Source organism: Pseudomonas sp. B21-056 (genome assembly GCF_026016325.1).
In the GTDB taxonomy this organism is placed as follows: domain Bacteria; phylum Pseudomonadota; class Gammaproteobacteria; order Pseudomonadales; family Pseudomonadaceae; genus Aquipseudomonas.
The window spans coordinates 4,520,569-4,746,051 of the sequence record NZ_CP087203.1 but is presented as its reverse complement, the minus strand read 5'-3'; the positions used below and the strand labels follow the sequence as shown (position 1 = coordinate 4,746,051).

The window sequence follows — 225,483 nt, the reverse complement described above, 5'->3', positions numbered from 1 at the left end:
CCCTGGTTGGCCTGGTACTCGCAGGTTGCGACTCGCAGACCAGCGTTGAGCTGAAAACCCCGGCGCAGAAAGCTTCCTACGGTATCGGCCTGAACATGGGCAAAAGCCTGGCTCAGGAAGGTATGGACGACCTGGACTCCAAAGCGGTCGCCCAGGGCATCGAAGATGCCGTCGGCAAGAAAGAACAGAAGCTGAAAGACGAAGAACTGGTCGAAGCCTTTGCCGCACTGCAAAAGCGTGCCGAAGAGCGCATGGCCAAGATGAGTGAAGAGTCGGCGGCCGCCGGCAAGAAATTCCTCGAGGAAAACGGCAAGAAGGCTGGCGTGACCACCACCGCCTCCGGCTTGCAGTACGAAGTGGTCAAGAAAGCTGACGGTCCACAGCCCAAACCGACCGACGTCGTGACTGTCCACTACACCGGCAAGCTGACCAACGGCACCGTGTTCGACAGCTCCGTGGAGCGTGGCAGCCCGATCGACCTGCCGGTCAGCGGTGTGATCCCGGGTTGGGTCGAAGGTCTGCAACTGATGCATGTCGGCGAGAAGTACAAGCTGTACATCCCGAGCGACCTGGCCTACGGTGCCCAGAGCCCGAGCCCTGCGATCCCTGCCAACTCGGTTCTGGTCTTCGACCTGGAACTGCTGGCAATCAAGGATCCGGCAAAAGAAGACGCAGCCAAGTAATTGCGTCTGCTATAACGACAACGCCTCGCTTATGCGGGGCGTTGTTGCATCCGGGCTGTGGAAAATCCGAAAAAACCGAACGCACATCGCGGACGGCAGTCATAGGCAATACAGGCGCTGCGCTAGACCCAGTCAGCCTGTCAAGTCAATGAAATATTGGGTTTTTTTATGTGAGTAAAAAACGCCCGATCTGAGCCGGGCCCTTATGAAACGGGGGCTTCAGCGGTGAAATGCAGCTCTGTTCACAAGGTTATCCACAATTTGTGTGGATAACATTTCAGTAGGAAGAAAAAATGAAGGCACCGTGGAATTTTGCACGATTCCTGCCTTTGGCGGGACGGCTGCTGGCCCGTGGCCGATTGCCGACGCTGTTGTTTGCCGTCGCCCGCAAAGGGGCCCGGGAGGGCGGACGGCTGGGCAGGCTCAAGGACGATCTGCGTTTATTGCAGGCGCTGTGCCTGGCCTACTGGCGCGGCGAATACCGGGCGGTCAGTGCCAAGTCGCTGCTATCGGTGGTGGCGGGGCTCATGTATTTCCTCAGCCCCCTGGATGCGATTCCGGATCTGCTGCCGGTGTTTGGCATGATCGACGATATCGCCGTGCTGGCATGGATCATGAAAACCCTCGATGACGAGCTCAGTGCCTTCCGCGCCTGGCGTGATGCGCAATCCCCCGACAAGCTCGCCCGAGTCGAAAGACTTCCTGATACCCCGCAACAACTCCAGCTCCAGGAACAGAAAAAGCCCTGATTCTGTTCGTTTCCCTTAGGACGACCATCACCCCGCGACCTTAGCCGCCATTTAGGATTACACTTCCAAGGAAAAGGCTGACTCGCTAAGTGTCGTTGTCCTACGGGGTAGAGATGGATATTCAGATAATCACACGCGACGGAGAGCCCGAATACGCGGTTTTGCCGTGGGAGCAGTACCAGTCGTTGTTGAAGGCAGCAGGCATCCATCAAGCACCGCCGCAAGAGGCTACGGTCCAGCACGCGGCGGCACCGGACCAGATTCTTCCTGGCCTGGATCAATTACGCAGTTTGCGCGAAGGGAAGGGCATCGCCATCGAGGCGCTGGCCCGCACGGTAGGTATCAGCCCGTCTTATCTGGCCTTGATCGAAAGCGGCGAGCGTCAGCCCGATGCCGCGATTCGGCGCAGTCTGGCCTGGGAATTGACGGTGCCGGGTTGGAGGGAAGAATCGTGAGTGTACGCATCAGTCGGCAGCATTGGGATGGGTTGTTGGGTGAGTTGGACCAGGCGCGCCGCCAGCGCCATTTGTTGACGTACCGTGCTTTGCTGGAGCGCTTGCAGTTGCCCAGCCCGGCCATGCAGACCCTGACCGCCGCCCTTGAACATCTGGCGGCGCTGGACGCCCGGGCTGAGCAGCCGCTGCGCAGTTCCCTGGTCATCAGCCAGGGCGCCAGCCGGTTGCCACGCACCGGTTTCTTCGAGTGCGTGGAACGCCTGGGGCGCTTTTCCGGCCCTTCCGATGGCGTGGCGGCTGCATCCTGGCATGCGTCGGAAGTGGTCCGGGTATTCGAGTATGAGTATCCGGAGTCGGCAGAGGCTTGATTGTTCTGACGGATCCCGGCGCGGACCGGTTAAAGAAAAATCGGGAAAACCGGGCGTTCTTAAGATTTTCCTGGGCCGGTCAAGAAAAAGTGGGCGGCCAAGTTGAAAATGAAGATTTTTTGTCTGGGCTCAGTGGGGTATGCGTGGCTGCAAATCTCGAGCGCTTCAGTACCTGATGCATGCTCTGAGCAATAGTCGACGGCTGCCTTTTTGCGCAGTAAGGACCCTATTTACCCCAAGGGCGGTGATGTTTTTTCGCATTTAGCGAATCGCCCTACACCCACTGCATCTTTACCTGACTTATTTCCTCTGCCATCCCCGGCAAAGTCTCGCGCTTCCTGAGTGCTGCGAGACGTTTGCCCATGTCCGACCGGTTTTCCCTGCTGGCCCTTGATCGCGTCATGTCTTGATGGATCAGGTGCACCGTATCGAGCAGGAGCTCGACAGTTTCAAAGACACCCTTTCTCTCTATCGCGAGCAACTGGAGCGCTGGTACAGCCGTGCGGCGGAGCGGGCCAGCCAGGCGGCCGACCTGCCTTCGCTGATGGGCATGGAGCGGCTGATCCGCTTCGGTGACAGCACCACCGCCGTCAGCACGGGCGACGATGACTTTCTCTCCACCGTTGTCCGGTGCCCCCAAGGCGGGGTGATGACGATCGAGAGCAAGCTCGAGTCGGTGTACGACATTCCGCTGGGCGACATCGTGGTGGATGTGGTGGCGGTGGACAGCGGCGAGGTCACTCCGGTCACCCTGGATGCCCAGGGCCTGGGAACCTTCAGGGGTGACGAGGGCAGGTTCTATCGGGTTCATGTCCAGAGCGAGGTATCGCCCGCTCAGATCGATAAGCTGTTTTCCTCCTACGATGGCTTGACCACGAAGCTGACAGACTGGCTGCGCGGCGAGTGGCAGGGTTTCAAGCCGCGGTGGGCGCAGCAATCCCTGGCGACCTCGGCTGCCGCAGTGGGCAACGGCTTGCTCGCCGGCAGTTGGGCGGCGATCGAAGGCGTGTGGGACAGCCTCAACCTGCTCTCGGACATCCTCAAGGATCCCGGGCAGTTTGTTGACCGCCTGGGTAGCAGCGCCAATCAGTTGATGAAGCTGGCGCAGGACGCGCCACAAGTAATGGCTAAGTTGCAACTGCTGGCCAGTGATGAAGCGGCGCTGTGCCTGCTGGTACGCACCGCCAGTCTCTGGCTGGAGATGCTACCGCCCAGCGAGATCGCCGGCGAAACCTCTGAAGCGCTCTCGACGGTGGTGGTGCAACTGCTGCTTGACCTGCTGATCGGCGTGGTGCTGACCTTCGCCGGCGCGGGGGCCGGCGTCGCTTACCTGGCGATGCGTCTGGCCAAGCACAGCGCGAGCCTGATGAATGCCGTACAGCGTTTCGTCAGCGCGATCTTTGCCGTCGTCAACGGTTTCATGGACTACGTCGACCGCTACAAGACCGTGGCGGCGCGGGGTATCGCAGCCGGGATAAAGAAGGGCCGGATGCAGCTACGCTGGGATGCGCAACGCAATACCACGCTGAAAAAAGACGAAGCCCACGACGCCGCCCCGGCCCAATCGAAAAACCCCAACGGCGACAGCGCCGACAGCGTGGCCCTGACCCGCACCGATGGCTGCCCGGTATCGATGGTCACCGGCGAAGAACTGCTGACCCTGGAGGACGGCACGCTCGACGGCCGGTTGCCCTTCGTCTTCACCCGCCTGTACCGCAGCAGCGCGGCGGATCTGGACGTGGGCCTGGGGCGTGGCTGGAGCCATGCCCTGGCGCACCGCCTGCGGCTTGAGGGCGAGCAGGTCACCTGGATCGACCAGGAAAACCGCCGCACCACCTTTCCGCTGCCTAACGCCCAGCGCCCGGCGATCCACAACAGCCTGGCCCGGGCGGCGATCTACCTGGGCAGCGAGCCGGACGAACTGATCATCGCCCAGCCCGGCGAAAACGCACCTTTCCTACACTTTCGCGACGGTTATCTGACCGCCCTCAGCGATCGCTACGACAACCGCCTGACGATCCAGCGCAACATCCATGGCGACATCAGCCGCCTGGACAACGGTGCCGGGCGTGCCCTGCGCCTGCGCTACGAGCAGCACCACCTCATCGCCCTCGACTACCAGAGCTTTCACCCGGCCCTGACCCTGGACGAAGCCTGGCGCACCGAACAGACCCTGGCGACCTACCGCTACGACGCACGCTCCCGGCTGATCGAGGCCACCAACGCCGCCGGGGAAAGCGAGCGTTACGACTACGACGATGCCCACGTCATCCTCCAACGGCAACTGGCCGGCGGCGCGAGCTTCTTCTGGGAGTGGCAGGGCACCGGACAGGCGGCCCGCTGCGTGCGGCACTGGGCCTCGTTTGCGCAGATGGACACGCGCTACAGCTGGGGCGAGGACGGCAGCGTCACGGTCCGGCACCTCGATGGCAGCCAGGAGGTGTATGTCCACGATGACCGGGCGCGGCTGGTGCGCAAGGTCGAACCCGACGGCGGCGAACACCTCAAGGCCTACGACGCACAGGGCCGGCTGATTGCCGAACAGGACCCGCTGGGTGCCGTCACCGAATACCGCTACGACGAAGTCGGACGGCTGGTGGCGCTGATTCCGCCCGAAGACGCGCCCACGTCCTACGAATACCGCAACGGTTTCCTGCACGCCCGTTCTCGCGGCAAAGCCGTGTGGACCTACCGGCGCAACGACCGCGGCGAGGTGATCGAGGCCATCGACCCGGATCAACAGCGCACCCGCTATGCCTACGACGCCCACGGGCAGTTGCTGGCGATCCACTACCCGGATGCCAGCGAACACCGGTTCACCTGGAACCGGCTCGGCCAACTGACGGAAGAAACCCTGCCCGACGCCAGCCAGCGGGTGTTTACCTACGACGCCCTGGGACGCTTGCTGACCCGCCAGGACGAACACGGCGGGGTGACGCACTACCACTGGGACGCCGTCGGCCGACTGCTGCAGACCACCTTGCCCAGCGGCGCGACCCGAACCTGGACCTACAACGCCTACGGCAAGGTCACCGCCGAGCGCGACGAACAGGGCCGCATCACCCGCTACGAATACGCCGACGACCTGCACTTGGTCAGCCGCCGACTCAACCCCGACGGCAGCACGCTGAATTATCGCTACGACTCGGCACGGCTGCTGCTGACCGAGATCGAGAACGAGTCCGGCGAAACCTATCAGCTAGACTACACCCCCGGCGGACTGATCCGACAGCAAGTCGGCTTCGACGGCCAACGCACCACCTATGCCTACGACCCCAATGGGCACCTGCTGGAAAAAATCGAGTTCGGTGCCGACGGCAGCCAGTTGGTCACCGCCTACCAGCGTGACGCGACCGGGCGCCTGCTGATCAAGACCCTGCCCGACGGCCAGACGATCCAGTACCGCTACGACGGGCTGGGCCGGCTGGTGGACGTCGATGACGGCACTGACCATCCGCTGGCCTTCGAATACGACGCCCAGGACCGGCTGATCACCGAGCACCAGGGCTGGGGCACCCTGCGCTATGGCTACGACGCCTGCGGGCGGCTCAATCACCTGCGCCTGCCGGACAACAGCCAGGTCGATTACCACCATGCCCCGGGTGGCGCGCTGACCGCCATCGACCTCAACGGCGCCCGCCTCACCGAACACCAGCTGCGTGGCGGCCGCGAACTTCAGCGTCAACAGGGCCTGCTGCTCAGCCAGTACGAACATGACGAACAGGGCCGGCTCAAGGCCCACACCGTGCGGCAAAACCAGCAAACGCTGTTCTGGCGCGATTATGCCTACAGCCCCAAGGGCAATCTCGCGGCCCTTTCCGACAGCCATCGAGGTCGGCGCGATTACCAGTACGACCCACTCGACCGGCTGACCCGGATCGCACATTCCCACGGCGAACCGACGGAACACTTCGCCCACGACCCGGCCGGCAACCTGCTGATGCAGGACCGCCCCGGCCCGACCCACCTCAAGGGCAATCGCCTGCGGATGGAGGGCGACCGCCACTACGACTACGACGCCTTCGGCAACCTGATCCGCGAACGCCGCGGCAAGGCCCAGGCCCTCGTCACCGAATACCGCTACGACAGCCAACACCGCCTGATCGGCATCATCACCGCGGACGGACGCGAAACGTCTTACCGCTACGACGCCTTCGGCCGACGCATCAGCAAGACCGTGGCCGGCCTGACCACCGAATTCTTCTGGCAAGGCGACCAACTCGTCGCCGAAAGCAGCCGCCAGCACCACCGCAGCTACCTCTACGAACCGGGCACCTTCCGCCCACTGGCACTGCTCGACGGCAAAGGCCTCAACGCCTGCCCGTTCTACTACCACCTCGACCACCTGGGCACGCCCCAGGAACTGACCCACTACGGCGGACAGATCGTCTGGTCGGTGCGCTACCACGGCTACGGCAAAGTCCGCGAGATCCAGCACGGCGGCGGCGAACAACTGGACCAACCGCTGCGCTTCCAGGGCCAGTACTTCGACCCGGAAAGCGGCCTGCACTACAACCGGCACCGCTACTACAATCCGGAAACGGGCCGCTATTTGACGCCTGACCCGAGTAAGTTGGCGGGTGGGCTCAATGGGTATCGGTACACCCTGAACCCGACGGGGTGGGTGGATCCGTTGGGGTTGGTGGATTGCCCGGGGAAGGGGGGGTGCAAGCCGGCGGTTGGGGAGCAGGATCCGGCTGCCAAGGTTGGGGTGGATGAGGGGGAGCCGCGGCTGCCTAAGCCAACTGCCGCAGAGCTGGCAGAAAAAGAGGTCAGGCGTTTAGATAGAGAACAACGCATGCATATGGTTGGTAAGCATAGCCCCGCAGTTTCAGATCAGGTATGGAAGCAACGATCAATTGACGGTACAGATCCCATTACCGGCAAGACCCCTTGGCATAGGAAAGGGAATCCAAGTTCAAGATTCTACAGTTGGGAGTTACAGCTGAAAGCCTATGAATTAGCAATTAGAATAAAGAATAATGGTCATGAACTAATGACGGATAAAAGCGGAAGCAAATACCTGCGGTTGGACTTTCCTGGCGCGGGAGAAGGTTATATTCCAAATGCTAAAAATCCAAGTGATCCAAAATTGGTTAAAATGGATCGAATAGAAATGAAGTTTGATCGAGATACTGAAATTCCATTCACACTGTATCCAATTAAATAGGAAGAAATTTAAATGATTGACCCTAGCACAGGCCAGCCATACACGCCTTCACCTGCATATTTTTTGGGGTGTTTTGATATATATGATCGAGAGGAAACATTGGGTGAGGAACTTGAAAAATTCGACCCTAACGACCCTGCGGATCGAGAGGTGTTGATTGTAAATTACTCGCTAACAGAACGCTGGCGCATCACGTACAGACAAAAATACCTACTTTATAAAAGCCTAGAGGAAGCGTTGCGAGATAGTAGCTATGACTTTCAGGTCTTATTGGAACATGATTCTCAGGTATGCTCCTCCTTCCCTAATGGCTGGGACGCAATGACCAATCCGCGAGTGTTTTTTGAGGATATATATAGGCTGGCAAGCGAAATATGGAAGGATGATCTCCGCAAGGCTGAAACCGAAGACAGGTCTACTTGGAAATATACATAGAAGCGCTTGCTCTCTGACACTAAAGATCTCGCATGGGTGGACCTTAGCGTCAGAGAAATATCCAAAGCCCGATTCGCCAACAGCTCGCTCAACTCAATCACCTGCTCAACCCCAAGCACAACATGCTCCGCACACGACGGATTTTCTGCTGCCTATCAGCACACCATGAACTGCTTTTGTGGCGAGTGAGCAAGCTCTCATCAAACAAAATATAACCCATTGTTTTAATTGCCTTTTAAGCAACATCAACCAACCTCATGCCCAGCTTGGTCGCTTTGCGTTGCAAGGCTCTGAGCTGGCGATCACGACTTTTGGCTTCAAATTCTTCCATGCCTTGCTCCACATACGGCTGTCCTTTGGTCAGCATGGCGTAGATCAATCGGGCCAGTTGATGTGCGGTCGCTTTGATCGCGCATGAGGTATCCATACGGGCCAGTCGGGCGCGATGACTGGCACCGATGAAACTCTTGTCGTTACGAGCACTGGAAGCGGCCTGCTTCAGAGCCTGTGCCGCTCGGTTAAACACTTTCGCAACCTGACCGGGTAATGGCTTTCCCCCTGATATTCGGGTGGGGGGCGCCAGCCCCATCCATGAACTGAATTGCTGCTGAGTGGGAAAGCGCGACAAGTCAGGCCCGATTTCGCTTGCCAGAACCAAAGCACTTTCAATTCCAATGGTAGGAATAGCCGTCAGATCAACCCCCATGATTTTCACAAGCGCACGATGCAGGCTGGCCTGTTCATCTGCGGAGCGATGCGGGCTGCGTAATGGCTTGGTGGGCTGCGTGGGCACATCGTTCAACACAGGGAGTCGATCTAGAGCCTCGACGATGGCCTGGTCGCATTCGGTAATTTGCCCTTCCAGAAAGTCATGGGCGGCCACTTCCTGAGCCAGGGCATGCAGATGCTCGACTCGCCAGTTCCCATGCAAACTACGGGCAATGGTCTGGTGATCTGCCTTGATACGACCGTCTCGAAAGTTGGCCAGTACTTGAGGATCGCGCTCGCCGCCGATAATGGCCTTGATGATTTTCATACCGGTCAGGCCGGCGATATTGCTGATGACATTGGCCAACTGGATGTTCATCTGGGTCAGGGCTTTTTGCATACGATTGGTTTTGGCCTGATCGCGGACCTTCATGGCACGCTGACGAACCAAGGATCGCATCGAGCAAATATCATCAGCAGGCCGAAAAGCGCCTCTGAGCAAACCATGAGTCATGAGTTGCCAAATCCACTGACAATCCAGAACGTCAGATTTACGACCGGTGATCTGGCGGGTCGCACGAGAGTTGACCAGATACACCTCAAAGCCTCTCGAATCGAGAAGTTCGAATAGGGGTATCCAGTAAACACCGGTTGCCTCCATCGCCACGACCTTGATTTTCAGTGATTCCAGCCATTCGGCCAGTTTCACCAAATCTTCGGTAAAGGTCGAAAAGCAGCGAACCGGCGGATCGCTTTGATCAGGATGAACAGCGACCCAGTGCTCACGACTGCCAATATCGATACCCGCACAATGAGGGTGAATCACTTCAAAGCGTTTCTGTTGGTTCTTGCGCGCCATGACAATTCCTCGCAGGATTGAAAGGCGCGCGGGGAGCACGGTGGCGAACGGATTCACTCTCTCATACGTGGTCACAGCTTGCTGTGCCTACAACGACTCCACGCCGATACCGTGCGGACCACTCTCCCTCTCGGGTGCTGACACACCAGTGATGGCTACGGTCTCCATCCCCGCGCGCACCTCAATCTTAGGTCGGGCGCTTGTTTGCTGCGCGACAGCGCAGCGTCGAAGACGCGGCGGCCACTCCCTCGCCACAGGGAGAGCGCTAGCCATGCGTGCTGTGTGGCTTTTGGTGAGCTGGTTTGGTTGTCGGCCCGCGACATTCTCTGTCCAGAAAAAGAAGGCCCAAACATAATGCTGGACTAAGCCAGCACCAGAGGTTCGGGCGCGATTGGGCTAAGTATCTGCGCTCATCACCGCAGGGTCAACGCGGCGTGTGCACCTACCCGCTCAACTCACCGTCCCCACACACTCCACCGCCTCAGCCTCAACCAAATACAAACTCCCCCCCGGCACTTCCTTGGCATGATGCTTCGCCTGCGAAGCCAGTTCCGCCAACTGGCTCGCATCCAGCTCCCCACACGCTTCCGACCTCAGATGCACCACCCCAATCGACAACGACAACAACGCAAAATCCTGCCGCACCCCTTGCCGGTTCAACGCCGTAAAGCACCCCGCCTCCAGATGCTCAGGCCGATAGAACCGGCGGCAATGGGTCTGGAAGTCGCTGAGCAGTTGGTTCAGGCGCTTGCGCCAGTCGTCCGGGCCGAGGACCAGCAGGAAGTCGTCGCCGCCGATGTGGCCGACGAAGTCGCGGCTGGGGTCGATGCGTTCGTTCAGGCATTGGGCCAGGCACAGCAGGACTTCGTCGCCCCGACCGTAGCCATAGATGTCGTTGAAGGGTTTGAAGCTGTCGATGTCGACGTAGCAGATCACCGCTTCCTGTCGCTGTTGCAGCAGGCGGGTGAGGCATTGCTGGATCGGTACGTTGCCTGGCAGCAGGGTCAGCGGGTTGGCGTAGCGGGCCTGTTGGATTTTCAGTTCGGTGATGAGCTTGAGTACGTCGATCACCCGTCCCAGCCCCAGGTAGTGACCGTTGAGGGTGATGATGAAATCTTCTTCGATGCGTTGCCGGGCGCGGCTGGTGATGAGGCGGCTGACTTGCTGCAGCGACTGGCTCAGTTCCACTGCCAGGAAGTCATCGCTCATCAGGCGGCTGATGGGTTTGCGGGCGAACAGGTCGGTGGCGAAGGGTTTGAGCAAGGCGTCCGAGAGTGAGTGGCGATGGACGATGCCGCAGGGGCGGTTCTGGTTGTCCAGCACGGCCAGGGAGTTGAGGTTGGCCTGGCGCCGAAAGGCTTCCAGCACCCTTGCCGTGGGGGTGTCGTGGGACATGGCCGGTTGCTCGTTGAGCAGGGCACTGAGGTCGTTGACTTCATCGCTCAGCGGCACCGCGCCGCTGTCCGGCCTGGGCATCAGTGCCTTGGCATCTCGTGACGGCTGTTCCTGGGGGCGGGCGAGCAGGTAGCCCTGCACCAGATCGACGCCCATCTCCATCAGCACCGCCAGTTCTTCCGGCAGTTCGATGCCCTCGGCAATCACCTGGGCGCGTGAGGTTCGGGCGATCTTCAGGATCGAGCCGACGAACTCGCGCTTGAGGGCGTCCTGGTGAATGCCATCGATGAAGTGCCGGTCGATCTTCACGTAATCGGGCCGTAATTCGGACCACAGCCGCAGGCTCGAATAACCGGCGCCAAGGTCGTCCAGGGCAATGGAGAAGCCCATGGCCCGGTAATGATGCAGCGCGTTCTGCAAGAGCTGGAAATCATCGATCGGGGTTTGTTCGGTCAGTTCGATCACCACCTGGCTGGGCGGGATGCCGAAGTCCTGTAGCAGTTGCAGGGTGCGCCCGGTCTGATGCGCCGATTCCAGCAGCGACTCGGGCGAGACATTGAGAAACAGCTTGCCCGGCAGTTTCTGTTCGTTGAAACGTTGGCAGGCGCTGCGGCGGCAGGCCAGTTCCAGTTCGCTGAGGCGCCCGGCCTGGCGGGCCACGGAAAGCAGGGCGATGGGGGAGTGCAGCGGGCTGTTGGACGGCCCACGGGTCAGGGCTTCATAGCCCAGGATGCGCCGTTCGGAGAGGCAGACGATCGGTTGGAACAGACTGTGCAAACCGCTTTGAGTCAGGATTGAACTCAAGGCACTCAGCTGTTCGGTCGTGGTCATGGCGATCTCTGGCGATAAAAAAAGGACTGGGCGCCCCACCACGGGGCGCCCAGTCCTGTATTTCACGACAGACTGATGTCAGTTTGATGACACTCAGACGAGCATCACCATTAAATGGCCATCATCCCTGCTTGGCGACCGTTGTATTGAGTTTCAGGTAATCCAGCAGGATTCGCCCGGTCTCGCTCAAGTACGCATCGTCTTCCGGCTTGGTCTTTTCCGGTTCGGTGATCAGGTCTTCGTCTTCTTTCTTCAGCTCTTTGAGCGGCGCTTCGCCCTTGGCTTTGCGACGCAGGTTTTCCATCGCCAGTTGCTTGGTCTCGATGTCGGCATGCTGGGCGCGACGGTCGGCTTCGTTGAGGCTGACGGTTTTTTCCAGCATCAACTTCTGCGCCAGGGCCAGCTTGTCACGGATGAACACGAACTCGGCGTCCTGGGAGGTGCGAGTGTCATGATCGGACTTGAGCTGGGCCAGGAACGGTTTGAACGGGTCCACCGCCGGTTTGATCGCCGGCCGGATGGTGTCCCACGGCATGGCTTCGGGCAGGGCGCTTTCACCGATTTCCTTGGTGTCGATGATCGACGGGTAATCGATGTCAGGCAGCACGCCCTGGTGCTGGGTGCTCTGGCCGGACACCCGGTAGAACTTGGCCAGGGTCAGTTTCAGTTCGCCATGGTTCAGCGGCTGGATGGTCTGCACCGTGCCTTTGCCGAAGGTCTGGCCGCCGATGATCAGTGCCCGGTGGTAGTCCTGCATGGCGCCGGCAAAAATTTCCGAGGCCGACGCCGACAGGCGATTGACCAGCAAGGCCATCGGCCCCTTGTAGAACGCACCCGGGTTTTCGTCTTCGAGCACATCCACTCGGCCATCGGCGTTACGCACCAGTACGGTAGGGCCCTTGTCGATGAACAGGCTGGTCAGCTCGGTGGCTTCCTGCAAGGAGCCGCCGCCGTTGTTGCGCAAGTCGATGACCACGCCGTCGACCTTGTCTTTCTGCAGTTCGGTCAGCAGCTTCTTGACGTCGCGGGTGGTGCTCTTGTAGTCCGGATCCCCGGCGCGGAACGCCTTGAAGTCCAGGTAGAAGGCCGGGATCTCGATGACGCCGAGCTTGTAGTCCTTGCCATCCTGTTTCAGGTTGAGGATCGATTTCTTCGCGGCCTGTTCTTCGAGTTTCACCGCTTCACGGGTGATGGCCACGATCTTGCTGGTCTGGTCGTTCGGCGCATTGCTGGCCGGAATGACTTCCAGGCGCACCACCGAGCCTTTCGGGCCACGGATCAGCTTGACCACTTCGTCCAGGCGCCAGCCAACCACGTCGACCATTTCCTTGTTGCCTTGGGCGACACCGATGATCTTGTCCGCCGGGCCGACCTGCTTGGTCTTGTCGGCAGGGCCCGCCGGTACCAGGCGCACGATCTTCACCTGGTCGTTGTCGCTCTGCAGCACCGCGCCGATGCCTTCCAGGGACAGGCTCATGTTGATGTCGAAGTTCTCCGCGTTATCCGGCGACAGATAATTGGTGTGCGGGTCGTAGGACATGGCGAAGGTGTTGATGTACGCCTGGAAGATGTCCTCGGCGCGGGTCTGGTCCAGGCGGGCCAACTGATTCTTGTAGCGCTTGGTCAGGGTTTCCTGGATCTGCTTGGGATCCTTGCCGGCGATCTTCATGCGCAGCACTTCGTCCTTGACGCGCTTGCGCCACAGGTCATCGAGTTCGGCTGTGCTTTTGAGCCAAGGGGCGTCCTTGCGGTCGACCAGCAAGGTTTCCTTGGTATTGAAGTCGATCTTGTCGACGCCTTTGTTCAGCTCGGCAAGGGCGTAGTCCAGACGCGCCTTCACGCGGTCCAGGTAACGCTTGTAGATGATGAACCCGGCGTTCAGGTCGCCGCTCTTGAGGAAGTCGTCGAACTGGGTTTTCCACTTGTCGAATTCAGCGATGTCGCTCGCCATGAAATAACTGCGCGATGGATCAAGCAGCTTCAGGTAGCTGTCATAGATGATGACCGAGCGCGCATCATCGAGTGGTGGCTTGCTGTAGTGATGACGCTTGAGCAACTCAACGACGTTAAGGCTGGCAATCACCTCGTCGCGATCAGGTTGAAGCTTGTCCCAGCTGTTGGCTGCGAACGTATCGCTCGACATTGGCAACAGACCGAAGCCAATGACGAGCGCGAGGGCGGTGCTGGGGAACAGATGCTTCATACTGATTCGACGCAGGGACAATTGATAACGCATATTAGGCCGTCTTTGAAGTCGCCGGTTCCATGTGGCCCGGGCGCATAATGCAAGAAAGCCCGGCGTTACAGCAGCGGGCCCAGTCGAGACTCACTATGGAGGCACCGTGAAAGCATTGCAAGGCGTTGAAGGCCAAGTGGTATGGGCTGATGAGCCAAGTCCTACATGCGATGTAGGGCAAGTGCGCATTCGTGTGGCGGCTGCCGGCCTGAATCGGGCCGATTTGTTGCAAAAAGCCGGACTTTATCCACCGCCACCCGGGGCCAGCCACGTGCTGGGGTTGGAGTGTTCCGGGGTCATTAGCGAGGTTGGGCCGGGCTCGTCCTGGCAGGTGGGCGACCGCGTTTGCGCCTTGCTTGCCGGTGGTGGCATGGCCGAAGAAGTGGTGGTCGATGGCCGGCATGTGCTGCCAGTGCCCGAAGGCCTGTCATTGGCTGAAGCGGCCGCGCTGCCTGAGGTCTACAGCACTGCGTGGCTGAATCTGTTCCAACTGGCAGGGCTCAAGCCGGGGGAGAAAGTGCTGCTGCACGCCGGCGCCAGTGGCGTCGGTTCCGCTGCGATCCAACTGTGCAAGGCGTTTGGCAACCCGTGCTGGGTCAGTGTCGGCTCTGCTGACCGGCTGGCTTATTGCGAGGCGTTGGGGGCCCAGGGCGGGGTGGTGCGGGCGGATGACATCGAGCGCCTGAACGACTTCGCGCCCTTCGACGTGATCCTCGATCCGGTGGGCGCCAGCTACGCCAGGCTCAACGTGAAACTTTTGTCAGTTGACGGGCGCTGGGTGTTGATCGGGCTGATGGGAGGGCGGGAAAGCCATCTGGACCTGGCGAAGATTCTCGCCAAGCGTATCCAGTTGCTGGGTTCGACCCTGCGCAGTCGCGACGATCAATTCAAGGCCGATCTGCTGCGGGAACTGGGTGAACATGTCTGGCCGTTGTTCACTGAAAAGCGCCTGAGCCCACAGTTGGCCGCGACCTTCCCGATTCGGGAAGCCGAAGCGGCGTTTGCCGAGCTGGCGACCAACCAGGTATCCGGGAAGTTGGTGCTGGTGATTGATGAAAGCCTGAACTGAATGGGCTCGGTGGGGCGGAGATGGGGCTGTGGGAGCCGAACTGCTCGCGATAGCGTCGGATCAGTCTGCAGCGTAGTTGACTGACCTACCGCTATCGCGAGCAGGCTCGCTCCCACAAAGGATTGGTGCCCGGACGCTGCTTCTGTGAACACCGCGAAAACCTGTGGGAGCGAGCCTGCTCGCGATGGCGGCACCACAGTCAACATCGTGCAAGCTGACCTAGCGCAATCGCGAGCAAGCTCGGCTCCCACAAGGTTTCAATGTCCGGGTATTGGTCCGAACTGTCATTCCTGACAGTAGACGCCACCTGCCGTCCGCCGGTTAATACCTCTTCAATGGTTGTAGGCCACGTCCCCTTCGGCGAGATTTGCGATGCCAGAGTATTTCCATGAACAAGTCATGTTTGTGTGCCTCTGTAGATTTCACTCACTAGATAGATATACACCCTGTCAAGTCTGACAGTAGACGGCGTGAAGACAGCCGCTCTAGATTGGCCTTCGAGAGCAATAGAAGTCTCTGATAGTTTTCCTGATAGAAGAGGGTGCCGTGATGGCCAAACAAGAGATCCGCTTATCCAAAGAAGACATTGTCGGCGATAAATCACCCGAAATTCTCCTGGAATTCTACAAAGACCAGACGTTGCAGTTCGCGACGTTTATCTCTGCTTCAAAAGCGAACGGCGCCTACGATACCGTCAACGTCAAGACTGACATCGATGCTGATGGCGATATGGACGTGCAGGACGAAAATGCCCTGCTGGAACTGGCCAAGGCCTTTTCCGTGTTCGAGTAGCGAGAGGTTATGTCTGGTCACGCCGTACTACGGACATTGGTGTTCGCGCTCTCCCTTGGCAGCTTGGTGTCGACTTGGGCACAAGTGCCATCGGACACTTCGGAACAAGGCGCCTGGGGGGAGTGGGGACCGCCTGCGTATTGTCCGGCGGGGCAGTATGTCTGGGGATTTCGTGTCAAAGGTGAGCCCTACCAGGGCAACGGTGACGACACGGCCCTGAATGCGGTGCAGCTCATCTGCAAGAGCGGAGCCTCGGGCGCACCCACTTACATTCGCAGTCTTGAAGGGAAGTGGGGATCCTGGGGCAGCGATCATGTCTGCCGCGAGACGCCCGTTATCGGGTTTTCCATTCAGGTGGAGCGGTTTCAGGGCAAGGACAAGGGGTCGAAGGACGATACCGCCGCCGGCAATATCAAGATGCATTGTGGGTCGGAAATCCTCACAGGTGATCCGCCAGCAGCGTGGGGCGAATGGACCGGGTTTTACCTATGTGTAAACGGTACCGGGTACCAGAAAGTGAGGGGGTTCCGGACCCGGGTGGAACCTGACCAGGGCAACGGTGACGACACGGCCATGAACGCGATGCAGGTGTATTGCGGTTTCTAGCCCAGCCCCTATTGAATGGACTGGGCACTGCCCCTCAATGACATCAAGCCCGCTAGCCGGCCTGTATCCGTTTCATTGATCTGGTAATTGTTCGAACTGTCATTCCTGACAGTAGGCAGCCCCTGGCGTTCACGCGTCTAATCGACCCCAGTATCGCCTGAGCGGAGTCCAGCCATGTTGGCCTCAACGACAGTAAAGAAAATACTCCCTATTGCCCTTGGCATTGCGCTGTTGTTGGGATGCAGCGCGACTTCCGAACATCTACAGCAGCTGCATACGAATAATGCTGATGAAATAGGCAGGCAGACAGCGATCAATCTGACCGTTCGTTATCATAAAAAAGTATTCGATTGCGGTCCCAACTCGCCGGCATACCTGTGTTCGGGGGTTTTATTCAGAGGTACAAAGCCATCCACGTCGTACTATTTTTGGAACCCCAGCCCTTTTTCTGTGACAAGCGGTGGCGTGTCCTTCTCGTACCTGAGGGAGGATTCGAAATACACCAAGCTGCTCTATGGCTACGACAATGGTTTCATCTTTCGCGCTTATCATGATTCCGGACAGGCAGCGGTTCAGCCAGAGATCCTGTGTTCATTTCCCGTGGACAGTTGGACATTCGATAGGGACGATAAGGGGTGCGGACAGCACCACACGTATCTGGGTATCAGCCGGGAATGCCAATCCCAGGGGATCATCAGCGCCACCCAATGGCTGACGCACTTTCAATCCGTTGCGTCGGCGCAACGGCCACCTCACCAGTGCGGTTTCAATGTGCGTGCTGCACTCGGTACAGCTGCGGTGAATGCGTTCTACGCCAGTCTTGAGGCGCGAACGCTGGGCAATAGCGATCCGGTCCTAGGTCCGATCCAGAACGAAGTACGCGTGGCCACCTGGCCACAGAATGCAGGCCGTGACTTGCCTATCGAAGCGCTTTTCTACACCCCGGGAGGGTTGCCCGGTGCACAGCAATATCAGCGTGATTTCTACGCTGAAACCAACCGATGGCTGCCGATTATTGTCTTGACGTTACCCATCATCACAACAACGGGCGACGCGACATTCGCCTATCGCAGTGGTGACCAGGCATTTTTTCCCGGCGGACCGCTGTCCATCGACCGAACGCCGTTGGCAGTGGATGGCTTCAGGATCTTTGCTTCCTGGCCCGCGACCGGAGCTGATGCTCCCGGCAACACAGTGACGCGCAGGGCGGCGGGTGGAACCCCACCGTACCGGTACACATCCAGCAATACCCAGGTGGCGACGGTCACGGCCATCGGCCAGGTGACAGGGATCAGACGTGGTAGTGCAGTGATTACCGTATCCGATTCGAGCACCCCGGTGCAGTCGGCAACATATACGGTTCAGGTCAGTAACACCTGGTTGCTGGGGATCGTGGTGCCCGGCACCTTCACGAATCTGGCGGCTTTTCATCAATGGCTGAGAACCGTCGGCGGATACCTGATCAACAGCAGTGGGCAGCTCCAGACGCTGGAGAGCCTGTATGCCCGGCCTTTCCCGCTGCCTCGCGGCAGATATTGGCTCGGTGAGCATGGCGGTCCTTGTCCGGCGGGTTACTACACCTACTACCATGCCGAAAATACCCAGGCGCTCGCCTGTGCATTACCTGGCGAAAGCAGCGTGACCGGTGCGCTGTATGTCGTGCCTTATTGAGCAGATGCCAGGAAGGCCGCTGCTCTGGGCTTCCCCTGGTGAGCGCCGGCTTATTTCCAGTTATGAACCGGCCACCCCGCCAGTTCGGCATGGGCCTTCAACACCGGATCCGGGTTCACCACGTGGGGGTAGTCCACCCGTTGCAACAACGGCAGGTCATTACGGGAATCGGAGTAGAAACTCGCCCCTTCCAGGTTTTCTTCCTCGGCGTCCAGCCAGTCCAGCAACCGGGCGATCTTGCCTTCGCGGTAGGTCAGGGTGCCCACGGTCTTGCCGCTATAGACCCCGTGGGTGACTTCAAGCTCGATCGCCAGGATTTCATCGATGCCCAGGCGCTCCGCAATCGGCCCCACCAGGTGCGTGCCCGAGGCCGAGATCACCAGGATCCGATCGCCGGCCTTGCGGTGTTCGGCGATGGTCCGGGTGGCGTCGCTGAAGATGATCGGTTCGATGAAGTCTTCCACCCAGGGCGCTACCAGATGTTCGACTTCTTCCGGCGTGCGGCCGATCATCGGTTCCAGGCTGAAATCCATGTACTCTTCCATGCGCAGCTTGCCGTGGCTGTAGGCATCCATCAGCTCGTTGTTGCGACGCATGAACGACTCGGGATCGACCCAGCCCAGGCGCCCCATCTGTTCGCTCCAGAGGGTGGCGCAATCGCCGTGGATCAGGGTTTCGTCCAGATCAAAAATTGCCAGGGCCATCAGCGCGTTTCCCTTTTCAAGATCAGCTTCAGAATCAACACAGCCATCAGGCTACCTCACACAGGGCCGACGGATCGATGGAAAGTGCCAGGCGAGCACCATCGGGATGCAGGTCGGCGGCCGAACGGTTGAGCACGTCCACCACCAGCTCCACGCCACGGGCCTCGACCCGGTAGCGGATCACGTTGCCCAGCAGGCTGTGGCTGCGGATCAGCGCATCCGGTTCGCCGTTGCGACTCAGCTCGATGGCTTCCGGGCGGATGGCGATGCGACTGTTCACCGGCCGTTGCAACAGCCGGGTGGCACTGTCGGCGTCCAGCAGGTTGTAGTTGCCGATGAAGCCCGCTGCAAAAACATCGACGGGCGCAGTGTAAAGGGTTTCGGCATCGCCGCTCTGTACGATCTTTCCCTGGTTCATCAGGAAAATCCGGTCAGACATGGTCAGGGCTTCTTCCTGATCGTGTGTGACGAAAATCGTCGTCAGGCCCAGTTCGCGCTGGATCTGTCGGATCTGTTCGCGCAGGTGTTTGCGAATTCGCGCATCCAGGGCCGACAGCGGTTCGTCCAGCAGTAAAAGGCGCGGCCGGGTCACCAGGGAGCGGGCGAGGGCGACACGCTGGCACTGGCCGCCGGAGAGTTGATGGGGATAGCGGCTGGCGAAATCATGCAGCTCCACCAGGCGCAGGATCTCCTGCACGCGCTGACGGCTGTCGTCGGACTGGATCTTCTGCATGCGCAGGCCGAAGGCGACGTTCTGTTCCACGGTCATGTTGGGGAACAGCGCGTAGCTCTGGAACACCATGCCGATGCCGCGCTTCTGCGGGCTCAGCGGGACGATGTCCTGGCCATCCAGCAGGATCTTGCCGGCATCCACCGCCGTCAGTCCGGCGATGCAGCGCAACAGCGTGGACTTGCCGCAGCCGGAAGGGCCGAGGAGGGTGACGAATTCACCCTTGCCGATTTCGCAATTGATGTCGCTGAACACCGGCGTGCCCGCGTAGCCTTTTTGCAGGTGTTGGACGCTGACGTAGCTCATTGGCTTTTGTCCTTGTTCAGAATGTTCGCCGCCCAGGTCAGGACCAGTACGAAGAAGAAGTAGGAAATCACCAGGGCACTGGTGAAGTGGCCGCTGCTGTTGCGCATGTTGTTCAGGTAGACCTGCAGGGTTTCATAGCGGGTGCCCACCAGGATGTTGGCGAACACGAATTCACCGAAGAGGAACGAGAACGACAGCAACAGCGCCACCATCAAACCCTTGCGCAGGTTCGGCAGCACCACCAGTAAGGCCGCCTGGAAGGTGCTGGCGCCGAGCAGTTGGGCGGCGTCCATCAAGTCCCGCAGGTTGATGGCTTGCAGGTTGTTGGTGATGGCGCGGTACATGAACGGCAGGGCGACGGTGAAGTAGCAGCCGATCAGGATCCACGGCGTCCCCACCATTGCCAGCGGCCCGGAGCCATAGAGTTGCAACAGCCCTACCGACGACACCACCGGCGGCACCGCAAAGGGCAGCAGGATGAGGATGTTCATCAGTGCGTCGAGTTTCGGGAAGTGGTAATGCACCACGAACAACAGTGGTAGGATCAGCACCACCGAGAGCACCAGTGCGCCGACGCAGACGATCAGCGACTGGCCGAAGGCGCTGAGAAAGCGCGGGTCGCTCCACAACTGCACATACCATTTGAAGGTGAAGCCTGAAGGCAGCACGGTGGCTGACCAACTGCTGGCGATGGAATAGATCAGCGTGCCGGCCAGGGGTAGCAGCAGGATGGCGAACAGCAGGTACACCACCGCCCGATGATAGAGGCCGACAGGGCTCGATTCAGCGCGAGACATGGTAGCTCCTCTTGAGCAGCAACTGATGGACGACGGTCACCAGGGTCATCAACGCCACCAGCACCACGGCCAGGGCGCTGGCCATGTTCGGGTCGAGGGAGATGTCGCCGGAGACCATGGCGGCGATACGAATCGGCAGCACGTTGAAGTTGCCGGTGGTCAGGGCATAGACCGTGGCATAGGCGCCGAGGGCGTTGGCCAGCAGGATCACGAAGGTACCCAGCAGCGCCGGGGTCAGCACCGGCAGCCCGATGTGTCGCCAGAACTGCCAGCCACTGGCGCCCAGCAGGGCGGCGGACTCGCGCCAGTCTTCGCGCAGTGCATCGAAGGCTGGATAGAGCAGCAGCACGCCGAGGGGAATCTGGAAGTAGGTGTAGAGGATGATCAACCCGGTTTTCGAGTACAGGTTGAAGTCCTCGATGATCCCCGCCTGCTTGAGCATGAGGGTGATGCTGCCGTTGAACCCCAGCAGAATGATGAAGGCAAAGGCCAGGGGCACGCCGGCGAAGTTGCTGGTCATGTTGGCGAAAGCGTTGACGAAGTTGCGCAGTTTCGAATCGACCCGACGCAGTGAATAGCTGCCGAGCACCGCGATGATGATCCCGAACACGCTGGACCAGAAGCTGATTTCCAGGCTGTGCTGGATCGCTTGCAGGTAGAACTTCGAACTGAAGATCTTGCTGAAATTGGCCAGGCCCCAGCCGAACTCTTCCGATTCCAGGCTATTGACCAGCACCCAGAGCAGCGGGGCGATCTGGAACACGATGAAGAAAATCGCGAAGGGCACCAGGCACAACGCTGCCAGCCATTTGCCGCGCGTCATGGCATTCACTTGAGCAACTCCTGGCAATAGGGTTTGTCGTGAGCAACGCCGAGCAACTGGCAAAGGGTGCCGCACAGCTCGGTCTGCCGGGGCGCGGCGGCGGGGTCGAGGCTGAAGCCGTCCCCAAGCACGAACAGCGGCACCTCCCGTTCCTCGGCCAACAGGCCGTTGTGAGAGCGGTCGTTGTTCATGCCGTGATCGGCGGTCACCAGCACCTGGTAACCGCCGTCGAGCCAGGCTTGCAGATAGGCCGCCAGGTTGATGTCGGCCGAGCGGGCGCTGTTGCGGTATTGCGGGGTGTCGAGGCCGTGCTTGTGGCCGGCATCGTCGATGTTCATCGGGTGCACCAGCAGGAAATTCGGGTTGTAGCGCTGGCGCAAGTGTTCGGCGTCGGCGAACAGGTGGGAATCGGGGTAGTGGTCATTCCAGTAGAAATGCCCGTACTGGATCGGCAGGTCGGGGTTGTCGGTATGCCGGTCACGACCCGCCACGAACGGCGAGGCGTTGTAGAGCTCGCTGACCCAATGATAAGCCGCGGCCGCGGTGCTCAAGCCGGCTTCGGTGGCGTAGTGGAAGACGCTGCGTTGGGTCGACAGGCGAGAGACGTTGTTGTGCACGATGCCGCTGTCGATGGGCACGACGCCGGTGAGGATGCATTCATAGAGCGGGCGGGACAGGGCCGGCAGTTCACATTCCAGTTTGTAGAGAGCCGCGCGTCCTGCGCTGACGTAAGCCTGCAAATGCCCCATGGCATGCCGGGCGACTTCGTAGTTGAGGCCGTCGAGCACTACCAGGATGACGTTGTGCTTCATGGGGACCGGGACTCCGGATGGGAACCAGAAAGCTCGGACTCACCGCAGCCCCCTGTGGGAGCGAGCCTGCTCGCGATTGCGCAGTGTCAGTCGACTTCTATGTTGAAAAGTAGACCGCTATCGCGAGCAGGCTCGCTCCCACAAGGGATCTTCGTTGGATATCCGAGCGGGCTAACTACCGCCTTACTGCATATTGATGATCACTTCTTCCTGCCACTTCTGTGGCAGCGCCTTGGAAGTCTTCTCCCACGCATCGGCGTCCTTGATCGGCGTCACGTGCTTGTACTGCTCGTTCGGCAGCAGCTTGGCCTGGACTTCTTCCGGCAGCTTCAGGTGCTCGGCGCGGATCGGCCGGGCATTGCCTTTCGCCAGGTTGATCTGGCCGGCGTCGCTGAAGATGTACTCGCGGGTCAGCTTGGCGGCGTTCGGGTGCTTGGCGTATTTGTTGATGATGGTGGTGTAGCCGGAGATGACCGAGCCGTCGGACGGGATCAGCACCACGTAATCATCCGGGTTGGCCATCTTGGCCTTGTAGCTCAGGCCGTTGAAGTCCCAGACCACGCCGACTTCGACTTCACCCTTTTCCATGGTGGCGATGGTCGGGTTGGCCATGGACAGGCGTCCTTGCTTGGCGATCTCGGCGAACATCAACAGGGCCGGTTGCAGGTTCTTCTCGTTGCCACCGTTGGCCAGGGCTGCCGCCAGCACGCCGTTGGCAGCCTGGGCGGCGGTGCTCACGTCACCGATGGAAACCTTGTATTTGCCGGTTTTGAGATCAGCCCATTTGGTGGGCGCTTCGGAACCGTGCAGCAGCTTCTTGTTGACGATGAACGCGATGGTGCCGGTGTAGGCCAGGGCCCAGTTGCCGTCCTTGTCCTTGGCCCAGTCCGGAACCTGGTCCCAGGTGCTTGGCTTGTACGGTTGAACCACGCCCTGCTTGACCGCAATCGGGCCGAACGCGGCGCCGACGTCGCCGATGTCAGCGCTGGCGTTGTCTTTCTCGGCGGCGAACTTGGCGATTTCCTGGGCCGAGCTCATGTCGGTGTCGACGTGTTTCAACCCGTAGGCCTTGGCCAGGTCTTCCCAGGTACCTTTCCAGTTCGCCCAGTCATCGGGCATGCCGACGCTGTTGACGGCGCCTTCCGCTTTCGCAGCGGCTTCCAACGTTTTCAGATCGGTATCAGCGGCCATGGCGGCGGTGCACATGGCGATGGTCGAGCCTAACAGTGATGCCAGGAAAAGCTGTTTCATCCGAAGCTCCTATGGGCGTTTTCAACGCTGCGATTGCGGTGGTGTTGGCGGTTATGTTGGTCTAGGTCAGCAATACCTGAGCCAATGTAGGCGAGCCCTGTGACATTTTGATGTCGGCGCTGGATGCACCTACACCGATTCGGTTCGCGGGCAGTGGCTGATAGCTAAGCGTAGACCATGGTTAACCGGCTGATATGCAAGGACTTGGCCGCGAATTTGCAGGTCTGCGGGTCGACCGTTCGGCGGTTCTGTCATCTGCCAGTCATGAGCAGTGCCTAGGCTTGCAGGAATGAAAGTGGCTCGATGCATTCACCGATCCCGCCCCGAAACAGTGCTGGTCTAGTCCAGATAGGTAACGTTGATGCGCATTGAGACAACCAAAGCGGTGACAACTATCGGGCAGGTCCTGCAAGAGCAGCTTGACCACGGGTTGCTGGCTCCCGGCAGCAAGTTGCCGGCCGAGCGCAAGCTCAGTGAGTTGTTCGGGACCACGCGCATTACCGTGCGCGAGGCGTTGTTGCAGCTCGAAGCCCAGGGGCAGATCTATCGCGAGGAGCGCCGGGGTTGGTTCGTCTCGCCGCCACGCCTGGCCTATAACCTGATGCAGCGCAGCCATTTCCACGCCATGGTGACGGCTCAGGGGCGGGTACCTTCTACCCAGGTGATCTCGGCCCGTCTGCAACCGGCGTCGGCGGCGGTGTGTGCCTGGCTGCAATTGCCGGCCTTGTCGAGTGTGATCCAGATCTGTCGCGCGCGGCGTATCGATGAGCGGCTGGTGCTGTATGTTGAGCATTACCTCAACCCGCAGTACTTTCCCGACATTCTCGAGTTCGACCTCAACCAGTCCATGACCGAGTTGTACGCCCGTCATTACGACCTGCACTACGGCCGGGTGAAATTCGAAATCGTGCCCACGTCTTTACAGCCGGAAGCCGCGGCGGCGCTGAAGGTTTCGGTGGGTAGCCCGGGGTTGCGGATTGCGCGGGTCAATTATGACCAGCATCAACGGCTGATCGACTGCGACCTGGAGTTCTGGCGACACGATGCGATTCATGTCGGGGTGGATGTGCTGGAGGCGGAATCAGAGTGACTCGTTGAGCTTGGCCATGATCCTGAACAGGACCGTGGCGAGGATCAGCAGCATGCCGATCCACATGGCGAAGACCCCGACATTCTTGTCGCGAAAATTGAAACCGATGGCCAGCAGGACCATGCCGGCGAGGATGGGCACCAGCATGGTATTGAAGATGGACGCGGGAATCATGGCAACGACCTTGTCAGGGGGGATAAGGTCAGTGTAGGAGCTGTCGAGCGAAGCGAGGCTGCGATCTTCCCCCAGACACTTGAATCTCTATAAAAAGATCAAAATCAAAAGATCTCAGCCTGCGGCAGCTCCTACAGGTTGCGGCGTAATTACGGCAACTCCCTGCATGCATAGAACGCACTCAGCACCTTCACCAGATGCGCCAGGTCATGGCTGCCGCACAGTTCGCGGATCGAATGCATGGCGAACGTCGGCAGGCCGATGTCCACGGTGCGTACGCCCAACTGGCTGGCAGTGATCGGGCCGATGGTCGAGCCGCAGCCCATGTCGCTGCGCACCACGAAGCTCTGCACCGGCACTTCTTCGGCCATGCACAGGTGGCGGAAGAACCCGGCGGTTTCGCTGTTGGTGGCGTAGCGTTGGTTGGTGTTGACCTTGATGACCGGCCCGGCGTTGAGTTTGGGGCCGTGGTTGGCGTCATGTTTGTCGGCGTAGTTGGGGTGTACGCCGTGGGCGTTGTCCGCAGAAACCAGCAGGGATTTCTGAATGGTGCGTACGAACTCTTCCCCTTCGGGCAGCAGGCGACGCAGGGTCTGTTCCAGCATCGGGCCGTCGGCGCCACAGGCCGAGCAGGAGCCGACTTCCTCGTGATCGTTGCACACCAGCACACAGGTTTCTTCCGAGTCGGCGTTGAGCAAGGCTTGCAGGCCGGCATAGCACGACAGCAGGTTGTCCAGGCGCGCGCCGGCAATGAAATCGCCATGCAAACCGATGATCGCGGCGCTTTGGGTGTCGTAGAAACTCAACTCGTAATCGAGCACCACATCGGCGTTCAGGCCGTGTTCGCGGGCCAACTGGTCGGTGAGTACGGCGCGGAAGTCGACGCGCTCGTCGCCGGCGAACTGGGCGAGGATCGGCGGCAGTTCGTTCTGCGGGTTGATGGCCCAACCCTGGTTGGCTTCGCGATTGAGGTGGATAGCCAGGTTCGGGATCGTGGCGATGGGCGCCTTGAAATCGATCAGTTGGCTTTCGACCTTGCCATCACGGCGGAAGGTGACGCGGCCGGCCAGGGACAGGTCGCGGTCGAACCAAGGGGCCAGCAGCGCGCCGCCGTACACTTCCACCCCCAGTTGCCAGAACCCGTGACGTTGCAGCTCAGGCTGGGGCTTGACCCGCAGGCAAGGGCTGTCGGTATGGGCGCCGACCAGGCGGATGCCGTCGTGCAGCGGCGAGTTGCGGCCCAGCTTGAAAGCAATGATCGAAGAGTCGTTACGCGTGACGTAATAGCGACCGTTGGCCTCGGTGGCCCAGGTTTCGCGTTCGTCGAGGCGCTGATAACCCGCCGCCTCCAGGCGTTGGGCAAGGCTGGCGGTGGCATGGAACGGGGTGGGGGAGGCCTTGAGGAAGTCGATCAGGCCCTGGTTCAACTCTGCGCGCATAAATAGCTCCAGACAGCAATGGGCGGAGTTTACCGTATTGGCAGCGCGGGTGATCAGTTGAAAATGGCACTGTTGGCAGGAGCTGAGGGGAGAGGAAGCTACCTGTGGCGAGGGGATTTATCCCCGCTGGGCTGCGTAGCAGCCCTCCAAAGGGACGCTTCGCGCCCCAGCGGGGATAAATCCCCTCGCCACAGATAAATCCCTTGCCACACTTTCAGAACGGCGCCGGACACTCGAAGCGCAAACGCTCGCCACTTTGCGGGTGGGTGAAGCTGAGCATGCTGGCATGCAGGCACAGGCGGGGCCAGGCGGCGAGGGCTTGCGGGTGGGCGTAGAGCCCGTCGCCCAGCAGCGGGTGACCGATGGACAGCATGTGCACGCGCAACTGGTGCGAGCGCCCGGTGATGGGAGTCAGTTCGACCCGACACCAGTCGCCGCAACGTTCCAGCACGCGCCAGAAGGTCAGGGCGTGCTTGCCGTGCTCATGGTCGACCACGTGACGAGGCTTGGTCGGCGGGTCGTAGCGCAAAGGCAAATCGATGCTGCCGCTGTCCAGCTCCGGTTGGCCCCAGCACAACGCTGTGTAGGCCTTTTCGGTTTCCCGGTCATGAAACTGTCGGGACAGTTCACGATGGGTGTCCGGATCCCGGGCCAGCAGGATGATGCCAGAGGTTTCCCAGTCCAGTCGGTGCACGATTCGCGCTTCCGGATAGCCGTTTTCCTGCAAGCGGGTGATCAGGCAGTCCTTGTTGTCGTCGGCCCGGCCGGGCACCGACAGCAGCAGGGTCGGCTTGTCGACCACCAGGACGGCGGCGTCCTGATGAATGATGCGGATGTTGGAAAGGGGCATTGAAAACAGTCTCGGTACAAACGCCAACGGCGGCTCGGATCCATCTCCTCGTGGGAGCGAGCCTGCTCGCGATTGCGGTGGTTCAGCTTGCATTGAAGCTGAAGGGTCCACCGTCATCGCGAGCAGGCTCGCTCCCACACAGGGCCAGGTCCGAGCCGCCGTGGCTCCCGCTGGATCGATCAGCGATCCGGCAGGGTGATATTGAGTTCCAGAATCGAGCAGCTACCCTGGCTTTCCAGTGCGACATGCACGTCATCGTTGCCGATGTTGACGTACTTGCGGATCACTTCGACCAGCTCCTTCTGCAAGGAGGGCAGGTAGTCCGGGGTGCTGCGTTGGCCGCGTTCGTGCGCCACGATGATCTGTAGACGCTCTTTCGCGACCGAGGCGGTACTGGGCTTTTTGTTGGCACGAAAGAAGTCAAAAAGGTTCATTACCTACCTCCAAACAGGCGCTCGAAGAATCCCTTCTTCTCGACGTTGAGGAACCGGTGTTCCAGGTCTTTGCCCAGCAAGCGGTCGACAGTATCGCTGTAGGCCTGGCCGGCGTCGCTCTGGTCGTCGAGGATCACCGGGACGCCCTGGTTGGAAGCCTTGAGCACCGCCTGGGATTCCGGGATCACGCCGAGCAGGCGCACCGCGAGGATTTCCTTGACGTCTTCGACACCGAGCATTTCGCCCTTTTCCACGCGCTCCGGGTGGTAGCGGGTGATCAGCAGGTGTTCCTTGATCGGCTCCTCGCCCTTTTCGGCGCGACGGGATTTGCTCGCCAGCAGGCCCAGCATGCGGTCGGAGTCACGTACCGAGGACACTTCCGGGTTGGTCACGACGATCGCTTCGTCAGCGAAGTACATCGCCAGGTGGGCACCTTTCTCGATACCGGCCGGGGAGTCGCAGACCACGAATTCGAACTGTTCCTTGAGCTCCATCAGGACCTTTTCCACGCCTTCCTGGGTCAGCGCGTCTTTGTCGCGGGTCTGGCTGGCGGCCAGCACGTAGAGGTTCTCAAGGCGCTTGTCCTTGATCAGGGCCTGTTGCAGGTTTGCTTCGCCATTGACGACGTTGACGAAGTCATAGACCACGCGACGCTCGCAACCCATGATCAGGTCGAGGTTACGCAGGCCGACGTCGAAGTCGACGATGACAGTCTTGTGGCCGCGCAACGCGAGACCGGTACCGATAGCGGCGCTGGTGGTGGTCTTACCCACACCACCCTTGCCGGATGTAACCACGAGAATCTTGGCCAAGGTGTTTCACCCCTAAGGAAAAAGGACGTTGTCAGTCCCTGAAAAACATCTCTTGAAAACTGCTGCAATTGGACAGGCTTGGCTGGAATAGGGTGCTGGGCCGGGTTTACCTCCGGTAAACGCTGCCTGATCCTTTTTCCTACGTCGTTTTAGCCGTTTTCGCTACGTTTTAGAGATGCTTGGAAAATGCGGCAGTATCCGTTAAAGCCGAATGATGTTCAACACGTCGCCCGACAGGCTGACCTGGACGCCGGCCCCCCACAGCGGGTCACGGCGTAAATCTTCGGAAACCTTGTACTGCCCGGCGATGGAGAGCAGTTCAGCGCTCAATTGCTGACAGAAGATCCTGGCTTTGGTGTCGCCCTTGACGCCAGCCAGCGCGCGACCGCGCATCGGACCGTATACATGGATGTTGCCATCGGCCAGAAGTTCCGCCCCCGGGCTGACCGAGGACACCACGACCAGATCGCCACCCTGAGCATAGATCTGCTGTCCGCCGCGCACGGGCGAGGTAATGACCCGGGTCGGCTTGATCTCGGGCTCCGGCGGTTTTTCCGGTTTTTTTGCCGCTTCGGCCGGGGCCGGGGCTGGCTCCAGCAGGCGCTCACGGGCGCCGGACGGCGGCAGCACCGGAATGTCCACGGCGATGGCGGCGGCGATGTCTTCGATGCGGCTGGCGCGGATTGCCAGGGTGCGCAGGCCGTGCTGGCGGCAGACGCGCATCAGGCCCGGCAGATCCACCGAACCTTCGTCGGCCGGCAGCTTGTCCAGGGCCAGTACCAACGGGGCATTGCTGAAGAAATTCGGCGCCTGGGCGACTTTGGCCGCGAGCTGCCGGTCAAGGCCCTCCAGGTCGTTGCGGGCCAGCTCCAGCACCGTAATGGCGAGCATGCTGCCCTTCAGCTGGAACACGGGATCTTGGTCTAGCGGTTCGGTTTGGCTCATGGTCGGCGTACAACGGCTTGTCACTAAAAGTGCCGAGACTTATAACGAGATCGTCCGCGAGCCGCAAGCCGGGTCGAACGATGTAGAATGCGCGGCCCATGTCTTTATGGAAGCTGTAATGGATCGCCCGCGTTTTCGAAGTGCTTTTTTTCACCCGCGTTTCTGGCTGCTATGGTGCGGCCTTGGGCTGTTGTGGCTGATTGTTCAGTTGCCTTACCCGTTGCTGCTGCGGGTCGGTCGTGCCCTGGGGGCGCTGATGTATCGGGTGGCCGGCGACCGACGGCGCATCGCCAAACGCAACCTGGAGCTGTGTTTCCCGGAAAAGTCCGCGGCTGAACGCAAGCGTCTGCTCAAGGAAAATTTTGCGTCCACCGGTATCGCTTTCTTCGAAATGGCGATGAGCTGGTGGTGGTCGCGTTCGCGCCTGGCGAAGCTGGCCCATGTCGAAGGCCTGGAGCATCTCAAGCAGGCCCAGCGCGAGGGCAAGGGCGTGATCCTGATGGCATTGCATTTCACCACCCTGGAAATCGGCGCGGCCTTGCTCGGCCAGCAGCACACCATTGACGGCATGTACCGCGAGCACAAGAATCCGCTGTTCGACTACATCCAGCGCCGGGGCCGCGAACGGCACAACCTCGACTCCCTGGCGGTGGAGCGTGAAGATGTGCGTGGCATGCTCAAGTTGCTGCGGGCCGGCCGGGCGATCTGGTACGCGCCGGATCAGGATTACGGCGCCAAGCAAAGTGTGTTCGTGCCATTGTTCGGCATCCAGGCGGCCACGGTGACGGCCACCAGCAAGTTCGCCCGGCTCGGCAAGGCGCTGGTGGTACCGTTCGTCCAGGAGCGCCTGGCCGATGGCAGCGGCTATCGCCTGGTGATCCAGGCGCCGCTGGAAGATTTTCCGGGGGAGACCGAGGAGGCCGATTGCATCCGCATCAATCAGTGGGTGGAGCAGTCGGTGAGCGATTGTCCCGAGCAATACCTCTGGGCCCACCGGCGTTTCAAGAGTCGTCCACCGGGTGCGCCGAAGCTGTACGGCAAGCGTGGTTGAGCCAGCAGTTCCTATTGATGAGCACGGAGTGTCGCGATGATCCCAGCTGAACCGGTGACAGGTTTGATTCTTTCCGGCGGCGGGGCTCGGGCGGCGTATCAGGTGGGGGTGTTGGCGGCAATCGCCGAGTTGTTGCCGGACGAGGCGCAGAACCCGTTTCCGGTGATCGTCGGCACTTCGGCCGGGGCGATCAACGCGGTCAGCCTGGCGAGCGGGGCGATGCATTTCAAGACGGCCATCGAGCGGTTGACCGCGTTCTGGCAGGCGGTGCACAGCCATCATGTCATGCGCAGCGACTGGCGGGGGGTGATGGCCCAGGCGATGCGTTTCATCAGCCACAGTCTGCTGGGCCTGGGTGCCAAGTTGCCGGTGGCGCTGATCGACAGTTCGCCGTTGCGTGAACTGCTCCAGGCACAGTTCCACGCCTCGGGTATCGAGCAGGCCATTGCAGAACATCAATTGCGCGCGGTGGCGGTGACTGCGTTCGGGTATGAGTCCGGTCAGGCCGTGACGTTCTACCAGGGTCGCGGCACCATCGGCTCCTGGTTGCGGCACCGTCGTATCGGTGTGCCGACCTCGTTGACGGTCGAGCATCTACTGGCCAGTTCGGCCATTCCGCTGTTGTTCGCTCCGGTCAAGATCGGCCCGCAATATTTCGGTGACGGCGCGGTGCGTCAGTCGGCGCCTATCAGCCCAGCGTTGCACCTGGGCGCGAACCGGGTGCTGGTCATCGGTGTCAGCGGCAACCCCCGTGGACCGGGTGCGGCGCAGCTTGCGGAGCGCAGCTACACCGGCCTGCAACCGACCCTGGCGCAGATCGGCGGGCACATGCTCAACAGCACCTTCATTGACAGCCTGGAAAGCGATATCGAATTGCTTCAGCGCCTGAACGGGTTCAGTCATCTGCTACCCGATGACGTGCCGGCCCATACCCTGGGCGCGGCGCCGGTGGAGGTGCTGGTGATTTCGCCGAGCCAGCCTATCGATGAAATCGCTGCCCGCCATCGCCAGGAACTGCCCCGTGCGCTACGGGTATTCCTGCGTGGGCCCGGAGCGACCAAGACCAGCGGCGCCAGTGTGTTGAGCTATCTGCTGTTCGAGGCGGGCTATTGCAACGAACTGATCGAGCTGGGTCGCCAGGATGCGCTGGCCCAACGCGTTGAGCTGAGCCGGTTTCTGGGGTTGGCTCAAGGGTGATGCCAGCTGATCCACCGCCATCGCGAGCAGGCTCGCTCCCACAAGGGATTTGTGGCGAACGCTGAATCCGAAACCAACACAGCCCCCCTGTGGGAGCGAGCCTGCTCGCGATAGCGGCCCATCATTCAACATCAATCTCGACTGACCCACCGCCATCGCGAGCAGGCTAGCTCCCACAGGAGGGTGTGTTGTTGCTTCAGAAGTGATACTTCAGCAAAAAGCTGGTGTTGCTCTGGTTGGTCTTGAACCCATCGCTGTCTTCAATCCCGTACTTGTTCTTCCAGTAGTCATATTCCACACCCACATACAACTGCTTGGCACCCAGGTTGAGGGCCTTGCCCAGGTCATATTTGATCTGCGGGTTGATGTGCAGGTTGGCGTGGGAGGTGCCTTTGGCATTGCTGTCGTTGTCCACCACCCAGTCGATGAAACCGTCGATCAGGATGTCGGACGAGCCCACGGGAATCGTGTATGCCCACACCGGGGTGATCTGCCAGACGTTGTCGCCGGCGCGTGGGCCTTCGGTATGGCGGTTGTAGAAATTCAGCTGGAAGTAATCGAAGCCGGGGATCGCCAGGTCGAAGCCCGGGCCGATCAGGTAGGACTCGTTGTCGCCTTCGCCAAACTCATAAGTCATGGCCAGCAGCACGTCCTTGATCGGACCCACTTCCAGCTTCTGGTCGAAAATCTTGCCGAACGACAGGCGCGGGCTGAACTCGCCATAGTAGGTGTTCGGGCCTGACTGGCCGTCCTCCTTGCCGTTGTAGAAAATCCGGTCGAGGAAGAAGAAGTTATCGCCGTATTTCCAGGCATCGGCGTGTTCGAAGGTCACCGTCTGCTGGATGCGCGGGTTGACCTGGAAATCCTTGCCGTAGAGGTAGGTCAGGCTGTTGTTCTGCCATTGGAGCAGATCGTCGGCCATGGCCTGGCTGCCGGCCAGCAAGGATCCTGCGAGTATCAGGCTGGTGCATGTGCGTTTCATTCGGTTGCTCCCAAGGTAAGTGGTACCGCTTTTTTTGTCAGCGCTCTGGTGTGGCGCCTTTTTTTCTGGATAAAACATCCGTTCGGTCAGGTTTTTGCTTGTGGCAAATACCGGTGGCCGAGCCTGGGGAAAGATTCCCGAAAGGCTCGTTCAACTGTCTGGAACAATGTTTGTCGAGATACAGGGAGTGGCTGACAGGCGACCGGTCGCCTGTCAGCGGGGAGTGTGTGTAACGGGTTTAAACAGGCCGGGTAGGGGCACTCAGTTGGTTCGCGCGCCCTGGCTGATCCATGCGCCGATCAGCTCCCGTTCCTGCTGGGTCATCTGGGTGATGTTGCCCAGGGGCATGATCTGGGTGGTCACGGCCTGGGCCTGGATGCGTGCGGCCTGTTGCTGGATCTGCTGCGGCGTGTCGAACATCACCCCCGCCGGCGCCGCGCTGAACAACGGACTGGTGGGCGTGGCCGAATGGCAGACCGAGCAGCGTTCCTGGATCACGCTGTGCACCTTCTGGAACGAAGGGCCCTGGGCATTGGCGGCCTGGGCCGGTGCTGCGGCAGGTTGTGCCGGCGCGGTTTGCGGCTTGGCGCCACCGCCCACGGCGGTTTCCGGCAGCGGTTGGTACTCGATGGCGGCTGGTGCCTTGGCCACATCCGGTGCGGTCGGTGCGGGTTTGGGCCCGGTGACATACGCCAGGCAGATCATCGCCAGGGCGCCGACCGGCAGCGTCCAGGCAAATTTGTTGCTGTCGTGACGGGTGTTGAAGTAGTGCCGCACCAGTACCGCCGCGACCGCGATCCCGGCGAGGATCAGCCAGTTGTACTGACTGCCGTAGGTGCTCGGGAAGTGATTGCTGATCATGATGAACAGCACCGGCAGGGTGAAGTAGTTGTTGTGCCGCGAGCGCAGCAAGCCCTTGGCCGGCAAGGCCGGATCGGGGGTGCGGTGCTCAGCGATGGCGGCGACCAGCGCACGCTGTGCCGGCATGATGATGCGGAACACGTTGCCAACCATGATCGTGCCGATGACCGCTCCGACATGCAGGTAGGCGCCACGACCGCTGAACACCTTGCTGAAGCCGTAGGCCGCCGCGATCAGCAGCATGAACAGGATCACGCCGAGCAGGGCAGGGCGCTTGCCCAGGGCCGAGTCGCAGAGAAAGGAGTAGACGAACCAGCCGACGAACAACGAGCCGATGCCCAGGGCGACGCCTTCCAGGCCGCTCAGGCTGCTGCCGGGCGCCAGCAGGTAGATCGTTGGGTTCCAATAGAACACCACGCACAGCAATGCGATGCCGGACATCCAGGTGAAGTAGGCTTCCCATTTGAACCAGTGCAGGTTGTCGGGCATGGACGGCGGTGCGAGTTTGTATTTTTCCAAGTGGTAGATACCACCACCGTGGATGGCCCACAGGTCACCGGCCAGGCCGCTCCTGGGGTTGACGCGATTGAGGTTGTTTTCCAGCCAGACGAAATAGAACGACGCGCCGATCCAGGCCACGCCAGTGATCATGTGAACCCAGCGGATGCTCAGGTTCAGCCATTCCAGCAAATGTGCTTCCACAGTCGTTACCTCTCGCCCGTCATGCTTGTATTCGCATGATCGGACGCTTCTCTTATTGGTGGGGATCGAGGATCAGATACTCATCCTCTATGAAGAAATGCTCATCGCAGTTATTGCCTGTGCCACTGCGATCAACCACCAGGAAGTCATCCCGCTTTTCGATCGTCAGCACCGGGTGGTGCCAGACGCCGCGATGGTAATTGATGCCCTGCCTGCCGTTGGTGACGAAGGCGCGGGCCAAGCCTGATACAGGTGCATCGCCAAGTGGCGCGACCACGATCAGAAAGGGGTTGCCGAGCAGCGGAATGAAAGCCTGGCTGCCCAGCGGATGGCGCTCCAGCATACGCACGGTCAACGGCATGTCCAGCGCGTCGGCGCGGAAGATGCTGATGATCGCCTTGTCGTCAGGCGTGGCGGTTTCAACCGTCGCCAGGCGATGGAAGCGCATGGTCGAACCGTTGTTGATCATGAAGTGATCGCTGCCATCGGTTTCGATCACGTCACCGAATGGGGCGAAGGCTTCTTTGGTCAAGGGTTCGATCTTGAGTGTGCGCATACTGGTCTTCTTAATCTCTTGATTTGATCGTTCCCACGCTCTGCGTGGCAACGCCTCACCGGACGCTCTGCGTCCGCTTTGTGACGCAGAGCGTCACGGTATGCATTCCCACGCAGAGCGTGGGAACGATCATCGTGTCACTTCGCGACCTTGCCCAATACCCGCAGGCGACTCACACCCCCATCCGGAAACACATTCAGGCGGATGTGGGTGATCGGGCCCAGGGCCTTGATCTGCTCGGCGAAGGTGTGTTCGGCGTGCATTTCCAGTTTCTGGCTTGGCAGCAGCTCGCGCCAGAACAGCGATTGGGTTTCGATCTGGCTGTCGGTGCCACCTTTGACGAACGCACCCTGGATCGAGCAGCTGTCGGGGTAGTTGCCCTTGAAGTGCAGGGTGTCGACGATGACTTTCTCCACCTCGCCGGCATGGCCCAGGGCGACGATGACCCAGTCGTTGCCAGGGGTGCGGCGGCGGGCGGTTTCCCAGCCGTCGCCCATGTTGACGCCACGGCCCGGGTTGAGGATGTTGCTCATGCGGCCGAAGTGCTCGTCGGAGCAGGCCAAGGCACGACCACCGTTGAGGGCGGCGGCCAGGTCGATCTGTTCGTTGTCGCCGACGGCCGACCAGTCGCGGTACGGAATGCCATAGACGCGCAAGCGGGCCACGCCGCCATCGGGGTAGATATTGAAGCGCAGGTGGCTGAAGGCCTGGTCGTTACTGATTTCGTGGTAATGGTGGCTGTTGCCTTGCAGCTCGACGGCCGACAGCACTTCGGTCCATTGGGTGTTGTCGTCCGGTTCGCCTTCGGCCAGGAAACAGGCTTCCAGGGACGCCGACGGTGGGTAGTTGCCGGTGAAGAATGAGGTGTCGATGTCCACGCCTTTGATCGAACCGGGTACGCCCAGGCGGATCACCGCGCTGTCGTAGCCTTCGAAGCGCTTGCGACGCGATTCCCAGCCGTCCATCCATTTGCCATTGTCGTCAAACACGCCTTCCTTCCACACGGCCGGCGTCGGCTGGAACAGGCGGTTGGCATCGGCGAACCAGTCATCGGTGACGGAGATGATTTTGGTGCCGAGGCGGGCGTCGGCCAGGTTGACGAACTTCTCGAAAGGTACGGCGTAAGCTTTCATTCTTCTTGTCTGCCTTTAAATGAGTTGGCTGGGGATGCTTGCTGGCCTTGTATCAGGCTGCTCGCTAAAGGGTCAGTAGTCGGAACAACGCGATCTTGTTGATCTCCGCCAGCGCGCACTTGAACTCGGTGTCCACCGGGTTATGGATGCGGGTTTCGAACGCTGCGAGGATCTGGTGCCGGTTGCTGCCTTTTACCGCCATGATGAAGGGAAACGCGAACTTGGCCTTGTAGGCGTCGTTCAGCTCGGTGAAGCGCTGGAACTCTTCGGCCGTGCATTGGTGAATACCGGCGCCGGCCTGTTCGTTCGTGCTGGCTTCGGTCAGTTGGCCCTGGACAGCGGCTTTGCCTGCCAGGTCCGGGTGAGCATTGATCAGCGCCAGTTGACTGGCGTGATCGGCGCTCAACAGGATGTCGCTCATGCGCTGGTGCAGGGTTTCGATCTGGTCGATCGACGGGTCCTGGCCCAGGTCGAAGGCTTTCTCGGCGACCCATGGCGAGTGTTCGTAGATGTCGGCGAAGGCGTCGACGAACGCCTCGCGGCTCAAGGTCGAGGGCTTGAGGGTCTGGAACGCGGTCATTTCAAGGCTCCAGGGTGCGGATGGATCTGCTGCCAGTGGCGGGCAATGTCGACGCGACGACTGAACCACACCTGTTCATGACCCTTGGCGTATTCGAGGAAACGCTTGAGGGAGGCGAGGCGGGCCGGACGGCCGATCAGGCGGCAATGCAAGCCGATGGAGAGCATCTTTGGCGCCTCGGCGCCTTCGGCATACAACACGTCGAAGGCGTCCTTGAGGTACTGGAAGAAATCGTCGCCGTTGTTGAACCCCTGTACCTGAGTGAAGCGCATGTCGTTGGTATCGAGGGTGTACGGGATCACCAGATGCGGCTTGCCGTTGGGGGTGTTCGGTTCCCAGTAGGGCAGGTCGTCGTCGTAGGTGTCGCTGTCATAGAGGAAACCGCCTTCCTCCATCACCAGGCGACGGGTGTTGGGGCCGGTGCGGCCGGTGTACCAGCCCAGCGGGCGTTCGCCGGTGATTTCGGTGAGGATGCGGATCGCTTCGAGCATGTGCTCGCGTTCCTGGGCTTCATCCATGTATTGGTAGTCGATCCAGCGATAGCCGTGGCTGCAGATTTCGTGACCGGCGGCGACCATGGCGCGGATCATGTCCGGATGGCGCTGGGCAGCCATGGCCACGGCGAAGATGGTCAGCGGGATGTCGAATGCCTTGAACAGCTTGAGGATCCGCCAGACCCCGGCGCGGCTGCCATACTCGTACAGTGACTCCATGCTCATGTTCCGCTCGCCCTGCAGCGGCTGCGCCGCGACCATTTCCGAAAGGAACGCTTCGGACTCCTTGTCGCCATGCAGGATGTTGCGCTCGCCGCCTTCTTCATAATTGAGCACGAAGGACAGGGCGATGCGGGCATTGCCCGGCCAGTGGGGATGGGGAGGGTTACTGCCGTAACCGATCAGGTCGCGTGGATAGTCAGCGCTCACTGCAGTCTTCCTTCTTGTTCGTACCATGTAGGTGGCGCCCGGGCGATGAAGCAAAAGCTGGCGTCACGACGATGGAGTGATTGTATACAACTTTATGCGCGATTTGTAAGCCTGAATTTTCGCATTTTTTACCGCACCCCCTGGGTGACCTACACTGCAAGAAATCTGCCGGTTTGGTCAATTAATCATTGGAGGAGGCGTGTATCCTCTGGTCTGGCCCGAACCCAGGGCTCAAGGACGACCAAGCGAAGGGTGGGGCAGTTGTGCGCTTTTTATTGTGTACAATTTCAGTTTAAAGTGTCTTAATTCTCACATTGCCGCACCGTTTCATGCCCTGCAACGGTGCGGCCTGTCTTTCAACTGATTCAGGAGGCGTCGGGCCGGACTGCCCAGCAGCGAGGCGCGCACAATCAATGGGACGTTTGACTACTCACGTTTTGGATGCTGCACATGGCTGCCCGGGCAGTTCGATCAAGGTCGAGCTGTACCGTGTGGAAGGCCCGCAACTGCACCTCGTCGCCAGCGCGCTGACTAACAGCGACGGCCGTTGCGATGCACCGCTGTTGCAAGGGGAGGACTACCGTTCGGGGGTCTATCAGTTGCAATTCCATGCCGGCGATTACTACCGCGCCCGGGGCGTCCAACTGCCCGATACGGCCTTCCTCGACGTGGTGGTGCTGCGTTTCGGCATTTCGGCCGAGCAGGAGCACTATCACGTGCCCCTGCTGATTTCGCCCTACGCCTATTCAACCTATCGAGGCAGCTGAGCCCCAAACGGCTGTCTTGTCCTGGAAGCGACTGCGCATAGCGCTTCTCTGGTTTTCGCCCGCTCACACTGCGGGCTTTTTTTTGCTGCCTGTTTACAGCCGGGCATTGTCATCCCGGATGATGAAGACGGTGTCTGCGAAATTTGGCCGTATCTGGGAACCCCCCTTGAGCCAGATGATTTTGTCGGCTTTGTGGGCGTCCCTGACCGCTTGCGCGGCAGCATCACCAATCTGGGTTTCGAGGTTGATGCCGGTGGTATTGGGGTTCATGTGCGCGGGCAGGGAAAGTTTCGGAATCCTGGTGCGGTGCAGGCTCATGAAAAACAGATAATCATGCCCTGTTCGTCGAAACACCAATGCCGGAAAGCTGTTGAAGGTATTGGGCTCCATGACCGTATAGCCATTGCGGGTCAGGAGACCGGCCATGAAGCGCTTGAGGTCCATCGGCGAATACGTGGTGAGGAAGAAATTCCACTCGCGCGGGAACCGCAGGGGATCAAAGTCCAGTCGGTCCAGACTGCCCGTCGAGGACTGGATGGGCAGGTCTATCGCGCGTGAGGCCCCCCTGGAGCCTGAAGCGGTCGGCAGAACCGGGAGCATCAATAGCGGATCGCTCCAGTGCGGATGCGGCGAAGAGGTTGCGTTTTTCCAACTGCTGAAAATCTGCCTGAGGGCAGTCAAACCTGCGGCGTCGGCGAAAGGCGAGCTGTTGGCCAGTTCGAATTGCTTTCTTGCGATGTTTTCCAGGGTGACGGTCGTGACCTCTGGAAAAACGTCCCTGACGTAAGCCGTCAGTGGTTTCTCGAAGGGCAGCCTGGCGTCGATCTCCCAGTGATTGTCCGGCGGGATGCGGATTGCGCTGCGGGGCTGTTCGTCAGGCGTGTGCCTGAGGATGGCCTCCAGCACGTCGAAATCATAGGCGGGGTGGGTGGGGTGCTGGATGTAGGTGATCGGGAATTCGCGCGCGTCGATGCGTGTCACCGCCTTATAGTGAACGCCGCCCATGGTGATGAATTCGGGTACGGTGAATCTTGGCTCGACCCCCCAGTTCTTCATGAATGCCGGGGTGTTTTCCTGGATGGTTTCGCTATGGGGGGCTGTCGTGCGCTGGCGCTTGGGCGCAGGCGCTTCGGACGGCTCATCATCCGCAACCCTGTAGAGGGTAATCGTGAGCGTGGAATCACCACCGTCTGTCAAGACGGCATGTGGCATTCGCCGCCACAGCAGGCTGCCTTCCACTTGTTCCAGGCGTGGTCCGGAGGCGATCAGTTCAGCGCTTGACCGGGCCCTGTAGTTTTGTTCGGCATCGCGCCCCAGCAGCACCGTCCCGCCTTCTGTCAGTTCAACATAGGTTCGTGTCCTGAACGTCCGGATGCCAGTGGTTGCGTCCGGCTCCGACAGCATGGGGATCAGCTCGGGTGACAGGTAGTAATTGTCCAGCGACACCAGGAGAGGCACATCGCTGGTGGGGGCCTGCTGGGTGATTTCGGCTACCTGGAAGCTCGTGGATTGGGATTCAGGGGCTTCAATCGGGTACCCCGCTGGCGAGACGGATGCCTGACCGGTTCCTTCGGTTCTCACGGGACTTCTGGGCAGACTTTCCGGCGTTGTATCGCGACTGGTGTGGGACGCATCGGAAGAGGACGTCGGGATATTGGGGCGGGTATTCTTTCTTGGACTCATTTAATGTTTCGGCTCTTAGATATTGATAATGAATATGACTTGAAACTGATGGCTGGTCGTAGCCCTGTAGATGTTCGTTGAAGATGAATGCGCAGCTGCACTACATATGTATTGCGTTTGAACTGAATGTTTGAAAAAACTTGTCAGGACTGTGCGGGTTCGGCAGTGAACTCATCCGGCGAAAGCATCCAGTTCATATAAGGAAGCTTTCTACCAAGTGTCGGGCTCAGGATGATTGCCTGTGCAAGTAGCAACGACCTTCTCAACGTCAAGCCCTCTACCAGTTTCACGCACTGTTCCCGCAATAAACGCAATGCCTCATCGCCTAAGGGGGGATATTGGCTGAGACCTTCTCGGGCTATATCCTGATAGATCTTGAGATGGTGGTCGCACAGGTTTGTTTTTTTAAGTTCCAGCGCCGTAATAACCCGGGACTTATCTGTATCCAGGGTCCACTTGCGTGTTTGGAGGTGATAGCTCAGGGCGCCGGGAGCGCCATCCTTGACGGCAACATTGAGAACCTTCAATTGTTCGGACGATAACCTGGAAAGTTCCAGGGGCAACGCGGCGTCGGGGTCGAGCGGGGGGGCAAAGTACCGGCCATCGAGCGCTTCCACATGAACCCGCTCGAACAGGCTGTCGACCGCATACACGACACCCTGTGCAGTGATAACGCGTATCTGGTCGATAAGGTCTTCAGCCTCATAAGCGGGAAGATGAATGACCGTTCCGCCAATTTGCAGCAGGTTGTCGGCCAGTGTTATCTCGACCTGGCCCAGGTGCGTGGCGTCGAATTCCCACCGTGAGGCCTGGGGTAAGCGGGGATTGGCGCCGGCCAGTGCACCGGGCGTGGAGAGGCGTAGCGTCATGTTCGGGCTGAGGTGGACAAGGTAGGTAGAGCCTTGGCCAATCAGGACTTCGACACCCGTTTGTACAGGGGAGGAAGTGAGCAGGGCGCAGGTCGCCCGGTTGCCCATGAAATGGGGTTTCTTATCCAGGGGTTGAAGGTAGGCGTATTTCTTTTTTGTCGGTGTGAGTGGCAGTGGTACTTCCGTTTTCCACGTCACTGGATCCTTGTCGATGAATTTGTTGTCCAGCAACAGATTGTAGTCGGGGGTCGGCAGGGCCAAACGATAGGATGAACCGTCATTCATGATCAGGATGAAAGTATGGTGCGAACTCAGGGCGGAAAATGCGCGTCGCCTTGTGGTTTTTCGCGCGGTATAACGCTCATCGGAACTTGCCAGGTTTTTCAGGACGACTTGGCGATTGCCAAAGTGCAACGTCAGGCCACACTCTCCATAGCGAGCAGTCTCCGATTCGTCTTCCTGGGTGACATGGGCGTTGTAGTGCGCCTCGATCCGTGTCAATTCTGAATGGACGTAATCCAGATGGAGGGTGGTGGAACATTCGCTTTTCTGTTTCACCTTGAGTGTGGCGAGTTCAATATGGCGAGCAACGTAATAGCTCGTATCGTTGTCGTGGGCGATCGACTGCTCGCTTCGATTGTTGAGGATGGCCGGGTTTCGGGGTGTTCCTTGTTGCACCATGACGGCTTCAATGGCGAGCAGACGGCCATGCTCGATGCTGTCGGGCAGGTCGGGCAGCCAATGGAAACCGTCTTTGGTAATGACCGTCAGTTTGTTGTTTTTCAACGTTCGTGGGTACGCCGTGTCGCTGTAGACGTTGTTGACGGTGACCTTGCGCACGTCCCAGTCATTTGCGTCAAAGCGCGAAGCAAGCACCAGGTTGCCTCCTACAATGGCCCAGCTTTCAATCAGGTCCGCTCGCCAGTCCAGTGCAATGACACTATTGCCCACGCCGTCTTCGCTGATCGATACATGGCCCGGTTTATGGGCGATGGCGTAATCATCCTCGCCAGGACCACCGTCTGCATCGCGGTTATTGCCACCGAGGATGAAGATCTGGTCATCGCCCGCGCCGGCCTCGATTGAATCGTTGCCGCGGGACTTGATGATGTTCGGGCCGGCCGTACCCTTGATGACGTTGGTTCCGCCTTCAAGGATTTCGACATGTTCAATGCTTTCAAGGACGGCATGGGGACTGCTCTCCCCAGCAGGGCTTGCCTGGGTGATGACGGATACTTGCCCAGCCTCCAGATCGACCTGATAACCCAGTCTCGGCTTCTGACTGTTGCCGGGACCACCCGCCAGTATCAGCGTGTCATTGCCCGCGCCGCCCACCAGGTTATTGGCTGGAAGCGCCTGATCCCCAATGACGATCTGTGTCGAACCCTCGTCGATGAAAACATCATCTTTCGCGCCGCCGCTCAGTGTCTTGACGCCTGCCCCGTAATGGAAAACGTTTGGTTTGTCTTCAACGCCTAGAACAGTGTCGTTGCCGCCGCCGATGTACCAGTGGATGCCTTTATGTTCCGCCGTCGCTTCAATGACTGCGCCGGGAGTTTCAGCCGTTACGCCATTGCGTGCATCGATCGAGTCATCGCTGTCCTTGATCCTGGGGCGTACGGTTGTTGCTTGATACTTTTCGCCGGTCCACCAGTTCCAGGTGTTATAGGTCACTCGTTCGAGTTCTACCTTGAACTTACCGTTTACGATCGCCTCGGTGCTGTCTTTCAACGAACCCCTGAGCAAGTTCAAGGCATTGGCCTGGAGTCGCCTGGTATGTTCGGCGGTTGCCTTGGCGATGGTGTAGCGGTCCTGGATATCGTCATCGGGGCTGATTGTCCAGAAAGCGAACCAGCCCGTACGGAGGCGCTCGTGAACGGTGAGTTGTAGGTAGTCGTCGATTTCATCGACCTGACGGATCGCGCCCCAGATCTGTGACCCGACCACCAGGACCAGCCCGGCGGCCAGGCCTGCTGGGCCCGCTGACGTAAACCCGGCCAGGGCTGCGATGCCGATGGTCACCGCCATGGCGGCGCTGGTGACGCTCAAGGCTGCGTTGACGTAGTGGTCGGTGGCCTCGCGGCCGGTGGCGCTGGCGGCCGCCTTGAACGAGTCGACCGCGGCGATGATATCGAAAGGCAGTGTCAGCACGCTGGCAATCAAGCCGCTGCCACGGGCCAGCCTGATGGCGAAGGTGGTTTTGGCGAAATCTCCTAGGGAGCGCTGACCGGCCTTGATCATCTGTGTGGCCTGGCGGGTGACCAGCGCTTCGACACCGATGGAAGCCACCTCGGCGGCCACGCTGGCGCCATTGAAAAGGGTCTGGTAGGCGTCCTTGTCCCGGATGGCGTCTTGCAGGCCTCGCAGGCCGCTGTAGATTCCGAAGGCCTGAAGCCCCAGGCCCGTGGGGATGAGCACCTGGCTCTTGGCCTGGTTTATCCAACTCAGTGAGCGTTGCGCAAGCACTCGGGTGTCGAGGTTCTGGGCCGCTTTCAAGAGCTTTTCCAGGGTGCTCCGATAACCGCCCGGCCCAGCCTGGGTTTCAAGAGTTTCCCGCAATAATGATGGTGCGGAGCGTGATCGCTGGCTTGCCATTTCGAACAGCAAGGTTGGCAGCCGATAGTCGTTTGCATCGCTGGTCAGTTTTATTCGTGTTTCGATATCGCTGGCGTTGAACTGCAGTGAGTTCAGGAAAAAGCGATTGGGGATGCGGAAAAAAGTATTGTCACCGTTCAGGGGCTGTCCATCGGTTGTGGCACCGAGCGCATTCAGGGCTGAACGGGTAACGGCCACGGAACCGATGTGGAACGGGCCGTAGAGTTTATCCACAACTTCAAGTTGCGCCTGTCGTTGCTGGTGTTCCGGACTGAGTTGCAGTTGATCGGCAACTTCGAAGTCGAGTGTTTCGGTTGTATGGGGATTGGCGTGTAAGCCTATATCCGTAATGACTACGCCATGCTCGACGGAAATGGAGGGCGGGTGAATAACCTGGGCCATTGTGAACTTCCTTGTTCAACGCTGATTGAATGGCCCTCTATGTAAGATGTTTTCCTGAATGATGTATATCGATGGGTTGTTGCCTCGTTTTGCAATTCAGTGGGCGGACAATAAAGACGCCGCGCCCGCGCCGCCAAACAAGCCTGCACTGATGCGATTGAACCAGCTCTGGCCTTTACCCGTACGCAGATAGCGCGCCGCGCCGTGGGCACCGAGGCCGTAGGCCAGCTTGCAGAGCAGGTCGAGGACGGTCCAGGTGGCAATCATGATCAGCAGTTGTGGCAGGAACGGTTGCCCGGCGCTCAGGAACTGCGGCAGGAAAGCGGCGAAGAACAGGATGTCTTTCGGGTTGCTGGCACCCAATACGAATGCCCGACCGAACAACGCGCGAAAGCGCGGCACGGTGGCGGCCTGGGGCACCTCGGCGCCTTGGGACGGTTGGCGCGATTGCTGCCAGCTCTGCCAGGCCAGGTAGAACAGGTACAGCGCACCGACGATTTTCAGGGCACTGAACAGTTTTTCCGAGGCCAGCAGCAACGCACCGAGCCCCAGCGCCGAGGCGCTCAACAGGCAGATCGAGGCGATCACCCCACCCAGGAACGCCGGATATGAGCGGCGCAGGCCGTAGTTCAGGCTGTTGCCGATCATCAACAACGACAGGGGGCCGGGGATGAGGATCACCACCAACGCGGCGCCACTGAACAACAGCCAGGTTTCCAGATTCATTGCTTTGCTCCTGATGTACAAAAGCCTCACCCAATGGGTGAGGCGGGTGGATTCGATACCGCTTACAAGAAGATGAACTTGGCGATGAAGATCGCGCAGAGCACCCACAGGCTGACAGAAATTTCCTTGCGTTTACCGGTGCCGGCCTTGAGTACCACATAGGTGATGAAGCCCAATGCAATACCGTCGGCGACCGAAAAGGTCAGGGGCATCATGATGGCCGTGACGATGGCCGGAATGCTGTCGGTCGGCTCGTCCCATTCGATATGGGCCATGCCGCCCATCATCAGCATGGCGACGTAGATCAAGGCACCGGCCGTGGCATAGGCAGGGATCATCCCGGCCAGTGGCGCGAAGAACATGGCGGCAATAAATAGCACGCCGACGGTCACTGCGGTAAGCCCCGTCCGGCCTCCCGCCGCGACACCGGCAGCACTTTCCACGTAGCTGGTCACCGGCGGCACCCCGACCATGGCGCCGAACACGCTGGAGGCGCTGTCGGCTTTCAGGGCGCGAGACAGGTTCTCGATCCGCCCATCGGGCTTCACCAGGCCGGCACGCTGGGCCACGCCCATCAAGGTGCCGGCGGTGTCGAACATATGCACGAACAGGAAGGCCAGCACCACACTGATCATGCTGACGTTGAACACGCCGGCCACGTCCATGGCCATCCAGGTCGGTGCCAGGCTCGGTGGCGTCGACATCACACCGTTGTATTGCACCAGCCCCAGGCCCCAACCGGCCAGGGTCACGGCGATGATGCTGATCAGGATCGCGCCGAACACCCGGTGATAACTGAGCACGGCGATCATCAGGAAGCACACGGCGGCGAGCAGCGGGCCGGGTTCACGCAACGAGCCGAGCTTGATCAGGGTGGCGGGGCTGTCGACGATGATCCCGGCGGTCTTCAGGCCGATCAGTCCGAGGAACAACCCGACCCCCGCACCCATGGCGAACCGCAGGCTCACTGGAATGCTGTTGAGCAGCCACTCACGAACCCGCGACAGGGTCAGGATCATGAACAGCACGCCGGAAATGAACACCGCGCCCAACGCGGTTTCCCAGTTGTAGCCCATGGTGCCGACCACGGTGTAGGTGAAGAAGGCATTCAGGCCCATGCCCGGTGCCAGGCCCACCGGCCAGTTGGCGTACAGGCCCATCAACAGGCAACCCAGGGCGGCGGCGATACAGGTGGCGACGAAGGCCGCGCCGTGGTCGATGCCGGCGTCGGCCATGATGTTGGGGTTGACGAAAATGATGTAGGCCATGGTGATGAAGGTCGTCAGGCCGGCGATCAGCTCGGTCTTCACCGTGGTGCCATGCAAGCTGAGTTTGAAGATGCGCTCCAGCCAGCCACGGCTTGATGGCGGCGAGAGGTCCAGCGTCCGGGCTTCGGGTTTGCGGCTTTCCACAGCGAGTACTCCTCAACAGTTTTATTGTTATTTCCAGCGTCGCAGGCCATCCGGAGGAGGCATGCGAGCTTTGAGGCAAGTAAGGCTGGCGAAGTAGTTGACCTGTTGGTCAGGAACTCGCACGAAGCGAATTATGCTTTTGTATACAAATAAAGCAAATAATGTTTTCTGTTTTGTCGACGAAATGTCCGGCGATAGGGATATATCGCCTGGGAGGACGCTATCGCGAGCAGGCTCGCTCCCACAGGGTTATGCACACGCCATAGGTCCAATGTGGGAGCGAGCCTGCTCGCGATAGCGCCAATCCAAGCACCGCAGATCCTGCAGCCCCTCAGTCCGCAGACCCCTTGCCCAACGCCATATTCACCGCCAACCACCCATTCACCGCCGCTTCCCCGGCCTCGGCAAACACCCGCTCCAGCAACTTCACCTGCTCGCGGCGCAACGCCTGTTCGAACCGCGCCCCTTCGTCGGTCAGCTCCAGCAGCCGCTTACGCTTGTCGGTCTCGGAGGCAACGCTGTTCACCAGGTGCATTTCCATCAGTTGTCGCAACGGCATGTTCAGGGCCTGCTTGGTCACGCCCAGCAGGGCCAGCAGTTCTTTCACACTCAGCGACGGATACCGGGCAACGAAGAAAACGATGCGCTGGTGCACGCGGCTCAACCCTCGACGCTCAAGCATTTCATCGGCCTTGGCGGTGAACGCCTGGTAGCCGAAGAAGAACGCTTCCATGGCCATCTGCTGGGAAGTCGGGTTTTTAAGGTCAAGCATATTGACGTATCCAGAAAGGTCGGGGTAATTTCGGTCAATCAGTTTGACTCATTTCCCCAATGCCTCGCTACAGGTGGTTCCCATGGCTTTTTCCGAACGTGTCTCGCGCCTCAAAAGTTCTTTGATTCGAGAAATCCTCGCAGCAGCCCAACGCCCTGAGGTGATGTCGTTCGCCGGCGGGCTGCCGGCCGAAGCCATGTTGCCGAAAGTCGAGTGGGACGCCATGCCGTTGTCCATGGGCCAATACGGCATGAGCGAAGGCGAGCCGGCCCTGCGCGAAGCCCTTGCGGCGCAGGCGCGGGCGTTGGGGCTGGCCTGTGAGGCGAGTCAGGTGCTGGTGGTCAGCGGCTCGCAGCAGACCCTCGACCTGGCGGCGAAACTGCACATCGACGTCGGTACCGAGATCATGCTGGAGGCGCCGACCTACCTGGCGGCGTTGCAGATTTTCCAGCTGTTCGGCGCCGACTGCATCACCGTCCCCCTGGAGGCCGACGGCCCGGACCTGAAGCAGTTACGGACACGCCTGGAACAGCATCGGCCGGCCTTCATCTACCTGATCCCCACGTTCCAGAACCCTTCGGCAGTGCGCTACAGCGAGGCCAAGCGCGACGCGGTGGCGGCCTTGCTGGATGAGTTCGGCGTTACCCTGATCGAAGACGAACCCTATCGCGAACTGACCTTCGACGGCGGCAGCGCCACGCCGATTGTCAGTCGCTTGAAGAAAGCCAGTTGGATCTACACCGGCACCGTGTCGAAAACCCTGTTGCCGGGGTTGCGGGTGGGTTACTTGATTGCCAGTCCGGACCTGTTCCCGCACCTGTTGCGGCTCAAGCAGTCGGCAGACCTGCACACCAATCGCGTCGGCCAATGGCAGGCTCTGCAATGGATCGGCAGCGAGAAGTACCGCAGCCACCTCGGTGAATTGAGGGATTTCTACCGGGATCGTCGCGACCGGTTCCAGGCAGCGTTGCACAGGCATTTTTCCGACATCGCGGACTGGAACATGCCCGAGGGCGGGCTGTTTTTCTGGTTGACCCTCAAGCAACCGCTGGACACCCGCACGCTGCTCGCCGCCGCGCTGGCGGCGGATGTGGCGTTCATGCCGGGGGAACCGTTCTTCCCCGAGCCGGACCAGCACCCGGGGCATTTGCGCTTGAACTTCAGCCATATAGATCCGGCGCGGCTGGATGAAGGGCTGAGGCGGTTGGCGGGGGTGGTGCGGGAGGCGTTGGCGATCGAAGCGGCGTGAGGCGGTGGGGCTTGTGGTGAGCGGGCCGGCGCTATCGCGAGCAGGCTCGCTCCCACAGGGGTTTTGTGAACACCGAAGATCCCATGTAGGAGCGAGCCTGCTCGCGATGGGGCCTTCACATCCACCCAAAAACCATCAGACCGCCGAAAACCGCTTATCCAGATAATCAATGATCACCTTGGACTCATACATCCAAGTGGTTTCCCCGTTCTCTTCGATACGCAAGCAAGGCACCTTGATCCTGCCACCTTGTTCCAGCAGCGCCTGGCGATCCTGTTCGTTGTGCTTCGCATCGCGCAGGGCCACCGGTACGTTAAGACGGCGCAGGGTACGGCGGGTTTTCACGCAGAACGGGCACGCGTGGAACTGATACAGCGTCAGGCTGCGGGCGGCCTGGTCGACCTGCGCCTGGGCATCGGCCGGGCGCTGTTTCTTGCCGGGACGGGTGATGAAGTCGATGAAGATGATCAGTTGGCCCAAGCCAACTCGAAGCGCTTTGACGATCACGGTATAAGCCTCGCGGCAGGGAAGAAGAGGGCGCGCAGCTTACCTGATTTTTCACAGGCGAAAAAAAACCGGCGATCAGTGCCGGTTTTCTCGAGCGACAGGTTACTTGATGAGGCTGAGGAACTCGCTGCGGGTCGCGGCGTTTTCACGGAACTCACCGAGCATCACCGAGGTGATCATCGAAGAGTTCTGCTTTTCCACACCGCGCATCATCATGCACATGTGCTTGGCCTCGATCACCACCGCCACGCCCAGGGCGCCGGTCACCTGCTGGACCGCGTCGGCGATCTGGCGGCTGAGGTTTTCCTGGATCTGCAGGCGACGCGCATACATGTCGACAATACGCGCCACTTTCGACAGCCCCAGCACCTTGCCGCTCGGGATGTAGGCCACATGGGCCTTGCCGATGAACGGCAGCAGGTGATGCTCGCACAACGAGTACAACTCGATGTCCTTGACCAGCACCATTTCGCTGTTGTCGGAGCTGAACAAGGCACCGTTGGTGACTTCTTCGAGGGTCTGTTCATAACCACGGCAGAGGTACTGCATGGCCTTGGCAGCACGCTTGGGCGTGTCGAGCAGGCCCTCGCGGGAAACGTCCTCGCCCAGTTGGCCGAGAATCGCGGTGTAATTCTGTTCCAGAGACATGAAGCTACCTGTGGGATTTTACGCAAAGGGCAAGGGTACGGTGGCGGACACGGCGCTGCAAGCTCGGCAATCGAGGGCTACTCGTCGCGACCTTCCATCATGGTGCGCTTGAGCATCACGTACACCGCTCCGGCGCCGCCGTGTTTTGCCTGGCAGGAGGTGAAGCCCAGCACTTGGGGGTGCTGGCGCAGCCAGGTGTTGACGTGGCTCTTGATCATCGGCCGCTTGCCGTCCAGTCGCACGGCCTTGCCGTGGGTGACGCGCACGCAGCGGATTTCGAATTTCGTCGCTTCGGCGAGGAAGGCCCAGAGGGTTTCCCGGGCTTTTTCGACGCTCATGCCGTGCAGGTCGAGGCTGCCTTCGAAGGGGATCTGGCCGACCTTCAGCTTGCGCATCTGGCTTTCCTGGACGCCGTCGCGTGCCCACATCAACTCGTCTTCGGGGCCTACGTCGATCACGAACTGATCGGACAATCCGTCCACGGTCGTGGCATCGGCGCGCACGGTGGCGGCCTGGCGCAGCTTGGCGATCTGTGCGCGATCGGCTTTGGGTTTGCCGGTTTCGGCGCGATCGTGTTTGATCGGTTTTACGCCCTGGATCGCACTCTTGAACAGGGAAAAGTCGTCGTCTTGCATGTCAGCCTCCGCGAAGGCCGGCCAGTTTACCCAAGTCCGGCGGGATCGGGTGCGACAAAACGTCGGATGGCGGGTCAGTCGTGCTTTTTCATCAGGTGCGGAGCCATGGCCAGCTCCAGGGATTGGCGGGCGCGTCGGCGGCAGCGGCGCCAGAGCCAGACCCCCAGCAACAGGATAAGAAGGCCCACGGCCAGAATGATCGCCGAACCGAGCGGGGTGGCATTCAGATCGCCCAGCGCGGGCGGGCGGCCCAGCAGGCTGGCAGCGCCGGCCATGGCCAGCAGGACGCCAAGTGTTGCCAGCAGCGCCGCGATGGCCGCGCCAAAACGAAACCGCCAGTTGCTCGGGCCTTTGGGCCGCAAGCGACGTGCGTCAAAACCATCGGATATCTTCATTCCGACCTTCCTCAATGGGTATCGGCCTTCGACCGGAAGATGTTCGGGTTGTTCCTGAGGCTAGGCAAATGAGAGGCTTTTGCGGATGAGCGGCGGAAGTGGCCGCTCATCGAGGGGCAGTCAGATCAAGTCGTGGGTCAGGGCCAAGGTGGCGAAGTTGTCCGCCATGATCGCCATTTCGGTCTGGTGCACGTGTTCGGCGCTCAGGACGCCGCCCTTGTGCGGCAGGTCGCGGGTGGCGCAGGCGTCTTCCACCAGGGTGCAGCGAAAACCCAGGTTCTTGGCGGCGCGCACGGTGGTGCTGACACTGGAATGACTCATGAAACCGCAGACGATCAGGTCCAGTGGGCCGAACTCTTCCAGGCGCTTTTTCAGTTCGGTGCCATGGAAGGCGCTGGGCAGCAGCTTGCCGATGATGGTTTCGTCACCCTGGGGCTCGAGGCCTGGAATGAATTCCCCGCGTTCACCCTGTGGATCGAACAGCCCGCCATGGGTGCCCAGGTGACGCACATGCACGATCGGCCGGCCGGCGGCACGGGCCGCGCCGAGCAATTGCCTGATGTTCGCAACCGCTGCATCCATGCCACTCAGGGCCAGGGGGCCGGCGAGGTATTCTTTCTGGGCATCGATGATGATCAGGGTCGCTTGACTCAGATTGGCCGCCGCGTAACCACGACCACTGAGTTGAAACATCGTTTTTGGAACGGACATTCTGGGGCTCCTTCGGGTGGGGCTTTTGCGACATTCTCCTCTGGCTGAGCGGTTCTGTGAATCGCTTCCATCGCAAGCGCCGTCGTTGCTGGCCTACAGCCTTGTCAAGATGCCCGTCTTGTTCAATGGGTGGCACAAAAAACGGAAGGGTCCTACGAGTGCCCTGGCGTTTTTCGGTCGTCCTTGAGGCACGTTTGGGTGGGGGCGCGTTTGGCTGTTAGACTCGCCAGTCGTTTTTTCTGGAGTTTGCCGCTGTGATCACTTCCCGTCTTCGTACCCTGCGCGACCATATCCGTTGGGCCGTCAGCCGTTTCCATGGGGAGGATCTGTTCTTCGGCCACGGCACCGACAACGCGTGGGATGAAGCCCGCCAACTGGTGTTGGGCGCGCTGCACCTGCCTTGGGAAATGGCCGACAGCTACCTGGATTGCAGCCTTGAAGACGACGAACTGGTCCATGTGCAGCGCCTGCTGCAGCGACGTATCGCAGAGCGTATCCCGGCAGCGTACCTGTTGGGTGAAGCCTGGTTCTGCGGGATGTCGTTCATCGTCGACGAGCGTGTGCTCATTCCGCGCTCGCCCATCGGTGAACTGATCGAAAAACGCTTCGAACCCTGGCTGGCCCAGGCCCCTGCGCGGATCCTCGACCTGTGCACCGGTTCCGGCTGCATCGGCATCGCCTGTGCCTATGAGTTTCCGGAAGCCGAAGTGGTGCTGACCGACCTGTCGTTCGAAGCGCTGGAAGTGGCCAACCAGAACATTGAGCGCCACGGCGTCGATGAGCGTGTCTTCACCGTCCAGGGCGATGGCTTCGACGGCCTGCCGGGGCAGCGTTTCGACCTGATCGTGTCGAACCCGCCCTACGTTGATGCGGAAGATTTCGCCGACATGCCCCAGGAATACCAGCATGAGCCGGAGTTGGGTCTGGCCTGTGGCGATGACGGCTTGAACCTGGTTCGCCGGATGCTGGCCGAGGCGGCCGACCATCTGACCGAGAAGGGCCTGCTGATTGTCGAAGTGGGCAACAGCCAGGTGCATGTCGAGGCGTTGTACCCCGAAGTCGATTTCACCTGGCTGGATTTTGATCGCGGCGGGCATGGCGTGTTCATGCTCAGCGCCGAACAGTGCCGTCAGCATCAGGGGCTGTTCGCTTCGCGGGTTTAATGCGGTTTAGGCAGGCTTTTGTGGCGAGGGGATTTATCTGTGGCGAGGGGATTTATCCCCGCTGGGCTGCGAAGCAGCCCTGAAACCAGGCAACTCGGTGCCTCAGACAGATTGAGTTGAGACTGCATGGGGCTGCTTCGCAGCCCAGCGGGGATAAATCCCCTCGCCACAGGTGTATTCCAAGTCATTGCCTCGGAAAAGACCCGGTACTCAGTGCCGCGTCGCAATCCAGATCAGCAAGCCCGCCTGGAACATGGCAAACGCCACCAGGCAGGTGATGGTGAAGCGCAGGCCGGTGTCTTCGCGCTTGAACTTGTTGACCTTCTCCTCCTGCTGCTTGAGTTTGACTTCCTGTTCCGCCAGGTTCTGCTCGGCTTGTTGCAGCATCTGCGCGGCTTCGAGGATTTCCACGAACTGCAGCTTTTCGGTGTTCCAGTCGCCTTTCAGGTCACCGACCTGGGCATCCTTGACACTGCCCTTGAGGTGCTGGGCATCGGCATAGACCACCTCGAAGCCATGGGCCTGCAGGAAGCGGTCGCGGCGCAGCCGGGTGTCTTCGTTCAGCGCGTCCTTGTTGCTCAGGTCGGTGCCGTCGACCCGGTAGCTCGACCAGCGCTTCTTGGCCCAGGTAACGGCCTGGGCGGCGAGGAAACGGCCGATGCCGCGGTTCAACGGCTCGATTTGCAGGTTGTCCGGGGAAAAGTGCAGGCGTTTTTCGACGTGATCGGCCCAGACGTCCAGGTGATTCTGTTCCTTGCGCACGCGCTGGCCCGGCAACTGGATGCTCATGCGCAACAAGCTGCGTTCCTTGCTGTGGCGCTCGGCGTAGCTGAATTCGACAAACCGCAACGGCCGCGCGCCCGTGGCACGGTCCGTCTTGAGCGGGGCCAGCCGGAGCATCTTGTGGTGCTCGGCCTGCACGTCCGCCCAAGGCAGCTCCACCGCCGGTGTGGCGGGCGTTTCGGCGGTGGTGTCGGGTGAAGTTTCAGTCTCAGTCATAACGGCGAAATCCTGTCCTGGCCGGCTCGTCGGCAGCCAATGCGCTGTCCGACACCGGTCTATCGGCCGTTTTCCCCAGGACTGGAGGGTTAAAAGCGCTTAACGGGACGCTATCGAGCCAATAAAAGCCAGGATATGGGTACCGAGCGCCGCCGCGAGGGGCAGATCAGGGTTTTTATAGGACGCCAGTTGTTGTTTCTCGTCGTTGGGCACGATACGCATCACGTGGTTCATGCCCTCGATCAGCGCCAGCTCGGCGTCGGGTTTGGCCGCCTTCAATTGCCGGGCATCATCGACGCTGACCTGAATGTCATGGCTGCCCTGGATGATCAAGGCCGGGACTTTCAGCGCCGCGAAAGCCCGGGCCGGATCCTGGCGGAACAGCGAGATCAGATACGGCTGCACGCTGGGACGGAAAATGAATTGCAGTTGCGCCGGCACGTTCGCGTCGAGGCGACCGGCCTTGAGGCTGTCGAGCAGCTCGTTACTGCGCAACATCAGCGCTGGAGGCAGGCGGCTGCCCAGTTGCTGGCGCAGCACCTGGTCGATAGGCCGGGCACTGCCGGCCACCGAGATGACCGCTGCCGCGTTGGCCTGGGGGGCGGCAAGGCTGGCGATCAACGCGCCTTCGCTGTGGCCCAGCAGGATCAGCGGGCCCAGCCGTGGGTCGGCGCCCAGCTTGTGGCTCCAGGCCACGGCATCGGCGACATAGGCCTCGACGCTCAGGTCGCGTTCGTCCGGTGTCGCGGCCAGGCTGGCAGCCACGCCGCGCTTGTCATACCGCACGCTGGCAATGTTGTGCCTGGCCAGGACCCAGGCCAGGCGCTTGAGACTGTCATTGCGTCCGCCCTCGGGGTTATTGCCGTCGCGATCCGTAGGACCAGACCCGGAAATGATCAGGACAACCGGTACCGGTGTGTCGGATTTGGGCAGCAGCAGGGAACCGAAGAGTTCCCCGTGGCCGCTGTCGAGGCTGATCGGCCGTAGCAGGACCGTCGCCTGGGCCAGGCTGGAAAACAGACCGATGAACAGGGTAAGGCTCAGGACACGCAGGTTTAGCATCATCACGCCACTGGTTGCGAAGGTGCCGGTTGGACTGGCAGCCACCGATAAGGTTCGAGGATGAACTACGCAGTTAGCCTGCGTATACTGGCGCCCATCAAGAATCCCAGATTGAGTTTCTCAGCGATTTCACGGAGCACCCTGCATGTCCGGCAATACCTACGGCAAGCTGTTCACTGTCACCACCGCGGGCGAAAGCCATGGCCCGGCGTTGGTCGCCATTGTCGACGGCTGCCCGCCGGGCCTGGAGATTTCCCTGGAGGACCTGCAGCGTGACCTGGATCGCCGCAAGCCCGGTACCAGCCGCCACACCACCCAGCGCCAGGAAGCCGATGAAGTCGAGATCCTGTCCGGGGTGTTCGAAGGGCGCACCACCGGTTGCGCCATCGGCCTGCTGATCCGCAACACCGACCAGAAGTCCAAGGACTACTCGGCCATCAAGGACCTGTTCCGCCCGGCCCACGCCGACTACACCTACCACCACAAATACGGTGAGCGCGACTACCGTGGCGGCGGCCGCAGTTCGGCCCGGGAAACCGCGATGCGCGTGGCGGCCGGGGCGATCGCCAAGAAGTACCTGGCCAGCCAGGGCATCGTGATCCGTGGCTACATGAGCCAGTTGGGCCCTATCGAAATCCCGTTCAAGACCTGGGATTCGGTGGAGCAGAACGCGTTCTTCTGCCCTGACCCGGACAAGGTACCGGAGCTCGAGGCCTACATGGACCAACTGCGCCGGGACCAGGATTCGGTCGGCGCGAAGATCACCGTAGTGGCCGAAGGGGTGATGCCCGGCCTTGGCGAGCCGATCTTCGACCGCCTCGACGCCGAACTGGCCCATGCGCTGATGAGCATCAACGCGGTGAAAGGCGTGGAGATCGGTGCCGGTTTCGCCTGCATCGCCCAGCGTGGCACCGAGCACCGCGACGAACTGACCCCGCAGGGTTTCCTCAGCAACAACGCCGGCGGCATTCTCGGTGGCATTTCCTCGGGCCAGCCGATCGTGGCGCACCTGGCCTTGAAACCGACGTCCAGCATTACCACGCCGGGGCGTTCCATCGACATCCAGGGCAACCCGGTGGAAGTCATCACCAAGGGCCGTCACGACCCGTGCGTGGGCATCCGTGCCACGCCGATTGCCGAGGCAATGATGGCCATCGTCTTGATGGATCACCTGCTGCGCCATCGCGGCCAGAACGCCGATGTAAGGGTCGGCACCCCGGTGCTGGGTCAGCTTTGATGGCTGACCTGCCGACCGCCGTGGCCTGACGACCATGGCGGCACTGCCGTACTGGCGGCTTTCCAGCTTCTATCTGTTCTATTTCGCCCTGCTCGGTTCGACGGCGCCGTTCCTGGCGCTGTATTTCGATCACCTGGGGTTCAACGCGGCGCGCATCGGCGAGCTGGTGGCGATCCCCATGCTGATGCGCTGCGTGGCGCCGAACATCTGGGGCTGGCTGGGGGATTACACGGGCCGGCGCCTGGCGATCGTGCGGTTCGGCGCGGTCTGTACGTTGCTGACCTTCTCGCTGATCTTCTTCGACAAGAGCTACGTCTGGCTGGCGATGGTCATGGCGTTGCACGCGTTCTTCTGGCACGCGGTGCTGCCGCAGTTCGAAGTCATCACCCTGGCCCACCTGAGCGCGCAGGCCTCGCGCTACAGCCAGATCCGCCTGTGGGGCTCCATCGGTTTCATCATCGCCGTGGTCGTGCTGGGCCGGTTGTTCGAATGGCTGAGCCTGGACATCTACCCGCTGGCACTGGTGCTGATCATGGGTGGCATCGTCCTCGCCAGTTTCTGGGTGCCCAATGCCCAGCCGGTGCAGGGACCACGGGTGGCGGGCGACGGATTCCTGCGCCAGTTGCGCAACCCCGGCGTGCTGGCCTTCTATGCTTGCGTTGGCCTGATGCAGATGAGCCACGGGCCGTATTACACCTTCCTGACGCTGCACCTTGAACGCCTGGGTTACAGCCGTGGGGTGATTGGCGTGCTGTGGGCCGTGGGCGTGGTGGCTGAAGTCCTGGTGTTCCTGGTGATGAGCCGGATCCTGGCGCGGTTTTCCGTGCGACGGGTATTGCTGGCGAGTTTCCTGCTGGCGGCGCTGCGCTGGCTGCTGTTGGGCTCACTGGCCGAATTTCTCTGGGTGCTGCTGTTTGCCCAAGTGCTGCATGCGGCGACCTTCGGCAGCTTTCACGCCGCTGCCATCCATTTCGTGCAACGTAGCTTCGGCGCTCGCCAGCAAGGCCAGGGCCAGGCGCTGTATGCGGCGCTGGCCGGCACCGGCGGGGCATTGGGCGCGTTGTACGCCGGCTATAGCTGGAATGCCCTGGGCGCCACCTGGACTTTCAGCATCGCCAGCCTCGCAGCCTTCGCTGCAGCCGTTATCATTGCTACACGTATGCAAGAGGACAGGCCATGAGCCTTACCCGTGAACAGCTCGCCCAGGAAATCATCGACGCCGGGCGTTTTCTGTATGGCCGCGGCTGGTCCCCGGCCACCAGCAGCAATTATTCCACCCGATTTGGCCCTGACCAGGCCTTGCTGACCGTATCCGGCAAGCACAAGGGGCAACTGGGCCTCGACGATGTGCTCGCCACCGATCTGGACGGCAACAGCCTGGAACTGGGCAAGAAACCGTCCGCCGAAACCCTGTTGCACACCCAGCTCTACCGCTGGCGCCCGGAGATCGGCGCAGTGCTGCACACCCACTCGGTGAACGCCACGGTGCTGTCGCGCCTGACCCATGAAGCGTTCATCGATTTCGAAGACTATGAACTGCAAAAAGCCTTCAGCGGCGTGTCGACCCACGAGTCCCGGGTCCGCGTGCCGATTTTCGACAACGACCAGAACATCGCACGCCTGGCCGCCAAGGCACAGCCGTGGCTCGATGAGCATGCCGATTGCGTGGGTTATCTGATCCGCGGCCACGGTCTGTATACCTGGGGCCCACGCATGAGCGATGCGTTGCGCCAGATCGAGGCGTTCGAGTTCCTGTTCGAGTGCGAGCTGAAAACCCGCGCACTCCTGAACCGTTAATTTGCTGGAGCCATTGCCATGAGCAGCCTGTCCGTTTATCACGTCTCAAGTCCCGACATTCCGAACAAGGTGCTGACCCACTTCGAAGACATCGCCGCGACCCTGGCCGAGCAGGGCGTTCGCTTCGACCGTTGGGAAGCCGCGACGAAAATCCAGCCCGGCGCGACCCAGGACGAAGTCATCGCCGCGTACAAAACCCAGATCGATCAACTGATGACCGAACGTGGCTACATCACGGTCGATGTCATCAGCCTCAACAGCGATCATCCGCAAAAAGCCGAACTGCGCGCCAAGTTCCTTGACGAGCACCGTCATGGCGAGGACGAAGTCCGCTTCTTCGTTGCCGGCCGTGGCTTGTTTACCCTGCACATCGATGATTACGTCTACGCGGTGTTGTGCGAAAAGAACGATTTGATCTCCGTACCCGCCGGCACGCCGCACTGGTTCGACATGGGCGAGCACCCGCACTTCGTTGCCATTCGCCTGTTCAACAACCCGGAAGGCTGGGTCGCCAGGTTCACCGGCGACGACATCGCCAGCCGTTTCCCACGCCTGGAGGACTGAGCCCGTGTCGATCAAAGCCATACTCACCGACATCGAAGGCACCACCAGCGCGGTGAGTTTCGTCTTCGACGTGCTGTTTCCCTACGCCGCGAAGCATTTGCCGACGTTTGTCCGCGAGCATGCCGGGCGGAGTGACGTGGCCGAGCAACTGGCTGCGGTGCGCCAGGATAGTGGCGAGCCGGACGCGGACGTCGAGCGGGTCATCGCGATCCTGCTGGGCTGGATTGCCGAAGACCGCAAGGCCACGCCACTCAAGGCGTTGCAAGGCATGGTCTGGGAGCAGGGGTATCAGGCCGGGCAGTTGAAAGGACACGTTTATCCGGATGCGGTAGAGGCCCTCAAGCGCTGGCACCAGGCGGGCTATGGGCTCTATGTGTACTCATCGGGATCGATCCAGGCGCAGAAGCTGATTTTCGGTTGTTCCGAGGCTGGCGACCTGTCGCCGTTGTTCAGCGGCTATTTCGACACCACCTCCGGGCCCAAGCGCGAGGTCCAGTCTTACCAGCGGATCAGCCAGGCCATAGGTGTAGCGCCGGGCGAGATCCTATTCCTGTCGGACATCGTCCAGGAACTGGATGCGGCCCAAGGGGCTGGGATGGCTACGTGTGGATTGGCTCGGGAGGGGGGGGAGTTGACTGGACATCTCACGGTGAAGAGTTTCGCCGATATAGACCCCGAGCGTTTCTGAGGGGCACTACAAACCCTGTGGCGAGGGGATTTATCCCCGCTGGGCTGCAAAGCAGCCCTGAAATCAGTCAACTCGGTGCATCAGGCAGATTGAGTTGACTGCATGGGGGCTGCTGCGCAGCCCAGCGGGGCGGTGCGACGTTTCGCTAAATCCCCTCGCCACAAAAGCCTAACCACTCGATAGAACTTCGGTATCAAGCACTATGGTAAGTCGGCAACGCAAAGCGATGCTGGCTCTGCAGCATAGTGATCTGCGGCAGCTCGCTGGCCTGTTCAGCCAGGTCGCGACGGATCGCACTGATCACCCAGGACAGCTGGTCCCCTGCGTGCAACTGGGCATAGGAAATCGAGCGTTTGAACTGTTTGCCTTCGCTGTTGCGCAATGTCAGCAGGATGCCGCCGTCCGGGCGGGCTTGTGTCGTCACTTCGTAGTTGGAAAACAGGGACGCGAACTTCTCTTGAATCATATTCATATGACTGCTCCTTGGTGGTGGCAAACCGTGGAGGAGAAGTTGCACTGTCTATGCCAGCCTGGTATTTCCTTGAAAATCCTTTAAAAACAATAGATTGGGTTTTTCCTGTTTTTTGCTTTCGTGCATCTTGCATGAATGGCCATCGTGCATCCTGCATTTTGCGTGGTCGGCCGATCATTTTTGGAACCAAATCGGTTTCCGGCGCTCGCGCTTCGCCTGTCCCTGCGGTGGATACAAAACATTGCAAAAACCGCGTGTACAGCGTGGCGGCCGCTGGGTACTTTCGACCGACATCACTGCCAGCCTGAGAGCAGGAACCGAGACCCACAGGTCGAACAGGGAGTTTCATGAGTCGTATACCCAACGACGCCATTACCTGGGGCATGATGCTGCGCAAGCTGCCCACCCTCGCCAGAGTCGTTCCCCGGATCATCAAGGGCCGCAAGCTCGCCAACGTCCGGGACCCGGCCCAGCCCTGCGGCCTGGGCTGGAGTTTCGAACAGGCCACCCAACGCAATCCCCACGGTCCGGCGTTGCTGTGCGGCGACACTTCATTGAGTTATGCACAGGTCAACGAGCAGGCCAATCGCATCGCCCACTACTGGTTGGCGCAGGGCATCGGCAAGGGTGACTGCATCGCGATTTTTCTCGAAAACCGTCCACAACTGCTGATAACGGTGCTGGCGGTGGCGAAGGTCGGGGCGGTCAGCGCCATGCTCAACACTTCGCAAACGGGGGATGCACTGGTCCATAGCCTGGCGCTGGTGGCGCCGGTCGCGGTGGTGGTGGGGGATGAGCGGGTTCCGGCCTTCGAGGAAGTACGTGGCCGGATCGGGCTGTCGGGCGCACGCACCTGGTGGCTGGCGGACGAGCAAAGCGCCGCTGTCCCCCGGGGTTTCGTCGACCTGCTGAGCGGCAGCGATGGCTGTCCCGGTGACAACCCGGCCAGCAGCCGGCAGGTGTTTTTCAACGACCCGTGTTTTTATCTCTACACCTCGGGCACCACCGGGCTGCCCAAGGCCGGGGTGTTCCGCCACGGGCGCTGGATGCGCACTTGCACCCGTGTTGGCCTGATTGCCCTGGACATGCAGCCCGACGATGTTCTCTATTGTCCTTTGCCGCTGTATCACGCCACGGGCCTGTGCGTGTGCTGGGGCGCGGCGATCTGTGGCGCGTCGAGTCTTGCGATCCGGCGCAGGTTCAGCGCCAGCCAATTCTGGAGCGATGTACGCCGTTATCGGGCGACCACGCTGGGGTATGCGGGCGAGCTGTGCCGCTATCTGATCGAGCAGCCTGCCAGCGTCGAAGACCGGCGGCATGAAGTGAAGAAAATGATCGGCAATGGCCTGCGGCCGGGCGCCTGGTCTGCGTTCAAGACGCGCTTCGGCGTCGAGCACATCTGTGAGCTGTATGCGGCCAGCGACGGCAATATCGGCTTCACCAACGTGTTGAATTTCGACAATACCGTCGGGTTTTCCCTGATGGGCTGGGAACTGGTGCAGTACGACCAGGACAGCGGAACGCCGGTGCGCAACCTGCAAGGGCGGATGCAGACAGTGCCGAAGGGCCAGCCTGGCTTGCTGCTGGCGCGGATCGATGACAAGGCGCCCCTGGATGGCTACACCGATCCGGCCAAGACCGAAGAAGTGCTCTACCGGGATGTCTTCACCCCGGGCGACTGTTACTTCAACACCGGTGACCTGCTGCGTGACATCGGTTTCGGCCATGGGCAATTCGTCGACCGTCTGGGCGATACCTACCGCTGGAAAGGCGAGAACGTGTCCACCACGCAGGTTGAGAATGTCTTGCTGCAGCATCCGCAAGTGGCCGAGGCGGTGGCCTATGGGGTGGAACTCAATGGCAGCAACGGCCGCGTGGGCATGGCGGCGATCACTCCGTCCGAATCACTGGCCACCCTGGATTTCAGCGAGCTGTTGCAGTTCCTGCAATCCAGGCTGCCGGCCTGTGCGGTGCCGCTGTTCCTGCGCATCAAGGTGAAGATGGACATCACCGGCACCTTCAAATACCAGAAGACCCGACTCAGGAGCGAAGCCTTCGACCCCTGCGTCACGGGCGACGAGCCGGTCTACGCTTGGCTGCCCGGCACCGGAACCTACGTGCGTGTCGACCGCCAGTTGGCGACGCAGATCCAGGGCGGGCAGTTCTGCTATTGATTGTGGCTATAACGGGTACAGAGAAAAAGGGGATGACAGGCCCTGCGTCGCTCGGGAAACTAGCCGCATTCTCGAAGACTCAAGTGGAGTGCCCCATGTCCGATACAAGCCGCCAGATGACCCCGCAAGAGGCTGCGGAATTTGCCGAGCAGGTGTTCAACGTGGCACGCCAGGGGGACGCCGCGATGATGGCGGCCTTGCTGAGCAAAGGCTTGCCGCCCAACCTGCGTAACCACAAGGGCGACACCTTGCTGATGCTGGCCGCTTATCACGGCCACGTGGAAACGGTGAAAGTGCTGCTGGAACACAAGGCCGATCCGGAAGTCCGCAACGACAACGGCCAGAGCCCGATTGCCGGCGCTGCCTTCAAGGGCGACCTGGCGGTGGTCTCGGCGCTGGTGGACGGTGGCGCACAGGTGGAAGGTGCGTCCTTCGATGGCCGCACGGCACTGATGATGGCGGCAATGTTCAACCGGGTGGCAATCGTTGACTACCTGATCGGCAAAGGCGCTGATCCGAAGGCCAAGGATGCCAATGGCGCCTCGGCGCTGGATGCGGCCCGGACCATGGGCGCGGTGGATACCACGGCGCAGTTGGAGAAATTGCTGGGCTGATTACCTGTAGGCGCTGTGTAGGAGCTGCTTCGGGGTGAAGTGATGGGGTATCCTGCGCGGCCTCGAAATTCCCAATTGCCACAGGATTCGCCCATGAAAGCCGCACTCGTCGAACTCATCAGCAAAATCAGCTCTGGCTGCCTGGGCGATGCCGACATCGAAAGGATTGCCGACGAAGCGGCCCAGGCCTATGCCGATCCGGCGGCTTTCCTGGCGGCCAACCCGGACATCAACTACGACGACACCTTTCCGATCCCGCTGGGCGAGTGGGTGGTGGTCGGCAGCCTGCCGGACACCGTGCTGTTCCAGGCCGATACCTATGTGCAGTTGTTCGAGCAGATTGTCGCGTCGTTCGGCCCCGACGTGGCGTTCAACCTCAAGCCCAAGCAACTGGCGAAAACCGAAGCCCTGACGGCGCTCAACCGCATCCAGATTCAGATGAGCAGCCTGAGCAAGGAAAACGGCGGCTACCTGCTGATGAACTTCAGCCAGTTGCTCGACGATGAATTGCAGATGGTGCTGGTCTACGGCAGCGACGTGCCACGGGTGCTGGAGCTGTGTGCCCAGGTCGGTATCGCCGCCGCTCCTGCCCTGGAAGCCCTGAAGGTTGCGGTCCACGTCTGAAGCAATCAAACGGAACCCTCGCTGGGGGCGGACTATCCTAAGTGTGCATGCCATTACTTGGGAGCGACACCATGGGTTCCACTTTCAACGGCCTGGTTGGCCTGATCATCCTGGCGCTCGATATCTGGGCGATCATCAATGTGCTCAAGAGTGGCGCGGAAACCGGGATGAAAATCCTCTGGGTGCTGCTGATTATTCTGTTGCCGGTGCTGGGCCTGATCATCTGGGTGATTGCCGGGCCGCGAGGCAACGTGCGGGTTTGACGACACTGCTGATGTGCCCGGCAGGCCTCGCCCGCCGGGCTATCGATCAAGCCGCTGCCAGTGCGTGTTTCTGCGACGTGCCCAAAAAGCGCAGCAAGGCCAGCAGCGGGAAGGCGCTGCCGATGATCACCACCCACAGCCAGCCGCCATGCTCGTACACCGCGCTTGCAATCGAGGAGCCGAAGGCGCCGCCGACGAAGATGCTGGTCATGTACAGGGCATTGAGGCGGCTGCGGCTTTTGGCATCCAGGGCATAGATGGTGCGCTGGCCCAGCACCATGTTCATCTGCACACAAAAATCCAGTAGCACGCCCGTGACCGCCAGGCCGATGACGCTGTAGAGCGGGTGGATGAACGCCGGCAGGAAACTCAGGCTGGCGAACAGCATTGCCAGCAGCGAGGCGACACGGGTGTGGCCGGCATCGGCCAGGCGACCGGCAATGGGGGCGGCGATGGCGCCGATGGCTCCGACCAGGGCGAACAGGGCAATCTCGGTCTGGGTCAGTCCATGGTTACGCGCAAGCTCCAGGGGCACGGCGGTCCAGAACAGGCTGAACGTAGCAAACATGCAGGCCTGGTAGAACGCCCGCTGGCGCAGCAGCGGTTGTTGGCGCAGCAAGGTGCCGAGGGAGCCCAACAGTTGTCCGTAGGTGGCGCTGTGGTCGGGCTGGCGCTTGGGCACGGTGAACGCCAGGACGAGGCTGATCGCCGCCATCAACGCCGCCGCGATCATGAACATCGCGCGCCAGCCGAAGTAATCCGCCACCACGCTGGACACCGGCCGTGCCAGCAGGATCCCCAGCAACAACCCACCCATGATCCCACCGACCACCCGACCCCGGGATTCCTCCGGCGTGAGATGCGCGGCGAGGGGAATCAGCACCTGCACCGACACCGAACTGAACCCCACCAGCAGCGACACCAGCAGGAACACATTCGGCTGATCGGTGAACGCTGCGCCCAACAGGCTGGCTATCGCCACGAGGGTGGTGAGGATCATCAACCGGCGGTTTTCCAGCAGGTCGCCCAGCGGCACCAGGAAGAACAGGCCCAAGGCATAACCGATCTGGGTCAGCGAGACGATCAGGCTGGCCATGGTGCTGGACAGGCCGACGTCGGGGGCGATCAGTTCGATGATCGGTTGGGCGTAATAGAGGTTGGCAACGATGGCGCCGCAGCAAAAGGCGAACAGCAGCACCATGCCTCGGGTCAGGGTGGGAGAGCTGGCGGTCATGGGATTTCCGTCAATGGGTTAGGTAAGAAGTGCGAGCAAGGCTAAGGGCTGTGCCTGCTCTGGGGTAGTTGCTTGGATTGATATCCGCCATGCCCGGGATTGATGCAACTGTGGGAGCGAGCCTGCTCGCGATAGCGGTGTGTCAGTTTCCAGCGCTTGTCTGACACTCCGCTATCGCGAGCAGGCTCGCTCCCACAGGGTTTTTGTGTGGTCTGAAGTTGCGGGCTTATTGCCCGCTGTAGATCTGGTCGAAAACCCCGCCATCATTGAAGTGGGTCTTCTGCACGGTGCGCCAGTCACCGAAGGTTTTCTCCACCGACAGGAAATCCACTTTCGGGAAGCGGTCGGTGTACTTGGCCAGTACGGCCGGATCCCGCGGACGCAGGTAGTTGGCGGCGGCGATTTCCTGGCCTTCGGGCGACCACAGGTAGTTGAGGTAGGCCTCGGCGGCGGCACGGGAGCCTTTCTTCTCCACAACCTTGTCCACCACGGTCACCGGCGGCTCGGCTTCGGCGGACACGCTCGGGTAGACCACTTCGAATTGGTCGCGGCCGAACTCACGGGCGATCATTTCGGCTTCGTTTTCAAAGGTCACCAGCACGTCGCCGATCTGGTTGGTCATGAACGTGGTGGTCGCGGCTCGGCCGCCGGTGTCCAGCACCGGTGCCTGCTTGAACAGCTTGCCGACGAAGTCCTTGGCCTTGGTCTCATCGCCGCCGTTCTTCAGCACATAGCCCCAGGCGGACAGGTAGGTGTAGCGACCGTTACCCGAGGTCTTCGGGTTGGGCACGATCACCTGCACGCCGTCCTTGAGCAGGTCGGGCCAGTCTTTCAGGGCCTTGGGGTTGCCCTTGCGCACGATGAACACCGTGGCCGAGGTGAACGGGGCGCTGTGGTTCGGCAGGCGGCTGACCCAGTCCTCGGGCACCAGCTTGCCGTTGTCCGCCAGGGCGTTGATGTCGGTGGCCATGTTCATGGTGATGACATCCGCCGGCAGTCCGTCGATCACCGAGCGCGCCTGCTTGCTCGAGCCGCCGAAGGACATCTGCACGGTGATGTTCTCGTTGTGCTCGGCCTGCCAGTGCTTCTGGAAGGCTGTGTTGTAGTCCTTGTAGAAGTCGCGCATCACGTCGTAGGACACGTTGAGCAGGGTCGGGGCGGCGTGGGCCAGGCTGCCGAAGGCCAGGCTGCCGAAGGCCAGGCCGGCGGCGAGAAGGGAGGCGCCAAAGAAGTTCTTCACTGCGAATTCCTTTTATTTGTAAGAGGTTTCCAGGCCAGCACACTAGCGGCAGGCCTACCGGCCTACAAGCATCAAAAAGTGCTTTGCTTATTCCAGTTTCCTGAACAACGCATTGCCACAGCGGGAGCAGAACGCGGCCCCGTGTTCGTGGTTGTTTTTACTGCACACCGGGCAATCATGCTTGAGCTGGTCGCCGCGCATGGCGGTGGCCAGTTCAGCGGTGAAGATACCGGTCGGCACGGCGATGATCGAATAACCGGTGATCATCACCAGGGATGAAACCACCTGGCCCAGGGGCGTCTTCGGCACGATGTCGCCGAAGCCCACGGTGGTCAGGGTCACGATCGCCCAATAGATGCCTTTCGGGATGCTGGTGAAACCATGCTCCGGGCCTTCGATGACGTACATCAGCGTGCCGAACACGGTCACCAGGGTGGAGACGCTGACCAGGAACACGATGATTTTCTGCTTGCTGCCCCGCAGCGCCGCCATCAGATAGTTGGCCTGCTTGAGATAGGGGCTGAGCTTGAGCACCCGGAAGATCCGCAACATGCGGATGATCCGGATGATCAGCAGGTACTGGGCATCGCTGTAGTACAGCGCCAGGATGCCCGGCACGATCGCCAGCAGATCCACCAGGCCGTAGAAACTGAACGCATAGCGCAGGGGCTTGGGCGAGCAGTACAGGCGCAGGCCGTACTCGATGAGGAAGATGAAGGTGAAGCCCCACTCGATGTAGGCCAGCAGCGCCGCGTAGTTCTTGTGCACGTTGTCGATGCTGTCGAGCATCACGATCACCAGACTGGCGAGGATGATCAACAGCAACGCACTGTCGAAGCGTCGACCGGCCACGGTGTCGGTCTGGAAAATCATGATGTAGAGGCGTTCACGCCAGTTGTCGGTGCTGTCCATAACCTTCGCCTGATTCAGAATCAGCGAAGCCTAGGGCGATTGCCCCGCAGAGCGCAAGGCGCGGCGTCGAGTCTGGCCTGGTGCCACGTCCGAACCGTGGCGCGGACCAGCCAGCCGGCGAGGATGAACGGGGCGGTCAATGGTGCCAGGTCGAGGGCGGCGAACCCGGGCGTGAGCAGGATCGCCAGCAGGATGCCGGCCAGCGGCAGCCAGGGTTGGCGCCGCTGTTGGCTGAGCGCCAGAGCCACCAGGGCCGGGTTATAGCCACCCAACCCTGAGAGCGCTGTTGCGTTTTCATGATGCAACAACGCGAAGGCAAGACCGGCGGCTGAACCGAACAGGGCCCAGCTCGCGGCACGAGGGTTGGCCAGCAACAGGCCTGTTGCGATCAGCGCCCCAGCCAACGGGTCATCGAGAAACACGACCTGGCCCAAGCCGTTCAACCAGCCGGCCAGCAGGTTGGGCATTGTCAGTTCGACGGACAGGGATGACGGCGGCAGTGGGACGAAACCCAGCAGCAACCAGCCCAGCCCCACGAACGGCGCGGTATAGGCGGGCAGGCATCGAGGGCCACGGGTGCGCTTGAGCCATTGCTGGGTCAGCATCGCACTGAGGCCGCCGCCTGCGATGATCAGCGGCGGCAGCAAGACGGACCAGGGCAGTGCAAGGCTCAGCAGCAGCCCCAGCAGGATACCGTTGTAGCTGAATAGCCCGGCCTGCCGATCGGTCTTCGCGTAGCGGCGCCGTTGGGCCGTGAGCAAACCGGCCACGCCGCCCAGCAACGCGCCACCGAACAGGGACGGCGCCGTGAGCAGAATCGCCAGCAGGCACAAAAGGCCGCACAGCGGATGGCGCTGGAGGAAAATCTGGCTGAAGCCGTTGAGCAGGGCGGTGGCCCAGTCGGGGCAGTGGGGGTTGGGCATGGTTGGGTGGTGTGTCTGATGGACCGAGTCGACCTCATCGCGAGCAGGCTCGCTCCCACAGGTGATCGCATTCCAATGTGGGAGCGAGCCTGCTCGCGATGAGGCCAGTACAGGCGCTAAATTAATGTCTCGATACGCAACGAATTGGTCGACCCCGGCTGTCCGAACGGCACGCCAGCAGTGATCAGCAGCGTATCGCCGCGTCGCGCCATGCCTTGGGCCTGGGCGATTTCCAGGGCGGTGGAACAGACTTCATCCACCTGCCGCAGTCGATCGTTGACCACCGAGTGCACGCCCCAGGCCACCGTCAAGCGGCGAGCTGCCTGAAGATTTGGAGTCAGGTTGAGGATCGGCACCGTCGGCCGTTCCCGTGCGGCTCGCAGGCTGGAGCTGCCCGACTCGCTGTAGTTCACCAGCACCGCCACCGGCAGGACGTTGCTGATGCGGCGGATCGCACAACTGATGGCGTCGGACACCGTGGCCTCGGCTTTCGGTCGGCTGACGTCCAGCTGAGCCTGGTAATCCGGGCCGTTTTCGACCTGGCGGATGATCTTGCTCATCATCTGCACGGCTTCGAGGGGATAGTCGCCCGAAGCGGTTTCCGCCGACAGCATCACCGCATCGGCGCCTTCGGCCACGGCGTTGGCCACATCAGTGACTTCCGCTCGGGTAGGCGCCGGGGAGAAACGCATCGATTCGAGCATCTGCGTGGCGACCACCACCGGTTTGCCGAGGGCGCGACAGGTGCCGATGATGTTCTTCTGGATCTGCGGCACGCTCTCGGCCGGGACTTCAACGCCGAGATCGCCACGGGCGACCATGATCGCGTCGCTCAACTCGGCGATTTCCCGCAGTTGGGTCACCGCCGACGGCTTCTCGATCTTGGCCATCAGGAACGCCTTGTCGCCAATCAGCGCGCGGGCCTCGCGGATGTCCTCGGGACGCTGCACGAACGACAGCGCCACCCAATCCACGCCCAATTCCAGGCCGAAGCTCAGGTCGCGACGGTCCTTGGCGGTCAGCGGGCTCAGGTCGAGCACGGCCTGGGGCACGTTCACGCCTTTGCGGTCCGACAGTTCGCCGCCGTTGAGCACTTCGGTGTCGATGGCGTTGCTGTGCCGGGCAACCACCCGCAGGCGCAGCTTGCAGTCATCCAGCAACAGATCCATGCCCGGCTCCAGGGCCGCGATGATTTCCGGGTGGGGCAGGTTGACCCGGCGTTGATCGCCGGGTGTCGGGTCCAGGTCCAGGCGCAGGGCCTGGCCGCGTTGCAGCAGGACCTTGCCGTCAGCGAACCGGCCGACCCGCAGTTTCGGCCCTTGCAGGTCCATCAGGATACCCAGCGGGTAGTTGAGCTGCCGCTCCACCTCGCGAATCCACTGGTAGCGCTGGGCGTGGTCGGCGTGATCGCCGTGGCTGAAGTTCAGGCGGAAGATGTTCACCCCGGCCTTCACCAGCTCATGGATGTCGTCGATCCCGCGGGTGGCGGGGCCGAGGGTGGCGAGGATCTTGACCTTCTTGTCAGGCGTCATGTTCGGGGTTCTCGAGAATCAGGATGGCGCGCAAGTCGTTGACGTTGGTGCGGGTCGGCTCGGTGACGATCAATGCATCCAGCGCGGCGAAATAGCCGTAGCCGTTGTTGTTGTCCAGCTCATCGCTGGCGCTCAGGCCCAGCTCGGCGGCGCGGCGGTAGCTGGCCGGGGTCATGATGGCACCGGCGTTGTCCTCGGAGCCGTCGATGCCGTCGGTGTCGCCGGCCAGTGCATAGATGCCGGGATGGCCCTTGAGGTTGTCGGTCAGGCTCAGCAGGAATTCGGCGTTGCGTCCGCCACGGCCATGGCCGCGCACGGTCACCGTGGTTTCGCCGCCGGACAGGATCACGCACGGTGCCGCAAGGGGCTGGCCGTACCGGGCGATTTGCCGGGCGATGCCGGCGTGGACTTTCGCCACTTCCCGGGACTCGCCCTCCAGGTCGCCAAGGATCAGTGGGCTGAAGCCGGCCTGGCGGGCTTTCACCGCAGCCGCTTCCAAGGATTGCTGGGGGCGGGCGATCAATTGGAAATGACTGCGGGCCAGGCTCGGGTCGCCGGGCTTGACGGTTTCCGACTCGGCACTTTGCAGCCAGGTGCGCACCGAGGCTGGAACATCGATGTCGTAGCGCTTGAGGATCGCCAGGGCTTCGGCCGAGGTGCTGGGGTCGGCCACGGTGGGGCCGGAGGCTATGACCGTGGCGAGGTCGCCCGGCACATCGGAAATCGCGTAGGTGTAGATCGTCGCCGGCCAGCAGGCCTTGCCCAGCCGTCCGCCCTTGATCGCCGAGAGGTGCTTGCGCACACAATTCATCTCGCCGATGGTGGCGCCGGATTTGAGCAAGGCTTTGTTGATCGCCTGCTTGTCGGCCAGGGTGATGCCGGCCGCCGGCAGCGCCAGCAACGCCGAGCCACCGCCGGACAACAGGAAGATCACCCGGTCGTCTTCGGTCAGGTTGCTGACCAGTTCCAGCACCCGTCCGGCCACCGCCAGGCCGGCCGCGTCGGGCACGGGATGGGCGGCTTCCACCACTTCGATTTTCTGGCACGGCGCGCCATGGCCGTAGCGGGTCACCACCAGGCCGCTGACCTCGCCCTGCCAGCAGCGCTCGACCACTTGTGCCATCGCCGCGGCGGCCTTGCCGGCTCCGATCACGATGACCCGACCGCTGCGGTCGGCTGGCAGATACTGTTCAAGGACTTGCTGCGGATGGGCCGCGTCGACGGCGGCGGCAAACAGCTCGCGGAGCAATTGTTGCGGATCGACCGACATGGCGGGCTCCCGATTTTTCTTATTTGAGGTCAGCGCAGTCCCTTGTGGGAGCGAGCCTGCTCGCGATAGCGGTCGTCCGGCCAACATGTGTATTGAATGTAAGGCCGTCATCGCGAGCAGGCTCGCTCCCACAGGGGGGCTTCGGTGATCAGTTATCGCGAATCGAGAAATTCGCCATGTGCTCCAGCCCCTTGATCAGCGCCGAGTGATCCCAGTTGCTGCCGCCGATGGCCGCGCAGGTGCTGAACACTTGCTGGGCGTTGGCGGTGTTGGGCAGGTTGATGTTCAGTTCCCGGGCACCTTGCAGGGCCAGGTTCAGGTCCTTCTGGTGCAGGCTGATGCGGAAGCCCGGGTCGAAGGTGCCCTTGATCATGCGTTCGCCGTGCACTTCGAGGATCTTCGACGAAGCGAAACCACCCATCAGCGCTTCGCGGACCTTGGCCGGATCGGCGCCATTCTTCGAAGCGAACAGCAGGGCTTCGGCTACGGCCTGGATGTTCAGCGCGACGATGATCTGGTTTGCCACTTTCGCGGTCTGGCCGTCACCGTTGCCGCCCACCAGGGTGATGTTCTTGCCCATGGCCTGGAACAGCGGCAGGGCGCGTTCAAAAGCGCTGCTGTCGCCACCGACCATGATGCTCAGGGTCGCGGCCTTGGCGCCGACTTCGCCGCCGGACACCGGGGCGTCGAGGTATTGCGCGCCTTTTTCATTGATCTTCGCCGCGAACGCCTTGGTGGCGGTGGGGGAGATCGAACTCATGTCGATCACCACCTTGCCCGCGCCCACGCCGGCCGCGACGCCATCGGCGCGGAACAGCACGTCGTCGACCTGGGGTGTGTCCGGGACCATGACGATGATGAACTCGGCCTCCTGGGCGACTTCCCTGGGGTTGGCCAGGGCCACCGCGCCAGCGGCCAGCAGATCGGCGGGAGCCGCGTCGTGATGCTGGGACAGGAACAGGCTGTGCCCGGCCTTTTGCAGGTTCAGCGCCATGGGGTGGCCCATGATGCCGGTGCCGATGAATCCGATTTTAGCCATGGGGAAAGTCCTCTTGTTTTGTTGCTGTTTCAGGCGAATGAGGGATTGCTTTTATGTGGGAGCGAGCCTGCTCGCGATAGCGGTGTGTCGGCCAAATAGAGGTGAATGGGCTGCCGCAATCGCGAGCAGGCTCGCTCCCACAGGGGGTGAGTGCATGTCAGATCGCGTTATGGGTTTTCAGCCAGCCCAGGCCCGCTTCGGTGGTGGTCAGCGGCTTGTATTCGCAGCCGACCCAACCCTGGTAGCCGATGCGGTCCAGGTGTTCGAACAGGAAGCGATAGTTGATCTCGCCGGTGCCCGGCTCGTTGCGTCCGGGGTTGTCCGCCAGTTGCACATGGTTGATCTCGCCCAGGTGCGCCGACAGGGTCCGGGCCAGGTCGCCTTCCATGATCTGCATGTGGTAGATGTCGTATTGCAGGAACAGGTTGGCGCTGCCCACTTGCTCGCGGATCGACAGGGCCTGGGCGGTGTTGTTCAGGTAGAAGCCGGGAATGTCACGGGTGTTGATGGCTTCCATCACCAGCTTGATGCCCTTGGCCTGCAGTTTCTCGGCGGCGTACTTCAGGTTGGCGACGAAGGTTTTCTGCACCAGGGTTTCGTTACAGTTCTGCGGGCAGATCCCGGCCAGGCAGTTGACCTGGGTGTTGCCCAGCACCTGGGCGTAGGCAATCGCCAGGTCGACACCGGCGCGAAATTCCTCGACCCGGTCCGGCAGGCAGGCAATGCCGCGCTCGCCTTTGGCCCAGTCACCGGCCGGCAGGTTGAACAGCACTTGGGTCAGGCCATTGGCGTCGAGCAGGGCCTTGAGTTCGGCGGAGCTGTAGTCGTAGGGGAACAGGTATTCGACCCCACTGAAACCGGCCTTGGCGGCCGCTTCGAAACGGGCGAGGAAATCCTGTTCGGTGAACAGCATGGACAGGTTGGCGGCGAAACGCGGCATGACAATCTCCTGTAAATAGTTGGCAACCCCCCTGTGGGAGCGAGCCTGCTCGCGATGGCGGTGTGCCTGTTTGCATCCATGTTGGATGCAGCGTCGTCATCGCGAGCAGGCTCCCTCCCATAGGGAAGCCGGTCGGTCAGTCGAGTAACGAAATGGCCGTTGGCGCATCGTTACCCACCAGCGCCAGGTCTTCGAATTCGTTGACGGCGTTGATCTCGGTGCCCATGGAAATGTTGGTCACCCGCTCCAGAATGACCTCGACGATCACCGGCACCTTGAATTCCTCGATCATCGCCTGGGCCTTGCGCAACGCCGGCTGGATGCCAGACGGTTCGAACACCCGCAACGCCTTGCAGCCCAGGCCCTCGGCGACGGCAATGTGGTCCACGCCATAACCGTTGAGTTCCGGCGCGTTGAGGTTGTCGAAGGACAGCTGCACGCAGTAGTCCATGTCGAACCCGCGTTGTGCCTGGCGAATCAGCCCCAGGTACGAGTTGTTCACCACGACATGGATGTACGGCAGCTTGAACTGTGCACCCACCGCCAGTTCTTCGATCATGAACTGGAAGTCGTAGTCCCCCGACAAGGCCACGACCTTGCGGCTCGGATCGGCCTTGACCACCCCCAGTGCGGCCGGGATGGTCCAGCCCAGGGGACCGGCCTGGCCGCAGTTGATCCAGTGACGTGGCTTGTAGACGTGCAGGAATTGCGCGCCGGCGATCTGCGACAGGCCGATGGTGCTGACGTAACAGGTGTCCTTGCCGAACACCTGGTTCATTTCTTCGTACACGCGTTGGGGCTTGACCGGCACGTTGTCGAAATGCGTCTTGCGTTGCAGGCTGGCCTTGCGCTGCTGACAGTCCTGTAACCAGGCGCTGCGATTCTTCAGCTTGCCGGCGGCCTGCCATTCACGGGCAACTTCGATGAACACCGTCAGCGCCGAGGCGGCGTCGGAGACGATGCCCAGGTCCGGGGTGAACACGCGGCCGATCTGGGTCGGTTCGATGTCCACATGAATGAACCGGCGGCCTTCGGTGTAGACGTCCACCGAACCGGTGTGACGGTTGGCCCAGCGGTTGCCGACCCCCAGCACCAGGTCCGACTTGAGCAGCGTCGCATTGCCGTAACGGTGGGACGTCTGCAGGCCGACCATGCCGACCATCAGCGGGTGGTCGTCGGGGATCGTGCCCCAGCCCATCAGCGTCGGGATCACCGGGATGCCGGTCAGCTCGGCGAACTCCACCAGCAGGTCGCTGGCATCGGCGTTGATGATACCGCCGCCGGCCACGAGCAACGGGCGTTCGGCCTGATCGAGCATCGCCAGGGCTTTCTCGACCTGCGCACGGTTGGCGGTGGGTTTGGCCAGCGGCAGCGGTTGGTAGGTGTCGATGTCGAATTCGATCTCGGCCATTTGCACATCGAAGGGCAGGTCGATCAATACCGGGCCGGGGCGGCCGGAGCGCATCTCGAAGAACGCTTTCTGGAACGCGTAGGGCACCTGGCCCGGCTCCAGGACGGTGGTCGCCCACTTGGTCACCGGTTTGACGATGCTGGTGATGTCCACGGCCTGGAAGTCTTCCTTGTGCAGACGGGCGCGGGGGCTTGCCCGGTGATGCACAGGATCGGGATCGAGTCGGCCGAGGCGCTGTAGAGCCCGGTGACCATGTCGGTGCCGGCCGGCCCCGAGGTGCCGATGCACACGCCGATGTTGCCGGCCTTGGTGCGGGTGTAGCCCTCGGCCATGTGCGAGGCGCCTTCAACGTGGCGAGCGAGGACATGATCGATGCCATCCACCTTTTGCAGGGCAGAGTACAGCGGGTTGATCGCGGCACCCGGAATACCGAAGGCGGTGTCCACGCCTTCACGGCGCATCACCAGAACGGCGGCTTCGATTGCTCTCATTTTGCTCATGGTTTTGTGCCTCTTACGTTTTGTAATTGTATACAAGTGGCTTTTCGGCGAGTTTATTCACGGCGAATGGCGCAGGTCAATGCTTTTCCTCAAGTGTCTGGTTCATTCGTCGGAAGGCCGATAAGCCTGTGGCGTTTCGTCGCGCATAGCGTTTTACGAAAATTATTGTATACAAAAAATTATTTCATTGTGTTCTATTTGTTGTGTGAGGTCTTGCTGAAGGTGAAACCCAGAAGGCTTTCCAACAACAAAAGAAGGACAGCATCCATGAGCGCTCTAACCTTGAACGTCGCCGTCAACCTGGCGGGGCGGGCCCTTGTCGCGGGCCGTGAAATCAACGCGGCCCCCCTCACCGTCGCGGTCCTCGACAGCGGCGGGCACCTGATTGCCCTGCAGCGCGAAGACGGCGCCAGCCTGCTCCGCCCACAGATCGCCATCGGCAAGGCCTGGGGCGCCATCGCCCTGGGCAAGGGCTCGCGCCTGCTGGCTCAGGACGCCCAACAACGCCCAGCCTTCATTGCCGCATTGAACAGCCTGGGGCAGGGCAGCGTCGTGCCGGTTCCGGGTGGGGTGTTGATCAAGGATCAGCAGGGGCGAGTGCTGGGCGCGATTGGCATCAGTGGCGATCTTTCGGATGTTGATGAGCAGGTCGCTGTCAGGGCTGTGGAGGCGGTGGGGTTGTGGGCGGATGCGGGGGTGGTTGTTTGATCTGTATTGACTGATCTATCGCTATCGCGAGCAGGCTCGCTCCCACAGGTTCCGATGGGTGGACACAAAATGTATGCACACCGCAAATCCCCTGTGGGAGCGAGCCTGCTCGCGATGACAATCTCTCAGACACATCCTGCTAATGGTCTGCCCCCCATTCAAGCATTCATAGATCTAGCCTTGTCCGGGATTCGATGACAAAGGGGCACGGAATGCCTGATTTACCCGCTTCGCACCGGCTGCGCATCGGCCGCTGTACTGAGTCCAGCCGCATATATTTATTAACCACCAATACCTTCGATCGGATGCCAGTCTTCAGTGACTTTGTCTTGGGAAGACTGGTTGTTGAGCAGTTTCGAAAGGCTGAGGATCTGGGTCTTGCCAACTCATTGGCTTGGGTTGTGATGCCGGATCACTTTCATTGCTTGATCGAGTTGCGCAAGGGGTCGTTGGGTGGCTTGATGCAAAGAACCAAATCACTGAGCACCAAGTCAGTGAACCTGCGTCTTGGTCGGAAACTCTGCCTTTGGCAGCCAGGTTTTCATGACCGAGCACTGCGACGGGAAGAGGATCTGGTTGAGCTTGCCCGGTATGTCGTGGCCAACCCGTTGCGGGCCGGTTTGGTCAAGCGGTTTGGCGATTATCCGTTGTGGGATGCGATTTGGGTTTGATTTGGAACCGAGTCGCCTTCATCGCGAGCAGGCTCGCTCCCACAAGGGATTTCGATCGTCCGCTGAATCATATTCACAGCCAAATCCTGTGGGAGCGAGCCTGCTCGCGATGAAGGCGACTCGATGCTACGCCTGGCGATCCAACTCACACCCCTTCAACACCAACCGAACAATCGTCTGCGCCGCCGCTTCGTAATCCGCTTCATCCAGCTTCGCCTTGCCGGTGATGGCGGTGATCTGCCAGTCGAAGTCGGCGTAGGTCTGGGTGGCGGCCCAGATGCTGAACATCAGGTGGTTGGGGTCGATGGGGGCGATCTGGCCGCGGTCGATCCAGGTCTGGATACAGTCGATGTTGTGCCGGGCCTGGGCGTTGAGTTGTTCCACCAGGTCGGGGCTCAGGTGGGGTGCGCCGTGCATGATCTCGCTGGCGAAGACCTTCGAGGCGAAGGGCAGGTCGCGGGAGATGCGGATCTTGGAGCGGATGTAATGGCTCAGCACCTCGCCGGGCACGCCGTCGGCGTTGAAGGGCGTGGAAGCCTGGAGGATCGGCTCGATGATGCTTTCCAGGACCTCGCGGTAGAGGTTTTCCTTGGATTTGAAGTAGTAGTAGACGTTGGGTTTGGGCAGGCCCGCCTTGGCCGCGATGTCGCTGGTCTTGGTCGCCGCGAAGCCCTTGTCGGCAAATTCCTCGCTGGCGGCACGCAGGATGAGTTCTTTGTTGCGCTCGCGGATAGTGCTCATAAACCCAGGGGTTCCTTGCCTGTTCTGGCGGTGGCGCATGGTAGCACCGGCCTCGCGCGACGCTCAAGAATGCCCCGTGGCACTGCGGCTCGCGGTATGCTGCGCGGCATTATCATTCAAGGAGCCCCACCATGGCCGGAAGCAGTTTGCTGGTGTTGATCGACGACATCGCCACCGTGCTCGACGATGTTGCGCTGATGACCAAGATGGCCGCCAAGAAAACCGCCGGCGTGCTCGGCGACGACCTGGCGCTCAATGCCCAGCAGGTGTCCGGTGTACGGGCCGAGCGAGAGCTGCCGGTGGTCTGGGCAGTGGCGAAGGGCTCTTTTATCAACAAGCTGATCCTGGTGCCGTCGGCGCTGGCCATCAGCGCTTTCGTGCCGTGGCTGGTGACGCCGCTGTTGATGGTGGGTGGCGCCTACCTGTGCTTCGAGGGTTTCGAAAAGCTCGCTCACAAATTCCTTCACAGCCCGGCCGAAGACCAGGCTGAACATGCGCAACTGGTCGAGGCCGTGGCCGATCCGGCGGTCGACCTGGTGGCCTTCGAGAAGGACAAGATCAAGGGCGCGGTGCGCACTGATTTCGTCCTCTCCGCAGAGATCATTGCCATTACCCTGGGCACCGTCGCCGATGCACCGCTGACCCAGCAGGTGATCGTGCTGTCGGGCATCGCTGTGGTCATGACCGTCGGTGTCTACGGCCTGGTGGCCGGGATCGTCAAGCTCGATGACCTGGGGTTGTGGTTGACGCAGAAGCCGGGGCAGGTTGCCAGAAGCGTCGGTGGCGCGATTCTGCGTGCCGCGCCGTACATGATGAAAAGCCTGTCGGTGATCGGCACGGCGGCGATGTTCCTGGTGGGCGGCGGTATCCTCACCCATGGCGTGCCGGTGGTGCATCACTGGATCGAAGGCGTGGCAGCGGGTGCCGGTGGGGCCGGGTTCGTCGTGCCGATGCTGCTCAATGCGGTGGCGGGAACTGTCGCGGGAGCGGTGGTGCTGGCGGGTGTGATGGCGATGGGCAGGGTCTGGAAGGCGCTGAAAGGCTAAGCCTGGCAACCCATAACAACTGTGGGAGCGAGCAGGCTCGCTCCCACATGGATTTTGTGTTGGCTGAGTGTTACTCGGCAATCTGCAACTTGCGCGACTCCGTGTACACGTAGCGCACCTTTTCATACTCGAACGGCGAGTTCAGCTGGCCGTAGCGGAAGCTGGTCTGGTAACGCTTGTCCACGCCGCGCAGGAGCAGCAGTTCCGGGTGGTTGGCGCTGACTTCGGCGACGTTCAGGAAGTTGATCGCCGTTTCGGCCGAGTAGTCCACCAGCAAACCTGAAGTATCCCGCAGATTGGACGGGCCGAAGATCGGCAGCACGAAGTAGGCGCCGGCGGGTACGCCGTAGAAGCCCAGGGTCTGGCCGAAGTCTTCGCTCTGGCGCGGCAGGCCCATGGCGGTGGCGGGATCCCAGAGGCCGGCGACGCCGATCGTGGTGTTGAGCAACAGCCGCGCCGTGGTTTCCATCGAACGCTTGCCCTTGAATTGCAGCAGGCTGTTCATCAGGTTCGGCACGTCCCCCAGATTATTGAAGAAGTTGCTCACGCCGGTGCGCACGAAGCTCGGAGTGACGTAGCGGTAGCCGTCGACCACGGGCAAGAACACCCATTCGTCGAAGCGGTAATTGAAGTGATAGACGCGACGGTTCCAGGACTCGAGTGGGTCATAGACGTTCAGCGCGTTGAGGGTCGAGCGCTCGAATTCGCGCTGGTCCAGCCCCGGGTTGAACTTGAGCTTGGTCAGCGGTTCCTTGAAGCCGTCGGCATCCACGGTGGCCTTGTCATCAGCGTGAACCACGCCCGCACCCAGTAACGCAGCGATAAGCAGGAGGTATTTAGCCACGGAAGAACTCCAGCATGGCGTCGCTGTTGACGCGGTAATTGAGGTTGCCGCAGTGGCCGCCCAGTGGGTACACCGTCAGGCGGTCGCCAAAGGTCTTGCGCAGGAAGCCCAGGTCGCCGGGGCCGAGGATGACGTCGTCGGCGTTGTGCATCACGGCAATCTTCGAGCTTTCATGCAGGTAATCCTTCAGTGCATAGAGGCTTACCTGATCGACCAGTTGCAGCAGGCTGCCGCCGTCAGTGCGCGCGCGCCACATCGGGATCACTTGTTCAGTGAGGTAGCAGTCGAAGTCGCATTGCAGCGCACGCTTGAGAAACGGCGTCAGGCTGGTGCTTTCGGTGATCGGAAACTTGGGTGGGGTAATCAGCCCACGACGATTGATCAGGTCCGAAGTGAACGCGATGTCGGCTGCCGAGAAACGGAATGACGTGCCGATCAGCATCGCCATCTGCTCGTTGCTCAGGTGTTGCTTGGACTGCTGGAAGTCATACAGCAGGGCATCGTTGAGGTCGATGTAGCCTTTTTGCTGGAAGTAGCGGGTCAGCTTGTTGAGCACCAGTTCATAGAACGTCGTGGTGCTGTTGATGCCCTTGACTTGGGTCTGGACCAGTTTGTCCAGGTTGGTGACCGAGGTGTACAGGTTCACCGGCGGGTTCAGCAGTAGCACTTTCTTGAAGTTGAAGCTGCGCCGGGTTTCGTCCAGGTGTGCGACGAAGGCTGCATCCAGCGCGCCGAGGCTGTAGCCGGTGAGGTAGTACTCGGTCACCGGCACCTTCGGGTTCTGCGCGCGCACCGCTTGCATGACCCGGTACATGTCTTCGGCATCTTCCTTGGTGATGCCCGGGGTGGCGAATCGCGAGGCGGAACTCATGAAGTCGAAACTGGTGGGCGATGACAACTGCACCACGTGGTAGCCGGCTTTGTAGTAGAGCCGCTTGAGATATTCATTGAGGCTACTATCGTATCGTGCACCGGTGCCGGCGATCAGGAAGATCAGCGGGGCCGGCTTGTCCTGGGTCGCCATGCGGTAGGTGAGGCTTTTCACCGGCCAGAAGTTGTCCGGCAGGATGAACTCACGCTCCGGGCGCAGGGTGACGCTGTAGTCCGCCTGGTTGATGTCCTCGATCAGGGGCAGCTCGGGGCGCAGGTCGGGCGGGGTGGTCGCGATGGTCGCCTCGAACGGGTTGGTCAAGGGATAGCCATAACTGGCGGCGTCGATGTCCACCGCCAGCGCGGACGCACTCAGGATAAGGCCGCCGATGAGGGCAGCGAAGCGCAAGGAACGGAGCATGACTGGATCCCTTAGAGGATGGTGCCGAATGAGGTTCGCAGGCTATGACCACCGAAGCGAAACCAAGTGCCATGACCGGCACGAAACAAGTTTGAACGACGGTTCAATAATAACGGGACGATACACGGTGTGGGTGGTTGGTGGCTAGTTGCCTACACTTGTCGCGGATGGCGTTCTGATGTCGTTACCCGGCGCTTCGATGTCGCTGACAGATCAGGTTCCAGATCGGTGCAGGTTGATGATCGTTGCATCAGCACTCCACTGATGTTCGAACCGGTTTGACAGGCGAGCGTGATGGGGGCGCTGAGCACCATAACAATACGTTGACGTCGCTCGGCATCCGTCGGGCGCAGCACTTTCGGGGAAGTACACGATGAAGATGCGACGACTCATGGGCGCAGGTGCCGCACTGGTACTGGCGATCAGCTCCACACTGGCCAGTGCCGAAACCAAGACCCTGAGCATCGGTTACGTTGACGGCTGGTCCGACAGCGTCGCGACGACTCACGTGGCAGCGGAAGTCATCCAGCAGAAGCTCGGCTATGACGTCAAGCTGCAAGCGGTGGCGACCGGGATCATGTGGCAGGGCGTGGCCACCGGCAAGCTCGATGCCATGCTCTCGGCGTGGTTGCCAGTGACTCACGGCGACTACTGGACGAAGAACAAGGACCAGGTGGTCGATTACGGCCCCAACTTCAAAGACGCGAAAATCGGCCTGATCGTGCCGGAGTACGTCAAGGCCCAGTCTGTGGCCGATCTCAAGACCGATGAAAGCTTCAAGAACCGCATTGTCGGCATCGACGCCGGTTCAGGCGTAATGCTCAAGACCGAACAGGCGATCAAGGACTACGACCTGACCGGCTATCAACTCAAGGCCAGTTCCGGCGCCGGCATGATTGCCGAGCTGACCCGTGCCGAGAAAAAGAACGAATCCATCGCCGTCACCGGTTGGGTGCCGCACTGGATGTTCGCCAAGTGGAAACTGCGCTTCCTGGAAGACCCGAAAGGCGTCTACGGCGCTGCTGAAACCGTGAACAGCATCGGCAGCAAGGAACTGGCGACCAAGGCACCGGAAGTGGCTGAGTTCCTGAAGAAATTCCAGTGGTCGTCGAAAGACGAAATCGGCGAAGTCATGCTGGCCATCCAGGAAGGCGCCAAGCCTGAAGCCGCTGCCAAGGACTGGGTCGCCAAGCACCCGGACCGTGTGAAGGAGTGGACTGGCAAGTAAGCTGCCTGGTCCGGTAATACCGAAAGCCGCATGACGTTGTGTCATGCGGTTTTTTTATGCCTGCGCAATTCTCAAGCCTTGCAACGACCCCTTGTGGGAGCGAGCTTGCTCGCGATAGCAATGTACCTGCTTGCATCCATGCTGAATGTGACGCGGTCATCGCGAGCAGGCTCGCTCCCACAGGGGGGGGGCGATAGTTTTTGCTGGAAACTGGCAAAACCGTCATGTCGTTCTAATACTAAGGTCGTCTGGATCCTGGCCTTGAGCCGCATAGAGTAGAGTCGTTCCAACTTAAATTGTGCTGCGAGGATAAAAACAATGAACGACAGCATTTACCTCTCGATTCAAAACAGCCCGCGCTTCAAGGAGCTGGTGAGAAAACGGGAAAGGTTCGCCTGGATTCTTTCGGCGATCATGCTAGGGCTGTACTCCGGATTCATTCTTCTGATCGCCTACGGGCCACACGTTCTTGGGAGCAAGATCTCGCCTGATTCGACGATCACCTGGGGCATTCCCATCGGTGTCGGTCTGATTCTCTCGGCTTTCGTCCTGACCGCTATCTACGTGCGACGCGCCAACGGCGAGTTCGACGACCTGAACAATGCGATTCTCAAGGAGGCTCAGCAATGATCCGGCGTCTACTGGCTCTATTGAGCATCACCGCGTTCGCTCCGGGTGCCTGGGCGGCTGAAGCCCTGACCGGGGCGGTACAGAAACAACCCCTCAACGTCGCCGCCATCATCATGTTCGTGGCGTTTGTCGGCTTGACCCTGGGCATCACGTATTGGGCGTCCAAGCGCAGCAAGTCGGCCAGTGACTACTATGCGGCGGGCGGGCGGATCACCGGTTTCCAGAACGGTCTGGCCATTGCCGGTGACTACATGTCGGCGGCGTCCTTCCTGGGGATTTCCGCGCTGGTGTTCGCGTCCGGCTACGACGGCCTGATCTACTCCATCGGCTTCCTGGTGGGCTGGCCGATCATTCTGTTCCTGATCGCCGAGCGCCTGCGTAACCTGGGTAAGTACACTTTTGCCGACGTGGCGTCCTATCGCCTCGGGCAGAAGCAGATCCGTACCTTGTCCGCCAGCGGCTCGCTGGTGGTGGTGGCGTTCTACCTGATCGCGCAGATGGTCGGTGCCGGCAAGCTGATCCAGCTGCTGTTCGGCCTGGACTACCACGTTGCGGTAGTGCTGGTGGGTATCCTGATGTGCCTCTATGTGTTGTTCGGCGGCATGCTGGCGACCACCTGGGTGCAGATCATCAAGGCAGTGCTGCTGCTGTCGGGTGCTTCGTTCATGGCGCTGATGGTCATGAAGCACGTCAACTTCGACTTCAACATGCTGTTTGCCGAAGCGGTCAAGGTTCACCCTAAAGGTGAGGCGATCATGAGCCCTGGCGGCTTGGTGAAGGATCCGGTCTCGGCCTTCTCCCTGGGCCTGGCACTGATGTTCGGTACCGCAGGCCTGCCACACATCCTGATGCGCTTCTTCACCGTGAGTGACGCCAAGGAAGCCCGCAAGAGCGTGCTGTATGCCACCGGCTTCATCGGTTACTTCTACATCCTGACCTTCATCATCGGCTTCGGCGCGATCCTGCTGGTCAGCACCAACCCGGCCTTCAAGGACGCTGCAGGTGCCTTGCTGGGCGGTAACAACATGGCGGCGGTGCACTTGGCCGACGCAGTGGGCGGCAGTATTTTCCTCGGCTTCATCTCGGCGGTGGCCTTTGCCACCATCCTGGCTGTAGTGGCCGGTTTGACCTTGGCCGGCGCTTCGGCGGTGTCTCATGACCTCTACGCCAGCGTGATCAAGAAAGGCAAGGCCAACGAGAAGGACGAGATTCGCGTCTCGAAAATCACCACCATCGCCCTGGCGGTGCTGGCGATTGCCCTGGGTATCCTGTTCGAGAAGCAGAACATCGCGTTCATGGTGGGCCTGGCGTTCTCCATCGCGGCGAGCTGCAACTTCCCGGTGCTGCTGCTTTCGATGTACTGGAAGAAACTGACCACCCGCGGCGCCATGATCGGCGGCTGGCTGGGCCTGGTCAGCGCCGTGGGCCTGATGATCCTGGGCCCGACCATCTGGGTACAGATCATGGGTCACGAGAAGCCGATCTACCCGTATGAGTACCCGGCGCTGTTCTCGATGGCCATTGCCTTCGTCGGTATCTGGTTCTTCTCCATCACCGACAAGTCGGCCGAAGCCGAGAACGAGCGGGCGCTGTTCTTCCCGCAGTTCGTGCGTTCGCAGACGGGTCTGGGGGCGAGTGGGGCGGTTAATCACTGATACGGTGTAAAGCTCAAGCGTCATGTGTGCAGAAATACCCCGGTCGAGAGGCTGGGGTATTTTTTTGGGCTTGGGTTAAGGGTTGGCAGGTCTGCCGCCATCGCGAGCAAGCTCGCTCCCACAGGTGACCGCATTCCCATGTGGGAGCGAGCTTGCTCGCGATGGCGTCAGACCTGGTTCCGCAGATCAAGGGGGCATAAACAAAACGGCCCCCGCTCCTATAAAAGAAGCGGGGGCCGTTGCGGTGCAGCTTGAGGCGTTATTGCAAGGTCTTACTTGCGATCTTCCAGCTGGGTGATGTCACGCGACTCGTAGCCGGTGTACAACTGGCGCGGGCGGCCGATCTTGTACGGGCTGGAGAGCATTTCCTTCCAGTGGGAGATCCAGCCGACGGTCCGCGCCAGGGCGAAAATTACGGTGAACATGCTGGTTGGAATGCCGATCGCCTTGAGGATGATCCCCGAGTAGAAGTCGACGTTCGGGTACAGCGAGCGCTCGATGAAGTACGGATCGGTCAGGGCGATCTCTTCCAGGCGCATGGCCAGTTCGAGTTGCGGATCGTTCTTGATCCCCAGTTCCTTGAGCACTTCGTCGCAGGTCTGCTTCATGACGGTGGCGCGCGGGTCGCGGTTCTTGTAGACCCGGTGACCGAAGCCCATCAGCTTGAACGGATCGTTCTTGTCCTTGGCCTTGGCGATGAACTTGTCGATGTTCGAGACATCGCCGATTTCATCGAGCATGGTCAGTACCGCTTCGTTGGCACCGCCGTGGGCCGGGCCCCAGAGTGCAGCGATGCCGGCGGCGATACAGGCGAACGGGTTGGCACCCGAAGAGCCGGCCAGGCGCACGGTGGACGTGGAGGCGTTCTGCTCGTGGTCGGCATGGAGGATGAAGATCCGGTCCATGGCCTTGGCGAGCACCGGGCTGATCGGTTTGATCTCGCACGGGGTGTTGAACATCATGTGCAGGAAGTTTTCCGCATACGACAGGTCGTTGCGCGGGTACATCATGGGCTGGCCCATGGAGTACTTGTAGACCATCGCCGCCAGGGTCGGCATCTTCGCCACCAGGCGGACCGCGGAGATTTCGCGATGCTGGGGGTTATTGATGTCCAGGGAGTCGTGGTAGAAGGCCGAGAGGGCGCCGACAACGCCGCACATGACCGCCATCGGGTGGGCATCGCGACGGAAGCCGTTGAAGAAAGACTTCAGCTGCTCGTGAACCATGGTGTGGTTTTTCACGGTGCTGACGAACTGGGCCTTTTGTTCTGCGGTCGGAAGCTCACCGTTGAGCAGCAGGTAGCAGGTTTCCAGGTAGTCCGATTTTTCAGCCAGTTGCTCGATCGGGTAGCCGCGGTGCAGCAGGATGCCGTTATCGCCGTCGATGTAGGTGATCTTCGACTCGCACGAAGCGGTCGACATGAACCCCGGGTCGAAGGTGAAGCGGCCCGTGGCCGTCAGGCCGCGAACGTCGATTACATCGGGACCAACGGTGCCGGTTAAAATGGGCAGCTCGACGGGGGCTGCGCCCTCGATGATCAACTGCGCTTTTTTGTCAGCCATGTGGCCTCCTATTAATGCTTGGAATCATCAGACAGACCCCCCACGCAGGGCCCGCACCACTATAGTGAGATAAATCCGAAAGTCAATTTGCCTAAAGTCTTGCTCCAGAAGGCTTTAACCGGACTTTTTCCGCGAAATTTCCTGCCGTTTACGCCTTTTGCCGCTGTTGTGCAATGCGCCATCAGTGGAAGGTGAACGCGTTGTCATTAGTAACCTAACTGTCTATACTCGGCAGCCGACCGCCAGGGGCTTTTGGGCCTGCTTTGCTGGGGGTCGTCACTCCCTGGGTGGTGAGTACCTGACCAGTGCGCGCCGCAACAACTTTGCCCTGATTCTTAGGGGCTCTTCAGTGTGAAAAAAGCCGTGAAAAGCCAACGACCTGTAAACCTAGACCTAAGGACCATCAAACTCCCCATCACCGGCGTTACGTCGTTTCTTCACCGTGTTTCCGGCATCATCCTCTTCCTGGGCCTTGGCATCATGCTTTATGCATTGAGCAAATCCCTGGGTTCCGAGGAAGGCTATGCCGAGGTGAAGGCATGCTTGACCAGTCCGCTGGCCAAGTTCGTAGCATGGGGCCTCCTGTCCGCTCTGCTGTATCACCTGGTTGCCGGTGTGCGCCACTTGATCATGGACATGGGCATCGGTGAGACGCTGGAAGGCGGCCGCCTGGGCTCGAAAATCATCATCGCCGTTTCCTTGGTGCTGATCGTTCTGGCAGGAGTTTGGATATGGTAACCAGCGTTACGAACCTTTCGCGTTCGGGCCTCTATGACTGGATGGCGCAGCGTGTGTCTGCGGTCGTTCTGGCGGCTTATTTCATTTTCCTGATCGGCTATCTCGCGGCGAACCCTGGCATTGGCTATGAACAATGGCACGGTCTGTTCGCACACAACGGGATGCGTATCTTCAGTCTGCTGGCGCTTGTCGCACTGGGCGCCCACGCCTGGGTCGGCATGTGGACCATCGCCACCGACTACCTGACGCCGATGGCGCTGGGCAAGTCGGCGACTGCCATACGTTTTCTTTTCCAGGCGGTATGCGGCGTTGCGATGTTCGCTTACTTCGTCTGGGGTGTGCAGATTCTCTGGGGTATCTGATCCATGGCTAACATTCCAACGATTTCTTTCGACGCCATCATCATTGGCGGCGGCGGTGCCGGCATGCGCGCAGCGCTGCAACTGGCACAGGGCGGTCACAAGACTGCCGTGATCACCAAGGTCTTCCCGACCCGTTCGCACACTGTTTCCGCCCAGGGCGGCATCACCTGCGCCATCGCTTCGGCCGACCCGAACGATGACTGGCGCTGGCACATGTACGATACCGTCAAGGGTTCCGACTACATCGGTGACCAGGATGCTATCGAATACATGTGTCAGGAAGGCCCGGCCGCGGTGTTCGAGCTGGACCACATGGGCCTGCCGTTCTCCCGTACCGAAACCGGTCGTATCTACCAGCGTCCGTTCGGTGGCCAGTCCAAGGACTACGGCAAGGGTGGCCAGGCTGCACGTACCTGCGCGGCATCCGACCGTACCGGTCATGCACTGCTGCACACCCTTTACCAGGGCAACCTGAAAGCCGGTACCACGTTCCTGAACGAGTACTACGCCGTAGACCTGGTGAAGAACCAGGACGGCGCCTTCGTCGGCGTGATCGCGATCTGCATCGAAACCGGCGAAACCACCTACATCCGCTCGAAAGCCACCGTACTGGCGACCGGCGGTGCAGGCCGTATCTACGCATCCACCACCAACGCCCTGATCAACACCGGTGACGGCGTCGGCATGGCCCTGCGTGCTGGCGTGCCGGTACAAGACATCGAAATGTGGCAGTTCCACCCGACCGGCATCGCCGGCGCCGGTGTACTGGTCACCGAAGGTTGCCGTGGTGAAGGCGGCTACCTGATCAACAAGCACGGCGAGCGTTTCATGGAGCGTTATGCTCCGAACGCCAAGGACCTTGCCGGTCGTGACGTCGTGGCTCGTTCGATGGTTAAAGAGATCATTGCCGGTAACGGCTGTGGCCCGAATGGCGACCACGTGATGCTCAAGCTCGACCACCTGGGCGAGGAAGTGCTGCACAGCCGTCTGCCAGGCATCTGCGAACTGTCGAAGACCTTCGCCCACGTCGATCCGGTCGTCGCGCCGGTTCCAGTGGTTCCAACCTGCCACTATATGATGGGCGGCGTTGCCACCAACATTCACGGCCAGGCGATCACCCAGAACGCCGAAGGCGTGGACGAAATCATCCCTGGCCTGTTCGCAGTGGGTGAAGTGGCGTGCGTATCGGTTCACGGTGCCAACCGCCTGGGCGGCAACTCGCTGCTCGACCTGGTGGTCTTCGGTCGCGCTGCCGGCCTGCACCTGGAAAAGGCGCTGACCGACGGTATCGAGTACGACGACGCTACCGAAGCCGACATCAATGCGGCCCTGTCGCGCCTGAACGCCCTGAACAACCGTACCGATGGCGAAGACGTGGCAACCCTGCGTCGCGAGCTGCAGAACTGCATGCAGAACTACTTCGGTGTATTCCGTACCGGTGAATACATGCAGAAGGGTATTGCCCAACTGGCAGAACTGCGTGAACGAATTGCCAACGTGAAGATCAACGATAAGTCACAGGCGTTCAACACTGCACGTATCGAAGCGCTGGAACTGCAGAACCTGCTGGAAGTGGCCGAAGCCACCGCCATCGCGGCCGAAGTGCGTAAAGAGTCCCGTGGCGCCCATGCCCGCGAAGACTATGAAGATCGCGACGACGAAAACTGGCTGTGCCACACCCTGTACTTCCCGGGTGAAAAGCGCGTAAGCAAGCGTGCCGTGAACTTCTCGCCGAAGACTGTTCCGACTTTTGAACCTAAGATTCGGACTTATTAAGGGTGGCCGCCATGTTGCAAGTCAGTGTTTATCGCTACAACCCTGATCAGGACGCCGCGCCGTTCATGCAGGATTTCCAGGTCGATACCGGTGGTAAGGACCTGATGGTGCTGGACGTGCTCGCCCTGATCAAAGAGCAGGACGAAGGTTTCTCCTATCGTCGCTCCTGCCGCGAGGGCGTTTGCGGCTCCGACGGCATGAACATCAACGGCAAGAACGGCCTGGCCTGCATCACGCCACTGTCGGCCGTTGTCAAAGGCAACAAGCTGATCGTTCGTCCGCTGCCAGGTTTGCCGGTTATCCGTGACCTGGTCGTCGATATGAGCATCTTCTACAAGCAATACGAGAAGGTGAAGCCATTCCTGCAGAACGACACGCCGGCTCCGGCCATCGAACGTCTGCAGTCTCCGGAAGAGCGTGAAAAGCTCGACGGTCTGTACGAGTGCATCCTGTGCGCCTGCTGCTCGACCTCGTGCCCATCCTTCTGGTGGAACCCGGACAAATTCCTGGGCCCGGCCGCCCTGCTGCAAGCGTACCGCTTCCTGGCAGACAGCCGTGACACCAAGACGTCCGAGCGTCTGGCGGCACTGGATGACCCGTTCAGCGTATTCCGCTGCCGCGGGATCATGAACTGCGTCAACGTCTGCCCGAAAGGCCTGAACCCGACTAAGGCCATCGGTCACGTACGTAACATGCTGCTGCAAAGCGGCGTGTGATTCAGCTGCTGTACCCGTAGAACCGCTGTACCCGTAGAGGCTAGGGCGCGGGCTTCAACCCGCGTCGTAGCATAACCAGGACAGCCGCTCACAAAGCGGCGGTTCTTATTTTGAAGAAATGAGACAAGCAGGGGCATCCGGGCTGGTACCCGGACTATCAGCGTGATCCTAAGTGGCTTGTTTTAGTCGCTGCACTCGGACTTCTGCAAGTTTGCTCGGTGTTTTCGCCGATGGTGTTCCCCTAATCGAGGGTGACCAAGCATGCAAGAAAGCGTGATGCAGCGCATGTGGAACAGTGCCCACCTCTCCGGTGGTAACGCTGCCTATGTGGAAGAGCTCTACGAGCTCTACCTGCACGACCCTAACGCTGTGCCAGAAGAATGGCGCACCTATTTTCAGAAGTTGCCCGCTGACGGTAACTCTGCCACCGATGTTTCGCACTCGACGATTCGCGATCATTTCGTGCTGCTGGCAAAGAACCAGCGCCGCGCCCAACCGGTTTCCGCCGGCAGCGTGAGCAGCGAACACGAGAAGAAGCAAGTTGAAGTACTGCGACTGATCCAGGCCTACAGGATGCGAGGCCACCAGGCAGCCCAGCTGGACCCGCTGGGGCTGTGGCAGCGTCCTGCACCTGCAGACCTGTCGATCACTCATTACGGCTTGACCAATGCCGATCTTGATACGACCTTCCGTGCCGGCGACCTGTTCATCGGCAAAGAGGAAGCGAGCCTACGCGAAATTCACGAAGCGTTGCAGCAGACATATTGCCGCACCATCGGCGCTGAGTTCACGCACATCACCGATTCCGAGCAACGCCAGTGGTTCCAGCAGCGTCTGGAAAGCGTTCGTGGCCGTCCGACGTACTCCGCCGACATCAAGAGCCACCTGCTCGAGCGCGTCACTGCCGGTGAAGGCCTGGAAAAATACCTGGGCACCAAATACCCGGGCACCAAGCGTTTCGGCCTGGAAGGCGGCGAGAGCCTGATTCCGATGCTGGACGAGCTGATCCAGCGTTCCGGTTCGTACGGCACCAAGGAAGTGGTCATCGGCATGGCTCACCGTGGCCGTCTGAACGTGCTGGTCAACACCTTCGGCAAGAACCCACGCGAGCTGTTCGACGAGTTCGAAGGCAAGAAGAAGGTCGAGCTGGGTTCCGGTGACGTGAAATATCACCAGGGCTTCTCGTCCAACGTGATGACCACCGGCGGCGAAGTCCACCTGGCCATGGCGTTCAACCCGTCCCATCTGGAAATCGTTTCCCCGGTGGTCGAAGGTTCGGTTCGCGCCCGTCAGGATCGTCGCAACGACCCGACCGGTGAGAAGGTATTGCCGATCTCCATCCACGGTGACGCGGCTTTCGCCGGTCAGGGCGTGGTCATGGAAACCTTCCAGATGTCCCAGACCCGCGGTTTCAAGACCGGCGGTACCGTGCACATCGTGATCAACAACCAGGTCGGTTTCACCATCAGCAACCCGCTGGACTCGCGCTCCACCGAGTACGCGACCGACGTGGCGAAGATGATCCAGGCGCCGATCCTCCATGTGAATGGCGATGATCCGGAAGCCGTGCTGTTCGTGACCCAGTTGGCCATCGACTACCGCATGCAGTACAAGCGTGACGTGGTGATCGACCTGGTCTGCTACCGCCGTCGCGGCCACAACGAGGCCGACGAGCCAAGCGGCACCCAGCCGCTGATGTACCAGCAGATCGCCAAGCAGCGCACCACCCGTGAGCTGTATGCCGAGCGCCTGACCCAGGGCGGCGTACTGAATGCCGAGCGCGTCCAGGAAAAAGTCGATGAATATCGCAACGCCCTGGATAACGGCCTGCACGTGGTAAAAAGCCTGGTCAAGGAGCCGAACAAAGAGTTGTTCGTGGACTGGCGTCCTTACCTGGGCCACGCCTGGACCGCTCGTCACGACACCCGCTTCGACCTCAAGACCCTGCAGGAACTGTCCGCCAAGCTGCTGGACATCCCGGAAGGCTTCGTGGTCCAGCGCCAGGTCGCGAAGATCTACGAAGACCGTCAGAAGATGCAAGCCGGCGGCCTGCCGATCAACTGGGGTTACGCCGAAACCATGGCGTACGCGACCCTGGCGTTCGAAGGTCACCCGATCCGCATCACCGGCCAGGACGTAGGCCGCGGCACTTTCTCGCACCGCCACGCGGCGCTGCACAACCAGAAAGACGCCAGCACCTACATCCCGCTGCAACACCTGTACAAGGGCCAGCCACGTTTCGACCTGTACGATTCGCTGCTGTCCGAGGAAGCCGTCCTGGCGTTCGAATATGGCTACTCCACCACCGAGCCGAATGCGCTGGTGATCTGGGAAGCCCAGTTCGGCGACTTCGCCAACGGTGCCCAGGTGGTTGTCGACCAGTTCATCACCAGCGGCGAGCACAAGTGGGGTCGTCTGTGCGGCCTGACCATGCTGCTGCCACACGGTTATGAAGGGCAGGGGCCGGAGCACTCCTCGGCACGCCTGGAGCGTTACCTGCAACTGTGCGCCGAGCACAACGTCCAGGTCTGCGTACCGACCACCCCGGCGCAGATCTACCACCTGCTGCGTCGTCAGGTCATCCGTCCGCTGCGCAAGCCGCTGATCGTGCTGACGCCGAAGTCGCTGCTGCGCCACAAGCTGGCGATCTCCACCCTCGAGGACCTGGCCGAAGGCTCGTTCCAGACGGTTATCTCCGAGATCGATACGCTGGACGCGGCCAAGGTGACTCGCCTGGTCCTGTGCAGCGGCAAGGTCTACTACGACCTGCTGGAAAAACGTCGTGCCGAAGGCCGCGAAGACATCGCCATCGTGCGTATCGAGCAGCTTTACCCGTTCCCGGAAGAAGACCTGATGGAGGCCATCGCGCCTTACACCAACCTCAAGCATGTGGTGTGGTGTCAGGAAGAACCGATGAACCAGGGCGCGTGGTACAGCAGCCAGCATCACCTGCGTCGCAGCATCGGCAACCATAACAAGGCCCTGGGCCTGGAATACGCCGGCCGTGATGCTTCTGCTGCACCTGCTTGTGGTTACGCATCGATGCACGCCGAGCAGCAGGAACAACTGCTGCAAGATGCCTTCACCGTTTAATGCCTTCGCGCACCTGAAACCGAATTTAAGGAACCACAGATAATGGCTATCGAGATCAAAGCCCCCACTTTCCCGGAATCGGTTGCCGATGGCACCATTGCCACCTGGCACAAAAAACCGGGCGAGGCCGTCAAGCGCGACGAACTGATCGTCGACATCGAAACCGACAAAGTCGTATTGGAAGTACTGGCCGAAGCTGACGGCGTGCTCGGCGCAATCGTTGCCGAAGAGGGCGCTACTGTCCTGTCCAACCAGGTACTGGGCTCGATCGAAGAGGGCGGCGCTGCTGCCGCTGCTCCGGCCGCCGCTGCTGCTCCTGCCGCTGCCCAGGCTGCCGCTCCGGCTGCCGATGGCGAAGACGATCCAATCGCTGCACCGGCTGCACGCAAGATCGCTGAAGAGAACGGCATCAACATCGCTTCCGTTGCCGGCACCGGCAAGGGTGGTCGTGTGACCAAGGAAGACGTGGTGGCTGCCGTTGCCGCGAAGAAGGCCGCTCCGGCCGCAGCACCGGCCAAGGCTGCCGCTCCGGCCGCCGCTGCGCCTGTGTTCGCCGCTGGCGACCGCACCGAGAAGCGCGTACCGATGACCCGTGTGCGTGCCACCGTGGCCAAGCGCCTGGTCGAAGCCCAGTCGAACATGGCGATGCTGACCACGTTCAACGAAGTCGACATGACTGAAGTCATGGCATTGCGTTCGAAGTACAAGGATCTCTTTGAGAAGAGCCACAATGGGGTGCGCCTGGGCTTCATGTCGTTCTTCGTCAAGGCAGCCACCGAAGCGCTGAAACGCTTCCCGGCTGTCAACGCGTCGATCGACGGTTCCGACATCGTCTACCACGGCTACGCCGACGTCGGTGTTGCGGTGTCCAGCGACCGTGGCCTGGTGGTTCCGGTACTGCGTAACGCCGAACTGATGAGCCTGGCTGAAATCGAAGGCGGCATCGCCACCTTCGGCAAGAAGGCCCGTGACGGCAAGCTGTCCATCGATGAGATGACCGGCGGTACGTTCACCATCACCAACGGTGGTACATTCGGTTCGATGATGTCGACCCCGATCGTCAACCCGCCGCAAGCGGCGATCCTGGGTATGCACAACATCATCCAGCGTCCGATGGCAATCAACGGTCAGGTCGTGATTCGTCCGATGATGTACCTGGCGCTGTCCTACGATCACCGCCTGATCGACGGGAAAGAAGCCGTGACGTTCCTGGTCACCATCAAGAACCTGCTGGAAGATCCGGCGCGTCTGCTGCTGGATATCTGATTTCGCCGCGAGGGCCGGTCGGTTGACCGGCCTCTTGCTGAAACAACCGGTTTCGTCCACGACGGTCGTCACAAGCGGCCGTCCGGTTTGATTCGAGAAGGAATGACTCATGACTCAGAAATTCGACGTGGTAGTGATTGGTGCGGGCCCTGGCGGCTACGTAGCGGCCATCAAGGCTGCGCAACTTGGCCTTACCACTGCCTGCATCGAGAAATACACCGATGGCGAGGGCAAACAGGCCCTCGGCGGTACTTGCCTGAACGTCGGTTGCATTCCTTCCAAGGCGCTGCTGGACAGCTCCTGGAAATACAAGGAAGCGAAAGAAAGCTTCAACGTCCACGGCATCTCCACTGGCGAAGTCAAGATGGACGTCGCTGCGATGGTTGGCCGCAAGGCTGGCATCGTCAAGAACCTGACCAGCGGTGTTGCCACCCTGTTCAAGGCCAACGGCGTGACCTCGATCCAGGGCCACGGCAAGCTGCTGCTGGGCAAGAAGGTCGAAGTGACCAAGCCGGACGGCTCGGTTGAAGTGATCGAAGCCGAGAACGTCATCCTGGCCCCGGGTTCGCGCCCGATCGACATCCCGCCGGCTCCGGTCGACCAGAACGTGATCGTCGACTCCACCGGCGCCCTGGAATTCCAGTCCGTGCCAAAACGCCTGGGCGTGATCGGTGCCGGCGTGATCGGCCTGGAGCTGGGTTCGGTATGGTCGCGCCTGGGCGCACAAGTGACCGTGCTCGAAGCCCTCGACACCTTCCTGATGGCCGCCGACACCGCGGTCTCCAAGGAAGCGCTGAAGACCCTGACCAAGCAAGGCCTGGACATCAAGCTGGGCGCTCGCGTGACCGGTTCCAAGGTCAACGGCGAAGAAGTCGTGGTCAACTACACCGACGCCAATGGCGAACAGACCATCACTTTCGACAAGCTGATCGTTGCGGTCGGCCGTCGTCCGGTGACCACCGACCTGTTGGCTGCCGACTGTGAAGTGAAGCTGGATGAGCGTGGTTTTATCCAGGTTGACGATTTCTGCGCTACCACCGTACCGGGCGTCTACGCCATCGGTGACGTGGTCCGCGGCATGATGCTGGCGCACAAGGCGTCCGAGGAAGGCATCATGGTCGTCGAGCGCATCAAGGGCCACAAGGCCCAGATGAACTACGACCTGATCCCGTCGGTTATCTACACCCACCCGGAAATCGCATGGGTTGGTAAAACCGAGCAAGCCTTGAAGGCCGAAGGCGTTGAAGTTAACGTCGGCACCTTCCCGTTCGCCGCCAGTGGCCGTGCCATGGCAGCCAACGATACCGGCGGTTTCGTGAAAGTCATCGCCGATGCCAAGACCGATCGCGTATTGGGCGTTCACGTCATTGGTCCAAGCGCTGCCGAGCTGGTACAGCAAGGCGCGATCGGCATGGAATTCGGCACCAGCGCTGAAGATCTGGGCATGATGGTCTTCTCCCATCCGACCCTGTCCGAAGCCTTGCACGAAGCGGCCCTGGCCGTAAATGGCGGCGCCATCCACGTGGCCAACCGCAAGAAGCGTTAACAGATAATAAGAAACCACGGCGGTTCGGCCCGTCGTGAGCCTTGCGCGCAAGACTCACCGCGGAATGTCCGCTGGACGCAGTCTTGCGTAGCTCGACCGGGTGACCGGAAGGCTACGCAAGCAGCAGTCACAGGTGGTGCGGCACTCAATGGTGCAGCACCGAATGCGCAGTACCTAACGAAGACGGTAATAAGCATGAATCTTCACGAGTATCAGGGTAAGCAGCTGTTCGCTGAGTACGGCCTGCCAGTATCCACAGGCTACGCGGTAGACACCCCGGAAGCGGCAGCAGAAGCTTGCGACAAAATCGGCGGCAGCGAATGGGTTGTCAAAGCCCAGGTTCACGCCGGTGGTCGCGGTAAAGCGGGCGGCGTCAAGCTGGTTCGCAGCAAAGAAGACGCCAAGGCCTTCGCACAGCAGTGGCTGGGCAAGCGTCTGGTAACTTACCAGACTGATGCCAATGGTCAGCCAGTCACCAAGATCCTGGTTGAGTCGTGCACTGATATCGCTAAAGAGCTGTACCTGGGCGCTGTCGTTGACCGTTCGAGCCGTCGCATCGTGTTCATGGCTTCCACCGAGGGTGGCGTGGACATCGAGAAAATCGCTCACGATACCCCTGAGAAAATCCTCAAGGCCACTATCGATCCACTGGTTGGCGCCCAGCCATTCCAGGGTCGTGAACTGGCATTCCAGCTGGGTCTGGAAGGCAAGCAGGTCACTCAGTTCGCCAAGATCTTCGTAGGTCTGGCCAAGCTGTTCCAGGACCATGACCTGGCACTGCTGGAAGTGAACCCGCTGGTGATCAAGGCCGACGGCGATCTGCACTGCCTCGATGCCAAGATCAACATCGACGCCAACGCCATGTACCGTCAGCCTAAGCTGAAGACTTTCCACGATCCGTCGCAAGACGATCCGCGCGAAGCGCACGCTGCCAAGTTCGAACTGAACTACGTAGCCCTGGAAGGTAACATCGGCTGCATGGTCAACGGTGCCGGCCTGGCCATGGGTACCATGGACATCGTCAACCTGCACGGCGGCAAGCCAGCCAACTTCCTCGACGTGGGCGGTGGTGCTACCAAGGAACGTGTGACCGAAGCGTTCAAGATCATCCTGTCCGACACCAATGTCGCTGCAGTACTGGTCAACATCTTCGGCGGCATCGTTCGTTGCGACATGATTGCCGAAGGCATCATCGGCGCCGTGAAAGAAGTAGGCGTGAAAATCCCGGTTGTTGTTCGCCTTGAAGGCAACAACGCTGAGCTGGGCGCTAAAGTACTGGCAGAAAGCGGTTTGAACATCATCGCTGCTACCAGCCTGACCGACGCTGCTCAACAAGTCGTTAAAGCTGCGGAGGGCAAATAATGAGCGTCCTGATCAATAAAGACACCAAGGTTATCTGCCAGGGTATTACCGGTTCGCAAGGTAGTTTCCACACCCAGCAAGCCATCGAATACGGCACCAAGATGGTTGGCGGCGTAACGCCTGGCAAGGGCGGCACCGAGCATCTGGGCCTGCCTGTCTTCAACACCGTCAAGGACGCTGTTGCAGCCACTGGCGCCACCGCCAGCGTGATCTACGTTCCAGCTCCGTTCTGCAAGGATTCCATCCTTGAAGCGGCGTTCGGCGGCATCAAGCTGATCGTGTGCATCACCGAAGGCATCCCGACCATCGACATGCTGGAAGCCAAGGTCAAGTGCGACGAGCTGGGTATCACCCTGATCGGCCCTAACTGCCCAGGCGTGATCACTCCAGGCGAATGCAAGATCGGCATCATGCCAGGTCACATTCACTTGCCAGGCAAGGTCGGTATCGTTTCCCGTTCCGGCACCCTGACCTACGAAGCTGTTAAGCAGACCACTGACGCCGGTTTCGGTCAGTCGACTTGCGTCGGCATCGGCGGTGACCCGATCCCGGGTTCGAACTTCATCGACATCCTGAAGCTGTTCCAGGAAGACCCGAAGACCGAAGCGATCGTCATGATCGGTGAGATCGGCGGTTCGGCTGAAGAAGAAGCGGCTGCCTACATCAAGGCAAACGTGACCAAGCCGGTTGTTTCCTACATCGCAGGTGTGACTGCTCCTCCGGGCAAGCGCATGGGCCATGCGGGTGCAATCATCTCTGGCGGCAAAGGCACTGCAGACGAGAAATTCGCTGCTCTGCAAGACGCAGGCGTGAAAACCGTGCGTTCGCTGGCAGACATCGGCAAGGCCCTGGCCGAGCTGACTGGCTGGGAAATGAAGAAGTAAGCTTCGGCTGACTGATTCGTTCCAGCAACAAAGGCCACCTTCGGGTGGCCTTTGTCGTTTCTGGCCGTTGTGTTCATGGCTGTAGGGCTTCTTGTGGCCAGGGGATTTATCTGTGGCAAGGATGCTTTTGTGGCGAGGGGATAAATCCCCTCGCCACAGGGGCAGCATTGGAAAAATAGATACGTAAACGCGACACGGAAACGTCGTGTATCGGATAGTTTGCCCCGTAACAGTGCGTTTCTGATCCGGATTCGTTAGGCTAGCCACCATTTTTGCGATCGCTGCCCACAAGGACGCGACGCGCTAAACGGGTCGATCCCATACGGATCGGCAGCATTTCCCTCACCCATGGGGAAATCCCTCTCTAAATTCCGATTCAGTAGTGTGGTTTCCTTAATGAAAGTGTTGAAAGGCCAGGACATCCTGGCGCTTGGTTTCATGACATTTGCCCTGTTCGTCGGGGCCGGCAACATCATCTTCCCGCCTATCGTCGGTTTGCAGTCCGGGCCCCATGTCTGGATGGCGGCGCTGGGCTTCCTGATCACGGCGGTCGGCTTGCCGGTCGTCACCGTGGTCGCCCTGGCGAAGGTCGGCGGTGCGATGGATGCCTTGAGCAGCCCCATCGGCAAGCTCGCCGGCGGCCTGCTGGCGGCGGTCTGCTACCTGGCCGTCGGCCCGTTGTTCGCCACGCCGCGTACCGCCACCGTCTCGTTCGAAGTCGGCCTGGCGCCGCTGACCGGCGAAAGTCCGCTGGCGTTGTTCCTCTACAGCGCCGTGTATTTCCTGCTGGTGTTCTTCATTTCGCTCTACCCGGGCCGGCTGCTGGATACGGTTGGACGCTTCCTTGCGCCGCTGAAGATCATTGCCTTGGCCGTGTTGGGGATCGCCGCGTTTGCCTTGCCCGCCGGCGGTATCGGCGTGGCCACGCCGGAGTACGTCGCGGCGCCGTTCTCCCAGGGCTTCATCAATGGCTACCTGACCATGGATACCCTGGGGGCGCTGGTGTTCGGTATCGTCATCGTCAACGCGATCCGTTCCCGTGGCGTCGAATCACCGGCGTTGATCACCCGCTATGCAATCATCGCCGGGTTGATTGCCGGGGTCGGCCTGGCGCTGGTCTATATCAGCCTGTTCCGCCTGGGCTCGGGCAGCCACGAAGTGGCACTGGGCGCGGCCAACGGCGCCGCCGTGCTGCATGCCTACGTGCAACACACCTTCGGCAGCCTGGGCAGCGGTTTCCTCGCCGTGCTGATCTCCCTGGCCTGCCTGGTGACCGCGGTTGGCCTGACCTGCGCCTGTGCCGAGTACTTCAGCCGTGTCCTGCCACTGTCCTACAAGACGCTGGTGGTGATCCTGGCGGCGTTTTCGTTGCTGGTGTCCAACTTGGGCCTGACCAAGCTGATTGCCTTCTCGATCCCGGTCCTGACCGCGATCTACCCGCCCTGCATCGCCCTGGTGGCTTTGAGCTTCTGCAAGGACTTCTGGCACGAACAGGGGCGCATCGTCGGCCCGGTGATGCTGGTGTCGTTCCTGTTTGGCCTGGTCGACGCGCTCAAGGGCGCAGGCCTGGCAGACTGGATGCCGGCGCAATTGGCCCACCTGCCGCTGAGCGAGCAGGGACTGGCCTGGCTGGTGCCATCGGTGATGACCCTGGTCGTGGCCGTGGTGTGTGATCGCCTGCTGGGCAAACGCAGCGAGGCGCTGGCTTAAGCCGTTACACACGGTTCCCGCTACACCGAAATGCCCCGTATCAATCGATACGGGGCATTTTTTATGCGGCGTGTCTTTTTCCTTGGGCTAACGTCGAAGCAGTGTCCTGCATAAATGAAGATCCCTGTGGGAGCGAGCCTGCTCGCGATTGCGGTGGATCAGCTATCCACTTATTGGCTGACCTACCGCTATCGCGAGCAGGCTCGCTCCCACAAGGGGCGCTGCAAGCTGCTCCATGTTTTTTACACAAGGAATTACATGTCATTCATCCAAGCCAACCTGACCCATCTCCTGGCCGCCGCCTGGTTCATCATCTGCTGGGGCGGCTACACCCGCTACGCCACCTGGAAGGCCCGCGATACGGCCTGCCTGGCCAGCGTGATGCACTTGTACCGTGAAGACTGGATGCGCCGCATGCTGCTGCGCGAGAACCGTATCGCCGACGCCAGCGTGATCGGTAACCTGGAGCGTAACGCGTCATTTTTTGCCTCCAGCACGTTGATCATCCTGGCCGGCATCCTGACGGTACTCGGCGCCTCCGACCGCGCGGTGTCGTTGCTGGCGGACCTGCCGCTGGTGCAGCAGGCTTCCCAGGGCCTGGCCGAAGTCAAACTGCTGTGCCTGGCACTGGTGTTCGTGTACGCGTTCTTCACCTTCAGCTGGTGCATGCGTCAATACAACTTCGCGGCGGTCCTGGTGGGCTCGGCACCGATGATCGGCGAGCGCCACGTCTCGGAGCAGGAGCGCAAGGCCTTTGCACTGCGGGCCGCACGGGTTATTTCGATGGCCGCCAACCAGTTCAACTTCGGCCTGCGCGCTTATTATTTCGGCATGACCATGTTGGCGTGGTTTGTCAGCCCCTGGTTATTCATGTTGATGAGTGCCGGCGTGGTGTTTGTGCTCTATCAGCGCGAGTTTCATTCCGATGTGCTGGATGTCATGGTCTATACCCCGACGGAAGTACCGGCGCCGGAAGTTGCCAAGGACGCGGCATGACAACATGGCCGGTCAAATCACAGGCAAAAGAAAACCCGCACCAGGCGGGTTTTCTTTTGTCGCTAAAACCGTATCAGTTGGTTTTAGGCGCTGTGGCAGGTGCTTGTTCCTGCGTAGCGGCTTTGTTCGCTTCAGCCTGATCTTTGGCGGCTTCGGCGTTTTCTTTCGCCGCGTCGTTCACTTTATCCTGTGCTTTGTTCATGTCCTGCTGAGCTTGCTCAGCATGTTGGTTGGCATCTTGAGCTTTGTCCTCGGATTTTTTATCGCAGGCAGCGAGACCGAGGGTGGCGGTCAACATCAAGGCAATAGCTAAAGTCTTACGCATGGGGTGTTTCTCCTTATGGAAATAACTACTGGCCGTTTGAGCAATCCGCCTTGGGTTAAGTTCCTCTTTTGCGTCAGATATATAACTTTGCAATGGAATGGAACTTTATGAGTCGCGCCTGTTATCAGGTCCCGTTACTGACAAGAGCATTGATCAAATGGCCGAAGACCCCGTTTTTGAGCGTGCGACACGCTTTTTGTCCGCGCTGAGGCACTGCCAGGTGCTGGGCCTGGAGCTGCACAGTGCCAGCCACGAGGGATTGACCCTGGTGCTGCCTTTCAGCCCCCGGATCGTGGGCAACCCGCTTACCGGCGTCCTCCATGGCGGGGCGTTGACGTCACTGATGGACACGGCCTGCGGCATGTCGACCCTCTGCGTGCTGCCGGAGTTCGAGGTCTGTCCGACCCTGGACCTGCGCATCGACTACATGCACGCCGCCGAGCCGAACAAGGCTGTCTATGGTTTCGCTCAGTGCTATCGGGTGACGCCGGACGTGATTTTCACCCGTGGTTTCGCCTATCAGGACGACCCCGCCCAACCCATCGCCCATGTGGTGGGCACTTTCATGCGCCTGGGCCGACACGCCAGGGGCATCACGAAAGGTGGCCCGATGGCTGCCGTGGACACGCCATGACCGACATTACCCGGGAACGACTGCGCCAGGCCTGCGAGCAGGGCGATCATGCGCTGCTGCTGGCCTCTATTCCCTATGCACAACTCATCGGCATCGCATGCACGGGGCAGGGCGATGACCTGCTGTTTCGCCTGCCGGCCAACAAGGACAACATTGGTAACCCTTTACTGCCGGCGATCCATGGCGGCGTCATTGCCGGCTTCATGGAGCTGGCGGCAGCCGTTCATCTGCTGATCGCCACCCGTGCGCCGGGCGTGCCGAAGATCATCGATTTCTCCCTGGATTACCTGCGCGCCGGGCAGTTTCGCGACACCTATGCCCGGTGCCAGGTCTGGCGCCAGGGCCGACGGGTGGCCAACGTTGCCATCACCGCCTGGCAAGACGCGCAGGCCGAGCCGATCGCCACCGCGCGGGCGCATTTCAAGATCCAGGAACCGGCAAAACCGGATCACCCTTGAAATCCCCATTGCTGCCCCCACCTTGAGGACATCCCGCCGCCATCTCAGCGAGGCGGACACCACCATCCACTTGGAGTTTGATGACCATGAGCGTGGAAACTCAAAAGGAAACCCTGGGCTTCCAGACCGAGGTGAAGCAACTGCTGCACCTGATGATTCACTCGCTGTATTCGAATAAGGAAATTTTCCTTCGCGAGCTGATTTCGAACGCCTCTGACGCTGTCGACAAATTACGTTTCGAAGCCCTGTCCAAGCCAGAATTGCTGGAAGGCGGCGCCGAACTGAAAATCCGTGTGAGCTTCGACAAGGACGCCAAGACCGTCACCCTCGAAGACAACGGCATCGGCATGAGCCGCGAAGAGGTGATCACGCACCTGGGCACCATCGCCAAGTCTGGCACTGCCGATTTTATGAAGAATCTGTCGGGCGACCAGAAGAAGGATTCCCACCTGATCGGTCAGTTCGGCGTCGGCTTCTATTCCGCGTTCATCGTTGCCGATCAGGTCGAGGTGTTCAGCCGCCGTGCCGGCCTCGCTGCGAGCGAAGGCGTGCACTGGTCGTCCAAGGGCGAAGGCGAGTTTGAAGTCGCCACCGTCGACAAGGCTGATCGCGGCACCCGCATCGTGCTGCACCTCAAGTCCGGCGAAGACGAGTTCGCCGATGGCTGGCGCCTGCGCAATATCATCAAGAAGTACTCCGACCATATCGCGCTGCCGATCGAGCTGCCGAAGGAAGTCACCGCCGCCGAAGGCGAAGAAAAGCCTGAAGTGGAATGGGAAACCGTCAACCGCGCCAGCGCCCTGTGGACTCGCCCACGCACCGAGGTGAAGGACGAGGAATACCAGGAGTTCTACAAGCACATCGCCCATGATTACGAGAACCCGCTGAGCTGGAGCCATAACAAGGTCGAAGGCAAGCTGGAATACAACTCGCTGCTGTACGTGCCGGCCCGCGCCCCGTTCGACCTGTACCAGCGTGAAGCGCCACGCGGCCTGAAGCTGTACGTGCAACGGGTGTTCGTGATGGACCAGGCCGAATCGTTCCTGCCGCTGTACCTGCGTTTCATCAAGGGTGTGGTGGATTCCAACGACTTGTCGCTGAACGTTTCGCGGGAAATCCTGCAGAAAGATCCGATCATCGACTCCATGAAGTCGGCGCTGACCAAGCGTGTCCTGGACATGCTGGAAAAACTGGCGAAGAACGAGCCCGAGCAATACAAGGGCTTCTGGAAGAACTTCGGCCAGGTGATGAAGGAAGGTCCGGCCGAGGACTTCGCCAACAAAGAGAAGATCGCCGGCCTGCTGCGCTTTGCGTCGACCCAGGGTGACGACGGTGAGCAGATCGTCGGTCTGGCCGATTACCTGGCCCGCGCCAAGGAAGGTCAGGACAAGATCTACTACCTGACCGGTGAAACTTATGCACAGGTCAAGAACAGCCCGCACCTGGAAGTCTTCCGCAAGAAAGGCATCGAAGTGCTGCTGCTGACCGACCGTATCGATGAGTGGCTGATGAGCTACCTCAACGAGTTCGACGGCAAGAGCTTCGTCGACGTGGCCCGTGGCGACCTGGACCTCGGCAACCTGGATTCGGAAGAAGACAAGAAAGCCGCTGAAGAAGTCGCCAAGAGCAAGGAAGGCCTGGTCGAGCGGATCAAGACCGCCCTGGGCGATGCCGTCAGCGAAGTGCGTGTCTCGCACCGCCTGACCGATTCCCCGGCAATCCTGGCCATCGGCGAACAGGACCTCGGCCTGCAGATGCGCCAGATCCTCGAAGCCAGCGGCCAGAAAGTTCCGGATTCCAAGCCGATCTTCGAATTCAACCCGGCGCACCCGCTGGTGGAAAAACTCGACAACGAGCAGAGCGAAGAGCGCTTCGGCGACCTGTCGCACATCCTGTTCGACCAGGCGGCCCTGGCGGCCGGGGACAGCCTGAAGGACCCGGCGGCCTATGTGCGTCGCCTGAACAAGCTGCTGGTTGAACTGTCAGCTTGATGAGGTAAGGAAAACCCCGCTTCGGCGGGGTTTTTCATTTCTGGTATCCATTAAAGAGGAGACAGTCATGAGTCAGATTACGGTTCGTTCACTGGTCTATCAGATCGACGGCCAGACCTACGAAAGTCGCCTGGCCTTCGAGGCTGGCCAGCAGGGGCCGCGTCCGGGCTTGCTGATGGCGCCGAACTGGATGGGCGTCGGGGCGGGGGCCGAGGACATCGCCAGGTCGGTGGCGGCCAACGGTTATGTGGTGTTGATCGCCGACCTCTATGGCCAGACCGTGCGTCCGACCAACGCCGATGAAGCGGGGGCGGCGATGATGCCGCTCAAGAATGACCGGGCCCTGTTGCGCAAGCGCATGCAGGCGGCATTCGAGCAATTGCAGGGGCAGGGCGAGGCGCCGGTCGATACGTCGAGGCTCGCCACGTTCGGCTTCTGCTTCGGTGGCTGCTGTGCCCTGGAGCTGGCCCGTACTGGCGCGCCGCTGAAGGCCGCCGTCTCGTTCCATGGCACCCTGGATACACCCAACCCGGCGGATGCGCAAAACATCAAGGGCTCGGTGTTGGTGATGCACGGTGCTTCAGACCCGCTGGTGCCGAAAGAACAACTGCCGGCGTTCGAAGACGAAATGAATGCCGCCGGGGTCGATTGGCAACTGCTGAGCTACGGTGGCGCGGTGCATTCGTTCACCGACCCGCACGCCAATGTGCCGGGCAAGATGATGTACAACGCCAAGGTGGCCAAGCGGGCGTTCAGGTCGATGCATAATTTGTTGGATGAAGTGTTCAAGGGCTGAGTTGGACTTGATCTGATTTTGTTGTTGTCTGGCCTGCCGTCATCGCGAGCAGGCTCGCTCCCACAGGGGGGAACTCGGTCCAATGTGGGAGCGAGCCTGCTCGCGATGGCGGACAGCCAGACACCACTGAATTCAGGGCAACTCGATCCGCTCGCTTTCCCCCGGCACGCTCGGCCAGTCTCCGGCCGCCCAGCGTCGGCGGGCTTCGTCGATCCGGGCCGGATCGCTGGAGACGAAATTCCAGTTGATTCGCCGCGGCCCGTCCAGTGGTGCGCCGCCGAACAGCACGGCATGGCAGTCGCTGCCGGCAAACAGGGTCATCTCTTCCCCGACAGGCAGTATCACCAGCGAATGGGGTTCCAGCGGCTCACCTTCCAGCAGCGCCTCGCCGCTCAATACGTACAATGCCCGTTCCTCATGCTCGGTGGGAATCAGCAGCGTCGTCGCGGTTTGCAGGTTGAGTTCGGCGTAGAGCGTAGGAGACAGTACCGGTACCGGCGATTCCAGGCAAAAGCCTGAACCCGCGATCATGCGAATACTGACGCCCAGATTGTCGCTGACCGGCAGGGTGCGTGCCGGATGATGACTGTAGTGCCCCGGACCTTGTTCGTGGGGCTGGGGCGAGGCCAGCCAGACTTGCAATCCGTGCATGACGAAGGCACTGCCCAGTTGCGATGTCGGCGTGCGCTCGACGTGGGCAATGGCGCTGCCGGCGGTCATCCAGCTGACATCCCCAGCCTCGACCACCTGGTCTGAGCCCAGGCTGTCCTTGTGCTGGAGTTTGCCTTCGAACAGGTAGGTGAGGGTGGAGAGCCCGATGTGGGGATGCTGGCGAATGTTCATCCCTTTGCCGGCCGGATAGGTGGTCTGCAGCATGTGGTCGAAAAACACGAAAGGGCCGACGCTGCGGCATTTGGCGGACGGCAGCGGGCGAAGAATCGGCTGGCCTTCGACATCTTCTGCGCGAGGGCGAACGGTCAGGGGCGTGGTCATGGTGTCTTCCCGGTTGAACGACGGATGCGGCGAGCATAACCCGCCGTTGGGGTTGGCGGCACCGACGACTTGAACCCGGGCGGGAAGGGTGGGGTCTATGCTGCTCATGGTCTTTGGAGATGCCCCGTTGACCCGCCTGATCTTCGCCTGGCTGCTGATCGCCTCGAGCAGCGCCGCCGTGGCCCGCGAATATGCCTACAGCGATGCGCACCTGCATTACGTCGATTTCTTCCAGGAAACCGCCGGCATGCCCACGCTGCTCCAGGCAATGACCGACAATCGCATCGAGCATGTGATGATCTCAGGCATCCCGGTCGCCAAGAAATGGCATGAAGACGAGCCCAAGCGTCCACGTTATTACGCCGGTGACGATGCGGACGCCTATTGGTACAGCGCCACCGATGTGATTGTCGCGGCGGCGGTGAGCAAGCTGACCACCGAGCAACGTCGGCACTTTCATCCTTTCCTGTCGGGTTTCAATCCCAATGACAAGAACTCTGCTGCCCATGTCCAGCGCATGCTCGATCTGTACCCGGGGTTGTGGCAAGGCATCGGTGAAGTCTTCACCCGCCATGATGACCTTACGGCGCTGACCTCGGGCGACACGCCGCGCGCCAACAACGAAGCCATGACGATGATCTATCACCTGGCGGCCGAGCACGACCTGCCGGTGATGCTGCATGCCAACATCACCTCCAAGCGTGAGAAGAATCCGCTTTACCTGCCGGAAATCGAAGAAGCGTTGCGCAAGCATCCGCATACCCGCTTCATCTGGGCCCACGCCGGCACCAGCCTGGAGATTCATCGGCATCAGACCCGGTTGGATTTCCTGTTGCCGACCCTGACCCGGATGCTCGAGTCCTACCCCAATCTGTACATAGACCTGTCCTGGAGCCTGCTCAGGCCCTACTTGCTCGACGAAGCGGGCACGCCTCGGCCGGAATGGGTCAAGCTGGTGGAGCGCTTTCCGGAGCGTTTCATGGTGGGGTCGGATGTGGTCGGACGTTTCGATAAGCTGGGCAAGGCGCTGAAAGGCTTCGATCCGTTTCTGGATGCCCTGCCGGAAGAGGTGGCGAGGAAGGTGGCGCGGGATAATTTCCTGGCGGTGTTGCCTCGGGTGATCCGAGAATAAAAGGTTATTTGCAATAGGAGCTCTGTGGCAATGAGGTTCTGTTGCGAGGGGATTTAGCGAAACGTCGCACCGCCCCGCTGGGCTGCGCAGCAGCCCTAAAAGCAGACAACCCTGGTGTGTCAGACAGATGAGGGCGACTGCTTTGGGGCTGCTACGCAGCCCAGCGGGGATAAATCCCCTCGCCACAGGGGGAAATGGCAGGCAAAAAAAAACGCCCCGAACCAGTCGGGGCGTTTTTGTGTGCGGCGTAGCAGCGGGGCTTACTTGCCCTGCCAGCGCTTCAGCACCAGGGTGGCGTTGGTGCCGCCGAAACCGAAGCTGTTGCTCATCACTGTGTTGAGGGTGGCGTTCTCGCGGGTCTTGGTCAGGATCGGCAGGTCGGCCACTTCCGGGTCCAGCTCGTCGATGTTGGCCGAGCCGGCGATGAAGTTGCCTTCCATCATCAGCATGCAGTAGATCGCTTCGTGAACGCCGGCGGCGCCCAGGGAGTGACCCGACAGGCTCTTGGTGGAGCTGATGGCCGGAGCCTTGTCGCCGAACACTTCACGCACGCCTTTCATTTCTGCGACGTCGCCGACCGGAGTCGAGGTGCCGTGGGTGTTCAGGTAGTCGATGGGGGCATCGACGGTGGACATGGCCATCTGCATGCAGCGGATAGCACCTTCGCCACTCGGGGCCACCATGTCGTAGCCGTCGGACGTGGCGCCGTAGCCGACGATTTCCGCGTAGATTTTTGCACCACGGGCCAGGGCATGTTCCAGCTCCTCGACCACCACCATGCCGCCACCACCGGCAATGACGAAACCGTCACGGTCGGCATCGTAGGCGCGGGAGGCTTTTTCCGGGGTGTCGTTGCGCTTGCTGGACAGGGCGCCCATGGCGTCGAACAGGAACGACTGGCTCCAGTGTTCTTCTTCACCGCCGCCGGCGAACACAACGTCCTGCTTGCCCATCTGGATCTGTTCCATGGCGGTACCGATGCAGTGGGCACTGGTGGCGCAGGCAGAAGCGATGGAGTAGTTCAGGCCCTTGATCTTGAACGGCGTGGCCAGGCAGGCGGAAACGGTGCTGCTCATGGTCCGGGTGACGCGATACGGACCCACGCGCTTGACGCCTTTTTCGCGCAGGATGTCCAGCGCTTCCATCTGGTTCAGGGTCGAGGCACCGCCGGAGCCGGCGATCAGGCCGGTGCGCGGGTTGGACACCTGCTCTTCGGTCAGGCCGGAGTCAGCGATGGCATCCTTCATCGCCAGGTAGGCGTAAGCCGCCGCATGGCCGACGAAACGGTAGATCTTGCGATCGATCAACTCTTCGAGATTGAGGTCAATGGAGCCGGAAACCTGGCTACGCAGACCCATTTCGGCGTATTCCGGGTTGAACCGGATGCCAGGGCGACTTGCACGCAGGTTAGCGGAGACGGTCTCTTTGTCATTGCCCAGGCAAGAAACGATGCCCAGACCAGTGATAACGACGCGGCGCATGCGGATAACCCTTAGAAGTTGTCAGTGGAGGTGAAAACGCCGACCCGAAGGCCCTCGGCGGTGTAGATCTCGCGACCGTCGACAGTCACCGAACCATCGGCAATGGCCATGTTCAGCTTGCCCTTGAGGACGCGTTTGATATGAATGTTATAGGTGATTTTCTTCGCGGTCGGGAGGACCTGACCAAAGAACTTCACTTCGCCCGAACCCAGGGCGCGACCGCGGCCCGGCAGACCCTGCCAGCCGAGGAAAAAGCCGACCAGTTGCCACATGGCATCCAGGCCCAGGCAGCCCGGCATCACCGGATCGCCTTCGAAATGGCAGGCGAAGAACCACAGGTCCGGATTGATATCCAGTTCGGCGACCAATTCACCTTTGCCGTACTTGCCACCCTCTTCGCTGATATGGGTGATGCGATCCACCATCAGCATGTTCGGGGCGGGCAGTTGCGCGTTACCTGGGCCGAACAGCTCACCGCGACTGCAGCGCAGCAGGTCTTCCCGGGTAAAGGCGTTTTGTTTGGTCATGCGAGCTCCTCAATAGTCCCCTGCGGCAGGGTGGGGCAAATCTTCCCGGCCGATCGAAGCGGTCATGCCTCGAATCGACAGCCTACTCATAGACTATTGCGTTGTGGTGAAAGTCACAGCACACGGGAAAATCAATGTACACCTGTGCACTGAAATGTTTATACAAGCCTCAATCAAGGCTCATTCGGGTGCTTAAGACTGCCGCACTTTCGCCTTTCACGCCAGCTACACAGGCTACTAATGCACCCAACGCTGCAGAATATGCTGCAGATCAGCCCTTTTGAACGGCTTTGCAAGGTAATCGTTCATGCCTGCCGCCAGGCAGGCTTCGCGGTCGCCCTGCAGGGCATTGGCCGTCAGGGCGATGATCGGCACCTCGCCGCAGCCTGGCAACCGGCGGATCCGCCGCGTGGCCTCGTAGCCGTCGACCACGGGCAAGCGGCAATCCATGAGGATCAATTCGAACATCAGGCTTTCAGCGCTGCGGATGGCCTGGGCGCCGTCGGCGGCAATGCTGACGGTAAAGCCCAGGCTGCGCAACATGGCTTCGATCACGGTCTGGTTCACCGGGTTGTCTTCCACCAGCAGTATGTTGCCGCCTTCGCTGCTCTCGCTGCCGTGGGCCAACCGCGGTGCCGTCTCCGCCGGGTCCTGCATGGACAGGGCTAGCGGGATTTCCAGGGTGAACACCGAGCCCTGGCCTTCCTCGCTCTGGGCCCGCAGGGTGCCGCCCATGCGTTCAGCCAGGGTGCGCGCAATCGGCAGGCCCAGGCCTGTACCGCCGTAGCGGCGGGAAATCGAACTGTCGGCTTGCTGGAAGGCGTCGAACATGCGCTCCAGGCTTTCGGGCGAAATGCCGATGCCGCTGTCGCGCACCGTGCAGGTGAACCACAGCAGTTCGTGGTCCAGGGCCTGCCACTGACACTGCACGGTGACGCGTCCCTGTTCGGTGAACTTCAGCGCGTTGCCGATCAGATTCACCAGGATCTGCCGGATCCGCGTCGGATCGCCTTGCACCTGCAAAGCGTTCATGTCGTCGGGAATCAGCAAGTCCAGGCCCAGTTTGCGTTGGGCGGCGCTGTGCTGGAACGACTGGGCGCAACTGCCCACCAGCTCGGTCAGGTTGAACACGATGTGTTCCAGTTCCAGGGCCGAGCGTTCGATGCGCGAGAAGTCGAGGATGTCATTGATCACCTTCAACAGGTGTTCGGTGGACTCCGAAGCCAGCGCCGTGTACTCGTGCTGCTCGTCGGTCATCCGGGTGGTTTCCAGCAGTTGCAGCATGCCCAGCACACCGTTCATGGGCGTACGCAATTCGTGGCTCATCATGGCCAGGAATTCCGACTTTGCACTGTTGGCCTTTTCCGCTTCTTCCCGGGTCCTGATCAGTTGCGCCATGGCCTGGTGCTGCTCCCGGCTGGCTTGCTCGAGGCCGTCGGCCAGGTTGTTGATATGCCGCGACAAGGCCCCCAGCTCGGCGTCGTCAACAATAGGCAGCGGCTTGCTGTAGTCGCCCTGCTGGATGGCCTTGACGGCGTTGCCGATGTCGCGGATCGGCCGGGACAGGTTGGCTGCCAGGCGGCGTGCCACCAGAAAGGTGAACAGCAGGGCGAACAGTGCCAGGATCGCGGCCTTGAAGAGGATTTCCTGCTGCCGCTGGCTGAAGGCATCACTGGACATGCCGACGATTACCCGGCCCAGGTAATCTTCGCCGGGCGCCTCGGTGGGCGTGCTGTTGCCTTGCAGGAAATCGTTGTTCAAGGCGATGCGCTGCAGGCGAACCGGCGCCTGGAACATTTCGATCGGCTGGGAGTGAGCGCGATTCTGCGCGGGCTGTTCGACATGCACCAACACCCGGTGCGTGCTGTCCTGCACCTCCAGAAAACGTACGTGGGGCGTGGCCAGGGTGGCGGTGAGCAGGCTCTCCAGCACGTCGTTGTTGCCGGAAATCACCCCGTATTCGGTAGCGGGCGCCAGTTGGTTGGCGATCAGTTGCCCGGTGTGATTGAGTTCCTGGCGCAGGTCCTGTATTCGCACGAAGGTGAAGAAGCTGATCAACAGCACGGTCAGCAACAACGCTGGGCCAAGGGCGATGAGCTGGGTGCGTGTATTGATATCCCAACGGCGACGCAAGGTCATGGGCGGTGTTCTCCTTCGGCCAACTGCGTAGCGACGGAAGTGGCGTCAATCGGTTCGAGCCCCAGGGAGCGGGCGACCTGGCGGTTGTCCAGGACTTTGAAGCGGGCCGGATACAGGGTGCGTGGCCAGGTGGCGGCGGGCCGGTCGAGCAGCTCGTCGAGAATCGCCAGCCAGTCCTCCTGGTCGCTGTAGGTGCTGGCGAGGCTACCGGCCTTGACGAACGCCGCGCTCGGCCCGATCAACGCGCGTTGCCGGGCGTAGCTGCTGAGCAACAGGTTCTTCACGGTCTTGGGGTTGTACAGGTCGGGGTCGTCGAGGCCCAGCAATACATCGCTCTGGCCCAGCAGGTTTTGCAGGGGGCGGCTGTCGCTGGTGTCTTCCCAGCGTTCGGTGACGACTTCCAGGTCCAGCGGTGCGGCGGCCTGGCTGATCTCCTTGAGCAAGAACTCGCTGTGCCCATCGAACAGTACGCCGACCCTGCGCGCTTGCGGGAAGATCGTGCGAATCAAACGCAACTGTCGTGCTACTGGCGGATCGCTCCACAACAGGCTCAGGTGAGCGGGGATCGCATCGCCCAGGCGGTCCCGGGCTTGCAGACGGCTGATCCGCAGCACCAGCGTGGCCGGTCCCTGGGACGCTTGTAGGCGCCAGTCGAGGCTGGGCAGGTCCAGCAGGATCAGTCGGATATTGGCCGGCAACTTGTCCGGCGGCGGCAGGCTCGCCAGCGGGGTGAAGCGCACCTCGTCTTCGGGGCGCAGGGCCTTCAGGGCCTGGGTAAACGACTGCACGCCGGGGCTGTCCTGGGCGCCGGTCAACAGGATCTCGGCGGCACGGGCCTCGAGCGTTGCGAGCAGACCGGCAAGCACCAGGCACAGGGCCAGCGGCAGGCGGCCAGGAAATGGCCTCTTGCGCGGTTGGCTCCAGGGCATCTAGAAGGACAACTCCGCGCTGAAATACATGACATGACGGGAGTCGTAACGGTTGTCGACGAATGTGGTGGGTTGATTGTCGAGGCGTTGCTGCAGGACACCCGCCAGTTCCAGGCTGGCCTTGCCCAGGGGGATGCGCCGGGCGAGGCGGGTATCGACGCGCTCGAAGCGGTAGCCGTTGAGAGCATCGGCGGCGTAGTAGAACACTGAGCTGTTCCAGCCCTGGCCCCAGTCCCGCAGCCAGCCCGCCGAACCGCTGTTGCGGGCGGTCAGTTGCTCGTCGAGGGGCGTGCTGGCCTGGGCGTCGACGTAGGCATACGTCATGCGCAGGCGGTCGGCGTTGGTCATGCGCCAGTCGAGTTGGGTTTCGGCGCCGGAAAACCGCGATTCATTGGTGTTGCTGGCGATGTACTGATTGTTGCGCAGCGGCTCGCTGATCATGCCGGTGATTTCGTCATGGAACAGCCTTACGTCGACCGTCAGGCCCAGGTCCATGAAATAACCGTTGTAACCCAGTTCCCGGGAGCGCATGTGCTCTTGCTCGAGGTTCCCCGGGCCTCGGGTCTGGACAAAGTAACGAGCGCTGCTCTGGCCAAAGGCGCTGGGTTGCAGGTTCGTGACCTGGTAGCTCCAGTTGACGTTGTTTTCGAACATGTCTGGCGAACGTACTGCTTCGGAGTACACCGCCCGCAGGCCATGGCGTGGGGTGATCAGGTAGTTGACCGCCACCCTCGGCGTCAGCGAACTGCCGGTCAGGCGGGTGTCTTCGAACATCGCGCCGCCCTGCAACAGCCAGTGTTCGGTGGCCCGCCATTCGAACTGGCCAAACAGCCGCCAGGTGGTGTCATCCAGGGTGCCGTTGAAGTACGTCTCGGAGTCGGCCCGGTCATAGCGATAGTTCGCCCCGGTCACCAGTCGCAAGCTGTCGGACAGGCTCAGGGTGTCCTGGATCTCCAGGTCGTAGCGCGATTCCCTGGCACTCTGGTCGATATCGCCGCACACGGTTTGCGAGGCACCGTTGCGCCATTGGTCGAGCACCTGATTGGCCAGCGTCTGTTCCTGCGCCGTACCGGGCGGGGCACCGGTGTTGGTGAAACCGGGCATGTTGCGCGCCAGCTTTTCGGCATAGTTGGGATTGAGCAGCCACAGGTCGGTCAGTTGCGGGCTGAAGGACACCTCGGCATCGCAGGCGCGCCAGGTCTGCTGGCGATCCCAGTGCTGGATCGAGCTTTGTACGTAAAGGCTGTGGTCAGGATTCAGATCCAGGTTCCAGCGCAGCGAGCCGGCGTAGTCCTTGGCGATGACGTCGGAGTTATCCCCGGCGGCGGTAATCCCGGCAAATACCGGATGATAGGTATAGGGCCGCTGGTTGGTCCCGTCCTTGGCGTTCAACTGCCAGTCGATGCTCTGCTGTTCATTCAGCGTCTGGCTGACCGACAGGTTGAAGCGGCTCAAGTGGCGGCTGTCACGGTAATCGGCGCCGTTGCGGTCGCTGTCAAAGCCGTCGTCTTCCTGGCCGGACAGCGAAAACCGCAGGTCGCCACCGTCCCAGCCAGTGCCCTGGCTGGCGTACCAGTCGCTGATACCGCGCTGGCCCTGGGTGACTTTCACCCGCGTGCCGTGGCTGTTGGCGGGGGCCCGGGTGATGATGTTGACCACTGCCATCAGCGCGTTGGCGCCATAGCTGACGGTGTTGGGGCCGCGGAAGACTTCGATCCGCTCGATATCTTCCATGGCCACCGGAATGTCGCTCCAGTCCACGGTGGCGAGGCCGGCGCGGTACACCGAGCGGCCATCGATCAGCACTTGCATGCGGCGTGCTTCGCTGGCGTTGGTGCCGTGGTAGTTCACGGTGGGCTGGTTGCCGCTGATGTTGCCGACCATCATGCCGGGCACCAGGCGCAGCAGCTCGCTGATGTCCCGGGCGCCGCTGGCCTTGATCAGCTCGCTGTCCAGCACGGTCATGCTGCCCGGCACCGCCGCCGGCGATTGCTTCAGGCGGGTGGCGGTCAGGATCTGGGGCAGGGATTGGCTGTCGACAAACAGGTCGTCGGCCCACACTGGCGGGCTGACGAGCAGCGCCAATAGCAGAGACGAACCTGAGCGGGAGGGGCCAACGGACACGGCAGAGCCTTTGATAACAGAGTGATGGCGGGCATGTTAACTGAGCTGAGAGACTTTTCCAGTTGCGTTGACAGCATTTTCCGAGCGATTAATGGTCAGCTTCCTACAGCTATAGGTAAATGAAGGCAGGACTGGTCGCGATCTGGCCGCTCCGTATAATGCCGGCATCGCCACTTGGTATGGATGAACGGATTGCATATGACTGAACAGCGCCCGATTGCGGTCCTGGGGGGCGGGAGTTTCGGTACCGCCGTGGCTAACCTGCTGGCCGAGAATGGCCACCCGGTGCGCCAATGGATGCGTGACCCGGAGCAGGCCGAGGCCATCCGGGTCAACCGTGAGAACCCGCGTTACCTCAAGGGCATCAAGGTCCGTCCGGAAGTGGAACCGGTGACCGACCTGCAGGCCACTCTCCTGGGCAGCGACCTGTTTTTCGTCGCCTTGCCGTCCAGCGCCTTGCGTTCGGTGCTGGCGCCCCATGCTGAATGCCTGAGCGGCAAGTTCCTGGTCAGCCTGACCAAGGGCATCGAAGCCCAGACCTTCAAGCTGATGAGCGAAATTCTCGAAGACATCGCGCCCAAAGCACGGATCGGTGTGATTTCCGGGCCGAACCTGGCGCGGGAAATCGCCGAGCACGCCTTGACCGCTACCGTGGTGGCCAGCGAAGACGAAGAGCTGTGCCAGCGGGTCCAGGCCGCACTCCATGGTCGCACCTTCCGGGTCTATGCCAGTGCCGACCGTTTCGGCGTGGAGCTGGGCGGGGCGCTGAAGAATGTCTATGCGATCATCTCCGGCATGGCGGTGGCGCTGGGCATGGGGGAGAACACCAAGAGCATGTTGATCACCCGGGCCCTGGCGGAAATGACCCGCTTTGCCGTCAGCCAGGGCGCCAATCCGATGACCTTCCTCGGGCTGGCCGGGGTGGGCGACCTCATCGTCACCTGTTCCTCGCCCAAGAGTCGCAATTACCAAGTGGGTTTCGCCCTCGGCCAGGGCCTGAGCCTGGACGAGGCCGTGTCGCGCCTGGGTGAAGTGGCCGAAGGCGTGAACACCCTCAAGGTGCTCAAGGCCAGGTCCCAGGAGGCCGGGGTCTATATGCCGCTGGTCGCGGGGCTGCACGCGATTCTGTTCGAAGGGCGCACGCTGGAACAGGTGATCGAACTGTTGATGCGTGGCGAACCGAAGACCGATGTCGATTTCATTTCCACCAGTGGCTTCAATTGAGCCGCCGTTGATTTCAAGCAGGAGCGAACTATGAACGATCCAAAAGGGCAGGCCCAATACGAGTCCATCCTGTTGCGCGTGCTGTGGATGGTGATTTACCTGCTGGTCTGGCAAGTGGCGCAATTCATCCTCGGTGCCGTGGTGCTGGTGCAGTTGATCTATCGGCTGATCTACGGCGCACCCAGCGCCAGCCTGATGAACTTCGGTGATAGCCTGAGCCAGTTCCTGGCCCAGATCGGCCGTTTCGGCACCTTCCACAGCGACCAGAAACCCTGGCCGTTCGCTGACTGGCCGAGCCCGCGCCCGCCGGAGGGCGAAGCGCCCCACGTTGTGACGCCGGCCCCGCATCCTGCCCGGGATGAGGAGCCCAAGTTATGAAAGTGTGGGTACTGCGCCATGGTGAAGCCGAGCCATACGGTGCCCGCCCCGATCCCGAACGGGCCTTGACTGCTCACGGGCGTGAAGAAGTCCTGCGCAGCGCCGCCGAATTGATCGGCCGGCCGCTGACCGCCATTTATGCCAGCCCGTACCTGCGCGCCCAACAGACCGCGCAACTGGTGCGCGAGGCGTTGGGGTTCGAGCCGGAGCTGCTGACGGTCGACTGGCTCAAGCCGGAAACCCGGCCACAGACAGTCCTGGAACATCTCGAAGATCGGGACGATGTGCTGCTGGTCAGCCACAACCCACTGGTGGGCAGCCTGTTGGGCTTGGCGCAACACGGCCATCTGCAACAACCCGAGCAGGTGAAAACGGCCGGCCTGGCTGAACTGGAAGGTGACCTGCCGCTGGCCGGGGCGATGCAGCTCAAGGGCATTCGGCATCCATAAGAAAAGACCGGCCTCTGGCCTCTGTGGGAGCGAGCCTGCTCGCGATAGCGATGGATCACTCAGCATACAGGTTGACTGACTCACCGCCATCGCGAGCAGGCTCGCTCCCACAGGAATATCACTTGATCCTTAACTGATTGGCATTGGGCCTTGTTCCCACATAAACATAAGGAAGGGCAACGATGAGTCTGTGGCGCACCACCCCCAACATCGAACAACTGAACGCCGCCGGTAAAAACACCATCAACGAGGTGCTGGACATTCGTTTCGAATCCTTCGACGACGAGTCCCTGACGGCCAGCATGGTGGTCGACCACCGCACCCACCAGCCGTTCGGCCTGCTGCATGGCGGTGCCTCGGTGGTGCTGGCCGAAACGGTCGGCTCCATGGCCGCCTACCTGTGCGTGGACACCAGCAAGTTCTATTGCGTGGGCCTGGAAATCAATGCCAACCACCTGCGCGGTGTGCGCAGCGGACGGGTCACGGCCACGGCCAGGATGGTTCATCTGGGCCGCACCACCCAGGTCTGGGACATCCGCCTGAGCAATGATGAGGGCAAGGTCAACTGCGTGTCGCGCCTGACCATGGCGGTGGTACCGCTGAGCGAGCAACCGTCGGCGCGCTGAGCCCCGCGGTCTCCTGTGGCGAGGGGATTTAGCGAAACGTCGCACCGCCCCGCTGGGGTGCGAAGCGCCCCCCAAAACCAGCTCACTCGATAAGCCAGGCGAACCGAGTTGCCTGATTTCAGGGCTGCTTCGCACCCCAGCGGGGATAAATCCCCTCGCCACAATAGCCCAACCCAGACTGTCACCATTCCTGTCAGTTACGGTCATTGCCGCACCGCCGGCTTCTGCGGACAATCAGCCCCAGTTCCCCCAATGGATCGGCTGTCATGTCACAACAGGTGTTTTTCACTCACGCCAATGGTTTTCCCTCGGCCACCTACGGCAAGCTGTTTGCTGCGCTGGCGCCGCAGTATCAGGTCGCGCACCTGGAGCTGCATGGCCATGACCCGCGTTTTCCGGTGGACGATAACTGGCACAACCTGGTGGACGAGTTGATCCATCACCTGGAGCAGCAGCCGGAACCGGTGTGGGGTGTCGGCCATTCGCTGGGCGGCGTACTGCACCTGCACGCGGCGTTGCGCTGCCCCCGGTTGTACCGTGGCGTGGTCATGCTCGATTCGCCGGTCCTGACCCGCACTGACCGCTGGGTGATCCTGGCCGCCAAGCGCCTGGGCTTCATCGACCGCCTGACCCCGGCCGGCCGGACCCTGGGCCGACGCGAGGAGTTTGCTGACCTGGACGCGGCCCGGGAATATTTTTCCGGCAAGACGCTGTTTCGCGGTTTCGACCCGGACTGCTTCGACGCCTACCTGCAACATGGCTTGCAACGAGTCGGTGACCGCTTGCGATTGCGCTTCGATCCGGCCACCGAAATCAGCATCTACCGCGGCGTGCCGCACACCAGCCCCGGTCGGGCCCGCACGCTCAAGGTGCCGCTGGCGGTGGTGCGCGGTCGGCAAAGTCGCGTGGTGATGCGTCATCACACCCGTTCGGTGGGCAGCATGCCCCAGGGCGAGTCCATGAGCATGCCCGGCGGCCATATGTTTCCCCTGGAGCATCCCCTGGATACAGCCGACCTGCTCAAGGCGCTGTTTCAGCGCTGGCAGGAGCGCAGCGCATGAGCGGCGTCGAAGAAGTTCGCCTGAGCCTGCCCCACATCGAGCTGGCGGCCCACCTGTTCGGACCGGAAGATGGCCGACCGGTGATCGCCTTGCATGGCTGGTTGGACAACGCCAACAGTTTCGCCCGCCTGGCCCCCCGGCTCGAGGGCTTGCGGATCATTGCCCTGGACATGGCCGGTCATGGCCATTCGGGGCATCGGCCGCCCGGTGCCGGCTACGCCCTGTGGGACTATGCCCATGATGTGCTGCAGGTCGCCGAACAACTGGGCCTGCAGCGTTTCGCCCTGTTGGGGCATTCCCTGGGCGCCATCGTCTCGCTGGTATTGGCTGGGTCCTTGCCAGAGCGGGTAACGCACCTGGGGCTGATCGATGGCATCATTCCGCCGACCGCCCAGGGCGACAACGCGGCCGAACGCATGGGCATGGCCCTGCAGGCGCAGCTCGATCTGCAGAAAAAAACCAAACCGGTCTACAAAACCCTCGACCGGGCCATCGAAGCCCGCATGAAAGGGCTGGTGGCGGTCAGCCGCGAGGCCGCCGAGCTGCTCGCCCAGCGCGGCCTGATGCCGGTGCCGGGAGGCTACACCTGGCGCACCGACAACCGCCTGACCTTGCCATCGCCGCTGCGCCTGACCGACGAACAGGCCATGGCCTTCGTGGCACGGCTCGGTTGTCCCACCCATCTGATCGTGGCGGCCGAGGGCATGCTGGCCCGACACGCCGAATTGCTGGAGCGTCTACCCTTCAGTCATGAACAATTGCCCGGCGGCCATCATTTGCACTTGAACGACGAGGCCGGTGCCGTGCTTGTAGCAGACTGTTTCAATCGGTTCTTCAGCACTTCTTGACTTGCGTCGGGCAACTGTCGAGGCTGGGCGGGTTGAAAGGGAGACCACCATGACAGAGCTCTGTTTACCCGCCTTGTGGCGCAGGGACGACGCCGGTTTCGTCCACGGGCGCCAGGCCAAGTCGATCCGATGAAATCATTCGTTCATTCACTCGCCTGGTGGGTGCTGGCCTGCATCAGCCCGGCGTCATTCGCCGCTGATGTACCCGGCAGCCGGGACCTGGAGCGCGTGCCGCGCCTGCCCGACGCGCAGATTGTCGATTACCGGCAATCCAGCGACGTGGAGCGCATCTATCCCCTGGGCTCGATTCGCAAGATCAGCGGTCAGTTGCGTTTCGACGGCCAGGTCGATGGCCGTGGCGCCGTCACCTCGGTGACCTATGAGCTGCCACCGGAACATTCCGCCACCCAGGCCTTTACCGCCGCTCGCGAAGCCTTGCAGCAGCAAGGTGCCGAGCTGTTGTACTGGTGCCAGGCCCGCGATTGTGGCGAAAGCAGTCTCTGGGCCAACGAAGTGTTCGGCAACGCCAAGCTCTACGGCGCCGACAACGGTCAGGCCTATCTGCTGCTGCGCCTGGCGCCGCCGGCGGACAACACGTTGATTGCGCTGTATGGCATCACCCGGGGCAATCGCAAGGTCTACCTGCATGTCGAGCAGTTCGAGGCGAGCGCTCCCTTGGGCGACTTGCTGCCGACTTCCGCCACGCTGCTGCGCCAGCTCAAGGACACCGGCGTGCTGGATTTGCCCCGTCTTGTCGGCGAGCCGGACGAAACCTGGCTGCGCCTGCTGGCCCGGGCGCTGAACCTGGACACCGGCCTGCGGGTCAGCCTCGCCGGTCCCAAGGCCGAGGCCTGGCGCCAGGCACTGGCGGAGCAGGGTGTCCGTGAGGCGCGGATGGAGGCGTCCGGCGGCAATACGACGGGCCTTCATCTTGAGTTGCTGCGCTAAGCTGTGCCGGGCGGCGGAGGTCGCGCCGCTGCCCGGGTCCTGTTCATTCTTCGAGACTTTTCATGCTCAATAACGATCGGCTGTTGGTGCAGATCCTGCTCCTGGTGTTGTTCGGTGCCAGCCTATGGGTCATGGCGCCGTTCTGGTCGGCGCTGTTCTGGGGCGCGGTGCTGGCCTTTGCCAGTTGGCCTTTGATGCGCCTGCTGACCCGCTGGGTCAATGGCCGCGAATCCCTCGCGGCGGCGGTGCTGACGGTGGGCTGGATGCTGTTGGTGGCGGTACCTTTGGTGTGGCTGGGGCTCAACCTCGCTGACCATGTACGCGATGCCACGGCATTCATCCGGGACGTGCAGGTCGATGGCCTGCCCGACGCCCCGGCCTGGCTGGGTGGCTTGCCGCTGGTGGGTGGGCGGCTGGTAGCGATCTGGAACAGCATCGACCAGCAGGGGGCGGCGATGATGGTGTCCATCAAGCCGTACCTGGGGCAGGTCGGCAACTGGCTGCTGGCCCGCAGCAAGCAGATTGGCGGCGGCATGCTCGAGCTGACCCTGAGCATCGTGTTCGTGTTCTTTTTCTATCGCGACGGCCCGCGCCTGGCGACCTTTGTCCATGGGCTGCTCGAGCGTCTGATCGGCGACCGTGCCGGTTACTACATCGAACTGGTGGCCGGTACGGTGCAACGGGTGGTCAACGGCGTGATCGGCACCGCCGCCGCCCAGGCCTTGCTGGCGCTGATCGGTTTCCTGATCGCCGGGGTGCCGGGTGCGCTGGTGCTGGGTATCGCCACCTTCCTGCTCAGCCTGATTCCCATGGGGCCGCCGCTGGTCTGGATCCCCGCCACGGCCTGGCTGGTGTGGAAGGGCGATTACGGGATGGCGGTGTTCCTCGGCATCTGGGGCACGTTCATCATCAGCGGCGTGGACAACGTGCTCAAACCCTACCTGATCAGCCGGGGTGGAAACCTGCCATTGGTCATCGTGTTGCTGGGGGTGTTCGGCGGGTTGATCGCGTTCGGTTTCATCGGCCTGTTCATCGGCCCCACGCTGCTGGCGGTGGCGTACAGCCTGTTGACGGATTGGAGCAAGAGCCAGGCGCGGTGATTCGGTATGGGTGATTAACTGTGGTGAAAGATTTATTTGTGGTGGAGGGACTTATCTGTGGCGAGGGGATTTATCCCCGTTGGGCTGCGCAGCAGCCCTAAAAAGCTGGCGCCTGGGTATTCAGATTACTTCTATGCAGGCAGTTTGGGGCTGCTACGCAGCCCAGCGGGGATAAATCCCCTCGCCACAAGTGTGATCCTGATCAATGAGCCTGGCGTTTGTGGGGCCAGGCTCTCAGGGCATCAGGTCGCCACGTTCAGATGTTTCCCCACGCTCGCCACGTCATCCAGCGAATACTGCCGACTGAGATTGGCGATCATCCTGTTCAGTGCTTCGCTGACGCTGGATTGAGTGGTGGAACTGTCGCTGGACTGCAAGGCGCTGGTCAGTTCGCTGGCGGTGACGCTGTCGTCGCCGTCGGTGTCGAGCTGGCTGAACAGTTCCTCATTGGAAGCCTGTTGTGGCGGCGGCGGTGGTGGTGGTGCGAGGCTGGCGGCGAGTTCGTCGAGGCTGACGGTGCCGTCCTCATTCTTGTCCAGGGCCGAGAACACTTGGGTGCTGTCGGCACTGCTGCCGGCGCTGGACAGGCCGCTGCTCAACTCGTCGCTGCTGACCGAGCCGTCACCGTCGGAGTCCAGGGCGCTGAGCAGCGCATCGGCCAGTTCGGTGTTCGGCGGCTGGTCACCGGGCGGCGGTGGCGGCGGGGCCATTGCGGCCATTTCATCGCTGCTCAGGTCACCGCTGCTGTCACTGTCCAGGTCACTGAAATTTTTGCTCAGGCTGACCAGGATGCCGTCGTCGCTTTTCTGCGACAGGGCCGTGCTCAGTTCATCCTGGTCGACCGAGCCATTGCCATTGCTGTCGAGCTTGCTCAACAGTTCCTTCTGGAACTGTTGGCTGCGGGCACTGTTGGTCGCGGTACTGTTGATGCTGGTGTACGTCGAGTAGCTGCTACTGCTGACGCTGCCGATCATGGGCGCTCTCCTTGGGGTGAAATAGCCGGTGGGTGCACCGGCTTATGCAGCCTCGGCGGGGCAGTTGTCGTGGGTATGTGGGGTTTGTACCGGGGGGTGTACAAAACTCTGGTTCATCCGGATCCCCTGTGGGAGGTGGCACACAGGGGCTCAGGTGCGAGGCAATCGGATGACCGCGGTCAAGCCGCCGCCCGGGGTTTCTTCCAGATTCAATTGCCCACCCAGGCGCTCGGCGGCTTCCCGGGCGATGGTCATGCCCAGGCCGACGCCGCCGGAGTTGCGGTTGCGCGAGCCTTCCAGGCGGTAGAAAGGTTCGAACACTGCTTCGCGTTGGTCCTCGGCGATACCGGGGCCATGGTCGATGACCCGGATCAACACCTGGAAGCCCTGATCCTCCAGGGCAATCGATGCATGCCCGGCGTAGCGCAAGGCATTGTCCATGAGGTTGTTGATGCACGAGCGCAGCGCCATCGGTTGCACCTGCAGGGGCGCGCAGAAGCCGCTGGCCTGTACGTCGGCACCCTGGTCCTGGGCGTTTTCGCTCAGGGACTCCACCAGGGCCTGCACGTCCATCCACTGCAGCGCTTCGCTGGTGCGCTGTTCGTGCAGGTAGGAGAGGGTCGCGTCGAGCATGCCGATCATGTCGTCCAGGTCCTGGCGCATCTGGTCTTGCAGCTTGATGTCGTCGATCTTTTCCAGGCGCAGCTTCAGCCGTGACAACGGGGTGCGCAGATCGTGGGACACCGCCCCGAGCATGCGTGAGCGCTGCTGGACCTGTTCACGAATGCGCTTTTGCATCAGGTTGAACGTATGGGCTGCCTGCCGGGCCTCCCGCGGGCCGGTTTCGTCCAGCGGTGGGCTGTCGAGGTCCTCGCTCAGGCGTTCGGCTGCATTGCTCAGGCGCTGGATTGGCCGGGTCAGGAGCTTGGCGCCATACCAGGCCGCGATGATCAGGCAGACGAACTGGAACGTCAGCGGTACCACCGGGCCACCGAACCAGGGGCGGGGACGATGATCGGGTGGGGGAGGGAATGGCGGTGGCCCGTCACCTTGCCGGGAAAACTCCGGGGGTGGGCCGGGAGGTGGCGGCTGGTCGTATTGGATGAACCAGGCAAAGGCCAACAGATGCGCCAGGACGATCGCCAGCAACAGCACGCCGAACAGGCGACCGAACAGGGAGTCGAGGCGCAATCGCATCAGCCGATGTCCCGCGCGTCGAACAGGTAGCCTTCACCGCGCACGGTCTTGATCAACTGCGGGGCCTTGGGGTCGTCACCGAGTTTCTGGCGCAGGCGCGAGACCAGCAGGTCGATGCTGCGGTCGAACGCCTCGATGGAGCGTCCACGGGCGGCGTCCAGCAACTGTTCGCGACTGAGCACCCGACGCGGTCGCTCGATGAACACCCACAACAGTCGGAATTCGGCATTGGACAATGGCACCACCAACCCGTCGGCGGAGATCAATTGGCGCAGAACGCTGTTGAGCCGCCAGTTATCGAAACGGATGTTGGCGCGCTGCTCGGTGCGGTCGTCGCGCACCCGGCGCAGGATCGTCTGGATCCGCGCCACCAGCTCCCTGGGTTCGAAAGGCTTGGCCATGTAATCGTCGGCACCCAATTCCAGGCCGATGATGCGGTCGGTGGGTTCGCAGCGAGCGGTGAGCATCAGGATCGGAATATCCGATTCGGCGCGCAACCAGCGACACAACTGCAAGCCGTCTTCGCCCGGCAGCATCAGGTCGAGCACGACCACGTCGAAATGATCGGCCTGCATGGCCTGGCGCATGGTCGCGCCATCAGTCACGCCGCTGGCGCGAATGTTGAAACGGGCCAGGTAATCGATCAGCAGCTCGCGGATCGGCACATCGTCATCGACGATCAGTGCGCGAATGCTCCAGCGCTTGTCATCGCCTGACGCTTTTTGATCGCCAGAATTCGCAACGGGGGTGTTCTGCATGGATGCATCATCTGCCATTTAGGCTGCCAACCGCAAAGATGGCGGCGAGGTTGTGGCTTCAGCATAGGCTTCGGGCCCAGGCACGTGAAGCGCTATAGGGACGGGTGCGGCGCGGGACGGTAACGGACTGGCGTGTTGCCCGCATGTCCTGAATGTATCGGCTTGGACACAAAGGCCACTATTGTCCATGCTGAGCGGGGCGCCATGATGATTTACCGATCATCGGGTCCCGCACGGGCGCTGGTTCCGCTACAATGCGCGCCGATTTCGACTTGCCTGAGAGCCCGCTCATGTCCGCCTGCCAGACGCCTATCATCGTCGCCCTGGATTTCCCTACCCGTGACGCCGCCCTGAAGCTGGCCGACCAGTTGGACCCCAAGCTCTGCCGGGTCAAAGTCGGCAAGGAACTGTTCACCAGTTGCGCATCGGAGATCGTCGGCACCCTGCGCGACAAGGGCTTCGAAGTGTTCCTCGACCTGAAATTCCACGATATCCCCAACACCACCGCCATGGCCGTCAAGGCTGCCGCGGAGATGGGCGTGTGGATGGTCAATGTGCACTGCTCCGGCGGCCTGCGCATGATGGCGGCCTGCCGTGACGTGCTGGATCAGCGCAGCGGCCCGAAACCATTGCTGATCGGCGTGACCGTGTTGACCAGCATGGAGCGTGAGGACCTGGCGGGGATCGGCCTGGACATCGAGCCTCAGGAGCAGGTGTTGCGCCTGGCAGCGCTGGCCGAGAAGGCCGGTATGGATGGTCTGGTCTGCTCGGCCCTGGAAGCCAGTGCCCTGAAAGCGGCGCACCCGTCGCTGCAGTTGGTGACCCCGGGGATTCGTCCGGCGGGCAGTGCCCAGGACGATCAACGCCGTATCCTGACCCCACGCCAGGCACTGGACGCCGGTTCCGATTACCTGGTGATCGGGCGTCCGATCAGCCAGGCGGCGGATCCGGCCAAGGCGCTGGCGGCGGTTGTGGCCGAACTGGCCTGATCCCGCACTGAACACCAATGTGGGAGCGAGCCTGCTCGCGATGAGGCCGTGTCAGTCGACATCCCTGTCAACTGACAGACCGCTATCGCGAGCAGGCTCGCTCCCACAGTTTTTTGGATCGTGACCGGTCAGACCTTGAGCACGAGTTTCCCGAAGTTTTCGCCGCTGAACAATTTGGTCAGCGTCTCGGGAAATGTCTCCAGCCCTTCGACAATGTCTTCCTTGCTCTTGAGCTGCCCCTTGGCCATCCAGCCGGCCATTTCCTGGCCAGCGGCGGCGAACTGCGAGGCGTAGTCCATGACCACGAAGCCTTCCATGCGCGCCCGGTTCACCAGCAGCGACAGGTAGTTGGCCGGCCCCTTCACCGCTTCCTTGTTGTTGTTGTACTGGCTGATGGCGCCGCAAATCACCACGCGGGCCTTGAGGTTCAAGCGGCTGAGCACGGCATCCAGGATATCGCCGCCGACGTTGTCGAAATACACATCCACCCCTTTGGGGCATTCGCGCTTGAGGCCGGCCTGGACGTCTTCGCTCTTGTAGTCGATGGCGCCGTCGAAGCCCAATTCTTCGATCAGGAACTTGCATTTGTCGGCCCCACCGGCGATGCCCACCACGCGACAGCCTTTGATCTTGGCAATCTGCCCGGCGATGCTGCCCACGGCCCCGGCGGCGCCCGACAGCACCACGGTTTCACCGGCCTTGGGGGCGCCGACGTCCAGCAGGGCAAAGTAAGCGGTCATGCCGGTCATGCCCAAGGCGGACAGATAACGCGGCAGCGGCGCCAGTTTCGGATCGACCTTGTAGAAACCTCTTGGCTCGCCGAGGAAATAATCCTGCACGCCCAGCGCGCCGTTGACGTAGTCCCCAACTGCAAACCCCGGGTTGTTCGAGGCAATCACCTGGCCCACACCCAACGCACGCATCACTTCACCGAGGCCCACCGGCGGGATATAGGACTTGCCCTCGTTCATCCAGCCGCGCATGGCCGGGTCCAGGGACAGGTACTCGTTCTTGACCAGGATCTGACCGGCCGCCGGCTCGCCGACCGGTACTTGCTGATAAGTGAAGGTTTCGCGGTTCGCGGCGCCCACCGGGCGTTTGGCGAGCAGGAACTGGCGATTGGTCTGGGCAGTCATGGTGGGTACTCAAGATGAAATGAAGCTTTGTTGATAGCCCTTCGAAGCGGTTGTCGCAAGGTTTGCCGGGGTAGCGAATGCAGGCCGATACAACCCGGTGATAATGCCGCCGGGGCTGTTATCACTGGTGTCCATGGATGTCCAACCGGCATCTGGATAGTGCTGCTGTGCAACCCATGGCCGTGACTACACTGGCACATCCCCCGCATCCTTCAAGGAACTGACAATGAGCATGACGTTTTCCGGACAAGTCGCCGTAGTCACCGGCGCCTCCGCGGGCATCGGCCGCGCCACCGCCTGTGCGTTCGCCGCAGAAGGCCTGAAAGTCGTGGTGGCCGACCTGGATGTGGCGGGTGGCGAGGGCACGGTGCAGTTGATTCGCGAGGCAGGCGGCGAAGCGGTATTCGTACGCTGCGACGTGACACTGGAAAGCGACGTACAGAACCTGATGAACGAAGTGATCAGTACCTATGGTCGCCTCGATTACGCCTTCAACAACGCCGGGATCGAGATCGAGAAGGGCAAGCTCGCCGACGGCACCCTCGATGAGTTCGACGCGATCATGGGTGTCAATGTGAAGGGTGTCTGGTTGTGTATGAAATACCAGTTGCCGCTGCTGCTGGCCCAGGGCGGCGGCGCCATCGTCAATACCGCCTCGGTGGCCGGCCTCGGCGCGGCGCCGAAAATGAGCATCTATGCAGCTTCCAAGCATGCCGTGATCGGCCTGACCAAATCGGCCGCCATTGAATACGCCAAGAAGAAGATCCGCGTGAACGCGGTCTGCCCGGCGGTGATCGACACCAACATGTTCTGCCGCGCCTATGAGGCCGATCCGAAGAAGGGTGATTTCGCCAACGCCATGCACCCGGTAGGACGTATCGGCAAGGTCGAGGAAATCGCCAGCGCCGTGCTGTACTTGTGCAGCGATGGCGCGGCGTTCACCACTGGCCATTCGCTGGCAGTGGACGGCGGTGTCACCGCGTTCTGAAGGGGATGTTGTAGGAAAAAGCCCGTACTTGTTGCGGGCTTTTTCTTTGGCGACGGGAAATTCCCTGGATCGGCCTGTCAATGTGTTTCAAGGCGTGAGAATCGGCCCTTTTGGCGAGGTTGTCGTACATCGTCCGGCGACACCCTGTGCTTAACTGCCATCCGAAAACCGACTGTTTCTGGAAATAAAACAATCGCTTAGGAGCTTGGTTACTCATGGAGTTGAGAATCGACCGGCAGGCCCTGGTGCCTGTCGTGCAGCAAATTGTCGACGCGTTGGCCGGCTGGATTCGACAGGATGGGGTGCAGCCGGGGACTCGCTTGCCCTCCATCCGACAATTGGCGCGGGAGAATCTGCTCAGCCAGTCCAGCGTCAACGAAGCGTGTGAGCGCCTGGTTGCCCAAGGGATATTGGCCTCCCGCCATGGCGCGGGTTTTTTTGTCGCATCACCTGCTTCGACCGGGCATGGCCACGTAGGCGCAGGCGTGACGGATGAGGCGCGGCGTGCTCGGGTAGATTCAACCGACAATGTGCAGTGGGAACTGAAGTTGGGCAGCGGCGGCTTGCCCGAGCGTTGGCGTGAAAGCGATGACCTGGCCTATGCGATCCGCCAGGTGTCCCGCACCGACATGGCGGGGCTGTTCAACTACAGCACGCCGCTGGGGTTGCCCGCCTTGCGTGAGCAACTGTCCAGGCGGCTGAAGCAGCTCAATATCAATGTGGATAAAAACCTCATCCTGACCACGACAGGTGCGACCCATGGCCTGGACCTGATCGTGCGGACACTGCTGCGCCCGGGGTGTTGCGTCGTGGTGGAAAGCCCCGGCTATTCGAACCTGTTCGAGCTGCTCAGGCTCCATGGGATCGACATGATCGAATTACCCAGGACACCACGGGGCCCGGACGTCGATGCGTTGCAGGCACTGTTGGCGACGCACCGGCCCAGCGCCTTGTTCATCAACAGCGCGTGTCACAACCCAACCGGCAGTTGCCTGGTGCCGGCCGTGGCCCAGCAGTTGCTGCAACTGGCCCGCAAGCACGCCGTGCTGGTGATCGAAGACGACGTCTATGCCGACTTCCAGAGCACGACGCGCACCCGGTTGGCAGCGCTGGACGCCGACGTGCTTTACGTGGGCAGCTTCTCGAAAACCCTGAGCAGCTCGTTGCGAGTCGGTTTCGTGGTGGCCGGGGCTGCGATCATCGAGCGTTTGAGCAAGGTCAAGGAGGTCACCAGCATGGGCGGTTCGCGGTTCTGCGAATCGGTTGTCGCCGGCCTGTTGGCCAACGGCGCCTATCGCAAGCTGGTCCAGCGCCAGCGGCAACGCCTGGGGACCGATATGGCGGCGGTGCTCCAGGTACTGGAAGACGCCGACTGGACGGTCTTCGGTAAGCCGGCCGGCGGGCTGTTTATCTGGGCGCGTCCGCCCATGTGCGACTACGCTGGATTACAGCGCCTGGCCAAGCGGTTCGGCGTGTTGCTGTCTTCGCGTACGGCGTTCAGCCCTTCGGGTGCCGACAGTGATTGGCTGCGGATCAACGTGGCCTATGCCCGGGACTCCAGGGCGCTGGCGTTCTTCCGGGCCACGGGTCCGGATCGACCTCAAGCGTTCTGAAAACGACGGAGCCGTAGCTTTTTGCCATTATTCCGACGCCAGCATCTTGTGCGATGGGGCGTCTCGTTGCGAATCTGCGATTACACACACTGGCAGAGGACTGAGCGCAATGATTTCGGCCGTGCAAAGACGTTTTGCCAACCTGGGTATGGCAAAGAAGTTGGGGATCGGGTTTGTCCTGGTGCTGCTGCTCACTGCTGTTGTGGCGGAGATCGGGGTCTGGTCCCTGCAAACCATCAGTCAGCGCTTCGATGGCTTGAAGCAGATGTCCTCGCTCAGCAGCGAGCTGCTCAAGGTCCGGCTGATTGAACAGGACTATGCGTTGCGCTCCGATCCCAAGACGGTCGATGCCTTGCACAAGAGCGTCGATGGCTTGATTGCCCAGACCAATGAGCTCAAGGCGCAGTCGGCTGCCAACGTGCCGGTGATGAACGACGTGGAGCAGGCCCTGTTGGCTTATCGCAAGGCGTTCGACGAGTTCGTCAGCTTGAGCCAGAGCAAGGACCTGGCCCTGGAAATGGCCAGTTGGTCGGTCTCCAGCGTCGCCAATAACCTCGATGTGCTGCGGGCAGGGCTGGCGGATGACGGGACCTATACCTTGAAAGAAACCCAAGGCAAGGAGGGCGCCGATTTCGTTGAGCAAGCCAACCAGGTCAGTGACGTGTCGCGGCTGATGCTGGTGGCCATGAACGAGGCGCGGGTGCGCCTCGACCAGACCCGCAAAGGCAGTGAGGAAGCCGGACAAGGCCAGATCGAACAGGCCGAGCAGGCCATGAAGCAGGCCGAAGAGCTCAAGACCACGATCAAGGATCCGGGCTATCAGACCGTGATCAACGAAGTGGCCGGGCACATCGCCGGGTTCAACGAGAAACTGGCCGAATATACCGGCCTGCTGGCCCAGGAAAAGGTCGTCTCCGGGCAGTTGCATGAACGGGCTGCCCAAGTGGTAGAGCGGGTTGACCAGGCCTATGCCGCCGAAGATCAGGCCATGCAGGCCGAGTTGAAAAAGAACTCGTTGTTGATCATCGGTTCGTCGGCCCTGGCGTTGCTGGTGGGGTTGGTTGCAGCCTGGGTCATTACCCGGCTGATCGTGGCACCGCTGCGCAGCGTCATTCGTGTCGCCCAGCAGATTGCCGGAGGGGATTTGAGTGCAACGGTCGAAGTGACGCGCCGGGATGAAATCGGCCAGTTGATGCTGGCGATGCAGCAGATGGGGGCAGGGCTGAGCAGTATCGTCAGTGGCTTGCAGTCCGGTATCGAACAACTGGCCAACTCTGCCCAGTCGTTGTCGGCCGTGACCGAACAGACCAACCTGGAAGTCAGCAGCCAGAAAGAGGAAACCGAGCAGGTTGCCACGGCCATGAACCAGATGACCGCCACCGTGCATGATGTGGCGCGCAACGCCGAAGAAGCGGCCCAGGCGGCTCAGACCGCCGACGACAAAGTCGAAAGCGGCCAGCAGGTGGTGCGCCAGAGCATGGTGCGTATCGAGCAACTGGCCGACTCGGCCACGTCGGCCAGTTCCAGCATCGAAAGCCTCAGCGCCGAGATCCAGAACATCGGTACGGTATTGAGCGTGATCAAGAGCGTCGCCGAGCAAACCAACCTGCTGGCGCTCAATGCCGCCATCGAGGCGGCCCGCGCCGGTGAGCAGGGCAGGGGCTTTGCGGTGGTGGCCGATGAAGTGCGGGCCCTGGCCAAGCGCACACAACAGTCCACCGAGGAAATCGAGCGGTTGGTGAGCGCCTTGCGTTCAGCCGCCCAGACTTCCGTGCAGCAGATCCAGAGTAGTGGCGAGTTGGTGAAGATGGCGGTCAGCGATGCCCTGCAAACCGAAAGTGCCTTGGGCAGCATTGCGGCAGCCGTGTCGTTGATCCAGCAGATGAACCAGCAGATCGCCGCAGCAGCCGAACAGCAGAGCTCGGTCGCCGAAGAAATCAACCGCAGCGTCACCAGCATTCGTGCCAGTGCCGATCAGTCCTCCCTGGCGATGCAAGGCAACGCCGCGTCCAGCATTGAGCTGGCGCAGTTGGGCGTTGAGCTGAAGGGGATGGTGGGGCATTTCAGGTTGTAAACCATTGTAGGAGCTGTCGAGTGCAACGAGGCTGCGATCTTTCCCCTGACAATTGAGTCGCAAGCGAAAGATCAAAAGATCAAAAGATCAAAAGATCGCAGGCTTCGCCAGCTCCTACACAGCTCCTGCGCACCGGTCGGCCTCAGTCGTAAACCTTCTTCTTCTTCCACTCATCGTTTATTTCGTCTTCCTTCAAGCCTTCGGTCAGCTGGTTGACTTCACCTTCGGCCGCCTTGGTGCTGGCCAGGACCATGGCATTGACGCGGGCCAGGAGTTTCTCAAGGTAAGCCAGTTGTTCGGCGTAGACCTGTGGTTCCTGCTGTTTGCGCAGGTATTGCACGCCACGTTCGAATGCCAGGCGAGCCTGCCCCGGTTGTTCCTGTTGCAAGGCATGTTGGCCGAGGTTGTTGAAGAATTCGATGTGCAGCAGTACCAGGATGTGCCGGACTTCGCGGATCCAGCGCTTGGCTTCGTTGGGCGGCAGGAAACCGTCCTGGGCGGCGCGGGTGATCTGGCCGTGCAGGGCCTCGAGCAGGAACCGCACGTCCTTGGCCTTGGCTTCGGTCTGGATCGGGGCCGGGGGATTGTTCACCGGGATCGATTCGCCCTGGGCGGCCAGGGCGTTCAGTTCGTCCAGGCGTGCCTTCACCGCGGCATTGGTCTTCTCCATGCCCAGCAAGCGCTGGCAGACGTTGATCTCAAGGCGGGTGATCAGCAGCTTCAGGGCCGGGGTCATCAGCTGGCCGGGAAAGGTTTCGGTGAGTTCGCCACAACGACGCAGGCGGTCGTTGAGTTCAACCTTGGTGCGGGCCTTTTCCAGCTTGTTGTTTTCCGCCACGTGGTTCATGTAGCCAATGGCGATCAACAGTGCGATCCCGGCTACGACAAGCAGGGTGATCATGAGTGGTGTCACCGGTAAGACCTCTTTAATAGGGTTCGCATACATCAGTGTAGTGGCTAGGCTTATAAGCGCATAGGTCCGAGCGACGAGATTAGACGGGCGTCGTGCTGCCTATGGGTACAGTAGCGTAGATGCACATTGCCACTATTTGCCGGGCGCGACTATAACGTCTTGGCGGGCGACAGAATATAGGCGTCAGAGACTGGACGGGCAAAATCTGCGAATCGTCCCTGAAACCGGGCGAAGTCATTGATTTAAATAAATTTATATCTGGGGGTTGACGACCCCTCAATCCATCCATAGAATGCGCGCCACTTACAGCGTAAAGCACTCAGCCAAGCGCCATAAGCAGTGAATGTTGTACGCGTGTCCCCTTCGTCTAGTGGCCTAGGACACCGCCCTTTCACGGCGGTAACAGGGGTTCGAGTCCCCTAGGGGACGCCAATGCGGGAATAGCTCAGTTGGTAGAGCACGACCTTGCCAAGGTCGGGGTCGCGAGTTCGAGTCTCGTTTCCCGCTCCAATTTTAAACAATCCTGCTTTCGGGCAGGGTTGAGTGAAACCAGAAACGAAACCTTCGGGTTAGGATCTGGGCACTGGAATACACACCATGTGTTCCGGGTAGCGTGTCCCCTTCGTCTAGTGGCCTAGGACACCGCCCTTTCACGGCGGTAACAGGGGTTCGAGTCCCCTAGGGGACGCCATTTGCGGGAATAGCTCAGTTGGTAGAGCACGACCTTGCCAAGGTCGGGGTCGCGAGTTCGAGTCTCGTTTCCCGCTCCAAATTCAAAAAAACGCCGCTCATTGAGCGGCGTTTTTTTATGCATCAGATATGGCGCCTTGCGCATAAGCTTCAGAACGCATGGATCCATTAGCCTTTGAAATCGAATCGCTGATAAATATCAACGTCTTGAATCCTGTTCGTTTTATCTGATGCCTGCCCGGTGATCAAGGCTTTCGCGATCAAGGCGACATCATCCAGATCGAAGCCTTGAATTGTCCGGCCCAACAAAAAAGAAATCGTATAGTCCCGCCAGTTACTGCCTAACTCGCTTGCCTGGTTTGATGCTGAGGAAATGAAGTCCCAGGTTTCCTCTTCGCTAATGTACCCGCACCAGTAGCACCATTTCGAGAGCGAGACAGCTCTTGCCAAGTCCCATGCATAGGTCGAAGTGGTGTCCTTCAGCTCAGTCACCGGGATGTCAATTTGTCTGGAGATAGACTTCCAGATGAGATCGGTATTAAGGGCGTTGTGTTGAATGGAAAGATCATATTCCTGGCTTTTCTGACGCTCCAACAGTTCGTTGATAGCCTCTTTTGCTTCGGTGGGGCAGGTAATCTGCCATTGGTTTTTAAGTCCGAAAGGATAGAGAAGAATATTTCTGTCAGGATAGAACGTCAGGATGTTTTCACCGCGCATTGCAAAAAGAATGCCCCCATAAGCCAGGCCTTTCTTTTGAGCGTCAGTCAGCGGCTTTCCAGACTGTTTCGCTATGAACTGCCTGTTTTTATAAAGACTTGAAATTTTTATCAGTGCATAGCAGGTGAACGCTAATGCCAGGACCGAGGCGGTGGCGAATAACATATAAGCTCCTGGTTCTATTCCTGAGCATTAAATTGGATGTCTGTGTAGATCGCAGGGATGCGCATGCCCGAATAATCCCAGCTGGTTCCCGATAGCAGGTGCTTCACAATGATATGGCATTCATCCAGTTCCTCGGGGGAGGGAATGTCAAGCGTGAAGCCTAGAAGGAAAGAGATGCTGTACTCTTCCCAATCCGTGCTTCGCTGACGAGCCATTTCAGGAATCTTTGCAATAGATGCCCACATTTCTTCTTCTGTCAGGTATCCATTCCAGAAACTCCACTTCGCCACTTCCACGGCGCGCGACAGATCATAAGCGAACGTCGAAGTGATGCTCGTAACTGCCTCGGTTGGGATTTTTAATAGTTTCGAGATTTCGTTCTGTATTTTAGTCAAGCCCTTGATGGATTCGCTTTTTATACGGATGTCTACCTCATTACTTGCGCCCAAGCCGAGTAGCGTGTTCAGTGTCGATTGCGCTTCCTCTTTCGAGGTGATTTTCCATTGTCTTTTCAGACCGTAGAAGCTTTTATCCAAGCCTTGTTGCGGTGACATGACCCAGAAGTTTTCTCTGTGCAAAATGGCTGATATGGCGCCGAAAGTGAGTATGGATAACTGTTCGTTATCAATCCCAAGTTCGGTATGGTCACTGGAAAATTGTGCTATCTGTTTTTTTCTTCTGGTTGAGCTGTATTTGGCCATTATGCCTATGTAGATGATGAAAATAACGGCTATTACGGCAATGATCAGATACACGTTCATTCTAATGATGCTCTCTATAAAAAAAGCCCTGCGCGAAGCAGGGCGGTGGGTTGCAAGTGGACAACTCTGTTGTGCTTGCAAGGTGTTGCTCATGACGGGTTTGCTTATTTGATGATGCCTTTTATCTTCAGGAAGGCATACAGTGCAACAATCGCAACTACTGCAATAAGGGGAAGCCATGTGCTCATTTTTTTAGTCTCGGTAGTGGTTGGTTTTTTTGCTTCTATGTGAAAGGCGGGGCGCCACAGTCACAATTTTATCGAGTCTTTGAAAATATCAGTCTGTACTGGCAATGGCGGTGTTTGCGCCAGAGAGTACGTATTTTTATCAGCCCCAGCAGTCTTGCATAGGGTTTTTTTGGCGTCAACTGTCTAGCGATAGCATTATTTTTTTTGGTCTGCTTACTTGCGATCCAGCAGTTTAGTGAAAGTAGGGGGATGCCTACCCTATGTAATCCTTTTGCTAACTAAGCGTCATCCCGCGGCGATGCTTCGGTCCTGTAATCCACACAACAAGCACTGCATTTTGTTATCACTGATCCGACGCAAGTCACCCATCTTTGGGGAAGGGGCTGATTTGAATGGTTAACTTCTTTCGAAAGCTTTTCCCAACCCTTGCTGAGCGATAACCCTCAACCCTCCAGGCTATGCACCAGGCTTTCAAGCGCTGCGGTACTCGCTTCGTCCGGCTCCGATGGCGTGGCAACCGCGGTACGCCTTTGCCGCGCCAGGCGGTATTCGCTGGGGGTGCAGTTGGCGTACTGCTTGAAGGCGCGAGCGAAGTAGGACGGATCCTTGAAGCCGGCTTCATAGCCAATACTGGTGATGGGCATCTCACTGTTATCGAGCAGTTCCTTGGCAAAACTCATGCGCTTGTTCAACACGTAGTCGGTGAAGCCCAGCCCATTGGCTTCCTTGAACAGGCGACTGAAGCGAAACGTCGTCATGCCGCAACGCTTGGCCAGGTCGCGCTGGTCGATGCTGTCGCGAAAGTGCTGGTCGATGTACAGCAGGATATGGCTGAGGGCCTGGTGTTTCTGGTGCCCGGAGGTCAGGCGGATACTGTCCGGTAGAGTGGGGGAGTGGTCGACCAGCGACGTCTTGCCCCGGCTGCCGGTATTGCGCCGCAACTCGCACAATTGCACCACCGCCGTCAGGTAGCGCTTTGTCTCGGGGGCTGAAAGCGGCAGGACCATGTATTCCCAGACACTGGAGCGCATGGCCCAGACTGCCAGCTCTTCAGAGTGCTGCACGGTGAACATGGTGATGGGCGTGCCGGGCACGGCCCGCTTGATCTCCAGCAACCGCCTCAGGCCCGGGGTGTCCGGCCGGTCGAAATGAATGCAGATCATGTCGACCTGCTCCCCACCGGGCACCGTGGCGCTGGTCGCCAACGTGCAATGGCAGGCTTGCTCGAACTGGCTGGCGAGCTCCTTGGTGGACCGATCGTGAGTCAGATCGAACCACAACAGCCTTGGCTTTCCGGTCAGATTCGACGTCATGTGCCTACTCAGTGGTTCTTCCTGCCCTTTAGCCGGAAGTATCGTCAATGTGCTATCACTGCGCCGAATAAATTCTTATAAAAAATCCCGCTTTTATCGCCATCGCCAACGCGGCGATCCCTTCGGCACCTGTGGCTGCATCTGCGCAAAATAATCCTAGCGATGTGCAAAATCCTCCTAACGGCTGTGCCGGCCTCCTGACTAGGGTTGCATCAGGCAGTTCGCAATGTACTGCCCCTGAAAAACAACCCCGATGAGGTGTGCAAAATGACTCTTCAAACTATCAAGGCTTCGGTACTGAAGTTCGCCAAAGATGAAGATGGCCTGACCATTGTGGAATACGCCGTGGCCGGTGGATTGATCACGGTATTGGTGGCCGCCGCTTTCGTTCTGCTGGGCGGTGCCGTGAATACCAAGATCCGTGCGCTGTGCCAGGCCGTCAACGGCAACGTTGCCTGCTGATCGCAACTATTTGCGATAGGGGGACACGGCAACTTTCACGGAATAACGCTTGCGACTCTTTTGCAGTGAGTACAACGAATACCTCAAATGGACTTGGCGCTGTCCCCAACAACTAAGTTCATTGCCGTATTACTTCTGAACATGAGGTAAATAAAATGACTCTGCACACAATCAGAACTTCGATCAGCCGGTTCGCCAAAGATGAAGATGGCCTGACCATTGTCGAGTATGCGGTGGCGGGTGGCTTGATCACGGTGGCGGTGGCAGCGGCATTCGTCCTGTTGGGCGGCGCCGTGGATACCAAGATCCGGGCGCTATGCCAGGTCGTCAACAGCAACGTTGCCTGCTAACGATAACTGCAACCGGGAGACGCACCATGTCCATGGAATTGCTGGTGTCGACATTAATACTGCTGGGACTGCTGGGCGTGGCGGTGGTGAGCGATCTGCTCCGCCACCGCATCCCCAACTCACTGGTCCTGCTGGGGCTCGCCCTGGGACTGGCCGGTCAGGTCTACACGGGCGGGATCAGTGGCTTGGGTGACAGCCTGCTGGGCATGTTGATCTGTTTCGCGCTGTTCCTGCCGATGTATGCGGTGGGTGGCATGGCGGCGGGTGACGTCAAGTTGATGACCATGGTCGGCAGCTTCCTGCCGTTCCATTACGCACTGTGGGCGGCGTTGTTCAGCCTGATCGCCGGCGGCGTGTGCGGATTCCTGATTGTCCTGGTCCGCGGCCAATTGCTTCAAACCCTTGGGCGCTACTGGTTGATTGTCCGCGCCCAGTCCTATCTGGCGCCCACTTCGGATGAAGTGGCCGGCAAACCCTTTCCTTATTCGATTGCGATCCTGATCGGCACTTTGAACAGCGTCTACTGGCAACTGGTTGCCAGTGGCTGGGGAGTCTAGTCATGCACGTCATCAACGATAGTGATGCCTACCCCAGTGAACGGGAGGCTGTGCAGCGGCTGGCGCCCCAGCCCTGCACGATTCGCGACACCGGCCTGACCGACAGTTTTCTGGGTGAGTTGGTGTGCAAGCATCTGCATGACGCCGGTGTGCTGGACATGCCGCGCCTGGTGGAGCGCCTGGCGCTGACCGGCGCGGTGCTGGAGGAAGTCCTGGCGTTTTTGCGCAAGGACGGCCGTGTCGAGGTGCTGGGCCAGATTGGCCAGGCGAGTGTCCAGGCCCTGCGTTATGGCCTGACCGAACGCGGCCGCAGCTCCGCCCGTGATGCCCTGGCCCGCAGCGGTTATATCGGTGCGGCGCCGTTCCCGGTGAGCACCTATCGTTCCCTGATCAAGATTCAGACCATTCACCACGGCCGCATCACCGCCAACGACATGCAGCGGGCCTTGTCCGGCATGGTGTTGAGCCAAGGCATGCTCGACCAGTTGGGCGTGGCCTTGAACTCCGGGCGGGCGATCATGATTTATGGCCCGGCGGGCACTGGCAAGACCTATGTCAGCAGCCGGCTGATTCGCCTGTTTGCCGAAGCCATCTGGGTGCCCCATGCCATTGTCATCAACGAGTCGGTGATCGAGATCTACGACCCGCAGGTGCACCAGCGCCTGGATGACAACAGCCAACCGAACAACCTGATGCTCAACGAAGGCATCGACCGTCGGCTGTTGTGCTGCAAACGCCCCATTGTCATCACTGGCGGCGAGTTGAGCATGGAGCAGCTGGATGTTCGCTACGATCCGTTCACTCGCCAATACCAGGCCGCGTTGCAGCTCAAGGCCAGCAATGGTCTGTTCATCATCGACGACATGGGCCGCCAGCGCATGGCCCCGGCCGAGTTGCTCAATCGTTGGATCGTGCCCATGGAAGAGAAGCGCGACTTCATCAACCTGGGCGGCGGTCGGCACTGCGAGTTGCCGTTCGACCTGATCCTGGTGTTCTCCACCAACCTCAACCCGTTGGAGCTGGCCGACGAGGCGTTCCTGCGGCGCATTGGCTACAAGGTGCAGTTCGGTTACCTCAAGCCCGACGAATACGAACGCATCTGGCGCCAGGAATGCGAGCGCCTGGGCGTCCCTTACGACCCGCTGCTGGTGCGCTATGTGCTGCAGCGGCTGTATGCCGGCGAAGGCATGCCCCTGGTGCCTTGCCATCCCCGCGACCTGTTGAACATGGCGCTCGACCGCCAGCGTTACCTGGGCGGTTCCGGACCCCTGATGCCGCAAGAGCTGGAATGGGCCTGGCACAACTACTTCGTTCAGCTCGACTTCCTTTGATTCGGAGATACCGACATGAGCTCTCGTACGCTTCCGCTGATTGGCGTTTCCCTGGTAATGGGCCTTGGTGCTGCATGGATGGCCGACTCCTGGTTGAGCGCGCGACTCAACGCGACTCCCGATGATCACCTGCGCAGCGTGGTGGTGGCCACCGTGGAAATTCCCTTCGGGCAAATGGTCGAGGCCCAGCAGGTCACGACCGTGCGCATGCCGATGGACACGATCCCGGACGATGCCTTCGACTCCAGCGACAAGGCCGTGGGCAAGATCGCCACGTTTGACATCCTGCGCGGCGACATCGTGCGCGGTGCGCGTCTGAGCGAGCACCTGGGCGGCAGCACCCTGGCCTCGCTGATCGCGCCCGACAAGCGCGCCATCTCGGTACGGGTCGACGATGTCGTCGGTGTCGGCGGGTTCCTGTTGCCGGGTAACCGGGTCGATGTGCTGGCGACCAAGACCACCAGCGCCGGCAGCAACAACGCCACGTCCCGGACCATCCTGGAAAACCTGCGGGTGCTGGCGGTGGACCAGACCGCGGGCACCGACAAGACCCAACCGGTGGTGGTGCGGGCCGTGACGCTGGAGATGACGGCGCTCGAAGCCGAGGCGCTGGTCACCGCGCAGACTGAAGGCAAGCTGCAACTGGCCCTGCGCAACCCCCTGAACCTGGAGAAAAAAGCCGTGGCTGTCGCGCCGCCAGCGCCTCCGGTCATGGCGGTAGCGGCTGCTCCGGTGCCAAGGCCCGTGGTGCAACGCGTCGTCAAGGTGCAGGACAGCGGCGCCGTCACGGTGATCCGTGGCGTTGAAAGCAAGGTAATCAACCTTCGCTGAGCCGTACGGAAAAAAGCCTGGTTGCCAGGCGATGGCGATCCTCAAGGCAGTCAGCGAGGGCGTGATGATGAGTTCCAATTTCCAGCAGCGCCAGGGAGGGGCAGTGAGCGTATTGATGGTGATCGCGTTGGTGGCGATCTCCATGATGGCAGCGTTGGCCCTGGATGGCGGCCACATGCTGCTCAACAAGACCCGGTTGCAGAACGCGGTGGATGCCGCGGCCTTGAGCGGGGCCAAGACCTTGAGCCAGGTCACCGGTGGCCTGAACATGGCCAGCACCACTCGCACGGCGGCCCTGGATACACTGAGCAAAAACTCCCAGGCCTCGGGCAACACGGAACTGGCCACTGCCGTCGCCGGTAATCCGGGAGCATTTGCCGTGGTGGAACTGGCCAGCAGCGTCTACGGTCCGTTCTCTTATCCCGGGCCTGCCGATGCCAAGTACGTGCGGGTGTCGGTGTCGAGCTATCAACTGAACGGCTTCTTCTGGAGTTTCGTCCAGACCATGGGCAGCGCCGGCCTGGGCAATAAAAGGGTGGCGGCGATTGCCACCGCGGGGCCCAGCCCGACCTCGCCCTGTGACCTGGCGCCCTTGATGGTGTGTGGCGATCCCGCTCAATACAACCCGGCCGCCGGCAACTTCTGGGGTTATCACTTTGGTGACCTGGAGGTCCTGAAGACGGCGGCGGGCAACACCTCGCCGATCGGGCCCGGCAACTTCCAGCTGCTGGATTTCGGCTCCGGCGGCAGTGCGGTCCGGGAAGACCTGGCGGGCGGCGGTTCGGTCTGCCGCAGTGTCGGCGATAACGTCCAGACCGCACCCGGCAACAAGGCCGGCCCGACCTCCCAGGGCTTGAACACACGCTTCGGCATCTATAACGGCCCGGTCAGTGCCTCCGATTACCCACCGGACCTGGTGACCTCGTCGAGCACCCCGGCGATGACTTACGACGATGCACTCGATCAGGCGAAGTACAAAGGAAAAACCGTCACCTCGAGCAACGGCGATCTCTCGGCGGGCGGCGAGGCGATCAAGGACTACAACGACTGGCGGACCCAGGTCGCTGCCTGTGTCGGCGGGAGCGGCAGCGGCTGCCAGAGCAATGGGGTTTTCGAACGCCGGATGCTCAAGATCGTCATCGGCAACTGCACCGGCAAGCAGGGCGGTTCAACCTCGATTCCCGTGTTGGGGTTCGGCTGCTACTTCGTTGTGCAACCGGTGGATGGTGGTGGTTCGGACTCCCTGGTCTTCGGCCAGTTCGTCCAGGAATGCGAAGGCGATGGCGTACCGGGCCCCACACCGTCCACCGATACCGGCCCGCAGATCATCCAGCTCTACAAAACCTACCTCAATGGCAGTGGCAACCCGAGCACTGACTCGTAGGAGGCGTCATGGGACTTACCCAATTCAAACACCCGCAGGCCCAGCAAGGCGTGGCGCTGGTGGAGTTCACCCTGGTGCTGCCCCTGGTGTTGATGCTGTTGCTGGCCTTCGGCGAGTTCGGCCGGATGCTCTACCAGTACAACGTGCTGTTGCAGGCCAGCCGCGACGCCGGCCGTTTCGTCGCCGGCCAGGCCTGGAACTCCACGTTGGGCGGCATCGCCCTGAGCAACACCTTGTTGACCCAAACGAAAAACGTCGCGGTGTATGGCGTACCCGCCCAGGTCGGCAGTGCCGTGATATCCGGGTTGACCACGGCCAATGTGACGGTCGTTGCGGTGGGCACCGACCATGTGCGGGTCACCATCAGCTACACGTTCTGCCCGGTGATTGGCGCGGGCAATTGCGCCGGGTCGCTGCCGGGCTTTTTCGGCGCCGCCATGCCGCTGGGCATTCCGCTGGTCGCAACCACTGTGATGAGGGCGCTGTGATGAAGCCGTTTAACCACAAGTCCATGCGCGGCACCTATATCGTCGAGTTTTCCTTCGTCGGCCTGCTGGTGTTCATCCTGTTGTTCGGCGTGGTGGAGATGGGCCGGCTGTACTTCACCGCCAACGCCCTGGACGAAGCCGCGCGACGCGGTGCGCGCCTGGCGGCGGTGTGCAACATCAGCGATCCGGTGGTGTTGCGTCGGGCCATTTTCAACGCCGCGACCGACGCAGGCACCAGCCAACTGATCAGCAGCCTGGCCACCACGAACCTGGCGCTGACCTACCTGGACGTCAATGGCGCCGTGGTGGCGAATCCCACCGACACGGTCAGTGCCACCGGCTTCCGGGCCATTCGCTATGTCCGGTTGAGCGTGCAGGGTTACGTGTTCAACCTGTTCATTCCCGGCTTGGGCGTGCCCATTACCTTGCCCGCATTCAGGGCAACCTTGCCACGCGAAAGCCTTGGGCGTCATTCCGATTCCGGGGAGATCACACCATGCTGAATACCAGAGAAACCCCAGTCCCGACCGTCACCGGCAAAGCCGGGTTGCGACTGCTGATCAGCAGCCGTGACGCCGCGTCCCTGCGCGACCTGCAATGCGTCTGCCAGCGCATGCCCTGCCTGGAAGTCAGTACGCGGCTGGTGAGCAACGGGCATGTCGATCCCCTCTACGGCCTGGAACGCATGCCTGACCTGCTGCTGTTGCGGGTCAGTCATCTGTGGCGCGAAGAGCTGGCGGCGCTGCTGCAACGTCCGGCCCACGAGCGTCCGCCGATGCTGGTGTGCGGCCTGCTGGGCGACCAGGAGGCCATGCGCCTGGCCATGCAGGCCGGTGCCCGCGACGTGCTGCCCGAGCCTATCGCTGAACACGAATTGGCCGCCGCACTGAACCGCCTGGTGGCCGAGGTTCGCCTGGGCAATGGCGCCGAGGGCAAGCTGGTCGCCGTGATCGGCGCCAAGGGCGGCTCCGGTGGAACCCTGGTGGCCTGCAACCTGGCCCAGCAACTGAGCGCCCGGGCGGGCAATACCCTGTTGCTGGACATGGACCTGCAGTTCGGCAGCGTGACCCATTACCTCGACGTGGCGCAGACCCACAGCCACCTGGAAGTGCTGCAGCAGATCGACGACCTGGACAGCATCGCGCTGCGCGGTTTCTGCAGCCACTTCAGCCCGACCCTGCACGTGCTGGGCGGCCGAGCCGGCGAGCTGTGCCTGCCCCAGGACGCCCAACCGGAACAGCTCGACACCCTCCTGCAACTGGCTCGCGCCAGCTACGACTGGGTGGTGGTGGACTTACCACGGCAGATCGACCATCTCACCGGCTCCGTGCTGGAGCAGGTGGACCGGGTGTACGTGGTGGTGCAACAAAGCGTCAGCCACCTGCGCGATGCCAGCGCCCTGGTGCGGATCCTGCGCGAAGACCTGGGCGTGCGCGGGGACCAGTTGCAGATCGTGATCAACCGCTATGACAAGGCGGCCGCGATCAGCCTCAAGGACATCGGCGAGGCCCTGCGCTGCGCGAACCTGTCCAGATTACCCAATGACTTCAACCTGGTCAGCCAGAGTCAGAACACTGGCGTGCCGTTGGGGCTGCACGCGCCGAGGGCGGCCATCACCGTTGCCCTGCGCGATTTGACCGAAGACCTGGTCGGTCACCAGATGAGCACAGACAAAGGCCTGTTCAAACGCGCCTTCAACCGTTTCTTCGGGGGATGACCCATGATCAGCGATTTCCGCAACCGCTTGCGCAAACAGTCCGGTAAACCCGGTGCTTCAGTGTCTCCCCTGCACGGCGATGGCCAGCCGGATTCGACAGAGGAACTGATGGCCTGGGAACAGGCTGTCCCGGATGTGCTCTACGAAACCCGCAGCCAGGTCACGCCGGTGGAAGCCGAGTGGCGGGAAAAGATCTACCAGCAGTTGCTCAAGGTCATGGACCTGTCCCTGCTCGATGCCCTCGAACAGGTCGAGGCCTCGCGGCAGATTCGCGATATCTGCCAGCGCCTGCTCGACGAACACTCGGCACCGGTGAGCACCGCCAGTCGTCAGTTGATCATCAAGCAGATCACCGACGAGGTGCTGGGCCTTGGCCCGCTGGAGCCGTTGCTGGCCGACCACAGCGTGTCGGACATCCTGGTCAACGGGTTTGCCTCGGTCTACGTCGAGCGCTTCGGCAAGCTGCAACGCACCGACGTGCGCTTTCGTGACGACCAGCACCTGCTGAACATCATCGACCGCATCGTCTCCAGCCTGGGGCGGCGCATCGACGAGTCTTCGCCGCTGGTGGACGCCCGGCTCAAGGACGGCTCGCGGGTCAACGCGATCATCCCGCCGCTGGCCATCGACGGTCCGAGCATGTCGATCCGACGCTTCGCGGTGGACCTGCTCAACACCGACAGCCTGATCCAGGTGGGCACCATGACTCCGGCCATTGCCCTGTTGCTCAAGGCCATCGTGCGCGGGCGCCTGAACGTGCTGATTTCCGGCGGGACCGGCAGCGGCAAGACCACCATGCTCAATGTGCTGTCCAGTTTCATTCCCCATAACGAACGCATCGTCACCATCGAGGATTCGGCCGAACTGCAACTGCAGCAGCCCCATGTGGTGCGCCTGGAAACCCGGCCTTCGAACATCGAAGGACGCGGCGAGGTGAGCCAGCGGGAACTGGTGCGCAACAGCCTGCGGATGCGCCCGGACCGGATCGTCATTGGCGAGGTGCGCGGTGCCGAGGCGCTGGACATGCTCACCGCCATGAACACCGGTCACGACGGTTCCCTGACCACCATCCACGCCAACACCGCACGGGATGCACTGGGGCGAATCGAGAACATGGTGTCGATGACCGGCGCGACTTTTCCGATCAAGGCGATGCGTCAACAAATTGCCTCGGCCATCGATGTGGTCATCCAACTAGAGCGTCAAGAAGATGGCAAGCGACGCGTGGTGAGCATCCAGGAGATCAACGGCATGGAAGGAGAGGTCATCACCATGACCGAAATCTTCTGTTTTGCACGCCAGGGCATCGGCGAAAACGGCGAGGTGCTTGGCGAATATCGGCCCAACGGCATGATCCCGGCCTTTCGCGATGTACTGGCCAAGCGCGGCATCGAATTGCCGCTGACGCTGTTTCGCCCTGAGTGGATGGAGGCCAGGTCGTCATGAACAATATCCCTGCCGAATTCATCCTGATTTTCCTGGGCATGGTGTTCATTGCCGTTTTCCTGCTGTCCCAGGGCGTGGTGGTGCCGGTGTTCGGCGAAGCCGGCAAGATGCGCAAGCGTATTCGCGGGCGCCTGCATGTGCTGGAGAAGGCCAACCACCTGCCCAATATGCAAACCGTGTTGCGGCAGAAATACCTGACGCGCCTGTCTCCCCTGGAGGCCCGGCTCGAGCAGTTGCCGTTCATGGCCAATCTGACACAGCTGATCGAACAGGCCGGCCATGAGTACCGGGCCTATCGGGTGATGCTGCTCGGGCTGGTCCTGGGCGTGGCGGCCGCTGCCTTGGTGCTGATGGTTTCGCCGATCTGGTGGCTGGCATTGTTGGCGGCCTTTGCGCTGTTCTGGCTGCCGGTGCTGAAAATCCTCCGTGATCGCAGCAAGCGTTTCGCGGCGTTCGAGGAAGGTTTGCCGGATGCACTGGACGCCATGTGCCGGGCCCTGCGCGCCGGTCACCCGTTCAACGAAACCCTGCGGCTGGTGGCCGATGAGCACAAGGGCCCGGTGGCCCACGAGTTCGGCATGACCTTCGCTGACATCAACTACGGCAACGACGTGCGCCGGGCCATGCTCGGCCTGTTGGAACGCATGCCGAGCATGACGGTGATGATGCTGGTGACATCGATCCTCATCCACCGCGAAACCGGCGGCAACCTGACCGAGGTGCTTGAGCGCCTGAGCCGGTTGATCCGTGGGCGTTTTCGCTTCCAGCGCAAGATCAGGACCCTGTCGGCGGAAGGGCGCATGTCGGCCTGGGTGCTGGTGGCGATTCCTTTCGTGCTGGCGATTGCCATCGTGCTCACGAGCCCCAGCTACATGCCTGTGCTGATCAACGATCCCATAGGCCACAAGCTGATCATCGGTGCGTTCTGCGCCATGTTGATCGGGATTTTCTGGATACGGAAGATCATCCGGATCCAGGTTTGAACGCTGTCTTGCCGCGGGGTATCAATCATGGATTTTCTGCTCGGATTACTCAGTCGGTTTACCGGGAATGAAGCGTTGGCTCGCCTGCTGTTCGTCACTGCGATCGGGTTCAGTACGGTGCTGACGATAGCCGCCTTACTGTTGTTGATGCTGGGGTTGCAGGACCCGGTCCAGCGGCGCCTGGCGCTGATCAAGCGGGGCTATTCGGGTAGCGCGGCGGGGCATGACGCGCCCGGTAACCTGCAATTGCTGCTGGAGCGGATCGGCCAGCGCTTTGCCTCGGTCGACCCGAACCAGACGTCCGCCACTCAGACTTTGTTGACGCACGCCGGTTACCGCTCGGCGTCGGCGGTGCAGATGTACTGGGCCGTGCGCCTGATGTTGCCGTTGGTGCTGCTCGGCCTGGCGTTGATGGCGCTGCCGCTGATCAAGGTGCCGGTGATCATCGGCCTGCTTGGGGTGATCATGATGGTGGGCGTCGGTTGGCTGCTGCCGGCGCTCTATGTCGGCAAGCGCAAGCAGGCGCGCCAGGCCCGGTTGCGCGCCGCTTTCCCGGATGCGCTGGACCTGATGGTGGTGTGCGTCGAGTCGGGCCTGGCCTTGCCTACGACCATCGAGCGGGTGGCGGAGGAAATGGCGGTCAGCCAGGTTGAGCTGGCCGAGGAGTTGGCGCTGGTGAATGCGCAGATCCGCGCGGGCATCACCAGCACCGAGGCGCTCCGGCAACTGGCCATGCGCACGGGCCTGGAGGACATCCAGGGGTTGGTCAGTCTGTTGGCGCAGAGCATCCGCTTCGGCACCAGCGTGGCCGACACCTTGCGTATCTACGCCGATGAGTTCCGTGACCGGCGTACCCAGGCTGCCGAGGAGATGGGGGCGAAGATTGGTACCAAGCTGATTTTCCCGCTGATCTTCTGTCTGTGGCCGAGTTTTTTTCTGGTTGCGATTGGGCCGGCCATGATTGGGGTGTTCAGGGCTTTCGGAAATATGTAGTTTCGTGACGAGGCGGCCTTATAGCCGGCCTATTTGTTTTGGGCTGAGTACATATCCGTTTCTGCGGTAACGGCGGCTGGCGGTTCCGCCCTTACGGCGTGTCACTTTTGGAAGAGCGCCAAAAGTAACCAAAAACGCTTTGCCCCACCACTCGGCACCTCGCCTAGGCTCGGTGTGCCCGAACGCAGGCATTGCTCCATGGGCCGCCGCGAAGGGCCATCCATGGCCCAGCGCGGCTATCCCGGCATCCATGCCGGGATGCCCACTACGCAATACCTGCGTTCGGCCAGCGTGGTTAACGGGGCCCCAAGATCAAAAGCTCGCGAGGCGGCCTTACAGCCGGCCTGGCTCTTTCGGGTGTACGCCAATCCACTGTGTGCGGGCTTGCCCGCGAAGGCGGCCTGACAGCCGACCTGTCTCTTTCGGGTGTATGCCAATCCCATTGTGGGAGCGAGCTTGCTCGCGAAGGCGGCCTAACAGCCGGCCTGTTCTCCCGGTTGTACCTTGATCCACCTGTGGGAGCGAGCCTGCTCGCGATGGCGTCCGATCAGTCGCCATCAATGCTGACTGACAGACCGCATCGCGAGCAGGCTCGCTCCCACATTGCCCACGGCTGAATCCACTTTCTGCATCTGACCGTCAATCCCCTGTGGGAGCGGGCTTGCTCGCGAAGGCGGTCATACAGCCGACCTATCTCTCCGGCCATACCCCAATCTCATTGTGGGAGCGAGCCTGCTCGCGATAGCGGAACGTCTGTCACGCAAGTGTTGAATGTGCCGACGCCATCGCGAGCAAGCTCGCTCCCACAGGCCTGGTGGCGTAAAAAAATCGTCCGAAAGCAGCAAAGCCTTCGGACGATCTTTTGTTTCCAGGGTGACTCATTTGCTGCTGCCGATTTCTCCTCCCGAATCCTGGTCAAAGAACTCCGGAATCGGATAGTTGAAACTATTGAGCCAGCGCTGCATGGCCATTTCACGCTCGGCGGCGGAGGCGGTTTGCAGGTTGGTGGACGCTACCACACCGCGAATCTGCAATTGCATCCAGCTTTCGGTGCCTTGTTGCGCGGCCGAAGAGGGCCCCGGCTCGATTGCCCAGGCGGAGGTGGACAGGCATGCGATGCAGACGATCAACAGCTGTTTCGTTTTCATCTCTTGGACTCCTCGTAACGCTCTACTTGGCCGCGCTGGCTGAGGCATCGACTACCTCATTCGAACGGTCTGCCGGTGTCGTTCCCGTCTTGGTGGCCGAGCCCCTGATCTTCTCCGCGCGGGCCTGGGCATCCGCCACTTGTGCGGGGCTCAACTTGGCCATGCTCGCGAGTTCGGCGGCTTGCTTCCAGTTGTCCTGGTAGATCAGCAACGTCACCATATTGAGGGCGGCCAGGGAGTCCGCTTGTCTGAGCTCCATGGCGGTCATGAACTCGAAGCGCGCTTCAGGGATCCGGCGTTGGTTCAGGTAGACGACACCCAGGTCGTTGCGGATTTTTCCTTCGGTCGGGGCCATTTTCGCTGCGCGTTCCAGGTGCTCTGTGGCGCTGGCGTTGTCATTCTTGGCGGCGGCCAGTTGGCCGAGGCCATGTTCTCCATCAGCGGCCAGGCAGGTCCCGAGCAGGCTCTTGTACAACGGCTCCGCCTCGTTGCGTCCCATCAGGCGCAGCACTCGGGCCTTGCGCAGGCGGACCTGGACCAGGTCTTCGGGTAAACCTTCCAGGTTCGCCAAGGCGGCGTACAGACGCCCATCATTGGCCATGTCGTCCGCCAGGTTCAGGGCCAGTTCCTGGTCGGATCCGGGCTTGGCGCAACTGGACGGACGGGAAGCCACCACCCCGTTACTGGCACAACCGGCGAGTATCAAGGTCGCCGTTATCGCGATCACTGCTTTCATGGAATGTCCTCCGACCCCAGGCTGAGCCCCCGACCCCTTGCACATCAGGCGCCGGCTCATTGGGACAGCCCGCTACGGTTGTCGAACTCGCCGTGTTCGAGGAAGTACATGCGGTAGAAGTTCGGGTCGTAGTTGCGCAGCTGTTCGCCCGGTAATGTCGGCAGTTGCGCATTGGCGGCCAGAGGTTGGACCAGGTGCGGTGTGACGATCATCAGCAGTTCCCGCTCTTCACGGTCGATGGAGTGGTCGCGGAAGAACGCACCGAGAATCGGAATATCACCCAGGCCGGGAAACTTGTTCACCTGGGACGCATTGCGCGTGCTGATCAGGCCGCTGATGACGAAGCTTTCGCCGTCGGCCAAGGCAATGCTGGTATCGGTGCGGCGCACAGTAAGCGCGGGGACCAGCGTGCCGGCGATGTTCACGGCGTTGGTGAAGTCCAGCTCACTGACTTCCGGGGCGACCTTCAGGGCGATGCGGCTTTTACCGATGACCGTCGGTGTCAGGGTCAGGCGAATACCGAATTCCTTGTACTCGATGGACACGTTGTCGCTGCCGGCACTGGGCACCGGAATCGGTACCTCGCCGCCGGCCAGGAAGCTTGCGCTCTGTCCGCTGAGGGCCACCAGGCTCGGCCGCGCCAGGGTATAGGCAAAGCCGCTGCCTTCCAGTGCATTGATCATCAGCAAGGTCTGTCCGGTGGCGAAGGACAGGTTGAACATGTCGTTATTGACCGGCAATGAAGGCCGGACCACGCCACCAATGGTGGGCAGGGTTCTCGGTGCGCCGAACTGGAAGTTGCCACGGCTGCCGAAGATCGAAGTCGAGGCTTCCTTGAGTTTGGTCCGGCTGACCTCGACGAAACGGATGTCGGTCTGCACCTGGGCGAGTAGCATCGGGTCTTCGGAGGGCACGGTCGCAGCACTGGTCAGCGCCTCGGTGGCCCTGCCCTTGACGAAGATCATGCTCTGGCGGGGTATCTTCGAACACGCCGTCCAGACCATCAGGCTGGTAGCGCCCGGCGCTATGCCTGTGAGGATGAACGCGTCGTTGCCACTGGGCTGCACGTCGGCGATTTTCGGGTCGCCCACCGCGAGTTTCGTCACGGGGGCCAGGATGCGCAACTCGTTCTGGAGCCCCTGGCCGACCTCGAAGGTCGCCGGCAAACTGTCCAGTTGCGAACAATTGCTGGCTGCGGCTTGCGCCGCATCCAGGCCAAGGCCCATCAGGAACAGGCCATGGAGAAGGTGTTTTAAAGCGGGCGCGGTACGATAGCTCATAGAATGCTCCTCGACAGACAGGCCGTCCCTAGACTTAACCAGTTGCCTCGGATCATTTATGGGGTCCGGGGCTAACCCCCCATTTCACTGCCCGGAAATAAGCCCGGGCTGTCGAGCGGCGACTGACAGGAACAGCTCGCCTGAGAGGCGATTTGCCGGTCAGCGTGCTCGCTTCTGATTGACGGTAGCCCACCCATGGCAAAGCGCCACGCCGAAAATGAAAAAAACGTCTGAAAAGTGGCGGAGGTGAAAATTATGTCGAAAGGTGCGTCAATAAACTGTCTTTCTCGGCGCGCAGGCCCTGTGGGAGCGAGCTTGCTCGCGAAGGCAGACTACCGGCCAATGTAGAGTCGCCTGACGGATCGCTTTCGCGAGCAAGCTCGCTCCCACAGTGTTTCGCTCTCCCCAGAACCCTCCCACTTGGCCCTGAAAAAAAGGCCCGCAGGATTAACTGTGCGGGCCTTTGTGTGAGACTGATCGCAATCAGTGCTTGCTGTCCTGATCCGACATCGCCAGCAACTGCTTTTCCTGGTTCCAGTCGAAAGGCTCATCGTTCTGTTCAGCTTCGAAGCGACGTTCTTCAAGAGCCTGGTACAGGTCGATTTCCTCGTCGGGCATGTAGTGCAGGCAGTCACCCCCGAAGTACCACAGCAGGTCGCGGGGTACCAGGTGAGCGATCTGTGGATAACGGACGATCACCTGGCAGAGGAGGTCCTGGCCCAGGTATTGGCTTTCGATCGGGTCGACGGGCAGTTGCGCCCGCAACTCGTCGAAGCGCTCCAGGAACAGCGCATGGCTTTCTTCGGGAACCTGTTCGGCCTCACCTACGGCGACCAGGATGCTGCGCAAGTGGTCAAGCAAGACAAGGTGATCGGCAACGACATTGGACACGAGATAAGTCCTCAAGAGCAAAACGGGCGCGGGAGTATAAAGCGCCCGCGCCGGTTTTTACATGGCCGTGGGTCAGCATGGAGCCCAGCAATCACCGCCGCACAATCAACGAATCTTGCCCTCGGCCAGTGTCAGCGCCTCTTTGCCGAAATCATCCACGTCGATCACCTTGCGCCGTGCCGTTTCGGCCGCGTGCAGTGTCTGGGCTTCACCGGCCTGTAACACACCGGCTTCCAGGGCCGTATCGATGAGGTGTTCACCAGGAACCGGCTTGAGCTGACCGTGTTTGAGCGCAGTGTGCAGTTTTTTCTGCAATGGCTGGGCGGCCATCAGCAGGTCGGCGGCATGTTGCAGGGCGCCGACCGGGTCGTCGACCGAGTACGGGCGATAGCAGCCTTGCAGCAACTCTTCGAGGGTCGGGTCGCCTTTGGCCCGGCCGATCACCGCCGCGACTTCTGCGTCCAACCTGTCGCTCGGCCCCTTGTGGCGACGGCCGAAGGGAAACACCACGCAGCGCAGCAGGCCACCGAGCAGCCGGTTCGGGAAATTGCCCAGCAATTCGTCCAGGGCACGCTCCGACTGACCGAGGCTTTCCTCCATGGCCCAGGTGAACAGCGGCGCCATGTGGTCCGGCGAATCCAGGTCGTGATAGCGCTTGAGCGCTGCCGAGGCCAGGTAGAGGTTGCTCAGTACATCGCCCAGACGCGCCGACAGGCGTTCGCGACGTTTGAGTTCACCACCCAGCAGCATCATGCTCAGGTCCGCCAGCAGGGCAAATGCCGCTGCCTGTCGATTGAGCGCACGGAAGTAGCCCTGGCTCAGGGCGTTGCCGGGCGCGCTTTCGAAATGCCCCAGGCCCAGGTTCAGCACCAGGGTGCTGGCTGCATTACTGATGGCGAAGCCGATGTGCTTGAGCAACAAACCGTCGAACTCGACCAGCGCCTGGTCCTTGTCTTCGCGTGTCGCCAGGGCCATCTCCTTGAGCACGAACGGATGGCAGCGGATCGCTCCCTGGCCGAAGATCATCAGGTTGCGCGACAGGATGTTCGCGCCTTCCACGGTGATGAAGATCGGCGCGCCTTGCCAATTGCGCCCCAGGTAGTTGTTCGGGCCCATGATGATGCCTTTGCCGCCGTGCACGTCCATGGCGTGGCTGATGCACTCGCGGCCGCGCTCGGTCAGGTGGTACTTGAGGATCGCCGACAGCACCGAGGGCTTTTCCCCCAGGTCCACCGCGTTGGCGGTGAGCATGCGGGCGGCGTCCATCATCCAGGCGTTGCCACCGATACGCGCCATGGCTTCCTGGATGCCTTCAAAGGCGGACAACGGTACGTTGAACTGTTCTCGCACCTGGGCGTACTGGCCGGTCACCAGGCTGGTGAACTTCGCCGCCCCGGTGCCCACCGCCGGCAAGGAAATCGAACGGCCGACCGACAGGCAGTTCATCAGCATCATCCAGCCCTTGCCGAGCATGGGTTGGCCGCCGATGAGGAAGTCCAATGGGATGAACACGTCCTTGCCCCAGTTCGGCCCGTTCATGAACGCCGCGCCGAGGGGCAGGTGACGCCGGCCGATATGAACACCGGGAGTGTCGGTGGGGATCAGGGCAAGGCTGATGCCCAGGTCTTCTTCGTCCCCCAGCAAATGGTCGGGATCGTAGGCCTTGAAGGCCAGGCCGAGGAGGGTGGCCACGGGGCCGAGGGTGATGTAGCGCTTTTCCCAGTTCAGGCGCAGGCCCAGGGTTTCCTCGCCTTGCCATTCACCCTTGCAGATGATGCCTGAGTCGGGCATCGCCCCGGCGTCGGAACCGGCCAGGGGCCCGGTCAGGGCGAAGCATGGAATATCGTCGCCACGGGCCAGGCGAGGCAGGTAATGGTCGCGTTGTTCGTCGGTGCCATAGTGCAGCAGCAGCTCCGCCGGGCCGAGGGAGTTGGGGACCATCACCGTGGAGGCCAGGTCGCCGCTGCGGGTGGCCAGTTTCATCGCTACCTGGGAATGGGCATAGGCCGAGAAGCCCTTGCCGCCGTATTCCTTCGGAATGATCAGCGCGAAGAACCCGTGTTCCTTGATGTGCGCCCAGGCTTCGGGCGGCAGGTCCATGGCCTGGCCGATCTGCCAGTCGCTGACCATGGCGCAGAGTTCCTCGGTGGGACCGTCGAGGAACGCCTGCTCCTCTTCAGTCAGTTGCACCTTGGGGTAGGCCAGTAACAGGTCCCAATCCGGGCGGCCGCTGAACAGCTCGCCATCCCACCACACCGTGCCGGCGTCGATGGCATCGCGCTCCGTCTCCGACATGGGCGGCAGGGTCTTCTGGAACCAGTCGAACATCGGTGCGCTGAAGTACTTGCGGCGCAGGTCCGGCAGCAGCAAGGGGGCCGCGATGGCACCGAGCACGACCCAGAGGATCAGCATCAGCCAGCCGGGTGCATGGCTGAATATGCCCATCGCCAGCAGGTAGACCGCGACGATACCCAGCGCGGGCAGCGGGGCGGTGCGCCGATGCGCCAGCCAGGCTGTCCCGACGACCAGAACCAGTATCCACAACAACAGCATAAGGAGTCCTCCGTGAACCAGGGCAAAACCGACCCACAGAGCTTAGACGGCATCTGTAAAAGCGGCGGTCAGCGCAATGTGATTGATTTCGTGGGAAACCCCGGATGTATTGCGCCAGTCTGGTTGGCAACAATCGTGGGAAATGGTTCGTTGCCAAAGTGAGAAAGCGTCGTTGTTTGGCGGAAATGGCGTTATTACTGGCAAGGGCAGTGTAGGAGCTGGCGAAGCCTGCGATCTTTTGATCTTTTCGCTCAAGACTTGACGGGCAGTGGAAAGATCGCAGCCTCGTTGCACTCGACAGCTCCTACAGGTGTGCCCCAGCGGGGCGGTGTGAAGATAAGGATCGGTCCGGTCTCCGGGTATGACGATTTGAGTCGCGACCGATCCGGCGTATGCTGCTGCGGCACTTATTCACTGAGGGAAACCGTGATGCTGAAGATCTGGGGCCGGAAGAATTCATCGAATGTCCGCAAGGCGCTGTGGTGCGCCGAAGAGCTGGGGCTGGCCTTCGAGGCCATCGATGCGGGCGGCGCATTCGGTGTGGTGGACACGCCGGAGTACCGGGCGAAGAACCCCAACGGCCGCGTTCCCATGATCGAAGACGACGGTTTCGTGTTGTGGGAATCCAATACCATCGTGCGTTATCTGCTGGCGCGTCATGCGCCCGGTTCAGCCTGGTACCCGACCGATCCCCAGGCACGGGCCACGGCCGACAAATGGATGGACTGGACCACGTCGTCCTTTGCCGGGCCGTTTCGCACTGTGTTCTGGGGTGTCCTGCGCACGCCAGCCGAGCAGCAGGACTGGCCCGCCATCCATGCCGCAATCAAGGAATGCGAAGGCTTGCTGGCAATGGCAGACCAGGCCTTGAGCGAACAGCCCTACCTCTCGGGCGAGGACATCGGCATGGGTGACATTCCCCTGGGCTGTTTCATTTATGCCTGGCTCGAAATGCCCATCGAGCGGGCGCCACAGCCGCATCTCGAAGCCTGGTACCGGCGGCTGCAGCAGCGTCCGGCGTACCGCAAGGCCGTCATGACCGCGTTGACTTAATACTTACTATCAACGTGGGTGACTGTACTTGTGCGGCGACGCCAAGCACCATGGCTTCCGTGCGCCGTGGTTGTATTGCTCGCCGCTCACCCTCATGTACTTCTTTCCTCCCTTCTTGGTGCGTAATCCGATATGAGTTCCGCTCTGTCCATCCGGCAGCTAACCAAAACCTACGGCAACGGTTTCCAGGCCCTGAGTGGTATCGATCTGGACGTCGCCGAAGGTGATTTCTTCGCCTTGCTCGGCCCCAACGGTGCCGGCAAATCCACCACCATCGGCATTCTTTCCACCCTGGTGAACAAGACCAGCGGCACGGTGAATATCTTCGGCCATGACCTGGACCGCGAGCCGGCGGCGCTCAAGCGCTGCATCGGCGTGGTGCCCCAGGAGTTCAATTTCAACCAGTTCGAAAAGACCTTCGATATCGTCGTGACCCAGGCCGGTTACTACGGCATCCCGCCGAAGATCGCCAACGAGCGCGCCGAGCAGTACCTGACCCAGTTGGGGTTGTGGGACAAGCGTGACGTGCCGTCCCGTTCGTTGTCCGGCGGCATGAAGCGCCGGTTGATGATCGCCCGCGCACTGGTGCATGAGCCGCGCCTGCTGATCCTCGACGAACCGACCGCGGGCGTGGACATCGAGTTGCGTCGTTCGATGTGGACCTTCCTGACCGAGCTGAACCAGAAAGGCATCACCATCATCCTCACCACCCATTACCTGGAAGAGGCCGAACAGCTGTGCCGCAACATCGGCATCATCGACCACGGCACCATCGTCGAGAACACCAGCATGCGGCAATTGCTCAGCCAACTGCACGTGGAGACGTTCCTGCTGGACCTGAAGGGCGACCTGAAGGCGGCCCCTCAGTTGATCGGCTATCCCTCCCGACTGGTGGACCATCACACCCTGGAAGTCCAGGTGGATAAAACCGTCGGCATCACCGGGTTGTTCACTCAACTGGCCCTGCAGAACATCGAAGTGCAGAGCCTGCGCAACAAGACCAATCGCCTCGAGGAGTTGTTCGTGTCCCTGGTGGAGAAAAACCTGGCGAAGGTGGCGGTATGAGTTCCGAACTGCGCGCCAACCTCATCGCCCTCAATACCATCGTTTACCGCGAAGTCCGGCGCTTCATGAGGATCTGGCCACAGACCTTGCTGCCGCCGGCCATCACCATGGTTTTGTACTTCGTGATTTTCGGCAACCTGATCGGCCGGCAGATCGGCGACATGGGCGGCTTCACGTACATGGACTACATCGTGCCGGGGCTGATCATGATGTCGGTGATCACCAACTCCTATGGCAACGTGGTGTCGAGCTTCTTCGGCAGCAAGTTCCAGCGCTCCATCGAAGAATTGATGGTTTCGCCGGTTTCGCCCCACACGATCCTCATCGGCTACACCCTGGGCGGTGTGTTGCGCGGCCTGGCGGTGGGCCTGATCGTGACCTTGCTGTCGCTGTTCTTCACCCATCTGCAGGTGCATCACCTGGGCGTGACGGTACTGGTGGTGGTGCTCACGGCGACGATCTTTTCGCTGCTGGGTTTCATCAACGCCGTATTTGCGCGCAACTTCGATGACATCTCCATCATCCCGACGTTCGTGCTCACGCCGCTGACGTACCTGGGCGGGGTGTTCTACTCCATTTCCCTGCTGCCGCCGTTCTGGCAGACCGTGTCCCTGGCCAACCCGGTGCTGCACATGGTCAACGCCTTCCGCTACGGCATCCTCGGGGTTTCGGACATCCGCATCAGCGTGGCGATTACCTTCATGCTGGTGGCGACCGTGGTGCTCTATATCGGTTGTGCCCGGCTGCTGGTCAGTGGCCGCGGGATGCGTACATAAGCCCCAGTGGGAGCGAGCCTGCTCGCGATTGCGGTGGGTCAGCAGCAGACAGCTGAATGATCCGACGCCATCGCGAGCAGGCTCGCTCCCACACTTGATCTGGTTTAGCCGTAGATACGCCGCAAAAAAGGCCTCCAATAACGGAGGCCTTCCTGTATCTCACATCCGGCTTTTCTTGCGCCGCCGCCACTGCCGGGCCACCCACCAGCGCCAATAGCTCATGGTGACGAAGTAGGCCAGGACGCCAAGTACCAGGCCGGTCACCACCGAGCCCAGCAGGAACGGTCGCCACAAGGTGGACAGTTGCTCGGTGATCCACGCCCAGGTGAGTTCATCCGGTAACGTCCGGGCAGGCACGTCCATCAGCCAGGCACCGGTCTGGTAGGTGCAGAAAAACACCGCCGGCATGGTGATGGGATTGGTCAGCCAGACCAGGCTCACCGCAATCGGAATGTTGCCCCGTACCGCAATGGCCAGCGCTGCGGCCAGGAGCATTTGCAAGGGAATGGGAAGGAAAGCGGCGAACAGGCCGACCGCCATCGCCCGGGCCACGGAGTGGCGATTGAGGTGCCAAAGGTTGGGGTCATGCAGGAGGGTGCCGAGAAAACGTAAGGACTTGTGTTCCCGAATGCTCGCTGGGTCTGGCATGTAACGTTTGAATAGGCGCCGGGGCATAAGGCTTCTCGGTCGGTTCAAAGCAATAAAGCGGCAAGTATGTCCGGATTCTAAGTCCGGCAGATTCAGACTTTGTGACAATTGATAACGCCCACGGTGCCGCAGACCGGCTAAGCCTGAAGAGGGGACTCTCAAGGACGGGTTATGCGCATAGGGTTGGTCGCGCTTGCACTGGGGCTGGTGGCCCCGGTTTTTTTTCCGTCGCTGCCACCGCTGTGGCTGATTGCGGCGATGCCGATGCTGGCGCTGATGGTGCTGCCGTTTCGAAGTTATCCACTGGGTTTTTTCCTGTTGGGGCTGGCCTGGGCCTGCCTGTCGGCGCAATCCGCGCTGGACGAGCGCTTGCCTGCCGCGCTGGATGGCGAAACCCGCTGGATCGAAGGGCGCGTCATCGGCTTGCCGCAATACAACGACGACGTGGTGCGTTTCGAATTGGTCGAAACCCAGTCGCGTCGTACCCGGTTACCGCCGTCGATGCGCCTTGCCTGGTTCGGTGGGCCATCGGTGAGCAGTGGCGAGCGTTGGCGATTGGCGGTGAAGCTCAAGCGGCCCGCCGGGCTGTTGAACCCGCACGGTTTCGACTATGAAGCCTGGCTGTTGAGTCGGGGCATCGGCGCGACCGGTACGATCAAGGATGGACACCGCCTGCGACCGGCCCAGGGCGCTTGGCGCGACGGGGTGCGCCAGGCACTCGCGCAGGTCGATGCCCAAGGTCGTTCCGGTGCACTGATGGCATTGGTCTTGGGCGATGGTGGCGGGCTGAGCCGCGAGGACTGGCAGGTGTTGCAAGACACCGGCACCGTCCATCTGCTGGTGATTTCCGGCCAGCACATCGGCCTGCTCGCCGGCCTGGTGTACCTGCTGGTGGCCGGTGCGGCGCGTTATGGCCTGTGGCCGGGGCGTCTGCCGTGGTTACCTTGGGCCTGCGCCCTGGCCTTCATCGCGGCGTTGGGCTACGGCTTGCTCGCCGGTTTTGAAGTCCCGGTGCGGCGGGCCTGCGCGATGATCGGCCTGGTGCTGCTGTGGCGCTTGCGTTTCAAGCACCCTGACCCCTGGTGGGCGTGGCTGCTGGCCTTCGATGGAGTGCTGTTGTTCGATCCTTTGGCCAGCCTGCGACCGGGGTTCTGGCTATCATTTGCCGCGGTCGCGGTACTGATGTTCACCTTCGGCGGCCGCCTGGGGCCCTGGCGCTGGTGGCAAACCTGGACCCGCGCCCAGTGGCTGGTGGCGGTCGGGCTGTGCCCGTTGCTGCTGATACTGGGCTTGCCGGTGAGTCTCAGCGGGCCGCTGGTGAACCTTTTGGCGGTGCCCTGGATCAGCCTGCTGGTGTTGCCCTCGGCATTGCTCGGCACCGTATTGCTGCCGGTGCCGTTCATCGGTGAGGCGCTGCTCTGGATCGCCGGGGGATTGCTCGATCTGCTGTTCAAGGGGCTCGCGCTGGTGGCCGGGCGAATGCCGGCCTGGGTCCCCGTTCCGGTCCCTCTGTGGGCGTGGTGCATCGCTGCGCTCGGCGCTTTCGTGCTGTTGCTGCCCAAGGGCGTGCCGCTGCGTGTGCTGGGTTGGCCGATGTTGCTGCTGATGGTGTTTGCGCCACGGGAAGAGTTGCCACCCCGGCGAGCCGAAATCTGGCAACTGGACGTTGGCCAGGGGCTGGCGGTGCTGGTGCGCACCCGTCATCACAACCTGCTCTATGATGCGGGGCCACGCTTTGGCGACGCCGACGCAGGCGAGCGCGTCGTGCTGCCGACCTTGCACAAGCTGGGTGTGCGCGGGCTGGACCTGATGCTCCTCAGCCATGCCGATGCCGATCACGCCGGCGGTGCCCAGGCCGTGCGCAACGGGCTGGCAACGACCCGGGTGATCAGCGGCGATCCGGCCGCGTTGCCCGCCGAACTCCAGGCCGGCGCCTGCGACAGCGGCGAACAGTGGGAATGGGACGGCGTCCGGTTCGAAGTGTGGCAATGGTCATCCGCCCTTGAAAGCAACCAGAAATCCTGCGTGCTACGGGTCGAGGCCAACGGCGAGCGGTTGCTGTTGACCGGCGACATCGACAGCCATGCCGAGCGCGCTCTGCTCGACGGTCCCCTGGCGGTGCCGACACAATGGCTGGCCGCGCCTCATCATGGCAGTCGCAGCTCATCGTCGATGGCGTTGCTGGCGCGCCTCAAGCCGCATTCGGTGTTGATTTCCCGGGGACAGGGCAATGCGTTCGGCCATCCCCATCCCCACGTGATGGCCCGGTATCGACGGTTGGGCATGGCGATCTACGACAGTGCCGAACAGGGCGCCATTCGTCTGCAACTGGGGGCTTTCGAGTTGCCGGATACCCAGGCCGGCCATCGGCGCTACTGGCGCAATCCGCCGTCTGCGGAGCCATGAGATTCCAGCCTGTAGGAGCTGTCGAGCGAAGCGAGGCTGCGATCGTGCCCCAGACAATTGAATCCCGGGCGAACACCAGCAGATCAAGATCAAAAGATCGCAGGCTCCTACGTTAGTCGGCGGGACGAGCCTCCATGGCGAGTCTCTATGATAAAGTGGCGCACTTTTTCGAGGGGGCAGTCACTGTGTGGGAATTGGTCAAATCCGGCGGCTGGATGATGTTGCCGATCATTCTGAGTTCCATCGTGGCACTGGGTATCGCTGCCGAACGCCTGTGGACCCTGCGGGCCAGCCGTGTGACGCCGGAGCATTTGCTCGGGCAGGTCTGGGTCTGGATCAAGGACAAGCAACTGAACAAGGACAAGCTCAAGGAGCTGCGGGCCAGTTCGCCGTTGGGCGAGATTCTGGCGGCCGGCCTGGCGAACTCCAAGCATGGTCGCGAGATCATGAAAGAGTGCATCGAAGAGGCCGCGGCCCGGGTCATCCATGAGCTGGAGCGCTACATCAATGCCCTCGGTACCATCGCCGCCATGGCCCCGTTGCTGGGCCTGCTGGGCACGGTGTTGGGCATGATCGACATTTTCAGCGCCTTTACCGGGTCCGGCATGACCACCAATGCCTCGGTGCTGGCCGGTGGTATCTCCAAAGCCTTGATCACCACCGCGGCCGGCCTGATGGTCGGTATTCCGTCGGTATTCTTCCACCGGTTCCTGCAGCGCCGCATCGATGAACTGGTGGTGGGCATGGAGCAGGAAGCCATCAAGCTGGTCGAGGTGGTGCAGGGCGATCGTGACGTGGACCTGGCCGGGAGCAAGAAGTGAAGTTCCGCCGCAAACCACGGGAAAACATCGAGATCAACCTCGCATCGCTGATCGACGTGGTGTTCATCCTGCTGCTGTTTTTTGTCGTGACCACCACCTTCACCCGGGAAACCCAGCTCAAGGTGGAACTGCCGCAAGCCGTCAGCGGTTCGCCGGCCGAGGACCAGCAGTTGAAGAGCCTGGAGATCACCATCAATGCGGAAGGGTCGATTTCGGTGAACAACCAGTTATTGCCCAAGAGCGACCTGGCGACCCTGATCGAGGCGTTGCAGAAAGAGTCCGGCGGCGACACCAACCTGCCGCTGTCCATCAGTGCCGATGGCAAGACTCCCCATCAATCGGTCATCACTGCCATGGACGCGGCCGGCAAGCTCGGCTTCAGCCATCTGCGCATGACCACGGTCGAGGCGGCACCCGCACCCTGATGGCCATGTCCGATCGATTGCTCGCCGCGTGGTATGACGGTCACCCGGCCCTGGCGCTGTTGCGACCACTGGAGTGGCTGTACCGGCGCGTGGTGGTCGGCAAGCGCGAGCGTTTCCTGGCGGGCGAGGGCGATATCTATCAGCCGCCTGTGCCACTGGTGGTGGTGGGCAACATCACCGTGGGCGGTACCGGCAAGACGCCGATGATCCTGTGGATGATCCAGCATTGCCAGCGCTCTGGCCTGCGGGTTGGCGTGGTCAGTCGGGGGTATGGCGCCAAGCCGCCGCAATTGCCTTGGCGAGTCGAGGCCGAGCACGGGGCCGGGATCGCCGGCGACGAGCCGTTGCTGATCGTGCAGCGCACCGGCGTGCCGCTGATGATCGACCCGGACCGCAGCCGCGCGGTCCAGGCGCTGCTGGCATCGGAACCGCTGGACCTGATCCTGTCCGATGATGGCATGCAGCATTACCGTCTGGCTCGCGACCTGGAACTGGTGCTGATCGACAACGCCCGTGGCTTGGGCAATCGACGTTGCCTGCCTGCCGGTCCGTTGCGCGAACCGGTCGAGCGCCTGCAATCGGTGGATGCGGTGCTGTACAACGGCGCCAGCGCCGACCGTGAAGACGGCTTCGCCTTCGAGCTGCGGCCCTCCGTCCTGGTGAATCTGGCCAGCGGTGAACGGCGCCCACTCGAGCATTTTCCGCCCGGCCAGGCCTTGCACGCCGTGGCCGGTATCGGTAATCCACAACGTTTCTTCAAGACCCTCGAAACGCTACACTGGCGGCCTATACCGCACGGGTTTGCCGACCATGCCGAATACAGCGTCGAGGCGTTGGATTTCACACCGCCGTTGCCGGTGGTCATGACGGAAAAGGACGCGGTCAAATGCCGTGCCTTCGCCACGCCCGACTGGTGGTACCTGGCGGTGGACGCCGCGCCTTCACCGGCCTTCGAGGCCTGGTTCGATACGCAGTTGATGCGCCTGTTGCCGGATCGGCTATTACCTTAAGAACCTTATCCAGGGGAAACTCCATGGACACCAAACTGCTCGACATCCTGGCCTGCCCGGTCTGCAAAGGCCCGCTCAAGCTCAGCGCCGACAAGACCGAGCTGATCAGCAAGGGCGCCGGCCTGGCGTACCCGATCCGCGATGGCATCCCGGTGATGCTCGAAAGCGAAGCCCGTACCCTGACCACCGATGAGCGCCTGGATAAATGAGCGTTGCCTTCACCGTTGTGATTCCGTCGCGCTTCGCTTCGACGCGCTTGCCCGGCAAGCCGTTGTTGTCGATCGCCGGCAAGCCGATGATCCAGCACGTGTGGGAACAGGCCTGCAAGAGCAACGCCCAGCGTGTGGTGGTGGCGACCGACGACCTGCGTATCGTCGAGGCCTGCAAGGGCTTTGGCGCCGAAGTGGTGATGACCCGCGAGGATCACAATTCCGGCACCGATCGCCTGGCGGAAGTCGCCGCGAAACTGGGGCTGGAGCCCGATGCCATCGTGGTCAACGTGCAGGGCGACGAACCGATGATTCCGCCCAGCGTGATCGATCAGGTCGCGGCCAACTTGGCGGCCCACCCCGAAGCGCGCATGGCCACGCTGGCCGAGCCGATCGAGGACGTGCAAACCTTGTTCAACCCGAACGTGGTCAAGGTAGTCAGCGACCTCAACGGCCTGGCGCTGACCTTCAGTCGCGCTACATTGCCCTGGGCCCGGGATGCATTCGCTCAGAACCGTGACGTGATGCCCGCAGGCGTGCCGTACCGCCGCCACATCGGCATCTATGCCTACCGCGCCGGCTTTCTCCAGGACTTCGTCGCCTGGGGCCCGTGCTGGCTGGAAAACACCGAAGCCCTGGAGCAGCTACGGGCGCTCTGGCACGGTGTGCGGATCCATGTGGCCGATGCGCTGATCGCTCCGCCAACCGGCGTCGACACGGTCGAAGACCTTGAGCGCGTCCGTCGCCTGCTGGAGGCCTGATGCGGGTTCTGTTCGTCTGCCTCGGCAACATCTGCCGCTCGCCCACCGCCGAAGGCATCCTGCGCCACAAGCTGCGCGAGGCCGGGCTGCTCGGGCAGGTGGAAGTCGCCTCCGCCGGTACCGGTGACTGGCATGTGGGCAAGGCGCCGGACAAGCGCAGCCAAGCCGCGGCCCTGCGGCGCGGCTACGATTTGTCGGCCCAGCGTGCCCGGCAAGTCAGCCGCGCCGACTTCGCCACCTATGACCTGATCCTGGCGATGGACAGCAGCAACCTGCGCAATCTCAAGGCCCTGCAACCGGCCAATGGCCGAGCTGAACTGGACCTGTTCCTGCGCCGCTACGAGGCCGAGATCGATGACGTGCCGGACCCGTACTACGACGGCGAGCAGGGTTTCGAGCAGGTTCTGGACCTGATCGAACGCGCCACGGATCGCCTGGTGATCGAATTGAAGGGACGGTTATGAGCTTGCAGGTACAGGTTGGCGTCAGCCTCAAGCCTTTCAACAGTTTCGGCGTGGACGTCAAGGCCCGGCTGTTCGCCGAGGCCCACGGCGACGGGGATGTTCGCGAGGCATTGGCTTATGCCGCCGGGCATGAGGTGCCGCTGCTGGTGATCGGCGGCGGCAGCAACCTGCTGTTGACCGGCGACATCGATGCGCTGGTGCTGCGCATGGCCAGCCGTGGGATCCGCTTGCTGAGCGACGAGGGTGAGCGGGTGGTGATCGAGGCCGAGGCCGGGGAACCCTGGCATCCTTTCGTCCAACACACGTTGGCGCAAGGCTGGTCGGGGCTGGAAAACCTCAGCCTGATCCCCGGTACGGTGGGCGCCGCACCGATGCAAAACATCGGCGCCTACGGGGTGGAGATAAAGGATGTCTTCGCCGGTCTCACCGCCCTGGATCGCCACACCGGCGAGCTGCGGGATTTCACCCTCGAGCAATGCCGTTTTGCCTACCGCGACAGCCTGTTCAAGCAGCAGCCGGGTCGCTGGTTGATCCTGCGGGTGCGCTTCGTCCTCAGCCGCGCCGCCCACCTGCACCTGGAATATGGCCCGGTCCGCCAGCGGTTGACCGAGCAGGGCATCGACCAGCCGACGCCCATCGATGTCAGCCGGGCCATTTGCAGCATACGCAGCGAAAAACTGCCGGACCCGGCCGTGCTGGGCAATGCCGGCAGTTTCTTCAAGAATCCGCTGGTGCCGGCCACGCATGTTACGCAACTCAAGGTGCAATACCCCGACCTGGTGGCTTATCCACAGCCCGAGGGCCAGATGAAAATCGCCGCGGGCTGGCTGATCGAGCGTGCCGGCTGGAAGGGTTTTCGTGAAGGCGATGCCGGGGTGCATAAGCTGCAGGCGCTGGTGCTGGTCAACTATGGCGATGCCACTGGCCTGCAACTGCTGGACCTGGCCCAGCGCATCCAAAAAGATGTTGCCGAACGTTTCCAGGTTGACCTGGAAATGGAGCCCAATCGCTACTGAATCAAGGGTTCGCAACGACCTGAAGACGCCCTGCACAACCCTGCACAAGCATCATTTGTGCAGGATTGTGCAGGGCGTTTTGCTTGAACCTGGGTTAATTTAATCTGCTGACGATGCGACCATCGCATCGCGCAAGGCCCGATGCAGACACCTGCGTGTCTGCCTAAGAGAGCCCCATCAGCCTGAGCCAGTCTGCGACACCGAACCGTTCTCCAAGCGGCAGATTGCTCGACCCCATAACTCGATAACTATGCGGGCGTGCCCATGATTACCCTGAAACTCAATGGACAAGACCATCAACTGGATGTGACCGAGGACATGCCGCTGCTGTGGGCTATCCGCGATGTCGCTGGGTACAACGGCACCAAATTCGGCTGCGGCATGGGCCTGTGCGGCGCGTGCACCATCCACATCGACGGCGCGCCGGCGCGCAGTTGCATCACGCCGATCGGTTCGGTGCAGGGGCAGAACGTCAGCACCATCGACGCGCTTCACGCCGACCCGGTTGGCCAGGTCGTGCAAAAGGCCTGGCTCGATACCGCCGTGGCCCAGTGTGGTTACTGCCAGGGCGGGCAGATCATGTCCGCGACCGCGCTGCTCAAGAGCAATCCCAACCCGAGCGATGAGCAGATCGAGGAAGCCATGGTCGGCAATATCTGCCGCTGTGGCACGTATAACCGGATCAAGACTGCGATCCGCCAGGCTTCCAGCCACCTGAAGGAGGCCAAGGCATGAGCCGTTTGCCCAATGATTTCGTGCTGAGCAATCTCAGCCGGCGTGGCTTCCTCAAAGGCGCGAGCGCCACCGGTGTGCTGGTGCTGGCCGCCAGTTGGGGCCTGCCGGAGGCTTTTGCCGAGGAAAAGAAATTCGGTGCCGAGGGCATGCCCCATGGCGCGGTCGACGACCCGAAGGTCTACGTGAGCATTGCCGCCGATGGCAGCGTGACGGTGATCTGCAACCGTTCGGAGATGGGCCAGGGCGTGCGCACCAGCCTGAGCATGGTGGTGGCCGATGAACTGGAGGCTGACTGGGCTTTGGTTAAAGTGCAGCAGGCACCGGCCGATGAAGCGCGTTTCGGCAACCAGGACACCGACGGTTCGCGCAGCATGCGTCACTGGTACGAGCCGATGCGCCGTTGCGGTGCCGCCGCCCGGACCATGCTGGAACAGGCCGCTGCTGCCCAATGGAACGTTCCGGTGGGCGAATGCCATGCCCAATTGCACAACGTGGTGCACCAGCCTTCCGGTCGCAAACTCGGCTATGGCGCATTGGCCACTGCAGCCAGCGCCTTGCCGGTGCCGGCCCGTGACGGCCTGCGCCTCAAGCAACCCGCTGAATTTCGCTACATCGGCAAGGAAGCGAGCCGGGCCATCGACGGCGCGGACGTCGTCAACGGCCGCGCCGTGTTCGGCGCCGATGTGCATTTCGACGGCATGCTTTACGCCGTCGTGGCGCGTCCGCCGGTCTATGGCGGCAAGGTCAGGAGCGTGGACGACAGCGCGGCGCTGAAAGTGCCGGGCGTGGTCAAGGTGCTGCAGATCGAAGGACGTCCGCTGCCCTCGGAATTCCAGCCCCTGGGCGGCGTGGCGGTGGTGGCGAAGAACACCTGGGCCGCGATCAAGGGCCGCGAGGCCCTGAAGATCGAATGGGATGATGGCCCGAATGCCGGTTATGACTCGATCGCCTATCGCAAGGACCTCGAGGCCGCAGCCCTCAAGCCCGGTAAAGTCCTGCGCAACACCGGCGACATCGATGCTGCGCTGGCGAAGGCCGATTCGACCCTGGAAGCTTCGTATTACCTGCCGCACCTGTCCCAGTCGCCGATGGAACCGATGGTTGCCGTTGCCCGCTTCAAGGACGGTCAGTGCGAAGCCTGGGCACCGAGCCAGGCCCCCCAGGTGACCCGCGAGCGCGTCGCCGAACGATTGGGTATTCCTTTCGACAAGGTCACGATCAATATCACGCTACTGGGCGGCGGTTTCGGTCGCAAGTCCAAGCCCGACTTCGTCGTCGAGGCGGCGGTGCTGGCCAAGGAATTTCCGGGCCAGGCGATCCGGGTGCAATGGACCCGCGAGGATGACATTCATCACTCGTATTTCCACACCGTATCGGCCGAATACCTCAAGGCTGGCCTGAACCGGGACGGGATGCCGTCCGGCTGGCTGCATCGCACCGTAGCCCCGAGCATCACCGCGCTGTTTGCGCCGAATATGGTTCATGAAGCGCCGTTCGAAGTGGGCATGGGCGTGACCAACATGGCCTACGCCATCCCCAATCTGCGCCTGGAAAATCCCGAAGCGGTGGCGCACACCCGGGTGGGCTGGTACCGCTCGGTGTCGAACATTCCCCACGGTTTTGCCATCCAGAGTTTTATCGACGAACTGGCCCACAAGGCCGGTCAGGATCCGCTGAAGTACCACCTCAAGCTGCTCGGGCCGGATCGCAAGATCGATCCGCGTACTTTGAACGAGGACTGGAACTACGGCGAATCTCCCGAGCGCTACCCCATCGACACGGCGCGGATCCGCACCGTGCTGGAAACCGCTGCCAAGGCGGCCGACTGGGGGCAGAAACTGCCCAAGGGCCGTGGCCTCGGGCTGGCGGTGCATTACAGCTTCGTCACCTACGTGGCGGCGGCCATCGAGGTGGAGGTCAAGGAGGACGGCACGGTGATCGTGCACAAGGCGAACATCGCCGTCGACTGCGGCCCGCAGATCAACCCCGAACGCATCCGCTCCCAGTTCGAAGGCGCCTGCGTCATGGGCCTGGGGAATGCGATGGTGGGGGAGATCAGCTTCAAGGATGGCAAGGTCCAGCAGGACAACTTCCACATGTACGAAGTGGCGCGCATGTCCCTGGCACCCAAGGAAGTGACGGTGCACCTGGTCACGCCACCGGGCGAGGTGCCGTTGGGCGGTGTCGGTGAGCCGGGCGTGCCGCCGATTGCGCCGGCGCTGTGCAATGCGATCTTCGCGGCCACCGGCCAGCGCATCCGTAACCTGCCGGTACGCTATCAGCTGCAAGGCTGGCAGCAGGCCAAGGCCTGATGGACAGCGTTGACCTGAATGTCCTGCGCAGCGTGCTCCAATGGCGCCGCGCCGGGCAGCGCGTGGTGTTGTTCACGGTGGTGCAGACGTGGGGCACCGCGCCGAGGCCTCCGGGGGCGATGCTCGCCTTGCGCGAAGACGGCGTGGTGATCGGCTCGGTGTCGGGTGGTTGTGTCGAGGATGACCTGATCGCCCGGCTGCATGACGGCCGCATTCCGGCGGACGGTCCGCCGGTGCAGATGATCACCTACGGCGTCACCCGCGAGGAGGCGGCGCGCTTCGGCTTGCCGTGCGGCGGTACCCTGCGCCTGACTGAAGAGCGGGTCGGTGACCCGCAATGGGTCGCCGAACTGCTGGAGCGTTGCGAAGCCCACCAGATTGTCGCCCGTGAGCTGAGCCTCGCCACTGGCCGCGTGGCGTTGACGCCCGCGAGCAAGAGCGATGTGCTGGTTTTCGACGGCCAGACCCTGCGCGCCATCTACGGGCCGCGTTGGCGCCTGCTGTTGATTGGCGCCGGGCAACTGTCGCGCTATGTCGCGGAAATGGCCCGGTTGCTGGACTTCGAAGTGCTGATCTGCGATCCGCGCAAGGAATTCGCCTACGGTTGGGAAGAGCAGCATGGCCGCTTCGTCTCCGGGATGCCCGACGAAGCGGTGTTGAACATCCAGACCGACGAGCGCACGGCTATCGTTGCCTTGACCCATGATCCGCGTCTGGACGACATGGCGTTGCTGACTGCCCTGGACTCCCCGGCCTTTTATGTCGGGGCGCTGGGGTCGCGGGTCAACAGCCAGAAACGCCGGGATAATCTGCTTCAGCTAGGCTTGTCAGCACAGGTCATCGATCGGCTGCATGGTCCGATCGGCCTGCACATTGGCAGTCACACCCCGGCGGAAATCGCCTTGTCGCTGTTGGCCGAAATCGTGGCGATCAAGAATGGCGTCGAGCTGCGGCAGAAGAGGCCGCTGTAAGCCGCTGGGTGGGGCAAGGAGGGTGTATGAGCGGATCCATTGGCGTGATCATTGTCGCGGCCGGACTGGGCAGCCGTTTTCGCCAGGTTGCCGGTCCCGACAAGGATAAGTTGCTGGCTGACTGCACGGGGCGCGACGGTGCCGTTCGCTCGGTGATCGAGCAGGTGCTGGTGAGTCTGCCAGCCTCCCTGGACAAACGCGTGCTGGTGACCCGCGAGGGGCGCCCACAGGCGATTCGCATGGCCCAGGCGTATGGATGCGATTTCGTAGAGTTGGACTCTCCCGGTCTGGGCGACAGCATTGCCGCCGGCGTCCAGGCCTGCCCGGACCTTGATGGCTGGTTGATTGTGTTGGCGGACATGCCATTCATCCTGCCATCGAGCATCGAGCGGGTGGTCGCGGGGATTCGCGAGGATGGTATCTGCGTACCGGTGCTTGGGGGTGAGTATGGGCATCCCGTGGGGTTTGGCCGCGGATTTGGCCCGAAACTGATGGCATTGACCGGTGATCGCGGCGCCAAGGTGTTGTTTAGCGGGGGGCGGGTGGTGGAGATTGCCGTGGACGATCCCGGGGTGGTTTGGGATGTGGATGTGCCTGAGGCTCTGAGTTTCCAGTAACAGCATTGATGTCGACTGAGCCACCGCCATCGCGAGCGGGCTCGCTCCCACAGTGTTCCAGGGTGAATGGGGATTTTGTGATCGCCGCAGATCCCCTGTGGGAGCGAGCCTGCTCGCGATGGCGGTGACACATTCAACATCGTGGCAAGCTGACCCACCGCTATCGCGAGCAGGCTCGCTCCCACAGTGTTCCAGGGTGAATGGGGATTTTCTGACCGCCGCAGATCCCTTGTGGGAGCGAGCCTGCTCGCGATAGCGGTCCGACATTCGACCCAAAATAAAAAGCCCCGCCTGGCATGACCAGGCGGGGCTTTTTATGGGGCGATGGAATCAGGCGTGAGGTTTGGGCTCGTGCTCTTTTTCCATTGGGGCGCGGTGCGGTGTGACTTCTTCGGCTTCAGCGGCAGGCTGAGCTTCGTCGGCCACTGGCGCCGATTCAACCGGGGCTGCTTCGGCTGTGGTTTCAGCAACCGGGGCAGGGCTTGCCTCGACCACTTCTACCACCGGGGTCGGCTCGGCAGCGGGTGCCTGGGCGGCTGCCTCTTCGGCTTCCTTCTGCAGGCGCTCGGCTTCGCGCTTGCGACGGCGCACTTCACGTGGATCGTTTGGAGCACGGCCGTTGGCTGTCAAGGCGCTGGCGGGTGCAGGCTCCTCGGCTGGAGTCGGTGCTTCGGCAACCACGGGGGCTTCGACCACTGGCGCTGGCTCGACCACTGCAGGCTCGGCTGCCTTGACGGGCTCTGGCGTCGGCTCTGGCTCGACAACCGGAGCCGGTGCGGCAGGTTCCGGGTTCCAGTTGAACGCTGTCTGCTCTTCACGTACAGGCGCCGGTGCTTTTTCCTCGGCGTCTGTTGTAACGGCAGTTTCAACCACAGGCTCTGCGGCCACCACTGGCTGTTCGACGGCCGGTGCAGGCTCGACGACAGCTTCGGCTTCAGGCTGGGCTTCACGAACCGGCGCAACTTCCACTTCTGGCGAAGCAGTGACTTCCACCGCAGTAGTGGCTTCGACCACCGGCGCTTCAACCGGCGCATCTTCCACCGCAGCGGTGGCGCGTTCGGCCTGTTCGTTGGCCTGGGCTTCGGCTGGGGCACTGATGGTGCTGCTGGCAACGGCCGCAGTCACGGCCAGGCCGGCGGCCAGGTCTGCAGTGCTTGGCGCCTCCTCGGTGGACTCGGACTCTTCCGAACCTTCGATCACGTTACCGTTGGCATCACGCTGACGCTCACGACGGTTGCTGCGACGACGCTGACCACGGGAGCGGCGGCGTGGACGATCACCTTCGGCATTGTCTTGGCCGTCTTCCTGCAGTTGCTCTTCGGCGTTCAGCACTTCTTCTTCGCTGGCAACGGCTGCAGCCTGCTCGGCGCGTGGTTGACGCTCTTCACGTGGAGGACGCGGTGCGCGCTCTTCGCGAGGCTGGCGGGCCGGACGCTCTTCAGCGGTGGCGGCAACGGTCGGAGCGGCATCCAGGGGCTCGCGCAGTTCGCGAACACGTTCTTCACGCTCGCCACGGGGCTTGCGCTCTTCACGTGGGGCACGCGGTTGACGCTCCTCACGTGGCGGACGTGGTGCGCGCTCTTCGCGGGCTACGGCCGGCACTTCCTCACGGACTTCGCGAGGCTGGCGCTCTTCACGAGGCTCACGTGGTGCGCGCTCTTCACGCGGTGCACGTTCTTCGCGTGGCTTGCGCTCTTCGTCACGACGACCGTTGCGGTTGCGGGTCTGCTGGCGACCGTTACGGCGTTCTTCGTTGCGGGCAGGACGCTCGGTAGCGGCAGGCTTGGCAACCACGGCCGGTGCGGCAGGCTCTTCCTTGGTCGCGAACAGGCTGACCAGGGATTTCACCAGGCCCTTGAACAGGCTTGGCTCAGGCGCGGCAACCGGAGCCGGTACCGGGGCGACGACTTCGGTCGGAACCGGAGCATTCGCACGGGCGGGGGCTGTCTTCACGGCGGCTTCCTGGCGAACCAGGGTGCGGGTGGCGGCAGCCGGCTGGACTTCTTCCACTTCGGCAGCGGCAGCGGCGATCTCGTAGCTGGACTGGTTGTTGTGGGCTTCCGGGCTGTCGTCACGCAGGCGCTGGACTTCGAAATGCGGCGTCTCGAGGTGATCGTTCGGCAGGATGACGATACGGGCGCGGGTGCGCAGTTCGATCTTGGTGATCGAGTTGCGTTTTTCGTTGAGCAGGAACGCCGCCACCGGGATCGGCACCTGGGCGCGGACTTCGGCGGTGCGGTCTTTCAGGGCTTCTTCTTCGATCAGGCGCAGGATCGCCAGGGACAGCGACTCGACGTCACGGATGATGCCGGTGCCGTTGCAGCGAGGGCAGACGATGCCGCTGCTTTCGCCCAGGGACGGACGCAGGCGCTGACGGGACATTTCCAGCAGGCCGAAGCGCGAGATGCGACCGACCTGTACACGGGCGCGGTCGGCTTCCAGGCACTCACGGACCTTTTCTTCCACGGCGCGCTGGTTCTTGGCCGGGGTCATGTCGATGAAGTCGATGACGATCAGGCCGCCGATGTCGCGCAGGCGCAACTGACGGGCGATTTCCTCGGCCGCTTCAAGGTTGGTCTGCAGGGCGGTTTCTTCGATGTCGCTGCCTTTGGTGGCGCGCGCCGAGTTGATGTCGATGGACACCAGGGCTTCGGTCGGATCGATGACGATGGAGCCGCCGGACGGCAGTTCGACGACGCGCTGGAAAGCGGTCTCGATCTGGCTTTCGATCTGGAAACGGTTGAACAGCGGGACGCTGTCTTCGTAGAGCTTGATCTTGCTGGCGTACTGCGGCATCACCTGGCGGATGAAGGTCAGGGCTTCGTCCTGGGCTTCAACGCTGTCGATCAGGACTTCGCCGATGTCCTGGCGCAGGTAATCGCGGATCGCACGGATGATGACGTTGCTTTCCTGGTAGATCAGGAACGGCGCGGAACGATCCAGCGAGGCTTCCTTGATGGCGGTCCACAGCTGCAGCAGGTAGTCGAGGTCCCACTGCATTTCTTCGCTGCTGCGGCCAAGGCCGGCGGTGCGCACGATCAGGCCCATGTCGGCCGGGGCAACCAGGCCGTTGAGGGCTTCACGCAGTTCGTTGCGCTCTTCGCCTTCAATGCGACGGGAGATGCCGCCAGCACGCGGGTTGTTCGGCATCAGGACCAGGTAACGGCCGGCCAGGCTGATGAAGGTGGTCAGGGCGGCGCCCTTGTTGCCACGTTCTTCTTTCTCGACCTGGACAATGACTTCCTGGCCTTCGCTCAGGACGTCCTTGATGTTGACGCGGCCTTCAGGGGCTTTCTTGAAGTATTCGCGGGAGATTTCCTTGAGGGGCAGGAAGCCGTGGCGCTCGGAGCCGAAATCGACAAAGGCAGCCTCAAGGCTTGGTTCGATGCGAGTAATCCGGCCTTTATAGATGTTGGCCTTCTTCTGCTCGCGTGCACCGGATTCGATATCCAGGTCGTAGAGGCGCTGGCCGTCTACCAGTGCAACACGCAACTCTTCGGGTTGAGTTGCGTTAATCAGCATTCTTTTCATGTAGTACCGTCGGTTTCCGGGCTGCCGGAAACGGCGTTCGGCACACACGACTTCTCACGGTCGGTGTCAGGTGCGTCATGGAAGTGGCTGACCACTCCAGTGTCCAGCGAGTTCGACCCAATGATGGCGAAGTCGCGACGGACGCGTCCTGCTTGCTGGTACTCAAGCACTCAGTCAGGAGGAGGAATCAACCGGCGTCTGTGGACGAGATGAAGCGTCTGAAACAAGCCTAGTGCTACACAGTCCGACGGTTGTACATCTCCACCCTACACGTATCCCTGATAATTCGGGTGCTGCCGCGCGCAGAATCCGCAGCGGGTTGGCATTTACCGTGAGCTCCGGAAGGGGAGGTCACGCATCATGGCTAATTAGGCGTTGTTTCCGAAGCTTTCGCCCGGGGTCGTTCGCAACTGACTGCACTTTGTGAACTGGCCGTGAATGTGGCGCGCAAGGCGAGTGAACACTCTGCTTTGCGGCGTATTTCAGGCCTCATGTCACCTGCGCTCGTTACACCTGCAAACTCTACCGAATCGTGGCAAAAGCCCCGTAGGACGGCCTCTCGTCCTCGTGAATTGCGTTGGTCAGGGCCGGTTTTTGACCGTTAGTCCGCTGTCCAGCCACTTTTGGCGGCGTTCGCGACTATAGCAGCAATGATTAAGTGCTTCAATTCCATAAAAAATTGTTATGATCGCCGGCATGACGACTACTGCCCCTTCGACTCCGAGCGTTCAACTGCTCGAGGTCTCGCCGGAATATGCCGGCCAACGAATCGATAACTTCCTCCTCGCCCGGCTCAAGGGCGTGCCCAAGACCTTGATTTATCGCATTTTGCGCAAGGGCGAGGTGCGGGTGAACAAAGGCCGGATCAAGCCGGAGTACAAGCTCCAGGCCGGCGATATCGTGCGCGTGCCGCCGGTTCGCGTGCCCGAGCGCGATGAGCCGGTGCCGGTTGCCCAGGGGCTGCTGCAGCGCCTGGAAGACTCGATCATCTACGAAGACAAAGCGCTGATCGTGATCAACAAGCCCGCAGGCATTGCGGTTCACGGTGGCAGCGGCCTGGATTTCGGCGTGATCGAAGCCTTTCGTCAGTTGCGTCCCGACGCCAAGGAGCTGGAGCTGGTTCATCGCCTGGACCGCGACACTTCCGGGCTGCTGATGATCGCCAAGAAGCGCAGCATGTTGCGCCACTTGCACGAGCAATTGCGCGGTGACGGCATCGACAAGCGCTACATGGCGCTGGTACGTGGTCATTGGGCGACGTCCATCAAGCAGGTCCGCGCGCCCTTGCTCAAGAGCAACCTGCGGTCCGGTGAGCGCATGGTCGAGGTCAACGACGAAGGCAAGGATGCCCTCACCGTGTTCAAGGTGCTGCGGCGTTTCGGCGATTTCGCGACCATGGTCGAGGCCAAGCCGGTGACCGGTCGCACCCACCAGATTCGTGTGCATACCTTGCATGCCGGACATTGCATCGCCGGTGACCCCAAATACGGGGACGACGATTTCAGTCGGGAGATCCGCGATCTGGGCGGAAAACGCCTGTTTCTCCATGCCTATATGCTCACCGTGCCGCTGCCCGATGGCGGGGAACTGAAGTTGCAGGCACCCGTGGACGCCATGTGGGCCAAGACTGTGGAGCGATTGAGTGCATCCTGACTACAAGCTCCTGATCTTCGATTGGGACGGCACCCTGGCCAATTCAATCGGTCGGATCGTGGAGTCGATGCATGTTGCGTCCGACCGTACGGGTTTTGCCAGGCGCGATGACTTTGCGGTAAAAGGCATCATCGGTCTCGGACTGCCGGAAGCGATTCGCAGCCTGTATCCGGACATCGATGACGAGGCGCTGGTGGTTTTCCGCCAGCATTACGCCGACCACTACATTGCCCTGGAGGCTGAACCGTCGCCCTTGTTCGAGGGCGTGGCCGAGACCCTCGAGGCGTTGCGGGCAGAGGGCTATCACCTGGCCGTCGCCACCGGCAAGGCTCGTCGCGGGCTGGACCGGGTGCTGAAGGCACATGGCTGGGATGATTATTTCGATATCACCCGTGCCGCCGATGAAACTGCCAGCAAGCCGCATCCGCTGATGCTCGAGCAGATCCTGGCGCATTGCGAGGCGCGCCCGGAGCAGGCACTGATGGTGGGGGATTCGTCGTTCGATCTGCAGATGGCCCGCAACGCCGGCATGGGCTCGGTGGCCGTCAGCTACGGCGCGCAGACGATCGAGGCGCTACGGGCATTTGAACCGCGACTGGCGATTGACCATTTTCCTGAGTTACATGCCTGGCTGAGCCAGCACACCGATTAAATTTGTTGAAGGATGCAAGTATGACCGATGAATGGAAGGCACCGGCCAAGGCAAGCGCTGACAACGGTGACGACAAGAGCTGGAAACTGCTGGAAAAAACCCTGATGGCCAGCGTGGAGGAGCAGCGTCGTGCTCGTCGCTGGGGCATCTTCTTCAAGTGCCTGGTCTTTATTTATCTTTTCGTCGGGCTGGGGGTGATCATCCAGGCGATCGATATGAAGAAGAGTCCTGGAAGTGGTTCGGCCTATACGGCGGTGATCGATGTCGAAGGCATGATCGCCGACAAGGAGGCCGCCAGCGCCGACAATATCATCGGCAGCCTGCGGGCGGCGTTCGAGGATTCGAAAGTCAAGGGCGTTGTTCTGCGCATCAACAGTCCGGGTGGCAGTCCGGTGCAGGCAGGCTACGTCTATGACGAAATCGTCCGCCTGCGTGCGGCGCACCCGGATATCAAGCTCTACGCGGTGATTTCCGACCTCGGCGCTTCCGGTGCTTACTACATTGCCAGCGCGGCGGACCAGATCTATGCCGACAAGGCCAGCCTGGTGGGATCCATCGGCGTGACTGCGGCGGGTTACGGTTTCGTCGATACCCTGGCGAAGCTTGGCGTGGAGCGCCGGGTGTACACCGCCGGCGACCATAAGGCTTTCCTGGATCCGTTCCAGCCGCAAAAACCTGAAGAAACGGTCTTCTGGCAAGGGGTGCTCGACACCACCCATAAGCAGTTCATTGCCAGCGTCAAGAAAGGGCGGGGTGAGCGGCTGAAGGACAAGGAGCATCCGGAGCTGTTTTCCGGGCTGGTCTGGTCCGGCGAGCAGGCATTGTCGCTGGGGCTGATCGACGGGCTGGGCAGTACCAGCTCCGTGGCGCGGGATGTGATTGGCGAGAAGGAACTGGTGGACTTCACCATCGAAGAGTCGCCGCTGGATCGCTTCTCGAAGAAGCTTGGTGCAAGCATCGCCGAACGCCTGGCGATGTGGATGGGCTTCCAGGGCCCAGCGTTGCGCTGATAGCCCTTGTGTGTGTAGGAGCTGTCGAGCGCAGCGAGGCTGCGATCTTTTGATCTTTTGATCTTTTGATCTTTCGCTTGGGGCTCAAGTGTCTGGGGAAAGATCGCAGCCTCGCTGTGCTCGACAGCTCCTACAGGGGGGGGGGGGGGTCAGGGGATTTGCACCCCTTCCACCAGCAACATATCCACAAGGCGAATTAACGGTAGGCCGACCAGGCTGGTGGCGTCCGGGCCTTCGGTGCTCTGGAACAGGCTCACCCCCAGGCCCTCGGCCTTGAAACTGCCGGCGCAGTCATAAGGCTGTTCGATCCGCAGGTAGCGCTCGACCCGCTCCGGGTCGAATGTGCGCATGTTGACGGTAAAAGGCACACAGTCGACCTGGCAGGCGCCGGTCTGGCTGTTGAGCAGGGCCAGGCCAGTCAGGAACGTAACCTTGGCGCCGCTGGCGGCCATGAGTTGTTCGCGGGCATTTTCGAAGGTGTGGGGTTTGCCCAGGATGCGCTCACCCAGCACCGCGACCTGGTCCGAGCCGATGATCAGGTGTGCCGGGTGGCTGTCGGCCAGTGCCAGGGCTTTTTCCCGGGCCAGGCGTTTTACCAGTTCCCGGGCGGGCTCGCCGGGGCGGTGACTTTCGTCGATATCCGGCGAGCGACAGACGAATGGTAGCCCCAGGCGGGCGAGCAATTCCCGGCGGTAGACCGAGCTGGAGGCAAGTAACAAGGGCAGCATGGGCATCTCCAAAAGTCAGGGGCGAATTCTAGCGAGGCGCGCAAGTGACGGACAGGGCTGAATTTCCTTTGACATGGGCGGGTGCATCCCTATAATGCTGCGCCTATGTTGAATGACCCGATTCCACCTCACGTTGACCCGCGCAAATTGGCTGATCGTGGCACCACCCTCCAAGGTGAACTGCTGCTGGCCGATTTGAAGAGACTCTGCGACCCGCTTTCCGATGATGTCGGTACGGTCCAGGCCAAATTCGTTTTTGAACGAGATGAACGTAAATCTGTGGTGATCCACAGCTTTATCGACACTGAAGTCAAAATGGTTTGCCAGCGTTGTCTTGAGCTGGTCACCCTGCCGATCCACAGCGAATGCAGTTACGCCGTGGTGAAGGAGGGTGCGAATACCCAGTCGTTGCCGAAAGGTTATGACGTGCTGGAACTGGGCGAAGATCCATTGGATCTGCAGTCACTGATCGAGGAGGAGCTTCTGCTCGCCTTGCCCATTGTGCCTGCTCATCATCCGGAAGAATGCCAGCAGCCGGCGGGAGCAGATGAACCCGAACCGAGCGAGGACGAGGTAACGCGGTCCAACCCGTTCAGTGTATTGGCGCAGTTAAAGCGTGACCCAAACGTTTAGGAGTTAATCAATTATGGCTGTTCAGCAGAACAAAAAATCCCGCTCTGCCCGTGACATGCGCCGTTCGCACGACGCTCTCGAGGCTAGCACCCTGTCTGTAGAAAAAACCACTGGTGAAGTTCACCTGCGTCACCACGTATCGCCAGAAGGCGTATACCGTGGTCGTAAAGTGATCGACAAGGGCGCTGACGAGTAATCCTTGTCCGCTCAAGTCATCGCAATTGACGCAATGGGCGGGGACTTCGGTCCCCGCAGCATTGTTCAGGCCAGTCTCGCTTGCCTGAATGCAACGCCCTCGCTGCACCTGACCCTCGTTGGTCAACCCTCCCTCCTTGAAGAAATGCTCAGTGGCCAGGCGGCTGCGGATCGCGCGCGCCTGACGATTACCCCGGCGTCCGAAGTCATCACCATGGACGAAAAACCGGCCCAGGCCCTGCGTAGCAAGCCTGATGCGTCGATGCGGGTGGCCCTTGAGCTGCTGCGCGACGGCAAGGTCCAGGCCTGTGTCAGTGCCGGGAATACGGGGGCGCTGATGGCCCTGTCGCGCTACGTGCTCAAGACCCTGCCGGGCATCGACCGACCGGCGATGGTGGCGGCAATCCCGACGCGGAAGGGCTTTTGCCAGTTGCTTGACCTGGGTGCCAATGTCGATTGCAGCGCCGAGCACTTGCTGCAATTTGCGGTGATGGGCTCGGTGGCGGCCGAAACCCTGGGTATTGCCCGACCTCGTGTGGCGCTGCTGAATATCGGAACCGAAGACATCAAGGGTAACCAGCAGGTCAAGCTGGCCGCGACGCTGTTGCAGGGCGCACGGGGAATCAACTACATCGGCTTCGTCGAGGGCGACGGTCTGTACCGGGGCGAGGCGGACGTGGTGGTGTGTGACGGCTTCGTCGGCAATATCCTGCTCAAGTCCAGCGAAGGCCTGGCAACCATGATTGGCGAGCGGATCGAGACCCTGTTCCGCCAGGGCCTGGCCTCGCGGGTGGTGGGGGCGCTGGCTTTACCCTTGATGCGTCGCCTGCAGGCGGACCTCGCGCCGGCGCGGCATAACGGGGCAAGTTTTCTCGGGCTGCAGGGCATCGTGATCAAGAGTCATGGTTCGGCGGGCGTGCAAGGCTTCCAGAGCGCTATCAACCGGGCCGTGATCGAAATCCAGGCAAACCTGCCCGAGCGCCTGCATGGTCGCCTCGAAGATTTGTTAACTTAGGCGTTTTCGTCCGACAATGCTTAAATGTGACCGGTCGGTTCAACCGGCCATCCAACTGTCAGTTTCCTAGCGCCCCACGGGGCGTCAATTTTTGACGACAAGATCATTAGGGGCTTTGTTTTCATGTCTGCTTCCCTCGCATTCGTCTTTCCAGGACAGGGCTCGCAGTCCCTCGGCATGCTGGCCGAGCTGGGCGCGCAATACCCGCTGATCCTCGAAACATTCAAAGAAGCGTCCGATGCACTCGGCTATGACTTGTGGGCACTGACCCAGCAAGGGCCAGAAGAGCAACTCAATCAAACCGATAAAACCCAACCGGCCATCCTGACCGCCTCGGTCGCGCTCTGGCGCCTGTGGCTGGCTGAAGGCGGTGCGCGCCCGGCCTACGTTGCCGGCCATAGCCTGGGTGAATACAGCGCCCTGGTGGCTGCGGGCAGCCTGAGCCTGGGTGACGCGGTGAAACTGGTGGAGCGTCGTGGCCAGTTGATGCAGGAGGCCGTTCCGGCCGGGCAGGGCGGCATGGCCGCGATTCTCGGCCTGGAAGATGCCGATGTGCTGGCAGCCTGTGCCGAAGCGGCGCAGGGTGATGTGGTCAGCGCGGTGAACTTTAACTCCCCGGGCCAGGTGGTGATCGCCGGCGCCAAGGCTGCGGTCGAGCGTGCCATCGAAGGCTGCAAGGCCCGTGGTGCCAAGCGCGCGATGCCGCTGCCGGTCAGTGTGCCGTCGCACTGTGAGTTGATGCGTCCCGCCGCCGAGCGCTTCGCCGAATCCATCGCCGCCATCGATTGGCAGGCGCCGCAGATTCCCGTGGTGCAGAACGTCAGCGCTGAGGTGGCTCCAGACCTCGAGACCCTCAAGCGTGACCTGCTGGAACAACTCTACAAGCCGGTTCGCTGGGTCGAGTCGGTGCAGACCCTGGCGGCCAAGGGCGCGACCGATCTGGTCGAGTGCGGCCCTGGCAAAGTGCTGGCCGGGCTGAACAAACGCTGCGCCGAAGGCGTGTCGACTTCCAACCTCAACACCCCAGACGCTTTCGCTGCCGCTCGTGCAGCGCAGGCCTGAACAGGAGAAGCTTGCATGAGTCTGCAAGGTAAAGTTGCACTGGTGACCGGTGCAAGCCGCGGCATCGGCCAGGCCATCGCCCTGGAACTGGGTCGCCAAGGCGCCATCGTTGTCGGCACCGCGACTTCCGCTTCGGGCGCCGAGCGTATCGCCGCGACCCTGAAGGAAAACGGTATCCAAGGCACTGGCCTTGAGCTGAACGTCACCAGCGACGAATCCGTTGCGGCGGTATTGGCCAGCATCCAGGAACAGTTCGGTGTCCCGGCTATCCTGGTCAATAATGCCGGTATCACCCGTGATAACCTCATGATGCGCATGAAAGATGACGAATGGTTCGACGTGGTCGATACCAACCTGAACAGTCTGTACCGGCTGTCCAAGGGCGTTTTGCGTGGCATGACCAAGGCCCGTTGGGGCCGGATCATCAGTATCGGCTCGGTTGTGGGTGCCATGGGCAACGCAGGCCAAGTAAACTATGCTGCGGCCAAGGCCGGCCTGGAAGGTTTCAGTCGTGCGCTGGCGCGTGAAGTGGGTTCGCGGTCGATTACGGTAAACTCGGTAGCACCGGGTTTCATCGACACCGACATGACCCGTGAACTGCCGGAAGCACAGCGTGAAGGTTTGTTGACACAGATTCCGCTGGGGCGCCTGGGGCAGGCTGAAGAGATCGCGTCCGTGGTCGCTTTTCTTGCATCCGACGCTGCGGCATACGTGACTGGGGCTACAATCCCGGTGAACGGCGGGATGTACATGAGTTAAATGTGACGGATTGCTTCAAAAAAATGTCATACCAGCTGTCTAAAATCCGTTATAAAGCTGCAGCTTATTTTATAGGCGGCGGGCCACTGGGTTGGAGGCGTGAAGCTTTCGGTTGAAAAATCGAAAAGTTCTTCTATACACTTACCCTCCCGGCCAGCCGACTGAATTTATCCATTAGGAGTTAGAAAAGGTATGAGCGACATCGAATCGCGCGTCAAGAAAATCGTTGCCGAGCAACTGGGCGTTAAGGAAGATGAAGTCAAGAACAGCGCTTCTTTCGTTGAAGACCTGGGTGCCGACTCCCTTGACACTGTTGAGCTGGTGATGGCTCTGGAAGAGGAATTCGAGACCGAAATCCCTGACGAAGAAGCTGAAAAAATCACTACTGTTCAGCTGGCTATCGACTACGTTACCGCCCACGCGTCGTAATCGTTTTTAGTCGTCGCTCGCTGTCATGGAAAAACCGCACTGCCATCACGGCGTGCGGTTTTTTCTTTAGGCCTGATGAAAAGTCGTCATTAGAAAAAAGGAGAGTGCTGTGTCGCGTAGACGCGTCGTAGTCACCGGTATGGGTATGTTGTCGCCACTGGGCACGGATGTGCCGAGCAGTTGGCAGGGCATTCTGGCTGGCCGCAGTGGCATTGGTCTGATCGAACACACCGACCTTTCTGCCTATTCCACCCGTTTTGGCGGCTCGGTAAAGGGCTTCAATGTCGAGGAATACCTGTCGGTCAAGGAAGCTCGCAAGCTCGACCTGTTTATCCAGTACGGCCTGGCGGCCGGTTTTCAGGCAGTGCGCAATGCCGGCCTGGAAGTCACCGATGCCAACCGTGAACGCATCGGCGTGGCCATGGGTTCGGGTATTGGCGGTTTGACCAATATCGAAGAAACCAGCCGCACGCTGCACGATTCGGGGCCGCGACGGATCTCCCCGTTCTTCGTGCCGGGCTCGATCATCAACATGATTTCCGGTTTCCTGTCCATCCACCTGGGTGCACAGGGACCCAACTACGCCATTGCCACGGCATGTACCACCGGTACCCACTGCATCGGCATGGCCGCGCGCAACATCATGTACGACGAAGCCGACGTGATGATCGCCGGCGGCGCCGAGATGGCGGCTTGTGGTCTCGGTATGGGCGGCTTCGGTGCCTCCCGTGCACTGTCGACCCGCAACGACGAGCCGACCCGTGCCAGCCGGCCTTGGGACAAGGGCCGCGATGGCTTCGTATTGTCCGACGGTGCCGGTGCGTTGGTGCTCGAGGAGCTGGAGCACGCCAAGGCCCGTGGCGCGACCATCTATGCCGAGCTGATCGGCTTTGGTACCAGCGGTGACGCGTATCACATGACCTCGCCACCGGCCGATGGCGCCGGCGCTGCCCGATGCATTGCCAATGCCTTGCGTGACGCGAAGGTCAACAGCGATCAGGTGCAGTACATCAATGCCCATGGCACGTCGACCCCGGCCGGCGACCTCGCCGAAGCCCAGGCGATCAAGACCGTGTTCGGTGAGCATGCCTACAAGCTGGCTGTCAGCTCGACCAAGTCCATGACCGGTCACCTGCTGGGTGCCGCAGGCGCGGTGGAAGCGATTTTCAGCGTGCTGGCAATCAACAGTCAGGTCGCGCCGCCGACCATCAACCTCGACGAGCCGGACGAAGGTTGCGACCTGGACTTCGTACCGCACACCGCCCGCGGCATGGACATCGATGTGGTGCTGTCCAACTCCTTCGGCTTCGGCGGCACCAACGGTTCGCTGGTGTTCCGCCGGTTCGCCGGTTGATGGAGAGCTGGGTCGACGGTCAGCCGGCGGATGCTCTGTCGCTGAAGGATCGTGGCCTGGCTTATGGCGATGGGTTGTTCGAAACCATCGCCGTGCGCAAAGGCAAGCCGGTGCTGCTGGAGCGTCATCTGCAGCGGCTCGAGCTGGGCTGCCAGCGGTTGGCGCTCAATCTCGACAAGGGCGTATTGAGCGCTGAACTAGGCGCCTATGTGCAACACCTGGGTGAAGGCGTGCTGAAGCTGATCGTCACCCGGGGCGACAGTCTGCGTGGTTATGCCGCCGTCCCCTCGGCCCCGGTTCGGCGCATCCTGCAAGGAAACCCGCCGGCTGCTTATCCTGCTGCCCATGCCGAGCAGGGCGTGTCCCTGTTTCCTTGTGCGACCCGCTTGTCCGAGCAGCCGTTGCTTGCCGGCCTCAAACACCTCAATCGTCTTGAACAGGTCATGGCTCGCGCCGAATGGCGCGATCCGGAGCACGCCGAAGGCCTGATGCTGGACACTTCCGGGCGGGTGGTCGAAGGGGTTTTCAGCAACCTCTTTATCGTGCGCGATGATGTGTTGATAACGGCTGACCTGAGTCGGTGCGGCGTGGCTGGCGTGATGCGCGCCGAATTATTGTTTCAAGCCGAGTCTCAAGGCATCGCCACGCAAGTGACTGATATCAGTCTTGAGCAGTTGCGCCAGGCCGATGAGGTCTTTGTCTGCAACAGCGTGTATGGCGTGTGGCCGGTACGCGCATGCGGTTCGATGCGCTGGTCGGCCGGGCCGCTCACCCGTAAACTGCAGACCCTTGCCCGCGCGTTATTGGATGTTTGATTCGTGAGACGTAAATTCTTGCTGTTGCTGGAAACCGGCCTGGTTCTGGCAGGGCTGCTGTGGGGCGCTTCGGCCTGGAAGATTCATTCGGCGTTGCAACAGCCGCTGAACATTACCCAGGAAGAGCTGCTGGAGATCCCTAGCGGGACCACCCCGACCAAAACCCTCTATCGTCTCGAGGCCGACGGCCTGATCAGGGACGCGTTCTGGCTGAGGGTGTACTGGCGCTTCAATCTCGTGGGCCAACCCCTGCACTCCGGTGAATACCGGATGGTGCCGGGCATGACCATGGAAAACCTGATCGGTGTCTGGAAGCGCGGCGAGGTTGTGCAGTACAGCGTGACGCTGGTGGAGGGCTGGAATTTCCGTCAGGTCCGTGCGGCACTGGCCAAGGATGAAAAACTCCAACAGACCCTCACCGGCCTGAGCGACAGCGAGGTGATGGATCGGCTGGGCCATTCCGAAGTGTTCCCCGAAGGGCGGTTTTTTCCGGACACCTATCGCTTCGTGCGCGGGACGTCGGATGTCGATCTGCTGAACAAGGCCTATGGCCGGCTTGAAGACGTGCTGGCCAAGGAATGGGCCGAACGCGCCGCCGATGTACCTTACACCCAGCCCTACCAGGCGTTGATCATGGCGTCCCTGGTGGAAAAGGAAACCGGCGTCCCGCAGGAGCGCAGCCAGATCGCCGGTGTGTTCGTGCGTCGCCTGCGCATGGGCATGCTGCTGCAGACCGACCCCACGGTGATCTATGGCCTGGGCGAGCGCTACACCGGCAAACTCACCCGTGCCCATCTGAAAGAAGAGAACCCGTACAACACCTACATGGTTCCGGGGTTGCCGCCGACGCCGATTGCGATGGTGGGGCGTGAGGCGATTCACGCCGCATTGAATCCGGCGTCGGGCAACAGCCTTTACTTCGTCGCGCGCGGGGATGGCAGCCACGTATTTTCCGACAGCCTGGATGCACACAACAACGCGGTGCGCGAGTTCCAGCTCAAGCGTCGCGCCGACTATCGCTCCAGCCCCGCTCCGGCTACGCTGGACGACTCGGCGCCGATTCCCGCTGCCTCGCCTGATACGGCACCCGAAGCCGTGCCCCAGGTGGAACCCGAGAAGCCTGCTCCCGAACCGAATGCTGACGAGCCCCCGAGCCCGCAATGACTCTGACTAAGGACTGCCCGTGACTGGCCTGTTTATAACGCTGGAGGGCCCGGAGGGCGCCGGCAAGAGCACCAACCGCGAATTCCTGGCCGAACGCCTTCGGGCTGCGGGGATCGAGGTGGTGCTGACCCGCGAGCCGGGCGGTACGCCGCTGGCGGAGCGGATCCGTGAGGTGCTGCTGGCACCGGCCGAAGAAGTGATGAACCCCGACACTGAGTTGTTGCTGGTGTTCGCTGCCCGGGCACAGCATCTGGCCGAGGTGATTCGTCCGGCCCTGGCCCGTGGCGCGGTGGTGCTCTGCGACCGCTTTACCGATTCGACCTATGCCTATCAAGGTGGTGGTCGGGGTTTGTCCCTGTCGCGCATCGCGGCGCTGGAAACCTTTGTCCAGGGCGAGCTGCGACCGGACCTGACGCTGGTGTTCGACCTGCCGGTGGAAATCGGCCTGGCCCGTGCCAGCGCCCGTGGCCGGCTGGATCGTTTCGAACTGGAAGGCGAGGCGTTCTTCAATGCGGTGCGCAATGCCTTCCTGAGCCGTACCAAGGCCGACCCGGCGCGTTACCTGTTGATCGACGCGGCCCTGCCGCTGGCGCAGGTCCAGCAGTCGCTGGACAAACTGTTGCCAGGTTTGCTGGAGCGTGTCCGTGGCTGAAGCCTATCCCTGGCAGGACGGTCTCTGGCAGCAACTGGCCGGTCGTGCCCAGCATGCCCATGCGTACCTGCTGCATGGTCCGGTCGGGATTGGCAAGCGGGCGCTGGCCGAACGCCTGATGGCCAGCTTGCTGTGCCAGCGCCCGGGCGCCTCGAACGCGTGCGGCGAGTGCAAGTCCTGCCTGTTGCTCAAGGCTGGCAGCCACCCCGATAACTACGTGCTGGAGCCCGAGGAAGCGGACAAGGCGATCAAGGTCGACCAGGTCCGTGACCTGGTCAGCTTCGTCGTCCAGACCTCACAGCTGGGCGGGCGCAAAGTGGTACTGATCGAGCCGGTCGAGTCGATGAACATCAACGCCGCCAATGCCTTGCTCAAGAGCCTCGAAGAGCCTTCCGGCGACACGGTATTGTTGCTGGTCAGCCATCAGCCGAGCCGCTTGCTGCCGACCATCAAGAGCCGTTGCGTGCAACAGGCCTGCCCGTTGCCGAGCGAGGCGATGAGTCTGCAGTGGCTGGCCCAGGCCTTGCCCGACAGCACCGCTGAGGAACGTGTCGAATTGCTGACCCTCGCCGCCGGTTCGCCCCTGGCGGCCGTCAGCCTCCAGGCCCAGGGCGTGCGTGAGCAGCGGGCGTTGGTGGTGGACGGTGTGAAGAAGCTGCTCAAGCAGCAGCAATCGCCGACGCAATTGGCCGAGGGCTGGAACGCAATCCCGCTGCTGTTGCTGTTCGACTGGTTCTGCGACTGGTCGAGCCTGATCCTGCGCTACCAGCTCACCGAAGACGAGGCTGGCCTGGGACTGGCGGACATGCGCAAGGTGGTCCAGTACCTGGCGCAAAAAAGCAGCCAGGACAAAATCTTGAACATTCAGGACTGGTTGCTTGCCCAACGTCAGAAGGTGCTGAACAAGGCGAACCTCAACCGGGTGTTGTTGCTCGAAGCGCTGTTGGTGCAGTGGGCGAGCTTGCCTGGTCGCAACTGACAGATGTCGCCTAGACTCAGCTCAATTCGCAGCGGAGATCAGCATGAACGAACCTGTCAGTCCCGGACCGCGCAACGGCATCCTGTCCCTGGCCATCAAGGACAAATCGGTGCTCTACGCCGCCTACATGCCCTTCATCAAGAATGGCGGCCTGTTCATCCCCACCAACAAGCATTATCGGCTGGGTGATGAGGTGTTCATGCTGTTGAGCCTGATGGATGAACCGGAGAAGGTCCCGGTCGCCGGCAAGGTGATCTGGATGACCCCCAAAGGTGCCCAGGGCAACCGGGCGGCAGGCGTCGGCGTGCAATTCAACGACGGCGACAACTCGGCCCGCAATCAGATCGAAACCCACCTGGCCGGAACCCTGAAGTCCGACCGTCCCACCCATACGATGTAGCCCGACCCTTTATGCTTGTAGATTCCCATTGTCATCTCGACCGTCTCGACCTGGCCGCCCATGGCGGTTCCCTGGATGCTGCGTTGGACGCCGCCCGTCAGCGGGGCGTCGGGCACTTCCTGTGCATCGGCGTCAGCGCCGACAATGCCGCCGACGTCAAGGTCCTGGCCGACCGTTACGAGGACGTCGATTGTTCGGTCGGCGTCCATCCCCTGGATGTCCAGCCCGATGCCGCGCCGGCCCTGGACTGGCTGTTGCGTGAACTCGATCACCCCCGGGTGGTCGCCATCGGCGAAACCGGCCTGGACTATCACTACGAACCGGAAGCTGCCGAGGTGCAACAGGCCTCGTTCCGCCTGCACCTGGAAGCCGCGCAACAGACCGGTAAGCCGGTGATCATCCACACCCGCGGTGCTCGGGCCGACACCCTGGCCTTGCTGCGCGACGCCGCGCTGCCCCAGGCCGGCGTGTTGCACTGTTTCACCGAAGACTGGGACATGGCCAAGGCAGCACTGGACATGGGCTATTACATTTCCCTGTCCGGGATTGTCACGTTCCGCAACGCCGATGCCTTGCGCGACGTCGCCAGCAGGGTGCCGGCCGACCGGTTGCTGGTGGAAACCGATTCGCCGTACCTGGCCCCGATCCCGTATCGCGGCAAGCCGAACCTTCCGCAATACGTGCGGGAGGTGGCGGAGTTCCTGGCAATGCTGCGTGGCGAATCCTATGAGCGGTTCGCTGAGCAGACGACGGAGAATTTCAAGCGGTTGTTTCCGCTGGCTCATGTGCGGTCGATACAGGCTTGAATTTCGAACAAAAAAAAACCCGGGTTCTGGGGGGTGAATCCGGGTTAAGACCATTAGGAGTAAAACAAAGGCACGCGGTCCTTTGGTACCTTTATCGGTGCGTCACTTGGGGGAGATGTCGCGCCGACAATTCAAGTATTGATCAGGATACCGACGCGTCCAGTTTGCTCGGGGCGGTTTTTAAACAAATTTGGAATACGCTCGCTTCGGATAAGTTCTCACTGTCGCCGCCGGTTGCCGGGACGACGCGATGGCGTAAGCAGCGGCGAGCCAATGTTGTACGATTTTGAGAAGAACTATGGCCGGGAACGGATGATCCGTGCATTTTTGCGTAAGTTAGGCATAATACCCGGCTTCGAATTTTGACCTTCAGACCTTTTTCTTATGCACAAAGAACCTCGTAAGGTCCGTGAGTTTCGCCGCCGCGAGCAGGAAATTCTCGACACCGCACTCAAGTTGTTTCTCGACCAGGGCGAAGACAGCGTCACCGTCGAGATGATTGCGGATGCCGTGGGTATCGGCAAAGGCACGATTTATAAACACTTCAAATCCAAGGCCGAGATCTACCTGCGCCTGATGCTCGATTACGAGCGCGATTTGAACGAACTGCTGCACTCGGCGGATGTGGACAAGGACAAGGAGGCGCTGTCCCGGGCCTACTTCGAGTTCCGCATGCGCGATCCTCAGCGCTACCGCTTGTTCGACCGCCTGGAAGAGAAGGTCGTCAAGGGTAACCAGGTGCCGGAGATGGTCGAGGAGCTCCACAAGATCCGGGCTTCGAACTTCGAGCGCCTGACGCTGCTGATCAAGGGCCGCATCAGCGAAGGCAAGCTCGAGGACGTGCCACCTTACTTCCACTACTGTGCCGCCTGGGCGTTGGTGCATGGCGCGGTGGCGTTGTACCACTCGCCGTTCTGGAGCAACGTGCTGGAAGATCAGGAAGGTTTCTTCCAGTTCCTGATGGACATTGGTGTGCGCATGGGCAACAAGCGCAAGCGCGACACCGACGTACCGAGCAGTTGAGTCATTCAGATACCTGATTGCGCCATGTCCGCTTACATGGCGTAGTGCCCCAGTAATATACTCAGGCTTGGGTCTTGCGAAAACCTGAATTCTAGGTCAAGTTTCGTAGGTCCGATTTTCCTTTCGCCGGAGTGATCCATGATCGTTGACCGTCAGGGCAGGCGCTTCCGCAATTTGCGGATCAGCCTGACTTCCGCCTGCAACTACGCCTGCACCTACTGCGTGCCTGACGGCAAGCGCCTGGTGGCTGCGCAGGATGAGTTGTCGGCCGAAGCGATGGCGCGAGGCGTGGCTTACCTGATCGAAGCGGCCGGCATCGAGCGTCTGCGCATCACCGGGGGCGAACCGCTGGTCAGTCCCAAGCTCGAACGCTTCATGGCGGCGGTAGGGCAGATGGGGTTGGAGGACATCAGCCTGACCACCAACGGCCAGTTGCTGGCGAAGAAACTGCCTTTACTGGTGGACGCGGGTATCCGCCGCATCAACGTTTCCCTCGACACCCTGGACCCGAGTGCGTTTCGCAGCATTGCCCGTGGCGGCGACCTGGCAACGGTGCTCGACGGCATGGACCAGGCCCATGCGGCGGGCATGAAGATCAAGGTCAATATGGTGCCGTTGCGTGGGCAGAACCTGGATCAGGTGATGCCATTGCTCGAGTACTGCCTGGCGCGTGGCTATGAGCTGCGCTTCATCGAGTTGATGCGCATGGGGCACCTGGCCAGCGATTCCAACGCGTTCTTGCAGCAGTTTGTCAGCCTGCAACAACTGTTGAGCCTGATCGGTGACCAATACGAATACCTGCAAGCCAACGCGCCGGTAGATGCGACGGCGGTGCGCTATGAGATCCCTGGCATGGGCTATTTCGGCGTGATCGCCAACGAAAGCGTGCCTTTCTGCCGCACCTGTTCACGGTTGCGGTTGTCCTCCACGGGCTGGCTGCATGGTTGCCTGTCCTCGAGCAATCGTCACTTTGTCGGCGACCTTCTGGACAAGCCCCGTCACGAGGCGTTGCCGGCCCTGCAACGGCTGCTGGTCAAGGCCTTGGGAGACAAGCAGGAAGTGGCATTTTCCGGGGGCGCGACCATCATGAAGATCATCGGCGGCTGACAGGTATTTCCAGCTGATAATCCTGCCTATTTGAAGACTGGCGCAAAAGCTGCATTCAACGCCCATTCGCCGGTTTTCCGACACCGGTTTCTGGAGGGTAGGATGCGTAGCCTGGTTTTGCTGCTGGCCGTTTTGGCGCTGGGTGGCTGTATGAATGTCAGCGACATGGGGGAGGGCGTTCGTTATCACATGAGCGATGCCGGCCTGCTGGATCACAGCGACAGTCGCCGTGTGAACAACCTGCGTATCCAGCCCGATTCGTTCATCTACATCGCCCAGGGCGCTTTCGCCCCGCCGGGCGGCGCCTATCCGCGTCCCAATGTCGTGGCCGAAGAAGCCTTCAACGGTTTTATCGAATATTTCCCGATGGTCCGTCGTGCCCGTGTGCCCGAAGGTCTTGACCAAGCCATGGGCGAAGCCCGTGCTGCCGGTGCTCATTACTTGCTGTACACCCGGTTTGCCAAGGCCGACAACCGCATCGGCAACTCTGACGAATGGCTGGACGAAGAAGCCGTGGATCGCCTGGGGGTGGATACCAGCGTGATCCAGATCATGTTGATCGAGACCAGCACCCAGTATTTGATTGATACTGCACGTATCAAGAGTCGTGGCGGTTTACTGACGTTTCACGACAAGCAGCCACAAGACCTCATCGCCACGCCGTTGCGTGAATATGCCCGCAGCCTGCTGGGGATGAGCGACGAGTAAATACAAGGAGTCACCATGAGCGGACCGCAAAAAGCCAATGACCTGCTGGGGCAGATCCCCAAGACCAAAGGCCTGCCGCCGGTCCACTTGTGGAACCCTGACTTCTGCGGCGACATCGACATGCGCATCGCCCGCGATGGCACCTGGTACTACCTGGGCACGCCCATCGGACGCAAGCCGATGGTCAAGCTGTTCTCCACCATCATCCGCCGCGACGGCGATGATTACTTCCTGATCACCCCCGTGGAAAAAGTCGGCATCCAGGTCGACGATGCGCCGTTCGTGGCCGTGACCCTGGAGGTCGAAGGCCACGGAGAAGGGCAGTTGTTGCGCTTCACCACCCATGTCGATGAAACCACCGAGGCCGGTCCCGATCATCCGATGCGGGTGGTGATCGATCCGCACACCCAGGAGCCCGCGCCCTACGTGCATGTGCGCAGCAACCTCGAAGCCCTGATCCACCGTAATGTGTTCTATCAGTTGGTGGAGCTGGCGGTGAGCCGTGAGATTGACGGGCAGCGCTGGCTGGGGGTGTGGAGTGGCGGGGTGTTCTTCCCCATTGGCCTGGAGCCGTAACCCTGTGGAGCCTGCTCGCGATGGCGCCGGATCAGCCAGCATCAAGTTGACTGACACTACGCCATCGCGAGCAGGCTCGCTCCCACAGGGGATTTCATACAATTCAATTGACAGCCAATCATATGATGATTAGCGTGAGCCACCCATAAGAGTGGCCCGCGGGGTTTTCATGTCCAGCAGTTTTCACGCATCGACCGTCGATTGGCTGGGCGCCTGGATTGCCGCCGGTCAGGTCAAGCCTGGGCAGACCATCAAGGTCGAGGCGGACCTGGGCGAGCAACTGGGGGTCAGTCGCACGGTGATTCGCGAGGCGATCAAGACTCTGGTGGCCAAGGGCATGCTCGAGGTCGGGCCGAAAGTCGGCACTCGGGTGTTGCCGGTGCGGCGCTGGAATCTGTTCGACCCACAGGTGGTCGGGTGGCTGTCACGCAGCGGCTTGCCGGAGAACTTTGTCGATGACCTGCTGGACCTGCGCCGCACCATCGAGCCGATGGCGGTGCGCTGGGCTTGCGAGCGGGCGACGGTTGAGCAGGTGCAGGCGATCCGCCTGGCTTACCATGCGCTGGAGCGGGCCGTGGACAGCGGTGCCGACTACAACCGGGCCGACCAGTTTTTCCACGAGTGCATCCTCGCCGCCAGCCACAATCAATTCATAGAACAAATGGTCCCGGCCCTGGGCGCGTTGCTGGCGGTGTCGTTCGAGGTGTCGGCTGCTGATCCGGATGAGCTGCGCCGCACCTTGCCCATTCACAAGGACATTGCCGAAGCCATCGCGACCCGCGACGCGACGCGCGGTGTCTGGGCCTGCATGACCCTGATCGATAACGCTGACCTGGCCATCAAGCGCTTCTACCCTGACGTGATGGCCGGTCGTACAGACACTGCCGGGCAAGCCGGAAACAGGAGGTTTCAATGATGTGGAAGGCGGTAACGGAGCACCGGGCGAAACTGGGCGAGGGACCATTCTGGGACGCGCCGACCCAGGCGCTGTATTGGGTCGACATCGCGGGCAAACAGGCGCTGCGGTTGATCGGCGCCAATGTCGAGATCTGGCAGATGCCCGAACATGTGTCGGCCTTCATCCCGACACAGGGCGGTGATGCGCTGGTGACATTGAGCAGCGGTGTCTACCGGTTGGACCTGGATTCGCCCGGTCTGGAGCCGCGCCTGACGCTGCTGTGCATGGCCGACCCCCAACCCGGCAATCGAGCCAATGAAGCCCGTTGCGATGCCCAGGGTCAGCTCTGGCTCGGCACCATGCAGAACAACATCGGTGATAACGGTGAGGACCTGCCCCTGAAGCGCCGGTCCGGAGGCTTGTTTCGCGTGGGCGTCGATGGCCGGGTCATGCCGTTGCTACGCGAGCGGGGGATTCCCAACACGCTGTTGTGGAGCCCTGACGGCACCACGGTGTATTTCGGTGAAAGCCTCGACGGTACGTTGTACCGGCATTTCATCCGTGCCGATGGCAGCCTGGCGCCGGCCGAAGTCTGGTTCGGCCCCCATTCGCGCGGCGGGCCGGACGGATCGGCGATGGACGCCCGCGGGTATATCTGGAACGCCCGCTGGGACGGCAGTTGCCTGCTGCGAATCAACCCTGACGGTCAGGTCGACCGGGTGATCGAACTGCCGGTCAGTCGCCCCACCAGTTGCGTGTTCGGCGGTGAAGACCTCAAGACCCTGTACATCACCAGCGCAGCCAGTCCGCTGGGGCATCCGCTGGACGGTGCGGTGCTGTCCATGCGGGTCGATGTGCCCGGGGTGGGCTGTACGCGGTTTGCGGGTTGAATCCCAGAATATGGGATGTAAATATATATATTGAGATTGTTTGCCGGCCGGGTTTATAGTCGGCTTCATCAGCAACATGCACTCACACTAAAAAAACAAAACAGGTGAAGTGATGCAACGATTCATTCCCGCACGCCCAAGTGGCGTGCGTGACCCAGTGTCTTCCCAGCGCCTTCGGCCGGTCATCCCTGGATGCCCGGTTTTTGGCGTGCATTCGGACAGGGGAGCGGTGATCCATGGCTGAGGTGCTTTCCTTGCCGCCGGTGCCCGAACCACCGAAGGGCGAGCGACTGAAGAATAAAGTGGTGCTGCTGACCGGTGCCGCCCAGGGCATTGGCGAGGCGATCGTCGCCGCGTTCGCTTCACAACAGGCACGCCTGGTGATCAGCGACATCCAGGCGGGCAAAGTCGAACAGGTCGCCGCTCACTGGCGTGAACGCGGGGCGGACGTGCAAGCATTGCAAGCCGATGTGTCGAACCAGCAGGACCTGCATGCGTTGGCCCGCCGTGCCGTTGAGTTGCATGGCCGTATCGATGTGCTGGTGAACTGCGCCGGCGTCAACGTGTTCCGCGACCCGCTGGAAATGACCGAGCAAGACTGGCGCCGCTGCTTCGCCATCGACCTGGACGGTGCCTGGTACGGCTGCAAGGCGGTGCTGCCGCAAATGATCGAGCAGGGCGTGGGCAGCATCATCAACATTGCGTCGACCCATTCGTCCCACATCATTCCCGGCTGTTTCCCTTATCCGGTGGCCAAGCATGGCTTGCTCGGCCTGACCCGTGCCCTGGGCATCGAGTACGCCCCCAGGGGCATACGCGTCAACGCCATCGCGCCGGGCTATATCGAAACCCAACTGAACGTCGACTATTGGAACGGCTTCGCCGATCCTCATGCCGAACGCCAGCGTGCGCTGGATCTGCACCCGCCACGCCGCATCGGGCAACCGATCGAAGTGGCAATGACGGCCGTGTTCCTGGCCAGTGATGAAGCACCTTTCATCAACGCTTCATGCATCACCATTGATGGTGGACGTTCGGTCATGTACCACGACTGAATATTCCGGGATTACAGTCGGAAACTTTGCCTGTAATCCAATCATCATACGATATGACTATTTGGATCTATGCTGTAGCAACTTGCTGTGACCGCCCAGCCTGCGCTTTGCCACCGATGGTGGAGCAGACCCTGGACGTTTGGCTTTCAATAAAAAAAACAAGGAGTCAACTATGAATCATCGTCGTGGGATCCGTTCCCTGTGCCGCGTTGCCCTGGCAGTTGCCGCGGTCGGTCTCAGCAGTAGCTTGCTGGCGGCTGAAGAAGTGAAGATCGGTTTTCTGGTCAAGCAGGCCGAGGAACCCTGGTTCCAGACCGAATGGGCGTTCGCCGAGAAGGCGGGCAAGGACAAGGGCTTCAAGGTGATCAAGATTGCCGTGCCCGATGGCGAGAAGACCCTCTCGGCCATCGACAGCCTGGCGGCCAACGGCGCCAAGGGCTTTGTGATCTGCCCGCCGGATGTGTCCCTGGGCCCGGCCATCATGGCCAAGGCCAAGCTCAACGACATGAAAGTCATCGCTGTCGATGACCGTTTTGTCGATGCCAACGGCAAGTTCATGGAAGACGTGCCGTACCTGGGCATGGCCGCATTCGAAGTCGGCCAGAAGCAGGGTACCGCCATGGCCACCGAAGCCAAAAAACGTGGTTGGGACTGGAAAGACACCTACGCTGTGATCAACACCTTCAACGAGTTGGACACCGGCAAGAAACGCACCGACGGTTCGATTGACGCCCTGAAGAAAGCCGGTATGCCGGACGATCACATCCTCACCACGGCGCTCAAGACCCTCGACGTACCGGGGAGCATGGACTCCACCAACTCCGCCCTGGTGAAACTGCCCAGCGGCGCGAAGAACCTGATTATTGGCGGCATGAACGACAACACCGTGCTGGGTGGCGTGCGTGCGACGGAAAGCGCCGGCTTCAAGGCAGACAACGTGATCGGGATCGGCATCAACGGCACCGACGCCATCGGCGAGCTGAAGAAACCCCACAGCGGCTTCTTCGGTTCGATGCTGCCTAGCCCGCACATCGAAGGCTACAAGACTGCCGAGATGATGTTCGAGTGGGTCACCACCGGCAAGGAACCACCGAAGTACACCGCCATGGACGAGGTGACGCTGATCACCCGGGAGAACTTCAAGCAGGAGCTGGAGAAGATCGGCCTGTGGAATTGATGGCCGGTTGATTCAAAAGCGGCCCCGGTGTCTTGGGGCCGCTTGATCTCTGTGAGTTCGAGGTGGTTATGCAAGCGCAAACAGCGACACAGCAACACAACATCGGCGCCAGCTTGCGGTTCAATGGAATCGGCAAGGCCTTTCCCGGCGTGCAGGCGCTGGCCAATATCAGTTTTGTTGCCCATCCAGGCCAGGTTCATGCCTTGATGGGGGAAAACGGCGCGGGCAAGTCCACGTTGCTGAAGATCCTGGGCGGTGCCTACATCCCGAGCAGCGGCGAGCTGCAGATCGGCGAGCAGGTGATGGCCTTCAAATGCACGGCCGACAGCATCGCCAGCGGTGTGGCGGTGATTCACCAGGAGCTGCACCTGGTGCCGGAAATGACGGTGGCCGAGAATCTGTTCCTCGGCCATTTGCCGGCCCGTTTCGGCCTGGTCAATCGCGGCGTGTTGCGCCAGCAGGCGTTGGCGCTGCTCAAGGGCCTGGCCGATGAAATCGATCCCCAGGAAAAGGTCGGTCGCCTGTCACTGGGCCAGCGTCAACTGGTGGAAATCGCCAAGGCCTTGTCCCGTGGCGCCCATGTGATTGCTTTCGATGAGCCCACCAGCAGCCTTTCGGCACGGGAAATCGACCGCTTGATGGCGATCATCGCCCGCCTGCGGGATGAGGGCAAAGTGGTGCTGTATGTCAGTCACCGTATGGAAGAGGTGTTCCGCATCTGTAACGCGGTGACGGTGTTCAAGGACGGGCGCTACGTGCGCACCTTCGAGAACATGAGCGAGTTGACCCACGATCAATTGGTCACCTGCATGGTCGGTCGCGACATCCAGGACATCTATGATTACCGTGCCCGTGAGCGCGGTGAAGTGGCGCTGCAGGTTGATCGCCTGCTCGGCCCGGGCTTGCGTGAGCCAGTGAGTTTCCAGGTGCACAAAGGCGAAATCCTCGGGTTGTTCGGGCTGGTAGGGGCCGGGCGTACCGAGTTGCTGCGCTTGCTCAGCGGGTTGGAACGCCAGACCGAAGGCAGCCTGGTGCTGCACGGAGAGGCGCTGAAACTGCGCTCGCCCCGGGATGCCATCGCCGCCGGCGTACTGCTCTGCCCGGAAGACCGCAAGAAGGAAGGCATCATGCCCCTGGCGAGCGTCGGCGAGAACATCAACATCAGCGCCCGCAGTGCCCATTCCACCCTCGGCTGCCTGTTGCGCGGCGATTGGGAGAAGGGCAACGCCGACAAGCAGATCAAGGCGTTGAAAGTGAAGACCCCGACGGCGGGGCAGAAAATCATGTACCTGTCCGGCGGCAATCAGCAGAAGGCGATTCTCGGTCGCTGGCTGTCGATGCCGATGAAAGTCCTGCTGCTGGACGAACCTACCCGGGGTATCGACATCGGTGCCAAGGCTGAGATCTACCAGATCATCCACAACCTGGCGGCCGATGGCATCGCGGTGATTGTGGTGTCCAGCGACCTGATGGAGGTGATGGGCATTTCCGACCGGATCCTGGTGCTGTGCGAAGGGGCCATGCGCGGCGAGCTGTCGCGTGACCAGGCCAACGAATCCAACCTGCTGCAACTGGCGCTGCCACGCCAACGCGTTGCCGACGCGGCGAACTGAGAGGTAAATCATGACCATTCAAAACAATGCACTGCCGACGGCACGCAAACCCCTGGACATGCGTCGTTTCCTCGACGACTGGGTCATGCTGCTGGCGGCCATCGGCATCTTCGTGCTCTGCACCTTGCTGATCGACAACTTCCTGTCGCCGCTGAACATGCGGGGCCTGGGCCTGGCGATTTCCACGACCGGCATCGCGGCCTGCACCATGTTGTATTGCCTGGCGTCCGGGCACTTCGACTTGTCGGTCGGCTCGGTGATCGCCTGTGCCGGCGTGGTCGCGGCGGTGGTGATGCGTGACACCAACAGCGTGTTCCTGGGTGTCAGCGCGGCGCTGGTGATGGGGCTGATCGTTGGCCTGATCAACGGCATCGTCATTGCCAAGCTGCGGGTCAATGCCTTGATCACCACGCTGGCGACCATGCAGATCGTTCGCGGCCTGGCCTACATCTTTGCCAACGGCAAGGCAGTGGGTGTGTCCCAGGAGTCGTTCTTCGTGTATGGCAACGGCCAGTTGTTTGGTGTGCCGGTACCGATCGTGATTACCATCGTCTGCTTTCTGTTTTTCGGCTGGTTGTTGAACTACACCACCTATGGGCGCAACACCATGGCCATTGGTGGCAACCAGGAAGCGGCGTTGCTGGCGGGGGTGAACGTTGATCGCACCAAGATCATCATCTTCGCCGTGCACGGGGTGATCGGCGCGCTGGCGGGGGTGATCCTGGCCTCGCGCATGACCTCCGGCCAACCGATGATCGGCCAGGGCTTCGAACTGACGGTGATCTCGGCGTGTGTGCTGGGTGGGGTCTCGTTGAGCGGTGGTATCGGCATGATCCGTCATGTGATTGCCGGGGTACTGATTCTGGCGATCATCGAAAACGCGATGAACCTGAAGAACATCGACACCTTCTACCAATACGTCATCCGTGGTTCGATCCTGCTGCTCGCCGTGGTCATCGACCGTATGAAGCAGCGCTGAAGCCTCCCACCACTCAGTGTGGGAGCGAGCTTGCTCGCGAAGGCGTCGGCACATTCAAAGTTGATGTTGACTGATCTGGCGCTATCGCGAGCAAGCTCGCTCCCACAGGGTTTTGTGGTTATCACGGAACCCGTGCATGCCGCAGACCCCATGTGCGAGCCTGCTCGCGATGGCGTCGGCCCTGGCGCCAACGATCATGCTGCCTTGCGCAACGCCTCGATCAATTCCTGCTTGCGCATCTTCGAACGCCCGGGAATGTTTTTCGCCCGGGCTTCCTTCATCAGGCTGTCGACCGTCTGGGTTTCATGGGAGGCCTTGCTGGTGCGCGGATGCCCTTCCCGGGTCTTGGCTGCGCGGCGGGCCGACTCCTTGCGGTCGGTTTTCTTTTCCGTGGCCGGTTTACTTTTCCCCGAACCGCCGGAACGCTCGCCACCGCCGGACTGTTTGTTCACCGTCGCCCAAGCCCGCGCCTCGGCCGTCTCCTCGGACAGGCCTTTCTTCTCGTAGCTTTTCTCGATGTGTTCGGCCTTGCGCTTTTGCTCGGCGGTGTATTTGTCTTTGCTTCCACGAGGCATGGGATGTTCCTCCTCAAGTGTGTGAGCAGAGGCTACTGGCTGGCGCCGCCTTCGGAGCCCGAACCACCGGTGGTGGTTTTCGAGCCCACGCCGGTTTCTGCGTTGTCGGGTGCTGTAGAGTCCGGTGTGTTCAGGCCACCCTGACGGCCCATGTCATTACCCTGCACGCGCGGATCGGTGCCAGTGGCGGGCGGCTGACCGTTGTTCAAGGTGCCGCCGCCGGTGCCGTCGGTGTTCAACTTGGGCATGCCCTGGGTGGCCGGCGAGTTGGGTGCCTCCACCGGGTCGGTCGGTCCGGTACCCGAGGTGGACGCCGCGAAGGCCACCGAAGACAACAGTGCGGCAAATGTGAATGCAGTCAGCCTTGAAGTGATCATGGTGTCGCCTCCATTTTTCAGATGCTTGCCTGATCTTGGGCCGTGCTGGATCGAGGTTGGTGCCTCGGGGGCGACGAATGGTGCTTTCGCCGGTTCGTCCTGATTTGGATTGAGATGTGACGAGCGTCGCGTAGCGGCTTAGTATGGCGCTTTCAATTGGCTACAAGGCCCGTTCATGTCGATCGAGATCCGTCCTGCGCAACCCAGCGATGCGCCTCAAATCCTTGCCTTCATCACCGAACTGGCCGACTACGAAAAAGCCCGTCACGAAGTCATCGCCAGTGTGGCCGACATCGAGCGCAGCCTGTTCAGCGAAGGTGCGACTGCCCACGGGCTGATCTGCCTGCGCGATGGCGTACCGATCGGTTTCGCGGTGTTTTTCTTCAGCTACTCGACCTGGTTGGGCAGCAACTGCCTGTACCTTGAAGACCTGTACATCACACCCGAGCAGCGTGGCGGCGGGGCGGGCAAGACGTTGTTGCGTCACCTGGCCAAAGTCGCCTGCGACAATGATTGCGGTCGTTTCGAATGGAGCGTCCTGGACTGGAACACGCCGGCAATCGAGTTCTACAAGTCCCTCGGCGCGCAACCCCAGGAAGAATGGGTGCGCTACCGAATGGACGGCAAGGTGCTACGGGATTTCGCCCAAGGCAACTGAATGGTTCATGAGTGCGCGGCGGATGCCCACTCGGCAAACCCGGGCCGCTGCTCAAGGCGTTTGCAGTAGGCGGCTACCGCTGGGTAGTCAGGTCGCTCCATGGGTGTCTGACGCCAGCGGTGCACGGACAGGCCAATGAGCACATCCGCCAGGGAAAACTCCGCACCGGCCACGTAAGCGCCGGTGTGATTCAACTGCTGTTCCAGCAAGCCCATCTTTTCATTCCAGCCTTTGATTCCGGCGGCGATGGATTGTGGGTCCTGCATAGCCGGATTCTTGCGCACCAGCGCGTGAAACGCGTAGCCCCATGACGGGTTGAGTTCCGTCGCCTGCCAATCCATCCACTGCTCGATCCGGGCCCTGGCCGCCGGCTCGAGCGGCAGCAGATCGCTGGGGCCATGTTTGCCCACCAAATAACGGCAGATGGTGTTCGACTCCCAGAGCACACCGTTCTCATCGATGATCACCGGGACCTGGGCATTTGGGTTAAGCGCCAGGAACGCAGGATCGTGGGTTGAATGGAAGCCGATGCCCCAGTCTTCGCGTTCGTAGGAAATATCCAATTCCTGGCAAGTCCACAGCACTTTCCTGACGTTGATCGAGGAAGTGCGGCCAAGGATTTTCAGCAGTTGTCCCATTTCGTTTTCCCTGAGAGTTAAGGCATCCGGACGGAAAACGTAGCAGGGTCATGGGTGGATAGCGATGGTTTCGGACGTCTTTGTTATATCCCAATATGTGGGAGTGATATTTATATATTGAGATATGGCTGCGCCCGGGTTTATAGTCCGTCCCACTCACTGCCAAAAAACAGAACAGGTGAAGCGGATGCAGGCGCAATTGATCGCGCTCGATTGGGGGACTACCTCACTACGGGCTTACAAACTCGCCGCGGGAGGCGAGGTGCTCGAACAGCGCTCGCTGTCATCGGGGATCATGCAGTTGCCCGCCGGGCCGCGGATCGTGGCCGGCCGGGTTTGCACCGATGGTTTCGAGCTGGCGTTCGACGAGGCCTGTGGTGACTGGCTGGACGCACAGCCGGGCCTGCCCGTCATTGCCTGCGGCATGGTCGGCAGCGCCCAGGGCTGGTGCGAAGCGCCTTACTGCGACACACCGGCGAACGTCGCCAATCTCGGACATTCCCTACAAACCGTTCGGAGCCTTCGCGGTGTCGATGTGCACATCGTGCCAGGGGTGATCCAGCGCTCGCGGTTGCCCAATGTGATGCGCGGCGAAGAAACCCAGGTGCTCGGCGCCTTGCACAGCCTGCCGAACGAAGCGGTGCTGATCGGCCTGCCCGGCAGCCACTCGAAATGGGTGGAAGTGGCCGACGGCTGCATCGTGCACTTCGATACTTTCATGACTGGCGAAATCTTCGCCGTGCTCAGCGACCACAGCATTCTCGGCCGTACCCAGCAGCGCGGTACGGCGTTCGACGGCGTGGCCTTCGATCGCGGTGTGCAGGTGGCGCTGTCGACGGACGGGCAGATCGGTCCGCTGTCCACCGTGTTCAGCGCTCGCAGCCTGGGGCTGACCGGTGAGCTCGGCGCGAGCGCCCAGGCTGACTATCTCTCTGGTTTGTTGATTGGCCATGAACTGACGGCATTGGCCACCACACAACGCCATCGGCGCAACAGCGTGCACTTGCCGACGGTGGTGCTGATCGGCAACTCCCAACTCTGTGCTCGCTACCAGCGGGCCCTCGACGCCTGCGGCTTTGCCCGGGTGACCCTGGCCGAACAGGCCACCGAACGGGGTTTGTGGCAACTGGCTGTAGCGGCCGGGCTGCTCGAATCCAGCGCATCGCGCTAAACCTGACTGGAGGTCTGACATGCTCACACAAGCACTGGCGCACAACGGGCTGATCGCGATCCTGCGCGGTCTGCGTCCCGAAGAGGCGGCAGCCATTGGCGAAGTCCTGTACAGCGCCGGATTTCGCGTCATCGAAGTACCGCTCAATTCCCCCGAGCCGTACGAAAGTATCCGCATCCTGCGCAATACCTTGCCCGCCGATTGCCTGATCGGTGCCGGCACCGTGCTCACGCCGGAGCAGGTGGAGCAGGTGAAGGCCGCCGGTGGCCAGGTGATCGTCATGCCCCACAGCGATCCAAAAGTGCTGCGGGCGGCGAAAGCGGCGGGACTCTATCTGTCGCCCGGCGTCGCCACGCCGACCGAGGCTTTTGCCGCGCTGGCCGAAGGCGCCCATGTGTTGAAACTGTTTCCCGCCGAGCAAATGGGCCCGGCGGTGGTCAAGGCCTGGCTCGCGGTGTTGCCGGCCGGGACCGTGCTGGTGCCGGTGGGTGGGATCACACCGGACAACATGGCGATGTTCCTCGAGGCGGGCGTCAAGGGTTTCGGCCTGGGCTCCGGGCTGTTCAAGCCGGGCCTGACGGCTGCCGAAGTGGCGGTGCGCGCCAAGGCCTACGTGGCCGCGTGGAATGCCTTGAACTGAAGACTTTTCCAGCGCCCGTGCGCTGCATCTGACAAGAGAGACAACAAGATGAAAATCACCAAACTGACCACTTTTATCGTCCCGCCGCGCTGGTGCTTCCTCAAGGTCGAAACCGACGAGGGCGTCACCGGTTGGGGTGAGCCTGTGGTCGAGGGCCGTGCCCATACGGTGGCGGCCGCCGTTGAGGAATTGTCCGACTACCTGATCGGCAAAGACCCACGCAACATCGAAGACATCTGGACCGTGCTCTATCGCGGCGGTTTCTATCGTGGCGGCGCCGTGCACATGAGCGCCCTGGCCGGTATCGACCAGGCACTGTGGGACATCAAGGGCAAGGCCCTGGGCGTGTCGGTCAGCGACCTGCTGGGCGGTCAGGTTCGCGACAAGATTCGCGTCTACTCCTGGATCGGCGGCGACCGGCCGGCGGACACTGCTCGCGCCGCGAAAGAAGCTGTAGGACGGGGCTTCACCGCGGTGAAGATGAACGGCACCGAAGAGCTGCAGTTCCTCGATACCTTTGAAAAAGTCGACCTGGCACTCGCCAACGTGGCAGCGGTGCGGGACGCGGTCGGGCCGAACGTTGGCATTGGCGTGGACTTCCACGGCCGGGTCCACAAGCCGATGGCCAAGGTGCTGATGAAGGAACTCGACCCGTACAAACTGATGTTCATCGAAGAACCGGTGCTCAGCGAAAACTACGAAGCGCTCAAGGAGCTGGCGCCGCTGACCAGCACCCCGATTGCCTTGGGCGAGCGGCTGTTTTCCCGTTGGGATTTCAAACGGGTGCTCAGTGAAGGCTATGTGGACATCATCCAGCCGGATGCGTCCCACGCCGGTGGTATCACCGAAACCCGCAAGATCGCCAACATGGCCGAGGCCTACGACGTGGCGCTGGCGCTGCACTGCCCGCTGGGCCCGATTGCCCTGGCGGCGTGCCTGCAACTGGATGCGGCTTGCTACAACGCGTTCATCCAGGAGCAGAGCCTGGGCATCCACTACAACGAGAGCAATGACCTGCTGGATTACGTCAAGGATGCGCGGGTGTTCGACTACGACAAAGGCTTCGTGAAGATTCCCAACGGCCCGGGCCTGGGCATCGAGATCAACGAGGAATACGTCATCGAACGCGCCGCCGTCGGCCACCGCTGGCGTAATCCGATCTGGCGCCATGCCGATGGCAGTTTTGCCGAGTGGTGAGTTCCCAGGCTCACCACTGAACCTTGTGGGAGCGAGCCTGCTCGCGATAGCGGTGGGCCATCTGACCCACCGCCATCGCGAGCGGGCTCGCTCCCACAGGGGATCTCCTTAGGTAAGGAGATCCTCGTTCACGCGCCCGTTTCCTCAATAAACATAACAAGAGGCACCTCACATGCAAGCGCACACCCTGAGCGCGCAGGCGTCGTTGGTGACGCCCAGCCGCAAGCGTTTTTTCATCATGGTCCTGCTGTTCATCACCGTGGTGATCAACTACCTGGACCGCAGCAACCTGTCGATTGCCGCCCCCGCACTGACCAGTGAACTGGGCATCGATCCGATCCATGTCGGGCTGATCTTCTCGGCATTCGGCTGGACCTACGCCGCCATGCAGATCCCCGGTGGCTGGCTGGTGGACCGGGTGCCGCCGCGGATCCTGTATAGCGTCGCGCTGCTGTTGTGGTCGGCGGCCACGGTGATGCTCGGTTTCGCCGCCAGTTTCATCGCCTTGTTTGTGTTGCGCATGGCGGTCGGCGCCCTGGAGGCGCCGGCCTATCCCATCAACAGTCGGGTGGTCACCACTTGGTTCCCCGAGCGCGAGCGCGCCACCGCCATTGGCTTCTACACCTCCGGGCAGTTCGTTGGCCTGGCTTTCCTGACGCCGGTGCTGGCCTGGCTGCAGCACGCGTTCGGCTGGCACATGGTGTTCGTGGTAACCGGTGCGGTAGGCATCATCTGGGCGGTGATCTGGTACGCGGTGTATCGCGAGCCTCGGGATTTCAAAGGCGCCAATGCCGCTGAAATCGATTTGATTCGCGAGGGCGGCGGGCTGGTGGACATCCAGGCCGAAACCACCAAGGCCAAGACGAAGTTCAGCTGGACCGACCTCGGTATCGTCCTGACCCAGCGCAAGCTGTGGGGCATTTATCTGGGGCAGTTCTGCCTGAACTCCACGCTGTGGTTTTTCCTGACGTGGTTCCCGACTTATCTGGTGAAGTACCGCGGCATGGACTTCATCAAGTCCGGTCTGTTGGCGTCGTTGCCCTTTCTCGCGGCGTTCGTTGGCGTGTTGTGTTCCGGGTTCTTCTCCGACTGGTTGATCCGTCGCGGCGCCACGGTAGGCTTCGCCCGAAAGCTGCCGATCATTGGCGGGTTGCTGATTTCGACCTCGATCATCGGCGCCAACTTCGTCGAATCGACGCCATTGGTGATCGCGTTCCTGGCGCTGGCCTTCTTCGGCAATGGCCTGGCGTCGATCACCTGGTCGCTGGTGTCGACCCTGGCCCCAGCGCGGTTGCTCGGGCTGACGGGTGGGGTGTTCAACTTCATCGGTAACCTGGCGGCCATCGCCACGCCGATTGTCATCGGTTTCCTCGCCAACGGCGATTCGTTTGCCCCGGCCATCACCTACATCGCCGTTCTGGCACTGGCTGGCGCGCTGTCCTACATCCTGCTGGTCGGGAAGGTCGAGCGCATCGAGTTGTAGTCCGACGGGGCGGGCGACCATAATGCCGCCCGTTCCCCGCTCATTGTTGAAGGCCGGATATGCAGCAAGACGATCCAAAAATCACCAAGGACGCAGCGCCCACAGGCACCCAGACATTGCTGCGTGGCCTGGGTGTGGTTCAGGCGGTCGCCAGCGGTGCCCGTGACCTGAAGGAAATCGCCCGGCTGATCGGCACGACCCGCAGCACCACCCATCGCCTGGCCAGTTGCCTGGTGGACGAGCGCTACCTGCGCGTGGTGCCGCAAGTGGGTTATCTGCTGGGGCCGAAGTTGATCGAGCTGGGTTTCCAGGCCCGGGAAGAGCTGCCGTTGGTGAGCCTGGCGGGGCCGTATCTGGACGAGTTGTCGGCATTGACCGGCGACACCGTGCACCTGGCGATCCGCGAGGGCGACGAGGTCCTGTACCTGCTGAAGAATCCTGGACGCAACGGTCCGGAGATGCGCTCACGCGTAGGCCATCGCATGCCGTTGGCGCGCACCGGGATCGGCAAGGCGTTGATGCTCGATGATCCCGAGGAGAATTGGCGGCGGTTGTACGAAATCAGTCTGCCGGCCGCCGGGAAGAGTCAGTTCTGGCCCCAGCATCAGGAGCAATCCTGGGAGCAGTTCCAGCAGCGGATGGTGGAATATGTAGCGGGAGGTTATGCCTTCGACCTGGAGGACAACGAACCGTCGATCCGCTGTGTCGCGGCGCCGATTCGTGACGCGGGCAAGCGGATTGTCGCCGGTATCAGCATCGCCAGCACCGTGCCGTACATGCCGCTGGAAAAAATGGCCGAGCTGATTCCCCTGGTCAAGGGGGTCACAGCCCGGTTGTCGGCGGAACTGGGTGCCAAGGCGGACGTCAGGCCTTGAGCGTCGCCATGTCGATGACAAAGCGGTACTTCACGTCGCCGGCGATCATACGGCTGTAGGCCTCGTTGATCTGGCGGATGTCGAGCATTTCAACGTCGCAGCTGATGTTGTGTTCGGCGCAGAAATCCAGCACTTCCTGGGTTTCTGCGATGCCACCGATCAACGAACCGGCCAGGACACGACGACCCAGGATCAAATTGGCTGCATGGACCGGTGGATCAATCGGCTCGACGAGGCCCACCAGGATGTGTACGCCGTCGAACCGCAGTGTGCCGAGGTAGGGGTTGAGGTCGTGCTGCACCGGAATGGTGTCGAGCAGGAAGTGGAAGCGTCCGGCCGCGGCGGCCATCTGTTCGGCATCGGTGGACACGATCACATGGTCCGCGCCCTGGCGACGGGCTTCTTCCGCCTTGCTCGCCGAGCGGGTGAACAACGTCACTTCGGCGCCCATGGCCTTGGCGAACTTGATGCCCATGTGGCCGAGGCCGCCCATGCCGAGCACGCCGACTTTGTCACCGGCCTTTACGCCATAGTGCTTGAGGGGCGAGTAGGTGGTGATGCCGGCGCAGAGTATCGGTGCGGCGCTGGCCGGGTCGAGCGCGGCGGGGATGCGCAGCACGAAATGCTCATTGACCACGATGCTGTCGGAGTATCCGCCCATGGTGTGGCCGCCGCTGATACGGTCCGGGCTGGCATAGGTCTGGGTCATGCCTTGGTAGCAGTATTGCTCCAGGTCAGCATGGCAGGCTTCGCACTCGCGGCAGGAGTCGACCATGCAGCCAACGCCCACCAGGTCGCCGATCTTATAGCGGGTGACATTCGCACCGACGGCGGTAACCTTGCCTACGATCTCGTGGCCGGGCATCAGCGGGTAGACAGCGATGCCCCATTCGTTGCGAGCCTGGTGGATATCGGAGTGGCAGACGCCACAGTAAAGAATCTCGATGGCCACGTCGTCGGCCTGCGGGCTGCGCCGCTCGAACTTCATGGGGGCGAGGGGCGCGGTGGGCGATTGGGCGGCGTATCCGATGGCAGTGTACATATTGAACCTCGCTAAGCAATGAACAGTCAGGCGATCTATTCTGGGAGCCATGGCGGCGTCCCGCGATGGCGATTCCTACGGGTGTCATGCCTAATCCTCCGACCTTGGCCGTGGATTGATCCTATGGAGCGGCAGACCTGCGATGATGTTCCTATCCCTTTTTCCGTGAAATTTTTCCCATGTTGCTAACCCGCTATCTCGATGCCAACGCGGCGCTGGTTTCGCTGATCGAACCCCTGGCGATCCGTGACGGCTTTATTCCTACGCCGCTGCCTGGCGTGCAGGTGCTGCGATGCAGCCAGGACATCGCCCGTGGTCCGCAGCTCTACGAGCCGAGCCTGGTGATCATTGCCCAGGGCAGCAAACTGGCTTACCTGGGGCCGCGCACACTGGAGTACGGCGCCGGGCATTACCTGATCCAGGCGCTGCCGGTGCCGTTCGAGTGCGAAACCTACGCCATGCCCGATGCTCCGCTGCTCGGGATTTCCGTTGCGATCGATCGGGCGCTGTTGGGCGAGCTGGTGCTGGCCATGGGGTTGATACCGGGGCGAAGCCTCGCGGCCCAGACGCCGGAATCCATGACCAGCGCCGTGCTCGATGGCGCCATGCGCGGATGCGTCGAGCGTCTGTTGCAATGCTTGCACGACCCTCTGGAATGCCAGGTCATGGGCCAGGCGCGATTGCGCGAATTGCTCTTCGCCGCGTTGCGCGGGCCCCAGACCGATGTGCTCCGGGCGCTGGTGGAGCAGCACGGGCAGTTCGCCCGGATTGCCGCGGCCCTGAGTCATCTGCACGCGCACTTCACCGAGCCGCTGAACGTCGAGACACTGGCGAACTGCGCGAACATGAGCGCTTCGACCTTTCATGAGCATTTCAAGCGCAGTACGTTGCTGTCGCCGGTGCAGTACCTCAAGCGATTGCGCCTGCTCAAGGCGCAGCGGCTGTTGCTCAGCGAGGGCATGGGCGTGGCCCAGGTTGCCCATGAGGTGGGGTACCAGAGCTCGTCGCAGTTCAGCCGGGAGTACAAGCGCTATTTCGAGCGCAATCCCGGGGAAGAGCGCGCCGCCTGAGTTGATGATGAACTACTGTGGGAGCGAGCCTGCTCGCGATAGCGGTGTGTCAGTCGACGCTGATGTTGAATGATCAAACGCTATCGCGAGCAGGCCCGCTCCCACATTGGTTCTAGGTGGTTGTTAGAATCGCAGGCAACAAAAAGGCCCCCATTGCGGGAGCCTTGATGTTCAGCGAATCGGCTTACATGTTCGGGTAAGTCGGCCCACCGGCGCCTTCCGGCGATACCCAGGTGATGTTCTGTGCAGGGTCCTTGATGTCACAGGTCTTGCAGTGAACACAGTTCTGGGCGTTGATCTGGAAGCGTTTCTCGCCGTCTTCCTTGGTCACCACCTCATACACGCCGGCCGGGCAGTAGCGTTGGGCCGGTTCGTCGTACAGCGGCAGGTTCTTGGCCAGTGGGATGCTCGGATCGGTCAGCTTCAGGTGGCAGGGTTGTTCTTCTTCATGGTTGGTTCCGGAGATGAACACCGAGCTGAGTTTGTCGAAGCTGATCTTGCCGTCCGGTTTCGGGTAGTCGATCTTCTTGCAATCGGCCGCCAACTTCAGGCAGGCATAGTCGGGCTTGTTGTCATGCAGGGTGAACGGCAGCTTGCCGCCAAAGATGTTCTGGTCGAGCCAGTTGAAGCCGCCACCGATGATTGCGCCGTACTTGTGGATGGCTGCGCCGAAGTTGCGGCTGGCGAACAGCTCTTCGTACAGCCAGCTGTTCTTGAAGCTTTCAACGTAAGCGGTCAGTTCATCACCGCCTTCGGACTCGGCGAACAGGCGATCGGCCACGGCATCGGCGGCGAGCATGCCGGATTTCATGGCGGTGTGGCTGCCCTTGATCTTGGCGAAGTTCAGGGTGCCGAGGTCGCAACCGATCAGCGCGCCACCCTTGAAGATCATTTTCGGCAGCGAGTTCAGGCCGCCCTTGCAGATGGCGCGGGCGCCGTAGCTGACGCGCTTGCCGCCTTCCAGGTACTGCTTGAGCACCGGGTGATGCTTGAGGCGTTGGAACTCGTCGAACGGCGACAGGTAGGTGTTGCTGTAGGACAGATCGACGATCAGGCCGACCACCACCTGGTTGTTTTCCAGGTGATAAAGGAAGGAGCCGCCGGTGTTCTCGGTGCCCATGATGTCCAGCGGCCAGCCGGCGGTGTGCACCACCAGGCCGGGTTGATGCTTGGCCGGGTCGATTTCCCAGATTTCCTTCAAGCCGATGCCGTAGTGCTGGGCGTCGGCGTCGCTGTCCAGGTTGAAGCGCTTGATCAGTTGCTTGCCGATATGGCCACGGCAGCCTTCGGCGAACAGCGTGTACTTACCGCGCAGTTCCATGCCTGGCGTGTAGAGGCCTTCCTTCGGGTGGCCTTCGCGGTCGACACCCAGATCGCCGGTGATGATCCCGCGAACCACGCCGTTTTCGTCGAACAGGGCTTCCTGGGCGGCGAAGCCCGGGTAGATTTCCACGCCCAGGTTCTCGGCCTGCTGGGCCAGCCAACGGCAGAGATTGCCGAGGGAAATAATGTAGTTGCCTTCGTTGTGCATGGTCTTGGGCACGAAGAAGTCAGGGATTTTGTTCGCAGTCTCGGCGTTTCTCAGGACATAAATGTCATCGCGCACAACTGGCGTGTTCAGCGGCGCGCCGAGTTCTTTCCAGTCCGGGAACAGTTCATTCAGGGCGCGGGGTTCGAACACCGCACCAGAGAGGATGTGCGCACCGACTTCGGAGCCTTTTTCCACCACGCAGACGCTGATTTCCTTACCGGCTTCGGCGGCCTTCTGCTTCAGGCGGCAGGCGGCAGACAGGCCAGCGGGGCCGGCACCGACGATGACCACGTCGAATTCCATGTATTCGCGTTCCACAGGCTATCTCCTACTCTCAAGGCTCACGGTTTTTCTAATTGGAGGTTGGGCGTTGCATCCATTGTTTCCTTCGAGAAGACGACGAAAGCGACAATGGATGATCCGCGGTTCTCTCTTGGCGGCGCATTATATCTACACCACTCTCAGGGTCCAATACAAACGTTTGTTTGAAATAGCCGCAGGCCAGATAAATCACCGACGTGCGGCTTATGACTGGCCATTTTGCCGTATTGACCGGAATAGGCGTTCCGGTCAAGATACGGGCGGTTTTGCGCTCGCCGTAGGCTGACTGTTGGTTTCAAGAGCACCTCTAAAGACAGGGCGAAGGCAGCACAAAGTGACGTATTGCGTGTTCGGACGCGCAGTTTACACGCCGCGATAATGAATGACTCATCGGTCATCACTGACGAACGGTCTTCACTCCCGTGAGCAAGGTCATGTGTGGTTCATGCCGGCGTTTTTAGAGGTGCCCTTGCGCCCATGAGCATCAACCGCCAGGTTCGCCTAGGCGACTTTCTTTTCACCGGAGAGTAACGAGGAATCCATGAAGGTTCTTGTAGCTGTCAAACGAGTGGTCGACTATAACGTCAAGGTTCGCGTCAAGGCGGACAACTCCGGCGTCGACCTCGCCAACGTCAAGATGTCGATGAACCCTTTCTGCGAAATCGCCGTGGAAGAAGCCGTACGCCTGAAAGAGAAAGGTGTTGCGACTGAAATCGTCGTCGTCTCCATCGGCCCGACCACCGCTCAAGAGCAACTGCGCACCGCGCTGGCTCTGGGTGCCGACCGCGCCATCCTCGTCGAGTCCGCCGAAGAGCTGACTTCCCTGGCCGTTGCCAAACTGTTGAAAGCTGTTGTCGACAAGGAACAGCCTCAGTTGGTGATCCTCGGCAAACAAGCCATCGACAGCGACAACAACCAGACCGGCCAGATGCTCGCGGCATTGAGCGGCTACGGCCAGGGCACCTTCGCGTCGAAAGTCGAAGTGTCCGGCGACAGCGTTGCCGTGACCCGCGAAATCGACGGCGGCGCGCAGACCGTTTCCCTGAAACTGCCGGCCATCGTTACCACCGACCTGCGTTTGAACGAGCCGCGCTACGCGTCCCTGCCAAACATCATGAAAGCCAAGAAGAAGCCGCTTGAAGTGCTGACGCCTGACGCTTTGGGCGTTTCCACCGCCTCCACCAACAAGACCCTGAAAGTCGAAGCGCCGGCTGCACGCAGCGCGGGCATCAAGGTCAAGTCGGTGGCTGAACTGGTCGAGAAACTGAAAAACGAAGCGAAGGTGATCTGATCATGACTATCCTCGTAATCGCCGAACACGATAACAAGGCGCTGGCCCCGGCCACGCTGAACACCGTTGCTGCCGCTGCCAAGATCGGTGGCGACATCCACGTCCTGGTAGCCGGGCAGGGCGCTGGCGCCGTTGCCGAAGCCGCCGCGAAAATCGCCGGCGTGGCCAAAGTGCTGTCGGCCGACAACGCCGCCTACGCACACCAGTTGCCGGAAAACGTTGCGCCGTTGGTAGCCGAGCTTGGCAAGGGCTACAGCCACATCCTGGCTGCCGCTACATCCAACGGCAAGAACATCCTGCCGCGGGTTGCCGCTGCCCTGGACGTCGACCAAATCTCCGAGATCATCTCGGTGGAAAGTGCCGACACCTTCCAGCGTCCGATCTACGCCGGTAACGCCATTGCCACCGTGCAATCGACCGCTTCGGTCAAGGTCATCACCGTGCGTGCCACCGGTTTCGATCCGGTTGCCGCCGAAGGTGGTTCCGCTGCCGTTGAAGCCGTAGGCGCTGCCCACGACGCCGGCATTTCCAGCTTCGTCAACGAAGAACTGGCCAAGTCCGATCGTCCTGAGCTGACTGCCGCCAAGATCGTCGTTTCCGGCGGTCGCGGCATGCAGAACGGTGACAACTTCAAGCACTTGTACGCCCTGGCCGACAAGCTGGGTGCTGCCGTCGGCGCTTCCCGCGCAGCGGTCGACGCCGGTTTCGTGCCCAACGACATGCAGGTCGGCCAGACCGGCAAGATCGTTGCGCCACAGCTGTACATCGCCGTCGGTATCTCCGGCGCGATCCAGCACCTGGCCGGCATGAAGGACTCCAAGGTGATCGTCGCGATCAACAAGGACGAAGAAGCGCCGATCTTCCAGGTGGCTGATTACGGCCTGGTCGCGGACTTGTTCGAAGCGGTCCCTGAGTTGGAGAAGCTGGTCTAATCCGGCGTCTTCACTTATAAAGAGCCCGGCCTTTTGGCCGGGCTTTTTATTTATGCGTTGTTTGTTCGAAGGGGAGCATGTCGCCATGGAGTTTCGTCGATTGGCTGGCTGGTCGTTGCTGTGGGCGCTGGCGGGTGTGCCGGGCCTGTCTGTCGCTGCCGGCAAGTGCGAGCGACTGATCGCCACCGGCAGCCCGGATGCGCCGCCTTATCTCTGGCAAGACCCTCAGGATCCCAAGCACCTGATCGGCGCCAGTGCCGACTTGCTGACCCAGGTGGCGGGGGAGTTGGGCATCAAGGTCGAATTGCTCTACGCCGGCAAGCGCGCCCAGGCACTGGACGAGGTGCGCAGCGGGCGCATGGATCTGCTCGCCGACGCCCAGCTGACGCCGACCGGGCTCGATTTCCTGGATTACGTTCATCCCCCCGTGCTGCAGAACGATTACCTGGTCTGGACCCGCAAGGATTCGACACTGGTCGTCAATCGGCCTGAGGATCTGCACGGTCATCCCGGTGCCTTGTCGGAAAAGGCTCGTATGACCCAGGAATTTGGCCTTTTTGCCGAGCAGAAACTGTCCCTGGTCCGCACCGCAAACCTGACCCAGGCCTTTCAGAAATTGCTGCTGGGGGAGGTGGAGTATGTCCTCGCCGGGCGCTACTCGGGCTTGGCGATGGCGCAGACACTGGGCATGGCGAACGATTTGCAGGCCGCGCCGCAACCGGTGGATAAACCCGGCCTGTTCCTCGCGGTTTCCCATGACTCCGCCTGCAATGACCCATGGTTGCGCGGACAGCTGGCGCAAAAGATGACAGAATTGGCCGCGTCCGGCCTGACGGAAGCTGTGTTGCAGCGCAATCTCGAACGTTGGAACACACAGTTGCAGCCACCCGTCAGCGCCCCAAAACAGTAGGGAACATTAGTGACTATTCGACCTCTTTTCGCTGCCCTGGCCGTTCTGGCTCTGGCGGGCTGCGCAGCCGATCCGGCGCCGAATGAACAGATCCGCCTGACTGAACAGGCCTTGGAGCAAGCCCGGGCCGTGGGCGCCAACGCCGACGAAGTGCCCGAATTGAAGCTCGCCGAAGAAAAATTCGCCCGGGCACAATCCAACATGGCCGATGCGTCGTACAAGAAGGCACGCATGCGGGCCGAGCAGGCCGAGCTGGACGCACGTCTGGCCGAAGCGAAGGTGCTGACCCTCAAGAGCCAGGAGCAACTGAACGTGCTCGACACCCGCATCAAGCGCTTGCGTAAACAGTTGCGGGAGGATGCCCAATGAAGCACTCCCATGTGTTTGGCGGTTTGATCCTGGTGGGCCTGGCCAGTTTGTACGGTTGCGCGGGTCAGCGCAGCGAAGCAGCACTGGAAAAAGCCAGTACCGATTTCCAGAAGGTGAAGGAAGACGCCAACGTTTTACGCGCAGCGCCCAGGGACGTGATCCGTGCCGGTGAGTCGCTGGCGCGTGCCGATCGCTTGTCCACCTACTGGGGCAGCGGTGAGGATGTCTTGCATTACGCCTACCTCAGCCAGCGCTACAGTGAGATCGCCCGGGAACACAGCAACCAGGTGCTCAACGAAGAGCGCGCGACGAAGCTCGAACTGGAGCGCCAGCGTCTGCAGTTGGCCCTGCGCGAGTCCAAGTTGTTGAGTGTCCAGCAGCAGGGCAAGTGGCTGGAAGAGCAGATCATGGAAATGACCACCACCCAGACCAATCGCGGCCTGGTGATGACCCTCGGTGATGTCCTGTTCGACACCGGCGAGGCTGAACTGAAGAACTCGGCCAACCGGGTCGTGCTCAAGATCGTGCAGTTCCTGCAGCTCAACCCCAAGCGAGTGGTGCGCATCGAAGGCTATACCGACAGCACTGGCGGCAAGCAGGAAAACCTCAAGCTGTCCCGGGACCGCGCGCAGGCGGTGGCGGATGTACTGGTGGACCTGGGGATCGATGACAAGCGCATCCAGGTCGAAGGCTACGGCGACGAGTTCCCGGTGGACGTCAACGCCACCGAGCGTGGCCGGGCGCAGAACCGTCGGGTGGAAATTGTGTTCTCCGACGAAAAAGGCCAGCTCGGCGCTGCCCGCTAAGGGCTGCGTCACTGGAAAACCCGGCCCCTCAGTGGCGTCGGGTTTTTTTGTGCCTGTGGATTACCCACCAGCGCACAGTTGGGGCTGTCACTGCACTGTACGGTCGAGTAATCTGGCAACTGTCCCCGTACACTTCTAAACTGTTCCGGTATCGTTTCCTACAAGAACAACATGCCCGTGAAATCGAGTGCTGCGTCATGACCAACCTCCTGCTCTACCAACGTATTGCTCAGCAACTGGCCGAAGATATCCGCCGTGGTGTGTATCAACCCGGTGAACGCGTGCCGTCGGTGCGCAAGATGAGCTCGCAGCTCAACGTCAGCCATGCGACGGTGTTGCAGGCCTATGCCAACCTTGAGGACCAGGGGCTGATTCGTGCGCGGCCGCAATCGGGTTATTACGTGCACCAGACGCCAGCGCTTACGGCGCCGACGCCGGATATTGCCCGGGTCGAGCGTCCGGGGCTGGTGACTCGCAGCAGCATCATCCAGCAGGTATTGGTCGAGTCCCGTCGCGAAGGGGTGTTTCCGTTGGGGGCGGCGGTGCCGAGTGTGGATTACCTGCCTGTACGGGCATTGCATCAGCAATTGGCCAAGGTCACGCGCTTCCACAGCCCGCGGGCGTTCAGCTACATGTTCAGCCCGGGCTTCGAACCGTTGCGTCGTCAGGTGGCGATTCGCATGCGCGATGCCGGTGTCGTGGTGGACCCATCCGAAGTGGTGATTACCCACGGCTGCGTCGACGCGTTGCAGATGTCGCTGCGGGTACTGACCCGGCCCGGGGACCTGATCGCCGCCGAATCGCCTACCTACTATGGTTTGCTGCAACTGGCGGATCTGTTGGGCCTCAAGGTCATCGAGATCCCCAGCGACCCGGTCACCGGCATGAGCCTGGAGGCCCTGCAACTGGCGGCCAACCAATGGTCGATCAAGGCGCTGGTGCTGACCACGCGGCTGAGCAACCCCCTCGGCGGGACCATGCCTGAAGAGCGGCAGAAGCAACTATTGCGCCTGGCGTCGGATTTCGACATTCAGGTTGTCGAGGATGACATCTACGGCGAGCTGATGTTCGAGCAGGGTCGCACCAAGGCGCTCAAGGCCTACGACCGGCTGGATCGGGTCATCTACTGTTCGAGCTTTTCCAAGACGTTGTCGCCGGGTGTGCGCATCGGCTGGATGATCGCCGGGAAATTCCAGCAGGAGATCCAGCGGCTGCAGACGTTCAGTACCCATTCGGCGTGCAGCGTCACGCAGATGGGCATCGCGGCCTATCTGGAGAATGGCGGCTACGACCGGCACCTGCGCTATATCCGCCAGGAGTACCGCAAGAACCTCAGCGCCTTTCAGTTGGCGGTGCAGCAGTACTTCCCCGAAGGTACGCAAATGAGCCGTCCCACCGGTGGCTTTATCCTGTGGGTCAGCCTGCCGGGGCGGGTCAATACCCAGGAGCTGCACGTCCGGGCCTTGCAGCAAGGGATCAGCATTGCGCCGGGGTTGATCTTCAGTAACACCGAGCAGTTCAACCACTGCATTCGCCTGAACTGCGGCATCCCCTGGAATCGCGAGGCGGAACGGGCCTTGATGACATTGGGGCTGTTGGCCACTCAACTGTGCCAGGAGACCGCCAGCGGTTTCTTGTAGGTGTCAGCGGGCTTGTCAGCGCCTGATTATCAGGCGAGCATGTACTTCTCTGTCGTAAGTGCCGTTGTCTCTATGAAAGCCATTGCTCCTGCTACCTGGGTTTTGATCGGCCTGCTGACTGCCTTCCACGCCGGAGGTGTCGTGGCGGCTTCAGTGCAAGAAAAACCGGCCGCCAGCGCCACGAAAAATGCGTCGAAAAAGCCACCGACAGTGAAAAAAGCCCCCGCTAAAAAAGCGGCTCCCATGCAGAAGAAACGGGCGCCTATCGCCTCAAAGAGCAAATCGGCCCATGAGGTTGCCAAGACGCCGTTACCACCAGCCGACCTGGATCTGAGCCTGCCCCATGACATGGTTCAGAAGCTGCAGCCACCCGGCACGGTGCCACTGCCCAAGCGTGAGCCGTTGCTGCCCTCCATGTTCGGGACGAAACCTGACCCATTCCAGCTCAATGGGCGTCTGCTGAATAACGAAATGCAGCTGCCCCTGCGTAATTCGGAACGCCGGGAAGTGGAAGGTGCGGCCCTGGATTTCGAGTTCAAGCAGTAGGTCTTCGAAAGATAAATGCAGTTCGTCGCTGACTGTTCGGTCATCCTTCCATTGGGCGAAAAAACACGCAGGCGGTAATTTAAAACGAGTGTTTAAGCCGTTACTCTGTGTTCCGTTATTGAGCCATTACCCGTGAGGATGTTGTCGTCATGAAATGCCGTGAAGGCTGTGGCGCTTGCTGCATTGCTCCTTCCATCAGTTCGCCGATCCCAGGCATGCCCCACGGCAAGCCGGCGGGAGAACGTTGCGTGCAATTGTCGGTCGATAACCTGTGCCGGATTTTCGGCCAGCCGGAGCGTCCAGCGGTGTGCTCGGGGTTCGCGGCCGACATTGAGGTCTGCGGCAACAGCAGTGAGCAAGCTCTCCGGCTGCTCGGGTGGTGGGAGCAGGCCACGGCGGTGTGATGGGTCAATGGACAGGGCTGGGTGCTGAGGCCCGATGACGAAACTCAAATGACCGGACTTCGACAATAAGGAAAAAAATTATGGGTTCGCTGCATCGTATGGCTGTGTTGTGTGGCTTGACCGCATTGTTGGCAACCGCAACTGCGCAGGCGGAAGACTGGCAGGTCGCCAAGGAGCAGGACGGTATCAAGGTTTCACTCAGTGAAGTGGCCGGTTCCAAGTACAAGGCCTACCGCGGCGTGACCGTCATGAAGACCACCATGACCAAGCTGCGGGCCCTGCAGGAGGATGTCTCGGGTGCCTGTGCCTGGATTCACGAGTGCAACACCCAGAAGCTGCTCAAGCACGAAGGCAACCAGAGCTGGACCTATACCCAGTTCAATACGCCATGGCCGGTCACGTCCCGGGATTCGGTGCTGCAGGTCACCACGGTTGAAGGCGCCGATGGCAGCCTGACCCGTAACCTCAAGGGCGTGCCGACCTACCTGCCGGAAGAGAAGGGATTTGTGCGGGTGGCCCAGGTCGATGGTTTCTGGAAGTTCACGCCCAAGGGCGCGGACCAGATCGAGGTGACGTATCAGGTCCACACCGAACCCGGTGGTGATGTGCCGTCCTGGCTGGCCAACAAATTCGTGGTGGATGCGCCGTTCAACACCTTGAAAGCCCTGAGGGAACGTGCCGAGAAGTAATCGGCAGGCCTGATGGATGTCCACACCGAGACCGCCCGCGAGGCGGTCTTTTCATAGGTGCCGTCCGGTGGCTCAGCGGAACGATTATTCACCCTCAAATGTCGAGATAGAGGTAAGCCCGGCCATGAATTGATCGAGGAGACACCAATGCAAAAGTGGGAAATCACGTTCGTTGATGACCATGGCGAAGCGATCGCCGAGCAGTTCGACTATGACCAGGAGCCCACCATGGAGCAGGCAGCTCAGCTGATTCGCGAAAGACTGCTTCCGGTGCCCGCCAAGCTGGATCTCAATGACCTGGAAGGGCGAACCGCCGAGCCGACGGTCAAGAACCTCAAATCCCAGCACAGCATTGAAATCATCAGCATTACACCGATTTCATGAAGTTCGTGGCCTGGCCCCGCTTGGCAGTGGCCATCACTTACGGCTACTCTGCAATGGAGATCAGCGAAAGGATCGCCAAGGTCCGGTCTTGTCAGCTACATGCTTGTGTCCCGACGGTCATTTGATGCCGTATCGCTTGCAACCGACTGGTTGCCCGCACGGGAAGACGGAAAGTCTATCCATCGATCTGAGGAGGACGTTTCATGAGCACAGCCTATCAAGAAGACATCAGCACCAGCGTGCTGCGCCGCATGAAAGAAGGCGGGTTCGACTTCTCACAATTCCATCCTATCGAGTTCTACGCCATTTTCCCGGACGAGGAGCGGGCGCGCAGGGCGGCGGGTCATTTTCGGGGTGAGTCGTTGAATGCACAGATCAGCGCACGGGACGACGGAGCCTGGTCATTGGAACTGAGCCGGGTGATGTATGCCACCTACGATGACATTGGAGATTTCGAGCAGGACTTCGAAGCGGTGGTGGAGCCTTTGGGCGGCATCATTGAGGGTTGGGGGGTGAAGCAGGAGATCCGGCGTCTCCAGGCCTGATATCCAGACCCTGTCACGAGAACGACGGCTGATCTTCGGGTTGGCCGTTTTTATCTGTGCAAGCCTGTCGCCGAGCACAGGCAGTTGGGCAACGCGATCCACACTTCCTATCTGGAGGTCATATGAGACTTTCGATCCGCCACGAAACGGCCTACCACTACGAGCACCAGGTTCGCGCCAGTATCCAGTACCTGCGCCTGACGCCCCACGACAGCGAACGCCAGCATGTGCTGAGCTGGCAGCTCGATTTGCCTCGGCCGGTGCGTGCGCAGTTGGACCCGTTCGGCAACGTCCTCCACGTCCTGACCCTGGACGAGCCTCACGAAACGATCATCATCGGTGCGCGCGGCCAGGTGGACATCGACCCATTGCGCGAGGCCGAGCATGAGGAGCAATCAGCCTTGCCGTTCCTGCGCTTCACCCGGCTGACCGAAGCGGACGAGGCCCTTCGCGATTTCGCGCGGGAGCAATGCAGGCAGCGTCGCGATCGTACGGCGCTGATCGACCTGATGCATGGGGTGAACCAGCATATGGCGTACACCCCCGGTTCCACCGAGGTGGAAACCAGCGCGGCCCAGGCGTTCGCCGGCCGCAGCGGGGTGTGCCAGGACCACACCCACGTATTCCTGGCTTGCGCCCGCAGCCTGGGCATACCGGCACGCTATGTGTCCGGCTACGTGTACAGCGGGGACAGCGAACACCTGGCCAGCCACGCCTGGGCCGAAGCCTGGCTCGAGGACGCCTGGTACAGCTTCGACGTGACTCACCAATTGTCTCGTCCGGAGCGGCACTTGAAACTGGCCGTTGGCCTGGATTACCTGGATGCCTGCCCGGTGCGTGGCCTGCGGCGTGGCGGCGGTGAGCAGATGCGGGCTAGGGTGGCCGTGACGCCGGCGCCGGTGATCACGGTGCAGCAGCAATAACGCAGAAACCGGCTTGGAATTTACCGTGGCGAGGGAGCAAGCGCCCTCGCCACAGGGATGATCCTACTGACTCAACGGCTGCTTACGCCCCGCCATATGCTTCAGATACCCCACCAACAAATCCAGCTCTGTGTCTGGCAACACCGCCGCCGAAAACGCCGGCATCTTGCCCTGCGGCCAATGACGCAGGCCCTGCGGATCCCGGATATAGCGCTTGAGGAAATCCCCCGAGAAATATTCCGTGGGATTGAAGGGGATATTCAGGTCCGGGCCAAACTGGGCGTCGCCTGCACCATTGAGCCGATGGCACGCCAGGCAGTTCTTCTGGAACAGTTCGAAGCCCTTGTTGACCGGATCGTCCTTGGCCAGGGTAGGCGCCGGCAGCAGGGCCGGGAAGCGCTCGGCCACGGCTGACAGGCGCTTGATGCTCGCCACCGCGTATGGCCATTGTTCCGGGCTGATATGACCCGCCTGGGGATCGGTCCAGACCAGGTAGAAAGGCCCTGCGCTGGGCTTGCCATCGCCGAGGGATGGCCAAGGGGCGGCCGGATCCTCGATGGCCAACCAGGCGCGGGCGCCGTTCTTGTTGAGTAAGGGGGCGGCGGACATTTCGGCGGCGAAGCCGTCCAGGGCCACGGCCTGCAAATGGTCATCCGGCTGGACACCGGCCAGCAGCGCCGTCAATGGCACCGCACGATAGCTCATCGGCTTCTTGTAGGAAACGTCGTCGGGTATCTGGACCGTTCTGGCTTCAGGATGCTTGAGCAGTTCTTCGGTTTGCCAGGTACGCGCAGCCGCGCCCAACTCCAGCACCAGTTGGGCGGCATACAGGGGCGTGCTGAGCAGCAACGCCCCGAGCAGGATGAGAGCTTTCAATGAATCGCCTTCCATGTCGAGAGAGTGGCGCAAAGGTTGGCACAGCCAACGCCGCTCGAACAACGAGCCCGTCACATTTTTTGACGACACAGTGGAGAGCGATACCACTCACTGATGATGCAGACCACTAGGCGCAATGCTCAGCCGATCACTTTGGGAATATTCGGCAAAATCAACAGCAGCGTCGTGGCGAAGAGAATGAGTCCGGCTTGGCGAACTTTCGAATGTTTGAACATGGCTGACCCGCCTTTTTTGTTATTTCCTGAGGCCAGCCTGCATAACTCCATGACGGCTGGCATTGCACTTCCTGTCTGACAAGCGCCTCGGCAAAACCCGACGACTCTCTTGTACAAGGATTACATTAGGGGCCGCAGCCGCTTTGGCTTAGATCCAATTCGTATCAGTGTTCAACCAGTCGCTACAAAAACGGCATGAGGCCCATTGCCACCTTCTTGCGGGTCCTCTGGCTAGACAGCTCGCGTTCCTGAATCGGTTAACCCGATAGCACGCTACCGTTCGTCTGACCGTTGTTCGTCAATGCGCTTGAGCACTCGGGTCATTGAATCCGGCGCCGCTGGGCTTATGGTTGGAGGCATTGCGTGATCCACAGTGGTTCGAGGATGTCATGACCCAAGCTTTGATTTTCGATGCCTTGCGCACCCCCCGTGGCAAGGGCAAGGCCGATGGTGCCCTGCACAGCGTCAAGCCGGTGAGCCTGGTGGGCGGGTTGCTCCGCGCCCTGGCGCAGCGCATGGACCTGGACACCTGCCAGGTCGACGACATCGTGCTCGGTTGCGTGACGCCGGTAGGCGAGCAGGGGGCCGATATTGCCAAGACCGCCGCCTTGATGGCTGACTGGGACGTCAGTGTCGCGGGTGTCCAGCTCAACCGGTTCTGCGCCTCCGGTCTTGAAGCGGTGAACCTGGCGGCCATGAAAGTGCGCTCCGGGTTCGAGGACCTGGTGGTGGCCGGTGGCGTCGAGTCGATGTCCCGGGTGCCCATGGGAAGCGACGGCGGGGCCTGGGCGCTGGACCCGCAATCCAACCTGCACGGTCACTTCGTCCCCCAGGGTATCGGTGCCGACCTGATCGCCACGCTGGAAGGCTTCAGTCGCGAAGACGTCGATGCCTACGCGCTGTACTCCCAGCAAAAAGCCGCGCGGGCCCGGGCCGATGGCTCTTTCGATAAGTCCCTGGTGGCGGTACGGGACCAGAACGGCATCGTGTTGCTGGACCATGATGAATTCATCCGCGCCGATTCGACCCTTGAAGGCCTGGGCAGGCTCAAGCCGAGTTTCGAAGCCGTGGGCCAGATGGGTTTCGACGCCACGGCGCTGCGGGTCTACAGCCATGTCGAGCGGATCGATCATGTGCACACCCCCGGCAACAGTTCCGGGATCGTCGATGGTGCAGCGCTGATGCTGGTCGGTTCCGAAGCCAAGGGGCGGGCCCTGGGCCTGCAGCCCCGGGCGCGGATCGTCGCCACGGCTGTCACCAGCACCGATCCGACCATCATGCTCACCGGCCCGGCGCCGGCCACTCGCAAAGCCTTGGCCAAGGCCGGGTTGCGGGTGGAGGACATCGACCTGTTCGAGGTCAACGAAGCCTTCGCCTCGGTGGTGCTCAAGTTCATCAAGGACATGGCCATCGACCCCGCCAGGGTCAACGTCAACGGCGGTTCCATCGCCATGGGGCACCCTTTGGGAGCAACGGGGTGCGCCATCCTCGGTACCCTGCTCGACGAGTTGGAGGTCCGTCGCCTGCGCTACGGGCTGGCGACCCTGTGTGTGGGCGGCGGCATGGGCATCGCCACTGTCATCGAACGCCTCTGAGCCGACTTCAAGGAACCATTTCAATGACCGCTGCCATTCGTTATGAAACCGGCCAGGACCGGATCGTCGTCCTGACGATGGACTTGCCTGGCCAGAGCGCCAACACCATGAACGCTGTGTACCGGGAGGCCATGGCCGCCTGCGTGGCCCGCCTGCTTGCCGAAAGAGATTCGATCGCCGGCGTGATCATCACCTCGGCCAAGCAGACCTTTTTCGCCGGTGGCGATCTCAATGAGCTGGTCGCGGTCGGCAAGCCCGAGGCCAAGGCTTTCTACGAGATGATCCTGGGGCTCAAGGCGCAACTGCGCGCCCTCGAGACGCTAGGCAAACCGGTGGTGGCCGCTATCAACGGTGCAGCGCTCGGCGGCGGTTGGGAGCTCTGCCTGGCTTGCCATCATCGCGTGGCGCTGGATCATCCGTCGGTGCAAATCGGGCTGCCGGAAGTCACCCTGGGCCTGCTGCCGGGCGGCGGCGGGGTGGTGCGGATGGTGCGCCTGCTCGGCCTGGAGAAAGCCTTGCCGTATCTGCTCGAAGGCAAGCGGGTTAGCCCTCGACAAGCCCTGCAGGCCGGGTTGATCGATGAACTGGCGGTCGATCGTGACGAACTGATGGCCAAGGCTCGGGACTGGATTCATGCCAACCCGAACGCGGTCCAACCTTGGGACGTAAAGGGGTATCGGATCCCCGGGGGCACGCCGTCCGATCCGAGCGTCGCGCAGACCCTGGCGATTGCCCCTTCGATCCTGCGCAACAGGACCCAGGGTTGCCTGCCGGCGCCGGAGAAAATCCTATGTGCCGCAGTGGAAAGCGCCCAGGTGGGGTTTGACGCGGCGCACCTGATCGAAACCCGCTATTTCACCGAATTGACCACGGGCCAGATCGCCAAGAACCTGATCGGCACCTTCTGGTTCCAGCTCAACGAGATCAAGGCCGGCGGCTCGCGCCCACAAGGGATTGCACCTTATCTGACAAAAAAAGTCGGGGTGCTCGGCGCCGGCATGATGGGGGCCGGCATTGCCTGTGTCAGCGCCCTGGCCGACATCGAGGTGGTCCTCAAGGACATCGACCTGGCCGCCGCTGAGCAGGGCAAGGCCCGTCTGGCCGCGCTGCTGGACAAGCAGGTCGCCCGCGAGCAGATCACCGTGCAGCAACGCGACGCCACGCTGGCGCGGATCCACATTACTGACAACGATGCGGACCTGTCCGGTTGCGACCTGATCATCGAGGCGGTATTTGAGGATCGTGCCCTGAAAGCCAAGGTGTTGGCGGCCGCCCACGCGGTGGTGGGGCCGGACGCGGTGATCGCCTCCAACACCTCGACTTTACCCATCACCGGCCTGGCTACCGCGATTGCGGACCCGACGAAGTTCATCGGCCTGCATTTCTTCAGCCCGGTGGAAAAAATGCCCCTGGTGGAAATCATCAAGGGTGCCCACACCAGCGATGCAACTCTGGCCCGTGGTTTCGATTTCGTCCGGCAGATCAACAAGACGCCCATAGTGGTCAATGACAGTCGCGGTTTTTTCACGTCGCGGGTATTCGGCACCTTTATCCACGAAGGCATCGCCATGCTCGGTGAGGGAGTGAGCGCGCCGATGATCGAGACCGAGGCCCGCAAGGCCGGGATGCCGGTCGGGCCTCTGGCGGTATCTGACGAAGTTTCCCTCAGCCTGATCAGCCATATCCGTGCCGAAACCGCCAAGGACCTTCAAGCAGAAGGGAAAACCCCGATTGAGCATCCGGCGTTCTCCGTGATTGACTTGCTGCTCAAGGAATACCAGCGACCGGGCAAAGCTGCCGGGGCCGGTTTCTATGAATACCCGGTCGGTGGGCAAAAACATCTGTGGCCGGAGCTCAAACGTCGTTTCGAGGATGCCGACCGGCAGATTCCACCCCAGGACATCCGTGATCGGCTGTTGTTTATCCAGGCCCTGGAAACCGTACGCTGTATGGAGGAGGGCGTGCTCACGTCGACGGCCGATGCCAACGTTGGTTCGGTCTTCGGAATTGGCTTCGCGACCTGGACCGGCGGTGCGTTGCAGTTCATCAACCAGTACGGCCTACAGGATTTTGTCGCCCGGGCCCAGTACCTGTCCGAGCAGTATGGCGAACGTTTCTCACCACCGGCCCTGTTGTTGGAAAAAGCTGTCGGACAGACACTGTTCTGACAGCAGGGGGCTTGCCTTGAGAGGGTGTTTCAAGGCAGGCTCTGGGGTGTGCAATATTCCCATCACCGTGTCAGGTATTTTTTATGTCGCTACGCATCTGCATTCTCGAAACCGATATCCTGCGCCCGGAGCTGGTCGATCAATATCAGGGTTACGGGCAGATGTTCCAGCGGCTGTTTTCACAACAGCCTGTCGCGGCCGATTTCGTCGTATACAACGTCATGGAAGGCCAGTACCCGAGCGATGATGAAGTGTTCGACGCCTACCTGGTGACCGGTAGCAAGGCCGACTCGTTTGGGACCGACCCGTGGATTCAAACCCTCAAGAAGTACCTGCTGGGCCGCTACCAGCGGGGCGACAAACTGCTGGGCGTTTGCTTCGGACACCAATTGCTGGCGCTGTTACTGGGCGGCAAGACCGAACGCGCCACCCAGGGTTGGGGCGTCGGCACCCACCGCTACAAGCTCGCGGCCAAGGCACCGTGGATGAGCCCGGTGAGGGAGGAACTGACCCTGCTGATCAGCCATCAGGACCAGGTCACTCAACTGCCCGAAAACGCCACGGTCATCGCCTCCAGCGATTTCTGCCCGTACGCTGCCTACCACATCAATGATCAGGTGCTGTGCTTCCAGGGCCACCCCGAATTCATCCACGATTACTCCCGGGCGTTGCTGGAGATCCGCCAGCAGCATCTGGGCGAGCAGGTCTACAGCCAGGGCATGGCGAGCCTTGAGCAGGAACATCACGGCACGACCGTGGCCGAGTGGATGATGCGTTTCGTCGCTCATAAACCACAGGCCGAAACAACCCAGGGCTGAAGACTCTGCTGTGGGAGCGGGGTCAATGTGGGAGCGAGCCTGCTCGCGATAGCGATTTATCCGCCACCCCTGTTGTTGCTGACCTGAGGTGGTCAACTTTTTCCGGACACCTCAATCGGTGTTTTTCAGGCTGCTTGCCGCTCATACTGATTGGGCGGTAAATAGCCCAAGGATGAATGGATTCGCCTTCCGTTGTAGAACCGCACGATGTAGTCCGTGATGTCCTTGATCGCTTCGCCATGGTTGGCGTAATCCTTGCGCCAAACACGCTCCATCTTCAGATTCAAGAAGAAGCGCTCCATGACCGCATTGTCCCAGCAGTTGCCCTTGCGACTCATGCTGCAACGCATTCCATGTCGCGTCAGCAAGTCCTGGTAATCCGTACCGGCATACTGGCTGCCTCGATCCGAGTGTGCGATCAGGCCCGGTTCAGGTTGCCTCTGCGCGATGGCCAGTTGCATCGCACTGCATACCAACTCTGCCCGCATGTGGGGTGCCATGGCCCAGCCCACGATTTTGCGTGAGTACAGGTCCATGACGGCCGCCAGGTACAACCAGCCGCTGCGGGTACGGATGTAGGTGATGTCAGCGACCCACGACTGGTTGATGCGCTCGGGATTGAACTGGCGATTGAGCAGGTTCTCAGCCACCGGAAAATTGTGATTGCTGTCAGTGGTATGAACGAACTTGCGCTTCCAGATCGGGCGCAAATCCTGTTGTTTCATCAGGCGGCGGACCTTGTTCCGTCCAACGGAGACGCCAGTGTCACGCAGCGCTTTCACCAAACGACGACTGCCATAACAGTGTTCATTGGACACGAAGGCAGCCTTGAGCTGAGCGGCAACCGAGCACACAGGTTTTGGCTTCAAACGCCTCTGACGAGCTTCGTAAAACCCCGAACGACTGATCCGCAACACCCGGCAGATACGCGCCACCGGGTAGGCCTTGCATTGAATTTGGTGAACCAACTGGTGGATCACTTCAACTCGCGGGCAAAGAAGGCCGTAGCTTTTTTTAATATGTCATTATCCGTCTTCAGTTCGCGGACTTGCTGTTCAAGCTGGCGAATACGCTGCTGGTCGCTGGTCAATGGTTTGCCAATCCCCGTACCGCCCGACTGCTCGGTTTGATACTGCTGAACCCAGCGGCGCACGGCGGTGTCGCTCAGGCCTAAATCGGTACAAACCGAGTTCACGCTCAGACCTTGATCAACAATCATCTTGCAGACCTTCAGCTTGAACTCGGCGTCGAATTTTCTGTATTTCTTAGTCATGGAATATTCCTCAATGGGTGTAGTTTCACCCATTGAGGTGTCCGGGGCCATTAGACCAGCTCAGACCCACCGCTTCGCGAGCAGGCTCGCTCCCACAGGGTTTTGCACACACCGGTCAAATGTGGGAGCGAGCTTGCTCGCGATGACGAAGGGTCAGCCGACATCAACATTGGCTGACCCTCTGCTTGGTTACAACCACCCCGACCGCTTGAAGCTGGCCCACAGCGCGGTGCATCCCACGGTAATCACCCCCAGCACCGTGAAATAGCCGTAGTGCCAACTCAACTCCGGCATGTCCTGGAAGTTCATCCCGTAGATCCCGGCCACTGCCGTCGGAAACGCCAGGATCGCCGCCCATGCCGCGAACTTGCGCTGTACCACGCTCTGGCGTGAGGCTTCGAGCAGTACGCCGACTTCGATGGTCTGGCTGGCAATGTCCGCCAGGGTCGTCAGGTCTTCCATCTGCCGCGTGACATGGATCTGCACATCGCGGAAATACGGACGCATGTTCTTGTCGATAAAAGGAAAGTTCAGCTTCTGCAGTTCTTCGCTGATTTCCACCATCGGCGCTGCGTAGCGACGCAGGCGCAGCACGTCGCGGCGCAAGCTGTGCAGGTTCTGGATGTCCCGTTCGTTCAAGGCGCTGCACAGCACGTGGTGTTCCAGCTCATCGATTTCGTTATGAATGGCTTCGCCCATCGGCTGATAGTTTTCAATCACGAAATCGAGGATGGCATAGAGTACGAAATCTTCCCCATGCTCCAGCAGAAGTGGACGCGCCTCACAGCGTTGTCGGACATGGGCGTAGGAAGCCGAGTGTCCATTGCGGGCGGTGATGATGTAGCCCTTGCCGGCGAAGATATGGGTTTCGATGAATTGCAGCTTGCCGTCCTTGCGTATCGGCGAATACGTGACGATGAACAGCGCATCGCCGAAGGTCTCCAGCTTGGGGCGGCTGTGCTTCTCCATGGCGTCTTCAATCGCCAGTTCGTGCAGGTTGAACTGACGCTGCAGATTGGTCAGCTCCTGGGCAGTGGGCTCTTCAAGGCCGATCCACACAAAATGACCTGGTTTTGCAGCCCAGGCGCTGCCTTCGTCGAGGGTGATATTGGTGATTTTCTTACCGGCGCTGTAAACCGCAGCAGCAACGACTCTACCCATGATCGTGGTTCACTTCTTATTGGAAAATGGCAATAGCAGGCACTGTGCAGCTTAGCGCGCCCTGTTGCTTGAGAGTCAGCAAAATCCGCCGAGTTCTCCAACAAAAAACCGTCCTGGGAGGGGAGGCTGTGCTCAACCTGACTGCAATTGGCTGTCCATCGCTGCGACGCACGCCTGCATTTGCTCGCGGCACTGGGCGATGAGCCGGGGCATGTCATCCAGGGTCAGCCCTTGCGTAGGAATTGCCGGCAGTGAACGTATGAGAATGTCACCACTGCGCCAACGATTCAGGTGCATGTGCTTGATGTAGCGGCTGACGCACACCGGCACAATCGGCACCCCGGCGGCGATCGCCATCTGAAAGGCACCTTTCTTGAACGGCAGCAAATCTCCGCCCAGATTGCGCGTGCCTTCCGGGAACACCCAGATGGAGGTTTTTTCATGCTGCAACGTATGGGTGGTGATCAGCATGGAGCGGCGCGCCTTGATCGCGTTGCCACGGTCGATCAGCACGTTGCCCGCCAGCCAGAACAACTGCCCGAACAGCGGCACCCACTTCAGGCTCTTTTTACCAATGCACACGGTGCGGTGGGGCACCACGTTGCCGAACACGAACAGGTCATAGTTGGATTGGTGGTTGGCGACGATTACACAGCTCTGGGGTTTATCTACCAACGTATCGACGTCGGACCTGACCCGTAGACCCAGAATCCGCATGGCGGGCCACGCATACAACCTTGCGCATAAACGGCTGTTGTCCGGGTTGAACGGTCGGCACACGCCCAGGATCACACCGAGCACCCCCGCCAGGACAAAATGCAGGCCCATCAACGACATACGCAATACGAACAACATCTACAGGCCCACCGGGACAAAAGGTGGCGCAGTGTACGGATGTGCACTGTTTTCGGCAATTGCCCCTATAGAACTCGGAGATGGGCGATGTTCATGGGCATGTTTGCAAAGGCGGGAGAACAGCAGGCTAGAGCGATTACCGGTCTTGTAGCAGCGAGCCTGCTCGCGATGACGGCGGTACATTCAGTCATGATGCAAGCTGATGTACCGCTATCGCGAGCAGGCTCGCTCCCACAGGGTTACCCCTGGTATTCCTGGTCCAGCAGGATCGCGGTGTCCAGGGTTTCCAGCAGTGCCTTGCGCACTTTCAACTTGGTGTTCTTGTGGGCCTTCATGTTGATTTTCTTCAACTGACGCGCCGCTTCCAGCGCCGCCTCCTGCAACTCCTGCGCCGGCACCACCTTATCGAGGAAACCGGCATCCACGGCGCTCTGCGGATTGAACATCTCGCCATTGATGACCGAGCGATGGAACGCAGACTTGCGCAAGCGATCACGGGCCAGCTCGATGCCAGCGTGATGCATGGTCATGCCGATCTGTACTTCATTCAGACCAATGCTGAATGGCCCGTCCACGCCGATGCGGTAGTCCGCCGAGAGCAGCAGGAACGCGCCTTTGGCCACCGCATGGCCAGGGCAAGCGACAATGACGGGGAAGGGGTGTGACAACAGGCGACGGGCCAGGGTCGAGCCGGCGGTGACCAGGCCCACCGCCTCCTTGGGGCCGGCGGTCATCACCTTCAGATCATAACCACCCGACAAGATCCCCGGTTGCCCGGTGATGATCACGATCGCCCGATCCTCCGTCGCCTGATCCAGCGCAGCGTTAAACGCGGCAATGACGTCCGGTGAGATGGCATTGACCTTGCCGTTGTTCAAGGTCAGGGTCGCGATACCGTCTTCGAGATGGTAGGCAATCAGGTCGCTCATGACGCGTTCCTTGTAAGAGAAGTGACGCAGACGTTACCCACCGCCGCAGATCAGGTAAAGCGCCGTGACTGACTCACCGGTCAGCCTCGGGCCGTATAAACAGTCTGTACCGCCCAGTCGGCCGTGTCTGCATCCATGGGGCGGTGTCCGCGCCAACCCGGAGATTGGCCGGTTTGCCCTGTCCCGTCGCGTTTGAAATGCCCGAACACCTTAACCGCATGAAAATTCTGAAAAAAACCTTTGCCATCGGAAAAGCTTTCGACTACATTAGCGCGCCTCGACAGACTGAACAGTTTGCCGAGACACGGTGAAGTGTCCGAGTGGCTTAAGGAGCACGCCTGGAAAGTGTGTATACAGGAAACTGTATCGAGAGTTCGAATCTCTCCTTCACCGCCACATTCTGCAAACACAAACCCCTGATTTTCCTAGAGAAAGTCGGGGGTTTGTGGTTTTTGGCGTCTGGAAAAGGGCCATATGGGACTGGAGGGCAATTTTTTAGCCTCAGATCGCTGTGCTCAATTGGCGGCTATTGACCGCTCAAAATTGGCAAGCGGGAGAGCCGAGTGGCGTAACTCTAATGGATCGGCTAGCTTCCCACAGACGACATAGGGTCGGGTTGAGGAGAATCGAATGGACGTGAAGCGTGAGGTTGCAATGGAGCTTGCATTGGCTGGACTGTTGAAGGCGGCGGGGCCGCATAAAGATGATCTGATTCAACGAGCAAACGCCGTAATTCTCGGCGGGCAAGTCGACGAGTTCGGCGGTGGCACGCAGCACAAATCTGCAGCTTGCACCGTAATCGCTGACATCGCTGGTCGGATTTGATCAGCCTACCATCCGACCGAGCATCGGGCTTGAACGGCGGTCGGGCGGGGAATCCGACATAGGGCCGAGGGAGATTGGTTATGGGTGATCTGAACCTGAATGGATCTCGCGGATATTTCGGTGATCTAGCTAATCCGGCTTACGACGACTTTTGGTGTGCTTACCAAGCGGATAGGCCACTTAATCGGAGTAATTTCTCACTGGTATACAGGCGCTTAATCGCTGCGTCCATTCTGCTGAACCACGTTTCGGACAAGGTAGCGGCAGAACTCTGGCCCATAGTAAAAAATGGCCAAGATCGTCTGAAAAAGTTGGAGCCGCTAATCAAAGCTGTCTCGCCGGTTGCTTTGCTGAAGTTAGATGCATGCCGTCATTTTTCAAATGACTTGAAGCACGTAGCTAATAAACTTCATTCTTTCGACTCAAGACCTCGTAAGCCTGACTATGACGACCCGGGCGAGCATGATGTTTTCTGTTTTTTCATGAAATACCCTAACAAGACCGATTCGGAGGATCTTTGCATCGCTGTGGGCGATGCTTTTCATTTCTGGCGCGGTTACTACTCCCACGAGTTTAGGCTGTAACGCCTGGTCGGTTTATGCCAGTCGTAAAGGGAATAGTCAGCCATAAGCCGTCAGTTCAATAGTTGCGGTCGTCCGAATATGAACCTTTTTGTAGGCAACGAAGCATTCATCAATATAGGGAGCTGAGCATGAGTGACCAGTTCGATCCACAAGGGCGGTATGAGGTGATTGA

Annotated in this window: 218 protein-coding genes, 5 tRNA genes and 2 pseudogenes (2 of these 225 cut by a window edge); 144 read left to right on the top strand and 81 right to left on the bottom strand. The window is 61.1% G+C overall.

Features of this window, described 5'->3' with window-relative positions:
• The 6 genes from LOY67_RS20525 to LOY67_RS20500 all read left to right on the top strand — a co-directional run.
• A protein-coding gene (locus tag LOY67_RS20525; RefSeq protein WP_003204577.1) for an FKBP-type peptidyl-prolyl cis-trans isomerase crosses the window boundary here: on the top strand, window positions 1-683 show its 3' portion. Its footprint begins 31 nt before the window's first position; the window shows 683 of its 714 coding nt (coding positions 32-714); its start codon lies off the left edge, out of view; it ends in the stop codon at window positions 681-683.
• 293 nt (window positions 684-976) lie between these two features.
• Complete coding sequence (locus LOY67_RS20520) at window positions 977-1,432, top strand: YkvA family protein (RefSeq protein ID WP_265064187.1); 456 nt, start codon at window positions 977-979, stop codon at window positions 1,430-1,432.
• 113 nt (window positions 1,433-1,545) lie between these two features.
• Window positions 1,546-1,887: a helix-turn-helix domain-containing protein gene (locus LOY67_RS20515; RefSeq protein WP_265064186.1), complete on the top strand. Its 342-nt coding sequence runs from the start codon at window positions 1,546-1,548 to the stop codon at window positions 1,885-1,887.
• Complete coding sequence (locus LOY67_RS20510; RefSeq protein ID WP_003179080.1) at window positions 1,884-2,255, top strand: hypothetical protein; 372 nt, start codon at window positions 1,884-1,886, stop codon at window positions 2,253-2,255. The genes LOY67_RS20515 and LOY67_RS20510 overlap by 4 nt, the downstream gene beginning before the upstream one ends.
• 409 nt (window positions 2,256-2,664) lie before the next feature.
• Complete coding sequence (locus LOY67_RS20505) at window positions 2,665-7,425, top strand: RHS repeat-associated core domain-containing protein (protein WP_265064185.1); 4,761 nt, start codon at window positions 2,665-2,667, stop codon at window positions 7,423-7,425.
• Between the two features lie 12 nt (window positions 7,426-7,437).
• A complete protein-coding gene (locus tag LOY67_RS20500; RefSeq protein WP_265064184.1) occupies window positions 7,438-7,860 on the top strand; it encodes a hypothetical protein in 423 nt (140 codons plus the stop codon).
• 235 nt (window positions 7,861-8,095) lie between these two features.
• Here the strand turns inward: LOY67_RS20500 and LOY67_RS20495 are convergent, their stop codons facing one another.
• The 3 genes from LOY67_RS20495 to LOY67_RS20485 form a co-directional block, all read right to left on the bottom strand.
• Entirely contained in the window at window positions 8,096-9,427 is a 1,332-nt protein-coding gene (locus tag LOY67_RS20495) for an IS110 family transposase (protein ID WP_265064183.1), read from the bottom strand.
• Window positions 9,428-9,877: 450 nt separating this feature from the next.
• Window positions 9,878-11,653, bottom strand: coding sequence for a bifunctional diguanylate cyclase/phosphodiesterase (locus LOY67_RS20490; RefSeq protein WP_265064182.1), 1,776 nt, complete (start codon window positions 11,651-11,653; stop codon window positions 9,878-9,880).
• A 121-nt stretch (window positions 11,654-11,774) separates the two neighbouring features.
• Entirely contained in the window at window positions 11,775-13,856 is a 2,082-nt protein-coding gene (locus tag LOY67_RS20485; protein ID WP_265067797.1) for a carboxy terminal-processing peptidase, read from the bottom strand.
• A gap of 139 nt (window positions 13,857-13,995) precedes the next feature.
• Here LOY67_RS20485 and LOY67_RS20480 point away from each other — a divergent pair, with 139 nt between their 5' ends.
• From LOY67_RS20480 to LOY67_RS20465, 4 genes are all read left to right on the top strand, one after another.
• Window positions 13,996-14,958, top strand: a complete 963-nt coding sequence (locus LOY67_RS20480) for a zinc-binding dehydrogenase (protein ID WP_265064181.1) — start codon at window positions 13,996-13,998, stop codon at window positions 14,956-14,958.
• Between the two features lie 549 nt (window positions 14,959-15,507).
• A complete protein-coding gene (locus LOY67_RS20475) occupies window positions 15,508-15,750 on the top strand; it encodes a hypothetical protein (RefSeq protein ID WP_265064180.1) in 243 nt (80 codons plus the stop codon).
• Window positions 15,751-15,759: 9 nt separating this feature from the next.
• Window positions 15,760-16,356, top strand: a complete 597-nt coding sequence (locus LOY67_RS20470) for a hypothetical protein (RefSeq protein WP_265064179.1) — start codon at window positions 15,760-15,762, stop codon at window positions 16,354-16,356.
• A 174-nt stretch (window positions 16,357-16,530) separates the two neighbouring features.
• Window positions 16,531-18,027, top strand: a complete 1,497-nt coding sequence (locus LOY67_RS20465; protein ID WP_265064178.1) for an Ig-like domain-containing protein — start codon at window positions 16,531-16,533, stop codon at window positions 18,025-18,027.
• Between the two features lie 50 nt (window positions 18,028-18,077).
• Here the strand turns inward: LOY67_RS20465 and LOY67_RS20460 are convergent, their stop codons facing one another.
• The 6 genes from LOY67_RS20460 to LOY67_RS20435 form a co-directional block, all read right to left on the bottom strand.
• Complete coding sequence (locus LOY67_RS20460; protein ID WP_265064177.1) at window positions 18,078-18,731, bottom strand: HAD family hydrolase; 654 nt, start codon at window positions 18,729-18,731, stop codon at window positions 18,078-18,080.
• Window positions 18,732-18,777: 46 nt separating this feature from the next.
• Entirely contained in the window at window positions 18,778-19,767 is a 990-nt protein-coding gene (locus tag LOY67_RS20455) for an ABC transporter ATP-binding protein (RefSeq protein ID WP_265064176.1), read from the bottom strand.
• The gene (locus tag LOY67_RS20450; RefSeq protein ID WP_265064175.1) at window positions 19,764-20,564 is read right to left on the bottom strand and encodes an ABC transporter permease; all 801 of its coding nucleotides are present in this window, start codon (window positions 20,562-20,564) and stop codon (window positions 19,764-19,766) included. Before LOY67_RS20450 ends, LOY67_RS20455 begins: the two co-directional genes overlap by 4 nt.
• Window positions 20,551-21,387, bottom strand: a complete 837-nt coding sequence (locus tag LOY67_RS20445; protein WP_265067796.1) for an ABC transporter permease — start codon at window positions 21,385-21,387, stop codon at window positions 20,551-20,553. Before LOY67_RS20445 ends, LOY67_RS20450 begins: the two co-directional genes overlap by 14 nt.
• A gap of 5 nt (window positions 21,388-21,392) precedes the next feature.
• Entirely contained in the window at window positions 21,393-22,199 is an 807-nt protein-coding gene (locus LOY67_RS20440) for an alkaline phosphatase family protein (RefSeq protein ID WP_265064174.1), read from the bottom strand.
• Between the two features lie 183 nt (window positions 22,200-22,382).
• Complete coding sequence (locus LOY67_RS20435) at window positions 22,383-23,450, bottom strand: ABC transporter substrate-binding protein (RefSeq protein WP_265064173.1); 1,068 nt, start codon at window positions 23,448-23,450, stop codon at window positions 22,383-22,385.
• 361 nt (window positions 23,451-23,811) lie between these two features.
• Between LOY67_RS20435 and LOY67_RS20430 the strand changes: the two genes are divergently transcribed.
• Window positions 23,812-24,540, top strand: coding sequence for a UTRA domain-containing protein (locus LOY67_RS20430; RefSeq protein WP_265064172.1), 729 nt, complete (start codon window positions 23,812-23,814; stop codon window positions 24,538-24,540).
• Here LOY67_RS20430 and LOY67_RS20425 read toward each other — a convergent pair.
• From LOY67_RS20425 to minC, 6 genes are all read right to left on the bottom strand, one after another.
• Window positions 24,532-24,714 carry a hypothetical protein gene (locus LOY67_RS20425; protein ID WP_265064171.1) on the bottom strand — a complete coding sequence of 61 codons (183 nt, stop codon included), beginning with the start codon at window positions 24,712-24,714 and terminating at the stop codon, window positions 24,532-24,534. The two genes, LOY67_RS20430 and LOY67_RS20425, sit on opposite strands and share 9 nt — an antisense overlap.
• Window positions 24,715-24,863: 149 nt before the next feature.
• Complete coding sequence (locus LOY67_RS20420; RefSeq protein ID WP_265064170.1) at window positions 24,864-26,153, bottom strand: M18 family aminopeptidase; 1,290 nt, start codon at window positions 26,151-26,153, stop codon at window positions 24,864-24,866.
• Window positions 26,154-26,367: 214 nt separating this feature from the next.
• Window positions 26,368-27,003, bottom strand: coding sequence for an RluA family pseudouridine synthase (locus tag LOY67_RS20415; RefSeq protein WP_003204542.1), 636 nt, complete (start codon window positions 27,001-27,003; stop codon window positions 26,368-26,370).
• 179 nt (window positions 27,004-27,182) lie between these two features.
• Window positions 27,183-27,437, bottom strand: coding sequence for a cell division topological specificity factor MinE (gene minE, locus LOY67_RS20410; RefSeq protein ID WP_007960071.1), 255 nt, complete (start codon window positions 27,435-27,437; stop codon window positions 27,183-27,185).
• Window positions 27,437-28,249, bottom strand: a complete 813-nt coding sequence (gene minD, locus LOY67_RS20405; protein ID WP_024779631.1) for a septum site-determining protein MinD — start codon at window positions 28,247-28,249, stop codon at window positions 27,437-27,439. The genes minE and minD overlap by 1 nt, the downstream gene beginning before the upstream one ends.
• Window positions 28,250-28,450: 201 nt before the next feature.
• Entirely contained in the window at window positions 28,451-29,194 is a 744-nt protein-coding gene (minC, locus tag LOY67_RS20400) for a septum site-determining protein MinC (protein WP_265064169.1), read from the bottom strand.
• A 118-nt stretch (window positions 29,195-29,312) separates the two neighbouring features.
• On the opposite strand from minC, the gene LOY67_RS20395 reads away from it, so the two are divergent.
• Window positions 29,313-30,245 (top strand): lipid A biosynthesis lauroyl acyltransferase, encoded by a 933-nt coding sequence (locus tag LOY67_RS20395; protein ID WP_265064168.1) that lies wholly within the window; start codon window positions 29,313-29,315, stop codon window positions 30,243-30,245.
• 36 nt (window positions 30,246-30,281) lie between these two features.
• Window positions 30,282-31,442 (top strand): patatin-like phospholipase family protein, encoded by a 1,161-nt coding sequence (locus LOY67_RS20390; protein WP_265064167.1) that lies wholly within the window; start codon window positions 30,282-30,284, stop codon window positions 31,440-31,442.
• A gap of 196 nt (window positions 31,443-31,638) precedes the next feature.
• Here LOY67_RS20390 and LOY67_RS20385 read toward each other — a convergent pair whose 3' ends face one another.
• From LOY67_RS20385 to puuE, 6 genes are all read right to left on the bottom strand, one after another.
• Window positions 31,639-32,424: an outer membrane protein OmpK gene (locus tag LOY67_RS20385; protein WP_265064166.1), complete on the bottom strand. Its 786-nt coding sequence runs from the start codon at window positions 32,422-32,424 to the stop codon at window positions 31,639-31,641.
• A gap of 261 nt (window positions 32,425-32,685) precedes the next feature.
• Window positions 32,686-33,987: a urate hydroxylase PuuD gene (locus LOY67_RS20380; RefSeq protein WP_265064165.1), complete on the bottom strand. Its 1,302-nt coding sequence runs from the start codon at window positions 33,985-33,987 to the stop codon at window positions 32,686-32,688.
• 52 nt (window positions 33,988-34,039) lie between these two features.
• Window positions 34,040-34,543, bottom strand: a complete 504-nt coding sequence (locus LOY67_RS20375) for an ureidoglycolate lyase (RefSeq protein WP_265064164.1) — start codon at window positions 34,541-34,543, stop codon at window positions 34,040-34,042.
• 137 nt (window positions 34,544-34,680) lie between these two features.
• Entirely contained in the window at window positions 34,681-35,676 is a 996-nt protein-coding gene (alc, locus tag LOY67_RS20370; RefSeq protein ID WP_041021561.1) for an allantoicase, read from the bottom strand.
• A gap of 64 nt (window positions 35,677-35,740) precedes the next feature.
• The gene (gene uraD / locus LOY67_RS20365; protein ID WP_265064163.1) at window positions 35,741-36,256 is read right to left on the bottom strand and encodes a 2-oxo-4-hydroxy-4-carboxy-5-ureidoimidazoline decarboxylase; all 516 of its coding nucleotides are present in this window, start codon (window positions 36,254-36,256) and stop codon (window positions 35,741-35,743) included.
• Window positions 36,253-37,179, bottom strand: coding sequence for an allantoinase PuuE (gene puuE / locus LOY67_RS20360; RefSeq protein ID WP_265064162.1), 927 nt, complete (start codon window positions 37,177-37,179; stop codon window positions 36,253-36,255). The genes uraD and puuE overlap by 4 nt, the downstream gene beginning before the upstream one ends.
• 413 nt (window positions 37,180-37,592) lie before the next feature.
• Here puuE and uraH point away from each other — a divergent pair, with 413 nt between their 5' ends.
• On the top strand, window positions 37,593-37,946 hold the full coding sequence (gene uraH / locus LOY67_RS20355; RefSeq protein ID WP_265064161.1) for a hydroxyisourate hydrolase: 354 nt from the start codon (window positions 37,593-37,595) through the stop codon (window positions 37,944-37,946).
• Between the two features lie 93 nt (window positions 37,947-38,039).
• Here the strand turns inward: uraH and LOY67_RS20350 are convergent, their stop codons facing one another.
• The 5 genes from LOY67_RS20350 to LOY67_RS20330 form a co-directional block, all read right to left on the bottom strand.
• Window positions 38,040-39,527, bottom strand: coding sequence for a hypothetical protein (locus LOY67_RS20350; protein WP_265064160.1), 1,488 nt, complete (start codon window positions 39,525-39,527; stop codon window positions 38,040-38,042).
• 245 nt (window positions 39,528-39,772) lie between these two features.
• Window positions 39,773-43,495, bottom strand: a complete 3,723-nt coding sequence (locus LOY67_RS20345; protein ID WP_265064159.1) for a calcium-binding protein — start codon at window positions 43,493-43,495, stop codon at window positions 39,773-39,775.
• 96 nt (window positions 43,496-43,591) lie between these two features.
• Window positions 43,592-44,221, bottom strand: a complete 630-nt coding sequence (locus tag LOY67_RS20340; protein ID WP_265064158.1) for a LysE family translocator — start codon at window positions 44,219-44,221, stop codon at window positions 43,592-43,594.
• Between the two features lie 62 nt (window positions 44,222-44,283).
• On the bottom strand, window positions 44,284-45,633 hold the full coding sequence (locus LOY67_RS20335) for an NCS2 family permease (protein WP_139648965.1): 1,350 nt from the start codon (window positions 45,631-45,633) through the stop codon (window positions 44,284-44,286).
• A 331-nt stretch (window positions 45,634-45,964) separates the two neighbouring features.
• Complete coding sequence (locus LOY67_RS20330) at window positions 45,965-46,405, bottom strand: MarR family winged helix-turn-helix transcriptional regulator (protein ID WP_265064157.1); 441 nt, start codon at window positions 46,403-46,405, stop codon at window positions 45,965-45,967.
• An 82-nt stretch (window positions 46,406-46,487) separates the two neighbouring features.
• Between LOY67_RS20330 and LOY67_RS20325 the strand changes: the two genes are divergently transcribed.
• Window positions 46,488-47,654, top strand: a complete 1,167-nt coding sequence (locus tag LOY67_RS20325) for a PLP-dependent aminotransferase family protein (protein ID WP_265064156.1) — start codon at window positions 46,488-46,490, stop codon at window positions 47,652-47,654.
• A 135-nt stretch (window positions 47,655-47,789) separates the two neighbouring features.
• On the opposite strand, the gene LOY67_RS20320 is transcribed toward LOY67_RS20325, so the two are convergent.
• The 5 genes from LOY67_RS20320 to LOY67_RS20300 all read right to left on the bottom strand — a co-directional run bounded on the left by LOY67_RS20320 (window position 47,790) and on the right by LOY67_RS20300 (window position 50,550).
• Window positions 47,790-48,161 (bottom strand): glutathione S-transferase N-terminal domain-containing protein, encoded by a 372-nt coding sequence (locus tag LOY67_RS20320; RefSeq protein ID WP_265064155.1) that lies wholly within the window; start codon window positions 48,159-48,161, stop codon window positions 47,790-47,792.
• 102 nt (window positions 48,162-48,263) lie between these two features.
• The gene (folE, locus tag LOY67_RS20315) at window positions 48,264-48,809 is read right to left on the bottom strand and encodes a GTP cyclohydrolase I FolE (RefSeq protein ID WP_003204506.1); all 546 of its coding nucleotides are present in this window, start codon (window positions 48,807-48,809) and stop codon (window positions 48,264-48,266) included.
• A gap of 77 nt (window positions 48,810-48,886) precedes the next feature.
• A complete protein-coding gene (locus tag LOY67_RS20310) occupies window positions 48,887-49,444 on the bottom strand; it encodes a Smr/MutS family protein (protein WP_265064154.1) in 558 nt (185 codons plus the stop codon).
• A gap of 74 nt (window positions 49,445-49,518) precedes the next feature.
• Window positions 49,519-49,839 (bottom strand): hypothetical protein, encoded by a 321-nt coding sequence (locus LOY67_RS20305; protein WP_265064153.1) that lies wholly within the window; start codon window positions 49,837-49,839, stop codon window positions 49,519-49,521.
• Window positions 49,840-49,959: 120 nt separating this feature from the next.
• Window positions 49,960-50,550, bottom strand: coding sequence for a cysteine hydrolase family protein (locus tag LOY67_RS20300; RefSeq protein ID WP_144929622.1), 591 nt, complete (start codon window positions 50,548-50,550; stop codon window positions 49,960-49,962).
• 254 nt (window positions 50,551-50,804) lie between these two features.
• Here LOY67_RS20300 and prmB point away from each other — a divergent pair, with 254 nt between their 5' ends.
• Entirely contained in the window at window positions 50,805-51,713 is a 909-nt protein-coding gene (gene prmB, locus LOY67_RS20295; RefSeq protein ID WP_265064152.1) for a 50S ribosomal protein L3 N(5)-glutamine methyltransferase, read from the top strand.
• A gap of 210 nt (window positions 51,714-51,923) precedes the next feature.
• Here prmB and LOY67_RS20290 read toward each other — a convergent pair whose 3' ends face one another.
• Both LOY67_RS20290 and LOY67_RS20285 read right to left on the bottom strand, forming a co-directional pair.
• Entirely contained in the window at window positions 51,924-52,712 is a 789-nt protein-coding gene (locus tag LOY67_RS20290) for a hypothetical protein (RefSeq protein WP_265064151.1), read from the bottom strand.
• A 99-nt stretch (window positions 52,713-52,811) separates the two neighbouring features.
• A complete protein-coding gene (locus LOY67_RS20285) occupies window positions 52,812-53,777 on the bottom strand; it encodes an alpha/beta hydrolase (RefSeq protein WP_265067795.1) in 966 nt (321 codons plus the stop codon).
• Window positions 53,778-53,919: 142 nt separating this feature from the next.
• Between LOY67_RS20285 and aroC the strand changes: the two genes are divergently transcribed.
• The 5 genes from aroC to mtnC are packed head-to-tail and all read left to right on the top strand — an operon-like array spanning window position 53,920 to window position 58,060.
• On the top strand, window positions 53,920-55,011 hold the full coding sequence (gene aroC / locus LOY67_RS20280; protein WP_265064150.1) for a chorismate synthase: 1,092 nt from the start codon (window positions 53,920-53,922) through the stop codon (window positions 55,009-55,011).
• A gap of 34 nt (window positions 55,012-55,045) precedes the next feature.
• Complete coding sequence (locus LOY67_RS20275) at window positions 55,046-56,191, top strand: MFS transporter (protein WP_265064149.1); 1,146 nt, start codon at window positions 55,046-55,048, stop codon at window positions 56,189-56,191.
• Window positions 56,188-56,808 carry a methylthioribulose 1-phosphate dehydratase gene (locus LOY67_RS20270; RefSeq protein ID WP_265064148.1) on the top strand — a complete coding sequence of 207 codons (621 nt, stop codon included), beginning with the start codon at window positions 56,188-56,190 and terminating at the stop codon, window positions 56,806-56,808. The genes LOY67_RS20275 and LOY67_RS20270 overlap by 4 nt, the downstream gene beginning before the upstream one ends.
• A gap of 18 nt (window positions 56,809-56,826) precedes the next feature.
• Window positions 56,827-57,372: a 1,2-dihydroxy-3-keto-5-methylthiopentene dioxygenase gene (locus LOY67_RS20265; protein WP_265064147.1), complete on the top strand. Its 546-nt coding sequence runs from the start codon at window positions 56,827-56,829 to the stop codon at window positions 57,370-57,372.
• 4 nt (window positions 57,373-57,376) lie between these two features.
• On the top strand, window positions 57,377-58,060 hold the full coding sequence (gene mtnC / locus LOY67_RS20260; protein ID WP_265064146.1) for an acireductone synthase: 684 nt from the start codon (window positions 57,377-57,379) through the stop codon (window positions 58,058-58,060).
• 193 nt (window positions 58,061-58,253) lie between these two features.
• Here mtnC and LOY67_RS20255 read toward each other — a convergent pair whose 3' ends face one another.
• Window positions 58,254-58,532: a DUF3509 domain-containing protein gene (locus LOY67_RS20255; protein WP_041021541.1), complete on the bottom strand. Its 279-nt coding sequence runs from the start codon at window positions 58,530-58,532 to the stop codon at window positions 58,254-58,256.
• A gap of 347 nt (window positions 58,533-58,879) precedes the next feature.
• Between LOY67_RS20255 and LOY67_RS20250 the strand changes: the two genes are divergently transcribed.
• The 4 genes from LOY67_RS20250 to LOY67_RS20235 all read left to right on the top strand — a co-directional run bounded on the left by LOY67_RS20250 (window position 58,880) and on the right by LOY67_RS20235 (window position 62,207).
• Window positions 58,880-60,706 carry a long-chain-acyl-CoA synthetase gene (locus LOY67_RS20250; protein ID WP_265064145.1) on the top strand — a complete coding sequence of 609 codons (1,827 nt, stop codon included), beginning with the start codon at window positions 58,880-58,882 and terminating at the stop codon, window positions 60,704-60,706.
• A gap of 95 nt (window positions 60,707-60,801) precedes the next feature.
• Window positions 60,802-61,320, top strand: a complete 519-nt coding sequence (locus tag LOY67_RS20245; protein ID WP_265064144.1) for an ankyrin repeat domain-containing protein — start codon at window positions 60,802-60,804, stop codon at window positions 61,318-61,320.
• Window positions 61,321-61,413: 93 nt separating this feature from the next.
• Window positions 61,414-61,944 (top strand): hypothetical protein, encoded by a 531-nt coding sequence (locus LOY67_RS20240; protein ID WP_265064143.1) that lies wholly within the window; start codon window positions 61,414-61,416, stop codon window positions 61,942-61,944.
• Between the two features lie 71 nt (window positions 61,945-62,015).
• A complete protein-coding gene (locus LOY67_RS20235) occupies window positions 62,016-62,207 on the top strand; it encodes a PLDc N-terminal domain-containing protein (protein ID WP_265064142.1) in 192 nt (63 codons plus the stop codon).
• Between the two features lie 46 nt (window positions 62,208-62,253).
• Here LOY67_RS20235 and LOY67_RS20230 read toward each other — a convergent pair whose 3' ends face one another.
• The 9 genes and pseudogenes from LOY67_RS20230 to gcl form a co-directional block, all read right to left on the bottom strand.
• Complete coding sequence (locus LOY67_RS20230; RefSeq protein ID WP_265064141.1) at window positions 62,254-63,441, bottom strand: MFS transporter; 1,188 nt, start codon at window positions 63,439-63,441, stop codon at window positions 62,254-62,256.
• Window positions 63,442-63,667: 226 nt separating this feature from the next.
• On the bottom strand, window positions 63,668-64,681 hold the full coding sequence (locus LOY67_RS20225; RefSeq protein WP_265064140.1) for a sulfate ABC transporter substrate-binding protein: 1,014 nt from the start codon (window positions 64,679-64,681) through the stop codon (window positions 63,668-63,670).
• Between the two features lie 87 nt (window positions 64,682-64,768).
• Complete coding sequence (locus LOY67_RS20220) at window positions 64,769-65,593, bottom strand: ion transporter (RefSeq protein ID WP_265064139.1); 825 nt, start codon at window positions 65,591-65,593, stop codon at window positions 64,769-64,771.
• Window positions 65,594-65,613: 20 nt separating this feature from the next.
• The gene (locus LOY67_RS20215) at window positions 65,614-66,516 is read right to left on the bottom strand and encodes an urea transporter (RefSeq protein ID WP_265064138.1); all 903 of its coding nucleotides are present in this window, start codon (window positions 66,514-66,516) and stop codon (window positions 65,614-65,616) included.
• 116 nt (window positions 66,517-66,632) lie between these two features.
• Entirely contained in the window at window positions 66,633-68,048 is a 1,416-nt protein-coding gene (gene pyk / locus LOY67_RS20210; protein WP_265064137.1) for a pyruvate kinase, read from the bottom strand.
• Window positions 68,038-69,318, bottom strand: a complete 1,281-nt coding sequence (locus LOY67_RS20205) for a glycerate kinase (protein WP_265064136.1) — start codon at window positions 69,316-69,318, stop codon at window positions 68,038-68,040. The genes pyk and LOY67_RS20205 overlap by 11 nt, the downstream gene beginning before the upstream one ends.
• Before the next feature lie 148 nt (window positions 69,319-69,466).
• The gene (locus LOY67_RS20200; RefSeq protein WP_265064135.1) at window positions 69,467-70,357 is read right to left on the bottom strand and encodes a 2-hydroxy-3-oxopropionate reductase; all 891 of its coding nucleotides are present in this window, start codon (window positions 70,355-70,357) and stop codon (window positions 69,467-69,469) included.
• A 157-nt stretch (window positions 70,358-70,514) separates the two neighbouring features.
• A complete protein-coding gene (hyi, locus tag LOY67_RS20195) occupies window positions 70,515-71,297 on the bottom strand; it encodes a hydroxypyruvate isomerase (RefSeq protein WP_265064134.1) in 783 nt (260 codons plus the stop codon).
• A 136-nt stretch (window positions 71,298-71,433) separates the two neighbouring features.
• A pseudogene (gene gcl / locus LOY67_RS20190) lies at window positions 71,434-73,208 on the bottom strand (glyoxylate carboligase).
• Between the two features lie 267 nt (window positions 73,209-73,475).
• Here gcl and LOY67_RS20185 point away from each other — a divergent pair.
• Window positions 73,476-73,916, top strand: coding sequence for a GlcG/HbpS family heme-binding protein (locus LOY67_RS20185; protein WP_265064133.1), 441 nt, complete (start codon window positions 73,476-73,478; stop codon window positions 73,914-73,916).
• Window positions 73,917-74,128: 212 nt separating this feature from the next.
• Complete coding sequence (locus LOY67_RS20180) at window positions 74,129-74,587, top strand: REP-associated tyrosine transposase (RefSeq protein ID WP_265064132.1); 459 nt, start codon at window positions 74,129-74,131, stop codon at window positions 74,585-74,587.
• A gap of 126 nt (window positions 74,588-74,713) precedes the next feature.
• Here the strand turns inward: LOY67_RS20180 and LOY67_RS20175 are convergent, their stop codons facing one another.
• Window positions 74,714-75,328: a TetR/AcrR family transcriptional regulator gene (locus LOY67_RS20175; protein WP_265064131.1), complete on the bottom strand. Its 615-nt coding sequence runs from the start codon at window positions 75,326-75,328 to the stop codon at window positions 74,714-74,716.
• Between the two features lie 131 nt (window positions 75,329-75,459).
• Between LOY67_RS20175 and LOY67_RS20170 the strand changes: the two genes are divergently transcribed.
• Complete coding sequence (locus LOY67_RS20170) at window positions 75,460-76,374, top strand: DUF808 domain-containing protein (RefSeq protein WP_265064130.1); 915 nt, start codon at window positions 75,460-75,462, stop codon at window positions 76,372-76,374.
• A gap of 70 nt (window positions 76,375-76,444) precedes the next feature.
• Here LOY67_RS20170 and LOY67_RS20165 read toward each other — a convergent pair whose 3' ends face one another.
• Together LOY67_RS20165 and LOY67_RS20160 are read right to left on the bottom strand one after the other, a co-directional pair.
• Window positions 76,445-77,218, bottom strand: a complete 774-nt coding sequence (locus LOY67_RS20165; protein WP_413776146.1) for a VacJ family lipoprotein — start codon at window positions 77,216-77,218, stop codon at window positions 76,445-76,447.
• The gene (locus tag LOY67_RS20160) at window positions 77,211-78,509 is read right to left on the bottom strand and encodes a serine/threonine protein kinase (protein ID WP_265064129.1); all 1,299 of its coding nucleotides are present in this window, start codon (window positions 78,507-78,509) and stop codon (window positions 77,211-77,213) included. Before LOY67_RS20160 ends, LOY67_RS20165 begins: the two co-directional genes overlap by 8 nt.
• A gap of 373 nt (window positions 78,510-78,882) precedes the next feature.
• Between LOY67_RS20160 and LOY67_RS20155 the strand changes: the two genes are divergently transcribed.
• From LOY67_RS20155 to LOY67_RS20145, 3 genes are all read left to right on the top strand, one after another.
• On the top strand, window positions 78,883-79,737 hold the full coding sequence (locus LOY67_RS20155) for a glycine betaine ABC transporter substrate-binding protein (protein WP_047698952.1): 855 nt from the start codon (window positions 78,883-78,885) through the stop codon (window positions 79,735-79,737).
• 318 nt (window positions 79,738-80,055) lie between these two features.
• On the top strand, window positions 80,056-80,367 hold the full coding sequence (locus tag LOY67_RS20150; RefSeq protein ID WP_265064128.1) for a DUF485 domain-containing protein: 312 nt from the start codon (window positions 80,056-80,058) through the stop codon (window positions 80,365-80,367).
• The gene (locus LOY67_RS20145; protein WP_265064127.1) at window positions 80,364-82,022 is read left to right on the top strand and encodes a cation acetate symporter; all 1,659 of its coding nucleotides are present in this window, start codon (window positions 80,364-80,366) and stop codon (window positions 82,020-82,022) included. The genes LOY67_RS20150 and LOY67_RS20145 overlap by 4 nt, the downstream gene beginning before the upstream one ends.
• A gap of 272 nt (window positions 82,023-82,294) precedes the next feature.
• On the opposite strand, the gene gltA is transcribed toward LOY67_RS20145, so the two are convergent.
• Window positions 82,295-83,584, bottom strand: coding sequence for a citrate synthase (gene gltA / locus LOY67_RS20140; protein WP_265064126.1), 1,290 nt, complete (start codon window positions 83,582-83,584; stop codon window positions 82,295-82,297).
• Window positions 83,585-83,935: 351 nt separating this feature from the next.
• On the opposite strand from gltA, the gene sdhC reads away from it, so the two are divergent.
• The 11 genes from sdhC to LOY67_RS20085 all read left to right on the top strand — a co-directional run bounded on the left by sdhC (window position 83,936) and on the right by LOY67_RS20085 (window position 98,033).
• The gene (gene sdhC, locus LOY67_RS20135) at window positions 83,936-84,322 is read left to right on the top strand and encodes a succinate dehydrogenase, cytochrome b556 subunit (RefSeq protein WP_265064125.1); all 387 of its coding nucleotides are present in this window, start codon (window positions 83,936-83,938) and stop codon (window positions 84,320-84,322) included.
• Window positions 84,316-84,684, top strand: a complete 369-nt coding sequence (gene sdhD / locus LOY67_RS20130; protein ID WP_265064124.1) for a succinate dehydrogenase, hydrophobic membrane anchor protein — start codon at window positions 84,316-84,318, stop codon at window positions 84,682-84,684. Before sdhC ends, sdhD begins: the two co-directional genes overlap by 7 nt.
• 3 nt (window positions 84,685-84,687) lie before the next feature.
• The gene (gene sdhA / locus LOY67_RS20125; RefSeq protein WP_265064123.1) at window positions 84,688-86,460 is read left to right on the top strand and encodes a succinate dehydrogenase flavoprotein subunit; all 1,773 of its coding nucleotides are present in this window, start codon (window positions 84,688-84,690) and stop codon (window positions 86,458-86,460) included.
• Between the two features lie 11 nt (window positions 86,461-86,471).
• Window positions 86,472-87,176, top strand: coding sequence for a succinate dehydrogenase iron-sulfur subunit (locus LOY67_RS20120; RefSeq protein ID WP_024780617.1), 705 nt, complete (start codon window positions 86,472-86,474; stop codon window positions 87,174-87,176).
• 261 nt (window positions 87,177-87,437) lie between these two features.
• Entirely contained in the window at window positions 87,438-90,269 is a 2,832-nt protein-coding gene (locus LOY67_RS20115) for a 2-oxoglutarate dehydrogenase E1 component (RefSeq protein WP_265064122.1), read from the top strand.
• A 42-nt stretch (window positions 90,270-90,311) separates the two neighbouring features.
• Window positions 90,312-91,535 (top strand): 2-oxoglutarate dehydrogenase complex dihydrolipoyllysine-residue succinyltransferase, encoded by a 1,224-nt coding sequence (odhB, locus tag LOY67_RS20110; protein ID WP_265064121.1) that lies wholly within the window; start codon window positions 90,312-90,314, stop codon window positions 91,533-91,535.
• Between the two features lie 109 nt (window positions 91,536-91,644).
• Window positions 91,645-93,081 carry a dihydrolipoyl dehydrogenase gene (lpdA, locus tag LOY67_RS20105; protein ID WP_265064120.1) on the top strand — a complete coding sequence of 479 codons (1,437 nt, stop codon included), beginning with the start codon at window positions 91,645-91,647 and terminating at the stop codon, window positions 93,079-93,081.
• A gap of 195 nt (window positions 93,082-93,276) precedes the next feature.
• Complete coding sequence (gene sucC, locus LOY67_RS20100) at window positions 93,277-94,443, top strand: ADP-forming succinate--CoA ligase subunit beta (protein WP_003179235.1); 1,167 nt, start codon at window positions 93,277-93,279, stop codon at window positions 94,441-94,443.
• Complete coding sequence (gene sucD / locus LOY67_RS20095) at window positions 94,443-95,327, top strand: succinate--CoA ligase subunit alpha (RefSeq protein ID WP_003179236.1); 885 nt, start codon at window positions 94,443-94,445, stop codon at window positions 95,325-95,327. Before sucC ends, sucD begins: the two co-directional genes overlap by 1 nt.
• 396 nt (window positions 95,328-95,723) lie before the next feature.
• A complete protein-coding gene (gene brnQ / locus LOY67_RS20090; RefSeq protein WP_265064119.1) occupies window positions 95,724-97,037 on the top strand; it encodes a branched-chain amino acid transport system II carrier protein in 1,314 nt (437 codons plus the stop codon).
• Between the two features lie 258 nt (window positions 97,038-97,295).
• On the top strand, window positions 97,296-98,033 hold the full coding sequence (locus tag LOY67_RS20085) for a DUF599 domain-containing protein (protein ID WP_265064118.1): 738 nt from the start codon (window positions 97,296-97,298) through the stop codon (window positions 98,031-98,033).
• Between the two features lie 73 nt (window positions 98,034-98,106).
• Here the strand turns inward: LOY67_RS20085 and LOY67_RS20080 are convergent, their stop codons facing one another.
• Window positions 98,107-98,358, bottom strand: coding sequence for a hypothetical protein (locus tag LOY67_RS20080; protein WP_265064117.1), 252 nt, complete (start codon window positions 98,356-98,358; stop codon window positions 98,107-98,109).
• A gap of 157 nt (window positions 98,359-98,515) precedes the next feature.
• Between LOY67_RS20080 and LOY67_RS20075 the strand changes: the two genes are divergently transcribed.
• From LOY67_RS20075 to LOY67_RS20060, 4 genes are all read left to right on the top strand, one after another.
• Complete coding sequence (locus LOY67_RS20075) at window positions 98,516-98,992, top strand: PaaI family thioesterase (protein ID WP_265064116.1); 477 nt, start codon at window positions 98,516-98,518, stop codon at window positions 98,990-98,992.
• Complete coding sequence (locus LOY67_RS20070) at window positions 98,989-99,450, top strand: PaaI family thioesterase (protein ID WP_265064115.1); 462 nt, start codon at window positions 98,989-98,991, stop codon at window positions 99,448-99,450. Before LOY67_RS20075 ends, LOY67_RS20070 begins: the two co-directional genes overlap by 4 nt.
• 86 nt (window positions 99,451-99,536) lie before the next feature.
• Window positions 99,537-101,441, top strand: coding sequence for a molecular chaperone HtpG (gene htpG / locus LOY67_RS20065; protein WP_265064114.1), 1,905 nt, complete (start codon window positions 99,537-99,539; stop codon window positions 101,439-101,441).
• A 67-nt stretch (window positions 101,442-101,508) separates the two neighbouring features.
• Window positions 101,509-102,237, top strand: a complete 729-nt coding sequence (locus LOY67_RS20060; RefSeq protein WP_265064113.1) for a dienelactone hydrolase family protein — start codon at window positions 101,509-101,511, stop codon at window positions 102,235-102,237.
• 132 nt (window positions 102,238-102,369) lie between these two features.
• Here the strand turns inward: LOY67_RS20060 and LOY67_RS20055 are convergent, their stop codons facing one another.
• Window positions 102,370-103,230, bottom strand: coding sequence for a pirin family protein (locus LOY67_RS20055; RefSeq protein ID WP_265067793.1), 861 nt, complete (start codon window positions 103,228-103,230; stop codon window positions 102,370-102,372).
• A gap of 106 nt (window positions 103,231-103,336) precedes the next feature.
• On the opposite strand from LOY67_RS20055, the gene LOY67_RS20050 reads away from it, so the two are divergent.
• Complete coding sequence (locus tag LOY67_RS20050) at window positions 103,337-104,362, top strand: amidohydrolase family protein (RefSeq protein WP_265067792.1); 1,026 nt, start codon at window positions 103,337-103,339, stop codon at window positions 104,360-104,362.
• Window positions 104,363-104,622: 260 nt separating this feature from the next.
• Here the strand turns inward: LOY67_RS20050 and fabB are convergent, their stop codons facing one another.
• The 5 genes from fabB to LOY67_RS20025 form a co-directional block, all read right to left on the bottom strand.
• Window positions 104,623-105,843, bottom strand: coding sequence for a beta-ketoacyl-ACP synthase I (fabB, locus tag LOY67_RS20045; RefSeq protein ID WP_265064112.1), 1,221 nt, complete (start codon window positions 105,841-105,843; stop codon window positions 104,623-104,625).
• 11 nt (window positions 105,844-105,854) lie between these two features.
• A complete protein-coding gene (fabA, locus tag LOY67_RS20040) occupies window positions 105,855-106,370 on the bottom strand; it encodes a 3-hydroxyacyl-[acyl-carrier-protein] dehydratase FabA (protein WP_024780603.1) in 516 nt (171 codons plus the stop codon).
• Window positions 106,371-106,607: 237 nt separating this feature from the next.
• Window positions 106,608-108,509: an ATP-binding protein gene (locus tag LOY67_RS20035; RefSeq protein WP_265064111.1), complete on the bottom strand. Its 1,902-nt coding sequence runs from the start codon at window positions 108,507-108,509 to the stop codon at window positions 106,608-106,610.
• Complete coding sequence (locus LOY67_RS20030; RefSeq protein WP_265064110.1) at window positions 108,506-109,438, bottom strand: ABC transporter substrate-binding protein; 933 nt, start codon at window positions 109,436-109,438, stop codon at window positions 108,506-108,508. Before LOY67_RS20030 ends, LOY67_RS20035 begins: the two co-directional genes overlap by 4 nt.
• Window positions 109,439-111,562, bottom strand: a complete 2,124-nt coding sequence (locus LOY67_RS20025; RefSeq protein ID WP_265064109.1) for a TonB-dependent receptor plug domain-containing protein — start codon at window positions 111,560-111,562, stop codon at window positions 109,439-109,441.
• 198 nt (window positions 111,563-111,760) lie between these two features.
• On the opposite strand from LOY67_RS20025, the gene LOY67_RS20020 reads away from it, so the two are divergent.
• From LOY67_RS20020 to LOY67_RS19985, 8 genes are all read left to right on the top strand, one after another.
• A complete protein-coding gene (locus tag LOY67_RS20020; RefSeq protein ID WP_265064108.1) occupies window positions 111,761-112,786 on the top strand; it encodes an NAD(P)H-dependent glycerol-3-phosphate dehydrogenase in 1,026 nt (341 codons plus the stop codon).
• A gap of 30 nt (window positions 112,787-112,816) precedes the next feature.
• Entirely contained in the window at window positions 112,817-113,164 is a 348-nt protein-coding gene (locus LOY67_RS20015) for a DUF4389 domain-containing protein (protein ID WP_265064107.1), read from the top strand.
• Window positions 113,161-113,613 (top strand): phosphohistidine phosphatase SixA, encoded by a 453-nt coding sequence (gene sixA, locus LOY67_RS20010; protein ID WP_265064106.1) that lies wholly within the window; start codon window positions 113,161-113,163, stop codon window positions 113,611-113,613. Before LOY67_RS20015 ends, sixA begins: the two co-directional genes overlap by 4 nt.
• 182 nt (window positions 113,614-113,795) lie before the next feature.
• Window positions 113,796-114,239 carry a hotdog fold thioesterase gene (locus LOY67_RS20005; RefSeq protein WP_265064105.1) on the top strand — a complete coding sequence of 148 codons (444 nt, stop codon included), beginning with the start codon at window positions 113,796-113,798 and terminating at the stop codon, window positions 114,237-114,239.
• A 266-nt stretch (window positions 114,240-114,505) separates the two neighbouring features.
• On the top strand, window positions 114,506-115,300 hold the full coding sequence (locus LOY67_RS20000) for an alpha/beta fold hydrolase (RefSeq protein ID WP_265064104.1): 795 nt from the start codon (window positions 114,506-114,508) through the stop codon (window positions 115,298-115,300).
• A complete protein-coding gene (locus LOY67_RS19995) occupies window positions 115,297-116,148 on the top strand; it encodes an alpha/beta hydrolase (RefSeq protein ID WP_265064103.1) in 852 nt (283 codons plus the stop codon). Before LOY67_RS20000 ends, LOY67_RS19995 begins: the two co-directional genes overlap by 4 nt.
• 129 nt (window positions 116,149-116,277) lie before the next feature.
• The gene (locus LOY67_RS19990) at window positions 116,278-117,096 is read left to right on the top strand and encodes a DUF4892 domain-containing protein (RefSeq protein ID WP_265064102.1); all 819 of its coding nucleotides are present in this window, start codon (window positions 116,278-116,280) and stop codon (window positions 117,094-117,096) included.
• A gap of 62 nt (window positions 117,097-117,158) precedes the next feature.
• Entirely contained in the window at window positions 117,159-118,196 is a 1,038-nt protein-coding gene (locus LOY67_RS19985; protein WP_265064101.1) for an AI-2E family transporter, read from the top strand.
• A 242-nt stretch (window positions 118,197-118,438) separates the two neighbouring features.
• On the opposite strand, the gene xopAW is transcribed toward LOY67_RS19985, so the two are convergent.
• The 3 genes from xopAW to LOY67_RS19970 form a co-directional block, all read right to left on the bottom strand.
• Entirely contained in the window at window positions 118,439-119,170 is a 732-nt protein-coding gene (gene xopAW, locus LOY67_RS19980) for a XopAW family type III secretion system calcium-binding effector (RefSeq protein ID WP_265064100.1), read from the bottom strand.
• Between the two features lie 150 nt (window positions 119,171-119,320).
• Entirely contained in the window at window positions 119,321-120,367 is a 1,047-nt protein-coding gene (locus LOY67_RS19975; RefSeq protein WP_265064099.1) for a sensor histidine kinase, read from the bottom strand.
• Window positions 120,367-121,125 (bottom strand): response regulator, encoded by a 759-nt coding sequence (locus LOY67_RS19970; protein ID WP_265064098.1) that lies wholly within the window; start codon window positions 121,123-121,125, stop codon window positions 120,367-120,369. Before LOY67_RS19970 ends, LOY67_RS19975 begins: the two co-directional genes overlap by 1 nt.
• Window positions 121,126-121,415: 290 nt before the next feature.
• On the opposite strand from LOY67_RS19970, the gene pyrF reads away from it, so the two are divergent.
• Complete coding sequence (pyrF, locus tag LOY67_RS19965) at window positions 121,416-122,114, top strand: orotidine-5'-phosphate decarboxylase (RefSeq protein WP_265064097.1); 699 nt, start codon at window positions 121,416-121,418, stop codon at window positions 122,112-122,114.
• 128 nt (window positions 122,115-122,242) lie between these two features.
• On the opposite strand, the gene LOY67_RS19960 is transcribed toward pyrF, so the two are convergent.
• Window positions 122,243-123,250, bottom strand: a complete 1,008-nt coding sequence (locus tag LOY67_RS19960) for an NADP-dependent oxidoreductase (protein ID WP_265064096.1) — start codon at window positions 123,248-123,250, stop codon at window positions 122,243-122,245.
• Window positions 123,251-123,476: 226 nt separating this feature from the next.
• Here LOY67_RS19960 and LOY67_RS19955 point away from each other — a divergent pair, with 226 nt between their 5' ends.
• From LOY67_RS19955 to LOY67_RS28635, 4 genes and pseudogenes are all read left to right on the top strand, one after another.
• Window positions 123,477-124,238 (top strand): SDR family oxidoreductase, encoded by a 762-nt coding sequence (locus LOY67_RS19955; RefSeq protein ID WP_265064095.1) that lies wholly within the window; start codon window positions 123,477-123,479, stop codon window positions 124,236-124,238.
• Window positions 124,239-124,453: 215 nt separating this feature from the next.
• Window positions 124,454-125,851 carry a PLP-dependent aminotransferase family protein gene (locus LOY67_RS19950; protein WP_265064094.1) on the top strand — a complete coding sequence of 466 codons (1,398 nt, stop codon included), beginning with the start codon at window positions 124,454-124,456 and terminating at the stop codon, window positions 125,849-125,851.
• Window positions 125,784-127,016: pseudogene (locus LOY67_RS28640) on the top strand (methyl-accepting chemotaxis protein); the annotation flags it as partial. The gene LOY67_RS19950 and the pseudogene LOY67_RS28640, both read left to right, overlap by 68 nt.
• 27 nt (window positions 127,017-127,043) lie before the next feature.
• On the top strand, window positions 127,044-127,925 hold the full coding sequence (locus LOY67_RS28635) for a methyl-accepting chemotaxis protein (RefSeq protein WP_392396974.1): 882 nt from the start codon (window positions 127,044-127,046) through the stop codon (window positions 127,923-127,925).
• A 142-nt stretch (window positions 127,926-128,067) separates the two neighbouring features.
• On the opposite strand, the gene LOY67_RS19940 is transcribed toward LOY67_RS28635, so the two are convergent.
• A complete protein-coding gene (locus tag LOY67_RS19940) occupies window positions 128,068-128,826 on the bottom strand; it encodes a hypothetical protein (protein WP_265064092.1) in 759 nt (252 codons plus the stop codon).
• A gap of 368 nt (window positions 128,827-129,194) precedes the next feature.
• Here LOY67_RS19940 and LOY67_RS19935 point away from each other — a divergent pair.
• The 4 genes from LOY67_RS19935 (at window position 129,195) to LOY67_RS19920 (ending at window position 129,608) form a co-directional block, all read left to right on the top strand.
• Window positions 129,195-129,270 (top strand) — tRNA-Glu (locus LOY67_RS19935).
• A gap of 2 nt (window positions 129,271-129,272) precedes the next feature.
• Window positions 129,273-129,348 (top strand) — tRNA-Gly (locus LOY67_RS19930).
• A gap of 105 nt (window positions 129,349-129,453) precedes the next feature.
• Window positions 129,454-129,529 (top strand) — tRNA-Glu (locus LOY67_RS19925).
• Between the two features lie 3 nt (window positions 129,530-129,532).
• Window positions 129,533-129,608 (top strand) — tRNA-Gly (locus tag LOY67_RS19920).
• Between the two features lie 88 nt (window positions 129,609-129,696).
• On the opposite strand, the gene LOY67_RS19915 is transcribed toward LOY67_RS19920, so the two are convergent.
• From LOY67_RS19915 to LOY67_RS19905, 3 genes are all read right to left on the bottom strand, one after another.
• On the bottom strand, window positions 129,697-130,410 hold the full coding sequence (locus tag LOY67_RS19915) for a DUF1266 domain-containing protein (protein ID WP_265064091.1): 714 nt from the start codon (window positions 130,408-130,410) through the stop codon (window positions 129,697-129,699).
• 14 nt (window positions 130,411-130,424) lie between these two features.
• Entirely contained in the window at window positions 130,425-131,264 is an 840-nt protein-coding gene (locus tag LOY67_RS19910) for a DUF1266 domain-containing protein (protein WP_265064090.1), read from the bottom strand.
• A gap of 538 nt (window positions 131,265-131,802) precedes the next feature.
• A complete protein-coding gene (locus LOY67_RS19905; RefSeq protein WP_265064089.1) occupies window positions 131,803-132,672 on the bottom strand; it encodes a DNA-binding response regulator in 870 nt (289 codons plus the stop codon).
• A 267-nt stretch (window positions 132,673-132,939) separates the two neighbouring features.
• On the opposite strand from LOY67_RS19905, the gene LOY67_RS19900 reads away from it, so the two are divergent.
• The 12 genes from LOY67_RS19900 (at window position 132,940) to LOY67_RS19845 (ending at window position 143,214) form a co-directional block, all read left to right on the top strand.
• On the top strand, window positions 132,940-133,134 hold the full coding sequence (locus tag LOY67_RS19900) for a Flp family type IVb pilin (RefSeq protein ID WP_008070254.1): 195 nt from the start codon (window positions 132,940-132,942) through the stop codon (window positions 133,132-133,134).
• A gap of 155 nt (window positions 133,135-133,289) precedes the next feature.
• Window positions 133,290-133,484 (top strand): Flp family type IVb pilin, encoded by a 195-nt coding sequence (locus LOY67_RS19895; protein WP_265064088.1) that lies wholly within the window; start codon window positions 133,290-133,292, stop codon window positions 133,482-133,484.
• A gap of 26 nt (window positions 133,485-133,510) precedes the next feature.
• Window positions 133,511-134,041, top strand: coding sequence for a prepilin peptidase (locus LOY67_RS19890; RefSeq protein WP_265064087.1), 531 nt, complete (start codon window positions 133,511-133,513; stop codon window positions 134,039-134,041).
• A 2-nt stretch (window positions 134,042-134,043) separates the two neighbouring features.
• Window positions 134,044-135,372 (top strand): AAA family ATPase, encoded by a 1,329-nt coding sequence (locus LOY67_RS19885; protein ID WP_265064086.1) that lies wholly within the window; start codon window positions 134,044-134,046, stop codon window positions 135,370-135,372.
• A 15-nt stretch (window positions 135,373-135,387) separates the two neighbouring features.
• Window positions 135,388-136,203: a Flp pilus assembly protein CpaB gene (gene cpaB, locus LOY67_RS19880; RefSeq protein ID WP_265064085.1), complete on the top strand. Its 816-nt coding sequence runs from the start codon at window positions 135,388-135,390 to the stop codon at window positions 136,201-136,203.
• A 31-nt stretch (window positions 136,204-136,234) separates the two neighbouring features.
• Window positions 136,235-137,587: a TadE/TadG family type IV pilus assembly protein gene (locus LOY67_RS19875; protein WP_265064084.1), complete on the top strand. Its 1,353-nt coding sequence runs from the start codon at window positions 136,235-136,237 to the stop codon at window positions 137,585-137,587.
• Window positions 137,588-137,595: 8 nt separating this feature from the next.
• Window positions 137,596-138,075 (top strand): TadE/TadG family type IV pilus assembly protein, encoded by a 480-nt coding sequence (locus LOY67_RS19870; protein WP_265064083.1) that lies wholly within the window; start codon window positions 137,596-137,598, stop codon window positions 138,073-138,075.
• On the top strand, window positions 138,075-138,578 hold the full coding sequence (locus LOY67_RS19865; protein ID WP_265064082.1) for a TadE family protein: 504 nt from the start codon (window positions 138,075-138,077) through the stop codon (window positions 138,576-138,578). The genes LOY67_RS19870 and LOY67_RS19865 overlap by 1 nt, the downstream gene beginning before the upstream one ends.
• Window positions 138,572-139,792 (top strand): AAA family ATPase, encoded by a 1,221-nt coding sequence (locus LOY67_RS19860; protein WP_265064081.1) that lies wholly within the window; start codon window positions 138,572-138,574, stop codon window positions 139,790-139,792. Before LOY67_RS19865 ends, LOY67_RS19860 begins: the two co-directional genes overlap by 7 nt.
• 3 nt (window positions 139,793-139,795) lie before the next feature.
• Window positions 139,796-141,238 (top strand): CpaF family protein, encoded by a 1,443-nt coding sequence (locus tag LOY67_RS19855; protein ID WP_265064080.1) that lies wholly within the window; start codon window positions 139,796-139,798, stop codon window positions 141,236-141,238.
• Complete coding sequence (locus LOY67_RS19850; protein ID WP_265064079.1) at window positions 141,235-142,221, top strand: type II secretion system F family protein; 987 nt, start codon at window positions 141,235-141,237, stop codon at window positions 142,219-142,221. Before LOY67_RS19855 ends, LOY67_RS19850 begins: the two co-directional genes overlap by 4 nt.
• A gap of 27 nt (window positions 142,222-142,248) precedes the next feature.
• Complete coding sequence (locus LOY67_RS19845; protein ID WP_265064078.1) at window positions 142,249-143,214, top strand: type II secretion system F family protein; 966 nt, start codon at window positions 142,249-142,251, stop codon at window positions 143,212-143,214.
• 878 nt (window positions 143,215-144,092) lie between these two features.
• Here LOY67_RS19845 and LOY67_RS19840 read toward each other — a convergent pair.
• The 5 genes from LOY67_RS19840 to LOY67_RS19820 form a co-directional block, all read right to left on the bottom strand.
• On the bottom strand, window positions 144,093-144,362 hold the full coding sequence (locus tag LOY67_RS19840; protein WP_265064077.1) for a DUF3613 domain-containing protein: 270 nt from the start codon (window positions 144,360-144,362) through the stop codon (window positions 144,093-144,095).
• 22 nt (window positions 144,363-144,384) lie between these two features.
• A complete protein-coding gene (locus LOY67_RS19835) occupies window positions 144,385-145,098 on the bottom strand; it encodes a tetratricopeptide repeat protein (RefSeq protein ID WP_265064076.1) in 714 nt (237 codons plus the stop codon).
• A gap of 56 nt (window positions 145,099-145,154) precedes the next feature.
• Window positions 145,155-146,378 (bottom strand): type II and III secretion system protein family protein, encoded by a 1,224-nt coding sequence (locus tag LOY67_RS19830; RefSeq protein WP_265064075.1) that lies wholly within the window; start codon window positions 146,376-146,378, stop codon window positions 145,155-145,157.
• Between the two features lie 483 nt (window positions 146,379-146,861).
• Complete coding sequence (locus LOY67_RS19825; protein ID WP_024776930.1) at window positions 146,862-147,269, bottom strand: PA2817 family protein; 408 nt, start codon at window positions 147,267-147,269, stop codon at window positions 146,862-146,864.
• Window positions 147,270-147,374: 105 nt separating this feature from the next.
• Window positions 147,375-149,822 (bottom strand): acyl-CoA dehydrogenase, encoded by a 2,448-nt coding sequence (locus tag LOY67_RS19820; protein WP_265064074.1) that lies wholly within the window; start codon window positions 149,820-149,822, stop codon window positions 147,375-147,377.
• A 12-nt stretch (window positions 149,823-149,834) separates the two neighbouring features.
• Between LOY67_RS19820 and LOY67_RS19815 the strand changes: the two genes are divergently transcribed.
• The 4 genes from LOY67_RS19815 to LOY67_RS19800 all read left to right on the top strand — a co-directional run bounded on the left by LOY67_RS19815 (window position 149,835) and on the right by LOY67_RS19800 (window position 152,716).
• The gene (locus LOY67_RS19815) at window positions 149,835-149,984 is read left to right on the top strand and encodes a hypothetical protein (RefSeq protein ID WP_265064073.1); all 150 of its coding nucleotides are present in this window, start codon (window positions 149,835-149,837) and stop codon (window positions 149,982-149,984) included.
• 267 nt (window positions 149,985-150,251) lie between these two features.
• Entirely contained in the window at window positions 150,252-150,875 is a 624-nt protein-coding gene (locus LOY67_RS19810) for a glutathione S-transferase family protein (RefSeq protein ID WP_265064072.1), read from the top strand.
• 132 nt (window positions 150,876-151,007) lie between these two features.
• Window positions 151,008-151,940, top strand: a complete 933-nt coding sequence (locus LOY67_RS19805) for an ABC transporter ATP-binding protein (protein ID WP_265064071.1) — start codon at window positions 151,008-151,010, stop codon at window positions 151,938-151,940.
• Entirely contained in the window at window positions 151,937-152,716 is a 780-nt protein-coding gene (locus tag LOY67_RS19800; RefSeq protein WP_265064070.1) for an ABC transporter permease, read from the top strand. Before LOY67_RS19805 ends, LOY67_RS19800 begins: the two co-directional genes overlap by 4 nt.
• A gap of 159 nt (window positions 152,717-152,875) precedes the next feature.
• Here the strand turns inward: LOY67_RS19800 and LOY67_RS19795 are convergent, their stop codons facing one another.
• Window positions 152,876-153,391, bottom strand: a complete 516-nt coding sequence (locus LOY67_RS19795) for a DUF2062 domain-containing protein (RefSeq protein ID WP_265064069.1) — start codon at window positions 153,389-153,391, stop codon at window positions 152,876-152,878.
• Window positions 153,392-153,535: 144 nt separating this feature from the next.
• Between LOY67_RS19795 and LOY67_RS19790 the strand changes: the two genes are divergently transcribed.
• From LOY67_RS19790 to LOY67_RS19735, 12 genes are all read left to right on the top strand, one after another.
• Complete coding sequence (locus tag LOY67_RS19790; RefSeq protein ID WP_265064068.1) at window positions 153,536-155,770, top strand: DNA internalization-related competence protein ComEC/Rec2; 2,235 nt, start codon at window positions 153,536-153,538, stop codon at window positions 155,768-155,770.
• A gap of 185 nt (window positions 155,771-155,955) precedes the next feature.
• Complete coding sequence (locus LOY67_RS19785; protein ID WP_265067791.1) at window positions 155,956-156,591, top strand: MotA/TolQ/ExbB proton channel family protein; 636 nt, start codon at window positions 155,956-155,958, stop codon at window positions 156,589-156,591.
• Window positions 156,588-157,016: an ExbD/TolR family protein gene (locus LOY67_RS19780; RefSeq protein ID WP_047699062.1), complete on the top strand. Its 429-nt coding sequence runs from the start codon at window positions 156,588-156,590 to the stop codon at window positions 157,014-157,016. The genes LOY67_RS19785 and LOY67_RS19780 overlap by 4 nt, the downstream gene beginning before the upstream one ends.
• A complete protein-coding gene (gene lpxK / locus LOY67_RS19775; protein ID WP_265064067.1) occupies window positions 157,016-158,026 on the top strand; it encodes a tetraacyldisaccharide 4'-kinase in 1,011 nt (336 codons plus the stop codon). Before LOY67_RS19780 ends, lpxK begins: the two co-directional genes overlap by 1 nt.
• Window positions 158,027-158,049: 23 nt before the next feature.
• Complete coding sequence (locus LOY67_RS19770; RefSeq protein ID WP_003179363.1) at window positions 158,050-158,235, top strand: Trm112 family protein; 186 nt, start codon at window positions 158,050-158,052, stop codon at window positions 158,233-158,235.
• A complete protein-coding gene (kdsB, locus tag LOY67_RS19765) occupies window positions 158,232-158,996 on the top strand; it encodes a 3-deoxy-manno-octulosonate cytidylyltransferase (protein WP_265064066.1) in 765 nt (254 codons plus the stop codon). Before LOY67_RS19770 ends, kdsB begins: the two co-directional genes overlap by 4 nt.
• Window positions 158,996-159,460: a low molecular weight protein-tyrosine-phosphatase gene (locus LOY67_RS19760; protein ID WP_265064065.1), complete on the top strand. Its 465-nt coding sequence runs from the start codon at window positions 158,996-158,998 to the stop codon at window positions 159,458-159,460. Before kdsB ends, LOY67_RS19760 begins: the two co-directional genes overlap by 1 nt.
• Window positions 159,457-160,476, top strand: coding sequence for a UDP-N-acetylmuramate dehydrogenase (gene murB / locus LOY67_RS19755; protein WP_265064064.1), 1,020 nt, complete (start codon window positions 159,457-159,459; stop codon window positions 160,474-160,476). Before LOY67_RS19760 ends, murB begins: the two co-directional genes overlap by 4 nt.
• 264 nt (window positions 160,477-160,740) lie before the next feature.
• The gene (locus LOY67_RS19750; RefSeq protein WP_265064063.1) at window positions 160,741-161,211 is read left to right on the top strand and encodes a (2Fe-2S)-binding protein; all 471 of its coding nucleotides are present in this window, start codon (window positions 160,741-160,743) and stop codon (window positions 161,209-161,211) included.
• Window positions 161,208-163,523: a xanthine dehydrogenase family protein molybdopterin-binding subunit gene (locus LOY67_RS19745; protein WP_265064062.1), complete on the top strand. Its 2,316-nt coding sequence runs from the start codon at window positions 161,208-161,210 to the stop codon at window positions 163,521-163,523. The genes LOY67_RS19750 and LOY67_RS19745 overlap by 4 nt, the downstream gene beginning before the upstream one ends.
• The gene (locus tag LOY67_RS19740) at window positions 163,523-164,494 is read left to right on the top strand and encodes an XdhC family protein (protein WP_265064061.1); all 972 of its coding nucleotides are present in this window, start codon (window positions 163,523-163,525) and stop codon (window positions 164,492-164,494) included. Before LOY67_RS19745 ends, LOY67_RS19740 begins: the two co-directional genes overlap by 1 nt.
• Window positions 164,495-164,520: 26 nt before the next feature.
• Window positions 164,521-165,111 (top strand): NTP transferase domain-containing protein, encoded by a 591-nt coding sequence (locus tag LOY67_RS19735; protein WP_265064060.1) that lies wholly within the window; start codon window positions 164,521-164,523, stop codon window positions 165,109-165,111.
• Window positions 165,112-165,441: 330 nt separating this feature from the next.
• Here LOY67_RS19735 and rne read toward each other — a convergent pair whose 3' ends face one another.
• Window positions 165,442-168,642: a ribonuclease E gene (gene rne / locus LOY67_RS19730; RefSeq protein WP_265064059.1), complete on the bottom strand. Its 3,201-nt coding sequence runs from the start codon at window positions 168,640-168,642 to the stop codon at window positions 165,442-165,444.
• A gap of 696 nt (window positions 168,643-169,338) precedes the next feature.
• On the opposite strand from rne, the gene rluC reads away from it, so the two are divergent.
• The 3 genes from rluC to LOY67_RS19715 are packed head-to-tail and all read left to right on the top strand — an operon-like array spanning window position 169,339 to window position 171,957.
• Window positions 169,339-170,295 carry a 23S rRNA pseudouridine(955/2504/2580) synthase RluC gene (gene rluC / locus LOY67_RS19725; RefSeq protein WP_265064058.1) on the top strand — a complete coding sequence of 319 codons (957 nt, stop codon included), beginning with the start codon at window positions 169,339-169,341 and terminating at the stop codon, window positions 170,293-170,295.
• On the top strand, window positions 170,285-170,947 hold the full coding sequence (locus LOY67_RS19720) for an HAD-IA family hydrolase (RefSeq protein WP_265064057.1): 663 nt from the start codon (window positions 170,285-170,287) through the stop codon (window positions 170,945-170,947). Before rluC ends, LOY67_RS19720 begins: the two co-directional genes overlap by 11 nt.
• Window positions 170,948-170,967: 20 nt before the next feature.
• Window positions 170,968-171,957, top strand: a complete 990-nt coding sequence (locus LOY67_RS19715) for a S49 family peptidase (RefSeq protein WP_265064056.1) — start codon at window positions 170,968-170,970, stop codon at window positions 171,955-171,957.
• Between the two features lie 149 nt (window positions 171,958-172,106).
• Here LOY67_RS19715 and LOY67_RS19710 read toward each other — a convergent pair whose 3' ends face one another.
• Window positions 172,107-172,685, bottom strand: coding sequence for a Maf family protein (locus LOY67_RS19710; protein WP_265064055.1), 579 nt, complete (start codon window positions 172,683-172,685; stop codon window positions 172,107-172,109).
• Between the two features lie 105 nt (window positions 172,686-172,790).
• On the opposite strand from LOY67_RS19710, the gene LOY67_RS19705 reads away from it, so the two are divergent.
• From LOY67_RS19705 to araH, 23 genes are all read left to right on the top strand, one after another.
• A complete protein-coding gene (locus LOY67_RS19705) occupies window positions 172,791-173,318 on the top strand; it encodes a YceD family protein (RefSeq protein WP_003204262.1) in 528 nt (175 codons plus the stop codon).
• 13 nt (window positions 173,319-173,331) lie between these two features.
• Window positions 173,332-173,514: a 50S ribosomal protein L32 gene (gene rpmF, locus LOY67_RS19700; RefSeq protein WP_003179396.1), complete on the top strand. Its 183-nt coding sequence runs from the start codon at window positions 173,332-173,334 to the stop codon at window positions 173,512-173,514.
• 3 nt (window positions 173,515-173,517) lie between these two features.
• A complete protein-coding gene (plsX, locus tag LOY67_RS19695; protein ID WP_265064054.1) occupies window positions 173,518-174,528 on the top strand; it encodes a phosphate acyltransferase PlsX in 1,011 nt (336 codons plus the stop codon).
• 123 nt (window positions 174,529-174,651) lie between these two features.
• Complete coding sequence (gene fabD / locus LOY67_RS19690) at window positions 174,652-175,590, top strand: ACP S-malonyltransferase (RefSeq protein ID WP_265064053.1); 939 nt, start codon at window positions 174,652-174,654, stop codon at window positions 175,588-175,590.
• 15 nt (window positions 175,591-175,605) lie between these two features.
• Window positions 175,606-176,349 (top strand): 3-oxoacyl-ACP reductase FabG, encoded by a 744-nt coding sequence (fabG, locus tag LOY67_RS19685; protein ID WP_265064052.1) that lies wholly within the window; start codon window positions 175,606-175,608, stop codon window positions 176,347-176,349.
• 192 nt (window positions 176,350-176,541) lie between these two features.
• Window positions 176,542-176,778 carry an acyl carrier protein gene (acpP, locus tag LOY67_RS19680; RefSeq protein WP_265064051.1) on the top strand — a complete coding sequence of 79 codons (237 nt, stop codon included), beginning with the start codon at window positions 176,542-176,544 and terminating at the stop codon, window positions 176,776-176,778.
• A gap of 109 nt (window positions 176,779-176,887) precedes the next feature.
• On the top strand, window positions 176,888-178,132 hold the full coding sequence (gene fabF / locus LOY67_RS19675; RefSeq protein ID WP_265064050.1) for a beta-ketoacyl-ACP synthase II: 1,245 nt from the start codon (window positions 176,888-176,890) through the stop codon (window positions 178,130-178,132).
• Window positions 178,132-178,947 carry an aminodeoxychorismate lyase gene (gene pabC, locus LOY67_RS19670; RefSeq protein ID WP_265064049.1) on the top strand — a complete coding sequence of 272 codons (816 nt, stop codon included), beginning with the start codon at window positions 178,132-178,134 and terminating at the stop codon, window positions 178,945-178,947. Before fabF ends, pabC begins: the two co-directional genes overlap by 1 nt.
• Before the next feature lie 3 nt (window positions 178,948-178,950).
• Window positions 178,951-180,111: an endolytic transglycosylase MltG gene (gene mltG / locus LOY67_RS19665; protein WP_265064048.1), complete on the top strand. Its 1,161-nt coding sequence runs from the start codon at window positions 178,951-178,953 to the stop codon at window positions 180,109-180,111.
• A 19-nt stretch (window positions 180,112-180,130) separates the two neighbouring features.
• Window positions 180,131-180,763, top strand: coding sequence for a dTMP kinase (tmk, locus tag LOY67_RS19660; protein WP_265064047.1), 633 nt, complete (start codon window positions 180,131-180,133; stop codon window positions 180,761-180,763).
• Complete coding sequence (locus LOY67_RS19655) at window positions 180,756-181,742, top strand: DNA polymerase III subunit delta' (protein WP_265064046.1); 987 nt, start codon at window positions 180,756-180,758, stop codon at window positions 181,740-181,742. The genes tmk and LOY67_RS19655 overlap by 8 nt, the downstream gene beginning before the upstream one ends.
• A 43-nt stretch (window positions 181,743-181,785) precedes the next feature.
• Window positions 181,786-182,142, top strand: coding sequence for a PilZ domain-containing protein (locus LOY67_RS19650; RefSeq protein ID WP_265064045.1), 357 nt, complete (start codon window positions 181,786-181,788; stop codon window positions 182,140-182,142).
• A gap of 11 nt (window positions 182,143-182,153) precedes the next feature.
• Window positions 182,154-182,948, top strand: a complete 795-nt coding sequence (locus LOY67_RS19645; RefSeq protein ID WP_265064044.1) for a TatD family hydrolase — start codon at window positions 182,154-182,156, stop codon at window positions 182,946-182,948.
• Between the two features lie 384 nt (window positions 182,949-183,332).
• Window positions 183,333-183,971 (top strand): TetR/AcrR family transcriptional regulator, encoded by a 639-nt coding sequence (locus LOY67_RS19640; protein ID WP_003204240.1) that lies wholly within the window; start codon window positions 183,333-183,335, stop codon window positions 183,969-183,971.
• Window positions 183,972-184,109: 138 nt separating this feature from the next.
• Window positions 184,110-185,078, top strand: coding sequence for a GTP 3',8-cyclase MoaA (locus LOY67_RS19635; RefSeq protein ID WP_265064043.1), 969 nt, complete (start codon window positions 184,110-184,112; stop codon window positions 185,076-185,078).
• A gap of 102 nt (window positions 185,079-185,180) precedes the next feature.
• On the top strand, window positions 185,181-185,786 hold the full coding sequence (locus LOY67_RS19630) for a DUF4823 domain-containing protein (protein WP_265064042.1): 606 nt from the start codon (window positions 185,181-185,183) through the stop codon (window positions 185,784-185,786).
• Between the two features lie 15 nt (window positions 185,787-185,801).
• Entirely contained in the window at window positions 185,802-186,362 is a 561-nt protein-coding gene (locus tag LOY67_RS19625) for a DUF1285 domain-containing protein (RefSeq protein WP_265064041.1), read from the top strand.
• 169 nt (window positions 186,363-186,531) lie between these two features.
• Complete coding sequence (locus LOY67_RS19620) at window positions 186,532-187,278, top strand: FadR/GntR family transcriptional regulator (RefSeq protein WP_265064040.1); 747 nt, start codon at window positions 186,532-186,534, stop codon at window positions 187,276-187,278.
• The gene (locus LOY67_RS19615; protein ID WP_265064039.1) at window positions 187,275-188,150 is read left to right on the top strand and encodes an SMP-30/gluconolactonase/LRE family protein; all 876 of its coding nucleotides are present in this window, start codon (window positions 187,275-187,277) and stop codon (window positions 188,148-188,150) included. The genes LOY67_RS19620 and LOY67_RS19615 overlap by 4 nt, the downstream gene beginning before the upstream one ends.
• Before the next feature lie 236 nt (window positions 188,151-188,386).
• Entirely contained in the window at window positions 188,387-189,205 is an 819-nt protein-coding gene (locus LOY67_RS19610) for an SDR family oxidoreductase (protein WP_265064038.1), read from the top strand.
• A 172-nt stretch (window positions 189,206-189,377) separates the two neighbouring features.
• Entirely contained in the window at window positions 189,378-190,382 is a 1,005-nt protein-coding gene (locus LOY67_RS19605) for a substrate-binding domain-containing protein (protein WP_265064037.1), read from the top strand.
• A gap of 68 nt (window positions 190,383-190,450) precedes the next feature.
• On the top strand, window positions 190,451-191,995 hold the full coding sequence (araG, locus tag LOY67_RS19600) for an L-arabinose ABC transporter ATP-binding protein AraG (protein ID WP_265064036.1): 1,545 nt from the start codon (window positions 190,451-190,453) through the stop codon (window positions 191,993-191,995).
• 10 nt (window positions 191,996-192,005) lie between these two features.
• Window positions 192,006-192,974: an L-arabinose ABC transporter permease AraH gene (gene araH, locus LOY67_RS19595; protein ID WP_265064035.1), complete on the top strand. Its 969-nt coding sequence runs from the start codon at window positions 192,006-192,008 to the stop codon at window positions 192,972-192,974.
• A gap of 194 nt (window positions 192,975-193,168) precedes the next feature.
• On the opposite strand, the gene LOY67_RS19590 is transcribed toward araH, so the two are convergent.
• Window positions 193,169-193,549: a Rho termination factor N-terminal domain-containing protein gene (locus LOY67_RS19590; RefSeq protein ID WP_265064034.1), complete on the bottom strand. Its 381-nt coding sequence runs from the start codon at window positions 193,547-193,549 to the stop codon at window positions 193,169-193,171.
• 32 nt (window positions 193,550-193,581) lie between these two features.
• Window positions 193,582-193,926, bottom strand: a complete 345-nt coding sequence (locus tag LOY67_RS19585) for a hypothetical protein (protein ID WP_265064033.1) — start codon at window positions 193,924-193,926, stop codon at window positions 193,582-193,584.
• Window positions 193,927-194,101: 175 nt separating this feature from the next.
• On the opposite strand from LOY67_RS19585, the gene LOY67_RS19580 reads away from it, so the two are divergent.
• Window positions 194,102-194,584: a GNAT family N-acetyltransferase gene (locus LOY67_RS19580; RefSeq protein ID WP_003179435.1), complete on the top strand. Its 483-nt coding sequence runs from the start codon at window positions 194,102-194,104 to the stop codon at window positions 194,582-194,584.
• A gap of 5 nt (window positions 194,585-194,589) precedes the next feature.
• On the opposite strand, the gene LOY67_RS19575 is transcribed toward LOY67_RS19580, so the two are convergent.
• Complete coding sequence (locus tag LOY67_RS19575) at window positions 194,590-195,222, bottom strand: glutathione S-transferase family protein (protein WP_265064032.1); 633 nt, start codon at window positions 195,220-195,222, stop codon at window positions 194,590-194,592.
• A gap of 187 nt (window positions 195,223-195,409) precedes the next feature.
• Here LOY67_RS19575 and LOY67_RS19570 point away from each other — a divergent pair, with 187 nt between their 5' ends.
• The 5 genes from LOY67_RS19570 to LOY67_RS19550 all read left to right on the top strand — a co-directional run bounded on the left by LOY67_RS19570 (window position 195,410) and on the right by LOY67_RS19550 (window position 200,588).
• Complete coding sequence (locus LOY67_RS19570; protein ID WP_265064031.1) at window positions 195,410-196,393, top strand: 2-dehydro-3-deoxygalactonokinase; 984 nt, start codon at window positions 195,410-195,412, stop codon at window positions 196,391-196,393.
• Window positions 196,394-196,412: 19 nt separating this feature from the next.
• Complete coding sequence (locus LOY67_RS19565) at window positions 196,413-197,033, top strand: 2-dehydro-3-deoxy-6-phosphogalactonate aldolase (RefSeq protein ID WP_265064030.1); 621 nt, start codon at window positions 196,413-196,415, stop codon at window positions 197,031-197,033.
• Between the two features lie 48 nt (window positions 197,034-197,081).
• Complete coding sequence (gene dgoD / locus LOY67_RS19560; protein WP_024776883.1) at window positions 197,082-198,230, top strand: galactonate dehydratase; 1,149 nt, start codon at window positions 197,082-197,084, stop codon at window positions 198,228-198,230.
• A gap of 172 nt (window positions 198,231-198,402) precedes the next feature.
• Window positions 198,403-199,713 (top strand): MFS transporter, encoded by a 1,311-nt coding sequence (locus tag LOY67_RS19555; protein WP_265064029.1) that lies wholly within the window; start codon window positions 198,403-198,405, stop codon window positions 199,711-199,713.
• A gap of 59 nt (window positions 199,714-199,772) precedes the next feature.
• Window positions 199,773-200,588, top strand: coding sequence for an IclR family transcriptional regulator (locus LOY67_RS19550; protein ID WP_265064028.1), 816 nt, complete (start codon window positions 199,773-199,775; stop codon window positions 200,586-200,588).
• On the opposite strand, the gene LOY67_RS19545 is transcribed toward LOY67_RS19550, so the two are convergent.
• Window positions 200,578-201,630 (bottom strand): NAD(P)-dependent alcohol dehydrogenase, encoded by a 1,053-nt coding sequence (locus tag LOY67_RS19545; RefSeq protein WP_265064027.1) that lies wholly within the window; start codon window positions 201,628-201,630, stop codon window positions 200,578-200,580. The genes LOY67_RS19550 and LOY67_RS19545 overlap by 11 nt on opposite strands.
• A 179-nt stretch (window positions 201,631-201,809) precedes the next feature.
• On the opposite strand from LOY67_RS19545, the gene LOY67_RS19540 reads away from it, so the two are divergent.
• Window positions 201,810-202,700 carry an AraC family transcriptional regulator gene (locus tag LOY67_RS19540; RefSeq protein WP_265064026.1) on the top strand — a complete coding sequence of 297 codons (891 nt, stop codon included), beginning with the start codon at window positions 201,810-201,812 and terminating at the stop codon, window positions 202,698-202,700.
• Between the two features lie 184 nt (window positions 202,701-202,884).
• Here the strand turns inward: LOY67_RS19540 and LOY67_RS19535 are convergent, their stop codons facing one another.
• Complete coding sequence (locus LOY67_RS19535) at window positions 202,885-204,549, bottom strand: electron transfer flavoprotein-ubiquinone oxidoreductase (RefSeq protein ID WP_265064025.1); 1,665 nt, start codon at window positions 204,547-204,549, stop codon at window positions 202,885-202,887.
• A gap of 544 nt (window positions 204,550-205,093) precedes the next feature.
• On the opposite strand from LOY67_RS19535, the gene LOY67_RS19530 reads away from it, so the two are divergent.
• The 12 genes from LOY67_RS19530 to LOY67_RS19475 all read left to right on the top strand — a co-directional run bounded on the left by LOY67_RS19530 (window position 205,094) and on the right by LOY67_RS19475 (window position 213,991).
• Window positions 205,094-205,843: an electron transfer flavoprotein subunit beta/FixA family protein gene (locus LOY67_RS19530; protein ID WP_024776877.1), complete on the top strand. Its 750-nt coding sequence runs from the start codon at window positions 205,094-205,096 to the stop codon at window positions 205,841-205,843.
• Window positions 205,844-205,845: 2 nt separating this feature from the next.
• Window positions 205,846-206,775, top strand: coding sequence for an electron transfer flavoprotein subunit alpha/FixB family protein (locus tag LOY67_RS19525; RefSeq protein WP_265064024.1), 930 nt, complete (start codon window positions 205,846-205,848; stop codon window positions 206,773-206,775).
• A gap of 85 nt (window positions 206,776-206,860) precedes the next feature.
• Window positions 206,861-207,685 (top strand): substrate-binding periplasmic protein, encoded by an 825-nt coding sequence (locus tag LOY67_RS19520; protein ID WP_265064023.1) that lies wholly within the window; start codon window positions 206,861-206,863, stop codon window positions 207,683-207,685.
• Between the two features lie 9 nt (window positions 207,686-207,694).
• Window positions 207,695-208,054: a DUF4398 domain-containing protein gene (locus LOY67_RS19515; protein WP_265064022.1), complete on the top strand. Its 360-nt coding sequence runs from the start codon at window positions 207,695-207,697 to the stop codon at window positions 208,052-208,054.
• Complete coding sequence (locus LOY67_RS19510; protein WP_265064021.1) at window positions 208,051-208,860, top strand: OmpA family protein; 810 nt, start codon at window positions 208,051-208,053, stop codon at window positions 208,858-208,860. Before LOY67_RS19515 ends, LOY67_RS19510 begins: the two co-directional genes overlap by 4 nt.
• A gap of 197 nt (window positions 208,861-209,057) precedes the next feature.
• Complete coding sequence (locus tag LOY67_RS19505; protein ID WP_139649424.1) at window positions 209,058-210,500, top strand: PLP-dependent aminotransferase family protein; 1,443 nt, start codon at window positions 209,058-209,060, stop codon at window positions 210,498-210,500.
• A 72-nt stretch (window positions 210,501-210,572) separates the two neighbouring features.
• Window positions 210,573-211,046 carry a translation initiation factor 2 gene (locus LOY67_RS19500; protein WP_265067790.1) on the top strand — a complete coding sequence of 158 codons (474 nt, stop codon included), beginning with the start codon at window positions 210,573-210,575 and terminating at the stop codon, window positions 211,044-211,046.
• Between the two features lie 149 nt (window positions 211,047-211,195).
• Window positions 211,196-211,450: a YkgJ family cysteine cluster protein gene (locus tag LOY67_RS19495; RefSeq protein ID WP_265064020.1), complete on the top strand. Its 255-nt coding sequence runs from the start codon at window positions 211,196-211,198 to the stop codon at window positions 211,448-211,450.
• An 80-nt stretch (window positions 211,451-211,530) separates the two neighbouring features.
• A complete protein-coding gene (locus LOY67_RS19490) occupies window positions 211,531-212,139 on the top strand; it encodes an START domain-containing protein (protein ID WP_265064019.1) in 609 nt (202 codons plus the stop codon).
• Window positions 212,140-212,286: 147 nt separating this feature from the next.
• A complete protein-coding gene (locus LOY67_RS19485; RefSeq protein WP_265064018.1) occupies window positions 212,287-212,523 on the top strand; it encodes a hypothetical protein in 237 nt (78 codons plus the stop codon).
• A 203-nt stretch (window positions 212,524-212,726) separates the two neighbouring features.
• The gene (locus LOY67_RS19480; RefSeq protein WP_265064017.1) at window positions 212,727-213,068 is read left to right on the top strand and encodes a ribonuclease E inhibitor RraB; all 342 of its coding nucleotides are present in this window, start codon (window positions 212,727-212,729) and stop codon (window positions 213,066-213,068) included.
• A 122-nt stretch (window positions 213,069-213,190) separates the two neighbouring features.
• Window positions 213,191-213,991 (top strand): transglutaminase family protein, encoded by an 801-nt coding sequence (locus LOY67_RS19475; RefSeq protein WP_265064016.1) that lies wholly within the window; start codon window positions 213,191-213,193, stop codon window positions 213,989-213,991.
• A 63-nt stretch (window positions 213,992-214,054) separates the two neighbouring features.
• Here LOY67_RS19475 and LOY67_RS19470 read toward each other — a convergent pair whose 3' ends face one another.
• Window positions 214,055-214,882, bottom strand: a complete 828-nt coding sequence (locus tag LOY67_RS19470) for a c-type cytochrome (protein WP_265067789.1) — start codon at window positions 214,880-214,882, stop codon at window positions 214,055-214,057.
• 125 nt (window positions 214,883-215,007) lie between these two features.
• Window positions 215,008-215,166, bottom strand: a complete 159-nt coding sequence (locus tag LOY67_RS19465; RefSeq protein ID WP_265067849.1) for a hypothetical protein — start codon at window positions 215,164-215,166, stop codon at window positions 215,008-215,010.
• A gap of 326 nt (window positions 215,167-215,492) precedes the next feature.
• Here LOY67_RS19465 and LOY67_RS19460 point away from each other — a divergent pair, with 326 nt between their 5' ends.
• The 3 genes from LOY67_RS19460 to LOY67_RS19450 all read left to right on the top strand — a co-directional run bounded on the left by LOY67_RS19460 (window position 215,493) and on the right by LOY67_RS19450 (window position 219,684).
• Complete coding sequence (locus LOY67_RS19460) at window positions 215,493-216,698, top strand: acetyl-CoA C-acetyltransferase (protein ID WP_265064015.1); 1,206 nt, start codon at window positions 215,493-215,495, stop codon at window positions 216,696-216,698.
• Window positions 216,699-216,721: 23 nt separating this feature from the next.
• On the top strand, window positions 216,722-218,866 hold the full coding sequence (locus tag LOY67_RS19455) for a 3-hydroxyacyl-CoA dehydrogenase NAD-binding domain-containing protein (RefSeq protein WP_265064014.1): 2,145 nt from the start codon (window positions 216,722-216,724) through the stop codon (window positions 218,864-218,866).
• Between the two features lie 83 nt (window positions 218,867-218,949).
• Complete coding sequence (locus tag LOY67_RS19450) at window positions 218,950-219,684, top strand: amidotransferase (RefSeq protein WP_265064013.1); 735 nt, start codon at window positions 218,950-218,952, stop codon at window positions 219,682-219,684.
• A gap of 125 nt (window positions 219,685-219,809) precedes the next feature.
• Here the strand turns inward: LOY67_RS19450 and LOY67_RS19445 are convergent.
• The 4 genes from LOY67_RS19445 to LOY67_RS19430 all read right to left on the bottom strand — a co-directional run bounded on the left by LOY67_RS19445 (window position 219,810) and on the right by LOY67_RS19430 (window position 223,902).
• Window positions 219,810-220,957 (bottom strand): IS3 family transposase gene (locus LOY67_RS19445; RefSeq protein WP_265063257.1). Its coding sequence is split into 2 segments (ribosomal slippage): window positions 219,810-220,702 and window positions 220,702-220,957, totalling 1,149 coding nucleotides; the frame shifts between segments, so codons are not numbered across the junction.
• Between the two features lie 189 nt (window positions 220,958-221,146).
• Window positions 221,147-222,118 carry a magnesium and cobalt transport protein CorA gene (locus LOY67_RS19440; protein WP_265064012.1) on the bottom strand — a complete coding sequence of 324 codons (972 nt, stop codon included), beginning with the start codon at window positions 222,116-222,118 and terminating at the stop codon, window positions 221,147-221,149.
• A 132-nt stretch (window positions 222,119-222,250) separates the two neighbouring features.
• Window positions 222,251-222,973, bottom strand: a complete 723-nt coding sequence (locus LOY67_RS19435) for a lysophospholipid acyltransferase family protein (RefSeq protein ID WP_265064011.1) — start codon at window positions 222,971-222,973, stop codon at window positions 222,251-222,253.
• A 239-nt stretch (window positions 222,974-223,212) separates the two neighbouring features.
• Window positions 223,213-223,902: a crotonase/enoyl-CoA hydratase family protein gene (locus LOY67_RS19430; protein WP_265064010.1), complete on the bottom strand. Its 690-nt coding sequence runs from the start codon at window positions 223,900-223,902 to the stop codon at window positions 223,213-223,215.
• A 306-nt stretch (window positions 223,903-224,208) separates the two neighbouring features.
• On the opposite strand from LOY67_RS19430, the gene LOY67_RS19425 reads away from it, so the two are divergent.
• The 4 genes from LOY67_RS19425 to LOY67_RS19410 form a co-directional block, all read left to right on the top strand.
• Window positions 224,209-224,298 (top strand) — tRNA-Ser (locus LOY67_RS19425).
• Between the two features lie 234 nt (window positions 224,299-224,532).
• Window positions 224,533-224,727, top strand: a complete 195-nt coding sequence (locus LOY67_RS19420) for a hypothetical protein (RefSeq protein WP_265064009.1) — start codon at window positions 224,533-224,535, stop codon at window positions 224,725-224,727.
• A gap of 80 nt (window positions 224,728-224,807) precedes the next feature.
• Window positions 224,808-225,311 (top strand): hypothetical protein, encoded by a 504-nt coding sequence (locus LOY67_RS19415; RefSeq protein ID WP_265064008.1) that lies wholly within the window; start codon window positions 224,808-224,810, stop codon window positions 225,309-225,311.
• A gap of 128 nt (window positions 225,312-225,439) precedes the next feature.
• Window positions 225,440-225,483, top strand: the start of a protein-coding gene (locus LOY67_RS19410) for a hypothetical protein (protein ID WP_265064007.1). Its footprint extends 193 nt past the window's final position; only the first 44 of its 237 coding nucleotides appear in the window; the start codon lies at window positions 225,440-225,442; its stop codon lies off the right edge, out of view.

Bases quoted from the DNA above. Each gene is read 5' to 3' on its own strand.
- LOY67_RS20310 (WP_265064154.1), bottom strand. From the start codon at position 49,444: ATGCAAGACGACGACTTTTCCCTGTTCAAGAGTGCGATCCAGGGCGTA.
- araH (WP_265064035.1), top strand. From the start codon at position 192,006: ATGACCATTCAAAACAATGCACTGCCGACGGCACGCAAACCCCTGGAC.
- LOY67_RS20275 (WP_265064149.1), top strand. From the start codon at position 55,046: ATGGCGGCACTGCCGTACTGGCGGCTTTCCAGCTTCTATCTGTTCTAT.
- LOY67_RS19770 (WP_003179363.1), top strand. From the start codon at position 158,050: ATGGACACCAAACTGCTCGACATCCTGGCCTGCCCGGTCTGCAAAGGC.
- pyk (WP_265064137.1), bottom strand. From the start codon at position 68,048: ATGACGCCTGACAAGAAGGTCAAGATCCTCGCCACCCTCGGCCCCGCC.
- LOY67_RS20450 (WP_265064175.1), bottom strand. From the start codon at position 20,564: ATGTCTCGCGCTGAATCGAGCCCTGTCGGCCTCTATCATCGGGCGGTG.
- LOY67_RS20495 (WP_265064183.1), bottom strand. From the start codon at position 9,427: ATGGCGCGCAAGAACCAACAGAAACGCTTTGAAGTGATTCACCCTCAT.
- LOY67_RS20050 (WP_265067792.1), top strand. From the start codon at position 103,337: ATGGTCTTTGGAGATGCCCCGTTGACCCGCCTGATCTTCGCCTGGCTG.
- LOY67_RS19760 (WP_265064065.1), top strand. From the start codon at position 158,996: ATGCGGGTTCTGTTCGTCTGCCTCGGCAACATCTGCCGCTCGCCCACC.
- LOY67_RS19740 (WP_265064061.1), top strand. From the start codon at position 163,523: ATGGACAGCGTTGACCTGAATGTCCTGCGCAGCGTGCTCCAATGGCGC.
- LOY67_RS19505 (WP_139649424.1), top strand. From the start codon at position 209,058: ATGACCAACCTCCTGCTCTACCAACGTATTGCTCAGCAACTGGCCGAA.
- LOY67_RS20155 (WP_047698952.1), top strand. From the start codon at position 78,883: ATGAAGATGCGACGACTCATGGGCGCAGGTGCCGCACTGGTACTGGCG.
- LOY67_RS19870 (WP_265064083.1), top strand. From the start codon at position 137,596: ATGGGACTTACCCAATTCAAACACCCGCAGGCCCAGCAAGGCGTGGCG.
- LOY67_RS19955 (WP_265064095.1), top strand. From the start codon at position 123,477: ATGAGCATGACGTTTTCCGGACAAGTCGCCGTAGTCACCGGCGCCTCC.
- LOY67_RS19860 (WP_265064081.1), top strand. From the start codon at position 138,572: ATGCTGAATACCAGAGAAACCCCAGTCCCGACCGTCACCGGCAAAGCC.
- cpaB (WP_265064085.1), top strand. From the start codon at position 135,388: ATGAGCTCTCGTACGCTTCCGCTGATTGGCGTTTCCCTGGTAATGGGC.
- LOY67_RS20265 (WP_265064147.1), top strand. From the start codon at position 56,827: ATGAGCAGCCTGTCCGTTTATCACGTCTCAAGTCCCGACATTCCGAAC.
- LOY67_RS19905 (WP_265064089.1), bottom strand. From the start codon at position 132,672: ATGACGTCGAATCTGACCGGAAAGCCAAGGCTGTTGTGGTTCGATCTG.
- LOY67_RS20220 (WP_265064139.1), bottom strand. From the start codon at position 65,593: ATGGACAGCACCGACAACTGGCGTGAACGCCTCTACATCATGATTTTC.
- sucD (WP_003179236.1), top strand. From the start codon at position 94,443: ATGAGCGTCCTGATCAATAAAGACACCAAGGTTATCTGCCAGGGTATT.
- LOY67_RS19420 (WP_265064009.1), top strand. From the start codon at position 224,533: ATGGACGTGAAGCGTGAGGTTGCAATGGAGCTTGCATTGGCTGGACTG.
- araG (WP_265064036.1), top strand. From the start codon at position 190,451: ATGCAAGCGCAAACAGCGACACAGCAACACAACATCGGCGCCAGCTTG.
- lpxK (WP_265064067.1), top strand. From the start codon at position 157,016: ATGGCCATGTCCGATCGATTGCTCGCCGCGTGGTATGACGGTCACCCG.
- LOY67_RS20115 (WP_265064122.1), top strand. From the start codon at position 87,438: ATGCAAGAAAGCGTGATGCAGCGCATGTGGAACAGTGCCCACCTCTCC.
- LOY67_RS20425 (WP_265064171.1), bottom strand. From the start codon at position 24,714: ATGATTCCCGCGTCCATCTTCAATACCATGCTGGTGCCCATCCTCGCC.
- LOY67_RS20485 (WP_265067797.1), bottom strand. From the start codon at position 13,856: ATGAAGCATCTGTTCCCCAGCACCGCCCTCGCGCTCGTCATTGGCTTC.
- brnQ (WP_265064119.1), top strand. From the start codon at position 95,724: ATGAAAGTGTTGAAAGGCCAGGACATCCTGGCGCTTGGTTTCATGACA.
- LOY67_RS19545 (WP_265064027.1), bottom strand. From the start codon at position 201,630: ATGTACACTGCCATCGGATACGCCGCCCAATCGCCCACCGCGCCCCTC.
- hyi (WP_265064134.1), bottom strand. From the start codon at position 71,297: ATGCCGCGTTTCGCCGCCAACCTGTCCATGCTGTTCACCGAACAGGAT.
- LOY67_RS19450 (WP_265064013.1), top strand. From the start codon at position 218,950: ATGTCGCTACGCATCTGCATTCTCGAAACCGATATCCTGCGCCCGGAG.
- fabD (WP_265064053.1), top strand. From the start codon at position 174,652: ATGTCTGCTTCCCTCGCATTCGTCTTTCCAGGACAGGGCTCGCAGTCC.
- LOY67_RS20290 (WP_265064151.1), bottom strand. From the start codon at position 52,712: ATGACTGAGACTGAAACTTCACCCGACACCACCGCCGAAACGCCCGCC.
- LOY67_RS19635 (WP_265064043.1), top strand. From the start codon at position 184,110: ATGATCGTTGACCGTCAGGGCAGGCGCTTCCGCAATTTGCGGATCAGC.
- LOY67_RS19810 (WP_265064072.1), top strand. From the start codon at position 150,252: ATGCTGAAGATCTGGGGCCGGAAGAATTCATCGAATGTCCGCAAGGCG.
- LOY67_RS19970 (WP_265064098.1), bottom strand. From the start codon at position 121,125: ATGCAGAACACCCCCGTTGCGAATTCTGGCGATCAAAAAGCGTCAGGC.
- LOY67_RS19540 (WP_265064026.1), top strand. From the start codon at position 201,810: ATGTTGCTAACCCGCTATCTCGATGCCAACGCGGCGCTGGTTTCGCTG.
- LOY67_RS20075 (WP_265064116.1), top strand. From the start codon at position 98,516: ATGGCCGAAGACCCCGTTTTTGAGCGTGCGACACGCTTTTTGTCCGCG.
- LOY67_RS19650 (WP_265064045.1), top strand. From the start codon at position 181,786: ATGAACGAACCTGTCAGTCCCGGACCGCGCAACGGCATCCTGTCCCTG.
- LOY67_RS19470 (WP_265067789.1), bottom strand. From the start codon at position 214,882: ATGGAAGGCGATTCATTGAAAGCTCTCATCCTGCTCGGGGCGTTGCTG.
- LOY67_RS19895 (WP_265064088.1), top strand. From the start codon at position 133,290: ATGACTCTGCACACAATCAGAACTTCGATCAGCCGGTTCGCCAAAGAT.
- LOY67_RS19795 (WP_265064069.1), bottom strand. From the start codon at position 153,391: ATGCCCCGGCGCCTATTCAAACGTTACATGCCAGACCCAGCGAGCATT.
- LOY67_RS19820 (WP_265064074.1), bottom strand. From the start codon at position 149,822: ATGCTGTTGTTGTGGATACTGGTTCTGGTCGTCGGGACAGCCTGGCTG.
- LOY67_RS20375 (WP_265064164.1), bottom strand. From the start codon at position 34,543: ATGCGCACACTCAAGATCGAACCCTTGACCAAAGAAGCCTTCGCCCCA.
- LOY67_RS19510 (WP_265064021.1), top strand. From the start codon at position 208,051: ATGAAGCACTCCCATGTGTTTGGCGGTTTGATCCTGGTGGGCCTGGCC.
- LOY67_RS20505 (WP_265064185.1), top strand. From the start codon at position 2,665: ATGGATCAGGTGCACCGTATCGAGCAGGAGCTCGACAGTTTCAAAGAC.
- LOY67_RS20060 (WP_265064113.1), top strand. From the start codon at position 101,509: ATGAGTCAGATTACGGTTCGTTCACTGGTCTATCAGATCGACGGCCAG.
- LOY67_RS20120 (WP_024780617.1), top strand. From the start codon at position 86,472: ATGTTGCAAGTCAGTGTTTATCGCTACAACCCTGATCAGGACGCCGCG.
- LOY67_RS19855 (WP_265064080.1), top strand. From the start codon at position 139,796: ATGATCAGCGATTTCCGCAACCGCTTGCGCAAACAGTCCGGTAAACCC.
- LOY67_RS19480 (WP_265064017.1), top strand. From the start codon at position 212,727: ATGAGCACAGCCTATCAAGAAGACATCAGCACCAGCGTGCTGCGCCGC.
- LOY67_RS20270 (WP_265064148.1), top strand. From the start codon at position 56,188: ATGAGCCTTACCCGTGAACAGCTCGCCCAGGAAATCATCGACGCCGGG.
- LOY67_RS20170 (WP_265064130.1), top strand. From the start codon at position 75,460: ATGGCCGGAAGCAGTTTGCTGGTGTTGATCGACGACATCGCCACCGTG.
- LOY67_RS19875 (WP_265064084.1), top strand. From the start codon at position 136,235: ATGGCGATCCTCAAGGCAGTCAGCGAGGGCGTGATGATGAGTTCCAAT.
- LOY67_RS19850 (WP_265064079.1), top strand. From the start codon at position 141,235: ATGAACAATATCCCTGCCGAATTCATCCTGATTTTCCTGGGCATGGTG.
- LOY67_RS19500 (WP_265067790.1), top strand. From the start codon at position 210,573: ATGAAAGCCATTGCTCCTGCTACCTGGGTTTTGATCGGCCTGCTGACT.
- LOY67_RS19705 (WP_003204262.1), top strand. From the start codon at position 172,791: ATGTTGAATGACCCGATTCCACCTCACGTTGACCCGCGCAAATTGGCT.
- LOY67_RS19555 (WP_265064029.1), top strand. From the start codon at position 198,403: ATGCAAGCGCACACCCTGAGCGCGCAGGCGTCGTTGGTGACGCCCAGC.
- LOY67_RS19735 (WP_265064060.1), top strand. From the start codon at position 164,521: ATGAGCGGATCCATTGGCGTGATCATTGTCGCGGCCGGACTGGGCAGC.
- dgoD (WP_024776883.1), top strand. From the start codon at position 197,082: ATGAAAATCACCAAACTGACCACTTTTATCGTCCCGCCGCGCTGGTGC.
- LOY67_RS20020 (WP_265064108.1), top strand. From the start codon at position 111,761: ATGACTGAACAGCGCCCGATTGCGGTCCTGGGGGGCGGGAGTTTCGGT.
- LOY67_RS20215 (WP_265064138.1), bottom strand. From the start codon at position 66,516: ATGCCCAACCCCCACTGCCCCGACTGGGCCACCGCCCTGCTCAACGGC.
- LOY67_RS20185 (WP_265064133.1), top strand. From the start codon at position 73,476: ATGAGCGCTCTAACCTTGAACGTCGCCGTCAACCTGGCGGGGCGGGCC.
- LOY67_RS19475 (WP_265064016.1), top strand. From the start codon at position 213,191: ATGAGACTTTCGATCCGCCACGAAACGGCCTACCACTACGAGCACCAG.
- LOY67_RS19960 (WP_265064096.1), bottom strand. From the start codon at position 123,250: ATGACTGCCCAGACCAATCGCCAGTTCCTGCTCGCCAAACGCCCGGTG.
- LOY67_RS19900 (WP_008070254.1), top strand. From the start codon at position 132,940: ATGACTCTTCAAACTATCAAGGCTTCGGTACTGAAGTTCGCCAAAGAT.
- LOY67_RS19830 (WP_265064075.1), bottom strand. From the start codon at position 146,378: ATGAGCTATCGTACCGCGCCCGCTTTAAAACACCTTCTCCATGGCCTG.
- LOY67_RS19530 (WP_024776877.1), top strand. From the start codon at position 205,094: ATGAAGGTTCTTGTAGCTGTCAAACGAGTGGTCGACTATAACGTCAAG.
- LOY67_RS20235 (WP_265064142.1), top strand. From the start codon at position 62,016: ATGGGTTCCACTTTCAACGGCCTGGTTGGCCTGATCATCCTGGCGCTC.
- pabC (WP_265064049.1), top strand. From the start codon at position 178,132: ATGGAGAGCTGGGTCGACGGTCAGCCGGCGGATGCTCTGTCGCTGAAG.
- LOY67_RS20240 (WP_265064143.1), top strand. From the start codon at position 61,414: ATGAAAGCCGCACTCGTCGAACTCATCAGCAAAATCAGCTCTGGCTGC.
- LOY67_RS19520 (WP_265064023.1), top strand. From the start codon at position 206,861: ATGGAGTTTCGTCGATTGGCTGGCTGGTCGTTGCTGTGGGCGCTGGCG.
- LOY67_RS20475 (WP_265064180.1), top strand. From the start codon at position 15,508: ATGGCCAAACAAGAGATCCGCTTATCCAAAGAAGACATTGTCGGCGAT.
- LOY67_RS20015 (WP_265064107.1), top strand. From the start codon at position 112,817: ATGAACGATCCAAAAGGGCAGGCCCAATACGAGTCCATCCTGTTGCGC.
- LOY67_RS19550 (WP_265064028.1), top strand. From the start codon at position 199,773: ATGCAGCAAGACGATCCAAAAATCACCAAGGACGCAGCGCCCACAGGC.
- htpG (WP_265064114.1), top strand. From the start codon at position 99,537: ATGAGCGTGGAAACTCAAAAGGAAACCCTGGGCTTCCAGACCGAGGTG.
- LOY67_RS19610 (WP_265064038.1), top strand. From the start codon at position 188,387: ATGGCTGAGGTGCTTTCCTTGCCGCCGGTGCCCGAACCACCGAAGGGC.
- rpmF (WP_003179396.1), top strand. From the start codon at position 173,332: ATGGCTGTTCAGCAGAACAAAAAATCCCGCTCTGCCCGTGACATGCGC.
- LOY67_RS20490 (WP_265064182.1), bottom strand. From the start codon at position 11,653: ATGACCACGACCGAACAGCTGAGTGCCTTGAGTTCAATCCTGACTCAA.
- LOY67_RS20430 (WP_265064172.1), top strand. From the start codon at position 23,812: ATGCGCATTGAGACAACCAAAGCGGTGACAACTATCGGGCAGGTCCTG.
- uraH (WP_265064161.1), top strand. From the start codon at position 37,593: ATGGGACGTTTGACTACTCACGTTTTGGATGCTGCACATGGCTGCCCG.
- LOY67_RS20305 (WP_265064153.1), bottom strand. From the start codon at position 49,839: ATGAAGATATCCGATGGTTTTGACGCACGTCGCTTGCGGCCCAAAGGC.
- pyrF (WP_265064097.1), top strand. From the start codon at position 121,416: ATGTCCGCCTGCCAGACGCCTATCATCGTCGCCCTGGATTTCCCTACC.
- fabA (WP_024780603.1), bottom strand. From the start codon at position 106,370: ATGACCAAACAAAACGCCTTTACCCGGGAAGACCTGCTGCGCTGCAGT.
- LOY67_RS20385 (WP_265064166.1), bottom strand. From the start codon at position 32,424: ATGAAACGCACATGCACCAGCCTGATACTCGCAGGATCCTTGCTGGCC.
- LOY67_RS19490 (WP_265064019.1), top strand. From the start codon at position 211,531: ATGGGTTCGCTGCATCGTATGGCTGTGTTGTGTGGCTTGACCGCATTG.
- LOY67_RS20150 (WP_265064128.1), top strand. From the start codon at position 80,056: ATGAACGACAGCATTTACCTCTCGATTCAAAACAGCCCGCGCTTCAAG.
- LOY67_RS20175 (WP_265064131.1), bottom strand. From the start codon at position 75,328: ATGAGCACTATCCGCGAGCGCAACAAAGAACTCATCCTGCGTGCCGCC.
- LOY67_RS19570 (WP_265064031.1), top strand. From the start codon at position 195,410: ATGCAGGCGCAATTGATCGCGCTCGATTGGGGGACTACCTCACTACGG.
- LOY67_RS19950 (WP_265064094.1), top strand. From the start codon at position 124,454: ATGGAGTTGAGAATCGACCGGCAGGCCCTGGTGCCTGTCGTGCAGCAA.
- LOY67_RS19630 (WP_265064042.1), top strand. From the start codon at position 185,181: ATGCGTAGCCTGGTTTTGCTGCTGGCCGTTTTGGCGCTGGGTGGCTGT.
- LOY67_RS19915 (WP_265064091.1), bottom strand. From the start codon at position 130,410: ATGTTATTCGCCACCGCCTCGGTCCTGGCATTAGCGTTCACCTGCTAT.
- LOY67_RS28635 (WP_392396974.1), top strand. From the start codon at position 127,044: ATGCTGGCGATGCAGCAGATGGGGGCAGGGCTGAGCAGTATCGTCAGT.
- LOY67_RS20460 (WP_265064177.1), bottom strand. From the start codon at position 18,731: ATGGCCCTGGCAATTTTTGATCTGGACGAAACCCTGATCCACGGCGAT.
- LOY67_RS20420 (WP_265064170.1), bottom strand. From the start codon at position 26,153: ATGCGCGCAGAGTTGAACCAGGGCCTGATCGACTTCCTCAAGGCCTCC.
- LOY67_RS19865 (WP_265064082.1), top strand. From the start codon at position 138,075: ATGAAGCCGTTTAACCACAAGTCCATGCGCGGCACCTATATCGTCGAG.
- LOY67_RS19805 (WP_265064071.1), top strand. From the start codon at position 151,008: ATGAGTTCCGCTCTGTCCATCCGGCAGCTAACCAAAACCTACGGCAAC.
- minE (WP_007960071.1), bottom strand. From the start codon at position 27,437: ATGAACCTTTTTGACTTCTTTCGTGCCAACAAAAAGCCCAGTACCGCC.
- LOY67_RS19745 (WP_265064062.1), top strand. From the start codon at position 161,208: ATGAGCCGTTTGCCCAATGATTTCGTGCTGAGCAATCTCAGCCGGCGT.
- LOY67_RS19840 (WP_265064077.1), bottom strand. From the start codon at position 144,362: ATGAAAACGAAACAGCTGTTGATCGTCTGCATCGCATGCCTGTCCACC.
- sdhD (WP_265064124.1), top strand. From the start codon at position 84,316: ATGGTAACCAGCGTTACGAACCTTTCGCGTTCGGGCCTCTATGACTGG.
- LOY67_RS20285 (WP_265067795.1), bottom strand. From the start codon at position 53,777: ATGATGCTAAACCTGCGTGTCCTGAGCCTTACCCTGTTCATCGGTCTG.
- LOY67_RS20250 (WP_265064145.1), top strand. From the start codon at position 58,880: ATGAGTCGTATACCCAACGACGCCATTACCTGGGGCATGATGCTGCGC.
- LOY67_RS19800 (WP_265064070.1), top strand. From the start codon at position 151,937: ATGAGTTCCGAACTGCGCGCCAACCTCATCGCCCTCAATACCATCGTT.
- fabB (WP_265064112.1), bottom strand. From the start codon at position 105,843: ATGCGCCGCGTCGTTATCACTGGTCTGGGCATCGTTTCTTGCCTGGGC.
- LOY67_RS19985 (WP_265064101.1), top strand. From the start codon at position 117,159: ATGCTCAATAACGATCGGCTGTTGGTGCAGATCCTGCTCCTGGTGTTG.
- LOY67_RS20085 (WP_265064118.1), top strand. From the start codon at position 97,296: ATGTCATTCATCCAAGCCAACCTGACCCATCTCCTGGCCGCCGCCTGG.
- LOY67_RS20455 (WP_265064176.1), bottom strand. From the start codon at position 19,767: ATGAGCTACGTCAGCGTCCAACACCTGCAAAAAGGCTACGCGGGCACG.
- LOY67_RS19645 (WP_265064044.1), top strand. From the start codon at position 182,154: ATGCTTGTAGATTCCCATTGTCATCTCGACCGTCTCGACCTGGCCGCC.
- odhB (WP_265064121.1), top strand. From the start codon at position 90,312: ATGGCTATCGAGATCAAAGCCCCCACTTTCCCGGAATCGGTTGCCGAT.
- gltA (WP_265064126.1), bottom strand. From the start codon at position 83,584: ATGGCTGACAAAAAAGCGCAGTTGATCATCGAGGGCGCAGCCCCCGTC.
- LOY67_RS19455 (WP_265064014.1), top strand. From the start codon at position 216,722: ATGACCGCTGCCATTCGTTATGAAACCGGCCAGGACCGGATCGTCGTC.
- murB (WP_265064064.1), top strand. From the start codon at position 159,457: ATGAGCTTGCAGGTACAGGTTGGCGTCAGCCTCAAGCCTTTCAACAGT.
- LOY67_RS20325 (WP_265064156.1), top strand. From the start codon at position 46,488: ATGGCTTTTTCCGAACGTGTCTCGCGCCTCAAAAGTTCTTTGATTCGA.
- LOY67_RS19620 (WP_265064040.1), top strand. From the start codon at position 186,532: ATGTCCAGCAGTTTTCACGCATCGACCGTCGATTGGCTGGGCGCCTGG.
- LOY67_RS20440 (WP_265064174.1), bottom strand. From the start codon at position 22,199: ATGAAGCACAACGTCATCCTGGTAGTGCTCGACGGCCTCAACTACGAA.
- LOY67_RS20200 (WP_265064135.1), bottom strand. From the start codon at position 70,357: ATGGCTAAAATCGGATTCATCGGCACCGGCATCATGGGCCACCCCATG.
- LOY67_RS19625 (WP_265064041.1), top strand. From the start codon at position 185,802: ATGAGCGGACCGCAAAAAGCCAATGACCTGCTGGGGCAGATCCCCAAG.
- LOY67_RS20435 (WP_265064173.1), bottom strand. From the start codon at position 23,450: ATGAAACAGCTTTTCCTGGCATCACTGTTAGGCTCGACCATCGCCATG.
- LOY67_RS20390 (WP_265064167.1), top strand. From the start codon at position 30,282: ATGATCCCAGCTGAACCGGTGACAGGTTTGATTCTTTCCGGCGGCGGG.
- minC (WP_265064169.1), bottom strand. From the start codon at position 29,194: ATGAGCCAAACCGAACCGCTAGACCAAGATCCCGTGTTCCAGCTGAAG.
- LOY67_RS19790 (WP_265064068.1), top strand. From the start codon at position 153,536: ATGCGCATAGGGTTGGTCGCGCTTGCACTGGGGCTGGTGGCCCCGGTT.
- LOY67_RS19495 (WP_265064020.1), top strand. From the start codon at position 211,196: ATGAAATGCCGTGAAGGCTGTGGCGCTTGCTGCATTGCTCCTTCCATC.
- aroC (WP_265064150.1), top strand. From the start codon at position 53,920: ATGTCCGGCAATACCTACGGCAAGCTGTTCACTGTCACCACCGCGGGC.
- LOY67_RS20340 (WP_265064158.1), bottom strand. From the start codon at position 44,221: ATGAATCTGGAAACCTGGCTGTTGTTCAGTGGCGCCGCGTTGGTGGTG.
- LOY67_RS19485 (WP_265064018.1), top strand. From the start codon at position 212,287: ATGCAAAAGTGGGAAATCACGTTCGTTGATGACCATGGCGAAGCGATC.
- xopAW (WP_265064100.1), bottom strand. From the start codon at position 119,170: ATGATCGGCAGCGTCAGCAGTAGCAGCTACTCGACGTACACCAGCATC.
- LOY67_RS19465 (WP_265067849.1), bottom strand. From the start codon at position 215,166: ATGCCAGCCGTCATGGAGTTATGCAGGCTGGCCTCAGGAAATAACAAA.
- LOY67_RS20500 (WP_265064184.1), top strand. From the start codon at position 7,438: ATGATTGACCCTAGCACAGGCCAGCCATACACGCCTTCACCTGCATAT.
- LOY67_RS20005 (WP_265064105.1), top strand. From the start codon at position 113,796: ATGAGTCTGTGGCGCACCACCCCCAACATCGAACAACTGAACGCCGCC.
- LOY67_RS19890 (WP_265064087.1), top strand. From the start codon at position 133,511: ATGTCCATGGAATTGCTGGTGTCGACATTAATACTGCTGGGACTGCTG.
- LOY67_RS19460 (WP_265064015.1), top strand. From the start codon at position 215,493: ATGACCCAAGCTTTGATTTTCGATGCCTTGCGCACCCCCCGTGGCAAG.
- LOY67_RS20030 (WP_265064110.1), bottom strand. From the start codon at position 109,438: ATGCCCTGGAGCCAACCGCGCAAGAGGCCATTTCCTGGCCGCCTGCCG.
- LOY67_RS20465 (WP_265064178.1), top strand. From the start codon at position 16,531: ATGTTGGCCTCAACGACAGTAAAGAAAATACTCCCTATTGCCCTTGGC.
- LOY67_RS20255 (WP_041021541.1), bottom strand. From the start codon at position 58,532: ATGAATATGATTCAAGAGAAGTTCGCGTCCCTGTTTTCCAACTACGAA.
- LOY67_RS19885 (WP_265064086.1), top strand. From the start codon at position 134,044: ATGCACGTCATCAACGATAGTGATGCCTACCCCAGTGAACGGGAGGCT.
- LOY67_RS20160 (WP_265064129.1), bottom strand. From the start codon at position 78,509: ATGCTCCGTTCCTTGCGCTTCGCTGCCCTCATCGGCGGCCTTATCCTG.
- alc (WP_041021561.1), bottom strand. From the start codon at position 35,676: ATGAAAGCTTACGCCGTACCTTTCGAGAAGTTCGTCAACCTGGCCGAC.
- folE (WP_003204506.1), bottom strand. From the start codon at position 48,809: ATGTCTCTGGAACAGAATTACACCGCGATTCTCGGCCAACTGGGCGAG.
- LOY67_RS19990 (WP_265064102.1), top strand. From the start codon at position 116,278: ATGAAATCATTCGTTCATTCACTCGCCTGGTGGGTGCTGGCCTGCATC.
- LOY67_RS19710 (WP_265064055.1), bottom strand. From the start codon at position 172,685: ATGCTGCCCTTGTTACTTGCCTCCAGCTCGGTCTACCGCCGGGAATTG.
- LOY67_RS19435 (WP_265064011.1), bottom strand. From the start codon at position 222,973: ATGTTGTTCGTATTGCGTATGTCGTTGATGGGCCTGCATTTTGTCCTG.
- LOY67_RS19585 (WP_265064033.1), bottom strand. From the start codon at position 193,926: ATGATCACTTCAAGGCTGACTGCATTCACATTTGCCGCACTGTTGTCT.
- LOY67_RS19590 (WP_265064034.1), bottom strand. From the start codon at position 193,549: ATGCCTCGTGGAAGCAAAGACAAATACACCGCCGAGCAAAAGCGCAAG.
- LOY67_RS20300 (WP_144929622.1), bottom strand. From the start codon at position 50,550: ATGTCCGTTCCAAAAACGATGTTTCAACTCAGTGGTCGTGGTTACGCG.
- LOY67_RS19605 (WP_265064037.1), top strand. From the start codon at position 189,378: ATGAATCATCGTCGTGGGATCCGTTCCCTGTGCCGCGTTGCCCTGGCA.
- sixA (WP_265064106.1), top strand. From the start codon at position 113,161: ATGAAAGTGTGGGTACTGCGCCATGGTGAAGCCGAGCCATACGGTGCC.
- acpP (WP_265064051.1), top strand. From the start codon at position 176,542: ATGAGCGACATCGAATCGCGCGTCAAGAAAATCGTTGCCGAGCAACTG.
- LOY67_RS19430 (WP_265064010.1), bottom strand. From the start codon at position 223,902: ATGAGCGACCTGATTGCCTACCATCTCGAAGACGGTATCGCGACCCTG.
- LOY67_RS20205 (WP_265064136.1), bottom strand. From the start codon at position 69,318: ATGTCGGTCGATCCGCAACAATTGCTCCGCGAGCTGTTTGCCGCCGCC.
- LOY67_RS20035 (WP_265064111.1), bottom strand. From the start codon at position 108,509: ATGACCTTGCGTCGCCGTTGGGATATCAATACACGCACCCAGCTCATC.
- LOY67_RS20345 (WP_265064159.1), bottom strand. From the start codon at position 43,495: ATGGCCCAGGTTATTCACCCGCCCTCCATTTCCGTCGAGCATGGCGTA.
- LOY67_RS19565 (WP_265064030.1), top strand. From the start codon at position 196,413: ATGCTCACACAAGCACTGGCGCACAACGGGCTGATCGCGATCCTGCGC.
- LOY67_RS19995 (WP_265064103.1), top strand. From the start codon at position 115,297: ATGAGCGGCGTCGAAGAAGTTCGCCTGAGCCTGCCCCACATCGAGCTG.
- LOY67_RS20470 (WP_265064179.1), top strand. From the start codon at position 15,760: ATGTCTGGTCACGCCGTACTACGGACATTGGTGTTCGCGCTCTCCCTT.
- lpdA (WP_265064120.1), top strand. From the start codon at position 91,645: ATGACTCAGAAATTCGACGTGGTAGTGATTGGTGCGGGCCCTGGCGGC.
- LOY67_RS20080 (WP_265064117.1), bottom strand. From the start codon at position 98,358: ATGCGTAAGACTTTAGCTATTGCCTTGATGTTGACCGCCACCCTCGGT.
- LOY67_RS19415 (WP_265064008.1), top strand. From the start codon at position 224,808: ATGGGTGATCTGAACCTGAATGGATCTCGCGGATATTTCGGTGATCTA.
- kdsB (WP_265064066.1), top strand. From the start codon at position 158,232: ATGAGCGTTGCCTTCACCGTTGTGATTCCGTCGCGCTTCGCTTCGACG.
- LOY67_RS20055 (WP_265067793.1), bottom strand. From the start codon at position 103,230: ATGACCACGCCCCTGACCGTTCGCCCTCGCGCAGAAGATGTCGAAGGC.
- uraD (WP_265064163.1), bottom strand. From the start codon at position 36,256: ATGACCGCGTTCCAGACCCTCAAGCCCTCGACCTTGAGCCGCGAGGCG.
- LOY67_RS19835 (WP_265064076.1), bottom strand. From the start codon at position 145,098: ATGAAAGCAGTGATCGCGATAACGGCGACCTTGATACTCGCCGGTTGT.
- LOY67_RS20230 (WP_265064141.1), bottom strand. From the start codon at position 63,441: ATGACCGCCAGCTCTCCCACCCTGACCCGAGGCATGGTGCTGCTGTTC.
- LOY67_RS19640 (WP_003204240.1), top strand. From the start codon at position 183,333: ATGCACAAAGAACCTCGTAAGGTCCGTGAGTTTCGCCGCCGCGAGCAG.
- sdhA (WP_265064123.1), top strand. From the start codon at position 84,688: ATGGCTAACATTCCAACGATTTCTTTCGACGCCATCATCATTGGCGGC.
- LOY67_RS19525 (WP_265064024.1), top strand. From the start codon at position 205,846: ATGACTATCCTCGTAATCGCCGAACACGATAACAAGGCGCTGGCCCCG.
- LOY67_RS20520 (WP_265064187.1), top strand. From the start codon at position 977: ATGAAGGCACCGTGGAATTTTGCACGATTCCTGCCTTTGGCGGGACGG.
- rne (WP_265064059.1), bottom strand. From the start codon at position 168,642: ATGAAAAGAATGCTGATTAACGCAACTCAACCCGAAGAGTTGCGTGTT.
- LOY67_RS20395 (WP_265064168.1), top strand. From the start codon at position 29,313: ATGGATCGCCCGCGTTTTCGAAGTGCTTTTTTTCACCCGCGTTTCTGG.
- LOY67_RS19750 (WP_265064063.1), top strand. From the start codon at position 160,741: ATGATTACCCTGAAACTCAATGGACAAGACCATCAACTGGATGTGACC.
- fabG (WP_265064052.1), top strand. From the start codon at position 175,606: ATGAGTCTGCAAGGTAAAGTTGCACTGGTGACCGGTGCAAGCCGCGGC.
- LOY67_RS19615 (WP_265064039.1), top strand. From the start codon at position 187,275: ATGATGTGGAAGGCGGTAACGGAGCACCGGGCGAAACTGGGCGAGGGA.
- LOY67_RS19975 (WP_265064099.1), bottom strand. From the start codon at position 120,367: ATGCGATTGCGCCTCGACTCCCTGTTCGGTCGCCTGTTCGGCGTGCTG.
- LOY67_RS19580 (WP_003179435.1), top strand. From the start codon at position 194,102: ATGTCGATCGAGATCCGTCCTGCGCAACCCAGCGATGCGCCTCAAATC.
- LOY67_RS20180 (WP_265064132.1), top strand. From the start codon at position 74,129: ATGCCTGATTTACCCGCTTCGCACCGGCTGCGCATCGGCCGCTGTACT.
- rluC (WP_265064058.1), top strand. From the start codon at position 169,339: ATGACGACTACTGCCCCTTCGACTCCGAGCGTTCAACTGCTCGAGGTC.
- LOY67_RS19845 (WP_265064078.1), top strand. From the start codon at position 142,249: ATGGATTTTCTGCTCGGATTACTCAGTCGGTTTACCGGGAATGAAGCG.
- LOY67_RS20000 (WP_265064104.1), top strand. From the start codon at position 114,506: ATGTCACAACAGGTGTTTTTCACTCACGCCAATGGTTTTCCCTCGGCC.
- LOY67_RS20515 (WP_265064186.1), top strand. From the start codon at position 1,546: ATGGATATTCAGATAATCACACGCGACGGAGAGCCCGAATACGCGGTT.
- LOY67_RS20245 (WP_265064144.1), top strand. From the start codon at position 60,802: ATGTCCGATACAAGCCGCCAGATGACCCCGCAAGAGGCTGCGGAATTT.
- sucC (WP_003179235.1), top strand. From the start codon at position 93,277: ATGAATCTTCACGAGTATCAGGGTAAGCAGCTGTTCGCTGAGTACGGC.
- LOY67_RS20145 (WP_265064127.1), top strand. From the start codon at position 80,364: ATGATCCGGCGTCTACTGGCTCTATTGAGCATCACCGCGTTCGCTCCG.
- LOY67_RS19940 (WP_265064092.1), bottom strand. From the start codon at position 128,826: ATGATCACCCTGCTTGTCGTAGCCGGGATCGCACTGTTGATCGCCATT.
- LOY67_RS19440 (WP_265064012.1), bottom strand. From the start codon at position 222,118: ATGGGTAGAGTCGTTGCTGCTGCGGTTTACAGCGCCGGTAAGAAAATC.
- LOY67_RS19575 (WP_265064032.1), bottom strand. From the start codon at position 195,222: ATGGGACAACTGCTGAAAATCCTTGGCCGCACTTCCTCGATCAACGTC.
- LOY67_RS19715 (WP_265064056.1), top strand. From the start codon at position 170,968: ATGACCGATGAATGGAAGGCACCGGCCAAGGCAAGCGCTGACAACGGT.
- LOY67_RS19910 (WP_265064090.1), bottom strand. From the start codon at position 131,264: ATGAGCAACACCTTGCAAGCACAACAGAGTTGTCCACTTGCAACCCAC.
- LOY67_RS20415 (WP_003204542.1), bottom strand. From the start codon at position 27,003: ATGCCCCTTTCCAACATCCGCATCATTCATCAGGACGCCGCCGTCCTG.
- LOY67_RS20330 (WP_265064157.1), bottom strand. From the start codon at position 46,405: ATGCTTGACCTTAAAAACCCGACTTCCCAGCAGATGGCCATGGAAGCG.
- LOY67_RS20445 (WP_265067796.1), bottom strand. From the start codon at position 21,387: ATGACGCGCGGCAAATGGCTGGCAGCGTTGTGCCTGGTGCCCTTCGCG.
- LOY67_RS20070 (WP_265064115.1), top strand. From the start codon at position 98,989: ATGACCGACATTACCCGGGAACGACTGCGCCAGGCCTGCGAGCAGGGC.